The sequence below is a fragment of the Streptococcus parasanguinis genome (assembly GCF_047465465.1).
In the GTDB taxonomy this organism is placed as follows: Bacteria; Bacillota; Bacilli; order Lactobacillales; family Streptococcaceae; genus Streptococcus; species Streptococcus parasanguinis_AI.
In genome coordinates this window covers 171,520-402,205 of record NZ_JASGZU010000001.1, presented here as the reverse complement: position 1 = coordinate 402,205, position 230,686 = coordinate 171,520, and the positions used below count along the sequence as shown (strand labels likewise).

Here is a 230,686-nt window from a genome sequence, read left to right as displayed (position 1 = left end):
CAAGATCATAGAATAAATACGGGGAGCGATCTCTTCTTGAGCAACCAGCTCCATCTCCTCCATCATGATTTTGCCAAAGCGTTTTTTACAACTGTCACTGACCATTGATATCCTCTTCTTTCTTTCAGCAAAAAAGACCTCGCAAAAGCAAGGTCCCACAAATGATCAGCTAGACTCCGTCCGCTGATCTTTATTCCGTCTTTCCTTGCAGGCCTCTCTGGACCTCTTAAAGGTTAAATTTGTCTCATTATATCGCGCTCCTTCTCGCTTGTCAAGTAAAATCAGTAACTTAGGAAACTTTACGGGGTTCAAAATCTTCTGGGATCGGTTTGATGTATTGCATGGCAATTCGATTTTCAGGCTTACGATCAACTAGATAAAGAACCAGTAAAAAGAGCCATTCCAAGGGTTTCATTAGGTAATAGATCAGGTCCATAGCCCATTTTTTCTTGATATGTTTGGCAAAGGGATAGCCATAGCGGTCATAATTGCGACGCAAGAAGCGATGGAAACGTGGCGTCTTTTCTTCTAGCACCTGCTCAAAGGCATTGGCAATACAAAGCTGGCGATTGACAACGACTGGATGACCGTGGCGGACGCCCATCCGCTGGGGCTTGACAACATTTTCATGGCCACCAGCCGCAACCGTACAAAGATAGTGCTCATCAATGATGAGATTTTGAGGAGGGATCTTCTGTGAGAAGGCCCAGTCAGCTGTATTGGTCCAGGCTTTGATCATGGAATCCGGTTGCTGCCCAAAGAGCATGAGAACAAGGACAACAAGGGCAAGGGTTGGAAGGGCAACAAGAACTGCTAGCCATGGCCAGTTGCGCGACTTGTTTAAGAGCTGATGGAGCCATTGAAGTAGACGATTCTCATAGCTTATCTCTGTTCGATCTTCCTGCCACTCCTTGATGCGAACCCATAAGAGATGGATGGAATAGATCAGTAAGAAAAAAGTGTGAAAACTTGCTACCTGCAGTTGATTATCGAAAACTAAGAGAAGAACCACACCTCCTAGAATGCCACTGATGCAGAAGACATTTGCTAACGGCGAGAGTGAATTCGCATCTCTGTAGGAATAGATGATCAAGGCTAGTAAAGTAAGAGCTGCCAGTGTGAAGAAGGTCGGATAGGCGCCAGACCAGATCAAGGCATGTTTCTGAGAATTGATCAAGGGCTCATTCCATTCGTAAAAGGTCATTTCCTTGACAATAAAAATGAAAATCGCTTCGAGAAAGCAACCAAAGAGTCCAAACCAAAGTACAATGGTAGGCTGTTGCTTTTTCTTTTTGATAGGCTTAGGACTTGATGTTTCAATTGTGAATGTATCCTCTTCTATCAGTTCTTCGCCCTTCACTGGCCCTCTCTCTTCAAACAAATCCGGATCTTTGAGAGCTTCTTCCTCTGCTTCTTTGAACTGGAGGCTGGACCACCGACCAATCCCATAAATGATGACAAAAATATTGGGGACAAAGAGGGCAATGGTTAGACCGTAGGGTAAGATCTCCATCGTGAAGGCAATGATCTCCCAAACACTAAATTGAATGAATGGATCCTTTATTGCATAGATCGACTCACTAACAACAAAATAAATGTAAAAGGCTAATAGAATCAGTGCATTGGTCACAAAATTGATCTGCAACAGACCGGCTGTGAAATGGGTTTCCAATTCCTTATCCTTTTTCTTATACCAGGAAACTAGTTTTTTCATAAGATCTCCTCAATCAATTTTTTACCATTCTATCAATCAGCTCACCCCTTAATCAAGGCAAAACTGTAATTTTGCATCAAAATCAGTCTCCAGATGGAGATTTTGTTTCCAATCTTCTATTTTTTAAACATTTGATCTAGCCTACTTCCTATTACCTACCTCAGCCTGCATTATAGTCTGATACAGTCCTTGAAAGACCACATTTTACGGGAAAAACGCGCTTTTTTATGTTAAAATAAAAGCATGAGAATACAACAATTACAATACATTATCAAAATCGTCGAAACCGGCTCTATGAATGAAGCCGCAAAACAACTCTTCATCACGCAACCTAGCCTTTCCAATGCCGTTAAGGACTTGGAAAATGAGATGGGGATTGAAATCTTTATCCGGAATCCTAAAGGGATCACTTTGACTCGCGATGGGATGGAGTTCCTCTCTTATGCCCGCCAGGTGGTGGAGCAGATTGACCTCTTGTCCGAGCGCTATAAAAATCCCGTGGGCTCTCGTGAGCTTTTCAGCGTCTCTTCACAGCACTACGCCTTCGTGGTTGAGGCCTTCGTTTCTCTATTGAAGAAAAGCGACATGGAAAAATACGAGCTCTTCCTACGGGAGACGCGGACTTGGGAGATCATCGATGACGTCAAGAATTTCCGAAGCGAGGTTGGCGTACTCTTTTTGAATAGCTACAACCGAGATGTCCTCTCTAAGATGCTGGATGATAATCACCTGATTGCCACCCACCTCTTTACAGCGCAACCTCATATCTTTGTCAGCAAGACCAATCCTCTTGCCAAGAAAGAGATCGTCCACTTATCTGATCTGGAAGATTTCCCATACCTTAGCTATGACCAAGGAACCCACAACTCCTTCTACTTCTCAGAAGAGATCCTCTCTCAAGAGCATCATAAAAAATCCATCGTCGTCAGTGACCGGGCGACCCTCTTTAATCTCTTGATTGGTCTGGATGGCTACACCATTGCGACCGGGATCCTCAACAGCAATCTCAACGGAAATAACATCGTCTCCATTCCCCTTGATATCGAAGACCCGATCGAGCTGGTCTACATCAAACATGAAAAAACAGCCCTCTCAAAAATGGGAGAAAAATTCATCGAGTACTTGCTTGAGGAAGTGAAGTTTGATAAGTAAAAAAATATCTGAGTGATCCATGTTCACTCAGATATTTTTTATTGTCTTAATTGTGAAAATACTTCCCCAATTTTTCCTTCAATGACCAGGTCTGCTTGCTTGTCTTGTGGGATACTGGTTTTATTGATGACAACCAGCTTCTTCCCTTGGAAATACTGGATCAAGCTAGCTGCTGGGTAGACCACAAGTGAGGTCCCACCGATAATCAGCAGATCAGCCTCTTGGATAGCTTGAGCAGCTTGGCTAAAGATGTCCATATCGAGAGGCTCCTCGTAGAGGGTCACATCAGGCTTGACCACCTTGCCACAGTCCAGACAGTGTGGAACCGGGCCTTCTAAAGCTAGAAAGGACTCCAAATCATAAAATCGCTGGCAACCCGTACAGTAATTGCGGTCGGCACTGCCATGAAGCTTCAAAACTTTTTTAGAACCAGCCATTTCATGGAGACTATCAATATTTTGTGTCACCACCGCCTTGAGTTTACCGGTCTCTTCAAGCCACGCGAGATAGCGATGGGCAGCATTGGGCTTGGCATCTGGGTAGAGCAAGTACTTCTTGTAAAAGTCGAAAAAGTCCTCTGGATAGCGCTCAAACATGGTATGGGAGACCAATTGCTCAACTGTCAAATGCCGACCCACCTGAACACTATAGACACCGTCTGAGCTTCGAAAATCTGGAATATTTGACTCTGTGGAAACTCCTGCCCCTCCGAAAAACACAATCCGTTGACTCTGATCAATCATCTCCTGTAGTTGAGCAATCTTATCCATCTACTTCTCCTTTAGTAGCTCTTCCATGACAGCATTGGCCTGATCAAAATAAAAGTTAGCTTGATCGTAATGGATGCCTGTGTAGCTTGCAAGGTCAATCAAATTCTTCATAAAATCCTGAGAAGAGAAACCTGTCGTCCGATGGAGCTCTTCCTCATCAAAGGGCTTGATCAAGTGGGCCAAGGGGTTGCGAACTGATTTTTCTAACTCCCGCAATTGTTGGGCCGCAACTTTGACGCTATCTGGAAAATCCAACTGCACAATCAACTCCGTCAAACTGGACGAATTGACCACACTTTCGCTGTGGAATTGCTGCAGGATAGGGTTGTCGGACGCATGCAGGCTCTCAAACTTCCAACGGTCATAACTGGATTCTTTGGAGTTATGAATATAGTTGGTAATATCAGGAATTTTCAACTGAATCAAACGCATAAAGATCCGATAGATGGCTGGGCTAACGGCACGAACAAAGTCAATAATCTGCTCATTTCGCAACTTCGCTTCGAGATCATAGAGGTAGTTGGCCAACTGCTCGTCTTCTGGATCCTCATGCCAAAAAAGCTGAAAACCAGTCGCCTCTAGCAACTCGGTTCTCAACTTTTGATTCATGACGGGTTGGATATTGAGCTCTCGACGCTCCGCCATTAACTGTAGTAAACTTACCAACAAATCCGGTACTTCTTCCTGCTGCTTGATAGAGCGCAGAGCCCGGCTGTAGTGATAATTTTGGAGGTCGTAGAGCCATTCATCATGAAAGAATGTTGCCATTAGTCTGCAATCAAGGTCTCAAGACCGACTTTCATCATGTCTGTGAACGTATTTTGACGTTCTTCAGCGGTTGTATCCTCATCAGGATTGACCAAACTGTCTGAAATCGTCATGATAGCAAGCGCATCCACATGGTGTTGAGCAGCAAGATAATAGAGAGCCGCTGCTTCCATTTCTACAGCTTTCACACCCCATTTACCAAGCTCGATGTTCTTTTCACCATAGTTTGAATAGAAGACATCAGAAGACAAGACATTACCCACGTGAGTGGTCATGCCAAGATCTTTGGCAATATGGTAAGCCTTGTCTAAAAGATCAAAGCTAGCGATTTGTGGGAAATCGTATTGAGGCCAGTCGTTACGGATGATGTTTGAGTTGGTTGCAGCAGCTTGTGCCAAGACCAATTCACGAACATGCACATCCTCGTTCAAAGAACCAGCTGTTCCCACACGGATTAATTTTTTCACGCCGTAGTCCACGATCAACTCACGCGCATAAATAGAGATCGATGGCATCCCCATCCCAGTTCCCATAACAGATACACGATGACCCTTGTAAGTCCCTGTGTAACCAAACATGTTACGCACTTCGTTAAAACAAACAGCGTCTTCTAAAAAGTTCTCAGCGATAAATTTCGCACGAAGAGGATCCCCAGGAAGAAGAATTTTATCAGCAATTTCACCATGCTTAGCAGCAATATGGATAGACATAGTTTATGATACAAAGAGCGACCAGAAAGCGACTGAAAATTAGGAATCTGACGAGAAATCCTGATTTCTCAGTCAGATTATCTATTTTCCGAGCTTTCCGCTCGTGTTCAAATCAGAACACATGCTCTACCTTTCTTTTTTATTTTTTAGAATAGGCGTTAAAGAGGCAAAGTAAAAATAGGAAACTGACGACGCATCGCAGATGCTAGACAGTTTATCTTTTTTACACAGTTCTCCGCCCGTATTCAGTTCAGCGAATACGGTAAACCCATCCTTTCTTTTTTTATTGAGTAATTAGGAGAGCTTTCCGCTCGTGTTCAAATTTAGAACACATGCTCTACCTTTCTTTTTTATTTATTTTGTTAATGAATCCAAAAACGCAAAGAGTTTGCTATTCATTTCTCGATAATCGTAAGCACGAATGGCTTCGGGTTTTTGAACAAAGGTCAATTTTTGGCTTTGATCTTCCAAAACAGCTTCACCGTCAGCAGCAATCAAGAGATCAACTGCTTCTGGATCAAATTCTAAGTGAGCTTGGAAGGCATAGTGTTTCGGACTAAAGCGAATCATCTGACGTGGACATCCTTGACTAGTCGCAAGAACAACAGCATCTTCTGTCAATCCTGGCATATCGCCATGCCAGTGGCCAGTTTCAAGAGTTGCTCCAAACTCACCGACATGTGGATCTGTGAGTCCTTCAGGCGTCAAGGTCACAGGATAAACCCCAATCTCACGTTCCGGACTGTGCTCATACTTCGCACCATAGGCAACAGACAGGAGCTGGGCACCAAGACAGACCCCAACAATATAACGATCTGCCTTCATAGCCTTTTGAATCAGCTCGATCTCTGCTTGAGGATCATAGTATGGAAAAGTTTCCCGATCTTCATCTGGCGATTGAGGACCTCCCATCACAATTAAGAAGTCGATCTCATCCACTGTCTCTGGTAGAGCTTCGTTCTCATAGACTTTGGTCGTAGTCACCTGATGACCACGCTCCTGCGCCCATTTTAGATAAGCGCCCGGCACTTCAAATGTTTCATGCAGTACAAAATGTACCTTCATCATCTCTTCTCCCATCTCATTCGAATCACGTAAGACACACCTGTTGCAAGTACAAGCGGGATTGTTAAACTTAAAGACTGCCCTGTAAATCCAAGGCTCAGGGCAATAGCTGTCAAAGGAGCTTGTAGGGTCGTTCCTAAAAAGACGGTCGCACCAAGTAGCATCCCGAGAGCAGGATCTAAATGAATTCCAACGACTGTCATCAATAAAGTCACTAAGTAACCGGACCCTATTCCTAAGGCAAATGATGGCGTCAAGGTTCCCCCATAGGCACCGTTGCTCAAGAGGAGATAGACTAAAAGCCCCTTCACTGCAAGAGTCAATGGAAGATAGGGAATCGACTGACTAGACAACAAGGCCTGGGCTAGTACCTGACCATTTCCCATAAAGATGGGGCAAAAGGCTACTAGGCTCCCCAGCACAAGAAAGGCTAGAGGAAGAGCCCAAAGAATTGTTCCATCCTTCCGTCGTTTGCGACCTGCGCGTTTAGCTAAAGATCGAAAGCCTAGCGCAAATGGAGTAACCAATAAAGCAATCAGAATCGCCTGCAAGAAACTGCTGGCCGACCAATGGACTAGCGACATATGATAAATAGAACCGTGCCCAACGATAGGCTGGGCCACCCAAGTCGCTAGATAAGTACTGGACAAAACCAGCAGAAAGTTCTGCCAACTGTAGGCAAGTCCTAAGGTCTCAAAGACGAACAAGCTACTAGCAAAGGGAACCTGATAGACTGCGGCCAACCCAGCTCCTGCACCACAGGCGATTAAAACTTTTCGCTCTTTGATTGCCAAGGAGAAGGCTTTGCCCAATCGACCAGCTAGAAGAGCCCCGACCTCTCGTGGGGCTCCTTCTTTTCCGACCGATGCGCCTGCTCCGACAATCGCAACCTGCATCCCTGAATGAAGGAGGTGGGCTAAGAACGCTGGCTCACTGTCTCCAGCTAGGTCAATTTGCCTACGAATGGAGAGAATTTTATAGCGCCGTTGCAGAATATACCAGAAACCTGTTGCTAAGACCCCTGTCACACCTAGGACAAGGAATCTACGGAAACCTCCAGCGTGATTAAATTGCTGAAGCAAGTCCCCCTTATCTTGGCCAAAGGCCAGTCCTTGCACACCTTCTAGTAGATAATGACAGGCAATTCCGACCAGACCCGTCCCTATTCCCAATGATAGAGTGGCTAGAAGCAACCTCAGTCCGTAAGGCAGGCTTTGGAGTCTTGCTTTCATAGGATTAGAGTTCAGCCAGAATTGCTGTCAGCAAGCCTTTAAAATCGTCTTTGACGCGCTCCGTCACTTCCACTACTTCTTCGTGGTTAAGCTCTTCTTGGAAACCAGCCGCAAAGTTGGTAATACATGAAATACCAAGAACTTTCAAACCAGAGTGAGCCGCAATGATGACTTCAGGAACAGTTGACATACCGACAGCATCCGCACCAAGAGTCTTATACGCACGGATTTCAGCTGGAGTTTCATAAGTAGGACCTGTCACACCAATATAAACCCCATCATCCAATTTAATACCCAATTTGTCAGCGACTTTATGAGCAGTCTCGCGGTATTCAGGAGTGTAAGCTTTCGACATATCAGGGAAACGAGGACCAAAGTCATCCAAGTTTTCACCGATCAATGGGTTTTGACCAGTCATATTGATGTGGTCAGTAATAGCCATCAAGGTACCAGGACCGAAGCCGATACCACCAGCAGCGTTGGTTACTAGCACTCCTTCACATCCCAACACTTTCATGACACGAACTGGGAAAGTCACCACTTCCAATGGGTTTCCTTCGTAGAAGTGGAAACGACCTTGAAGAGCCAAAACTTTACGTCCAGCAAGATCACCATAAACCAACTTACCAGCGTGGCCGACAACTGTCGAACGACCCCAGTTTGGAATGTCAGAGTAGTCTACTACGACTGGATTTTCGATTTCTTCAGCCAGTTCACCCAAACCTGATCCAAGGATCAAGCCAAACTCAGGCGCTTCCATTCCTTTGCCCTTCAAGAAAGCAGCTGTTTCATTGATTTTTGCTAACAATGTCATTGTGTATCTCCTTTTATTTCTTAAGTAATCTACCAATTTTGTCAAAGGTGTTAACGTTGCGAATAGTGATCTGACGATAGAAAGGCATCTTCATCAGATATTTGTGGTAGGCGGTTTTAGCGTAGCTTTCTTCTGAGAATTTGCCCCAGAAAACCGCTGTTTTGCCAAGGTGAAGCACTTCATCACCTAGCTTCAAATCAAGCAACTTCTCTTCTACGGATTCCCTATCCAAGCCCTCGGTGTAAAAGAGCACATCCTTACGAGCCATCTCTTCTGTCCACCATTGTGGTAGGTTTGCACATTCTGCTTCATAGTCTTCACGACTCAGGAGAGAAAAGCGTTCAATAAAGGGATAGTGATTCTCAAAGAAGGTCGACAGGCACTCTACTAACTGAGATCGAGAAAGACCTGTCGTAAAGAAGATATTGCCACTGTTGATGTAGGTTTCCACTTGTTCCAATCCCAGCTCCATCAATTCTTGACGAAGTTGAGCCATGACCACTTTGTTTTTGCCGCCAACATTGATTCCTCTTACGAGGAGAGCAAAGCGCATCATCTTAGACTAATTTATCTAAGAAGCTTTCTCCGATCATGGCTTTCTCAACACCAAAGTTTTCCGCCACAGTAGCTGAGATATCCGCAAAGTGGCCAACCGGAATCACGCCATTGCCTTTGAAAGATGGGCTATAAGCCAAGAATGGGATGTATTCACGCGTATGGTCAGTACCAGCGTAGGTTGGGTCGTTACCATGGTCAGCCGTAATCATCAAGAGGTCATCTTCACGCATGGCTGCGATGATTTCTGGAAAGCGCTCATCGAACTCATGCAAGCAATCACGGTAGCCGTGCGCATTGCGACGGTGTCCGTAAAGAGCATCAAAGTCTACCAAGTTGGTAAATGAGAAGCCTTCTTGGAACTCAGGAAGTCCCATGGTCTTAATCAAGGTATCCATACCGTGGCTATTTGATTTGTTGTGGCCCATATCGTGGTTGATACCAGCACCGTTGAAGATATCGTTAATCTTACCAACTGCATAGGTATCGATGCCTGCTTCGTTCAACTTGTCCAAAACAGTTGGCGCAAATGGTGATACAGCCAAGTCACGACGGTTGGCCGTACGTGTGAAGTTTCCTGGTTCTCCAACATAAGGACGAGCAATGATCCGACCAAGAAGAGCCGGACGTTCCAACGTGATCGAACGAGCGTATTCGCAGATACGGTACAACTCATCCAAAGGAATAATGTCTTCGTGAGCTGCAATTTGAAGCACAGGGTCTGCTGATGTATAAATGATCAACTCACCAGTTTCCATTTGACGTGGTCCAAAGTCATCGATGACCGCCGTACCAGAATAAGGTTTGTTGGCTTCACGGATAACCTTACGTCCTGAGAATTCTTCAATCTTTGTAATAATTTCTTCTGGGAATCCATTCCAGAAAGTATCAAAGGGTTCTGTAATGTTGAGCCCCATGATTTCCCAGTGACCAGTCATGGTGTCTTTCCCAAGAGAAACTTCTTGCAATTTTGTCGCATAGCCAGTTGGGTTGCTTTCAGCTGGCACAGTCTTCAATGGTACTTCACGAGGAATATTTCCAAGACCGATTTTCGCCATGTTTGGCACATTCAAACCGACGGTTTTAGAGATGTGACCCAATGTATCAGATGCTCCATCTGGAACACCTGCATTGACAAAGTTATTGGCATCCGGTGCAGCACCGATCCCAACAGAATCTAGCACAACTAAGTGCATGCGTTTAAATTTTGACATATACTGCCTCTTTCCTTTATTAAACTAGCTATATTATACCATATCCCTATAAGAAGAGAGCCGTTGTTTGATTCGAGGCTGGGACAAAAGTCCTAGCCTCTCAATTATTTTTGGATTGTCGAGCAAGACGCAGTGGTTGAGTGGGCTCTACTACGCTGATTTCATCAGCTTTTACAGCCCTACTCAACTGTGCGGAGGTGGGACGACGAAATCGAATTCTAACGAATTACCGATTTCTGTCCCACTCTCTATTTTTCAATGATGACAGGACCATCTGGTGTCCCTACAATCACTTTTGAAATCATGTTCAAGAATAAACCGTGCTCTACGACGCCTACGGTGTGATCCAGTTCATTGGCCAGAGCTTCTGCATCCTCGATCACCTTGAAATCCAAGTCAATGATGAAATTGCCTTGATCAGTTACAAAACGTTGTTCATCCGCGATACGGAAAGCAGGATGGTAACCTTTTTGCTCAAAGTGACGGAAGAGATTTTCAGCTCCGTATTGCACTACTTCCACTGGAAGTTTGAAAGCCCCAAGAGTTGCGACTTGTTTGGATTCATCCACGATCCAAATGCAATCTTTTGAATTGGTTGCGACGATCTTTTCCATGAGGAGAGCCCCACCGCCCCCTTTAATCCCGTTTAATTGAGGATCCACTTCATCTGCGCCATCCACTGTCACATCGACCACTTCGACATCGTCGATAGCCTTGAGCGGGATGCCTAAACTTTCAGCCTGATCATAGGTCACACTCGACGTTGTGACAGCTGTGATCTGCAAGCCTTCTTCTTTGATGCGACGACCCAATTCAGCCACAAAATAATAAGCAGTTGACCCTGTACCGAGACCGACAATCATGCCGTCTTTGACAAACTCAGCCGCTTTAATTCCTACCTGTTCTTTTAGGTTTACCATCATAGACCTCCTTTTATATTCTATTACAGTATAGCATATTCTGAAAGAGATTTCACTAATTATTTGAAAACCTTTCCATCTTTTAGTTCTAAAAGCAAAACCTTGCCCGTCTGCTGACTTTACGATAGAATAGAGATGAATCTACAGGAAAAGAGAAATGACATGATTACTAAAGAATTTGATACCATTGCTGCCATCTCGACTCCTCTCGGTGAGGGGGCGATCGGGATCGTCCGCTTGAGCGGGACAGACAGCTTTGCCATTGCACAAAAGATCTTCAAGGGGAAAGATTTAAGCAAGGTAGCGAGCCACACGCTCAACTACGGTCATATCGTGGATCCAGATAAGGACGAGATTCTCGACGAAGTCATGGTGGGGGCCATGCGCTCGCCGAAAACCTTCACCCGTGAGGACATCATCGAGATCAATACCCACGGCGGGATTGCCGTAACCAATGAAATACTACAATTGGTCATCCGCGAAGGAGCTCGATTAGCTGAACCTGGTGAGTTTACCAAGCGGGCCTTTCTGAACGGTCGGGTCGATTTAACCCAGGCTGAGGCCGTCATGGATATTATTCGCGCCAAGACCGACAAGGCTATGAACATTGCAGTCAAACAGTTGGACGGTTCCCTGTCTGACCTCATCAACAACACGCGCCAAGAGATCCTCAATACCCTGGCCCAGGTCGAAGTCAATATCGACTATCCTGAGTACGATGATGTCGAAGAAGCAACCACTGAGATCATCCGTGAAAAGACCCGTGAATTTGAAGCCCTCTTGACCAACCTCCTCAAGACTGCCCGTCGCGGTAAGATCTTGCGTGAAGGGATCTCTACTGCTATCATCGGTCGACCAAACGTCGGCAAGTCCAGCCTCCTCAATAATCTTCTTCGCGAAGAAAAAGCTATCGTGACCGATATCGAAGGAACAACCCGTGACGTTATCGAAGAATACGTCAACATCAACGGTGTTCCCCTCAAACTAGTCGATACGGCCGGAATCCGTGAGACCGAAGACATCGTTGAGCAAATTGGTGTCGAACGGTCGAAAAAAGCCCTCAAAGAAGCTGATTTGGTCCTCCTCGTCCTCAATGCTAGCGAACCCTTGACCGACCAAGATCGCCAACTCCTTGAAATCTCTCAAGATAGCAACCGCATCATTCTCCTCAATAAGGTCGATCTCCCAGAGAAGATCGAAATCGACCAACTGCCGGAAGATCATATCAAGATTTCCGTTCTGAAAAACCAAAACATCAATCAAATTGAAGACCGGATCAACGCCCTCTTCTTCGAAAATGCTGGGCTGGTTGAGCAAGATGCGACGTATCTTTCTAATGCTCGTCACATCTCTCTGATCGAGAAAGCTGTTGAAAGCCTGCAAGCGGTCAACGAAGGCTTGGCCCTCGGTATGCCGGTAGACCTGCTTCAAGTCGATCTCACCCGCACCTGGGAAATCCTCGGAGAAATCACAGGGGATGCTGCTCCAGATGAGCTCATCACCCAACTCTTCAGCCAGTTCTGTCTTGGAAAATAACAAAAAATGCGTATGTGTGCAAACATACGCATTTTTTTGTTTTATTTTGCTTGTTCTAATCGCTCGACGGTCTGATACGCTTGGTAGATCAGGAAGAGCCCAGTAGCATTCAAGACTGGAATCGCAATCGGCAACTCGGTCACGATTTGTGAGAAAGGTGAATTGCCAACAAAATGAAGTCCAAACCCAGCTACTAAATATCCCCAGCCTGCTAGAGCTAGATCCTTGCGTCCTCTGCTTGCTTGGACAATCAAGAAGAGCCCTAGCATAACAAGACCTGTGTAGACCCAGTGAGACATGGGTGCATTGGCCACACGACCAAGAATCCCTGACACCGTGTAAGAGAAACCTTCCGGCATATCCTGACGGATATAGGCAAAGTCCTCCACGATCTGGAAACCAAGACCAGAGGCAATCGCCAAGAGGAAGATCGACTTGATGCGACGGACGCTGAACAAATAGAGGACAAAGAAGATAGGGATCAACTTAAAGGGTTCCTCAAAGAGGGGCGCAGCGATGGCACTCTCGTACTGGTTCCAAAAGTCGCTATTTGGAGCGATCGCTTGAATCATATCATGGAAATAAGTATTGGCAAAGCTAGACAACCAACCGGCAACAAAGCCCCCACCTAATACAGAAAATAGAACCGGTACCCAAGACAACTTCCACTTCTTGGCAAAATGAAAGAGAGCCCAAACAGCAGGAAGTGCATAGACCAAAAGGATCAAGGTCGAAAGTCCCACAATCCCGTACTGGCTACCAGACATCCAACCTTCCGTCAGTGACTGGGTCTCATAGGCTAGGCCGATCGCTAGCAAGAGTAAATAGAGAAACAAAATCGATTTGCGTTTCATAAAAGACCTTTCTAAAGTGAAATGAAAAAGGCTGGAAGACCAGTCTTTTCCGTGTACTATCATTGTAACAGGATCATCTTAAAAAAACAATAAACTGAGCTCTCAAATTCAGCTCCTACTTCAGTACGGCAAGAATCTGGCGAATCATGTCTGGATCCCCATCTGGCAATGTAACCGTTTCAGCATGGTCCAAGATCCCTTGGGTAAATTGCGTCATAAACTCTTCACTATTGAGTTCATCTGCAGACTGTTGCCAGTGGCTCGGTACAGGATAGATCGTCACTGTCCCATCACCGTTGGATGCATAAGTGATATTTCCTTCTGCTGAATAAGAACCAAACAGATGACGCACATCTTTTGGATAATCGACACCCAAGCCACCATTATAAATCTTTGTTCCAGCTGCACTATTTGAAATATTTAATTCTGATGGCACGTTCTTGATCACATAAGCCCAGACACGCGCAGCTTCGACCTGAGCATCGGTGTAGCCCGGATAATCATTCTGTTCCGCCTTCTTCGAAGATTTGACCTCACCATCCGAGCGAGTATTCCACTTCTTGGCCTTACTTGTTTTAGACGTACTACTGCTATCGTCTGTATCTACTTGCTCCCGTTCTTTCGGTTGCTCTTTCTTGCGATAGTAGAAATTGTCATCATCGCCATAAGCCGGTGACTGACCAGCCCAGATCCGATCCTTAGACTTATCCGAAGCATCGTCTTTTCCCGCTTTCTGACCTTTTGGAAGAAGCAAGAGACCGTAGCCGCCAACACCCGACTTGGCACTAACCGTCATCTCAGCAATCTGGTCCTTCTGCTTAAAGCTCGATGCATCAAGCTCGACATCTTCGCTAACCAAGCCCTTGTCATCAAAGACCAGCTCATTGCCACGACCATCGATCCAAGTCCCCTTGATACTCGTGTAGTCCTTAGCTTTAATGGCTTTCAAGTCCATGCCAGACTGTTTCTTTTCTGAAGTGCTGGTCTGCTTGGTATCCGAACTCTTAGGTGTCACCGTCCTCTGAGGACGACCACACGAAGCCAAGACCAAAGCAGAAAGCACAACCACAAAACCTTTTTTCATATCAATCTCCCTTCACACACCTACTATTTTAGAAAAATAAGAAAGGAGAGTCAAAGAAAAAGTGGAGGGGGAGAATCAATTAATGACATAAAAGTCTGTAAAATTATGATTTGAATTTCTCAAGAAAAAGAAGCTCAATGTATCGAGCTCCTAGACCATCATTTTTTGTTTTTCTTGTTTTGGGATCATTCGAAAGAACACAGCTCTAAAACAAGGAAACATTGATACTATCAACTCCACACATCCTACATAGACAGTTTCCCTTATTTTTTTAATATGCTTCAAAACTATATTTTAAACAATTTATTTAATCTTTCTAACTCTGATACATTCATATATATTTCTACTCCAGTAACTACCCCCTTACTATAAATAATTCCACAAGAAAACACAATCCTCTTCTGACTCAAAATATTTGACAATATTACAAATGATTCCAAAACATAATCCTCTATAGTAATAAAACAATTATTTTCATCTTTAAAAAACTCTATAAATCCAATATCCTTACACGTATCACCCAAATGAAACCTAAGTGATTTTAAAAAATAATCAAAAAACACATCATTTTCCATAGAAAGCCCTTTCATTTTTAAAATATTATGTTATATCATACAAAAAATAGTTTTGGGACCATTCGAAACAACACGGCTCTAAAACGTCAACACTCTGTCATAAGTGAACTACTCCCCAAAAGTTAGACAGAAAAAATCTAACTTTTGGGGTGCAGTTCAACTGTCAGTGTTTTCTTTTCTATCTCTGTCCCCTGCCGAAATATAAAATATGCTTAGAAAGCCTATTCTAATGGGCTTTTAGAAAATTTTGTCTACTTTTTAGCTATCTTGTTTTTTGACTGACCTTCGCTTTAATACTTTTAATCCCTCATAAATTGATTAATTTTATTCTTCTTAGTTGTTCTTTACTCCGGCAATTCTACCTTCAAGCTCATATCCGTCGGTTGCAATACCTTCTGAACCGCTACGAGGAAGGCTAAGCCGTTATCCGATGGAGAATATTGGAAGGTGATATGGATGATTTTCTTATCAAACTTATCGCCATATCTCTCCTCATATTGCTTGCTTTCGAGGAAGTGAATGTAATTGTTAATTTTTTCCTGCAGAATTTCCAGATGGACTGCTTCTATCTCTTCCTGCCAGCCGACTGAATCCACCAGAAGAAGCTCTAAATGATTATCAACTATACCAATAGCGTCAAGTTCGCTAGGTTCTAGTTCTGAAACAATAGCTTTTTTTACAAGAGCTTTAAACTTTTCAACATCAAACAACTCACGTTGAACTTCTATACTTGGTAGCATAGTTTCAGGATGATTACGTATATAGTTTCTATCAATATCATCTTGCTTACTTAAGGGCCAGTTCCCTGTTTCGGCATAAATCATCACCTCATATGCTTCCCTAGAAGATTGAAATGCTTTATCCATTAGTTCCTTAGTAATGGGGTAGCATACTTCTGGGCCCATAGCTCCTCCAACTTCTTTAAAGAAGCTAATTTCGTAATAACCATCTGTTTCATATACAACAAATCCATCGCCTCTATGTACAATCGTATTGGAATGATTATAATCATCTAACTCATCTTTCTTTGGCCAACGATGATGTTCACAATAAAACATTACTTCTAAAGCATCTTTTTCTGATTTTGAAACACGTTCTGCTAATTTTTGGCTAATGGGAAAGTTAAGCACTTCTTTCCCTCTACTCCACAGAATCTGATAATCATTATTGTTTTTTTATACCGTACAATTTTTGTATTGTTGAATTTCTGTTGTCATACTATTTCTTTTTGTCTATTTCAATGGTGACACATAATCATCTGGAAGTTTGCCTCTCCAGTCAATCCATTTTTGTTCAGCAAGTGGAATTAATGTCTCAAGCTCTTCCTGAGTAAATAATTCCCAACTCTTAGGATTAGCTATTAAAGGAGTTAAGCCTTTTAATACAAATTGTTTCTCACTAGCCTTCTTTTCTTCTTCCGTCGGTGGCCAAGAATCGTGTTTAATCTTCCAAGATACTTCGAGTAGTGATCTCTCTCCACTATCTAATAGAGAGAATAATTCTTGGGGTAAATCATAGACTGCTAACCAAGAAGCCACAGTTCCCTCTTCTGAAACTAAAAAATATTTATCCTCATTTTTCCAAATTGACTTCCCGTATCCTTTTACTTCTTCAAACTGGATAACATCTTCCCATTTTAGGTTTGTTGGTTTCATTTTATATCTCCTAGTGCAGGTTATTTTCTCAACCAGAATATCATAAAATCAGGCTTCTTTTTCTCCTCCTCAATAGGCAATGCCATCTTTTACCCATTTTCTAGTTTCTAACTCCAAATTAAAATAGAAATCACTTCGACCAAATTTATCAAAGGAATCTTCTTTAAGAGCCTCGCATACAATTCTCAGTTTCTTCTTACTTATCTCAGAAATATATAGCATAGTAAACCCTGCAGGAGATTCAATTTGGTCAATTTTCTCACCTTCTAAATTATAAATCTCTAATTCTGAAGGGAGTCCAAAGTCACTTGATGAGCGAAATATACTGAAGATACGCTGATATTTAGGGCTAAAGCGAAGATGATGTAAATGATGAAAAACAATCTGGTGTTGACCATTATGATTCCAATCTACGGTTCCTTCTAGTAGATTTTGTTGCCCTAACAATTTTCCTTCTAAGCTAAAGTAGAAAATGATTTTACTTACAAAGTTTTCTCCACTATAGACGATAACAATGTTCTCATTTTTATTATATTCCGCATGAATGATATCTGGTAGTTCTATCTTTATTACACAACCATCCCACTCCCATGTGACCATCTGTTCACTGTAATCGATTCTCATCATCCTTCTCCTACTCTAACTCAGATAAATTCGATCTGTATTGTTTGCTCAGTCATCATGGAATCCACTTCCTCAACAAGTTTATCTATCTCGCTCTCTGTGATACGAATGTGGTTGTATGGTGGCTCCCAATTCTGTATACTTGACCTATATGCAGTAAAACTTCCATTGGTTAACAATTCTCCCTTTGCTTTTAAAACATAACCATTTTCATAGTCAAATGTGATGATAGACTTTGTACCAGAAATTTTCATTTTCTCACTTTTCTTATATCCCTTTCAGATTAAACTTTTAGAGCACTCATAATTTTTTTAATTTGGTATTCAAAAAAGGTAGGACTACCTTAAAATTCAGTGTCTCTTTTTCCACTATTATACCATACAAGAACTTTCCCTAAGATCCATCCTTGTATAAACCAAAAAAAAAACACTGGCGAATCAGTGTTTTACTTATCTATATTGTCCCCTGCCGGAATCGAACCAGCAACTACTCCTTAGGAGGGAGTTGTTATATCCATTGAACTAAGGGGACTTATAAAAAAAGAAGCGAGATCACTCCCGCCTCCTTGTTCGTCTTAACGACGGATTTCTTTAATACGAGCTGCTTTACCTTGCAATGCACGAAGGTAGTACAATTTCGCACGACGTACTTTACCGTAACGTACAACTTCAATCTTTTCTACACGTGGAGTGTGTACTGGGAATGTACGTTCAACACCGACACCGTTAGAGATTTTACGAACAGTGTACATTTCAGTGTGTCCTTGACCTTTACGAGCGATAACAACGCCTTCAAAGATCTGGATACGTTCACGAGATCCTTCGACAACTTTCGCGTGTACACGAACAGTATCACCAGGACGGAATGCAGGGATATCAGTACGAAGTTGACCTTCAGTCAAGCTTTGGATTAATGGATTCATTTTATTCTCCTATCTTCGTCAATCTTGAGGGACCTCCCTCAGCGGATAAACTGTATTTTTGTGCTTCCATTACGCACAGAAACTATCATATCAGATAATTTCAGGTTTGTAAAGCTCTTTTCTCTACTTTTTCGCAACTTTTTGACCGGAATAAATGCTCCACTCTTTTGGTAGGCAATAGGCGATGGCACAAGCAATGACAAAGAATGGCAGGTTGGCATAGCCAAATACTTCTCCTCCAATCAAAATCGGTGCGAGCAAGGTCGTCGTCGCACTACCAAAGACACTGGCATAACCGATAGCGGCCACGACTAAGACAGGTAAGCCCAGCATAGGGGCAAGAAAGACTCCAAGCGTAGCTCCGATCGCAAAGAGCGGAGTCACTTCTCCTCCTTGGTATCCCGCTGAAATCGTCACCACGGTAAAGAGGAGCTTCAAGATCCAGTCATAACTCCGCGCAATGCCCTGATGAAAAGCCACATCAATCAGATTGGTTCCAAGACCACTGTATGTTCCGACCTTGGTCAGCTGGAGAGTCAAGAGGACCAAGCTGAGTCCAGCCCCTATAAGGGCAATCCGGATATAAGGATTAGGTAAGACTTGAGCGACTGTTTTCTTCAACCATGAAAGGCTAACAGCAAAGAGTTTCCCAGCGAGGCCAAAAGCTAGGCCAAGTAGAGCGACTTTGATCAAGGTCTCTGGTGTCCAGCTCAGCGTTTCTCTAAGTGGCACAGCAAATTTCTCCAAACCAAGGGCATGAGAGGTGAAGCTAGCCACGATTGAGGCGATGAGCGCTGGATAGAGAGCCATCAACTGCAACTCCCCAACTGTCAAGACTTCAAGAGCAAAGAAGGTTGCTGCGAGTGGCGTCTGAAAAAGCCCCGCAAAACCAGCTGCCATCCCAGTCATGAGAAAGATACGCGAAGCATCTGGAATCTTGATATAACGCGCAAAACGATGCGAAAGGGTCGCTCCGATCTGGACTGCTACACCTTCCCGACCGACCGAACCACCAAAGAGATGGCTCATCCAGGTCGTCAGCATGATCAACGGTACCAAGACCAAGGGGATTTTCTCCTCACGCGCGTGCCCGACATCAAAAATGAGGCCCATCCCTTTTGAAGCCTTGCCACCAAAACGTTTATAAAGATAAACGATGACAAGACCCGCTATGGCTAGAAAAAGAATCAAGGGCCAATGCTGGCTTCGAAAATCTCCAATCAGGAGAAGACCTTGACCAAAAATCATGTCAATGGCACCGACCAAGAGACCAATGAAAAGAGCCATCCCTGTTAGGACCACATACTGTTGTGCTTTTTGCTTGATCGATAGACTAGTCACGCGCCCTCACCTCCTCTTGGAAGTCTCTCGAGCGCTTCATCATATCTTGAAACTGAGCTTGAATGGTTGCACGATATTGCTCATCCGTCACGAGAGAGCCGACTTTCTCAAGCACCTCTCTTTCCCTTCCTTGATCGAGCACAGGTAAGCCCTGTTGCTCCTTATATTTTACAATCTGACCGACACAGACCATCCGTCTTTCCAGCAAGGCTACAAGCTCTTGATCGATCTGGTCAATGTCCTTACGAATCTGATCTAAATCCATGTGTCTCCTCTTTATTTTGGATATAAATCGAGGCTAAAATCCATCGATCCAGCCTCTTTGTCATTAATTTGCTTTTGCTACGAGTTCTTCTGCAAAGGCTTCTAATTTTTCAATGTCTTCGTCTTCTGCAGACAAATCAACTTTGACACACTCAGAACCTTTTTCAGCACCAGTCGCAGCGAAGCAACGGTCGAAATCATCAACTGCTTTACAGAATTCATCGTAGAAGGTATCACCTGATCCTACCACACCGTAAAGTTTGCCTTTGAGATCAAGGCCAGCCAAATCTTCGTAGAAATCTTGGATCTCATCTGGAAGCTCTCCATCACCGTATGTATAAGTCGCTACCACTGCGATATCTGCTTCAAGGAAGTCCTCCGCATCCACAGTTGTACACTCATCCACATCTACTTCGACACCAAGATCACGGAATTTGTCCGCTACGATATCAGCAATTTCTTCAGTATTTCCAGTCATACTAGCAAAAACAATCTTCGCTACAGTCATAATTTCCTCCCAAAAGCTATTTCCCGTATTATACCACTTTTTCAAGCATTTTGCACGAAACCTTTCCCGATAAGCTGAAAGAAGGGACACGTTTCAAGAATTTGGACCGATTCAACCTAATCACCCTCGTTTTCTTTTTGAATCTCTTTAATAGTTCAATTATTATCCGTTTTTCGCCTCCAACTCGTACTCCTCTTCAATATCTTTAATACGCTTGATTTCTTCATCTAGTTTTTTATTAAATTCAGATTCAGTCTTATATGGATAGGAAAAACGGCTCCAGGTATACCACTTCAACCCATCTTTCCCTTTAAAATACCATTCAAGTTTGATCGGTAAATAATCTTGATTATAGGTGACCCGAACTTTGGTAAATTGGTCTTCTTTATCTAAAACTTTAGCCTCAAATCCAGGTGTCATTTTTCCTTTCACTTGTGATTTAGTGATTAGAGATTTCGGATCTCGTTCAATGATAAAGTTTGACTCCTCGATCTCTTCTTTTGGAACCTTTAAATTCAGAATTGCGGAAGTGACATTTCGGTATAAGTTTCTATGATACCTATCAGATGGTTTTTCGTCCGAATAACTGCCATATTTTTTACCATTTTTTACTACGACTTGTGTGATACTATAAAAATTATTATTCTTTAGATCATATCCGTTTTCAAAATTATATTTATATAAATTTCCATTTATCGAGCTATCCACAACAATAAACCGCTGTTGTTCTAATATCGATTTTGAATCTTCTTGAATCTTACCTCTTTGAACAACTATGAAAATTCCAGCAACAACTACAAGAATCAAAGCAACTAGAAAAACTTTTAAACTGAATCGTCTCTTTTTAACTTCTTTCATCATTTCCACATCATTCTAACAACATATCTAATCCAAAGGAAATGTCTTCCTAACAAAATAGTTGAGCCCTAAATAAGCTAAGATTTATTTCAAAAACAGGTCAATCACCCTCATTTTCTTTTTGAATTTCTTTAATAGTTTTGATTTCTTCATCAAGCTTCTTATTAAATTCAGCTTTATTCTTAAATGGGTATGAATACGTGCGCCAAGTGTACCATTTCAGACCTTTTTCACCCTTATAGTACCACTCGATTTTGGTTGGTAAAAATTCTTTGTTGTAGGTGATACGAACTTTGGTGAATTGACGTTTTTTATTTAAATAAATCGCCTCAAATTCTGAGTGATACTCTTCTTTCATCAATTTATCGTCCACAAACCTTTTTGGTGAGCTCGTAATTTGATAGTTAGATTTCTTTATTTCATCAGTAGTAATTTTGTTGCTCAATAATACCGATGAGAGTTCTTCATTTATCGCAGATTTGTAATACTGTTTACGATCCCAGTCTGCTTTATAACCGCCATAAACTGTATCGTCTTTCACTGCCGTTTCATCATTATAGTAATATTCCTTTTTATCAAGATCCAACCCAACCTCAAAATGCTCTTCGGTAGGATCTCCCATTTTGATCATAACAAATTGCTTTTTCTTTAAAACATTCAATGCTGATCGATTGTTACTGCAACTACTTATAAAAAACAGGGCAAGAATTGCCATCATTATTTTTGGCAAATGAAACAATAATTCCCATTTGCTTGTTAATCTTTTAATGTGTTTCATCTCTCTCATTCTAACAAAATATATACCTAAAAGGAAGTGTCTTCCTAACAATAAAGCTGGGCCCTAAATAAGCTCAGCTTTATTTCAATAACAGGTCAATCACCCTCATTTTCTTCTTGAATTTCTTTAATAGTTTCTATTTCTTCATCAAGCTTCTTATTAAATTCAGCCTTATTCTTAAATGGGTATGAATACGTGCGCCAAGTGTACCATTTTAGCCCTTCTTCACCCTTATAGTACCACTCAATTTTAGTAGGTAGAAACTCTTTGTTGTAGGTGATACGAACTTTGGAAAATTGACTATCCTTGATAGAATATCTACCTTCAAATTCTGGCGGATGTTTTTCATCTAATAATTTTTTATTGATGAATGAATCAGTTGAACGAGTGATTTGATAGTTGGAATCTTTTATATCTTCAATATTAATGTGGTGATTTAAAAGTGCTGAAGTGAGCTCAATATCCAAAGCTCTTTTATAATACTCCGCAGCACTATATTCCTGACTACCACCATACAATTTACTATTTTTTATTGCAGCTCCATGGTAATAAAAAAATTCTTTATCTTTTAAATCAAAACCCGCACTGATTGATAATTTTTTATCATTATCTGAAATACTTTGAGTCTCAATATAACGTTTATTTATTAATATTGAATGAGTATCACTTATGCTCTTTGATGTACTCAGGGCTACGAGTATACTTATTATACCCGCGATCGCTAGGCTTAATGCCACTAGCATAACTTTTATATTTATTATACTCTTCCATTTTTTCTTTTTCTGACATTCCTTTTGTATTACGTTGCCATGCTTCATAATCTTCATGTCCTCCTCCTTTTACAATATCCGCGAATTGACCTACATGACCAGTTTTTTCATCTGTTTTACCCAAATCATCTTCATAGCGAAATAGTTTTTTTGCTTCAGTTCGAGTAGCTGGCTCAGGAGTGCCATCCACATCGAGCATTCCATGTTTACCTTCGTAAAACTTAGTAACATCAGAATTATCACCTTTTGAAGGACCATAGTTAAAGGACTCCGTATTTGCAATTTCTCTTAATTCTTCTTCAGAATAATGATCTGGGTTGGAATCATAGCGACCATTTGGAAGTTTGTGCTTGTCATAGGCATCCCATTGGCTATCAAACTCGCCGGTATCCATATTCACAATAAACTCCACCATCCGAGCATTGTTTAAATCATTCCCTTTAGATGAATTGCCTTTGGGTACTTGAACCTTCATATTATAGGGATGTTTGAAGCCATCTTTTGGAGTGAAGCGGTTATGGTAGTTAGAGCCAGTTGTATAATCAAATTCAATATTATTTTCTTTACCATATGCTAACAGTTTTTCGTAATCATTTGCTCCTTCGTAATGACTGCGAATATAGTAAATCGCTTGACGATCCAAATAATAGCGGAAGAAATGAACTTGTTGCCTAAGTGGATCCTTTTGGTAATTAAGATTTTCATTTCCAAACGCTTTTACCACATCCCGTCTGAAATACATGTTGAAATCACCGTGTGGTGGTAGGTTCTCTGAAATCTTATGGGTTTGACTTGTCAAATGCATAAACTGCTTTTTGTCCGTTTCTGCCCCCAATTGCTTAAGAACCAGTTTTACTTTCGCTTTTGAATCAAGTTTACTACTAGCATACATCTCTGTATAAATATCGGATCCAATCTCCTTGGTTTCCGCATATAAAGCATCTCTCCTTGCGTTTAACTCGCTACCTGTCTTGATATCTGCTGTTCTTTTTGAAACGCCTTTGACATAACCTTTGATGGCATCCTTATCCCAACCATCTATTTCTTTAAGGTTCACTGATTGTTCACGTAATCCCGTGAGAAATTGGTTATATTCGAAAGCTGTTACACCCTTTGGTTTCGTTGGCAAATATTCACTTTCAAACTCTTTATTCTTAATCGTTTCATTTACGAGATCTGACCAAGATAAATCCTTTGGAATAGAATACATTCCAGTATTTGGATCCCACGCTACGTTAATTTGATTGACAGCTATTTGAATAGCTTGGGCTAAAACATCAATTTCCCAGAAGATGCTTGGTGACGTTGCATTAAATGCTCTTAGTTTGTTTAATTTTTCTTGTAGTTTATTTCTAGCAGCTTTTACAATACCATCTAATATGTTTAAGCCTTGAAGTCGCTGTAATCTCTGCAACCGTTGAAAATCTCCAGCACTGGTCGATTGACTAGCTGCAATTTCATTGATCTCTGCATGAAACATAGCAATCATCCGATCACACTGTTCAATATCAGAAACCAACTTTTCTTCCTGTAAGTCCTCATCAGCCACCTCAGAGCGATAGGATTTTGGGAGCTTTTTCACACTTTCTTGTGTCGCATCCGCTAAAGCTACGCCGGCTTCTTTCAATGGCTTAACAACACTTGTCACAAAGGTTCTAAATGAGTCGTAAGCTTGGCCAGACAAGCGTGAGGCTGAGTTTTCTATTTGGGTTAATGATGTTTCTAGTGCCTCATAGGCTTTCAGTTGCTGCTCAACCATCGTCCCTGTGCTAGTAGCCTGACTATCCAAACTACCTCGATAAACTTCGATTCCCATCGTCACTCTCCTTTTCAAAGTTTAGTTTTTTTCGTTCGTGATAAATATCATTTAAATCATCTTCGATTGTTCTTTTTTGGATAGCTAATTCATCTATTTCTTCCAAATAACTAGTTGAAATTTTTCGCGATTCATGAAGGGCTTCCTCCTGAAGGTGGTCAAAAAAATTTCTAGAGGAAGGATAAGATTCAAATGCATTCCATAAAAAACGGTGTGCATCATAGCTATACGCTTCAAAGCGGTTCAAATCCTCTTCCAACTTTCTTGTTTCTTTTATAATGGCCCTTTCTTTCTGGAAAAGTTGGTCTTCTTTTTTTCTTAATTCTAACAGTCGTTGATCGTAATCCATCTTCCTACTCTTTCAACCTATTGCATGCTCGCAGCAGTCGCTTCATCCACTTCTGTAAATCCAGTTGAAACACTTTGTAGGTTGGTCCCGATTGATTCAATCGCTGCTGCAATTTCTTCTGCTTTGGTTTTAGCAGTATCAATGGCTTGATGGGCAGCATCATTACCGGATAGTTTGGTTTGTTCATCTTTTGAAGCTGCTGCAACTCCCGAAAGTGTATCCCCACTATCTTTTAAAGAAGCCGCTAACTCTTGTGCTGTCTCAGCATTACTTTTAATTTCAATCATTCTAGTTCCTCCCATACTCAATCTATTCATTCATTCTACCAAAATATTGAATATCTGTAAAACCGCTTCCACTGCCCCTACATAGTGATAAATGCTTGCTGGATGGGCCTTTTTTATGTTAAAATTGACAGAGAAAATGAGGTAATGTATGAACGTAATGAATGACATTCTTGAAAAGATTCAAGCTTATGACACGATTATTATCCACCGTCATCAAAATCCGGATCCGGATGCGATTGGTAGCCAAGTGGGCTTGCGGGATCTCCTGCGTGCGCACTTCCCTCAAAAGCGGGTATTGGCAACTGGCTATGATGAGCCGACCTTGACTTGGCTAGCTGAGATGGATGACGTCAAGGATGAGGATTATGAGGGAGCTTTGGTGATCGTTTGTGACACGGCCAATACTCCCCGCATCGATGACAAGCGCTATACGACGGGAGATTTCCTGATCAAGATCGACCACCATCCAAATGACGATGCTTATGGTGATCTACTCTGGGTCGATACCGAGTCTAGCTCTACCAGCGAGTTGATTACCCTGTTTGCCAAGGAATTGGATCTCGAACTCCCGGTTAGTGCTGCTCGTCTCCTCTATGCCGGGATTGTCGGCGATACAGGGCGTTTTCTTTATCCTGCCACTTCGACTCGGACCTTTGAGATTGCTGCAACCCTTCGAAGCATTCCTTTTGATTTTACTTCACTTGCTCGTCAAATGGATACGATCAATCTCAAAACTGCTAAGCTTCAAGGCTATGTCTATGACCATCTCGAGATCGATGAACATGGTGCAGCGCGTGTTACCCTGACACAAGAGCTCTTGAAGAAATTCGATCTACGTGATTCTGAGACTGCTGCCATTGTCGGAGCTCCTGGACGCATCGATACCGTGTCTGTTTGGGCTATCTTTGTTGAGCAGCCTGACGGTCACTTCCGTGTTCGGATGCGGAGCAAACGAAAAGTGATTAACGAAATCGCCAAACGTCATAATGGTGGTGGCCATCCACTAGCCAGTGGAGCCAACTCCTACTCCCTCGAAGAAAACGACCAAATCTACAAAGAGCTACAAGAAGTGGCTCGCACGAACGAAGGCTGAGAACGGTTTCTCAGCCTTTTTATCTTGGTCATGGGGTTTTCATTTGCTCCTTCTTATGGTAAAATAAAGCTAATAAAATTTTTAAGGAGATTTATTATGGAAAAAAATCGTTTGTTTATCATTATCTCTGCTGCAGTAGCGATTCTTAGCTCTTTCTTGCCATGGGCAAGCCTGAATGCTGGAAACTTTGGTTCATACAGCTGGAATGGTCTTCACGGAGATGGATGGTTTGTTATTATCTTCGCAGTCGTTGCGATTGTCCTTGCTTGCTTGAACGATGTGAAATCTTCACTACCAAAAGGTTTTGCAATTGGTGTTATCGTATCAGGGGCTCTCTCAACTATCGTAACATTGATCGATCTATTTGGTGTAAACAAATATGCTGTTAACTTCAATGGTTATGGCGTTTCAATTGGCTTTGGTTTGATCCTTGCTTTAATCGCATCAATCGCTATTGTTGTAACTGGTCTCTTGGCGATGTCAGGCGGTAAAATCACTAAAGGAACATTCGAAGAACTTGCTGAATCTGGTAAAGGATTTGCCCAATCTGTTGGACGCGTGACAACTTCTACTGTAAAAACTGCTGTAAATGAAATCAAAAAAGAATCACACGAACACACTGAGGGACAAGCTGATCAACCAGTTGAAGCACCAAAAGATCCAAATCAATCTGAACAATAATAAGATTAGATTCACCTTGGCTTAGCCAGGGTGATTTTTTTGATCATTATTTTAAATAAAATTAGTGAAAATACTTGTCAAGATCCTGGAAATTTGGTAAACTAGCTTAGTAACAATCTATGGCTCGGAAAGAGACCATGGCAGAAAGGAAATATTGCAAAATGAAAAAAGATATCCATCCAGAATATCGCCCTGTTGTCTTCATGGACACTACTACTGGTTACAAGTTCCTCAGCGGTTCAACTAAATACTCTAGCGAAACAGTTGAATTCGAAGGTGAAACTTACCCATTGATCCGTGTTGAAATTTCATCAGACTCACACCCATTCTACACTGGACGTCAAAAGTTCACTCAAGCAGATGGACGTGTGGATCGTTTCAACAAAAAATACGGTCTCAAATAAGAACCAACACAAAACCACTTCCCTTTTGGGAGTGGTTTTTTTGATCTCTGTTTCTTTTATTGTGAACGCACAAAATAAGAGGTTAGGATGTTGATCCCAACCTCTGTTTTTTATCTTAATGGAACTGCATTCCACCATCCACGATAATGGTTTGACCTGTGATGTAGTTTGAGTCAGGTCCAGCAAGGAAGCTGACAGCCGCTGCTACATCTTCTGGTTCAGAAAGACGTTTCAAAGTGATATCTTTAGCGAATGTTTGCATACCCCATTCGTCGTCTTTGCCTGCGTTCTTCCCAACTTCATGAGCAATGTCAAACATCATTGGAGTCTTAACAATACCTGGTGCATAAGCATTGACAGTGATGCCTGAATCTGCCAAGTCACGCGCCAAAGTCTGTGTGATACCACGAACTGCAAATTTAGTACCACCATAAACAGTCAAGTTAGGGTTACCTACAACACCTGCTTGTGAAGTCGCATTGATGATCTTTCCACCATGACCGAGTGCTTTGAACTGAGCTTGAGCTGCTTGTGCACCCCAAATCACGCCACCAACGTTAATAGCAAATGTACGTGTAAATTGTTCTTCTGTAATTGTATCAAGTGGTGTAGTTGGCGCAACACCTGCATTGTTCACGACAACATTCAAATCTCCAAAATGGTCAACAACTTTTTGGAAAGCTGCAGCCACTTCTGCTTGTTTTGATACATCGGCAACGACTGCAAAAGCATTTTCTGCGGACAACTCAGCAACTGCTTTTTCAGCTGTTTCAGCATTGTAGTCCAATACTCCAACCTTAAAGCCATCTTGCACCAAGCGTTTTGCGATTGCAAAACCAATTCCTTGACCAGCACCTGTGACAATAGCTACTTTAGACATATGATTCCTCCTTGGTATCAATGATACCAGCAAACGTTCCTATCAGAACAGCAAGGGTTGACAACTAGTTTTGATGGGATCTTTTATAAATATCCGACAAAACTATGCTAACAGTATACTCCTTTGTGAAAAAAGTGTCAAACTCTGGCCTGTTATTTTTTAAAAAAAGTTTATTTATATGATATTTTTATTTAGTGATAAGTGAATGAAAGCGTGAAATAGAGTAAAGCTTTTAGCCAAAACGGTTAACTGTTCTATTCTGTAAATCCTACATAAAAAGCCTTCTTTCGAAGGCTTCTCTTAAACTATTCGTTTGATTGATCCCTTTAGTCATCAGACTCCGCAAATACTTGAGTAGCTTTGACTGCTATCTTCCACCCCTTGTACAGCTCTTCCTTACGAGATTCATCCATCTTGGGTTCAAAGATTTGGGCTGCTCCATGAAGAGATTTTAATTCTTCCAAGTCCTTCCAATAGCCTACAGTCAGACCTGCTAGGAAGGCCGCTCCTAAAGCAGTGGTTTCCAAGTTTTTGGCACGAGCAATCGCAATTCCAAGAATATCTGCCTGAAACTGCATTAAATAATCATTTTTCGCTGCTCCTCCGTCTACTTTTAGGACAGGGATAGGAGTTTTAGCATCCACCTGCATGGTGTCGATGATATCGCGTACTTGATAGGCAATGGATTGAAGGGTTGCCTTGATAAAGTCTTCCTTGGTCGTTCCCCGGGTAAGCCCGAAGACAGAACCACGCGCCTCTTGGTTCCAATATGGTGCTCCAAGACCAGTAAAAGCAGGAACCACATAGATTTCATCCTGGTTCTGAGACTTCAGAGCATAGGCCTCGGATTCAGGTGAACTGTCGATCATCCGAAGGCCATCGCGAAGCCATTGAATAGCACTCCCAGCGATAAAGATCGATCCTTCTAATGCATAGTAGACCTTGCCATCGATTCCATAACCAATCGTCGTCAGCAGGTTATTTTCCGATAACTGCATCTCTTCACCCGTATTCATAATGATGAAGGATCCAGTTCCATAAGTGTTTTTGACCATCCCAGGTTCAAAAGCCAATTGACCAAAGAGGGCCGCTTGCTGGTCTCCCGCCATCCCTGCAATCGGCACTTGTCCACCGTAGAAATGGAAAGGCGCTGTCTTGCCATAGATTTCAGAGTTTGACCGCACCTCAGGAAGCATGACTTTAGGAATGTTGAGGATTTCCAAAATCTCATCGTCCCATTTCAGTTCCTTGATATTGTAAAGCATGGTACGGGCTGCATTGGAATAGTCTGTCACGTGGGCAGCTCCATCCGTCAGCTTCCAGACCAGCCAAGTATCAATGGTTCCAAAGAGCAGTTCTCCTTTTTCAGCTCTTTCTTGCGCCCCTTCAACATGGTCCAAGATCCAACGAACTTTAGTTGCTGAAAAGTAGGCATCAATGACTAGACCTGTCTTTTGGTGGAAGGTTTCTACATAGCCTTGGTTTTTAAGTTCTTCAGCCAGTGGAGCAGTTTGACGAGATTGCCAGACAATGGCATTGTAAATAGGAAGGCCTGTGTTCTTATCCCAAACAACTGTCGTCTCCCGTTGATTGGTAATGCCGATCGCCTCTATTTGATTTGGCTTGATGCCACTTTCGATAAAGACCTCAGCGATCACCGACTGAACCGAGTTCCAAATCTCATTGGCATTGTGCTCCACCCAACCAGCCTGCGGAAAAATCTGAGTGAATTCCTTTTGACTAGAGCTGACTTGCTCGCCTTTTTTATTAAAAATGATAGCCCGCGAACTAGTTGTTCCCTGGTCAATCGCCATGATGAAAGTTTCTTGAGACATAAACTGCCCTCCTGAATTAGGTACTTAAAAATCTTGTTCTTTCATCAACTAGTATACTCTATTTCATCATGGATTTGTATCCATTTTTTAAAGAAAATTCGATCTAACATTTTCCTAGTACTTCCAGCTCTATCAGACCAAGCAAAAAGAGCCCTGAGGCTCTTTTAACTAGTAGTTCAAATGCTTATCAAGATCTGCTCTGATCTAACCGATTTAAGAACTCCATGGTAGGGCTGTCTTGGTAAAGTTCTTTGAGAGGAATGTTCTGATAGACCGCTATTTCGTCCGCAGTCACACCGTAACGAATTAATAGATCATAAATACGATTTAAATCATGACGTAATTCATCCGTTATGAGGACATTATCGCTTGTTTCTTTTGTTTTCCAATAATAAGATGGCAGCACTTCCTTGGTTTCAATTAAAATAGTTTGCAACAAAGTCCCACCATGGCTGTCCTTCTGAGAGATATCTGCTCCAAGTTCTAACATTTTTTTAAAAACCTTGAAAGACTCGTCAGCTTTTTCCTTAGACGAATACATCTCATATTGACCATTCCAACGTTTGATCATGCGCCTGCAGTCAAATACAGCTCTTCCACCGGCAGTTTGGATAACCGGTTGACAAAATGGATTCAGCTCTGTAGGTTCTTCAATAAAGTTAAGATCTGCCCCTCTATCAATGAGTAAGTCCGCAATATCTAAATGTCCCGATTTAATAGCGACTTGAAGAAGGGATTGGCCTTGATCTCTTTTAGGTTTGTCACCCGAAACAGCATTGACTTCTTCAGGCTTTTTATCCAATATCTGACGGACTCCTTCGATATCTCCTCTTCGCAATAACTGAAAGGTTTTTTGCATGGTCTTTCCCCCCTTACCTAGTAAATAAATATCAGACTGTGTTAAAACTATGGTCCTACCTCTAGTTTCTTCGTTAAACTGATTATACCATTTTATGGACTCTACATTGAAGTCCTAAAGGGTGAAGATGACAGACTCTCACAGAAAGAGGTTAAACTTTATTTTTCCGATTTTCGTATTGCTACTAGCCAAGAGGATACTAGGATTTCGAACATAACCAGAAGGATAATCTGAGGAAGAGAACTCTGAACCAGCATAAGGACAGCCAGACTATCGATCAGCATGTGAGCGAGGATACAAGGAACAGCACCTTTCGAGTACTCCTTGAGCGCTCCAAATAGGAAGGTATTCCCTAAAATCATCAAGTAAAAGATGAGATAGTTAGACGAACCTGCTGTAATCCAAGGGAGTTGATAGATGGGAATATGCCAGAGAAACCAGACAAAGGAAAGAACCATCATTTTAGATATAAAGTGCTTGCTAAAGGAAAGATGCTCTTGTAAAAACCAACGCCAACCGACTTCTTCTAGACCGCCATATAATAATGTCCAGGGGAAATAAAGGAAGAAGGCCAAGAGGGAGTTCCCAGTAAAGCGAACATTCATGAGCAGGATGGAAATCCCATAATAAATGACGGGGATGAAGAATGCTAGGATCCAGGATAGGGGACTTTCTTTTTGAAGAAAGACCTTTTTGAAAAATTCACCCAAGGAGTTGACTTCACTCAACACCAGAGAAAAAACAGCCGCCACAATCATGGGAATCAAGTTCATTAGGATAAACAGTAGCGAGGCCCCCATACTCCTCCCATCTGGAAAACACCAAAGGATCACTTGCCCGACTAGAAAGGTAGCTAGGAGGGCAGTCAATCCATACCAGATAGCGACTGATTGTTTTGAAATAAATTTGCTCATTTTTCTTCCTTTACAGTTACATACTTCTTTCTTGCAATCCAGATTGCTAAACTAATAATAAGAATTTTACTGACGATAGATAGCCATACCTCTTCATTCACTAGAATCTGAGACAAGGAATTGATACAGGCATGGGTCATGACACTGAGCCATAAATTTTGCGTTTTATGATACAAGGCCGATAAGATAAAGCAGTTAATTAGCAAACCTACTAGAAACGGAAGCAACTGAATGACACCTAAAGAACCATCAATGTAGAAGTATAACAGATGCCAACTAGACCAGGCTAAAAAGGTGATTAAAGTAGCTGAAAGATACGGTATTTTTTCCTCCAAAGTTGGCTGAAAGAAATAACGCCAGCCAATTTCTTCAACTCCACCAAAAAGAAGAGCCTTAAAAAAGAGTACTACTGGCAAGACCAACGATTGAGTGGTTATCTTACCACCAAAGATAAAGGGGAAAAAGTCGAGCAGCAAGAAAACGAGCACTAAACAATAATTAGCTAACCTGTCTTTGACTTGAAAAAAATCTTTGAGAACTTGTTTGAAACTAGATTGATGGTAGCCAATACTAGCAAGACTCCCCCAAAAAGCAGATGATAAGCCAGCTAAAGCAACAGCGATGATCCCCAATGATGATGTAAAATCAACCTTGACTCCTCCTGCTCTTAAAAAACAAACCAGAAGGCTGACTCCTAATACTTGACCAAAGGTCCCTAACAAATACATAGATAGGGCTTGCTTTCTATTCATTCGCGATTCCTTTTTCTTTCAATTAATTACCAGTGCTATCTACCTTAAACCCATACCTACCTGCATTTCGTTTGAGCTTCTCCACTAGCTCTTCATTCCGCTTGCTTTTTCCAAAAAAGAAGGGAATAGTCTTTCCATTTCTAAGCTCGATATAAAAAGCATAGCGAGCCCCACCACCAGATCGTCCACGAAAAATTGCATAGGTGATTTGCTTGATCTCTTTCAGTGGGATCCTGCGACGACTGAAACACAGAGCAACATGGATATAGAAGATTTCACGGTTAATATGGAAGGGCGCAAAGAAGGGACCACCACTACGTCTCGCGATTGCCCTTCTTCTCAAGATAAGGAGAAGAGTGAAAAAGAGCAAGAAAACTAGCACATATAGAATTGGAGCATACTCCATCATCTTTCTAAACTCTAACACGCTGTCTTTCATCTTCTACTTCATCTCTACCCATTTTTCATTGTCCATGATAAAGGGCTTAGCTAGACCTTCGCCTGTGTAGTCCTGGTATTTGGTCTCCAAGTATTTGTAAACATCTTCCTTGGTCGCAAATTTGATGGCTTGGTAAGGCTCTTCAAAGGTTAGCTTTTCAACAAAGAGATAGCCGTCCTTTGCAGGAACCAAGACACCGACGTGGCCGACAAAAAGGGTATTTCCGTCTAGGTTATCATGAACGATAACGGAAAGCATGCGTGCATTTTCATTGAACTTGAAGTTTGAAAAATACTCTTCCATCTTCTTGGCATGGACTTTGACATCCGTTGTCGCCTCTGTCGGAACCCGTGAATACAGAATGTTAAAAACTTCCTTGTCTGCCTCATCGAAGATCTTCCCTTTGTCAATGGCATCATTATCCACGAACAAGAGTTCACTATCCGCTTTCATCTTAGGAATCTCGATGCGATTCTTCAGCAAGGTATAACTATTGATCCGGCAGTTGGTCCCGACAAAATCGCCCTTCTGCTTGGTCCATAAGTCACTGATCTTCTCGACATTGTAGTCTGTTTTCTTGAACTTGCTGAAGTCACCCGTCAAACCGACCGAGCCGACAATGCTATCATAGTCCGTTACTAGACCAAGAAACTTGTCTACACTCTCCTGATCCAAATAAGCAGACAAGAGAGTGCGCACTTCTTCGACACTAGCCTTGCTATTGAGGTTGCTGTATGTTCCCTTGTAGTGCTCCTTGTCTGAACTAGATTTCTGCACAGTGGAAGTTTCCTTCTTTTCCTTGGATTGCTTTTGGTTGGTCCCACAAGCTACTAAAGCAAAGATCGCCAAAGCACAGCTAGTAAGGAGCATGATTTTTTTAGATGGTTTCATAGATTGGTTCCTTCTCTATTGATTAAAATATTTGTACCATAAATTTTTCATATTGATAATCCTTCTCCTATATTATAGTTTAAAACTGGCTTTGCTCCAACTATTTTTTACGAAATGAGAAAAGTTAATAAACAGCAAAAAGAGCTGGCAAATTGTCCAGCTCTTCAATATGTTATAAAAATCAAAATTAAAACTATTGTTTAATTCAACCAATCTATTTTTGCATGTTCTATTGCATACTCAGCTTCTTCTTGAGTAAATTTTCTATTTTCAACAAGTATTTTTAATAGCCTTTCTTTCGAAATGTTGCCACCGTTTGAAGAAGATTCTGCTTCTTTCACAGCGTTCTCCTTCCAATCGAAATGAACATGTTCTATGGCATAATCAGCCTCTTCTTGAGTAAATTTGTCAATATTTATAAGTTGCTCAACCAATTTATTTTTCGAATAATGAAACTCTTGATATGATTTTGCTCTTAAAAGTGCTTGCTCTTTCCAGTCTACATTAAGCTTATTTAAAGCGTACTGAGTAGCATCCTCTGAATAGCTGCTGCCATACTTAGTAAGATAAATTTTAATTTGCTCCTTCGATAAATGCTTTTTTGACCAAGATTTAGCTTCTTCATATGCATATGTATAATCTGGATCTAGTAAAGTTGGAGGAAATAGTCTTTTCATAAACATATTCATTAATGATTCTAAATCATCCTTATTTTTTCTATCACTTGAAGAAGCGTATTCTTGTTTTGATGATTCTAAATCATCCTTATTTCCATCACTTGAAGAAGAGTATTTTTGTACAGGATTAGTCAACTGTGATCCTGAACGTGAATTTATCCATTTATTATAACTTATTTGATACTCAATTGCCATCAGAGCTAGCATTCCTGCAAATAATCCAAAAATTGTAAAAATAAATATCAAAAATTTTTTCATCATGACTACCTTTACTTGTTTTTTTCCAATGGAATCTTTCATCCTCTTGAACTACATTCATTAGTATTATACCATGAAATATTGTTCATTTTTATTTACTAGTGTAAAAGTCTCTATGCTAGTAAATAAAAAAGTGACTGCATTTCAACTGCAATCACTCGTTCAATGTGAGATAAAAAATAATAAAGGATTATTTAATCTTGTGTTTGTTCATCTTTTCTTCAAAGATGGCTGTCATAATCTTGCGGAGCTCTTCTCCTTCTTTTTCAGGAAGGTCCCCTTGACGTTTAGCCACGGCATAGAGTTCAGGGGATTGCTTGGCTACACGCTCAACTGTCTTGGTCGTCGCATGCCCTCTGACAAAGAATGGAATACGTTTGATCCATTCTTGCGGGACTAAAGCGAGCAACTTCTTCGCCGCTTCTTTATCAGTAATCTCAGCTGTACTCAAACCTTGGTTGATTTGTTCTTGTTCTTTTTCTGTAAAATCTTTTAATTCCATAGTAAATTCCTCATTTGTTTATCTAAGGACACATTATACACCTATGTAGTGAAAACTACAACTAAAGGAACCGAAAAATAGAGCAAGGGCAAGTCATCCCTCACTCTATCTCTTAATCGTAAAATCTTATGAAGGATATTAATTTCCGATTTACTGTGGAGCATCACCCTTTTGCTTTAAATAATAGTCACTTGCCTCAGTTAGTTTTTTATAATAATGATCGTAACTCTTACTAAATTGTCTAATCAGCGGAATAGCGACCTCATAGTAGTGATGGTCCATCAAAAATGTTTTCAGTTGATCTTGAATATTTTTCATTGGACTTGTTTTGTAATCATCACTGTTCAAATAGCGATCATAAATAGAAATTGTGTCCTTATTTTCATTATGCCACTTTTCATTACTTTCTATCGTAGCTATTTTAGATTCATCAGCCTCTTTTAAGTTCTTCAAATCAATAGTAAAATTATTGTTTAATTTAACCAATCTACTTGAGCATGTTCTATTGCGTACTCCGCTTCCTCTTGAGTAAATTTTCTATTTTCAACAAGTATTTCTAATAACCTTTCTTTCGAAATATTGCCACCGTTTGCAGAAGATTCCGCTTCTTTCACAGCTTCCTCTTTCCAATCGAAATGAACTTTTTCTATAGCATAGTCAGCCTCTTCTGGAGTAAATAGATCAACATCTACAAGTTGCCCAACTAACTTTTCTTTTGAATAATGAAACTTTTGATATGATTTTGCTCTTAAAACAGCCTGCTCTTTCCAGTCTATATTAAGCTTATTGACAGCGGACTGGGAAGTATACTCTGAATACCTGCCATACTTAGTAAGATAATTTTTAATTTGTTGCTTCGATAAAGGAGATTTCTCTGACCAAGATTTAGCTTTTGCATATGCCCTTGTACTTACTGGTACTAGTAAATTTTCTTTCGGTTCTGGAAAGCTTGATCTATGATGAGCCGCTTCATAAGCTCGAATATATTCATTATATATCATAGCTAACATTCCTAACATCAATCCAAACATTGTAAAAATAAATATCAAAAATTTTTTCATAATGAATACCTTTACTTGTTTTTAGTCTAATTTGTTATTTTGTGCTTAATAAAACAATATTGTCACTCAACACTAGGAGAATTAACTTCTCCAGTCACTCAAAACAATTCCTATAGAATCCTTCAATAACGGTTTTATTAATCCCTGTTTAAATATAGCAACTCATTCTTAATGATGTTAAAAAATGAGTTGGTTCCATAAAAGACTCAACATTTGTGACAGGACCACCAGGCAATGTCATTCCTTGCCTAGACTCTTTCTCACGATCCATAACAAGAACTCTATCGCCGTCTCTTACCATACAAAGATTTGTGAATTCTAGAGTCTCATTCATAGCCCTATTTCCTAGCTATGTTTCCATTTTTTCTTATCGACAGCCTAACATTTCATCCTAGTCACCTTTTAGTTGCACTTGCGTATGGGCTAGCAGGTCACCTATATGCCTCTTATCTTTCCTAAACAGCGTCATTACCAGTAGCAAAACTGCGAGTAGAGTTGCTGAAAACGAGAGGCTAATGGATAATCCGTCAAAATTACTATAGAAACCATGAATCGTGCCCATATGACCAATTTGCCAAGGTAAAAATTTAATGGTGTTTCTGATTAAGCTAGCTTGCACTGTTTTTTTCTGGTAGACCAGCTCAAGTCCCGCTTTTCCCTTCCCCAAGCTCCCATTTTTTGCATAATCCAAATATGTAAACAGGAGGGTGATTGGCAAAATAGATGTTAAAAATACAAGCCACTGTGACTGAATTTCTGTAAACTCTGGGACACCATTAAAAAAAATGATGTAAATAAGCATCGAACCTATAAACAGAAAAACTAAATAAGTTAGAATGAAAAGATAATCAAATAGAAATTCTATCATTCTTTTTTTAACCGAAATAGGATTGATTGCTAACATCTTCATCGCCGGCTCCTCCTTTCTCATCTCCATTATAATATAAGGGTACGAATAAAGAAACCATTTATAAAAAAAGACTGAAATACCTAAATTCCAGTCTTCTTTCTTATTAATCTTCTCTATAAATAACAAATCCATTTGGTTGGATAACCAATTGATCATCAGAGATGCTCCCAAGGCTGATCAGATCTGCTTGTTCTCTTTCTAAGACAACGTCTTTCTTGGAGTGGTTAAAATATGCTTTGAGGAGCTGTCCTTCATACCGCCATTCTACTGCCAGTATATCTAGCTCTACTTCTTCCAGACTCACTTTACCATACTGAATCATGCCTGCTACTTCTTTTCTGAGCTGGATCAAGTCCTTCATAAAGTTCAGCATGTCATTGTCTGCTGACACGCGCTCCCAGGGCATGACACGGCGGCAATCCGGGTCTGGGCCACCGATGAGAGCTAGCTCCGTTCCATAATAGATACATGGCGTTCCCCGTTGCAGATAGAGGAAGGCGAGGGCAGACTTGACGGACTGAAGTTTGCCTTTGGCAGTCGTCAAGATTCGCTCTGTATCATGCGAGTCCAAGAGGTTGAACATAACCTCAGAGATCTGCTGCCTGTAGTACATGGACTGGCTATTGATCTCCCAAATGAAGCGCTGGGTCTCCTTATGCCCCCGTAGGAAATAATCCTTGATACTCTCAGAGAGGGGGTAATTCATCACGGCATGGAACTCATCACCATTAAGCCAAGGTTGGGACGAATGCCAGATTTCTCCAAGGATATAGAGGTTTGGTTTCTTGGCCAAGACCGCTTTACGGAAATCCCGCCAGAATTGATGGTCGATCTCATTGGCCACATCCAGTCGCCAAGCATCAATATCAAACTCTTCAATCCAGTAAGTCGCCACCTTCAAGAGATAGGCCTTCACCTCAGGATTAGCCGTATTGAGCTTAGGCATAAAGCCCGCAAAGGCAAAAGCATGGTAAGATAAGTTGCGACTATTCCACAGATTTTCTGAGGAGACAGGGAACTCTTTGATATGGAACCAGTCCTTGTAAATCGAATCCTCCCCGTATATGACCACATCCTGCCATTGGGGTGAATCATAGCCAATATGGTTGAAGACGGCATCCAGCATGATCTTCATCCCACGCGCATGGGCCTCTTTCACTAGCTGGCGGAAGGTCTCCTTATCTCCAAAATGTCGATCAATTTCAAAATAATCAATGGTATCGTACTTGTGATTGCTCGGCGATTCAAAAATCGGGCAAAGATAGAGCCCTGTAATCCCTAGATCCTGCAAATAGTCCAAGTGATCGATGATCCCTTGCAAATCACCACCAAAGAAATCCAATACTTGAGGAGCAATAGAGGCATCCCAAGGACGAACACCTTCTGGCGAAATGGCTGGATTCCCATTGGCAAAGCGCTCAGGAAAAATCTGATACCAAACCGTCTGAGCCACCCAATCTGGAACAGCACACCCATCAATCTCATGGATAAAGGGAAGCTTAAAACCGTTCATGACGAAGTCCAGGTTCTCCTTGTTGTAGGCTGCCACACCCCGATCTCCGTACAAGACCTTCTCTCCCGCTGTGTCCTCTAATTCAAAGAGGTACTGGATCCGGGCATGGCGGACAGATACCGACACTTGCCAATAATCAAAGAGGTCGTCTGTCGTCACCTTGTCCATTTCCTTAGTTGCCTCATAAAGATCCTCTATAAAAATAAAGGGATCCCCATAGTGCAAGACAATTCGTTTGATATCTTCTTTCTTGGTCCGGATGCGAATGTGAAGCTGGCCGTCCTTATAAAGATAGGCGTACTCCGATTCAGGCCTGTGATAAATCGCTGTTAATTCCATCTGTCTCGTCTCCTACTATACTCTCTTTTCATCATTTACCAATTTATGCAAACGATTACACAAAACTCATTCTAGTATACAACTTTAGAAAAAGGTTTGCAAGATCTTGTGAGATAATTTTAGACTACTCACTTTTTAAGATTGTAATGCAATACAAAAAGCCCAGCAATTGGGCTTAAAGATTTTTGTTGAAGCAATGACTTTACCTTATAAGCATCACTTTATACTGTTTCCTACTAAAATATACTACAGATCTATATTTCTGTTAATAGTTTATTGAACAGTTGTTCGAGCTTACTAGTATCTCCATAAACTGTTCCATCCATATATAAGTGATAGATATCATCATCTAAACCAATTGAAATTTCACATTCATACCCTTTCATCAAAGCTAAAGAACGGATAACTTCTCGTTGAGTACGACCATTTCCTTCTCGAAATGGGTGAAAATAATTTAGATTATCTAATATCTCAGCTAAACTTTTACAAATCTCAATTTTATTATTTGCGTTAAGTAAATAGTTTGAAAGCAAGGTATTTAAAAATTTTTCTGCCATATCAAAAGACTGAACTGGCATAAAAGCATTTCCACTTTTAGAGATATTTACTTGACGGTATTGACCTGCCCAAGTATACATTCCTTCAAAAAGAAACTTATGAATCTTTAAAATATCTGAAACAGTATTTACTTCAATTGGATTAATAAACAGTTTTAAACTTTGGCTTGCTACTAAACGATATTCTAATTCTCGTGCTTTATTATCATTTTTCTCATTAAATTTATTTATGAGAACAGATGAATGGGGATAGGTGTATAAATTATCAGGGTCTATATAATCATACCCATCATATATTTTTCTGACCATTATCCAACTCCTAATGCAACTGCCTCTTCTCTCAGTCGCTCCACGTCTTCTACCGTGGGATGCCATCCTTCAATCATATTGGTGCTCAGAGCAAACCAGACGCTCTTAAAAACCTTTTTGTTGTCAAAAATCACACCCATAATCATCATTTTTTCTTTATCTATATCTAAGGTCATATTCTACCTCCGTCCTATTATTATAGCATATTTTCAATCATTTTAGTTCTCCTATTTAGTACTTACCCTACACAAAGAGCCCAGCGATTGGGCTTTCTCATTATCATAATAACTTATACTCATTCCTTACTTGTATGCCGCTTTCCAAGACTTAGCGCTTGCTCTTCTGACATTTCAACTACTTTCGCAAAGTTGGTATTTCGTGGCATGCTATCTTTAGAATACCAATAAACATCCGCACTCCCATTTCTGGCCACATAAACAACTGGAGCTAGTTGAGGAATTGGTGCTGCAGGCTCGACAGGTTGGACTGGCTGAACTGGCTCTACTGCTTGACTCGGTTGAGGGGCTTGACTTGGTTGCGTCTCTACAGAAGGACTAGCAGGTTGAGGTTGACTACTTGGTTCTGTCGGCACTAAAGATGGCTTGGCAGTCCCCTTGAGATAGTCAATGGTCGCATTCTTAGAGTAGTTGTCCAAGGTAACGGTGGTGATCCCATAAGCATCTACTGACTCTTTGGGACTACTTAAATTGATTGGTAGAAGGTTGCCATCTCGATCAATTCCTACATATTGCAAGGTCACCTGCCGAGGAATTAATTCATCCCCCGTATAGACCGGAGTCACCTTGTAGTCCAGCCAATAATTGGGGTGGGTGGATAGCCAGCTATCGAGTCGTTTCTCGTAGTAGAGCATGCCCTCCACATTGCTATCTGCTGTCCCTTTATAATTCCCCGTATTGGTCCAGGCAGTTAGAGGAACCAGATTTTTCCCTTCATTGGTCAGACCGCTAAACTGATAGCCGATCAAATGCCCTCTATGGAACAACCAGGCCTTCTTTCCTTTATTTCCATAAGCAATCTTATAATTGTGCCAGCCAACCGGATTATAGCTGAGACGTGGTTCTCTTTTTTTCTTTGGCTCATCCTTGTCCTGCAGCTGAATATGAGCGGAGGTTGCACGACCCAAATGATCAAAATCCCCCAGTACTAGCTGCTTATTGCCATTAAAAGGCAGTAGATGAAGACTCTGGTAATCGAGTCCAGTTTGCTGAGCTTGAACCCCATGAACAAAAGTTAAGGTCATGAAAACCGCGACTATCCCAACGATGACATTTTTCAAAAATCGTTTTGTAACCATAATAAACTCCCGTATTACTATCTAGTATTATTATAGCAGAAAAAAGCGGTTACAAACATAGAAGATCTGTTTAGATTTCGATTTTTAGTTTTACCAAATATAACGATGGATCCCCTATACCAAGTTTTTACAGCAAGTCTACATTTATACCAGCTTCATCTTTCAATTATATGTTTTTAATGAGTTAATTTTCAATTTGATGTTCTTTGATATACAAAATACGGACCAGTATTTAAATATATAAAATGATCTACAGCAATCCTAAATCAACTTATATTCATACCACTCTTCGTCTACTTTCTGAAATCCCAAAGCCAAAAACATTCTTTGACTTTGAGTATTAAAATGATAAATTTGAGCAGTTACCTTAACCATTTTTTTCTCTTTGGCCAACTGTATCATTTCAGAAATACACCGTCTTCCGATCTGTAAATTCTGATACTCTTTGCTGATCACTATAGAAAGCTCTGAATTATCTTGAAGTGTCACATCTCCAACTAACACTCCCTCATATTGGATATAATAGCAAGAACCATGTGAAGATAGGTAATCATACATTTTATGAAGTTTTGTTACATCGTAAATCTGATCAGTATTATCCACCTGTTTGCAAACCTCACTATCTTGATACCAAAGAAGGGAGATCTCATCATTCCTATAATAAGGAATAAGAGTGATCTGATCGTCTACTATTCTATTCATCATGAATTGTTCTTATTTCTATTTAGAGCTTTCTTCCGATACTTCAATATTCCCAATCAACCAATTGGACATCTTTTTGCCTTTGTCTTTATAAGGGTTGGGAGGAAACAAGGTAAATGGGGGAATGCTGGCATCTGGGAAGAATAGTTCTACGCTTATCGTTCGCTCGCGGTTATTGTTGACGTAGGCTGTAAAATAGATATGGTAATGTCCGCTCACATCACCACCATTATCATACTCTCCTCTAGCAGTATTTGGTAAGAGCGTCACAGATTTTATGTCTTGCCTTTCCTGAGCTAAGTGTGCGATGATTTCACTCTTAATAGCAGCCTCATGATTTCTGACAAAATTCCCATCATCACTATATCCAGGATGCTCACTAAGAGAATAGAAAATAATGACCATCAGAAAAGGTAGGGAAACTAAAAAAATAATCAGCTTATTCGATTTTAACATGGGGTCCTCATCCTACTTATAAAAAATCTTGACCCAATCCTGCTTTGCACTGAGTATACGAGCAACATACACTGTATGCTTCTCAATATAATAAAATGCGAGATAGTTCTCTATTGGCATATAACGATAGGGTTTCACATCATTCGTCATCTCACCATAGCCCCGGCTTGATACCAGAGGACAGGCTTCTGGAAACAGTTCTAGGGTCTCAAGAGCACTTAATAGCAAATCAACTTTGCCATCTGCAGCTTGCTGGCTATAAAAATTCACAAGAATATAGTCGTGAATGCCACGCAAGTCCTGCTTAGCCTGATCTGCAAGAAAGACCTGATAGCGTTTCAACTTAGTCAAGACCAAATTCCTTTCTCACATCGGCTACAGAAGTGACTTTCCCTTGAGCAATTTCCTGGTGCCCAACTAAAATCTCCTTCTTCAAATCCTCAAAGGCCACTTGATACTGCGTGTTCTGCAAATCACTTGAAACAAATTCTCTTGGATCCACAGTCCCGTTAGCAATTTTTCGAAGTGCTGCATTTAGGACATCTGACACAGAAATTTTTTCATCAGCAAGTACCTCTTTTGTTTTCTGGTAAAACATCTCATCTGCTCGAAAATTCACTGCTTTCGTGTTTGCCATTTCTACCTCTCCTTTGTACATACAATTTGTATATACATTCTACCATACGAAAGAGAAGGGATTCAAGTGAAAAATGGATTCTTCTTTCACTAAATCTAATTAAGAGATACCGTTAGTTAATCTATATTCTTTCTCTCGTGTCAACTGATACCTCTTAGAATCAACAATTTAAGTAGATTCCACATCTTAATTTAACAACTCCAAGTAATTTTAGTCAATTATATTAGATATATTTTATTAATTTCTTTATAGTAAATTCCTATTTCTCTAGCCAAAAGAACGCTTGGTTTAACATCTCTTTTGTTTGTCCAATGATACACGGTCCATGAGAAATAATAATATTCTTAGGTTCCCATTTCTTTATTTTATGATAACTCTTCAATGCTTGTTTTTTACCAAATAAAAAGGTCATTCTTAAATCTCTTGGTGTTTTACCATTTGGATAGTGATTATCACCTATTTTTAACAGTAGCTTTTCAAAAATCGATAAATTTTCTGTTTCTATGTTTTCAATAAGATCCGTTAAAATTAGAGTTGAACTTTCAGTATGGAAAAAAACAACCTCTTTCACGTAAAAACTTCCCTCAAATGTTGTAAAACAAATTTCCTCGTTCCAATTGGCTTTCTCTAGTTCATGACCATAATATAAATTCATTCCCGATTTTCTGGCACGCTTTTGAACACCACTAGCTAGCCATACTTCTGCTTCCGGAAATAGTTCGTGCCACTCATTTATATAACTATAATGTAAGACATTGGGTGCAATAAGGTGTTTTACCTCACCTAATTGCTTGATTTCAAAAAGTAAATTATCACTAGGCTTAATCGGCGAATGCACCCAAAGACCACCATTCTGCAGACGGATAACTGTCATTCTAGTTGAAAAAGGCACTTTGAAGAGTTTGAAATTCATCAGTACTTCTTCCCCATCTACAATCCAGAGGTTATCTGCTATCTTTTTTAATGAATTGAGCGGACTATATTTTTTGACTTCCATGAAACTCTGCTTTCTAAATTAATAAAGTATAATCAATCGTTATTCTCCAAAAATGGTACCACCAAATCAATCCATTCTTGAGGCAGGTAAGCTGATAAATAGCCATGATTATACCCCTTTGCTTCATACAGGATCGTATTTGGATGTAGCTGCTGAAATAATTTCGCCGATGCTTTCACACCGTTCAACTCTTTTTCACCATAGATATACAGAACCTGAGCCTTACTAGCAGAAATTGTGTCCTTCAGCTTGTATCGCCCCATATAGGTCTTGTAAATGGTCACCAATGTTTTGATAGGTGTCCTTGGCAGATCCTCTAAATAATATGCTTTTATTTCCTCTGGATAAGCCAGTTTAGGATAGAGTTTGTCCATCATGCTTAATTGAAGTTTGCAAGAGAATTTACTGAACATCAATTTACCAAATAGAGCTACTAGAAAGATGCTGATTTTAGCTAACCTTGGTTGTGGAATACAGAGGCTTCCATCTATGATGGCCTTCTCAGCTATCTCGCTGTCTAAGGACAAAAGTTCCATGGCAATTTGACCACCCAGTGAAACGCCACCGATCGCAAACAACTTTCCACCATAGTTTGCTTTGATATAGTTTAGGATCTCCAAAGCAGAATCTTCAGTAGAAACATAATCGAGTTGATACTCTTCACCATGGCCATTCAAAGTGGGTAGAATAACACGGTAGTCTTCTGACAAAATCCGTGCTTGACGAAGATAATTCCACCAAGAACTGCCACCGCCATGTATCAGTAAGATAGGAGGCAAATTCCTATCACCAAATTCATGGAATTTCATGTTTAATCTCCTTACTGTGGGATTTTCGCTAGGCACATTCTTGTTCAATCAGTTTGAACAAGCTGTGATACCGCCTCAACATGTCGTTATAGCAAACATCTATATTTTAGAACGAAAGTGACTGATTGTTGTTTAAAATTATACTATTAGAATGAAAATAATTTATAGTTACCATTTTTTAACTTTATAGTTGATAATTGTCACTTAATAAATTTACTTGCTAACTTGTATACTTGTTCTATCTCTTTACTATTAATATCCCAACCATCAAGTTCTTCTTTAATCAACTCTGGAAATTTTTTGCTAATATCCCTCAAAGAATTGCCAACTGATTTTCTAACATATTCACTGGAATCTTCTTTTAATGCTGCAATTCGTCTGACGGCTTCACTCGGATTATCCTTGAAATATGGTCTACTCGTCCATATTCTCAAACCTTCTGTAACAGCTCTTCTAACATTTGGATTACTGTTTTGTAACCATTCGTCAATAACCGGAATAGATTTTTCATAACCTGTTTGCTTACAAAATTCATCAAATGCTTTTGCTAATACTTCTTGAACTCTCCAATTGTCATCCTTTGAAACCTCATCCCTCATGAAGATCAAAATTTCTTCATACGATGACAAATGGCCAAAGAGAAATACACTGTACATTCTAACTTGATATACATTGGATTTAAAAGCTAAAAATGCTAATTCTTTGGTATACTCATTATTATTTGTTTGATAGTCAGCAAGAGCTCTTTTCTCTTCTTCTTTAAATCCATTTTCTATTAAAGAGAATTCTTTTTCTAAATTTAAAATATATTCTTTCATGTAACTTGCCCTGTCACTGAATTTTAATTATTTTTCTATTTTTGATTCAAGTTTATTTAAATAATCTTTGATCTCATTTACTAATCTTAATCTTGAAAACGAATCAATACCACCAGAAAGCATTCTTCCAAAGAAAACAGGAATTTTCCTATCCCCGAAAACTGTATTTGTATTTATATCACTATCACACAACCATTGAGAAACTTGTGAATTATTTATGTATACAAATTTAATATTTTTACCAGCTTTTAAAAGTGCCTTAATATGACACTCCAACATTTCGCTACAGTATCTCTGGTAAGATTCATCTTTTATTGGTGGCAGTTTTTTTGAACTTGTTTCATGATAGTAGAACATATCTCCAATATAGATTGTTACTTTACTATTTTGGTGATTTAAATACTCACATGTATCTCATCTAAAAAAACTTTGTCCTCAGAATGTTCTAATTCTTTACTTAAAATATCCCATGATTTATTACACCAATGCCATTTAGCATCATTATCAAAGATATCATTGATTAGTTCATATATAGGTTTATAGTATTTATTATAAACATATTTACTTTTAATAGACTTTTTTAAACTATATAGATATGTCCTGTTAGTTTTCTCATTGTTTGCATCATCTTTATCTCCTGCAGGATTTAGACCAATAACCAAAACACAATCTTTTTCAGATGTTGAGTTATCAAATTCAAAGCCTCTAACTCCAAGTCTTGGATCATCTTCATCTAAATCTAAACCAACTTTTGTTTTATCTATAAACTCATTATTTTCTAGACTAGTTGTCATAATTAAAACTCCTTTATTTACAATTGTCTTTATAAAACATAAGAAAAATAAAGTTACCAGTAGTACCTTTTCTCACTTAGATATTGTTCTTTTTGTTCTCTAGAATTTTCATGATTTCTGATTCCTAATAATTCGTCTGTTGAAGAAACTATTGGGTCGATCCAGTCAGCTTTGGATCTAATCCAATCAATTTCGTCCTTACTAAGTTTCCCTGCTATCTCCAGTTTATCAGCCATCAATCTTAAATCATTTGCTGTTTGAAAATCTTCTAGCATATTCAGAAGAGACATCGTCCGCTTCTTCTCTTCTTCGATTCTATTTTGTAATTTTCTTTTTCGCTCCTGCTCCTCTTCGTATTGTCTTGCTCTCTCTTCACGTTCAAGTCGTAAGTTCTTAACTTTATAATACTCTTGGTAAATTAAAACGATTATTTCTGGGATTGATTGTTCAAGTGTGAATTCTTTAGTATCTTTAATGTATTTGCCATCTATTATCTTAAATCGAAATTTTCCATTTGCTATATAGTCATACTTCTTTATTCTTGGTTTATAAGCATACCCCTTAAACTTTACGCTATCATTGTACTCTGCTAGCTCTTTAGCTTCTTCTTTCGTTAATTCATGACTTACTTTGTCTGTTGATTCTATAACTTCAAAACGAACAATATCCTTATCAATTTGAATATCCCAATTTGAAGTTACATTATCACCGATTCTTTCAATTACAGTAACTAGTGTATCTAAAAAGCGATATAAACGTGGAAGAGAATTTACTGAAATATTTTTTACAAATTTAGGTTCTTTTAAATCATTATATCTGTGTCTAGAATCAAAGTAAGGATAGGAAGCAGCTTTTTCCCTCTTATTCCACTCTGCGATTTTATCTCTTAGATTAGCTACAGATTTATGTAATCTCTTATTTGGAGACTGGTTTAGGTTTGAAACGGCTTCGATAATAAGCTCTATTTTATCGTCCTCTAAAAATGATAATGAACTTCTTATACTAGTTGTATCAAGTTTAACAGTATCTCCGTTTTTATGTTCCGTACTATCTTCTTTATGTTTAGCAGCTTTAATTCTACTATTCTTTAGACTTTTTCTATCAATATGAACCTCATTTATGTCATTTTGTGGTAATGGAACGATAAGTTCACTTAAGTCTTGTCCAGTATTCTTACGATACCAATAACTACCCTTTGGAATTGGGATTTCAAATTCTTTGCATTTCTTGAGTAAGTCTGAATAGCTTAAATCATATTTCAATGCAACTTGTTTCGCACTTATCTCCCAGATTTCTTCATAGAGTTCTTCTCTAGAAAAGGTCTTTATCATCTTCATTTGAAACACCTTTACCCTTATATTTTACATCACCGTTTTTATATTTACCAAGCGAAAACGCAAATTCAAAAATTTCTAATTCTTCACTTCTGCATTTTCGCTTAATATAAAAAGTAGATCTTGTTTTAAACCGTTAAATTCCTCTATAATTTTATCTAAACTAGTTTCAATATTTTCAACACGGATCTCGGATAGTTTACCATGATTGTATGAAATCATTCTTTCAGCAATAATATGATATGACCAACTCTCAGTGAAACGTCTATCTCTTTCTTCGTTATGAATAGCAAAACCAATTGGAAGAAGATTATTTCTAAGACCTATAGCAACTGCCTGTGAACTTATACCTAAATAATCACCAGCAATTTTTAATGTGATTTTATTTAATTTTCTAATATCTTCGTCGGTATATTTCGGCATGTTAGTACTCCTTTGTTATAATTCCAAATGCAATATCATCTATTTAAAATATCTTGATAGGATGCTATCTAGTTGCTTTCCTTAACTATAAAATTAATAAGTAGCACACAGTACTCTGAAAGCTAATTATCTATTCAATTAAAATTTATTGTCAATCAAAAACAATCTCTTCAAATTCATAATTACGATGTATTCTATGAAATCCCAAAAATATTTTTCGGTAAATTACTTTTTACTATAGTTCTTTTCTTTTTCTGTAAGGTGAAACACACCATTTAAAAGTAAATCCATTAGTTGGCTCCAGACTAGACGTAAATAGTTATTTATTATCTAAATCAAAACCAATCTGCCAAAATCCCATATCAAGAATTTTCATTTGAGGATATAGCATGTCAGCAACAATAAATTTTGGGGGGACTGAATCTAATTGTTCTATGTTGTTCTCATAAAAATTTATTAGTTCTAAAATAGATTTAATGTTATAGGTTCCAATGACAACCTTTTGTGATTTTAATCCAAAAACAAAATATCTATCAGAAGCTGGTACACAACCGAGTGTGGCCATTTCGATATATCTATGTGATTACAATTAATTTAAACTATCTAGAAAATCTTTTAAAATTTCAAAAACCTCATTCCGATTCAATAAAATATCATCATTTTGAGGAATAGTTGATATCACAGACTCAAGTTCTATCACAAAACGGTGCATATCTGCTTTCACCGTTTCACTAGAGGTTATATTTGACAGTTTTTCACTCCCTAGTAATAAAGCTGTTAATCGAGTAATATCGTTCAAATGTTTTTTAATAGCTTTACTTAAACCTTGAGTACCTGTGGCAGAGCGTTCTCTCATATCCAACCAAGCTTTAGCCTTGAAAATAATTAAACCACGATTACTCAACACCGAGTATCCCTGAATAGATTCTTTTTCATGCACTAATATATTATAATAATCCTTATCCAATAATAAGGCTGACAAACTAGCATCTTCATCAAAATGTAAGGGGATTTCTCTCCCCTCCTTCTTTAATGGGTATTCTGGTAAAATACTAAATAGTTCAATCATAGAAGGAAACTCAGGTTTATTTGTTGTAAATCGAAATAGCTGTGCCTTTTCATCCTTCTGACCTCCTTTATATTCTCCCAATTCTAAAAAGTGATTCAAGGTATCATAAAATTCCTTATTTTTTAATTCATCAATGATTACCATATCATAATCTTTTGTTGTACGACTTTTAAATCCTTGCGAATCCAGTATAATAGAGGTTGCAGTTCCACCAATCAAAACGTAATAGTCTTGAAAATTCGTAAACATTTCTTGAAAAATAGCTTTCGTATTAGCTGGCATTGTCTTCTCCTAGATACTGTAATATATTATTTTTTAGTGCTTCAACCTCTTCCTCCACACGTGGATCATCATCATCTTTTAAGGTCAAATAAAGAGAAATAGGATCAACAAACTGTCTATCTTGAGTTTCCTTAAAATCGTTCCAAAATTCAGATACAAAAGGACTATATCGCCATATCTCTAATACCTTGCCTTCTAAAATATGCTGAGAAAGTGGCAAGGATAATTTATTGAATTGTCTCTGTGATATGACATAGCTACTATTTTCATCTGATTCAGCTAAAAAAGTCAAATAGGATAAAGCATAAGTACCACCGTATAAAAGCCTAGAATCAGATTGTATCTTCTTTAGATCAAAATCTGACAACAAGAGCCGTTTTTTGATGGGATTAAATAAAAATGACTCAGATTTTAAGAATAATTCTTTTTTTGATGCAGTATATGTGTAAAGTTTATTTGGCTTGTTCAACCAATTTAAAGTTTTAAAAGTTCTCAAACACCTATAAATTGTTGAGTTTGGCAGTCCAGTTATCAGTGAAAGCAAATCAACATCTACTACTTTTTGACCTTTTGTCAATAAAAAGGCAATCCAAGTTAATTGTTCACTAGGTGTTAATTCCTTAAATACTTCAACATCATCATTAGCATTCAATGCTAATCCCAATGGAGGGAAGAAGAGATTCCCCTTGAAGTCTACAAAAGGAACTCTAGCTTGAAGGAGTTGTTTTTTTTCATTGTCTGATAGCTTTGAAAACACCAAAATAACATCCATGCTAGCTTTTCTACCCATAGTACGAGCTTGAGTAACAAATGAGTTTAAACTTCCTCTTCTCTTTTCTTTAATCAATAAAAATGACTCCTTATGAAACTTCATTTTGGCATATTGATATCTTTTTTCAAAACTGATTGGTAAAGTTAAAGCTATTTTTTCAACACTTACATTAATATAAAACGATTGAAAAATAGAAATTATCTTTTTAATATTCATTGCTTTCTCCTTTTTATCATTTTATATGTATTTTATCATTTTAAATGATAAAATGCAAGTTTTTTGATAATAAAAAGTGACTTACAAAAACTATAAGTCACCAAAATATTAGAAAATTTCAAGTAAAGACTCTCTGTTTCGTCGTATAAGTAAAATTCATGGCATTATCTGGTTGAGAAAACGGTCTGCCATCGACATTCATTTCCGATGCCAGAAATAAATCATTTGGCTAGTCCTCCTTGACAAAAGACACATGACCATACGGAACAAAGGTTCCATTACTGCCACCGAAAAAGGAGATAATAACTTCAGCCCTTGGACAGGTAGTTGCGTTCGTATGTGGAAACATATCCACATACTTTTTAACGATAGCATAAGGCTTTCGTTAAAAGGGATTGCCCCCGATAACCTTGGAGTTGTTATTGAGTTTATAATCGTATGATTTTATTAGCTATATCTTCTACAAACCTCTTATCGTGTTCCACAAATATGAGTGTAGGTTTTGCTTCTTTTATAACTTCCTCAATCTGTATTCTTGATATTACATCTATATAGTTTAATGGTTCGTCCCAAACAAATATATGAGCTGGCTTTGACAAACTTACAGCAATTAAAACTTTCTTTTTTTGTCCATCGCTATAGTTCTTTAAATCTATTTCAAATAATTCTCTTGCAAAATCTAATTTTCTAAGAATTGTTTTGCACAATGTTTCATCCACACCTTGCTTATGAATATACTCATTTAAGCTACCTGTTAAATTGGATGTATCTTGAGGAATATATGATACTTTTAAATTACTTGCTAATTTTACATCACCTGAATACTCATGATTTATACCTAATAAAATTTTAATCAAAGTTGATTTTCCGCTACCATTCCCCCCATATATAGCCACTATATCACCTTGCTTTATATCAAAACTTACATTACTTAATATCTGTCTTTCTCCATAGTATGATGATAAATTGCTAACCGATATTAGAGGATTTTTGTGATGATGTAATGGATGTAATAATAGACTTTCCTTCGTTTCAATATCTTTTAGTAAATTTTGTTTTTCTTCTATTGCCTTATTTTGTCTATTCTCCAAATTCTTGGATTTTTTCATCATCTTGGCTGACTGATGACCTATATGTCCCTTATCTGGTTTTACGCCTGATACTTTCACTCCGTTTTTAGTATTTTCAACTTTATCAGACCAAATTTGACTTTGTCTTGCAGCTTCTTTTAATCGTTTAATATCTTTTCTTAATTTCTCATTTTGACTAATCTCAAATTGGTCTTTCATCAATTTGTTTTCATACCACGACGTAAAATTTCCTGATTGAACATCAATAGAATTCCTGTTAATAGAAATAATATGATTGATACAACCATCCAAAAAATCTCTATCATGAGATATAAGCAAAAAACCTTTTTTACCTTTTAGATATTCGCTTACAATTTTTCTTCCGTCCATATCTAAATGATTTGTTGGTTCATCTATAAGCAAAAAACCATCTTCTCTTGTAAACAAAATAGCTAAAAGAATTTTTGTTTGTTCTCCTTTAGAAAGCGTTTCAAACTTTCTGTAGACAAGACTCTCATCTACATTTAGCAAATTAAGTTCTCTAAATAATTTCCATTCTTCCTCATCTGATATTAATTCTTTATATAACTCAATCCCTAATTTTGAAGTATCACTTATATTGGGTGGGAATTTAATAAAGTCAACATCCTTGCTTATTTTACCTTGATAAGTTTCTTGATTTAAAAGCACCTTAAAAAGAGTTGATTTACCAATTCCATTTCTTCCTATTAGCCCTGTTTTCCAGTTCGTATCAAATGAAAAGGATACATTTTCAAATACAGGTTTTACATAGCCATAATATGAGAAAGTGAGGTTTTCAATTTTAATGGCCGACATAAAAACACCCCCTCAAATTCAAATTCGATTATTTCTTTTTCTTTAGTTTTGGTGTGGGCAGCTCATCTGTTTCTACTTCGCTGATGCCTCAGCTCGTACAAGCAGTGACACCGCCTCAACATGGTGCGTTTGTGGACTCAAAAGGTTCAGTGAACCTTTTGAGGATTAACTGCGTTTCACTAACAAACTTACACACTCGACGTGTCCTGACGTTATCTTCCTATACTATGAAACGAAATGATGATTCAAAATATATCCGAATTAAACCATTAAACGTAACTATAATTATTAACCAATTATATTCTAGTCTTGCTTAATTACATGCACCCGCCCAGAGTAAGAATAATTTGTGTGTGTTTAAAGCCCTTATTTTTTTCACTACATTCCATAACAATGTAATAGTCGTCATCCTTCTCTGCTTTCACAACAATCCCCATAGAATAAGGTGTTTTCCAAAGAGGCTTAACACCATAATAACTTGCTACAAACTCATTAGTCGGATTCGGAACCTCAGTGCTAAAACCATTTTCAAACAGCCATGCATGCCAATTTTTGAATGCCGGTGGAAAGCCCATGGTAAAAATAGATTGCATAACTGCTATTGAGAAATCTATCTCTTCTTCTAGGTTTATTACATACTTTTCAGTAGGAACTAGTTTATATCCATCAACAGTTTGGGCTTGTGTCATTCCATCATTAAGTTTAAGTTTCTTCATGATAATTTCCTTTATATATCTTTTGATTTCGGCCTTGCATCAGCATATGGGCGATATTGATTTACAAACTGGTTAACTGTCAAAAACGAATTGCCAAGTTCATTTAAGCTAAGTACTAACATGTACTCCGCAACCTCCCCTGCATGATTAATGCAACGCATTGGGTCTAACTTTTTACGAAAAGTCTCAAATGTATCGCCAACAACTTCCCACTCATCATCTTCTTTATCATAATAACAATGAAGGTCTCGCCATAATTCTTTATCATTTTCTTCAAAAAATTCTTCATCAGCAGAAAAATGAGCCCATGGAAATAGCTTAGGAAAAACCTCTGTGTATGGAGTAAAAGGAAACCAATACGGATACAAATACTCTTTAGTTTCATTCCCATCATTGACAATTAACTTGGTCTCGCCTCTGCCACTTGATTTATTAACCCATTCATTTGAATATAGTTTTACTTTACCACCATTTTGAATAATTTCCATAAACTTTTTCTGAGATAGTAAAAAGTTATAATTCTGTACATGTTGGGGTAAATTTGAATAGGAAAGAAGACTATTTTGAGAAGACTCATTTAAAAAAACCTGATCCAACGGAACCTTAACAAAAAAGCCTTTTCCTTGTCCATCATTGGTTCGTTCAATGGTTTCAGTAGTTAATTTTTGCCAAATGCATGTATCATCCTCAGGGTTATATAAAACTACTATGCAAGGGAGAGAATTCATAGTCCAGTAATTATACTGTCTCTCATTTATACCTCTAAAAATAATACTATTACCACGTTTTTCTTTAAACCAGCTTGACCCTGACTTTATCTGTAATGCAATCAGTTGCTTGGGATTCATATTGTCAATAAATTCCATATGAGCATCTATACCAACATCATCTATTGGTTGTTCTCGGAACATCCATTTATTGCGTTCTGCAATCTCGGCACAGTGGTATATCCCAATTCGTTCAGTCGAATTTGCCATAAACACTTCCTTTTAATTAATTTATATTACCAATTTTTTGTATGTAGTATTTTAACTTAAAATACTATATAAAATATGCTTCAAATTCCATAAAATTAATGCGACGTAATAGTAATTTAGGTACCGAAATGATTGTCAGAATCTCATTTTCACGAGTAAAAAATTTTACTTTATATGTATCTTTATCCTCTTTGGAAAGCACTATTCCTACTAAGCCTTTTTGAAAGCCCTTATAGTTAGCAATCAGCTCGACATACATGTCAGCTACCTTTTTACCATAACTACTTTGATTAATCAAATCTAGTAACGAGGAGCTCTCTGGAATTTCTGATTGATGAAATTCAAACGCCCCAGTACCTATTGTTCTACCAAATCCTCCGTGAAATCCAGTCCCCATTAGGCACCTCCCTGCATATAAGCCAACGAAGTGTTACTTGGATAGTGAAGAATATTAATTCCTTGAAGACGATACCAAGCAAACACATCATCTAGTAAGGCACCATATACAAGAATTGTATGAGGACTAAGTTTATCAACAACATAATCAAGCCCGTTGATAAAATGCTTTCTATCATCTAAATCTCTCATCTGACCATGCGAACCGACAGAAATCACATTATCTTTTGATATACCCAGGCAAGCAATATCGTAAGTTCTCTCATCCCCCCAACGAATATTTGGAATGACTGGAATTCCCATTGATTGAAGCCAATTACCTATAGCACGACTTCTGTATATATTATTTACTTGCATGTTATACGGCATGTCTCTAAATAGACTAAAATCAGGAAGGATAACCCCTTCAAACTTAGAAAGTGTATCCAAATGAAGTTTTGGATTCTTCCAAATATTTTCAAATTTATAATCATCCTCATAAAAACATAGCCATGAAAATTTCTCCTTAGTTTGATGCCTTTTTGAAAATAGAACCATTTTTTCTGGCAAAATGCCATTATAAGGTCTAATAATCGGAATTTCTTCTTTTCCTGCGTAAGCAGCATCTTTCACTAGGAATGCATTAAAAACGTCTTTGCAACCTTTTCGATTACCTTGAATTTTTACCATAGAGTAAACCTTTCTATTGAAATATCCAGACGACTATGGTAAACTGATATTGTGTATGTCGGTTTACCCAGCCGCTCTATCCAAGCCTTGAGTCCCCACTCAAAGGCTTTTTCTTTTACCAACCTTCTTTTTCATATTGTCCAAGTTGAATACTAGCCATTGCTTGTGTAACTTTGCATTGTTCTACGATCTCTTCAACAGATAAATTTTTAACTAATCTTTTTGGAACTAATAATTCTCCTGCGAAGCAGTTGGCTTGCCACTCAGGGTCTTCGTAGGCTTTTCTACTTTTCATTTCTTCAACCGTACGACAAAAAACTATCTCTTCTTGACGATGTTTAAAAAAATGAAGAAGTTCGTGAGCAATTGTGGATCTGGAAAATCCATCATCTTCACAAGCTTTCTCATATATATCTTCACGAATACGAATTAAGTTTTCACCTTTGAGGGTTTCTCCATAGTTATTAGGCATATCCTCAATTGGAACAATCTCATAATCATAATATCCAGTTTCCGCCAATAATTCAAAAACCTCAACAATTGGATAGGCAAGTTCATTAGACAACTTTGTCTTATCACGGAAATAATCAGCATAGTTTCGAATTTCTAATCTAGAACATGGGGCTACTTTATAATTATAGGTCATTAACTTCCTCCGAATTCTTATTAAAAAATTTAGCAAGTTTTGATAAATCTTGAGTATCAAATCTTTCAAGACTTCTCGCAAAAGCAAATGCTGTATCTTTTTGTGCATCAGTTAACATTTCCAGATTGATTTCAATCAACTGTTGACTAGCTTGCTGAGAACGTCTCAATTCAGCTAACTGCTCTCCGTCCAACTTGTACTCCTTTACTAGTTTTTCTTCCCAAGTTTTTGGGATTTTCTTTTTACCATTCTCTACAGCTGATAAAAAGGCTGAGCTGACACCTAGCTTTTCTGCCATTGTTTTGAGGATTTGGCCTTGGTCTATTCTTAATTTTCTTAGAAATTTTCCATATTCTGTAATCATTTTATTTTCCTCCATTTTACCTCTTATAATATAATTATAAACCATTTTCTAATATTAATCAACCTTTTTGGTTAATTGTTTTAAATATTATGGTTAATTCAATTACTACACTAATCATAATAGATAATAAATCGTATTTCAAAAATAAAAAGGCCATAGCATGAGCACTTCCTCTCTTAGCTATGGCCTTATAAATTAACTTCTGTTACTTCTAAAAACATGACGGTGATACTGCCGTCTTCTCCTAGACTAATCTTCTCAAGTACCTTACACATCTTTCTTCCATCAAATGCTTCCTACTCGCTATCAAGGAGTTCCTTTAGTTGAGCCGCATGATACTTTTCCAGCCTTTGCTCTTCACTAAAGCTAGCCCACTTCTCTTCTAGCTTTCCCTTATTTTTACGAAGAACCTCTATGGCCCTAAGAAAAGCCTGCTGTAGGGGTTCCTCATCAATATGGAGATTGTTACACACCCACCAAAACTAAAAAGCCACTGTTTCCAGTGACTGCTTAGAAACCTTTCGCTTAAAGATTCCTAGTTTTTCACCAGCAGAGCTATACACTCAACACGTGGTGATAAGCAAACTTCTATATTATAGAACGAAAGTGACTGACTTGTTGTTTAAAATTATACTATAGAATGAAAATATTTTATAGTTACCATTTTTTAACTTTATAGTTTAGAATTATCATTTAATAAATTTACTTGCTAGCTTGTAAACTTGTTGAATCTCTTTACTTTCTAATTTCCAGCTATCAAGCTCAATTTTAATCAACTCCGGGAATTTCTTACTAATATCCCTTAAAGCATTTCCAACTGATTTTCTCACATATTCGCTTGCATCTTCTTTTAAGTTGGCAATCCTTTCAATAGCTTCATCTGGATTATCCTTGAAATATGGTCTACTCGCCCATATTCTCAAACCTTCTGTAACAGCTCTTCTGACATTTGGATTATTATTTTGTAGCCAGTCGTCAATAACCGGAAGAGATTTTTCATAACCTGTTTGCTTACAAAATTCATCAAATGCTTTTGCTAATACTTCTTGAACTCTCCAATTGTCATCCTTTGAAACCTCATCCCTCATAAAGATCAAAATTTCTTCATACGATGACAAATGGCCAAAGAGAAATACACTGTACATTCTAACTTGATATACATTGGATTTAAAAGCTAAAAATGCTAATTCTTTGGTATACACATTATCGTTTGATAGATAATCAGCAAGAGCTCTTTGCTCTTCTTCTTTAAATCCATTTTCTATTAAAGAGAATTCTTTTTCTAAATTTAAAATATATTCTTTCATGTAACTTGACCCCAAAACAACATTCCAAGTTTCAAGATAATTCTCGATAGGTATTAATAAAGAATTGAATTCGTTATAATATGAGCAAATAATCTTGACATTTTTTCAAATTGATATTTAAACTCTTTTATTATTAAGCCTTTTTCTCAATCAAATACCAACTAGGAATGATTTGCTTCATATCATCATACCATTCTAAAATTTCCTTAGCTTGATTTTGCATTACTGATATTTCTTCAGGTCCGTAAGGTACAGCCCAGGGAAGTGATCCAACTAAGTTATTTAGAATATAGATAGCGAGAAGCTTCCAAAATAATTCTGGAACCTTACCATCAAAATATCCATCTATCATACCAGACGCAAAAGAGGGAGAGACTTGAGCAGACCATACAATACGATTGAATTCCTCCCAAGGATCTCCCAGATCAAATCGATCAAAGTCAATGACATAAATTTTACGATCTTCACCAATCATGAAATTCCCGATGTGATAATCTCCATGTTGGAAAACCTGAGGTCTATCTTTTAACAATTCTCGATTTGCATTTAAATAATCAATAAAAATCTGACCATTTTCGTACTGAACGGGACATTCTTTGTATTTGGAGATTTTGTCATCAATTTTTCGATTATAAAAGACCTCCCAATCTTCACAAACTTCTGTAACAGAGAGTGAATGAATTTTTTGAAGGATTCTTCCTGCTTCTAGTCCGTAAATGTATTGTTGTTCTTTTGAAACAGTTAAAATTGTTTCTCGAGCATCTTTCCCATCTATCCATTCATGTAAAGAATGTACTTCGTCATCGCAGAGTTCAAAGCTAATTGGTTTACACATCGGAACTCCAAGAGAAGCTACTTTCTCCATCATATCAAATTCAAATTTTTTAGAATCTAACTTCTCCTTATCAGAAACACGCAAGAAATATTTTTGCTGTTTTTGATCTGTCACACAATATTTTTTATCATCTGACCAGCCTTTATTTATGGCTATCTTACTACTAAAATTCATCACGCACTCTCCGATTCACTTTCCAACACTTCTTGCAGTTTTCACTAGTAACCCATCCAGTTTGTCTACACTTTAGTTACCTAGATCAAGATTTAGATAATGAAAACTAGTCAATTTTCTCAATAATGTTTCCAAGTTTATCCAATACAAGACATGAAGGATCATTTAGTGGAATTATGGGAACATGAACGAGTTCTTCAGCTCTATCCTTATTAGCTTTATCATTCCAGGAATCATAATGGACACTAATTAAAAACTGACTAAAGAGTCCTAATCCATTTTTTATCTTTATCTGATGATCTGAATGATCATTAGGTGAAACATAGACTTTTTCTCCTAATAATAGGGCTCCTGCAGAAAATCCCATAACTTTCGCCCCTTTATTCAGCATATGAACGATATAATTTTTGAACTCCTGATTGACATAAGTAGCTAGATACTTTTCCGTATTTCCACCACCGATGATGATGACATCAGCATCTAGATAGCTATCAAAATCAATCTGCTCAGTGTCCAAGAGTAAGTAATCAGTGTTTAGGTTAGGAAAATGACTTTGAAAAACTTCCGTGTACTTTTTCATGTAGGGTTCCCAATTTTCTCGAAAAATTGTAAAAATAACAATTCTTTCGATCATACTTGATGACACTATTTTATTAACAATCGTATGATTTTTTATTGGTGGATTTCCACCCATCAAAAAAATTTGTTCTTCCAATCTTTCACACTTTCTAAAGATACATAAAGTTTAAACAAGTTTATTCTCGTTTCGAAATTATAATTTTTTCTTAAAATGAATAATTCTATTTGCCTCCTGAAATCCAATATTGAGATGAAATCTTATAGAATCCGTATTCGTTAAAGTACAGTCACTTGCAAATTCCTTACATCCTTTATTTTTCGCCCATTCCTCACATTTTGTACAGAGATTTTTAGCAATATCCTTTAAACGATATTCCTCGTCGACAATAATCCCTTCTAAGAATCCAACTGGACTATATTTACAACCTTCAACATAATCAAATCTGAGTGAACATAGTGCTAGACCTACAATTTTGTCACCTTCAACTTCTGTAAAGATTGCAGTATTTTTGCCATTCGTATATTTTTTTACTTCATCAATAGCTTCTTTATCTGTCAATTGGGGCCATAATTGTTTCATTAGTTCAGCCTTTTTTATAGAATCTTTTGTTATTCCATCCATATTGATGTTCCTCCGCAAATTACAAGCAAATGTTTCGAATCATGCTGTTACTTTGTTACTCATTGATTGATACCAATACCATACCCTTCTACTTTTCGCTGTCTCAGATCGGAAGAGTAGAGTCACACACTCAGCGGTTCGGACTTACCGTATCATTTCGTCGGTTTCCTTCCTCATTCTGCGAGTCATATCGCATGGGCAGATCATCTACTTCTGCTTCGCTGATGCCTCAGCTCGTACAAGTAGTGATACGACCTCAACATGGTGCGTTTGTGGACTCAAAAGGTTTGGGGAACCTTTTGAGGATTAGCTACGTTTCACTAACAAACTTACACATTCGACGTGATGTGTTTGTGGGACTCAAAAGGTTCAGTGAACCTTTTGAGGTTTAGTTGCGTTTTACTAACAAGCTTACACATTCTACGTGATGCGTTTGCGGGACTCAAAAGGTTCAGTGAACCTTTTGAGGATTAGTTGCGTTTTACTAACAAGCTTACACATTCGACATGGTGCGTCTGTGGAAAAAGATCCACCGGCTGGACTTTCTTCAATTCGTATCCCAACTCTTGATAGAGTTTGATATCACGCGCCATGGTGGCGACGTTACAGGAGATATAGGCAATACGGTAAGCTCCTGTTTGAGCGCTTGCTTTGATAAAGCTTTCTGTCAAGCCCTTGCGTGGTGGGTCGACCAGGATGGCAGTTGGTTGGATGCCTTCCTTGAGCCAATTCTTCATGGCATTTTCAGCTGTGTCACAGACATAGTGGGCATTGGTGATACCGTTCAATTCTGCGTTCTTCTGGCTATTTTCTACTGCTTCTGGGATAACTTCCACTCCGTAGACTTCCTTGACATGTTTAGCGACTGATAAGCCAATAGTTCCGATTCCTGAATAGGCATCGATCACCACATCATCTTCTTTTAAGTCCGCAAAGTCAATGGCTGTTTGATAGAGCTTCTCTGCCATTTCGGTATTGACCTGGTAAAAGGCTGGTCCAGAGATTTGGAAATCATTGCCCAACATTTGGTCGGTAATATAGTCTTGACCGTAGAGAGTACGCCATTCTTTCCCGAAAATCGCATTGGTATTTTGGTCATTGATATTTTGCATTACTGATATGATTTTTGGGAACTGCTTGATGACTTGTTCAATCAACTGTTCAACTCGGAAAATTTTAGGACGAGTTGTCACCAAAATAACCATAATCTGACCTGAATGATGGCCACGACGTACAACAAGGTTACGAATCAGACCAGACTGTTCCTTCTCATCATAGGGTTTTAAGTCATAACGACGAAGTAAATCTCGTAAAGCAAGAATAACTTGGTCTATCACTGGATCTTGAATATAAAAATCTTCAAGCGGCATAAGATCATGAGAATTCTTACGGAAGAAACCAGTCTCTAGAACACCATTAACACGACGAACAGGGACTTGGGCCTTGTTACGGTATTGGACAGGATGGTCCATTCCCAAGGTCAGGGGTACTTCGATATCAGAGATTCCTGCCATCTTGTAGAGGCTATCCTTGACCTGCTTGGCCTTGAATTTCAGTTGCTCGGGATAAGCCAGGTGCCCCAAGTCGGCGATTCCGCTTCGTAAATAGGCAAGATCAAGCTCTTCATTACGGTGAGGCGATTTTTCTAGGTACTCCTCTACTTTTCCGTAGCCGATCTTTTTGTTGACTTTAAGCACGCGCATGCGGACAACTTCTCCTGGCAGGGCATTCTCCACAAAAAAGACCAGGCCATCGACCTTAGCCACTCCTGCTCCTTCGTGGGTCAAATCGACAATCTCAACGGTTACAATTTCATTTTTCTTTAACATGGTGTTCTATCTTTCTACAAATTAAAAGGGGTGGAGTTCAAAACTCCTATCCCCTTATTATATCATCTCAGTCCCATTTGGTACAATTTCTTTTTATAAGCATCGAAATCGACGAGCAAGCCTTGGCCCCCATACATATCGTAGGCATCGACCCAATCCCCATTTTCTGGGATGGTCACTCGTTCAATTCCTTTTCCAGCACTACCGACTAAGCCAAGTCCATTAGTCAATAGGAAGGAGAAAGGTACATTGGTAGACGTCATAGCAAAGACTTTCCCGAGGGCTTCTGATCCCGTAAAGAGTTTTGTTGGATCTTTGATCTGGTGCATGATGGCGGACATGACCTCTTGTTGGCGACGGGTCCGACCAAAGTCCCCTTCATCATCCTTACGGAAACGCGAGTAATTGAGAAGGGTCCGGCCATCCATCCGTTGCTTTCCAACCTTGATGGTTTGCTGCGGAACGACACCGTCTTTCATGTTCAAATCATCTGGTACTTCTACTTCACTGACCTTCTCGCCATCAACCGTTGAAAACTGTGCATTCATCTCGACCCCATTCGGGAAGAGGGTATCGATCGCCGTCGCAAAGGTCTTGAAATCGACCATGGCGTAATATTGGATGTCAATGTCAAAGTTATCTTTGAGCATCTGACGCACCAATTCAGCCCCTTGGTTGTTATTTTGCTCCCCTATGGTGAAGGCAGTGTTCAGTTTTTGATCATAGTAGCCATCATATTCAGGAATATTTTGCTGGCTCACCCCATCAATATGGACCAGTGTATCCCGCATGAAGCTGACCATCTTGATCTTGCCTTCTTTGTTATTGACATTGACCACCATGATGGAGTCTGTCCGAGTCTCATCTGATTTCTCACCGATCCGACCATCTGTCCCCAAGATCAGGATATTGACCCCATCTCGCGACTTCTTGCCGTTAAATTTCTCGACGACAGCTGGTTTGGCATCTGGACCTGTCGGCTTGCTGTTGAGGCCTTTCACAAACATGAAGACCATGCCACCGATAATGAGCAAGAAAAAGAGAGCAAGCCACTTGAGGATCCGTTTGACGCGGATCTTTTTCCGTGGTTTCTTAGGTATATCGCTCGTCGCAGCAACTGCTTTCTTCTTAGACTTTTTGCTACGTGATTGGTAAACAGGGAGATCCCCAATTGGTTCAGCAATCTCACCTTGCACTTCTTCTGTAGCGTCTACCTCAGGTTGAAGGGCTTCTGCTTCCTCATAAGCTCCTTGGCTCTTCTTGAGCAGGTAATTGTATTCTAGTTGTTCTCGTTCATTCAAATAATGAAAATTTGAGTATAAGTACTCTAATCGCTTTCGCTCATGGTGAGATAGAAAGTTGGATTCGTTACTCATCTTTTCTCCATTCCGTTATCTTTTATGGTATAGACCTGATACTGACCCAAGACTTTTGTCTGAATACCCAGACTGTCTAATTCTTGATAGGCAAACTGCACTAGATCAGGCGCTTCATTTAGGAGGTCAATAATGAAAAAGTATTCTCCTAAAGCTGTTTTTAGGGGGCGACTTTCAATCTTGGTTAAATTGATTCCCCGCCAAGCAAAGGTGGACAAACCCTTATAGAGGGCTCCTGCCAGATTACTTGGCAAGGTTAAAGCCAAGCTAATCTTTTGACTCGAAAGATTCAAAGTTTCTGAAATCAAGGGCTCTTTTGCCCCTAAAATCCAAAAACGCGTGTAGTTGTCCTCGATTTCTTGGATGTCTTTGGCCTGGACTTCCAAACCGTACTCACTTGCTGCTGCCAGAGGGGCAATAGCTGCAATCTCCAATTCTGGATGTTCTGCTACATAGCGGGCTGCATAGGCTGTTGAAGCCGTCATTTCCATGGCCACATCTGGATAATGGGCCCTTAGAAAAGCCTTCCCTTGGGCCAAGGCCTGTGGATGCGAATAGACCGTTCGAATGGGGCGGTCTTTTTTTGCCACCAAGAGCTGTTGCTTGATAGGATAGACCACTTCTGCAACGGCCTGAATGGTCCCTTGATGAAAGAGGTAATCAATGGTCTCATGGACACTGCCTTCAATCGAGTTTTCAACAGGGACAACCGCAAAATCGATCTCTTGATTTTCATAAGCCTTGATGACATCTGTGATCGTCCGATAGGCAATGCGTTCAGAAGTTGGAAAGCTATGAGTGGCTACATCATGGGTGAAGGATCCCTTGGGACCAAGATAGCCTACAAGCATCGAATGATCTCCGCAATTTCTTCAGGTGTTTTGTCCTCGACATCCACAATATGGGTAGCAATATCCTCATACAAAGGCAAACGACCATCAAAAATCTTCTTGAATTCTTCTTTGGTGTTGTTTAAAAAGAGGGGACGTTGCATGGCTTTGTCATTTTGAATCCGTCTGTACAAGGTTTCAAAATCTACCCGCAGATAAATGTTGTGAGGATTTTTTTCCAAGAGCGCACGGTTATGAGGGTTGACGACAATCCCGCCTCCAGGAGAAATGATGGCCGCTTCATTTTCCAATAAACGCTCCAGCATTTCAGCCTCGCGACGACGAAAGGCGTCTTCTCCTTCCACTGCGAAATAATCATTGATCGACATACCGATCTCTTCAACAATTAATTCATCCATATCATGGAACTTTGGATCAAGAATGCGACCAACAGTCGTTTTCCCAGCTCCCATAAAACCAAGTAAAATTTTAGCCATGCAGTAAGGTCTCCAAATCTTCAAAAAAACTAGGGTAACTGGTGTTAATGGCCTCTGCCCGATCCAGCATCACATTTCCTTCACTCACTAATAAGGCAGCAATGGCAGCCATCATGCCGATCCGGTGGTCTCCAAAGGTCTCTAAATCAGCTCCATGCAGGGGAGTCGGACCAGTGATGAGCATTCCATCTTCCGTTGGCACGACAGTGGCTCCCATGGCATTGAGGCTATCTGCTACGACCTGGATGCGATCCGTTTCTTTCACACGAAGCTCCTCAGCATCCGCAATCACGGTCTGGCCATTTGCTTGTGTCGCTAGTAAAGCAATAATCGGCAATTCATCAATCAAGCGTGGAATCAACTCCCCATCAATCCGAATCCCTTTTAAGGACGAAGTCTTAACAGTGAGACTTGCAGAGACCGCTTTTTCATCGCGATCCTCAATGGTGAGATCTCCCCCCATTTCTTGAATCACATCGAGAATCCCTGTCCGAGTTTGGTTGATACCAACATTTTCAATCTTGATCACACTCTCTGGCAGAATGAGGCCGGCCACTAACCAAAAGGCTGCACTGGAAATATCTCCAGGAACGATGACTTCTTGACCTTGGAACTCTTGTCCACCTTGGATGCGGATAGTTTTTCCATCCACTTGGATCTCTCCACCAAATTGGCGAATCATATCCTCCGTATGGTCACGCGTTTTTTCCTTCTCGATAATCGTCGATTCGCCCTCAGCCTGTAGAGCGGCAAAAATGAGAGCAGACTTGACTTGGGCCGATGCCACTGGCAAACGGTAATGAATGGGTTGGAGCTGATGGGTTCCTTTTTCATGTAAAGGTGGGCAATCGCGCTCTCCCTGACAATCAATCTCTACTCCCATCTGACGCAGTGGAATCGCGACACGATCCATGGGACGTTTGGAAAGACTATCATCTCCGACCATGGTCACTGCAAAATCCTGACCTGCTAGGACACCTGAGATCAAACGAATAGACGTTCCTGAATTGCCCATATCAAGGGGAACCGTCGGAGCTTGAAGACCTTGAAAGCCTACTCCTTGAATCCGAATCACATCCCCATCATCTTGGATAGAAACTCCCAAGTCTCGAAACACCTGGATGGTAGAAAGCACATCTTCGCCTCGCAAGATATCATAGACCTTAGTTTCGCCCTTTGCAAGACTTCCAAAAATAATGGATCGGTGACTGATGGATTTGTCACCAGGGACACGAATGGTTCCCTTTAGACCCTTGCTATTGGTTCTTAATTTCATTGCCATCTCCAGAGTGCTTTTCCACATATTCTATCATAAATAGGACATGAATTCAATTTTTGATCAAAAATTTGGAACAAAAAACGAATGTTTCCAAGCATTTTTTGAGCTTGTTTTCCTCTAGTGGCGAACGAAAATACCAGAGTCGAAATGACAACTCTGGTAGTGGTTCTTATTTGTATAAATCTTGAATCGGCTCAAAGATGATCTTTTCAAGATCTGCAAGATAAATAGACAATTGTTGTTGTTTGGTGAAAAATTCATTCACAATCGGACTTGCTTGGATTTTTTCCATGTAGTCCTTCATTTCTTGTTGCACAGCTTCTGTTGGAAGTTGACCGGATTGCATCAAGCCTTGTAGTTGATTTTGGAAAGCGACGTATTCGTCAAACAGTGTTTTCGCTTCTGGATTTGCTTCAATAGCTTGCTTACTTTCTACGACAGCCTTGTATTCAGGAAGGTCTCGAAGGGTGCGAGAGAGTTCATTTGCTACATCGTATATATTTGCCATTTTATGGGCTCCTTTACTGATAAGATACTTCTATTATACTGCTTTTCCTTCAATATTCCTAAAATGAAGCAGGCATTTTGACGCAAATCCTTCTGTAGACCTAGCGAGCAAGAACGGTATAAGACGTCGCTTGGCTGATCAATGTTTGCGCTCGCTCTTGATCCTCTGCATTTTTAAAGGTCAGCTGCAAAATCCCGTGGATATCCTCCCGATTTTCTTCATTGATGTGAATATTGACCAAGGAAATCCCTTGTAAGAGTTGTAAGATTTCGAGGATCACACCTTCCTTATCGGGGACATCGATAAAGAGATCATAGGCACTATCGCGTCCAGCACGCTGATGGATTTGCATTTCTTTTCGGTGCTTCCGCCCTTTTTGGAAAAATGACCAAATGGCCTCTTCGTTATCTGCTTGAATGGTCTCAGCCACTTGATCCAAACGATCTTTGAAATCTGCAATCCGCTCTAATATCGCTTGAGGGTTGGACATGAGAATAGGGGTCCACATGCCTGGCTCACTTTCCGCAATCCGTGTCATATCCCGAAAGCCACCAGCCGCAAAACGACGGGTCATTTCATGCTCTTCCCCATAAGCTACAGCCTGCTCGACCAGAGTCGAGGCTAAAATATGAGGAAAATGGCTGATCTGGGAAGTCACCCGATCGTGTTCCTCGGCGTCGATTTCAATAAATCGAGATCCCAATCCACTCAGAAGCTCTTTCAACTCTTCCATGGCACCCCCTGTCGTCAAGCTGGAAGGGGTAAAAATATAATAAGCATTCTCAAATAAGGTGGCATCTGCTGCTGCAGCACCTGTCTTATGACTACCAGCCATGGGGTGGCCTCCCACAAAGCGTACATCCTTATCTGTAAACACTTTTTCAGCTTGTGCGACAATTTCTGCCTTGGTAGAGCCTGCATCTGTCACCAGTACCCGGTCTTTCAAATGCAAGCTAGCTAAGGTTTCTAAGTAAGACTTGGTTTGCTTGATGGGAAGGGCCAAAATAATGATATCTGCTAAAGGGGCAAAGGCTGCGAAATCATCCGTCACCTGATCCACCATTCCTCTTTCAAGAGCGATGGTTCGAGAGACTTCACTACGATTATAACCAAGAATCGTCACGTTTGGGTGGGCTCTCTTTATCCCTAGCGCGAGGGATGCCCCAATCAAGCCCAAGCCTGCAATATAAACAACTTTCTTCTCCAAAGGAAAACTCTTTCTCTTAAAAATTCTTCGTAAAATCCCGGTGCTTGGCAACGGCTTCTTTCAATTCTTCCAAGTTATCGGAAGAGAATTTTTCAAGCACTTCTGTAGCAAGGACTGTTGCGACCACTGCTTCCATTACCACACCTGCAGCTGGTAGAGCCGTTGGGTCGCTGCGCTCAACCGTTGCCTTATATGGCTCATGAGTTTCAATATCCACACTCATCAAGGGTTTGTAGAGGGTCGGAATAGGCTTCATGACACCACGAACCAGAATGGGCTCACCATTGGTCATGCCCCCTTCAAAACCACCAAGATTATTGGTGCGACGGGTATAGCCAGTGTCCTGAGACCAGATGATTTCATCCATGACTTGACTACCTTTTAGGCGACCTGCGTCAAAACCAAGGCCAAACTCCACTCCCTTAAAGGCATTGATAGAGACCACCCCTTGAGCGATTTTGGCATCCAATTTCTTGTCCCATTGCACATAGGATCCTAGTCCAACAGGCACACCGCCAACCAAGGTTTCCACAATTCCCCCGATGGTATCACCATCTTTTTTCACTTGGTCAATGTAGGCCTTAACAGCTTCTTCTTGTTCTGGCACAACGATCGAAACTTCCGACTTCGCTGCCTTTTCCTTGATTTCTGAAACGGTTAGATTCTCGGGAATTGCAATCTCGATTCCCCCAAAATTAACAATGTGGCTGGCCACTTCAACGCCGATTTCTTCTAAAATCCGTTTAGCAACTGCACCAACGGCTACACGCATGGTCGTCTCACGAGCAGAAGAACGCTCTAAGGAGTTACGGAGATCATCAAAACGGTATTTCATCCCTCCGACTAGGTCGGCATGACCAGGACGTGGCTTGGTGATCTTACGTAGATTTTTCTTTTTCTCTTCGACCGGTGCTACATTCATGATCTCCAGCCATTTTTGGTGATCCAGATTGGTCACATTCAGAGTAATCGGACCTCCCATGGTCAAGCCATGACGGATCCCTGATGTGATCTCGACCCGGTCACTCTCGATTTTCATCCGAGAACCACGACCATAGCCACCTTGTCGCCGTTTGAGCTCTTTATTAATATCCTCTTCAGATAAAGGAAGGCCTGCCGGAACCCCCTCGATGATGGCTGTTAGTCGAGGTCCATGGGACTCTCCTGCTGTTAAATATCTCATACGACCTTATACCTTTCTTTCTAAAAAGTCCTTCATTTCTTGAAGAGGGATTTGATGAATCGCTGCTTGCCCCAACTCTGGAACAATTACTAATTTCAAGTTCGTCCCACGCGCTTTTTTGTCATGAGTCAAGGCTTGATAAAGGGCTTCTTTATCCCAGTTCTCATAGATCACCGGAAGGCCAAATTTCCGGCACATTTCTTCGATTTGTTGGCTGATTCCTTTTGTCATCAAGCCCTTTTCTTCTGCAACTCGGGATAGCTGCACCATGCCCATACTGACGGCTTCTCCATGCATAACCTGCCCATAACCCGCTGTCGCTTCAATAGCATGTCCAATAGTATGCCCAAAGTTGAGATACAGGCGAATGCCATTGTCCAACTCGTCTGCCACAACATGGTCTCGCTTGACCAGACAAGAATGAGAAATGATGCTCTCTGCATGCTCTAAAATACTCTGGACAGAACCATCCATGGCTTCCAATTCTTCCCAGAGTTCAGTATCTTGGATGAGGCCGTACTTGATGACTTCGCCCATCCCCTCGATCAATTCACGTTGCCCCAAAGTGCTCAACACTTCAGGATCAATAAACACACCATCTGGTTGAGCAAAGGTCCCTACCATGTTTTTAGCAAGTGCTGTGTTGACTCCCGTCTTTCCCCCGATAGAGGAGTCCACCTGTGCGGTCAAGCTAGTCGGGATCTGAACAAAGGAAATTCCCCGCATATAGGTCGAGGCAGCAAAACCAGCCAAATCACCAACTACGCCACCCCCAAGAGCAACAATTCCATCACTGCGCGTCATGCCCTGGGTAGCTAGAAAGTCATAGACTTTTGAAACAGTGGTTAGATTCTTACTGGCTTCTCCTTGAAGAAACTCAAAGCGCACCACTTGAAAACCAGCTTTCTCAAGGCTCTTCTCTACGATAGAGGCATATAGCTTAGCCACGCGGTTATCGGAAATAATGGCGACTTTTTTATCGCCCCAAAGAGTGCGCAACCAGTCTCCAACCTGGTTGAGACCACCTCTTTCAATCACAATATCATAGGAATGTCCTGGAATAGGTACCGATACGTTCATAGGAATCTCCTTCGCGTTTTTCTTTGATTCTATCTTATCATGAAATAGGACACATGTCTCAATCAAAATGAAAAAGAGACTAGAGCAAGACTGTTTTTTTTTAAATCAGGTCTTGTTCTAATCTCATAAAGCTTTTTCAATAGGAAAAGGTAAACCCCTCTCTTAGTCACATACAAATTGGCGATATTCTGTTGTCAATGCTTCCCATACAGACTCTGTAGGAAATACTTTTCCAGTCATTAATTCAAAGGCTGCTTCAGCTTGATAAAAGAGCATTCCCAGCCCATTTACCCTCTGGTTTCCTTGATTCACTGCTAATTGCAGAAAGGGGGTCACTACCGGATAGTAGGCCATCTCTACGATTAAGGCATGTGGGGGAAAGGTCAAGTGACTCGCTATCGGAAGAGACTGACCATCCATTCCAACACCAGTCGCATTTAAGATGAGATCGGCTTGATTAAAAGAGTTTTGAACGTCTTCATCTTTCTCAATCGCATACAATTCTATCATGAAATCAAAGGCATCTTCTAGCAACTGAACCTTGGAACGATAATGAACTAATCTCTCCTCTCTCACAAAGACAAGGATACGTTTCACACCTAGATGAATGGCCTGTGCAATAATCGCTAAAGCTGCACCACCTGCGCCTAAGAGAACCATTGTTTTTCCCTCAATAGAGAAAGCAGGAGGTAAACTACGAAAGAAACCAATTCCATCCGTATTATAGCCTTTAAGCTTGCCATCACGGTGAACAATGGTATTGACAGAACCGATCTTTCGGGCCATCTCATCCACTTCATCTAAGTAAGGAAAGACCTTCTGCTTGTAGGGCATGGAGATATTGGCCCCAATCATATCCAACTTACGAATTTGGCTGATGGTGCTTTCTAAGTCTTCTTCAGCAATATCCCAAGCTAGATAAGCAGCATTGGTCGCTGTTAATTCATAAGCTAGATTATGGATGAAAGGAGAAATACTATGACGAATGGGATGGGCAATGACCGCTGCCATCCGAGTATATCCGTCAATCTTCATTTAATAACTCCCGAATTCTTCTCATATTTTCAAGAGGAATTTGACCTGGGGCGCTTTCATCTCCGACTCTAGCATAAGACCAGGAAGAACCTGTCAAATCAGCTGTCAAGCGCGAAATCTTCCCGACCTTGCCCATGGAAATGGTTACATATTCTTGCTCAGGATTCAGCGTCTTGAAACCACGCGTATAATTCATCAAGTCAAGAACATCTTGTTCATTGTGGGCCATAACGGATACCTTGACCAATTTTGGAGAAAAGCTGGTCAATTCCGATAAGATCTCCATCATATTTTCCGGTGTCTCTTGGAAATTGTGATAGCTGAGAACAAGATTTGAAAATTCCAACATCTCTTCAAAGACTTCACGGTGACTATAAAACTCGAAATCGATATAATCTGGATGATAGATGGATTGAATATCTTTCAGGATCCCAACATATTCTTCATTAGTCAGCTCCATCTCTCCACCTTCAGATCGAGTCCGCAAGGTGAATAAAATTTCGCGTCCAGCAAATTTCTCAAAAACTGCAGGAGCGACGGTTAAGATCTCGCTTTTTTCTAAAAAGTCCGCACGCCACTCAATAACATCTGCATCCTCGTAACGCGAACTATCTAGTTGTTGCGCCTCTTCTAAGGAGCGAGGCATAATCGAAACAACTAACTTCATACATCCACCCTAATCGTAAATACTTTTAAGTAATTACTACTTTCTTCTTTCTTGTTCCATCGAAAATCACCCGGAAGTCCATATTCCGCTACATAGCGATGCTTACGACCTTGAAATCCCTTTTCGATTTGTTTTTTAAATTTATCTTTGGTCACATTTGCCGCATTGGTACTGAGAATCAAGGTCCCACCTGGATTTAAAATCTCAAGAGCCTCGCTGACCAATCGATGATAATCTTTAGCGACTGAAAATGTCCGTTTTTTATTCCGCGCAAAGCTAGGCGGATCGAGCACGATCACATCATAGCTTAGGTCATGGCGTTTGGCATATTTGTAATAGTCAAAGACATCCATCACGACAAAACGATGAGCATCCAGCGCCAAGCCATTTGCCACAAAATGCGCTTCTGATAGTTCTCTACTTCTCTTAGCCAGATCGACCGATGTTGTCTCAACTGCTCCACCCATTGCCGCAGCCACAGAGAAGGCCGCCGTATAGGAGAACATATTGAGCAAGGACTTGCCAGCTGCTAAGCCCTCTACCAAGCTACCTCGAACTTCATGCTGATCCAAAAAAATCCCCGTCATCAAGCCATCATTGAGAAAGACTTGGTAAGAGACCCCATTTTCAAGAATCAAAAATTCTTGCGGTGCTTCTTCTCCATAGACATGAGCCGATTCATAGTCCAAACCTTTAAAGCGAATCTTTTCATAGCCACCTCGGACTTCTGAAAAAGCTTCTTGAAAGGCTGCTAGAATGGTTTCCTTGATCTGAAATACGAAGGGATTGTACCAAGAAAAGACAACAAACTCACCATACAAGTCAACCGTGAAGCCACCAAAACCATCTCCCTCTTGGTTAAAGAGACGAAAGGCTGTCGTCGTTTCATCCGCATAATAAGAACGACGGTATTGCTTGGCTTTGATGAAAAGATTTTTAAAAAAGTCTTGATCAAAAGTGACCAACTCTTGTGAAACAAACCATCCAATCCCTTTATTTTGTTCAGATAAGTATCCGACTCCTAGGGATTTTCCATCTCCTGAAAGCAATTGAACCTCTTGATTCAAAGCAGGAAGTGACTCAAAATCTTGCTTTTCAAGAAGGGATTGTCCTTGTTTGATTTTTGTTGCGACTTGGCGACTGACTGTGAGTTTTTTCATATCCTCTATTATAGCAAAAGTCTGCAGTTTTCACAAAGAGAGGCTTTATTTACTGGAACTTTTTTTACCGTTTTATCCTAGCTTTCATCATTTAGCTTCAAATGATATAAAATGCCGGATCTTTCCTATTTCTTTCCTCTCCTTTACAGTCATTTTTTTCTTTCTCCATAAAATTGTGGTATACTTGTATATGAAAATTTTTAGGAAATAAGACAAGGAAGTAACATTTTGTGAAAAAAATTACGAATTCGATACTCAATTTCATGAGTACCAGACTAGGATTTGTCTTGACCCTTCTGCTGCTCTACTGGTTCAAAACCATGTGGGCCTATTCAGTTGATTTTAATTTAGACATTCAGGGACCTTACCAGATCTTTCTAGCAGTGATCAACCCATTACCGATTAGTCTGCTCTTCATTGGTCTTGCACTTTATATCAAACGAACTAAGCTCTTTTATAGTTTGGCCTTTGGGATCTACCTTCTCTTATTTATTTGGTTGGTTTCCAACTCCATCTATTATCGAGAATTTACAGACTTCGTAACGGTCAATACCATGTTGGCTTCGAGCAAAGTGTCTGCCGGTCTCGGAGCTGCTGCTTTAGAATTGTTCCGCCCTTGGGATGTGATTTATATTTTGGATTTCCCGATTCTAGCTTTCTTCTTCTTTAAGAAATGGATTCGAATGGATAACCGTCCCTTCAATAAACGAGCTAGTTTTGCGATCACATCTTTGTCTGCTATGCTCTTTTCGGCCAATCTTTTCCTTGCAGAAATTGACCGGCCTGAGCTCTTGACACGTGGGTTCTCAAACTACTATGTTGTTCGTGCCTTGGGTCTTCCTGCTTTTCTAGGATACAGCGCTAATCAAACTTATGTTGCAAACAAAGAGCGTTCCAAAGCCTCTGAGGCAGATCTAAAACCGGTTGAAGAATATATCCAACAGCATTATGCCAAAGCTAATCCTGAGTACTTCGGAATGGCCAAAGGCCGTAATGTCATCTACATTCACTTGGAAAGTTTCCAACAATTCTTGATCGATTACAAGTTGAAAGTAGACGATAAAGAATATGAAGTGACGCCTTTCTTAAATTCCCTCTATCATTCGAAGGAAACCTTTGCCTTTTCGAATGTCTTTAACCAAGTCAAGGCAGGGAAAACGTCTGATGCTGAAACCATGATTGAAACTGGGCTCTTTGGACTCAACCAAGGTTCCTTTATGGTGAACTATGGCGGAACCAATACCCAACAGGCTGCACCATTTATTCTTTCAAAAAATGGGTACAACTCGAGCGCTGTTTTCCACGGGAATGCTGGAAGTTTCTGGAATCGAAATACGGCCTATAAACAATGGGGCTACAATTACTTCTTTGATGCTAGCTACTTCACCAAACAGAACAGCAGCAACTCCTTCCAGTATGGTCTCAATGACAAATACATGCTCAAAGATTCCATCAAATACCTCGAGAGATTGCAACAGCCTTTCTATACGAAGTTCATTACGGTTTCCAACCACTACCCTTATACGACTAGCTTGTCAGGAGATGATCTTGGCTTCCCTCTTGCTAAGACACAAGACGAAACCATTAATGGCTATTTTGCGACCGCTAACTACCTAGATTCTTCGATCAAGGCCTTCTTTGATTACTTGAAAGAATCTGGTCTTTACAAAAACTCCATCATCGTCCTCTATGGGGACCACTACGGAATTTCAAACTCTCGTAACCCAGCTCTTGCTCCTCTACTTGGTAAGAACTCTGAAACGTGGTCAAGCTATGACAACGCCATGTTGCAACGCGTACCTTATATGGTAGTCATTCCAGGTATGGATAAAGGTGGCATCATTGATACCTATGGTGGCGAAATTGATATGCTCCCAACCTTGGAACATTTGCTAGGCATTGAATCCAACAAATTCCTCCAAGTTGGTCAAGATATGCTCTCACCAGATCATGATCAAATCGTCGCCTTCCGCTCTGCTAACTACTTTGTTACTCCAGAGTATACGAGCTATAGTGGCCGGACCTATTACACCAAAACAGGTGAGGAAATCACGAACCCAGACGAAAAAACCAAGGAAGAACTGGACAAGATCAGGGAAGCTGCTAACCTGCAATTGAAGATTAGCGATAGCATCCAGACCGGTGACCTCCTTCGCTTCTTCAAAGGCAATGATCTTGGAAAAGTCAATCCAGAAGATTATTCCTACACCAATTCCTTCAAGGCATTGAAGAAGATTGAAAAGGAAAAAGGTGACAAATCAACCAGCCTTTATAACCAACGTGGCAACCAGTCTACCGTTGATCTCTTCAAGGCACCGACTTATAAAGAATTGCACCCAGAAGACGATAGTTCTTCCTCAACAGAGACCAGTAGCAGTTCTTCTAAATAAAAAGAATCCCTGAGTTTAAAAACTCAGGGATTTTATGATTTCTTTAAAAAGAACTTAGTCTAGGACTTCAAAAACAGAAGCTGTTAAATTCTCCACGTAGAATGGTCGTTTATGACGACTATTCCCAACCATCAATTTCAATTTATTTGAATTTTGGAGGTAGTAAGGAAGTCCGCTGGCGTTGAAGATGACCAAGTACTTCTTGTCTCCTGTTAGTTCATAGATGACAAGACCACTGGTATCAGTTGCAGATTGAATAAAGACTTGTTGATAGATTTTATCATAGCTTTCAAGCTCTAAGACAGGAAGACTTGTCTTCAAATTGATCAAGCTTCGGATATAGGCAATTGATTCCTTGTTTTGACTGACCAGATCCCAATTGACCTGATTCACAAAATCTGGAGCATTGTAGGAATTCATGGCCCGTTCACGATCCAAAGGTGTGATTTCTCCATCAGGACCTGTCGCTACCAATTTGGACCGCATAAACTCTTGACCCAATTGCATGAAGGCCATGCCCTGAAAGAGCAGATTCATGGCCGTAGCCAACTCTGAGCGCTTGACCAATCCTGCTACTTCTCCATTCGGATGAAGGGTCTGAAGCAAGTCAAAAAGATTATAATTATCGTGAGCTTCCACATAATTCAAGACCTGATTGGGACTTAAATAATTGCCAAGCTCCGCACTACCTAAAACAGCACGCGCAACGATATTCTCTGTTGATTTTCGGCTGACAAAGCCACGTTTGATGGAACCATAAACCTCAGCCCCTTTAATAGCATCGCGCTCCGTGTCGTTAAAGAATCCAATACGTGGCAATTGCGCCGCATTGTCTTTCTTAGCCTTATCCTCTGGTGCGAGACCGGTTCCCATGTCCCAACCTTCTCCATAAAGGAGAATGCGAGGATCCAGAGCATCCATCGCCTCCCGAATAGCATTCATTGTCGTCACATCATGAATGCCCATCAAATCAAAGCGGAAACCATCGATCTGGTACTCTTTTACCCAGTGCGTGAGGGAATCAATCATGTACTTGCGGTACATTTCATGCTCACTTGCCGTCTCATTACCGACACCTGTCCCATTTTGGAAGCGCCCATCTGGCTCCATCCGGTAATAATAATCCGGAACTGTATTTTGGAAAGGACCATTCTCAGTTGAGTAGGTATGATTGTAGATCACATCTATGACTACAGAAATCCCAGCTTCATGATAAGCCCGGATCATTGTTTTAAGCTCTTTCATGGTTTGTTTGGGATTGGATGGATCCGTTGAAAAACTGGTTTCTGGTGCAGAATAATTCTGAACGTCGTAACCCCAATTGTAGGTCACACGACCTTCTTCATCATACTGTTTATAGCGATCAGATATCGGCTGCAATTGCACGACATTGACCCCTAACTGACGGATATAATCAAAGGCAGTCGCATCGCCATGGCTATTGACGGTACCTTCTTGGCAAGCCCCTAGATAGGTCCCACGCAAAGACTCGTCCACACCTGATGTCGGTGACTTGGTCAAATCCCGAAGGTGCATCTCATAGATCACTGCTCGACAAGGATTGTCCAGGCGCCAGGGAGTCGCATCGGCGCCTTTTTTAGTGCCCCAATCAAACTGACGATCTGCTCTTGAAAGAATGGCTGAGCGCATTCCATCGGCTGTCGTTGCAATGCTATAAGGATCGCGCGTCACTTGAGTCTGGTGTTCAAAATGCACACGATATTGATAAGCCATGCCACTTAAATTTCCTAGAAAATCTAGAATCCAAACACCTTGGGTGTTTTCTGGATGGTAGCTAGACTCTTGTTTGCCACGCATCATCGGAATAGTCTTCCAAATAGGCGCATCCAACTCTGTTGATTGATAGAGCAACAATTCAACTTTCTTAGCAGTAGGGGCCCACAGCTTAAAGCAATACTCCCCTTCTTCTTCACGATAACCAAGCCAGCCTTGATAAGCCCATTTGGTGTCAAATTCCTTGGCATGGGTCGCCATATCGTAGGCATGAGGTTGACGATGACTATAAGCATGACTCGTCAAAGCAGCTTGCAATGAATAATAGACAGTATCGTCCCCATCGAGAATCCAAACTTCTCGAACATACCCTTCTGGTAAGAGTTCGATTTCAAAATCACGGGTCTTAGTGAGCCAATCCCCTTCTTTAACCAGGACATGGCCCCGGTTCAAGGCATGCTCACTCTCGTATACCAGATTTCCCTCCACTCCAAAATAATCCAACTTGGAGAAAGAGACTGATTTTCCTTCTACTTGATCCTGCCACTGCCACATATCATAAGCAAAATAATTTCCTTTTTGCTTATGAAAATGAAGCTTTACATGGTATTGTCGCATAACATTTTCCTATTTCCAATTTAATACCGAAGGAACCATCCGCTGGTGAAACACGTAATGGATTCCAACTATTTGTTTTTATTCTTCAGATGGGTGAACCAAAGCATCGTTGTTGATTTCATCAATATTTGCAAAGAATTCCAAGTGGTTATGGAAGACTTCCAATTCAACTGGAGTATCTCCTCCGTATTCCCCATCTAGATTGATGCGGAATGGTTGAGCATTTTTCCCTAACATTTCGATCGTCAACTTCTTGGTCTTGAGATATTCTACATTTTCATCGTGCACATGCTTGCCCCCATTAATGGCCTGAATCATCAAGGACAACATGTTAAAGAGCTTAGCAGTTTTTACGATAATCAAGGTAAAGTTCCCATCATCAAGCTTAGCATCTGGCGCGACACTTTCAAAACCAGCAATGGAGTTGGTCAAGGCCACAAAAATCATAGACGCTGGCCCTTCAAAGACACCATTGTCGTGCTCAATCCGCACCTTTCGAGCCTTGTTTCGCGGCAACATTTTAGCTGCTTCAGCCACATAGGCAAAGTAACCCAAGCGAGATTTAACACTACTTGGAACACTGAAGGTCAATTCTGTCATGGTTCCTGCTGCAGCAATATTGATGAAATACTTGCTGCCATAGGCACGACCAATATCCATCTGAATGGTTTGATTCTTTTCGATAATGCGAGCAGCCGCCACAGGATCTCCCATCGGGATCTTCAAGGCACGCGCATAGTCATTGGTGGTACCGGTCGGAATAAAGGCCATCTGCGGACGATTTTCCAGACCTGCGACCCCATTGACCACTTCGTTAATCGTACCATCTCCACCAGCGGCAATGATTAAATCAAAGCCTGCTTTAGCGGCTCTTTCTGCTTCATTTTGGGCAGAAAATGGTTCTGGAGTCGTTTGATAAGCGCTGGTTTCATAGCCCACGTCTTCGAGTACGTCCAAGACTTCCGCAATATTTTTCTTGATAATTTCTTGCCCAGAGGTCGGATTATAAATTAAACGGGCTTTTTTGATTCGTTCTACCATAAAGATCCTCTATAAACTTTCAAGCCAGGCCTCATCTTCTACCTGGATTCCTAATTCTTGTGCTTTGGTTAACTTGCTACCAGCGTCACTACCAGCAACGACCAAATCTGTTTTTTTGGAAACCGATCCAGTCACCTTAGCGCCCAGACTTTCTAATTTTGCCTTGGCTTCTGAACGCGTGAGTCGCTCTAGCTTCCCAGTCAAAACGACTGTCATTCCTGATAGGGCCGCATCAGCAGCGACTTTCTCACCAAGATAGTCCATATTGACGCCAGCTTCTTTAAGCTCTTGCAATAGGTGCTTGGATCCTTCTTGTGCGAAATAACGCTTGAGGCTTTCAGCCACGACCATACCGAGACTGTCAATGCTGGCAATTCGTTCTGGATCAGCTGTAGCCAATTGATCGAGGTCATGGAATTCTTGGAGCAAGATTTGACTAACCTTGCTACCGACATGGCGGATCCCCAAACCAAAGAGTAATTTCTCAGCTGAATTCTCTTTTGAAGCTTGAATGGCTTCATAGAGTTTTTCAGCAGATTTTTCTTTAAAGCCTTCTAAGGTCAATAGATCCTCGACTGTCAGACGATAGATCCCAGCTACATCCTCTACCAACTGAGCGGCGAAGAGTTTCTCTACAACAGCTGGACCCAAGCCTGTGATATTCATAGCATCCCGACTGGCAAAGTGGCTCAATCCTTCCTTAATCTGTGCTGGACAGAGCGGATTGATACAGCGAAGGGCTACCTCATCCTCGAAATGAAGCAACTCACTCTGGCAGCTTGGACAATGAGTTGGAATGGCTAATGCTTGATCAGAGACTCGCTTATCTTTAACAACACGCAAGACCGCAGGAATGATATCACCCGCCTTGTAGACGATGACGGTATCATCCTGATGAATATCTTTTTCAGCAATATAGTCCACATTGTGCAAGGTTGCCCGACTAACGGTAGTTCCTGCTAGCTGGACTGGAGTTAGATTGGCAGTTGGCGTGACAACACCGGTCCGTCCAACCGTCCAATCCACCGATAGGATTTTCGCTTCTTTTTCTTCAGCTGGAAACTTATAGGCGACAGCCCATTTAGGAGCCTTAACGGTAAAGCCTAGTTCTTCTTGAACAGCTAGGTCATTGACCTTGATGACGATCCCATCGATATCGTAGGGAAGATCCTCTCGAAGCTGAGCTACTTTTTGGATAAAGTCCCAAATTTGCTCCATATCCTCAGCCAGCACTCGCTCTTGGTTCACGACAAACCCTAAGCGGGCTAATTTCTCAAGCACGCCTTCCTGACTGCTTTGATCCGTCGGGCTCACTTCTTGATACAAGAAAGTTGCAAGATTTCGCTTGGCCACGATTGTCGTATCCAATTGGCGAAGCGTTCCTGCAGCAGCATTTCGTGGATTAGCAAACTCCGGCTCGCCGTTTTCTTGACGGATCTGATTGACCCGATCAAAGGAAGCCCGTGGCATATAGCACTCGCCTCGAACTGTAATGTTCACTGGCTCTGGTAACACTAAAGGAATGTCCTTGACCCGCTTGAGGTTCTCTGTAATATCCTCACCGACAGAACCATCCCCACGTGTCGCCCCCGTTACGAGGACTCCATTTTCATAGGTGAGGGAAATAGACAAGCCATCGATTTTCAGCTCACATACATAGCTGATAGAAGGAAATTCCTTACGGACACGCTGATCAAAGGCTTCTAATTCTTCACGCGAAAAAGCATCCTGCAAACTATAAAGGGGATACTGGTGCTGGTATTTGGTAAAGCCTTTTAAAACCACCCCACCTACACGGTGAGTTGGACTCTCTGGTAAGATCTCATCAGGATGAGCGGTTTCTAGTTCCACCAACTCCCGATATAATTGATCATATTCACTATCCGAAACAGATGGAGCGTCTTTTGTGTAATACTCGTAAGCATATCGATTGAGTAATTCCACTAATTCTTTCATTCTGGTTTTCATGTTCTTATTTTATCATAAAATCTTAATTTAGCCTTGAATTTACTGCATTCTTAGCATTAAAAAAAGGAGCCAAAGCTCCCTTTTCTTATTTTGTAAAATCGATCCGTTTAGAAAGTTGATTGATCACAATCGCTCCAAAAATCAAGGATGCGAATTCACCCAATCCCATAGTCAACCAGTTATAGAAGAATGGTTGGCCTTGAAGGTAGTATAGTTCCAAGGCAATCGTAAACATGGAGATGGAAAAGAAAATCGCAAACAAGAAATGGTCCAAGCGAATAAGACCGTCAAACAAGAACTTGTTTTTAAATCGACCAAATAGAATGAGTCCAAGTCCTAAGAAGACAAAGGTTGAACCTCCACCGACAAAGACATCGATCCATCCAAAACTAAATAAGTTAGCAATCATACAACCAAGCGTCACCGCAATCAAGTACTTCTTATTGTAAAAAGCTAAGAAATTCATCATTTCCGAAACACGGAATTGATAGCCATAGTAGGCCATAGCGTTGAGAGGTGGGGTAATGGTCAATACGATATAAATCGCAGCAACAATGGCAATTTGTGCCATATCACGAGCAGTTAACTGTTTCATTTATTCTCCTTTAGCGGTTTTCCCGCGTGTAATATGCTTGGCGAAAGGATCTTAAGCACCAAGGGTTGAAGGTTTGATTTCTTCAACCTTTCAAGTATAGCATATTTTGAGGTTTTATGGTAGACTGAATTTATGAAAACACTAATTAAAAAATTTTTTGATAATGAGATTTTATCCTATCTCTTTTTTGGAGTTGCCACAACCATTGTTTCCGTAGGAACCCGCCTCTTCATCTATCATGTGTCTCGTGATGAACGATTAGCGACAGCGATTGGAAACATTGCTGGGATCCTCTTTGCCTTTGCGACCAACGATACCATTGTCTTTAAACAAGAAAGAAAGGGCTGGTTTCAGCGCTTGATCCGATTTGCGATTGCGCGCTCTGGAACCTTTATACTGGACATGGCCTTGACTGAGATTTTTGTCAAGCAGTTCCCAGGAATTATCGGGCAATTTGTCCACAATAACAAAAGCCAGATCAATCTGATTGAAACCCTCTTTGCACAAGTGGCCATTGTGGTCCTCAATTACGTCTTTAGTAAACTCTTTGTCTTTAAAAATAAAAACAAGGCTTGAAACGATTGTTTCAGCCTTATTCTTTTAAACTTCTATACTTGCATGCTCTGCACTTAATTGATAGATGGTGCCTTCAACCCCAAAATAATCCTTGGCTAGATCTTTCAATTCCTGCATAGCTGTTTGGGCCCGTTTGGCCTGCTCCTCATTGATGGCTTCAATCACCAAAATAGCGTCCTTGGTATCTTCTGTTAACATGGTTCTTTGAGCCTCACGCCAATTCAAACAACGGCAAACAGCTCCTTCTTGATCGTAGTAGATGATCTCCCCTTCCAAAGCTGGCGCATCTTCTTCAGCACCTAATGGAAAGAAAGGTTCGCCTCCTTTCGCTTGTCCTAGAGAGAGTCCACCCACCAATTTATCCATATCTTCTCCCCCACAAGGAAGGGCATAAGCCATCGACACGCTATTGTAAAGATCCACCAAAGGATTAATCGGATAGAATTCACGTCCCTGGTGAACCCGTTTTAAGAGTGCTTCGATGGAAGATCGGGCTCCTTTTTTTGTTTTAAACTTGCTAAAAGCTTGGCGCCACTCTTGAACGAACTCACTCTGGGTATAGTTTTCTTCATCAATAAATTCCCATGCTCTCTTGGTACCCTTGTCCAACAATTCTTTGAAATAAGGATCCTTGGCTTCATCTACTGTATTATCAATACCATACAAGGACATCACTGTAATTCTAGCTGTTGGAAATAAATCCCAAAATGCTTGATCGACTGTCACTTTCATTGCTTTACCTCACTATAATTTCTTTTTTGACCTTTTTTGACTAGCTCCCAATCCAAGGTGATATTCTCACGAACTCGGATGAGATACTCCTCTAACTGTGCGACTTCTTCTTTGGAAAATCCTTTTAAGGCAGTTTTTTCAGAGTAAAGATGCTCCCCTAAAATGAAGGGGTAAATCTGCTTACCTTTTTCAGTTAATTCCCATTCCTTGATTTTAAGGTTTTCACCCCTTGGACGCTGCTGAATCAGTCCTCGTTCTTCTAGTTTTTTTACAGACCTTGCAACGGTGGATCGATCTACTTTCAAGACTTCAGAGAGTTCTTCCTGAATCATTCCAGGTTGCTCGGCAATTCGCACCAGGTAGAGGTATTGACCACGCGCCAGATCCAAATCTCGAAATTCAATATTTGCTATAGAATCCAGTGCTCTCGCAATGATGCCAATCTCACGCAAAATACTCATCTTACTCCTCCTTTCCTATTGACAATAGCATAACACATTTTTGTTGCAAATGCAATAAAGATAGATAAGAAAAAAAGAGGCTGGGACAAAAGTCCTAGCCTCTCAATTATTTTTGAATTGTCGAGCAAGACGCAGTCGTTGAGTGGGCTCTACTACGCTGATTCCATCAGCTTTTACAGCCCTACTCAACTGTGCGGAGGTGGGACGACGAAATCGAATTCTAACGAATTACCGATTTCTGTCCCACTCTCCCTTATTCCGTTTTTTCTTTTTTTATCAAGCGTAACCGAAGCTTTAATTTTTGTGAAACTTCTCTATGCCGAAAGTCCACTTCTTCTGATTTTAACTTAGAGACAATTTCTCCACTGCGCGTTTGGAACTTTGCTTCTCTAGCAAATTGGATACTGGCATTTAAAATACAACCAATAATCATGATTTTTGCCACCAAGATAAACCAGAACATGATGACCGCTAGGACGACCGAACCGAAGAAACGAGCATCTAAGAAATGACTCACATAACGATCCACATATTTCCAAAAGATATTCAAGATCGCATACAGGACAGCAACAACAAAGGTCGCCCCTGGCAATACATATCTAAATTTCGGAATTTTGACATTTGGAAGGGTGTAATAGAGCAAGACCAGACTAACAAAAAGCAAGAGATAGATGGTCGGCTCTGTCAAATTCAGTAAGCGCACATAAATCGTCCGATCAAATGAAAAGGTCTTATAGAGATAACGAACGATCATTTTCCCAAACATGGAAAGGATCAGCGAGAGTCCAAACAAGCCCTGCAAGGCAAAACTGATCAGAAAGCTAAAGAGTCGCCCCCAGATAATACCACGCTCCTTTTCCACCCCATAACTCTTGTTATAGGCTTTTTGGAGGTAGGCAATGCTCTGAGAGAAGATCCACAAAGCAGAAATAATCGAGAAACTCAGTAAGCCTGTCGAAGGTTTGGTCAAGACACTCGAAATCATCTGTGCCACTATTCGATATAAGGAGGATGGCAAAACTTTCTGTAAGCTTAAAAGAATCTGAGTTGGACGAATATGAAAGTAAGGCAGAATATTGGCTGCAATCAGCATCAAAGGGAAAATGGAGATCAGCAAATAATAGGCAACCGCAATGCTAGTGATATCAGACTCTGCACTCTGATAAAATCGCACGAAGCCTTTTATAAATGGCTGTCCCAGTATTTTTTGTAGGACCTTTTTCATTCGTCACCTCCCCATTTTACTAAAAAAGAGCAAAGAGCGAAACCAGACACTTGCCTTCAGCTCCATTCTTTCCTCTCTATTTTTTAGTATGTTCCTTCTTCACCTTGACTAGTCAAGATCACTGGACCATCTTTTGTAATCACAAATTGATGCTCGTATTGACAAGAAAGGCCACCGTCAAGGGTCTTATGGGCCCAACCAGTTTCCATATCTGTATCAATCTCCCAAGTACCGGTATTAATCATTGGCTCAATCGTCAAGACCATCCCTTCACGTAAGCGAAGACCGCGTCCAGCACGACCATAATGTGGGACCATTGGTTCTTCATGCATGGTAGGCCCGACACCGTGTCCGACCAAATCACGCACCACGCCATAGCCTTTGCTTTCTGCATACTCTTGAATCGCTGCACCAATATCTCCCAAGCGATTGCCAACGACCGCTTTCTCAATTCCCTTATAGAGACATTCTTTGGTCACGTCCATCAAATCTTGGACTTCTTGCGAAACATTTCCAACCGCATAAGCCCAGCAAGAGTCCGCCAAGCCACCACTATAAGACTCCGTGTATTTCTTGACTTGCTCTACATTATCAAAATCTAATTTCGATACATCCAAAACAGACTTATCAAGCGGTTCTGACAAGACCATGTCTACCTTGAGGAGATCACCATCTTTGAGAATGACATGACGTGGAAAAGCATGGGCTACCTCGTCATTCAAACCACAGCAAGTCGCATAAGGATAATCCATGAGACTGCCTTCTACACCGATCTGAAGCGGCAAGACATTGGCTTCTTTACAGCGACGACGGACATATTCTTCTACTTCCCATAGGTCAAGCCCTGGCTTGATCAAGTCACGTAATCCAATATGGATGCTGGCAAGGAAATCACCTGCACGATCCATAGCTTCAATTTCACGTTGTGATTTTAATGTAATCATTGTCTCCTCATTTCTTTTGTTTAATTAATCTTAATCGTAATGGTTGCTTTCGCGACTAGCTGCAGATCTAAATACAAGCTAAAATCAACCAAGGCCGAACGTCTGGTTCGTCGAACTAGTTGTGGTTCAATGCGGATCACATCATCCACCTGCACAGCCTGTAAAAAATTGATGATCAACTGTTCGACAATCAAGCTACGCCCACTGTGTTGCATCATCTTGCGAATAACCTTCATCAGCACTTCGATCATGACCCCATTGGCCAAAACACCGCTTTTCTCCAGCATACTTGGCTCCACTGTGAATTGGTAATGGTCGTTCTCTGTTTGAATCTTTTGACCAATTTGCTCACTAAAGGTTGGTAAGCTCGAAAACTGCACCTTGCTAATCCGATCCATGACATCCCGACGCGTAATAACACCCAGCAAGGTCTGGTTATTACGAACAACAGGAATCATTTCATAATCTTCAGCGATCATCCGTTGGCTAATCGTCGCAATGCTGGTGGACAAATTAGTGGTAAAAATGGTCCGTGACATCACCTTATCAAGGGTCGTCTGAGGCGCCTTATCTCCAGCATCTCTCATGGTTACGACGCCCACTACCATCTGGTGCTGATTGACAACCGGAAAACGACTAAAGCGATTCTTTCGAACCAAATCTAAATAATCCCGGACCGTATCCGTCTCAGAAAGATAGCCGTACTCATGGAAGGGCCGATAGACCTGCTCGACTGTCAAGATATCCGTCTTGATCTGCATATTAGACAAGGCCTTATTGATCATAGTCGCGACGGTATAGGTATCGTGTGAAGTTCGGATGACTGGGATTTGTACCTGATTGGCCAGATCAATCACATCCTCACTCACTTCAAAGCCACCTGTCACTAAGACCGCATTGTCATGTTTAAGAGCCAATCGTTGGATGCTAGTACGGTCACCCACGATCAAAAGCCCACCTTCAGACACATAGTCTAGGACGTGCTTTTCCGTCATGGCACCAATATAAAATTTATTAAATTCTTTTTCGAGTCCCTCTTCACCTGCTAATATATCAGAGCCGGTGATTTCTAAAATTTCCCGATAGGTCAAATGCTCTAGTACAGCTTTTTGCGATTTGACACGGATGGTCCCGCTTCTAGGACGCGTTTCGACAATTCCTTGATTTTCAGCTTCTTTAATGGCACGATAGGCCGTCCCATCACTGACATTCAAAAAATTGGAGATACTGCGGACACTGACCCGTTTTCCAATCGGTAATTTTTCGAGATAGTCTAAAATCTCTTGGTGTTTACTCATAGAAGTCCCCTCTACCTAGGCGGAAATCATAATAATCGCGCATTTTACGCGTATAGCGGTCACTCCCTTTGAATTGACGAAAGAGACGAAAACCAGCCTTCAAAGCGACCTTTTGACTCCCTGCATTTTCAACATGGGTGACAATCTTAAGCTCCTTCAGTTGAAATTTCTCAAATGAGAGATAAACCAACTCTTTGACCGCTTCAGTCATGAGGCCCTTTCCCCAAAAATCTTTGCGTAAAAAGTAGCCTAACTCAGCCTCACCCTTGATTTCATCCAACTTTTCAAATTTGATGGAGCCGATCATCCGATTGGTTTTCTTATCACAGATGGCCCAAACCCCCAAAGGATTTTTCATGAAATAGTTGGCTAGTACATATTGAGTTTCAGCAAGATCGGCTTGTGCAGGGAAGATAAATTGTAAATTTTCAGGATTCGAAGCAATCTTATAAAAATCTTCCGCATCCTCAAAGAGAAAAGGTCGTAAATACAACCTTTGTGTTTCAATTAGTGAATAGGCAGCTAAGTTCGTCCAAATATTCATTTCAAACTCCATTGTTCGTGTATCCAGCCGCCACTATCAGATCCCAAGTTCTGTCACTATTCCTCTACCAACTGGATGTCTGCTCCAAGTTGGGTCAATTTATGAATAATATCTGAATACCCGCGAAGGATGTATTCCACATTTGTAATTTCTGTTGTTCCAGAAGCCATGAGACCTGCGATCACTAAAGCCGCACCAGCTCGAAGATCCGTCGCTTTCACACTGGATCCTGTCAATTGATTTGGCCCTTCATAAATAATGTGGTCGTTCAAGGTCGAAATGGTGGCCCCCATTTTAGCTAATTCTGGTACATGGTTGACCCGCTTTTCATAAATCGTATCAACAATGCGACCACGTCCTACAGCCGTTAAGAGCAAAGGTGTGATCGGTTGTTGCAAATCAGTCGCAAAACCAGGATAAGGAGACGTTTTGATCTGGATGGCCTTCAAGCCCATCTGCTTTTCTACAAAGATACTATCTTCAGAAATGGTCATGCGCACACCCATTTCCTCTAACTTAGCAATATAGCTCTCCAAATGCTCATACAGGACATTATTGATCTGGATACCTTCCCCAATAGCAGCGGCAAGGGCAATATAGGTTCCAGCTTCGATGCGATCTGGAATCACCTGATGTCTCGTTCCATGCAAATGCGGAACACCATCAATGGTAATGATATCCGTCCCTGCTCCCCGAATATGAGCTCCCATATTGTTAAGCAAGGTTACCACATCGATAATTTCAGGTTCACGAGCAGCATTTTCGATCACTGTCCGACCTTCAGCCTTGACCGCTGCCAAAATCGTATTGATCGTTGCACCAACACTAACAGTGTCCATATAGATAATCGCTCCTTGAAGGGGCTTGCCGTCTGTCGCAAGCTTCATACTGGAGCCATCCATGGTCATAGCAGCTCCCATCGCTTCAAAGGCCTTCAAATGCAAATCGATCGGACGCGGGCCAAGATCACACCCGCCAGGTAGTCCAACCGTTGCTTGACCGTAACGCCCTAATAAACTGCCATAGAAATAATAGGAGGCACGGAGACTATTGATCTTTCCAAATGGCATGGGCATATCCTTCACCCCACGAGGATCAATGATCAAACTGTCTTCTTTGCGCTCGATCTTAGCCCCCATGATGGTCATGATCTCAATCAAACTTGCCACGTCTGAGATATCTGGCACCCCATCAAGGGTCACGATATCATCCGCCAGAATGGTCGCAGGAATCAGGGCTACTACGCTGTTTTTTGCACCACTAATGGTCACCTCTCCTTTTAGAGGGCGACCACCATTTATTACAATTTTTTTCATCTTAATAATTCATTAGCTCTTTCAAGTATTTTTCCTTTTACTATCGTTTTTTTCAACGGAAATAAAAGGGACAATGTATTTAAAATACTGCATCTATTATACCACAGATCGCCCTATTTTTCCATCTGTAGGAATTTTCAAAACGAAAAAAAGCCAGGATCATATTGACCCTAACTTTTCCATTTCAACGAATTATTTTACAGCATCTTTCAAGGCTTCTACCTTGTCCAAACGTTCCCATGGAAGGTCGATATCTGTCCGTCCCATATGACCGTATGCTGCTGTTTGACGGTAGATTGGACGTTTGAGGTCCAGCATTTGGATAATCCCTGCAGGGCGAAGATCAAAGATCTCACGCGCTGCTGCTTCTAATTTGCTCTCAGCAACAGTACTTGTACCAAAAGTATCGATACGAACAGATACTGGGTGAGCCACCCCGATCGCATAAGCCAATTGCACTTCTGCCTTCTTAGCAAGACCAGCTGCCACAATGTTTTTAGCAATGTAACGAGCTGCATAAGAAGCCGAACGGTCCACCTTGGTTGCATCCTTACCAGAGAATGCACCACCACCGTGACGTGAATAACCACCATAGGTATCGACGATGATCTTACGACCTGTCAATCCTGAGTCCCCTTGAGGTCCACCAATAACAAAGCGGCCAGTTGGGTTGATGAAGAATTTAGTCTCATCATCTAGGTAAGAAGATGGAATCACTTCTTTAATGACCTTGTTAATCACATCTTCGTGGATTTGTTCATTGCTGACATCTGGATCGTGTTGGGTTGAAATAACAACCGTATCTACGCGCACTGGGCGGTCGTTTTCATCGTACTCAACAGTGACCTGAGATTTCGCATCTGGACGAAGATAACTGATTTCACCTGACTTACGAAGCTCTGCCAAACGACGAACTAATTTGTGGCTGAGTGAAATTGGCAATGGCATGAGTTCTTCTGTTTCATCCACCGCAAAACCAAACATGAGACCTTGGTCTCCTGCTCCGATCAAATCAAGTGGATCTTGATCTGCATTTCCACGTACTTCCAAGGCTTCATTAACCCCTTGGGCAATATCAGGAGATTGTTCCACCAAAGATGGGTGTACTCCTACAGTTTCAGCTGAGAATCCATATTCCGTATTAGTATATCCAATTTCTGCAATGGTATCACGAACCACACGGTTAATATCCACATAAGCAGTCGTTGAAATCTCACCGAAGACATGCACGGAACCAGTATAAACAGCTGTTTCGGCAGCCACGTGAGCTTCTGGATCTTGCTCTAAAATAGCATCTAAAATAGCATCTGAAATTTGGTCTGCAATCTTATCTGGATGCCCCTCAGATACTGATTCAGACGTGAAAAGTTTACGTTCTGACATAAAAATGTCCCCCCTTAAAAAATATTGTTATAGAGTTACAAAGTACTGATAGAAGATTTCTACCACCTTATCGGGACCATATAACACTTCATTATAACACATTACAAATGATATGGAAAATGATTTTTCAAAAAAGCCCATTAAATCAGCTTTTTTGGGCTCTATTAAACAAACTTAAGCAGTCCTCAAAGTTCCTAAAAAGTTCACAAAAAAATACCCCGTAGGGTATCCATCAATTTACGAGTTCAACAGGTAAGATCTAGCACCCTCACATGATGCTTTTTTATCTTCAAAAATGGTAGGTGTCCGCGTACCAATGGGTACTCGAAAACCTACCACCTACTTAAATGATAACAGTTCTTTAAAAATTTTCAACCCTATCTACTTTAATCAGTCTCCATTTTTAAATAATATAGTTCCAATAAATACCAAGACTCCCAGAATAAAGGATAAAATATTTGGACCTATCCAATAAGGATCTGGCGTACCTATAATAGAAATAACAAATAAGATAGCTGCCGCATTTAGGAGTCCTTTACTTCCTTTTCTCATACCAATGAAAAGTAATATAGTCGCAATCATAAAACAAATATAATGGATGGCACCAATATATAAGATCAGTAGATACATGGGGTTTCCTAAAAATAAAGGAAAAATCATAATACCAAGGTGACAGACTGCTATTATAAGGGCGCTCCATAACCAGGACGACTGAAGAATAATTCTTTTTGGCGAATTTTCTTTATCATTGTTTGATCGTATCTCAGCATTCAACTGATCGTTTACATCTATCTCTCCTTCTACTAGAGGGTATTCCATCTCTGGTTTAGTTTCAATAGATGATAGATCTTGTACTTTCACCTTGGACTCCCAGCTATCTGCAACTTTATCAAACAAACCAAAAACACGACAAACAATATAAATCGATAAGAGAAGATAAAAGAGACCGTAGAAGCTTATACGAGAGATGAAAGAGTATACTACACCTATCACAACAAGAGAAGATAAAATGAGCAAGAGAGAAAATACTTTCTGAAGTTTATCACTTGTACTTGTGATCATAACATTAATCAGAAGTATAAACATTAACTCCATTACAGTGTATCGCAGTGTAAAAGCGTAAATGTCACTCGTTCTATCCATACCAATCAATATAAATAGTGGAGAAATATTTGTAGAGGCAACAAATAGTACTAAATAAGCTATCGATGATTTCCAACTATCTTTACTTTTCCAATTGTTTAAAAGCTCCCTCATTTCTACATTCTTTATAAGCAACCAAATCCATATTAAACAAATGATATTTAGCACAAAGGAAATGTTCAGCAGATTTGTTGGGGAAAAAGGTGGTAAAAAAAACATCAGTAGTTGAGTAATTGAGAGGAGAAGAACAGCTATCAATCCTTCAACATTTAAACGTTGCTTCATGATTCTCCAAATTACCCAGCAAATAATCATTCCATTCCAGATAGAAAAAATACTAGAGGCAGTGAACAGTGGTGTATTTCCATTTAAATTTCGGGAACTATAGCTCACTACTAGACTACTACCATAAGAAACAAGATAAAGAATTGCTTCAAGAATTAGCAGTATACAATACCATTTTTTTCTAGACATAGATTCTCCTCTACTTTCTAAGAAAAGTATTTAACTATTCATTTATTTAAATTATAACACAGTTTGTAACCGTTTTCCTAGTGAGTTGTCAGAAATAAATAAAAAAGATAGGTTTGAACACCCTACCTGCTATCATCATTCTTCATTTTTTAACAATACAGTTCCAATCAATACCAGCACTCCTACCACAAGCGGTGGTATATGATTAATCACCCAAGAAGGATTACCCGCAGCAATAAATGAAAAAACATAAATAGCTGCTGCTATATAAAGAGTTGCTTTATTGCCGTTCACATTTCCATTCCAAAGCAGGATAGTTGCAATAACAAAGCTAATAATATGGATTCCCAAAAAGTACAAAAAACCACCAACCCATGATCCTAGTGAAAAGAGACCTAATAAAAGCAAAACGATATAAGCAATGGCTAGGACCGAGGCAAAAGCAAGTATTCCAGATTTCCCAATTCTCTTTTCTGAATCAAATTCACCAACAGGTGAAAGATCTTCATCTGTAATCCTTTCCTCTTTTTCTTTTTTTACTTCAGAATGTTTTGGTTGAACTGACATTTCATTTCTTCCTAAAGTTCTTAGTTATCCTTTAAAATAATAGTACTCAAAAATCGACAAAAAGAATTGATTTAACGATCGCTTTGATCGACCCGAATACTTTTTATTAAGTAAAGTGGCCCATACCTATCTTTTAATTAAAAGCTTTTCTCTTCTTTAACCAGGAGTGTTCCGATTAAATCCAGAACACCTAAACATAAGGGAGCAATTCGAAATATTTCCCAGTCTGGATCAAAAGCCAAGATGATTGACAGCAGATAGAGTCCAATACTCGCATAAAGAAGGCTTTTATTCCCTTTCCTCATCCCTAGTCGAATTAGAAAGGCCCCAATGGCAAGACTTAATAAGTTTGGACCAAGGAAAATCAAAACGACAAATCCCCATCCATAACCCAAAAGTGCAAATAAAGAGACAAACAATACAAGATAGATAATGGATAAGTAAAAGGCCACTGAAAGAAGAATAGAATGTAAGCTATTTTCTTTTAGAGGATTCTGAACAAATACAGAATTGGGATAATCTTCACTTCTCTTACTAGGTTCCTTATTTTCTTCAAAATGTTTCTCTTGGTCTGTCATCACGGTTTCCTACCTTTCATATAACAACAACCCCAGGTCCCTGGGCGAATAAGAAAATTAGATAGCAAATTTTACGTATCATCACACTCTCATTCCTCTAGAAGAATCAGCCAAGTGTGATCTCAAAAACAAGCTTTCTATTAGATCTATATCAAGTTTTAGACAGGATCTTTTTAAATGAAGTCTGCCTCTGCAATAGCTTCTTTAACCACTTCCAATGGGAGATGGACCAGTTCTACCTCTTTTTCACGGTAGAGGTATTCAGCATATTCATCGATGCGGTATTGATGGATGTATACCACCCGCTTACAGCCAACTTGAAGCAATTGCTTAGTACAATTGAGACAAGGAAAATGCGTGACATAAGCTGTGAAGCCTTTGGGAATTCCTCTTTCAGCTCCTTGCAAAATAGCATTGACTTCCGCATGAATCGTACGGACACAGTGTCCCTCGACCATGAGGCAGCCATCCTCTAAACAATGATCTGTTCCAGAAACAGATCCATTATAGCCGGTTGCAATGACCTTATTATCCTTAACCAGAACAGCCCCTACTTTCGCCCGATTACAGGTCGCCCGATTCGAAATCAGTAAAGCCTGAGCTGCAAAATACTCATCCCATGCTAGTCGATTATGTGTCACCTTTATATCCTCCTCATATCGGTTACGATTATTTTCATTATAGCATGAAATCAACAAGAAAAAAAGGGAGTGGGAAAGAACTCTGACTAGTAAAAAAGAGTTCGTTTTCCCACCCCCGCACAGTTGATTAGGCTATCTTTGGAGCTTATAAGGCGAACAAAGAAGCCAATCAATCACTGCGTCATACAGTTATTTCTATCATACATCAAAGGCTGGACAACTTCTGCCCAGCCTATTATAAACATTATTTACCAAGTTTTGCTTTAGCTGCATCTGCAAGAGCTGTGAAAGCTGCTGCATCGTTAACAGCCAAGTCAGCAAGCATTTTACGGTTCACTTCGATCTCAGCCAATTTCAAACCATGCATCAATTGTGAGTATGAAAGTCCGTTCAAACGAGCTGCCGCATTGATACGTGTGATCCACAATTTACGGAAGTCACGTTTCTTTTGACGACGGTCACGGTATGCATAGTAGTAAGAGTTCATTACTTGTTCTTTTGCAGTACGGAACAAGATATGTTTAGCTCCATAGTAACCTTTAGCTAATTTAAGAATACGTTTACGACGTTTGCGTGATACAACGCCACCTTTAACACGTGCCATTTATATTTCCTCCAATATTTCCTAGAATTCTTTACTTACGAATACGCAATTATTTCAAGCGAGTAAGCATTGCTTTGATACGTTTGAAATCTCCTGAATGCACCATAGATGCTTTACGAAGATGACGACGTTGTTTCTTAGTTTTTCCGTGGAAACGGTGAGAAGTGTAAGCACGGAAACGTTTAAGTCCACCAGAACCTGTACGTTTGAAACGTTTAGCTGATGCGCGGTGTGTTTTTTGTTTTGGCATGATATTTTCTCCTTTTTTTAACTTTCTGACAGATTATTTCTTGTCAGTTGCTGGCGCCAATTGCATGAACATTTGACGTCCATCCATCTTAGCACGTTGTTCGATGATCGCCACATCTTGTGTCGCTTCAGCGAAGTCGGCTAAAACTTTAGCACCAATCTCTTTGTGGGTAATCATACGACCCTTAAAGCGAATGGATACCTTCACTTTATTTCCTTTTTCAAGGAATTTGCGAGCATTGCGAAGTTTTGTATCGAAATCACCCTTGTCAATCACTGGGCTCAAACGAACTTCTTTCACGGTCACAACGCTTTGTTTTTTGCGTTGTTCTTTTTGCTTCTTCTGGTACTCAAATTTGAACTTACCGTAGTCCATAATTTTCGCAACAGGAGGTTTAGCTTGAGGCTGAATGAGAACCAAGTCAACATTAGCGTCGTCTGCAAGTGCTTGCGCTTCGCTAAGTGGTTTGATACCCAATTGCTCACCTTCAAGACCGATTAAGCGAACTTCACGTACACGAATTTCATCATTGATGAATAAGTCTTGCTTTGCTATGGTTTTCACCTCTTTTTTATTATTCGAGAAAAACAAAGAACGGACCTGCAATACAGGCCCGAACTACATGATGTATTTCATTACTGAAACTTGATCCGTAGGGGCCAGGCAACTTGCGTCACAAGGCGAGAAGTTCTCACTTCTGCTTTTCTCAACTTTTATATGATATCAAGTTTTTTATTCTTTGTCAAGAAGTTTTTTTGCTTTTTCTTCAATAAAGGCCACAACGTCTGCAATTCCAACACCCGTTGTGTCAAAATGAATGGCATCGGCTGCAGGTTTCAAAGGAGACACAGCACGGTGGCTGTCCTTATAGTCCCGCTCCGCGATTTCTTTTTTCAACAACTCAAGATCCGCTGTGATGCCCTTTTCAACATTTTCCTTATAGCGACGTTCTGCACGCTCCTCAACAGAAGCGACCAAAAAGATTTTCAACTCTGCATGTGGCAAGACAACTGTCCCAATATCGCGTCCATCCATGACGATCCCACCCTTCGCAGCAATCTCTTGCTGAAGAGCCACCAACTTTTCACGGATAGGCGCAAGCGCTGCGACCCACGAAACATTATTGGTCACTTGGTTATCACGAATTGGATGGGTAATATCCACGTCCGCTACAAAGACAAGCTGCTCTCCTTCTTCCGAACGACCAAAACTAATTGGATATTGATCTAAAAGGGCTAAGAGGTCATCTACCTGTTCGGCTGTCAGATTATTTTGTAAAGCTAGGTAAGTCGCTGCACGATACATAGCCCCCGTATCTAGATACGTATAGTCTAGATCCTTGGCAATGATCTTTGCAACCGTAGATTTTCCACTTGAAGCCGGTCCATCAATGGCAATTTGAATTTGTTTCATGCTGTCCTCAACTCCTACTGAATCTTAACGACATCACCAGGATTGGCATACCAAGATCCTGTAGACATATGAGAAGGATTTAACTGTTCCAATTGGGCAATGGAAATACCAGCACGCGCAGCAATCGCTGCTTCCCCTTCACCTGCTTGAACAGTGATCGTACCTTCTTCAGAGTTCTCATCTTTTGAACTATCGTCTTTAGCCGCTTGGTCAGTTTGTGCTGCAGGGGCTGATGATTTCTGTTCAACCTTAGTCTCTCCATTGTAGAAACCAGACATTTGTTTTGATTTGTTGCTGCCACCTGTTGAAAGGAAAATCAACAAGCAGACCATCGCCACTACTACTACAAAGAAAATAATGGCTAAAATCGTCAATAGACGGTCTGCCTTGATTCCGTTTAACTTACTCGTTCTTTTCAATGTTTCTTCTCCATCATCGTAAATATCTTCTTCCCATGGTTCTTTTGCCATGACTTCCTCCTTGTTTTTTCTCGTAAAAATCATTACAATAGAAGTATGAAAGTTACGTTAATTCCAGATCGTTGCATCGCTTGCGGTCTCTGTCAGACCTATTCTGAATTATTTGATTACCATGACAATGGCATCGTTAAATTTGCTGCTGAAGAGGACGACCTCCTTGAAAAGGAAGTCCCTGTCACAAACGATGTTCTCGAGGCTATTAAAGAATGCCCCACTCATGCTCTCTTAAAAGATTAAGAGGGCTTTTTATTTGTTTGCATAATACATCTCGTAGTAATCCACATGGATGAAATTGTCCGTCAGGATTACTTCTCCCTTAAAATAAGGATTTAAGGCAAGTGCATTGATAAAGTATTTTTTCGGCCATTTACGCATACAGAATGTTCGACTGCGCGATCCATCATTAAATATGAGCTTGATCGATTTCTTATTTACTTCGACCTTTTCGATCGAGTCAATCTTCACTTTGATTGGAGTAAAAGGATTGGCAGTAATAATCCGCAAGATCCCATCCTCATAGATCGTGAAGTAACGATGGACCCCAATCGCGAGCAAGACCATAAATAAAAAGAACGAAAACAAAACTAGCGTTGGCACACTAGAGCTCTCATACATCAAGGCCAGTCCAATAAAGACCGGAATCACTGCAATGGACCAATAAGTCACAAGAATAGATAAGTCCGGTTGCCAATGATAATGGACCTTTCCAAATATCTTAATCATGAGCGTACCCCCATCTAATAGTTTAGCATAAAAAACAAAAAAAAGGGAGCCAGACAGCCAAAATCACAAAGATTTTTAACTGCTTGCTCTCCTTTTAATTGGATTTATTAGTTGGAACTTTAAAGAAGTCTTTAGAAAGGTAACCTTTCCCACTAATCAAGTCGTATTCAACCATTTTCAAATCCTCTGCAATTTCTTGTGCTTCTCCTTCTAGGGCCTTTTTATCGACACTTGCTTTTTTCAAAACTTCAGTCAACAAAGCATAATAAGGTGAAACTTTTGAATTAGTCTGTTCAAAGACCATAGCAGAGAAATCGCTTGAATTAACCAAAGGATAATTTAACTTCGGTGCATCAAAATTACTCCAAATGAAATAGTCTGTCTGGTACTGACCTTCTGGGTTGTTCTTAAAGGCTGACTCCGGATAGAGCCCCGGCAAGTGATCTCCATAGAATACCACCGTAATCTTCTTATCTATTTTAGAAAGACTTTCCAGGAAGGATTGGGTAGCGGTGTCTGTTTGAGCAAGCAAACGACTATAGAAAGTCAGTTTTGAATTTTCTTCGTCACTAAATCCTTTACCTTTTGCATCCAGAGTTTCTGGATTGGCTTCTAACCACGGGGTGTGGTTTTGCATGGTCATCACTGAAAAGAATTGTCCGGTTTTATCATTTAAGTTGTCTAAAACAATATTATAGGTGGATTCGTCACTCGGACTAATCCCTTCTTTTCTATATTTGATTCCTTTTGTATCGGTCGTAATAAAATCTTTGAAATCCAAGCGGGAATAAACGATATCCCGTGAATAATTCGATTTACCTGCCAAGTGAACAGCAATCTTATTCTTTTTTGAGTATGCATTACTGATAGACGGCACATCATGGATCTTAGGAAGAACTTCCGTATACAAGACAGATACAGTTTGTGATAAATTATAGAATGGTAAACCTGTAAGAGTCTGGAACTCCATATTTGCAGTTCCGCCACCATATCCATCCGATTGCATTTGCCCACTCGTGTGGGTCTTCATGATGTTCTCAATATTGGGAATCGGATTTTGCGTAAGCTCAACTCCCTCGACTTTTCTAGGATCAGAAAAACTTTCACTCAGAATATAAATGACCGTTTGATCGTTTAAGTAGTTACTTCTCTCCTTATTGATCGCATTCGACAAGTTGGTATATTTTTGGGCTATTTTCTCAAGACGTTCTTTGGAATAACCATCCGGTTTTGGAACAACCTCCGTCGTCAATTGATTCATCCAAACATAAGACAATCCTTTGTAACGAGCATTGGTCGTATTCCCTAGCCAATTAATATCTTGGTAATTGTTCAGGGTGCTAATAATTGGTACATTATCCTTGATCTTCCCGTTTTCTTTATCACTGAATATCCCATTGACACTCTTAAAGCATAAGAGCATCACTGCAATAGCTCCGATTTGTATTTTCCATGAAGAAATAATTCTTCCTTTAAAGAGGTACTTTTTCCCGACAATCAGTAGACAAACCAGAAAGACCACCAATAAAAAGATGTAAAATATTTGCGCTTTGTCCATAAAGCTCAAAAGCGTCATTGGCTTGGTTAACCAAGTTAAATCACTCGGTAAAACTGGTTCATTCCTCATGCCAAACTTGATGGAATTTGCAACTACAAAAGCAATGGAAACAATGGAAATGAGACAGGTAGCAATCCAATATTGATTGATACAAATGTAAACAAAGATAAGTATCGCTGTCAGAATGAGAATTTGAAATAAGATGGCATCTGGAATCGTGTAATGAACGCCTAAGAAGGGTTCTGTTCGACCTAAACTGAATTGGATAAAATAATTCAATACAATTGCGATGGTGGTACTAGAGAAGAACACTAAAGAGAAACTCGGTTTGTTCTTGACGAAATCTCGCTGCCCTTTTGTGTATAAAAATCCAAGCAAGGAAATCAAAGGAAATAGAAAATATAAAAACTCATTTGTCAACCAGAATTGTTGAGCTGAGTATTTGCCAATTTCAAAGGCCTTATACAAAAAATTATCTGTCCTGTAAATCAGGGTCGAAAAATTTTTGTCTGTTACGATGAAGGTGATCAAGAGTTGTGACAAGACCAAATACTGGTAGTTCTCGCCTATCTCTTCTCCTCCTTTTTTCCGACTTGGCAGCTTATCATAATGCTGTCGTAATAGAACCAAACCACCTGTAGAAGCAAACAGAAGGAAAATGACAAGGAAGGAGTCCGTTCTAAAGAATGGATTCTGATCAAAATTCCAAACCTTGTATTTTGGATTATTCAAATAAATCGTGATTTCTGTCAAATAAGAAAGGGTATTGTAGACCAAATAACTGACAATCAGCTTTAAAGGAAACCATTTTTTAAAATTGAACTGGGATAATATTGGAATTAACAATAGGAAACTAATTCCAAATAGAATTCCTAAAAAATTGACATATTGTAGGACAGTCCCCGTTGCTTTGTTATGTACTGCAAGATTGTTCTGAGCTAGGTAAAAATTAAAAAAAGAAAATAGAACGAAAGTAACCCCATAATACCACTGAGTTCTTGAGACTTTCGATAATGCTGAGAGGATAAATTCTTTAACATTAAACTCTTTTTTCCGTTTCATTATTTCACTTTCTTTATCATTCTTTTTAGTATATATTTCACAGCTCTTGCTGGTCCAATCACAATATACTTCAAGGCCCCTTTAATCCCTCCTATTTGATTAAAGTCCACAAAGGTATGCGGTTGGAGATCCTCACGATTGTTCAACTGCTTATTATCGATAAATGGTGTCAGAACATGTGGGTTTTGAGAGATTCTAAAGTCATACTTTTGATCCCAAGCAATATAGACCAACAAACGCTCGATCGCATGAAGGATCGAATTTTGAGGAAGAGGTTCAGCCGGGACATCTGCTGCTGTCAAATTCAAATCAAAGAGTGGTTTCAAAGCATCATATTTAAACCAAACAAAGGTCCCATAACTCATGACAAAGGTATTGAGATTTTTGAAGTCAATCGTCTTGGTCGCTCCCATCCGTTGCCAGAGCTTGTTCATCTCTGGTGAAATAAGAGCCTCATTCCAAGCAACCACTATGCGATTGTAACGGAAGAAGGTTGGAATATCTGCTATAGTGATTCCGACTTTTGGATTGGCCTCCATATTGGCCAGGATTTGATCAGCCGGGTTAACTAGCATCTCGATCAATTCTTTCCGCCAAGATTCACCTGCCCAAAAATCTGCTTCTTTGGATTTCTTAGTATGGAAATGACCAACATAATCGTATTTTGAGAGTTGCTCTTTTAAGAGCAGCATTGGTAACACATCTCGTCCAATGTTTCCAGTCACCACAACCGTCGCATCTTGTGCCCGATTAGAAAGAATTTGTTCAATATCCTGCTTCTTCTCTTCTACATCTGTCGTGATCCATAAGTCATAAGCGAAATGAAAGGCTTGGAAAGCATCTAAAAATTCTTCCAAGAGGTCCACATAAAAGACATGAAGATGAACCGCAACTTTTTTACCGAAGTCTCCAGCTAATTCCTGATTTTTCAAGTACTTACGAGACAAGAGATAAGGATAGTCCGGACGATCAATCATAGACATGTGGTTGAGAATCAAGTCTAATGGGTAGTTCGATACACGCTCCAACTCGTCGAAAATATAAGGCATAATTCCTTCATTGTTTGCAATGGTTTTGACTTTGATGAAAGGAACCTTATGATTGAGAATCGCTGTAGGATTGTAGTAAGAAAAGTCCGGATAGAGCATCCCTGTGGTGTCTTCATGAATGGTATCAAAGACCGTCTTATAGTGAAAACCTGCATCCAAGAAATTCGTTGTGACCTTGGTTTCATAGTTATCAATCACATCTTGAACATTGGTGAAGTCCTGAACACCTTGCCAAAATTCATGGAAGGCACTAGATGTCAGCACCTGTTTTTTAAAACTAAGATAATAACTCTGAATATGCTCGTTAAAATCCTTGTCTTTCCGGTAATTGGTCATTCCCCAGAAATCCACTTCAGTATCATTTTCAAACCGCTGATAGATTGGTTCTAGATCCCAAAGAGGTCCAAAGCAGGTATCATTCATGAGGGTAACCGAATCAAAATGAGCCAGTTGGTCAAAGCCGACTGTCTTCATTCCATCCCGCCAAGCCGCAAAGTCAAAGCCACTATTTTGGCGCTCTAGAATATCGTCCACCAGATGCTGTGCTACTAAATTAGACTTCACATCTTCTGGTAGCTTACTATTGGAGATAAAGACCACTCGTGAGTACAAGGGACGAATCTTTTCTAATTGGTAAAGTACATGCCCACTAATAAAATTAAACTTATTGTAGTGAACATATAAAAGTAAACGTTGCATATTATTTCCTTATTCTAAAGAATTTCAAGATCTTTGTTGGAATGGTCCAACGGCGAGAATGGATGATGGAATTGTATTCATGAGATAACTTTTTATAATTCTCATGTAAGTTGAATAGGTGTCTGCTAAATTCTTCGTCACTTTCTTTTTCATAGGAGAATTGAAATTGATTACCTGAACTATTCGAAAGATCAAAAAGAATATGTGGATGGGTATTAAAGAAAACCAAAACATCCTCGAAATCAATTCCGTTTGAAGTTACAAGAGGAATTTCTCTTTGATCCTCCAATGCAATCAATGACAATTTTTTATAGGATCCCGGAAATTCTGAAAGTAATATTTTTAGACTCTTTTCCTTTTCAAGCTGGAAGATAATAGAGCCCTTATTTTCCATCCTCTCTTTTGATATTTCATGGTAGGCTGAGTGAAGTCCATCGTGTGAAGCTGAAATCACCACCTGAGATTTACCAATTACTTCGAGATCACGATTATTGAATTTCATGCCCAAAAATCGAGCATACTTAGAGGAAAGCTTTTGGTTACCAATTGGCGTTTCTACTTCAATGTTATCTTTAAAAACAGCATAGATGGACTCGAGATTATATTTCTTTCGAGCGAGTTCTTGATCCAGTAATTGTTTTTCTTTATAGCTATCAAAATTCTCAATCACTGTAGCCATTTGTTGACTTAGTAGATCTCTATCTCCTAGTGGATATAAATTCCCAGATTCTAAAAATTTACTGGAAGACAAATGACCTAAATTATCGGAAATGATTGCCGGAACTCCATTGAGGACTGATTCCACAAATACTAAAGAAAATGTTTCTAATTTAGCAGGCAAGACGAGGATATCTTTATCTGTCACCAAGGACCATGGATCCGAGTGAAAACCAACAAAAGTCACACGATCTAGATGATGCGTTTGAATATAGTCATCCATCAACTTTTTGTACTGCTCATCCCATCCTCCGATGAAGACCAGTTCGATCTCCTTCCGATTTAAGTGATTATAGGCTGCAAGCAACTCAAGCTGATTTTTTCGTTCGTTAATCCCACCGATGGATACAAAACGAGAAATAGTAGAATTCTTAAGAGGACGTTCTTGAACTTCTGTATAGGGAATAAACGGAATCAATTTGTCAGTCGTAAAATAATTCGTTAGAGTGTGGTACAATTCCCCTTCTACTACAAAAATTTTATCAGACAAATCATCAATTAAGGGAATCAGGTCCTTATAATAACCGAACTCGCCAAAAGGAAATTCATGAATAATATAAAAATGTCTGACCTGTTCACATGCAGCTGCAATGGCCCCCTGAAAAACATTGACTGTATTCGAAATGACCAATTCGATCTGTTCATTCCGGATAATTTCTCTTACTTCCTCAATATTCTTTTGTTGAGAAGTTTGGATTTCTAACTCTGAAATGTTCAGCGTCTTAGATTCAGGCCACCACCACTGATTGTTTTTTAACTGAAATAATTTAATTCCAGTTGTATCCATATGACGGAGATAGTCTTTATCAATGTGTGGGGCATTATCCGGTATCACATTATAAACTTCGTGACCTTGCTGAACCAACAATTTCATTAGGTTCACGATTGATACTTCTGCTCCACTAAACATGGCTCCAACAGGAGATACAAATAAAATTTTCATAGCCTACACCAAAGAAATTATTCCCACTTGCCTTGACGGATCAACAAACCAGTCGAAGAATCCAACTCCGAACGATTTGTTCGATCGACTACCCGATCTATTGAAAAGACTGGAGGGTTCGTTGTTGACAATATTGCTAAGTTTTCTTGATTTTCATCTCTTAAAAATGCTACTAGTCTTAACTTCACATGATTAAAGTACGGCAACTTACATTTATAAGTGATTTTTTTAGGTCCGACACCAGATAATGGAACATCCATGGAATTATCGTTATACAGTCCATTCCCAGTAGAAATATCAACAAATGAAAAGGCTATATGAGGATTAACAGACTCATCTAATAGATTAAATGAAAACTCAATCACCACCTCATCATCAGGAGTTACTTTCTTAGGAGAAAGCAATCTAGCTGTAAAATCTTCAACTTCCGTTGTGACCAAGCCCTCATCTTCATCTCCATGATGATGTGAATTCGATTCCAAGTTGTCAAAACTATATTGATCAGAAACGTCAAAAGGATCACCAATGGCCTTCACCAATCCATTTTCAATCAAAACAGCCTTGTTACAATATTTCTTGACGGCTCCCATATCATGGGTAACGAGAATCGTGGTTTTCCCTGATTTCTTGCGTTCTTGGAAGTAATCGTTACACTTGCGCTGGAAGGCCTCATCTCCTACTGCAAGGACCTCGTCCAAAATCAAGATATCGCCTTGGGCCTTAATGGCAACCGAAAAGGCTAGACGAACCTGCATGCCTGATGAGTAGTTCTTAAGCTTTTGGTTCATGAATTCATGCAACTCAGCAAAGTCTACGATATCATCATACATGGCATCAATTTCAGCTGTCGAGAAACCCAGCATAGCTCCATTCATATAGACATTTTCTCGACCTGTCAGTTCTGGGTTAAAGCCCACTCCAAGCTCAATAAAGGACACCAGTTTCCCATCGATGGTGACGGTGCCTTTTTCTGGCACATAGATTTCAGAAATAATTTTCAAGAGAGTCGATTTTCCAGAACCATTTCTTCCGAGGATCCCGAAAAAGTCTCCTTTTTCTACTTCAAAAGAAATATCCTTAAGCACATGTTGTTCTTTATAGCCTTTGATTCCTTTGAAGCGATTGACCAGGGCAGTTCGAAGACTATTGGTCGCCTCTGTTGGCAACTTAAAGTACTTGCTGACATGGTCTACTTTTACTGCAATTTGTTTATCTGTCATTAGAGAATCTCCGCAAATTTCTTAGCATGTTTGTTAAAGTAAGCAAAGCCAGCGACAAAAATAAGAATTGGTAAAACATAAGGAATCAAAACCAAGAACTTATTTTCCACCAAAAGCCAGACAGGGGTGTTGGCCTTATCAATCAAGAAATAACGCATGTCTTGAATAATTTGAGCCAAAGGATTCATCATGACCAACTTAGCAGCCCATGGATTGCGGTCTGCAATAAAGGTAATCGGATAGATAATTGGCGTCGCATACAAGCCTGCTTGCAAGAGTACTTCCCAGACTTGTCCAAGATCGCGGAAACGAACAAAAAATGTCGCTAAGATCAAGGCGCATCCTGTCGCCATCAAGAACAACTCAAAGAACAACGGAATGACCATCAAAGCTGTCCAAGAAAATGTCACTCCATTAAAGAATGAAAAAATCAAGACCACTACAAGGTTAATAACAAAGTTGATGGCTGCTCCTGAAATCGCAGACAAGACAATGATATGTTTGGAGAAGTTCAACTTCCGCAATAGGTCGCCTCGACTAACGATCGACACCATCCCCATAGATGTGGCTTCTGAGAAGAAGCCCCAGATTACATTGGCCAACAAGAGGGCAACTGGGAAATGGGGCACATCTCCACCCAAGCGTAAGAATCGGATGAAGACAATATACATGATCGTAAAAGTCATCAGGGGCTTTAAAATCGACCAAAGATAACCGATTGCTGATCCTTGGTAACGTAATTTAAAGTCTGTTTTGATTAATTCTCTTAATAAAATTCGATTTTTCTGACTAAAAACGTCAAACATTATTTTTTACCTCGATATGCAAACTTTGTCAGAATTAGGCTGGTAAACACAAAGGTGTGAAAAGCCCGGTTCTTCCGGTAACCGTACTGACGAATCCGTCTCAAACGTTCTTTTAGTGGAACATCCATAATGGTGACAAAGTTTTCAATGATTTCTTTATTTTGGAGACTGACAGGTAGATCCAATAGATTTTTTGCTTGTTCTTGACTGGACTCAATGAGATTCCAATATTTAGCAAAAAGAACATGAGGGCGAACCCAGTTTTTGACCCGTTTTCTAAGGGTACGAGCCCCCAGAACGTTGCTACTGTGCTGACGGTACAATTCTGTTGGCTGATCGATATAGATGAGCTTTCCAAAGGAAGTTGCCAACAAGGCCAAATACCAATCATGCATGAGAAGCGCATGTTTTTCTTGACCCGTCCATAAGTCAGCCAGCGCGTGGTTAATCACGGCCACTCCACCAGTTACCGTATTTTCCGTCAACTCTTGAATCAATTCTGTATTGGCATGATCAGACTGGGTGCGAATCATACTCTCATGCTGCACATTCAAGTTTTCATCGACCACTTTTAAATCTGTGTAGACCAGCAAAGGCACTTCTTGAGGGTGCTTCTCGGCTTCTGCTACCTGAAGTGCAATCTTATCTGGTAACCAGACATCATCTTGATCACTGAAACAATAAAGATCAGCTTTTTCATATTTCAAAAGCGCATGGAAGCTCTTGATAACACCGAGATTTTCGATAGCTCCTTGATTGATAAAGCGAATGCGCTTATCCTGGGCCATCAACTCTTGAATGATCTCCACCGTACCATCTGTCGAACCATCATCTCGGATCAAGAGTTGCCAGTCTTGATAAGTCTGGTCTTGGATACTTTTGACCTGCTCTTTTAGATACTGTTCACCATTATAGGTGGACAACAAGATATTTACTTTCATGATAAGAATAATTCCTCGTACTCACCTACAATTTTTTCCCAGGTAAAGTTTTGTTTCATATTGGCCTTGGCACGTTGACCCCATTCAGATACATCTTCTAAAGGATCTACCTGGTCAATCAAATGCGCTAAATTCCCAGTTTCTTTAGTCCAATATTGAGCCGAATCCTTAGCGACCGTTTGGTTAAAGGAGACTCCTAAAACTAAATTCAGATCCGTCTGAGCGAGAGCCTCTAGGAGACCCGGATTGGTTCCGCCCACTTCATGACCATGGATATAGGCAAAGGCTTCTTTACGGATATACTTCAAGAGATCTTGATCATAGACCGTTCCTACAAACTTAACACGAGGATCCTGATCAAATCCAGTTCGAACTTGGAGCTCCTCAAAATAAGGATTACCTTCCTGGTTACAAATGATCACCAAATCCCGTTTGGTGGAAGAGGCCATAAATTCACGAATGGCGGTCTCATAATTATTTTCTGGGACAAAGCGGCCCAAGATCAAATAATAGTTCTTCTCCTGTGTCTGCCATTTCTGATAGAATTCTCGGACCTTATTATCCTGACTGCTTAGGCTGGTTGGAGACAAGTCCGTTCCGTAGGCAATATAGGTCGTCTTGGACCAAGGATAGGCTTCCTTGATATAGGACTCAATACCCGGGTTGTCAGAAATCACCAGGTCAGCGTGGCGCGTCATGATCTTTTCAGAATACTTAAGATAGGCTTGGATCGGCTTGGCCCACTTGGCCCGCTTCCACTCCAGTCCATCTGGGTTGATATAAAATCGTCCGCCTATCTTATGGATCTTGCGCGCAAAAGGGGCCACAAAGGCTCCGATTGTATTGCCCAAGACGTAAAAAATCGGCTGTTCAATTCCTTGTTTCTTAATGACCTTCAAGGCATAGTTTATGGCCATCATATCATAGGCGATGACACGCGCAGGCCCTAGTTTAGGCGCTTTAATGGTAAAACAATCGACACCCTTGTAGTCAAAATGTTGATAAGCTTGATCATTAGAAAGGCAGGCAACATGGTATTGAATATCTGGAGACACTTGATGCGAAACCAATTGATCCACAAAAGTCTCAAAACCGCCATATTGAGCCGGAAGCCCACGACTTCCGATAATAAAAACATGTTGCATAGAGTTCCCTTTCAAATCATTCACAGTCTATTCAATTATACCATTTTCTAGGCTTTTTGCCTAATCCAAACAGAAAAGCGACCCTTGAGGGCCGCTTCTATTTGTTCTTATTTCACTTCTTGTTTGTAAAATTCTTTCAAAGCATCTTTCCAAGTTGGAATAACGAATCCTGTAGCCTTAGCCTTAGCCAAGCTCATCGTTGAGTTCAGTGGGCGTTTTGCCTTAGCTGGGAATTGGCTAGAATCCACTGGCTTCACTTCAACATCCGTATCTTTGAGGATCTCAACTGCAAAGTCATACCAAGTTGTATCTTCTGCTGCATCATTTGACAAGTGGTAATAACCATACTCCTTACGGTTTTCAGCCAAATAAGTCATGAACTCTGCAAGAGTACGTGTCCAGGTTGGACGACCATGTTGGTCATTAACGACTGTAAGTGTTTTGTGAGTCTTCGCAAGGTTTTGCATGGTGAAGACAAAGTTCTTACCGTAGTTCCCAAATACCCAAGCTGTACGGATGATATAGAAGTTAGATACATGCTTCTCAACCAATTCTTCCCCCATACGTTTCGTACGACCGTACTCTGTTTGAGGATCTGGTTGATCGTCTACTTCCCATTCTTGTCCCACTGGTTTTTTCCCATCAAAAACGTAGTCGGTTGAGATATAAACCAAAGTTGCACCGTGTTTTTCAGACGCTTTTGCTACATTTTCCGTACCAGTCACGTTGATGGCATAGTCCAACTCTTTTCCTTCATCTTCAGCAGCATCAACAGCTGTGTAGGCAGCACAGTGGTAGACTAGGGTTGGTTTCACTTCTGCGAATACCTCGTCTACTTTTTCTGCATTTGTGATATCCATTTCAGCCACATCAACAGCCACATATTCTTCATTTCGTTCATCCAACAAATGGCGAAGTTCTGTTCCAAGCTGCCCATTTGCTCCTGTAATTAAAATCATGTTAAATTCCTTTCAAATGCTTTTTCCCTATCATTATAGCAAAAAAAGCAGAAGTTTTCTGCTTTTTAAGATGGGAATTGCTCCTTATTTTTTGAATACTTCTGCTTAAAAATAAAGAATACCAGTATCCAAGAGATCCATTCTATTATGAAACCAAGATACTGTATAAATGTCTTGTGATAAGAAACTTTGACATGGCCAGAATTTCGAATAGATAAATAAATTTTACCATCATTTAAAACTTTTTCTGAGACAGTTGGTTTCCGATCTTTTTTATTTTCTTTTAATTCTGATTCGGTAAAAGCACGCTGTTTCAACACAGGTTGAGAACCTTCTGCTCCCTTAGAATATTCTGCGCGATATCCTTTGTACCATATCATTGGTATAGAGATAGTAGTTTCCTTTTTATCGTCAGGAACCTTTATATCAAATTCTAAAAGATTGTACCTCTTTTTAATAGTTGATATTTTTACATCCTTAGCTGTTTGAAATTCTGTAAATTGTGGTAAGCGTATATCTTGGTTATTGATATCAAGATTATAATATTCATCACCTACAGGATCAATATATTTGGATTTGTCACCTTTATATACTGATTTAAGTAATTTTTCATTCTTTTTATTATCATCCCGCATCTGTTTATAGTTTTTTGAAGATGTATCAAATTGAGGGACAACATGATTGAAATAAAAAGATAAAGTCAAGAGGCATAAGACAATAGAGAAAAATCCATTTCTATTTGTAACAGCAAGAAAGAATAGGAACAAGAGGGGAATGAAAAACAATAGGCGCCCTGAATACTGCATACTCCCTAAAAAAGTGTATTTCAATACGGAATTCCAAGGCAGAAGACTCGTTGCAGAAAAATATAAGATCCAACAAGTCCAAAATATGGTTTTACTTAAACTCCCTAGACGGCGATAAAATAAGATCACCATCATACTCGCATAGAATAGGCCATCTCGTACGAATTGATGGATCGGCCACTCTAATGGTGTGAAAGGTTTATAAAAACCATATCGATCTGCTTGAAATGGAAAAGGAACCAAAAAAGTATCTTTCACATTGACAGGAAAATTTCTCGCTGTCCATGTGAAGAAAAATTTTTGTGATGAAACCTGTTCCAGATATTGAAAAATGTATCCTGCCGACAAACATAAGGCAAACAAGATAGAAAATACAAAAGAGATAATCTTTTCAAGTGTGATCCTTTTATAATTTAAACATAAAAATACCGCAGAAAAAATTGCTAATATGATCGTTGATAAAATATGGGTTTGAATTAAAAGCGCTACTACAATCCCCAAATAAAGAGGGTTCTTTTTGTTTAAGTAGAGCACACGATAAATAGAATAAATAAGAATTGGGACAAGTGGCACTACCATGGTCATTCCAAAACCAAATAAGGTGTAATAACAAGGAATGGTCAAGGCCACTACTATACCAGTCAGCTTATTTTTTACTATTTTTGAAACAACAATATAACTTGTTAGGCTTGTACCAAGAGTGATCAAAAATGCAAATATAGAATAAGCAAGATTTCCATCGTTGGTCATCATATAAACGATGGCTGACGGATAAAACTGCCAATTTCCATAAAACATAGGAGAAGCATATCCCGTACCGAATGCAAATAAAAAATTCAGATTGGGGAGTAAATCCCAATGCTCAATGGACTCTGCTAAGCCGACAATGCGGGATAAATGGAAGACATAGTCATATGAGCGACTTTGAAAATTGATCAGATTGAAAGATACAAATGTAAAAATGAGCGCATAGGAAGTTAGTAATAGAAAGACCAACTTATTGCTGATTTGGTTGAAAACATCTATAAGCCGGTCAATATAACTGCGGATCCCTTTTACCATATCCAACTGATTGATCTTATCGAGGAGCCGATCCATTCCCTCGTAAAATCTATCTATCCTTTGCTTAGCAGCAAGACTCATACTTAGGATATTCTTCATTCTTCACTTTTCTCTTTGATGACATAGATTGGACGTTTCTTGGTTTCCATGAAGATCTTACCGATATATTTACCTAAAATGCCGATGGTTAGTAATTGGAACCCTCCTAGGAAAAGAATCACTGTCATGAGGGATGGCCAACCTGAAGTAGGATCCCCAAAGACCAAGGTTCGGATTACAATCAAAAACATCATGATAAAGGCCAAAATCCAAGATAACAGTCCACCAATAAAGGCAATATTTAGTGGGGCATCTGAGAAGTTAACGATCCCTTCAATCGAGTATTTGAAGAGAGACCAAAAATTCCAAGACGTCTCTCCTGCCACGCGCTCTACATTTTTATATTCGAGGTATTCTGTCTCAAATCCTACCCAAGCAAAAATCCCTTTTGAAAAACGATTGTACTCCGATAACTCCATAATAGCATCGACCATTGGGCGACGCATCAAACGGAAATCACGCGCTCCATCGACCATTTCCACTTGGCTGATATGATTGATCAATTTATAAAACATCCGCGCAAAGAAAGAGCGAATAGGAGGTTCCCCGTCCCTAGTTACACGTCGGGTTCCAACACAGTCTAAATCTGGCTGTTCCTCCAACTTCTGCTTCATTTCAATCAATAATTCCGGAGGATCCTGTAGGTCCACATCCATGACGGTCACGTATTCACCACTAGCACGCTCAAGTCCAGCATACAGTGCTGCCTCTTTTCCGAAATTTCGAGAAAAAGAAAGGTAGTGCACATTTGAATCTGTAACATGTAGCTTTCGAAGAACGGATAGCGTACCATCTGAAGAGCCATCATTTATAAAAATATATTCAAACTTTTCTCCCATCTTCATCCGAACACGTTCCATTTCTCTATAAAACAATGGAATTGATTCTTCTTCGTTAAAACATGGGACTACAACTGATAGTGTCATCTCTTACTCCTTGACTTATTCACTTTCTATTGTAACAAAAAACTAGGGTTTCCCCTAGTAATAACTTATTTTAGTCTTTTAATTAAACTGCAGCATATAAAACAGAGATGGTTTGTAGTAATGTTAGAGATAAAATAATGAGACTGCTTTGTACTACAAAATGATCAGAGAATTTTTGTTCATCTGGAACTCTTTGCTTAAATAAACTACAAATAACTGGTAGACAAAGAGCAACAACACCCAAATAATATCGGCCTTGAACTCCTAAAACTTCAAAATTTCCAACTGGTGTCCAGGTCAGATACAAGGTCAAAGAAATTAAACCAATAATTGCAAGAGAAACCAAACTTGCCCCTACTACTGATACTTTTGGAAGTTTGATCTTCCCAAAATTTGAAAAAGTAATCAAGCTATAAAGAGCATAAATTGGAATAAGGACTTCTGACATTGACAAATCTAACCAACCAAAGGTGTAGAGTTGATTCAAATGACTGACTGATAATAGCATCTCCTTCAAAATCACTGGAAGATACCAATGAGGTTTCGAAATGATACTAATCACCTGAGACTTCACATCCGCTCCATCTAGTTTAAAGTTCTCAATTCGAACTTGCTGGGTAAGAACATACCAAAAGATCGTAAATAGAAAGACAGCAGCAATCAAAGCGAGAGAAACGAGATAGTAGTTTTTACATTGCGTTTTCTTTTTCGGTATAAATAGCAATAATCCTACAAGCAAGACATAAGGAAGCTTCATTGTTACAAGGATCACGCAAAGGAAAGCATAAAGCAATAAATCCTTAATTTTAACCACTTTTTCATCATCCGTTACATAGTTCAAAAATAATCCAATAATGATGTAGGTTAAACCTAAGGCTACACTATCTTGATTATAAGAAGCAGCTAGAACCAGATTCATTGGAAACATCGCTACCATTGTCATCAACTGCTTCGCTTTCCCACTTAATTTAATAGCAATAAGAGCTAAAATACAGTAAGCAATGACATTAAAAATTCGACCAAGATAATAGGAGACTCCTACACTCAAATTCAAAAACTTTCCAATCCCAAATCCAAGAGCCTGAGGGATATAACCAATAAACCAATATGAGTTGGTTGCCCTGTAATCCGTTTCTTTCCCAAACTTCACTTGTTTGGTCGTCTGCCCTTCTTCAAATAAAGAAGATTTGGTAAATGGTTTTTTGAAATTCTTATAAACATCAAAGTAATCTTCCGTAATATGGATGTTTTTATTTCCCATATTGACGTTGCCTTCCACAATATGAATCGTTCTTGAAAGGTGAACTTGTTCATCGGGCGTATTCAAAACGGGTGTAATAAAAGCAAAGGACAGACCACCAATGAGCATCGCAAGGAAGGTCCCAACATTCTTCTTCGGTAAAAGAAAAATGAAAAAAGCCAATACAACAAATAACGCTACACCAATTTTAGGAAAATCTACTAAGCGCTTTGTATAAATCACTGCAATACAAAAGGCCAAAACTGCGAAAGCTACTAAATACTTTTTATTTCGCTCATAACTATCAACAAAATATCCCATCAGTTTCTCCTACTTATTCGAATTTTGACTCTTCACATATTGTCTCATCAACAACTTGGCCATCCATTTAGGCCAGAAGAGTTGGTACATGTATAGATCTTCTTTACTACGCGTATTGTCTGCAATCGTTTTTGATGTTTCAGACTCTCCATGGATACGGTGGCACATGAGTTTGTCAGATACATAAGCAAAACGACCTTTGTACTCGCTGATCTTATACCATGCGTACCAATCCAAACTTACTCTCATTCCTTCATCAAAATAGAAATTCTTCAAATTTTCACGATTATAGGTGACAGCTGGACAACAAATCGGATTCCCAAAAGCCATTACACGGTTTCGCCAAAAGTGACTAGCAGGAAAAAGATTCATAGTTTTTAACATCAAGGTTTTGATCTTCAGATTTGTATTCGCAGGAATCTTATGGCCATCTTTTTCTTCAAAATAATCAGAATACCCAATCAACACATCTTGATTTTTTTCCATCTTAGCCAAAACTTTCTCAGCATAGTGCGGCTCATAATAATCATCCTGATGGGCAATGGTAGCATACTTCGTCTCTACAAAAGACATGGCATTGTTCCAATCTTTACCAATCCCACCACCTTGCTTGGTGTAAAATGGAATAGCATAACGCTGACAAAGTTCCTTGATCGAATCCAGTGGTGTTGAACTGTAACAGATAATCTGTGATTGGAGAGTTTGATTCTTCAAGGATTGAATACAAGCTTCCAAGTATTCGCTCTCACCATAAGCACAAATCACCCAAGTATGTTGTTGATTAACGAGCATAGCCCTTCCTTTCTATTTTTCTTGCAATAAAATAAGCAAGTAAACTTCCACTAAAATAAACGGACATCACAATGAAAAAGCTTAAAGATGCACCTAGAAGTCCCATTTTTTGTACCAAATCATTATTTGTCAATTTGGAAGCTATAAACATGAATAAATACACAGGTAATAGATATGTTTGTTTTCGGATAACCGTCATGACATCCCCAAAAACAATCCCAATAGAATACAGAATTCCAGAAAAAACAAGGATGGCTAGGGTAGTACTATGCTGGTTTAAAGGTAAACCAAAAACAAGACTTAATATTGGCGTCCCGATCAAATAAGCTAGCACAGTTAAAACCAAGCCGACACCCAAAACAATGACAAACATCTTCGCAATGATGGCATCAAATTTTTTCAATTCTTTATTCTTCCATAAGATCGCTAATTGCGTTGTTAAGGGTCTAAGAATTAAAATAAAGAGACTCATAAAAAACACAGGCATAAACAAAATATTATAATCCCGTTGTGTCCCTGCAATAAAGTGTCCCAGTCTAATTTCAGAGTCAATCGCGATTCTAGGCTCATTGAAAATATAAGCTAGTAAAAATCCACTAACAAAGAGAGGAATACAATTCTTTAAAATAGTGATCGCATCAAATAGGTCTCTTTTGAGATTATTTACTGAAACATCAATTGTTTCAAATTCTTTTGATTTTACATAATCATAACAAAATACAAAGATAAAGTTTAAAACAACTAAGTAAAGCAATGATTGTATTAATGACTTTGTAATAAGCAAAAATGCCAACAAAAGAATCGTGCTGATAGAATACCGAATGGTCATTGATTTGCCAGCGATATCTAATCGTTCGTGACGTTGAAATAATCCTTGGAAAAGATCTGAAATTGCCTCACACATACGAAATAGAACGTATAAGCCAATAATCGCAATTTTTGAACTCTCATGTAGATCAATTCCTGAAACAAAAAGGTAAGGAAAAAAGATCGCCATCATGAGTAGGAGAGAGAGACATCTGGCAATACTGTAACTGGTAAAGGAGTGTCTAAAGAGAACATCTGTCCCTTGGTAGCTTCGAACTTGAAACATGCCTACTACTACTAGAATCGCAGCAATCCCATAGGCAAGACTAAAAGAATCTGCTTCCATTGGCGAGGTCATGCGTGTAACGATCAATGTAAATAGTACAGATGATCCAGCAAATGCCAAGTTCCCTAACAGATTCCAAAAATACACCTTCTCCGTTGAAACAGGTTGATTATTCTTCATGCTCTTTTACCTGTAATGCAATCTTCTGAGACAATTGTCGAATTTGAACGGATTGTTTTGAGGTAATCCGAGTTAAAGAGAAGTTTAAATAGACAAGTAAACAGAATCCTAAGAAAAAGATTAGATTGCTTGGAACTTGAATTCCTAACATTTTTGATACCTGTCCAATCAAATTAGGAAACCAAATGACTGGCAACGATAGCAAACAAAGAATGAGCCAAGAAATGACATTTCTCAGTTCAACGACTTTCTTTGCAACTAGGCGTAGAATATAAACGATAAAAATAATTACAGTAAGGGTTAACCAAATATTTAACATGTTATTTCTTATATCCTCCACCAATTCTAGCCAATAGCATTGCCATTGTCACTTTGATCATATAGTAAACAGACTTGCTTAATGTGATGGACGATTCTCCGTGTTCTCGTTCATTCATTAATACAGGCACTTCTGCAACGGAATAGCCTGAGGTTAAGAGGGACACAATCGTCTCTGGTTCTGGATAATCACTTGGATATTGTTTAGCAAATTCTTCAATCACTTTTCGATCAGCCACCCGCAATCCTGAGGTTGGATCTGTTACCTTTTGACCGGTTAAAATCTTAATTAATTTTTCAAAAAATGAAATTCCAATCCGTCGCGCGAAGGAGGATTGGAAACCTTGATTTTCAATGAAACGAGAGCCAATCACCATATTCACATTCTTCTCTTGAAGGACTTGAAGCATCTTTCTGATAAATTCAGGATTATGCTGACCATCTCCATCCACTTGAACAGCATATTGATAGCCATTTTTAACTGCATATTGATAACCAGTCTGGACAGCACCACCAATTCCTAAATTAATCGGTAAATCGATAACGTTAAAGTTGTTATTGCGACAAATTTCAAGTGTATGATCTGTAGAACAATCATTGATAATGACATAATCAAATTCAGGTGTATGTTCTTCAATCATCTTGATTGTTTTTTCAATATTTCCACTCTCATTATAAGCAGGAATAATGATCAGTAATTCTGAATTTCTCAATCCTATTGTTTTCCCTTCTAAGCATATCACTTCATTATACAATAATCAGTGCATATTTTCTACTTTATACTGTCCCCTCCCCCTTTTCATGGTATAATAGAGTGAATCGATTACGGAAGGACACCTTATGTTAAAGCTGGGAATTATTGGTACGAGTTGGATTTCACATGAATTTATTACAGCTGCTCATCAGACAGGCCACTATCACTTGCAGGCTGTGTATTCGAGAAAGATGAAGACAGCTCAAGAGTTTTGTGAGCCTTATGGAGCGATCTCTTGCTACACGGATGTCATCGACTTCTTAGACAGTGAGCTGGATGTGATTTACATTGCTAGCCCCAATTCTCTTCATTTCGCTCAGGCCAAGCTTGCTATTCTGGCCAAGAAGCATGTCATCATTGAAAAACCGGCTGTGACCACCCCTTCTGAATGGAAGGAACTGGTCAAGCTCGCTAATGAGCACCAGGTCTATCTCTTTGAAGCTGCCAGAAATTACCAAGAAGCGGCCTTTCAAGTAGTTAAAGACTTCCTCTCTAATCAGGAAATACTGGGCGCCAACTTCACCTTTGCCAAATATTCTTCTAAATTGCCGGCCCTTCTTGCGGGTGAGATGCCCAATATTTTCTCAGATGTCTATGCAGGGGGAGCCTTGATGGATCTGGGAGTCTACTGCCTCTACTTGGCCATTGGCTTCTTTGGAAAACCGATCTCCAGTCACTATTGCGCTCAGCAATTACCCAATTCGGTTGATCTCTATGGTCAAGGTGTCTTGATTTATCCAGAGTTTCAGGTTGCCATTCAGGCAGGGAAAAATATCACCAGCCATCTACCTGCTGAAATCTACACCAAGACTGGAACGCTGACTCTCAATGCTGTAGCAGCCATCAACCAGGCTCGCTTCGTCAGCCATTCTGGGGAAGTCATCGACCTTCCGGTCCAGCCCTGCCCACACCAAATGCAAGAAGAGGCGGAAGCCTTTGCCCTTGCCATCGCTCATCAAAAGCCAGCTGCTTATCTTGAATGGTTACAAACAGGTGAGCAGGTCCATGAAACCCTCTACCAGATGCGTCAAAGCGCTGGAATACAATTTAAGGATGAAAAAGAATGAAAGAACAATTTCCACAAAGCTGGAAAGACCAGTTAGAAACACTCGGATTTGATGCATTCACTGAAATTCAGGAACAGATCTTCTCCCCTATCTATGAAGGAGAAAATGTCCTCGGCATCAGTCCTACCGGTACTGGTAAGACACTCGCCTACCTCTTTCCGAGCTTGCTCAAACTCAAACCGAAGAAGGCCCAACAACTCTTGATTTTGGCTCCTAATACAGAGTTAGCAGGACAAATTTTTGATGTCACCAAACAATGGGCAGAGCCTCTCGGTCTCCAGACACAACTCTTCCTTTCAGGATCTAGTCAAAAACGGCAAATCGAACGCCTCAAAAAAGGACCCGAAATCCTGGTTGGGACGCCTGGTCGGATCTTTGAACTGATCAAGCTAAAAAAGATCAAAATGATGAATGTGGAAACCATCATTTTAGATGAATTCGACCAATTACTGAGCGATTCTCAGTACCACTTCGTCGACAAGATCAGCCACTATGCTCCCCGTGACCACCAATATATCTATATGAGCGCCACAGCCAAGGTCGATCCAGACCAGCTAGAAGAAAATACTCTTCGTGTTACGGTTGATGGAGTTTCTTTGGAAAATATCCAACATTTTTATATGCAAGTGGATAAGCGGGACAAGGTTGAATTGCTCCGCAAACTCGCCTACGTCGAAGATTTTCGTGGTCTGGCTTTTTTCAATAGCCTGTCTGATCTGGGTAGTGCTGAAGAAAAACTACAATACCGTGGTGTTGAGGCCGTATCGCTCGCAAGCGATGTCAATGTCAAATACCGCAAGGTCATTCTGGAACGCTTCAAAGACCATCAGCTGACCCTCTTGCTGGCCACCGATTTAGTCGCTCGTGGAATCGACATTGAACATCTTGAGTGTGTGATTAACTACGATATTCCTCGTGATGTGGAGACCTATACCCACCGTGCCGGTCGAACAGGACGAATGGGGCGTGATGGCTATGTAATCACCTTTATCACCCACCCAGAAGAACTCAAATCCTTAAAAAAATACGCTTCTGTACGTGAACTGGTTTTAAAAAATTCCGAACTCTTTTTAAATGAATAAGAAAATCCTCTGCTAGTGAATGAACTGCAGAGGATTTTTACGTTAATTTCCATTGTAATAAATGCGATGACTTTCAAGTTGATAATCCAACAATTCATCCACCGTTACAAAGGTATAGCCTTGTGATTTGAGGTAGTCAAGGACGGTCGGTAGAGCATCAATCGTGGTTTGATGGATATCATGCATGAGGATAATCGAACCCGGTTTGACTTCTTTTTTCACTTCATTGAGAATAGCCGTCGTATTATGCGTCTTCCAATCTAGGCTATCCACATCCCACATGATGAAGGATTGGTCGACACCGTATTGGATGGCACTATTGATGGCTCCATACGGAGGACGGGTAATCTTGGTCTGCACACCTGTCGCTTTTTGAATAGCTTCTTGGGTATCCAAGATCTCTTTTTTGGCATTATCCAAGCTCAATTTTGGCAACTGAGGATGATCCCAAGTATGGTTCCCGATTTGATGCCCCTCTTTGCGGACTTGTTTAGCAATATCGGGATTCGCACTGACATTTTTTCCGACCATAAAGAAGGTAGCTTTGGCATTGTATTTCTTTAAGATGGCCAGCGCCTGAGGGGTCGTCGTTGGATCTGGTCCATCATCAAAGGTCAGAGCAATCATCTTACGGTGGCGTTCTTCTATATAGGATTCGTAAGAAGCTAGATCATCAGGAAGCAAGCGTTCTGTATCAATCACATCATAGAATTTAGACAAGGGAACAGTGAAGGTATCGTCTCCCTTAACCTTGGTTGGAAATGGAATGGTGAAATTTCCTTTTTCATATTGGAATTCCCATTGGCTCAAATCCAACTCTGAGAAGTGGGCAACCATTTGATCAATGCTTTCCTCGTCCAACTGACGAAAGGCTAGATTCCCCCGTAATTCCTCCAAAAAGATCTGTTTTGCTCCATCTGGATCCGCAAAAACTTGGCTCAGGGTCAGAGGATTGTTCTCATCATCCAAGTAAAAGAGTGGCAACTTCACCGTCTCATCTTTGATGAATTTCCCTTTTTTGTACTGGTATTCAGCCCGCTTGATTTGGATAGGGTGATAGCCGACAAAAGGCGCATCTGCTTCTTCACTATGGTAGAAGGTCAAATGCTTTGGCTCTTTGGTTTTCTCATCGGATCCTATACGCTGAAGGTCTTCTTGGATCTTATCTTTCACAATCTCAACAGGCTGTCCATCTTTAGTAGGATAATAAGCTGTCACATAAGAAGTTCCTAAAATCCCTTCCTGAACTTGAACATCTTTCCCTTTTTCAGAGCTTTTCTCGAGTTGGGTGACCTTATCAAACTGATCCTGATAGGCTTTTTGTTCACGAACCCTTTGAATCTTTTGATAGCCGATATACAAAAGAATCAGTAAAAGGAGATTTGTAATGATTAATAAAATAGTTTTCGTGTGTTTGAATCTCATAACTTTATTATAGCAAATTTCTCTCGAAAAAACATTCCTTTTTTGTAAATGGTTTCATAAAAAAGAGAGAGTGGGACAGAAATCGGTAATTTGTAAGAATTCGATTTCGTCGTCCCACCTCCGCACAGTTGAGTAGGGCTGTAAAAGCTGATGAAGTCAGCGTAGTAGAGCCCACTCAACCACTGCGTCTTGCTCGACAATCCAAAAATAATTGAGAGGCTAGGACTTTTATCCCAGCCTCCTATTTTTAATCCCTCTTATTTTTCGCGAATGACTTCTACTTTATATCCATCCGGATCTACAACGAAATAGTAATTCGGTTTCGTTCCTGGAAGACCTTTTGGTTCCGTCACTTCATAGCCTTTAGCCTTGTGTTCCGCATTCAAACCTTCTAGATCAGGAGTACTCAAGGCGACATGAGCATAGCCATCTCCGATGACATATGGACCATGATCATAATTGTAAGTCAATTCCAACTCATAGTCATCTCCAGGCAAGGCCAAATAAACAATCGTGAACTTGTAGTCTGGAAAATCTTTCCGACGTTTTTCTTCAAAACCAAAAGCATCTTGGTAAAAAGCGATTGATTTTTCTAAGTTTTCCACACGAAGGCAAGTGTGCAACATTTTTGAACTCATAGGTTTTCCTCTTTTCTATTTTTTAAAGATTATGAACGATTTTTTTTACGACTTTCCGTCTTAATGGATAATTTCACTTCAAAGATGGTCCCTTTTGGTTTATTATCTTTGACTTGAATGGTCCCTTTAAAGGCTTCTACAATCTGCTTAGCGAGGGATAACCCCAAACCAAAACCACCTTTCTGACGGGTTCTGGCCTTGTCGACCCGGTAAAAACGATCAAATATCCGTTTCTTATCCTCATCTCGAATCCCTGGACCATTATCCAGTACCCTCAAAAGAAGATTTTTGTCCTTCAACTGGACTTCAAACTGGATCTCACCATCTTCATCGGTATATTTCAAGGCATTGTCATAGAGAATGGTCATCAACTGCTTGAGGAGCGTTCTATCAGAACAAATGACTTTGTCCACCTGATTGTCTCCTCGGAAGATTTTATCATTTTCTTCCGCAATGATCTCAAAATTCGAGAAGGTCTGATCGAAAAAGCTTGGTTCGATATCTTCCATCTCCGGCTTCAAGCCGTCATCTCTTCGAGCGATATTAAGAAGGTTGGTGGTCAAGAGCTTCATATTTCGAACTTCATCCAAACTGGATGCAATATTCTCACTCGATTCCATAATGGTCGCTTCAGGCTTTCTAAAAAGCGTTTCGAGGCGATTTTGCAGAACTGCTAAAGGCGTCCTCAACTCATGGGAAGCATTTTCCACGAAAGCCTTTTGCTTTTGCATACTCTCAAGAAGGGGCTTGACGCTGAGACGTGCTAAGAAGAGACTAGCGAATAAAGAGATTCCCCAGAAGCAGATCATGACAAGGGCAATTTGACTTTCGTGCTCTTCACTGGTCTGCTCTAGCTGACTGATATTGGTCATGACAACCGCATACTTGATATCACTATCACTTTCATCATCAGATAAACTCAACTCTGCCATATAGGCCCGGTAACTTTCTTTTTTCCCATAGCTATTTGTAATTTGAAGTTGGGAAACCTTGTTGAGGAGCTTTCGACCAAACGTCACGGTTTTGAAGTTTAAAAACCCATTACCGGTTGTCAAGTTTTCATATTTTTTATTGAGCAAAACAACAGTGGTATTGGATGTGACATCCCCTTTAGGTTCTGATTTATCATGATCTGGGATCATCATCTCATGATCATTATCATCTCCTTTGGTATTTGACTGTCGCTGGTCTCGATAAGCAATCGCTACAAGTGAGTAGGGATCCTGACTGAGAGTCTTGAGGTTCTCATCGACCGTTGTATAGAGACTCGAGCGCATGACCTGGATAATAATCAGGGTCATGGCTGAGAATATCAAAGTAAAGAGCCCAAAATATCGGATGAAGTAGGAAAAATCATCTTCCCCGACGGTTTTCTTAATTCTGGTTAGCATCTTTTAAGATATACCCCACACTTCGCAATGTTTGCAAGTTCTCAACGAAATCAGTACCTTTTAATTTCTTACGGATTTTTGAAACATAGACTTCAACCACTGAGATGGTTGTGTCACTATCAAAGCCCCAGAGACGATCGAAGATCTGGGTCTTTGGAAGGATGACATTTTGGTTTTGAAGGAAATAGACCAAAAGATCAAATTCCTTCCCAAGAAGTTCCACTTCTTTCCCATCCACATAAGTCGAATTGGTAGATAAATTGACCTTCAAATTGCCATAATTAAGGGTGTTTTCATTGACCTTTCCTGAGCGCTTCAAGAGAGCTTGAATCCGCATCTTGAGCTCTTCTAGGTAGAAAGGCTTGGTGAGGTAATCGTCTGCCCCCAGCTCAAAGCCGTGTCCTTTGTCATCCAGACTTTCTTTAGCTGTCATGATTAAAACAGGGGTTGTCACGCCTTTTTCACGCAATTCTTTCAAGACATGGAAACCGTCTTTTTCAGGAAGCATCAGGTCCAGCAAAATCAAATCATAGATCCCGCTTTCTGCTTCGTAGAGACCTTCTTCTCCGTCAAAGACCTGCATGACATCCGCAAAATCATCTAAAAAATCAAATACTGAATTTGATAAACCAAGGTCATCTTCGACCAATAGAATTTTAATCATTGTCGTATCCTCTTCTCTTTCGTGAGTGAGTCTTTCTAATCTATTCTTAACCATTATAACACGACTTCCCTTCATTTCCTATAGTTTAGAACCTGGTTTTATGATCAAATTCAGCCTGCCTGAGGAAGGCTAATTCTATGAGTTTGTCGTGTTTTCTTTCTTACTTTGACTGTCACTCGTCTTGTTTTTATTTTTTGAATTCTTCTTATTGGAGTTTTTAGAGGACCCCTGGTTCCCTTCTTGTCCGTCATATTGGTTCATGCCATTATCTGGACCATTCCCTTGTGGGCCACCATTGCCTTCTTGTGGCATTTGACCCGGACCGCCACCTTGCGGGCCACCTTGGCCTTGGCCACCACCTTGTGGTCCACCGCCTTGAGGACCGCCATCCTGTGGGCCACCATTTTGCTGGTTTCCTTGTGAAGCATGGCCATTTTGACTATTTTGTTGCTGATTAGATCCTTGGTTCTGACCCGTTTGGACCGGTTGAGAAAATTGTTGATTATTGGAAGATTGTGAGGCGATGACACCGACACCAAAGCCACTTCCAGCACCAACCAACAATCCACCAACTGCTGCCATGCCAATCCACCACTTAGGGCTTCGTTTGAGGACAACCATTTTTTCTTTTTATTCTTGCGTTTCGACAACTTGTTTTGTTTCTTTTTGATTCATCTTTTTACCTTTTATCTTTTTGTACAAGTACTTGTCTTTTAAAATTTAAAGGGAGCTCGATCCTTTAGTAAGGCGATTATACTTCAGGAGTCTTAAGCCTGACTAAATTTTTACTTAAAAAAACCTAAAACAAGCGTGGCTATTGACAGGTTGAGCTCCTTATTGTAGAATAGTTACCATAAAATAAATCAGAGGTTAACTGTTATGAAGAAAATCTTTCCCTTAGTTCTCATCTCCATTGGAGTGGCCATGATCTCCGTCCTATCTCAATTCACCATTCCCTTTGGACCAATTCCTTTGACCCTACAGACACTCATGATCGGGATCATCGGGACCATCTATAAACCCAGCCATGCCTTTGTCACAGTCTGTCTTTACCTGCTTTTAGGCTTCTTAGGTTTTCCAGTATTTGCCGGAGGTGCTGGTGGTGCTTCGCATTTCCTTGGTCCTACCGCTGGTTTCCTCCTCTTCTTCCCATTCCGAGCATGGATCACATCTCTATTTACCAATGCTAAATCCAGCATTTTCACTATCTTTTTTGCCAATCTCCTCAGTAGTGCTCTCCTCTTTGTATCCGGAGCTATCGGCTTTATGCTGGTCACGCATACTGATCTCCAAAAAGCATTTGCTTTGGTCGTTGCTCCCTTTATCCTTGCCGACCTCATCAAACTAGTCATCATCACTATCACCAGCAAGGCGATTTTTGCCAGCCTCAAACACCACTGGTATTTCAAATAAGATTCAAAGGGCTTAGCAGATATATTAAAAAAATCAACATCTGAACGCAGATGTTGATTTTTGTTGTAGGGAAACATATATAAATCTCTTCAATTGAACTCCTTTTAAAGAGAACACTGTTTTAATGATGAAAAACATAGATCCTCCTTCCTTTATTTTTCCTTATAAAGAACTCTCAAGATCAGTAACTGTGTTAGCAAAATCCAGATGATCAGAATAGCCAAGTCAAAAAATGATACGTGACCATGACTATAGACACAAGCTCGTAGGAGGTTGACAGAAGGGACAAATGGAAGAACATGATAGAGATGGTTTATCCAATCTGGAAGACGACTTGCTGGGTACATGATTGGAGAAAACATCAACCCAATCATGAGAATCAACTGAGACATCAGCGTGACAATATTAGGAGAAAAAGTATAAGCAATGGCAAATCCAAGACTGATCATCGTAAGACAGATCAGAAATAGAATGAAAACAGCCAGAACAGATACATTTAGGCGGATAGAAAAACGAAAATAGCCCAGTATAACAGAAATGAACACTCCAGGCAAAATAGCAATCATCCACATCCAAAGATCTGCTAAGGAAATCAGAATTCGTGGTATTGGAAGGGCTCGTACATAGTCTACATGTCCTTCTGACTTCGCATTTGCTATAACAGGTGATGAGATAGTACAGCCAATAGAAATAATTCCTATCAGAACTGAACCAGAAGAGAGATAGTAGGCAGCTGTCGTATCAATTTTACCTATCACCAGTGGATAACCAAAAAGAAGTGAAATAGATAACAGAACCTGAGCTAGCGTAAAGAGTAGAAATAGATCTTTTTGACGAAGATAGTTCCAACGAAGTAAGTAAAAAAATTGAGTCATATCAGTTTGTCAACTCCTCTCTATAAAGATCTGAAATGGATATGTTTTTCTGAGTAAGTGACAGATTGAAAATATTCTTTCTATCCAATTCCTGTGTGATTTTTGGTAGCAGTCTTGTTAACTCCTCCTCTTCTATTTCAATCTGGCAAATCGAACCATTGATGATGGTATAATCTTGAAATAGAGCTAAGCTATCTTCATTCCTAAACTCAAAAGAGATTTGATACTGCTTTTGATAGGTTATTTGCTGAACTGGGCCTGATTTGATTAACTTCCCATGGTTAAATAAGGCATAGTTGTCTGCATATTTTTCAACTTCCAAGAGATTATGCGTCACGATAATAATGGTATGACCTTTATGCGCCAGCTTCTGTAATAATTGCCATTGTTTTTCACGACGTATTGGATCAACATCATTCGTGGGTTCATCAAGAAGAATGATGGTCGGAGATCCGATTAAAGCCATTGCAAAAGAGGTCAGACGCTTTAAACCACCTGAAAGGTCCTTTCCTTGTTTTGCCCGGTACTCCTTAATTTCTAAGTCGGTTAAGAGCTGATCCATTTCTTTTTGTAAATCTAAGGTGTTTAACCCTCTCATTCTTCCAAGCATTTCTATGTTTTGTTCCACCGTCAATTTCTCAAGTGGTGCATACTGTTGCGACATATAGCTCATCATTGAGCGAGCTTGTTTACGATTCTGTACAAAAGAAATATCTCCATAGCATACATCTCCTTTATCGGGTTTGGTAAAACCAATCATTTGATTTAAGAGGGTGGACTTACCAGCACCATTGTGTCCTAAAAAAGCTGTAATTTTAGCAGCTTCTATTTCTAAGGAAATATGATTATTAGCAAAATGTTGCTTATCGAATGATTTTGTCAAATCTTTAATAGTCAGTGTCGCAAATGTCTTCATCTTATCACTCAAAACTGAGAAGATTGTCCCAGCTTCCTTCATTTTTGATAAGATTATTGTATAATAAACATATGACTTTCCATGGTTTACGTCATGATTTACCATTTAAGTGTCATAATTAGCCAACTCAATTTGATAAGGGGGACTTATGTTAAACGTCGTTATTTGTGATGACTCAACTAGAGATGCTAGTCAGTTAGAACAGTATTTACTTTCTTACGACAAGGTTCCTGTAGAAACAAAACTATATACCAATCCACAAAAAATGCTAGAACAATTAACAAGGGATACTCATTGTGTTTTTTTGGATATTGATATGCCAAAAATTACTGGAATTGACCTTGCTCGTGAAATTCGGCAGTTCAATCCTTTTATCCCCATTATTTTTGTGACTAGCTATCGTGATTATATGGAACAAGTTTTTGAAGTACAGACTTTTGATTACTTAGTAAAACCAATTGAACCTCAAAGGCTAAATAAGGTAGTAGACAGAGTTTTACGTTATTTAGATTTAGGACGAACCATCTTTAACTTCTCATTTGGAAAACAAAGTTACTCTATTCCTTTAAGTGACATTACCTATTTTGAGAAAGATAAGCGTTCCGTTTTTATTTACACACTAGCAGATACCTATAAGTCCTTACTAAAAACTCAAGATATTTTAGATAAACTACCTGATTATTTTATTCAAATTCATGCTTCTTATATTGTAAATCCCAAATATATCAAAGATTTTGATGCGAAAACAGTAACTATTTTGCTAAATGGAACCGAGGAGCATTCACTTCCAATTAGTCGTAAGTTCCAGTCTTCTTTTAAAGAAAAATACTATAACTATCTCAGTGAAAGGAATTTCTAATGCTAATAGGATTACGGATCATTAGTATCTTGTTTGACTTATTTCTAGCAAGTGTTTTATTTTATAGGCCAATATCCAAAAGTAAACATTCAAAAGAGACACTATTAGTCCTTTGTTGTTTCTTTCTTTTTCATGTGGCTCTTGTGTTTCTATTTTTAGAAAGTCGAGTGTTTTTAGTTAGCAATCTCTTTCTTAGTATTGTAGAATCCTCTCTTGTAGGACTCTATTTTGGCTACTCCTTTCGTGATTCTTCTTTTTGGATATTCTTACAAACAAGCCTAACATTATTAGCCGGAGCTGTCCTCAATCAAGCTATCCAACTATTTCTTCCACTGTCAAAAGTATCGAAAAATTTAGAACTGATTAGTGGTTACCTTGCCATCAGTTTTCTTTTTTCAACTGTGATCACTCTTGTTCTTCGACAGTTATTTCGAACACATCAAAAGTTAAGCATGGCAACATCTAGAAGAAATTGGCTTTATCAATTTATCGTGCCGATTTTATCGATTATTTTTGCCTTTACTGTATCTGCTATTCAAGGGCAAGTATTTGGACCAGATTATCTTTCTGTCATTTCACTCTTGTCTCTTATTGTATTGTCGTTTTCCTCGCTTTATTTTACCTTACATCTTTCTCAACAACAGCACGCTTATTATCAAAATAAATTAGATAAAGAACAACTTCAATTCCAATTAAGGGAAACACAGCAGTCTCAAGAAGAATACCAACGATTGCAAAGTCTTCGGCATGACTTAAAAAATAAACATTTAACCCTCTTGGCACTTCTAGAAGAAAATCCTGATGAAGCTAGAGAGTATCTTCAATCGTTAACCGATAGTATTTCAGGAAAACAAACCTTTTACTCCAAAAATCCAACGGTTAATTATTTACTGAATCAAAAACTGCACGATGTGGAAGATGAAATTGCATTAGAAATTAACTGCTTTATCCCACAAGAACTATCTATTCAGCCAGATGTTCTAGCTGTTATTTTAGGAAATTGTTTGGATAATAGTATTTCAGCCTGTCTTCGATTGACTGATAAATCAGAGAGAACATTGTCTCTGAATATACGTTATTTTCAACAAAATCTATTTATTTCGATCAACAATACCTTTAATGAACAGGAACAAGAGACTCGTAAAACACGTCAAAGAGATGGTTGGGGCTTGCGAAACGTTGATGCCCTAGTACAAGAATACCAAGGAACTATCAAACGATTCAAAGAAAATGGCCACTATCGAACGGAGATTCTCTTACCAAGTCCAATAAACTAATGATCCTTCTACTTTGAGGTCTCATTCAGGTCATTTATAAAAAAGAGGCTGGGCAAAATCTGTCCAGCCTTTGATGTTAGATAGAAATAACAGTTTGACACATTGGTTGATTGCTCATAGCACTGCTTTGTGGTGACGCAAAGAGTATTTCCTTTATCTGCAACCTCCAACACTCTCCCAGACTGTTGTATCTATGCGGGGGTGGAAAAATTGAAAAGGTGTGGGGAAGCTTTTTTCAACCTTTTTTATTTTGCGGACTTTTTTCCCACTCCATTAGGATATTGATAAACTATTTTCGCGGTCATCCTTTATCGAAATCTTCAGCATCTTCCTTATTTCAAAAAAGAAAAATAAAAAGACTCTTAGAGAAGTTTGCAGATCTGCAGAGCCTTCTCTAGGAGCTTTTTTCTTTATTTTGTAGCTAGAAGCGCTGCTTCAACAGCTGCTTTCTCACGGTCGATCAGATCGATACGAGCGGCGATTTCCTTGATTCCCATCTTGATATTGCGGCTAATCGCCATATCATCCAATTGAGGTTCAAAGAAGGCCTTGTATTCATTCAACCGTTCACGGGTCTTGAAACAGTTAGCTGGGTAGATAACAAACTTATCAAAGCTCATATCACCACCGAGGGCTTTCTTGACCCAATCCCAGTTTTCACGCGCCCAAGTCCAAGTTCTTCCTTGGGTAAAGTCATCGTGTAAGAAGTTGTAGTACCAACTCATAGCCAAGTCCTGAGGTTTCACCACATCCTTGTTCTTCCACTCCTTCAATAGAGCTTCCAAAGTTTCCTCATCCTTGGTATAAGAAAGTGCAGCCGCCAACTGGCGTTTAAAGTTCCCATCTACTGTCTTAACATAAGTATCCAGGTATTGTTGGCTAAGCTCCTTGGTTTCCTGGTGCTTGATTTGGTTGACCAAGATTTGCAGGCGGATGGCAGCTGGAAGTTTTTCCAAATCATCTGCATGTGCTTCAAAGATAGTGCTCGCTTGAGCTTTTGCAGCTTCATCATTGGCCTTGATCATATTAGCAATCATTAGCTGACGAACTTTTTCGTCTTCTTCTGTTTCACCAGGCTTAGCTTCTAGACCCAAGCGTTCAAAGTTGTAACGGTTCAAGCGTTTCAACAACTCATGGAAGGCAGCTTCTGTTTCAGTTCCTTCATCCACAAAGAGACTGATTCCAGCTAAGACGCTCGAAACAGCTGAAACAACCAAGTAGGAACTTTCTTCTGTCAAGTGTTCAATCACTGGCAAGAGGCTTGCATAAGAAATTTGACCACTTTCAGCTAAAAGACGACGTTCTTGAACCACTTGTAATTTTGAAGTGCTATCCAAGCTAGCAAGGTCAGCAAGGATGTCTTCCAACAATTCCCCACGGTAGTCACTGATATAGTGAGCTGTATTTTCTGTATTGAAGCGAAGAGCTCCGCTGTTAGCTGCTTTCAAGGCACTGTAGTTTGGAATTTCTAAGACTTCAGTTTCCAAGGTATCTGGAATACCCGTCCAGTTGCTATTTAACGGAACAACCCACTTGCGTCCTTTTTCTTCTCTATCTCCGATGAAGAACTGCTCTTGACGGATGATCAAGGTATCGTTTTCAACAGAAGCTGAAACAACAGGGTATCCTGGTTGCTCCAACCAAGAATCCATAAAGGCTGCGACATCACGACCTGAAGCTTGCCCAAGAGCATCCCAAAGGTCACGACCGATAGTATTGCCGTATTGGTGTTTTTCAAAGTAGATCTTCAACCCTTTGCGGAAGGCGTCATCGCCTAACCATCGACGAAGCATGTGCATAAGACGGCTACCCTTAGCGTAAACGATTGCTGGGTCAAAAAGAGTGTTGATCTCGTCTGGGTGTTTGACTTCCACATGGACGGATTGAACGCCATCTGTAGCATCGCGTTTCAAAGCAGCAGGCACTCCAGTTGTTTGGAAGTCTTCAAAGATATTCCAGCTTGGTTCAATGGCATCCAAGCTGACATATTCCATCATATTGGCAAAGCTTTCATTCAACCAGAGATCATCCCACCATTTCATGGTCACGAGGTTTCCGAACCATTGGTGAGCCAATTCGTGAGCCACCACCAAGGCTACTGTTTGACGGCTTTGGGCCGTAGAGTTTTCATCTACTAGAAGGTAGACTTCACGGTAGGTTACCAAGCCCCAGTTTTCCATCGCTCCTGAAGAGAAGTCTGGAAGGGCGATATGAAGGGATTGAGGGATTGGATACTTCACACCATAGTAGTCTTCATAAAATTCAATAGCACGAACGGCAATATCCAATGAGAAGTCCAAGTTTTCTAATGGGTGAGCTTTGGTAGAGTAGACACCGACTAGGGTTCCATTCTTGGTCTTAGCTGTCACTCCTTGAAGATCTCCAGCAGCAAAGGCAAGGAGGTAAGAAGACATCCGTGGAGTCGTATCAAACTTCCAAATTCCTGTTTCTTTGCGGTTTTCCACATCGATTTCAGGCATATTTGAAAGGGCGATTTCACCTTCTTCTTGGTCAAATTTCAAAGAAAGATCGAAAGTTGCTTTGGCTTCAGGCTCGTCCACACTTGGAAAAGCTTCACGCGCAAAATGGCTCTCAAACTGGGTAGAGAGGACTTCCTTCTTCACGCCATCAATGCTGTAGTAAGATGGGTAAATCCCTGTCATATTGTCTGTCATCTTACCAGAATAGGTCAGAGTAACTGTCACTTGACCTGTTCCTTCCAATTCAACATAGACTGCTTCATTGTCATCATCAACCGTAAATGGACGGGCTTGACCTGCTACTTCTACTGTTTCGATGGTCAAATCCTTTTGGTGAAGCGAGATCTTGTCCGCCTTGGCTTGACCTGTGATCACCACACGACCGCTAAAGGTCTTGGTTTTACGATTTAAATCCAAAAACACTTCGTAATGTTCTGGAACGAATGTTTCTACAAAATGTGCAACTGCTTGCATAATTTCCTCCTTTAAATGTTTCTTGCTTTCCAATGAAAAGCCCTAATAAAACTATTTTATCACAAAGTCAAGATAAAAGAAAAGACAAGCATTAGAATGCCTGTCTGATATCGAAAAGACTCTATGATCTTACATTTCGATAATTTTACCTGTTTCGAAGTAAACCACCCATTCACAGATGTTTTTTGCATAATCTCCGATACGTTCCAAGAAGTTGATCACTTGGAAATAATCCCTCCCGGTCACGATGGACTCAGGATTTTTCCGAATTTCTTCTGTTGCTAATTCTTGGATGCTATCGAAGTAATGGTTGATGACTTCGTCTCGTGTCGCAACTTCATAGGCCAAATCCACATCGCCTTTGAGGTAAACATCTAATGTCGCTTCGACAAAATCTTTGACTTCACGGCCCATCTTGCTGATCTCTTCCTCAACAGATTGGATGCGGACTTCCCCTTTCATGCGAATCGTTGCCTTGGCAATTGATACTGCGTGGTCACCCATCCGCTCTAAGTCGGAGACCGCTTTTAAGACAGTCATCACGATACGAAGGTCTTGTGAAACGGGCTGTTGAAGGGCAATAATCTCAAAGGATTTGCGCTCTAACTTCACTTCGTAGTCGTTGATCTCCGCGTCATCTTCGATAACTTGGCGGGCCAATTCACGGTCATGGGTCACGAAAGCGCGGACCGTACGGTTGATCTGACTCAACACTTCATTTCCCATTGCATAAAACTGGTTATGCAACTTCTCTAAATCTTCTTCAAATTGAACTCGTAACATTTTATTTTCTTCCTATCCAAATTTACCAGAGACATAGTCTTCTGTTTCTTTCTTAGCTGGGTTCAAGAACATTTCATTGGTGTCATTGTACTCGATCAAATCCCCATCCAAGAAAAAGGCTGTTTTATCGGAAATCCGACTCGCTTGTTGCATGGAGCGTGTCACCAAGAGCATGGTGTAGCGGTCTTTTAGTCCATACAAGGTTTCTTCAATTTTACCAGCTGAAATCGGGTCCAGCGCTGAAGTTGGCTCATCCAAAAGAATAATCTTTGGACTGGTCGCAAGAACCCGCGCCACACAGACCCGCTGTTGCTGACCACCGGAAAGTCCGATCGCCGAATCATGCAGGCGATCCTTGACTTCATCCCAGATGGACGCGCGTTTCAAAGAGGTTTCAACTGCTTCATCCAAGACAGCCTTGTCCTTGACACCATTAATCATCAATCCATAGGTCACATTATCATAAATGGACATTGGGAAAGGATTGGGCTGTTGGAAGACCATTCCGATTTCCTTACGCAATTCGACCGTATCGGTCCGTGGTCCATAGATATTATGTCCATTGTAGAGGATGGTTCCTGTGGTAGTGACCTCATGGTTGAGGTCCCCCATGCGGTTAATGGCTTTTAAAAGGGTAGATTTCCCTGATCCTGAAGGACCAATCAAGGCTGTAATCTCCTTTGGAGCAAAGTCCAAGGAGACGCTATTTAGAGCCTTCTTTTTATTGTAATAAACCGACAAGTCCTTGACTTGCAATATTGGTTCTGTCATTCTATTTTCCTTTTTGTTGTCATTTTACTTTATCCAAAGTGACCCGATACATAATCGTTGGTCGATTGCAATTTCGCATTTTGGAAAATATTCGAAGTCTTATCGTACTCAATGAGGTTTCCAAGATAGAAGAAACCGGTATAATCGCTAGCACGGGCTGCTTGTTGCATGCTGTGGGTCACGATGACAATGGTATAATCCTTCTTCAACTCAAGCATGGTTTCTTCTAATTGCGCTGTCGCGATCGGATCAAGCGCTGAAGCAGGCTCATCCATGAGTAAGATATCTGGCTTCACAGAGATGGCTCGCGCGATACAAAGTCGTTGCTGTTGACCACCTGAAAGTGTCAGGGCTGATTTATGAAGATCATCCTTGACCTGATCCCATAGAGCTGCCTGTTTCAAAGAAGTTTCGACCAATTCGTCCAAGATCTTCTTATCTTTCACCCCAGCGCGTTCATGCGGGAAGGTGATGTTTTTATAAATCGATTTGGCAAAAGGATTGGGCCGTTGGAAAACCATCCCAATATGCTTACGCATTTCATAAACATTGATATCTGGACGATTGACATCGATTCCTTCATACCAAATTTCACCCGTAACACGCGCAATATCGATGGTATCATTCATCCGGTTCAAACTACGGAGGTAGGTTGATTTCCCAGATCCTGAAGGACCGATCAAGGCTGTAATCTTATTCTTTTCAAACTGCATGTCGACGCCTTTAATGGACTCGTTCGTTCCATAATAGACATGCAAATCTTTGGTCGATAGGACCACCTTTTCTTCAGGAAAAGTAATGATGTGTCTCTCATCCCAATTGTATTTTGACATTTCTTCTCCTTTAAGCAGATGTTAGTTTTTTATGGAGGTAACTTCCGAGTTTGCGTGCTCCAAAGTTAAAGATCAAGATAAAGATCAAAAGAACTGCGGCAGAACCGGCTGAGACTTCGATCGAGTCTGGAATAGTTCCTTCACTGTTGACCTTCCAGATATGGACGGCCAAGGTTTCAGCCTGACGGAAGATCGAAATCGGACTCGTCACACTAAAGATGTTCCAGTTTGACCAATCAAGAGCTGGAGCCGATTGACCTGCTGTATAGATCAAGGCAGCGGCTTCCCCAAAGATCCGTCCTGATGCCAATACAACCCCAGTAATAATGCTTGGAAGAGCCTCCGGTACCACGACATGAATCACGGTTTCCCAGCGAGACAAGCCCAGTGCTAAACCTGCTTCGCGCTGCGTATGATGGACGTGCTGCAAGCTATCTTCGATATTGCGGGTCATCTGGGGCAGGTTAAAGACGGTCAAGGCCAAAGCCCCTGAAATGATCGAAAATCCATATTTGAACTGGACAACAAAGACCAAGTAACCAAAGAGACCTACAACGACAGATGGCAAGGAAGACAAGATCTCAATACAGGTACGAACCAAATTGGTCAAGCGCCCTTTTTTAGCGTACTCAGAAAGGTAAATCCCAGCCCCAAGAGAAAGTGGGAAGGAAATCACCAAGGTAATGACTAAGAGGAAAAAGGAATTATACAATTGAATTCCGATCCCTCCTCCTGCTTGATAAGAAGAGGATTTCCCAGTCAAGAAGTGCCAGGATACATGGGGCAAGCCACGGACCAAGATATAAAGGATCAATGAGGCAAGAATCGCAACGATGATCCCTGAAATAGCATACAGTACTCCTGTTGCAATTTTATCCATTCGTTTAGCGTGCATAGTTCTTCTTACCTCTTTCTTTCGTAATCAGTTTAATCACACTGTTAAAGGCAAGACTCATGAGGAGCAATACCAAGGCGAGTGACCAAAGAACATTGTTATTGACCGTACCCATGACGGTATTTCCGATTCCCATGGTCAAAATAGAGGTGAGGGTGGAAGCTGGTGTTGTGAGCGAGGTTGGCACCACTGCAGAGTTTCCGACCACCATCTGGATAGCCAAGGCTTCCCCGAAGGCACGCGCCATTCCAAAGACGACCGCTGTAAAGATTCCAGAGCGGGCTGCCTTGAGCGTGACATGCCAAATGGTTTGCCAGCGGGTCGCTCCCATGGCCATACTAGCTTCCCGGTAGTGACGGGGTACAGCTCGGAGGCTATCGGTCGTCATAAAGGTAACAGTTGGTAGAATCATAACAAAGAGGACAAAGACCCCTGAGAGGATCCCAAAACCTGTCCCTCCAAAGAGACTACGCGTAAATGGGACGACCACTTGAAGACCAATGAATCCATAAACAACTGAAGGAATTCCCACCAAAAGCTCAATCGCTGGTTGCAAGAAACGAGCTCCTTTGGGGGAGACTTCTGTCATGAAAACAGCTGCACCAATGGCAAACGGCGTTGCCAAGAGGGCAGAAAGCAAGGTTACAATAAAGGAACCTAGAATCATGGGTAGGGCTCCAAATTCCTTTGCAGCAGGATTCCAAGAGCTCCCAAATAGAAAACTAAAGATATTGACTTTATTAACAAAGAAAGTCGATAAACCTTTTTGGGCCACGAAAATCAAAATCATGGCAACGACGACGACAATCAAACTCATACATAGAAAGGTAATGGTTTTCCCAAATTTTTCTAGGCGGGAGTTTTTTGATTTCGTCAGCATTTTTTTTGCTACTTCGTTCATTTTTTACCTAATTCTTTTATTTTTTTGTCACAATCCCTTTTAAATCACGGGTGACTTTCATATCATTGATTGGAATATAGCCCATCTTGCCAACAACTTTTTGCTGAACCTCATCCGTCATCATGTAGTCAATGAATTTTTTAGACAACTCATTAGGTTTTCCCTTGGTATACATATGTTCGTAAGACCAGATGGGCCAGTTATTGTTGACGACATTGGCTTTGGTTGGTTGATAACCATTGAGCTTCATGGTTTTGACACTGCTATCCAAGTAGGTAAAGGCTAGATAAGAGATGGCTCCTGGAGTTTGAGAAACGATGTTTTTCACCATTCCATTAGAGTCTTGCTCTTGGGCCTGCTTGGGTTGTTTGCCATCCATGATAATGGCATCAAAGACAGCACGGCTACCAGAACCTACGGCACGGTTCACAATCGTGATCTCAAGATCTGGACCACCCAACTGCTTCCAGTTGGTATATTCGCCTGTAAAGATCTTTCGCAATTGCTCCGTTGTCAGATTGTCGATCGAGATATTTTTATTGGCAATGATGGCTGTTCCTGCTACGGCTACCTGATGATCGACCAGACTAGAGGCATCGATCCCAGACTTTTCCTCTGCAAACAAGTCACTATTTCCGATGTCCACAGCACCTGATTGAACTTGTGAAAGTCCTGTACCAGAACCTCCTCCTTGTACATTCACAATCTTACCAGGATGTTCTTCAATGTAGCGATCTACCACTCCTTCAACCAAGGGTTGCAAGGCAGTGGATCCAACAGCAGTGATGGATTCTCCGCGATTGATCCAAGAAGCACAAGCAGATAAACTTCCTGCTAATACGATCGTCGCTAGTCCTAGGATCAGCTTTTTAGACTTTTTCAAATCATGTCTCCTTGATATTTCACTATTTCACTTATGATTTTGACAAGTTTTTTCAAAAAAAACTGTACTTCCACTATATCATAGAACGGGTTCTTTGCCCAGCATTTTACCTAAAACGAAGCCCCTTTGGATAGAAATTTTTCAGGGTTTGCCCGGTCACTTTGGCAAAGCCCAAACCATTGCCTTCTACAAGAACCTGGTACCATCCATTTGGATGCGTTTCCTTCAATTGAACTGTCTCTCCCGCCACATAATGAACAAAGTCCTCAGGCGTGATCGAAACGGTCTCTTTGACTTCACTCGGTTTCAGAGCTAGACCAAGGGCAAAACTAGGTTCAAATCGATTTTTCTTGAAGGTTCCTAGGTGCAAGCCATTTCGAGCAATTTTTACTTTGCGCAAATCTGGTAAACCAAGTGGAACCAAGTAGAGTTCGTCCCCAAAGGTTTCGAGGACACCTTCTAGAGTGATCTTCAAGTGTTTCTTAGCAAACTCCTGCCACCATTTCTTTTGTTCTGCAGATAATTGGTCCTTTTTGGAAGGGATTTTGGCAGGTCGATTCTCTCCTAGATAACGGAACTTAGCAACAAATTGTCCCTCCCCTTTAAAGAGATGAGGATACATGCGCGCCGTTTCTGGATAGTCAATGCCTTCTGCCATACCATTGATCTTCTCGATCGTTTCCAGCTCCAGATTATAGTTTTCCACAAGCCAGGATACGATCTCTTCATTTTCCTCAGGAGCCCAGGTGCAGGTTGAATACACCAAGGAACCACCTGGAACCAACATCTTGAGGGCATCCTCTAGAATCTCTCTTTGAAGGAGACTGCACTCTCGAGGGTAATCGACAGACCAATAGTCCATGGCATCTGGTTGCTTGCGGAACATCCCCTCACCTGAACAAGGGGCGTCTAGTACAATCAGATCAAAAAAGCCTGAGAAAACCTTTGCTAGACGATCGGCAGACTCATTGGTTACTAGCACATTTCGCGCACCAAAGCGTTCGACATTCTCTACAAGAATTTTCGAGCGGCCCTTGTGGATCTCATTGGAGACCAAGAGTCCCTGATTGTCCAAATAAGACAAGAGTTGGGTGGTCTTTCCCCCAGGAGCTGCGGCCAAGTCTAAGACCTTCATTCCTGGCTTAGGCTGGGCGACTTGGGCCACTATCTGAGCTGCTGGCTCTTGCGAATAGACCAAGCCCGTTGCGTGCTCGATGGATTTTCCTGAGACCTTTCCATAATGTCCCCAAGGGGTATTGGGAATCGGATCATCAAATGCTTTTTGAGTTTCTTTCAAAGGATTAGTCCGAAAGGCCGATACTGCTTCTTGCTCAAAGGTCGCAAAAAAAGCAGCAGCATCCTCACCTAGAAGATGCTGGTATTTTTCTTTAAAACCATTGGGAAAATTCATTTAACTTCTCCCTTTCTTAAGATAGGTTTGAATTTCTGTTAACTTCACTTTTGGAACCATCATAATGGGTTCCACTGACTGGTAATTAGGTTTATCTCCATTTAGATTTAAAACGGTATAGCCCAACTGTTCCCCCATGATCGCAGCTGCGGCATAATCCCAAGGCCAGATATAGCTAAAATAAGCTAGAATCCCACCTGAGAGAATTTTTGAAAAACTAATACCGGCACTTCCGTAGACCCGAATGCCAAGAGAGTCCATACCAAGATCGGCCATGCCCCAGTCATTTTTCTCAAGCATGCCGACATTTGAAGCAATCAAAAGGTTTTCCAGAGGTTGGTCCACAAAGGGCGTCAGTTCAACCTCATTGCGATAAACAGGGAATTCTCCACCCCCGTAAAAAAGGTGATCCCGCATCACATCGTAGATCAGGCCAAACTGACCAATTCCGTCTTCAAAATAGGCCACCATCACCGCAAAATCTTCCTTTTGGGTCACAAAATTATTGGTCCCATCAATAGGATCAATCACCCAAACGGATCCTTCTGAAATCGGTGAACGAAGGCCATTTTCCTCCGCAAAAATCCGATCTTCTGGGTAGCGATGTGTGATTTTTTCAACCAAATCCTTTTGAACCTGTTGGTCCATCTGGGTTACCAAATCCGTCGGCCCAGTCTTTTTTGAGATCATCAAGTCATCATGGAGATGAAGACGCAAGTAGTCTCCAGCCTCTAAAACGATTTGTTTGGCAAACTCTAATTTATTCTTCAAGAGAAAACCATCCTTCCTCTTTTTGCTTTGCAGCCTGGGTCGCACGATAGAGAGAATAACCGCTCACTTCTTCGAACTCCCGTCCGAGACGTTTTTCTTCTCCGATACTAGGCACGACCTTCTTAAAAGCGCGGTAGGCTTCCATGTATTCTTTGGCCTCTACCTTACTTTCATAGGCTTCTTCAACTTTATTGTAAAAAGAAAGCACTGAAGCAAGCTCTTCAGTGCTCCACGATAAGTCCAGTGGGTAACTATAATTTTTTTGCATTCGACATACTTCTTAGTTTATTTCTGCTCTTAGAGTGGCAGAGCGTAACTCTTGTTTTCGATAACTCCGCGGCAAGAAGGCCCGAATTTCGTCTTCGTTAAAGCCGATTTGCATGCGCTTGTTATCTAAAATAATCGGTCTCCGTAAGAGACTTGGATTTTCCTCAATCAGATGAATCAAGGCTGAGATCGATAAATCTTCAACATCAACATCCAATTTTTGAAAAATTTTTGAACGAGTTGAAATAATGTCGTCTGTTCCGTTTTCGGTCAAGGCCAATATACTTGTCAACTCCTGTTTGCTCAAAGGACTTGTCATTATATTGTGTTCTTTAAATGGAACATCGTGCTTTTTTAACCAAGCCCGAGCTTTTCGACATGATGTACAACTCGGTGATAAAAATAATGTAATCATGTGGTTCACTTCTTTTTTTATATATAACTATCTAACTCTATTATACAAAAAAATTAGGTGCTTGAAAAGCGCTTTTTTGATTTCTCGACGATTTTTCTGAATTTCAGTAGAAAAAAAGAAACCACTTTCATTATTCCCCAAGAAGATGCCCGAAAAAAGAGAGTGGGACAGAAATCGGTAATTCGTTAGTATTCGATTTCGTCGTCCCACCTCCGCACAGTTGAGTAGGGCTGTAAAAGCTGATGAAATCAGCGTAGTAGAGCCCACTCAACCACTGCGTCTTGCTCGAAAATCCAAAAACAATTGAGAGGCTAGGACTTTTGTCCCAGCCTCTTGGTCCAGTTTCGTGAAACTGCTTCATCTTCTTCTAGTTGCGCCACTAGTTGATCGATCCCATCGAATTTGACCATTTCTCGAATCTTATCTAACCAGCGAATGGTCAGGGTATGACCGTAGATATCTCCAGAAAAATCAAAGAGATTGACTTCGAAACGAAGCTCTTTCCCATCAAAGGTGACATTTTTCCCGACAGAAGCCATCCCACGGTAAGTCTGCCCTTTAAAATCGACATCCACTACATAAACCCCATCTGATGGTAAATAGGTCCGATCAATCGGTGCTAGATTTGCGGTAGGATAGCCAATGGTGCGGCCACGTGCATCCCCATGCACGACGATTCCCCGACTGGATAAAGGGTGACCAAGTAGACGGGTAGCTTCGTGGACGCGTCCTTCTAGGATAGCTTGACGAATGCGGGTCGAACTAATCTTTTCACCCTGATCCAATACAGGGGAAATGACTTCTACTTGACCATCAAAATAATCAGCTAAGTCAGAGGCCGTTTTTTTATCAGAGCCAAAACTATAATCAAATCCAGCAATTAAAACTCGGGCCCTCAAGGCTTTGACAAATTGAACAACAAATTCTTTGGCGGTTTTAGAAGCAAAATCGGTCGTAAAATCAATGAGGAAGAGCTCATCCACTCCTAGTTCGTTTAATTTTTGGAACCGATCCTCAGGACTCTGCAAATGAAGCAGTAATTCTGGTTGGTAGCGAACAAAGGCTAACTTAGGAGATTCAGGGAAGGTTAACAAAGCGACCTTCAAGCCTTTTTCATCCGCTATCTGACGCGCCTTTTTAAAGAGTTCTTGATGCCCCAGATGCAGGCCATCAAAGTAGCCCAGAACCAAAACTGTCTCATTCTCCAAATGGATCTGGTTAGCAGTAGTAATTGTACGAATATTCATGAATTTATTGTAACACACTTTCTGTTAGAAAGACTTTTCGAGGTTTGTAAAGTTCTTCTCTTTTTTCTAAAATGGCTACCAATTTTCCTTGGTAAAAAGCAGCCAACTCTCTGGAGTCACTCTCAACAGGAATAAAGCGTCCCACTTGGACTTCGCCAACCTCTTCTACTGTCAGCTCTACTTTTTCCAGATCCCCGGTGCCAATCTCAAGTGGATGAAGGAAGCTCAAATCTCCTTGGGCTACTTTTTCAGCCACTTCTTCTAAGGTCAGGGCATCATCTAGTGACAAACCGGCAGCACTGGTCCGTGTCAGATGGGACATGTGCGCTGCGTAGCCCAGTTTTTGACCCAAATCCACCGACAAGGTCCGGATATAGGTCCCCTTGCTGCATTTGACCCGGAAACGAAAACGGGCCAGGCCTTCTTCATAGCCAATCTCACTAGTGCGCGTGAATTCATAAATGGTTACCTGTCGGACAGGGCGTTCCACTTCTTCTCCTGCCCGCGCATATTCATAGAGCTTACGTCCATTGACCTTGACCGCGGAATACATAGGCGGTACCTGCTCCATCTCTCCCACCATCTGGGCAATCTTACGGTCTACTTCTGCTGCATCTAAAGGGGCTTCCACTGGGGTCCGCTCTACGACTTCCCCACTGGCATCCTCCGTCGTGGTAGAAAATCCCAGAGTGATTTCTCCTTCATAGACCTTGCCTTCATCTTGCATAAATTCGACCATCCGGGTCGCCTTGCCAACTGCAATCGGAAGCACTCCCACCACATCCGGATCCAGCGTTCCCCCATGGCCGATCTTCTTAGTTCCTAAGATTTTTCGCAGTTTAAAGACCACATCATGTGAGGTCATGCCTGCTTCTTTTTTTACATTGATAATTCCGTCCATCTGATTTGCTCTTTCTAACTGATTGTGTGACCATCCGGGCCACCGACCCTTTATTATACCATGAAACAAGACTTCTTGTCCCTCTTTCTCCCTCCCCATGAGCTGCCAAAAAATCCCGTAGCAGATTTCAGACTTTTTAAAATGGGTTTGATACAATAGAAAGCGAAAGAAGGTGTAACATATGTTAATGTATGATGTTATTGTGATTGGATTTGGTAAAGCTGGTAAAACACTCGCAGCGAAATTATCAAGCCAAGGAAAAAAAGTCGCTCTGATTGAAAAGAGCAAATCTATGTACGGTGGTACTTGTATCAATATCGCTTGTATTCCAACCAAGACCTTGATTGTTGCAGCAGAAAAAGGCTTGGATTTTGAGCAAGCTATGAATGAGAAAAATGCAGTGACGACTCGTCTCAACGGCAAGAACTACGCAACCATTGCTGGAACTGGCGTAGACATTATCGATGCGACGGCTCGTTTCGTTTCTAACAAGGTCATCGAAATTCAAGCTGGAGATGAAAAGGAAGAATTGACAGCTGAAACCATTATTATTAATACTGGTGCTGTGCCAACTATCCTTCCGATTCCAGGTTTGGCTGAAAGTAAATTTGCCGTGGATTCAACCGGCATTCAACGTTTGGAAAACCTACCTAAACGCCTCGGTGTCCTTGGTGGTGGACCAATCGGATTGGAATTTGCTCATCTCTATAATACCTTGGGCAGCCAAGTAACGGTATTGGATGCTTCTGAAACATTCTTGCCACGGATCGAGCCAAGTATTGCAGCTCTTGCAAAAAGCTACCTTGAAGAAGACGGTATTCAATTCTTGCAAGGCGTTCATACCCAAGAAATCAAAGATGGCCAAAACAGCTTAACGGTTGTCACAGATAAGGGAGACTTTGAGTTCGATATCCTTCTCTACGCAACAGGTCGTAAGCCAAACACAGCTGGACTTGGTCTTGAAAACACAGACATCCAAGTCACTGATCGTGGAGCGATCAAAGTCAACCGTCATTTGGAAACCAGCGTCCCTGGTGTCTTTGCAGTTGGAGATGTCAATGGTGGCCCTCAATTCACCTACATGTCACTCGATGACTTCCGCATTGTCTTCAACTACCTCACAGGCGATGGTAGCTACAATCTCGAAACTCGTAGAAATTATGCGACAACACTCTTTATTGCTCCTCCACTTGCCCAAGTCGGCTTGACCGAGCAAGAAGCACGTGACAAAGGACTTCCAGTTGCTGTTAAAGAATTGCCAGTTGCTGCTATGCCACGCGGACACGTCAATGCAGACCTTCGAGGTGCCTTCAAAGCCGTGGTTAACCCAGAAACCAAAGAAATTCTTGGAGTGACTCTCTTTGGAGAAGCTGCAGGCGAAATCATCAACCTGATTACCATGGCGATGGACAACAAGATCCCTTATACTTACATTGCAAAACAAATCTTTACCCACCCAACCATGGCAGAAAACCTAAACGATCTCTTTGCGATTTAAATAAAAACGCTGGAAATTTTTCCAGCGTTTTTTAGTTTAAGAATTCACAGACAGCCTCTTGAAATACTTTATTTTCTTCATAAAGAGCATGCCCAGAATGTTTTAGAATAAGGAGCTGGCAACCCGAAATCGCTTTTGCTAGTTCCTTAGATCCGTCCACACCGACCACATCATCTTCAAGGGCACCAAGGATCAGGGTCGGACAATGAATTTCTTTTAAGACCTCAAGGCTATTATGTTCCAGGCAAGACTGAGACTGAATGGCTATTCTATTTTCATCTTTGATTCGCCCCAAGCGACCCATGATATTATAAAGCAACCGCCACTTTTGATAGCTCTTTTGCGTGTAGGAATGCTTTGCAATATCCAGCATGAGATGCTTAAAATTTCCAGATTGACTAAGTTTTTGCCAATGCTCAATTCGTTCTCTAGCAAGTTGACTAGGTTTTGCAGTGGTCACGGCTAAAATGAGCTTTTGAACCTTTTCTGGAAAATCTGCAGCTAGCCATTGGGCAATCATTCCACCTTGTGAAATCCCCATAACATAAGCGGTATCTAGGTTTAGTGTCTCCATTGCTTCTGCTACATCTGCTGCCATATCCCACGTCGTATAGCCCTGTCTCAGCTCATTGATTCGAGAAAAAACATAGATTTTATAACGTTTAGCAAGTAGACGATACGAGAGAGAAAAGAGCTGTGCCTTTCCTTTAACGGTCTGAAGCCCATCCCCCAAGCCTGGTATGATCACTAATGGCTGCTTACCTTTTCCAAATGTTACATAGTCCATGCTCTTTTTGTTCAAATATAAGGTTTTCCCTTTTGTTGAAGACATTACTTCGTTCCCTCTACTATTTTTTCATGATTTATTTAGGTTGAGTTTTTAAATGCAAGGCAAAGCCGGCAGTCACTTTTTCAAATCCAACTGCCTGATAAAACTGATGTGCAGCATTTCGTTCAGCGGTTAATCCACTATTTAGAGCCAGTGCCTCAACTCCTTCTTTTACCGCTTGTTTTTTCAATTCATCGATTAGCCTACTAGCAATTCCTTGTCGTCTTGTTTCTTTTGCAACTGACAAAGCTAAAATTCGATAGTAAGACCCATCTGCTTCAAAAAAGAAGAGCTTTGCATAACCTAAGAAACCTAAAATTACTCCGTTTCTTTCAGCTAGAAGACAGCCATAATGTGGCTGAGAAAGAATCATTTCTAAACGTCGAGACAGCTTAGAAGCGGTTGTTGGATAGCCCAAGTCTTCGTATAAAGACAGTAGGGCTTCAGCATCTTCCATGGTTGCTTTTCGTATCTGCATAGGATCCTCCTAGTCTTCCTTCAAAGCATCAAACTTAGCCTTCATGGTTGGATTCTTCCGAGTCAATTTTTTAACGGAAACATCATCCAATTTGTTGTTGGCGAGCCGAAGTTGATTTTCTGATGTGGTCAAGAATTTCTTGACTTCTTCCATCCGCTTGATGGCTTTGTCGATTTCATCGATAGCCTTGCCAAAGTTGACAGAAGCCGAATTGTAGTTCTTAGCAAAGGCTACTTTAAAGGCATCTAGGTCTTCTTCAAAGTGGGTAATATCAATATTTTGTTCACGAACAAGCGCCAATTCTTGCTTGTATTTAAGGGAATTGAGGGCCGCATTGCGCAGGAGCCCAATGATCTGGATAAAGAACTGAGGACGGACCACATACATCTTCTCATACTCATGACTGACATCGACAATCCCTGTGTTGAAGTAGTCGTTATCTGCCTCAAGCATGGTCACCAAAACGGCATATTCACAGTTCTTTTCTCGACGATCCTTGTCCAATTCCTTGTAGAAATCCGCATTCTTATGCTTCTTCTCTGTCCCGTCAGCTTCATTTTTCATCTCGAACATAATGGAGATAATCTCCACCCCATTTTCATCGCACTCGCGGAAAATAAAGTCGCCTTTAGACCCACGTGCAGAGACCTTGTTGTCCTTTTCAAAGTAAGCATTTGGGAAGGCAAAACTGCGAACCTTGTTGAATTCACTTTCCGCATACTGTTCCAGACTTTCACCGATGGCCTTGGTTGACTGTTGGGCCTTAAAATTCTTGTAGAACTCGACCTGTTCATTGGCTGCCTTAAGCTGGGCTTCGTAGTTTTGCTTGACAGAAGCTAGGGACAGTTCATTTTCCTTCTCTTGAAGGAGCAATTGGTTTTGTACCTGATCCCTTTCTTTCTCTAGATCAGACAGTGTTTTTTGCAACTGATTTTCATGTTCCAAGCGCAAGGTGGCCAATTGATTTTCCAGCGCTTGCACTTCTTTTTCTTTCTCTAGCAAGCTTTGGCTAGCGGTTTGCTCCACCTCTTTTTTAGCCAATTCTTTTTCAGTATCAAACTGTTGAATCTGGTTTTGTAACTGGGCAATTTCTTGATCCTTCTTGGCTAACTTCTCTTGTTGCTCATTAAAGGCCTTTTGCTCAGCCAAAGCCAACTCTTGCCGAATTCGCTCATGAATTTCCTTGTCAAACTCTGCTGTCCGTACCTGTGACAAGAGTTCGCTGTATTGACTTTCATTGACTGTAAAGACTTCCCCACAGTTGGGACACTTGATTTCGTTCATAGTATGCCTCTTTCTCTATTCTTAGTATATTATATCATGCCACCAGTAAAATCAAAACCAACAAACGAAGCTTGCTGGTTTTAAGTAAATATTCATTCTTTTATAGAGACTTTCCTTAGGTGAGGACGGACGGTAGCGACTCCCTTTGGGATTCCATACCTTAGATTTGAGCCTTACGTCTCAAATCTACCGAGCACCAGAAACTAATGCGTTTCTGATGCTTTCCTCACGGCGAAAAGTCTCAATCTATTTTGCACTAGTTCCAAAATATTTTTTTCAATAGTCTCATTCAGTAATAACTTTAGATTTCTGAAAAGATGTTGCTTATTTATAATCTGAAACAGTGGACTTAGCTTACTGGCTTTAGTTTATTTCTTCTCAATCGGCGCGACACTGGCCAAGAGTTTTTTGAGACCCACTTCTGGGAAGTTGATCTTGAGTTCTTGGGTACTACCACTACCAGATACTTCAAGCACGGTTCCTTCGCCCCACTTCTTGTGAACGGCAATGTCGCCAATGGCCCATGCGACGCTTTCTTTGGCGCTAGAACGGTTGCTATTGCCAAAGGGGAGGCTTGATGACGTGAGAGCACTTGGGGCTGCTTGTCTCTTGCGCTCTTGAAGGGCTTGTGACAGGCTCATGCCTTTTCCAAAGGTCGTTCCGCCTCCATTGCTATAAGAAGCCTTAAAGCTGGTATTAACTGGACGGGCTAATCCTTGGTAGGTCAATAAATCCGAGCTAATTTCATTGATGAAACGCGTCGGGCGGTTGTAGCTGGTCCGTCCAAAGAGCAAACGTGAGTTAGCATTGGTCAAGAAGAGAACTTTCTCTGCCCGCGTGATCCCCACATATGCCAGGCGACGTTCTTCCTCCAACTCATCTGGATCCTCTGCTGCACGACTAAGAGGAAAGACATTTTCTTCCATTCCAATCAAGAAGACAACTGGAAACTCCAATCCCTTAGCCGCGTGAAGGGTCATCAAGGTGACTTCTGAAGTTTCTTGGGCCCCATCATCTGTATCGGCAATCAAAGCCAAATCGTTCAAGAAGCGACTCAAGGTTTCCACACCTGATTCGTCTTCGACGGTCTCTCCATTTTCATCAAAATTCTTGGTAACAGACAGGAACTCTTGGATATTCTCGATGCGGGCCTGACTTTCTAGATTCCCTTGATTGGTTAGGGCCGTCATATAGCCCGTCTTGTCAAGGACTTCTTCGACCAGCTCTGTAATGGTCAGCTGGTCCAATCTTTCTCTCAAATCAAGAATGAGATTGGCAAAGTCCCAGATGGCTTGAGCGGCCTTTCCTTTGATGCCAGAGAGCATGATATTGGCTGAAGCATCCAGGAGTGAAGACTCTTGCAGTTGGGCAAAATCACGAATCTTATCCACTGTACCTGGCCCGATTCCCCGCTTGGGTTCATTGATAATGCGCTCAAAACTGATATTGTCACTGAGGTTGGCAATCAAGTTCAGATAAGCAATGACATCCCGAATTTCCTTTCGGCTGTAGAACTTGGTGCCCCCCACCATGGTGTAGGGAATGTTGGACTTGAGTAGCGCTTCTTCAATGGTCCGTGACTGAGCATTGGTCCGGTAGAGAACGGCAAAATCACGGTGTTTGTAGCCAGCTTCGCGACTAAGCTCTTCAATCGTTTTAGCAACAAAGACAGCTTCATCCTGCTCATCATTAGCCCTGTAATAGACAATTTCTTCCCCGTCTTCATTTTGTGTCCAGAGATTCTTCGGACGGCGGTGGCGATTGTTTTTGATGACATCATTGGCTGCTTGCAAGATCGTCTTAGTGGAACGATAATTTTCCTCCAACAAAACGACCTTGGCATCAGGATAATCCTTCTCAAAGTCCAGGATATTCTGCATATCTGCTCCCCGCCAGCCATAAATAGACTGGTCCGCATCCCCAACGACACAGATATTTTTAAAGCGTGAAGCCAAGAGTTTGACCAACTGGTATTGGGCATGGTTGGTATCTTGATACTCGTCTACATGGATGTATTGGAACTTCTGCTGGTAATAGGCCAGCACATCTGGATGCTGATCAAAAAGACGCAAGGTCAGCATAATCAAATCATCAAAGTCTACTGCTTCTGACTGACGGAGTTCCTTTTGGTAAGCCTCATAGCACTTGGCGACAATCTGGGTATACATATCTCCAGCCTGGGCAGCATAAGCCACTTCATCAATCAAGTCATTTTTGGCATTGGAAATGGTCCCCAAGATGGTCCGTTCATTCCATTTCTTAGGATCCAAGTTCAAGGACTTCAAAATCCGCTTCATCAAGGTCCGTTGCTCACCTGGGTCGACAATGGTAAAGTTGCGATTGTAGCCAATATGATCCGCATCTCGACGGAGGATACGCACACACATGGAGTGGAAGGTGGCAATCAAGCAATCTTGAGTCGCTGGGTTTAACTGATAGGCCCTCTCCTTCATCTCCCGAGCGGCTTTATTGGTAAAGGTAATGGCCAAAATATTCCAAGGATTGACCATTTTTTCATCGATCAAGTAAGCGATCCGGTGGGTCAGGACACGTGTCTTACCAGAACCAGCTCCCGCCATGATCAAAAGGGGACCTTCTGTCGTTTGGACCGCCTCTGCCTGGCGATCATTCATACCATTCAATAAAGGATTCATCTCATACTCCTCATTCATTCAATCGTTCTATTATACCACATTTTCGCCCTTTCTCCTTTTGGAAACAGTTGGCATCATTTGAATTTTGCACTCAAAAAGGCTATAATAAAGGCTTAAGAAGAACGAATATTTCCTCATTAACAACGATCCAAGTTTTTCGCTTAGGAGGAAATCTACAGAAGCCTGGAGGAGTTATCAGTGAATCAATCACAAAGTAATTTAAAACTAGCCGAACGTGGAGCCCTGATCAGTATTGTCGCCTACCTGATTCTTTCCGCAGCTAAATTAGCAACAGGACATCTCCTTCACTCCTCCAGTTTGGTCGCGGATGGTTTTAATAACTTATCCGATATTATCAGTAACGTCGCCCTTCTCATCGGCATTCGCATGGCCCGCCAGCCAGCTGACCGCGACCACCGATTTGGTCATTGGAAGATTGAAGATCTAGCTAGCCTGGTAACTTCCATCATCATGTTTTATGTGGGCTTCGATGTCCTACGAGATACCGTTCAGAAAATCCTCAGTAGGGAAACCACTGTCATTGATCCTTTAGGGGCCATTGTCGGAGTTGGATCAGCCCTTGTCATGTTTGCGGTCTATCTTTATAACCGGACTTTAGCTAAGAAAGCTCAATCCAAGGCCCTCAAGGCAGCTGCCAAAGACAACCTGTCTGACGTGGTCACTTCTTTAGGAACCTCTGTTGCGATTGGAGCTAGTGCTCTTAACTATCCGATTGTGGACCAATTAGTGGCCATCGTTATTACCTTCTTTATCCTAAAAACTGCCTACGACATTTTCATTGAATCCTCCTTCAGCCTCTCCGATGGTTTTGATGAAAGTCTCCTGGATAAATACAAGGCGGCTATTCTGGAATTGCCAAAGGTCAGCCGGGTCAAATCCCAACGGGGACGGACTTACGGAAGCAACATTTACCTAGATGTCGTCATCGAAATGAATCCAGACCTCTCTGTTTATGAGAGCCATGCTATTACCGAAGAGGTCGAGCGCCTTCTCAAGGAACAGTTTGGCGTCTTTGATATCGATGTCCATGTGGAGCCAAGTTCTATCCCTGAAGATGAGATTCTGGACAATGTCCTTCTCAAATTAAAGACCTATGAGGAACGCTTGCAGGCTCAGCAGGAATACCAAACCCTCCTAGCAGACAACTTCACCCTCATCAATGAGTATGGCCAAGAAAGCCACAAAGAGGACCTGGTCCGTTTGCAGGAAGAACATCAAATTCCCTTTAAGAATTTCGAAATTGAATCTATCAGTCAAAAGACCAAATTGATTCGCTATGAGTTAAATGACCAGATCCATACCAGTCTCTGGCGGCGTCATGAACACTGGCAAAAGGTCTTTCACCAAATTACCAGTAAACAGAAAAAATAGAACCCTCTACCTCAATCTAACCAGAATAAAAAGCTACTGCAATTCTTTTTTGCAGTAGTTTTTTTGTAAGAAAAAATAGCCTTTCGGCTATTCTTCTACTTTTATAAATCCAAATTTATTGAGGGGATAGAGACGCAGATTCACGACTCCTTCGATCTGATTTTTATGGATATAACCAAACTCACGGCTATCTTCTGTATCTCCACGGTTATCATTTAAGACTAGATAAGTATCGGATGGTACACGACCAGCCTTGGTCCCTTTTAACTCTGATAAGAAGAAATCATCCGTATAATACCCATTACTCGTTGGAGCCGCCAAGTGTTTATTCAGCATTTTATTTAGGTAAGGTTCTGGTGTTGCCTGTCCATTCAAATAGAGGACATCATCTACGTAGCTGACTTCGTCGTTTTCTTTGGCAATAACACGTCCAAGGTATTCTTTTCCACCGACCTTGTATAAGACCAAATCACTGCGATCTACCTGAGCATTTCTAGTCGCTACCACAAGATCTCCAGTTTTCACAGAAGCATTGGCCATCTTATCATTGATACTAAATGGATGAAATACAAAGATTCGAAGCAAAATCAGTGCCAAAACCAGTACACCAACAATGATGACATTTCTAATTAAATCTCTCCTTGGCATGTATGTCCCCCTTCCTTTTTATTTATTATACCATGTTTTTGATCTTTAAAAAAGAGAAAGTAAGCATTAGTGAGAATTCTTATCAACACAAACCAGAAGAAAAAGAAAAACCTCGCGGTCAATCCTTTCAGATCAACCAACAAGGCTTTCAGATATAATTGTCTATTAACGTACTGTACGGATACGCATTGTGTTTGTACGAACAGCTTCACCAAGTGGCACACCTGCAACGATAACAATATCATCACCAGATTGTACAAGACCAGCTTCAACTGCTTTACGTTCAGCAATTTCAAACATGTCATCGGTTGATGATGGAGCTTCTGTCAACATTGGGATAACACCCCAGTTCAACATCAATCCACGTTCTGTCAATTCGTCAAATGTCAATGCCAAAATATCAGCATTTGGACGGTATTTAGAAATCAAACGTGCTGTGTGACCAGTCTTAGTAAGAGTTACAACCAATTTGATGTCCATTGAGTTTGTAGCATCTTTAACAGCTGAAGCCATAACTTCTGTCTTAGAGTTACGTTCAAATGAATCTGAGTTCAAACGTCCGTATTCTTTCAAAAGTGTTTGAGCGTTCTTGTCAATTGTAGCCATTGTTGTAACTGACTCAAGTGGGTATTTACCATTTGCAGATTCACCTGAAAGCATTGTAGCATCAGTACCATCGATAACAGCGTTGAAAACGTCAGATACTTCAGAACGAGTTGCACGTGGTTTTTCAGTCATTGTTTCAAGCATGTTTGTTGCAGTGATAACAACTTTACCAGCAGCATTCACTTTAGTGATAATCATTTTTTGGTAAACTGGAACCATTTCAAATGGTACTTCGATACCCATGTCACCACGAGCAATCATAATACCGTCTGCAGCTTCAATGATTTCATCTAAATTATCGATACCTTGTTGGTTTTCGATCTTCGCAAACAATTGAACGTGACCGTTACCAGTTTCTTCACAAATTGCACGAACTTCATTTACGTCTTTTGCAGTACGTACGAATGAGATCGCGATGAAGTTGATACCTTGTTCCAAACCGAAGCGGATATCGTCGTTATCGCGTTCAGCAAGTGCTGGGAAAGGAATCTTAGTGTTAGGGATGTTCACACCTTTTTGTTTAGCAATGATACCGTCGTTTTCAACTTCAACAACAAATTCACGTTTTGCAGCATCTTTTTCTACAACGCGAAGACCCAATTTACCATCATCAACCAATACTTGGTGTCCAACTTCAACGTCATCAAAGATGTCAAGCGCACCAGCAACGTTCAATGCGATAACGTCACGAGTTGATTTGATGCCTTGTTTTGTAGCAACGCGAATACGTTCACCAGTCTTGTATGAATACTCTTTAGCTTCACCTTCGAACAATTCAGTACGGATTTCAGGACCTTTTGTATCAAGAAGGAAACCAACTTTTTTACCAGCGATTTCTTCTGCACGTTTAACAGTTGCCATACGTTCACCTTGTTCTTGGTGGTCACCGTGTGAGAAGTTGAAACGGAAAGTGTTAGCGCCAGCTTCGATCAATTTAGCAATGTTTTGTGCTGAAGCTTCAACGTCAAGTTTTTCACCCCAGTATCCATCTTCACCAAATTTTTTACCACCACGGATTTCTACCGCAGGACCCAAAGTTGCAACGATTTTTACACGTTTGTTCATGATATATATGACTCCTTTTTAAATATATCTGTCTTTTTAAGACAAGGTTAACGAATTTATGAAATAAAATTAAATTGAAGACAAGCTACGGTTCAACTCGGCAAGACCAAGATCAGCTTTATGTGGATTGTTTACCACAATCTTACCATCTTCTGTCAAGCTAAAGAGGGCTCCTTCTTCTGCTTTACCAAGGATTGGGTTTTCAACCATTTTTTCATTACGGATACCAACGGCTACACCACCGATTCCTTGTTTCAACAATTTAACAGCGTGTGCTCCCATACGTGAAGCAAGAACACGGTCACGCGCTGTAGGTGAACCACCACGTTGGATGTGACCAAGCTCAGTCACACGAAGGTCACTTTCATCACCAGCTTCTTTCAACGCTTTACCAAATTCATCTGCAGACATCACGCCTTCAGCCAAGATGATGATGTTGTGGGTACGACCTTTTGCGTAACCTTCTTTGATGCTCTCAACAACATCTTCGATCTTGAATCCTTCTTCAGGAATGATGATTTCATCTGCACCAGATGCAATCCCTGCCCAAAGAGCGATATCTCCAGCATTACGTCCCATAACTTCAATTACGAAAGTACGGTGGTGACTAGATGAAGTATCACGGATCTTATCGATCGCGTCCATTGCAGTTGTGACTGCCGTATCAAAACCAATTGTAAAGTCAGTTCCGACGATATCGTTGTCGATCGTACCAGGAAGACCAACAGCTGGGAATCCAAGCTCAGTCAAGCGCATCGCACCATGGTAAGAACCATCTCCACCAATAACGACAACACCTTCGATCCCGTGTTTCTTCAATTGCTCGATCCCTTTTAATTGACCTTCGCGTTGAGCGAATTCAGGGTAACGAGCTGAATGAAGGAAGGTACCACCACGGGAAATAATATCTCCAACAGATGAGGCGTCAAGGGGCTGAATTTTACCAGCAACCATTCCCGCATATCCATCATAGATACCGAAAACTTCCATTCCTTCTGAAATTGCTTGACGAACAACTGCACGGATGGCAGCGTTCATTCCAGGGGCATCTCCACCACTAGTTAAAACAGCAATACGTTTCATTTCGTTGTTTGCTCCTTTTTTTCTTTTACATTCTACGTAATTATAACACAAAGAAGACTAAAATTCTCGTATTTTTCGCAGTTTTTACCGATAAATCGTTTTCATAACGAGATTCTTTAGTTCATCTTCCAATTCTTTGTTTTTCTGGACTGTATAGCCCCTCAATTGAAGAGTTTTTTTCTCGTCTTCATAGCGTAATATCACAGGATATGGGCCCGGATATTTTTTCAAGATAGAAAGGATCGTTTTATCCTGACGATGATCGAGCAACTGGATCCAGAACTTTTCATTGGTTGCCAGTTGTGCCTCTGCTAGAATCATTTGCAAGCGCCCATCACGCTCTTGTATCTTCCCTGTCAAGTAATAAAAGCCACCTTCTTTTATCAAGGAGGAAAATCGATTGTAGGTTTCAGGGAAAAGGGTCACATCCAATTTTTTCTTGGTATCACTGACTTGTAAGAAAGCCATGAGATCACCCGACTTGGTTCGAATGGTTCGAATGTTTTGTACCTCAATGAGAATGCGTGCCTGCTCTCCTTGAACTAATTGAGAAATTGGTTGGATCTCATAGGGACTTGTTTGCCCAATCGCAACCAATGGGTGAGTACTGAGCCCGACGCCAATAATGGCCTCTTCCTTCTCATATTTTTCAGCCTGGCTAAAGTCCTCCGCTTCTGTCCAGGAATAGTTAGAATCCGCAAATAAACTGCCTAACTCATCGGCAAAGACAAACAAATTCGGCAAATTGTGAAGCACCTTGCGTCTATTTTTTTCAAAGATGTCAAACAGTCCAAGCTCCACTAAAGGTGTTAACAAAGGCAATTTATGATACTGATTGGGGAGTCGTAAAATAAAATCTTCGACACTTTCAAAGGGACGATTATCAATAATCCAATACGCTAAATCTCTTGGGAGTCCCTTGATATTTTTCATTCCCAAGTAGATTTTTCGATCCTGGAACTTATCTCTGTAAGGGATGGTATTGATGGATAATGGTGCGACTTTAAAATCAAACTGGAGAGCATCTGTCAGATAATCGCTGCTCGAATAATTGAGCATGACATCAAAGAAAACATCTGGATAATGGACCTTGAAATAGGCCATCTGAAAGGCCAAGGCAGAATAGGCATAGGCATGGGAACGGTTAAACCCATAGCCTGCGAATTTTTCCATGATCGCAAAGACCTCTTTGGCTTTTTCTTCCGTATGCCCAAGTTTAAGAGCACCTGAGACAAAATCGTCTTCCATCTGATGCATTTCAGCTGCATTTTTTTTGCCCATAGCCCGACGTAAAATATCGGCTTTCCCTAGACTAAAGCCTGCAAAACGCTGGGCAACCTGCATCACCTGCTCTTGGTAGAGCATGATCCCATAAGTGGGCCTTAAGATTTCTTCAATAGCTGGATCTAAAATCTCAACTTTTTCTTGACCGTGCTTTCTTTTGACGAAATTATCAATGTAATCACTAGCTCCTGGACGATTGAGAGAGGTGGTCGCTACCACTTCTTCGAAATGATTGGGTCTCACTCGTCTCAAGAGGCGAATGGCTCCAGCCTGTTCAAATTGGAAAATCCCCTTGGTATCCCCAGCAGCAAACAAGGCCAAGGTTTCTGGATCTTCTAAATCAATGGCTTCAATCACGATCTCTTCTTGGTACTTTTCATAGACCGCTTCCTTCATTTTCTGAACGAAGGTTAAATTTCGCAGACCCAAAAAGTCCATCTTTAACAGACCATTGGCTTCAACCGCATGGGCATCATACTGGGTGACAAACATATCTTCTCCGTACTTGAGAGGAATGTGATCCGTCAAATCCTGGTCACTCATCACAACCCCAGCCGCGTGGATCGATGTCTGTCTTGGTTGGCCTTCAATTCTTTTAGCAATTTCAAAGCCACGCTCAAATTCTGCTCGGCTATGAATCACTTGTCGAAAAGCTAGATTCTGTTCATACGCGGTTGTCAGTGTATCCCTAAACCCAATCCGCTTGGTAATGGAGGTCAATTCATACTCTGGTACCCCAAAACGTTTGAAGACATCTCGAATGGCTTGTTTGGCCCCAAAGGTTGAAAAGGTCACGATTTGAGCTGCATGGTAACTCCCGTAACGGTCTCGCACATAGCGGATAAATTCTGGACGATAGATATCAGGAATATCAATATCAATATCCGGCATGGTGTAGCGCTCCACATTTAAAAAGCGCTCAAATAGGAGGTTCTTCTCCACAGGATCAATCCCTGTAATCCCTAGGGAATAGGCTACCAGTGAGCCTACAGCAGACCCACGTCCCATTCCCATATAATAGCCTTGACTCCGTCCGAAACGAAGAAGGTCCCAGACAATCAAGAAATAATCATCAAAGCCCATCTGGTGAATAATGTCTAATTCATGCTCCAGACGTTCTTGATAGACCGGACTGGTCAAGTTCTTTCGAAGGAGACCCGCTTGAGCTAATTCTCTCAGTTCCTCAACAGCTGGTTTCTGAGGATTGAAGCGAGGCAATTTCAACTGGGTGTCAATATCATATTGAATCCCTTGGACTAGTTTTTCCAGATTTGTGATGGCTTGAGGAAATCGCTCTGCAAAATCATTCTTTAAATCCTGAGGAGTTTTTAGGACTGTTGTCGGATCAATTGGTCCTGTTTCCGTCAAGCTTTGATTGTCCTTGATGGCTGCCAGCATCTGCATGGCTTCCACATCCCCAGCCTCAAAAAATCGAACGGTATGAAGAGGGAGCACAGGGTGGCTAAACTCTTGGACCGGCGTATCCACAAAAACTCCGATGAAGTAATCTAGACCAAGCGGCAAGTCTCCACTAGCAAAAGGCGCTGGGACAATAACTGCTACTCCTTCTGTAAGGTGCTTCACATCTTCCCAATTGCTCTTCCCCATCATTTTGACGGTCGACATCTTCATCAAATTTTGGTAGCCCTTCGTGGATAAGGCCATCATCCGAAGCGGAATTGTTTCATTGTCTACTTCTAGTCCAATTTCTAAACCGACCAAGGGGTTGAGTTTTTGGGCCTGACAGGCTTCGATAAATTCATAGGCACCATACAAATTATCTACATCCATGATTCCCAATGCGTCATACCCCATACTTTTAGCCACTTGGACATAGTCTTTTATGGTCACAAGGCTTTCCATAAAAGTATAGACTGATTTGGTATCTAGCTGTGCAATCACTTTTTCTCCTCCCTCACTGGTCTATTTTTGGGACTCTTTTTTGTACAAAAAAACACCACTGCTACACAATGATGTCTCAACAACGGAAGACATGGGATTCGAACCCACGCACGCTTTTACACGCCTACCGCGTTTCCAACACGGCCTCTTAAGCCTCTTGAGTAATCTTCCATGAATAATAAATATGGAGCCGGTGGGAGTCGAACCCACGTCCAAACACCTGCCAGCATATTTGTCTACAACCATAGGTTATGTCTTATTTTAACAGCTACACGACACATAACTCAAGCCCTGTACCTGCGAGTCTATCAATCTCTTATCTAACTCCTAGACCAAGCTAGATCGTATCTCGCTAAAATTAAGACCTGTCATCAAACACGAGCGATTCGAATCGGGTCACGCCTGCTGGTGTTTAGGCAGCTAAAGCGTAAGAATTATTATTTTTTGCAGTTATATTTAACTGGCGTTTTACATCCGCTAGATGAGTTGCAAAATATGCCTCATAATGCCTGTCGAATCCGTAACGACCCCAAAACGAATACAATTAGTATATCAAAATGTAGCCAAAAATGCAAAAGAAAAAAATTGAACAAGAAGGCTTCCACTGGGGAGCTCCTTGTTCAATTAACTGTTTTTATTGAAGATTCAACTTATACTTGCTGATATAGTGAATGGTGAAGTACATAGAAACAATCTTAATGACTTCATAAATGAGACCTGGAATGAAGTTTGCTCCAAATTCATCAATATTTCCATAAACCAATGCATACCCGACAGCATATGAATCTCTAAATGGATTGACTGCTGTACCGATGATACTTAAAACAATGCACAAGAGAAAGAAAAACAGAATAGCCTTAAATCCTCGACGATTTTGAAACAGTTGGCCAAGTGCGATCGATACATAAAATAGGAAGATCCCTGAAGCTGTGGTAAAAATCCACCAAACGATAATCCAATAAGCAATAGAATGACTAAAAGCCTCAGCGATAATACTAAATACAGGAGAGAGGTCTTGTCCAATGACAGCGCCCATCACAATAATTGTGATAAAACCACTAAAAAATAGAAGGAATAGGCAGTAAAGACTCGCTACAAAAGCTCCCACAAATTTAGATAAAATGATCGCATGCGGGCTAGCTGGAAGGGTCCAGGTCAAGTAACCTTCGCGTCCGTATAAGTTGGAATAGAAACGACGGATAATAATATAGTAGTTACTAAGATAAAGACCAATGACTCCTCCAAAAATGAGAATCCCAAGAGTCCCCGTTATGATTTGCATACTATTGGTTTCCATATTCACAAAACCGTTTGTAGCACTTCCACCAATAACACCTGTAATCACTGACAAACCTAGTGCGATCAGGGTGATCAATAAATACCACTTAGCTGTCGATTTAAATTCATATTTTAATAATTTACCAAACATGGGTTCCTCCTAATAAACACGGAATTGATCACGGAAGATCTCATCGATTGATTTTCCGTGTTGATTGCGCATAACAGTCGTATTTTCATGCAAGAGGATTCTTCCTTGGTTGATGAAAATGGCCTCATCCAAAACTTGCTCAATATCCGCAATCAAGTGAGTAGAAATCAAGACAGAAGAGTTTGGACGTCTGTTTTGAATAATGGTCCGCAAAATATAATCACGCGCTGCTGGGTCAACCCCACCGATTGGTTCATCAAGAACATACAAGTCAGCTTCACGGCTCATCACCAAAATCAATTGCACTTTTTCCTTGTTCCCTTTTGAAAGGCTGTTCAATTTTTGATTTGGCTGCAAATGCAAATCGTTGAGCAATTGGTAAGCTCGTTGGACATTAAAATCTGCATAAAAATCTTGGAAATAGTTAATAGCATCAATAATTTTCATATTTTCATTCAGATAAGTTGTATCTGGCAAATAGGAAACCACTTTTTTAGAAGCTGGGGATGGTAATTGCCCATGAATATAGATATTTCCAAGGCTTGGTTGCAACAAACCATTAATCAATTTAATGATGGTTGTTTTCCCACTACCATTGGGACCCAAAAGGCCAATAATACGGCCAGGTTGGATGTTCAAACTAACATCCATGAGAGCAACTTCATGCCCATAATTCTTTGTCACATGGTCCAAGTAGACCAAAGGATACTGATTCATGTAAATCTCCTTTATTTTCTATTTATGCTATTATACCCTGTCCCCTTGATGATTGCAACTTTATCTGAAAATTTGCTAAGAATTTGTAAATACTTGTTCAAAAAAATAGGGATAAATAAATCAGAGGTTAGGGAAACCCCAACCTCTGATTTATTTTGATGCATAGAATGTTTAACTAATTCCAAGTGCGATCCGTGCATAACGGCTCATCTTTTCAACCGTCCAAGCAGGGTACCAGACCAACTTCACATCCACAGATGTCACTTCTTCTACTTCTGCTAAAACATCATGAATCTGATCTGTCAGAAGGTCCGCTAATGGACATCCCATGGTCGTTAGAGTCATATCAATGATGGTTGCTCCAGTTTCACCGTCAAAATGGATCTCGTAGACAAGACCTAAATTGACAATGTCAATCCCAAGCTCAGGATCGATTACCTCTTCCAAAGCATTTAAAATTTTATTTTTAATTTCTTCAATTTGCTCAGTTGTATATGCCATATGACTTCCTTTTTCTGCTATTTACTCTCGATAGAATTTCTGGGCTCGGGTTAAAAAGATCCCCCGGACCTGGGTCGCTTTTTGATTTCTTGGCGACCGTTAAAAAGATCCGCAGGATCTTTTTAATCCTCTATAAAGTCACGTAATGGTTTGCTTCTGCTTGGGTGGCGGAGTTTGCGGAGGGCTTTGGCTTCGATCTGACGGATCCGTTCACGGGTCACGTTGAAGACTTTGCCCACATCTTCCAAGGTCCGCATTTTTCCATCATCGAGACCAAAACGAAGGCGCAAAACATTTTCCTCCCGGTCAGTCAGGGTATCGAGGACTTCATCCAATTGTTCGCGTAGTACCACACGAGTGGTGTAGTCTACAGGATTTTCAATCACTTCATCTTCGATGAAATCGCCCAAGTGGCTATCGTCTTCTTCCCCGATTGGAGTTTCAAGAGATACAGGCTCTTGAGCAATCTTCAAGATTTCACGCACCTTGTCTGGTGTCATATCCATACGTTCAGCGATTTGTTCTGGTGTTGGGTCTTGTCCCAATTCTTGCAAGAGATTGCGTTGTTCACGAACCAACTTGTTAATGGTTTCCACCATGTGAACAGGAATCCGAATGGTACGGGCTTGGTCTGCAATGGCACGAGTGATGGCCTGACGGATCCACCAAGTAGCATAAGTAGAGAACTTGAACCCTTTGGTATAGTCAAACTTATCAACCGCCTTCATCAAGCCCATGTTTCCTTCTTGGATCAAATCCAAAAATTGCATTCCACGACCAACGTAACGTTTCGCAATGGATACAACCAAACGAAGGTTAGCTTCTGCTAGACGTTGCTTAGCTTCCAAATCACCTTGTTCCACCAAGATAGCCAATTCTTGTTCTTCTTCATTTGTCAAAAGAGGAACAACCCCAATTTCTTTCAAGTACATCCGTACTGGGTCATTGACCTTAGCAGAGTTGCTTCCAAGCAGTTCTTCATCTGACAATTCTGGCTCTTCCTCATTGTTCAACACACGCGCACTTGGGTTGCCGTCTTTATCAGTGATCGAAATCCCTGCATCTTGAATGCGTTGCAAAAGATCTTCAATCCCATCTGCATCGAGTGTGAATGGAATAACCAATTGGTCATTAATTTCATCATCTGTTGCAGTTCCGCTTTTCTTGTGGCTGCGAATAAATTCTGCAATTTGAACGTCCAATGTTGTAATATCTTTTTGTTCTTTAGCCATTCTTACTCCATTCTTCTTTTTTGAGCGATTAAACGCTCGAGTTCCAATAAAGCTTTTTCCGCATCCCCTATTGAGGAAGCTTCCTTCACTTTATTTCCAATTTGTTGACTTTCTTTGCGAAGAAGCTCACGATTCCGTGTCGCTTCTACTTCTTCTAACTCACCATCTGCTATCTCATCTGGTAAATCTTCTTCTAACATGCGGTACCAGGCGTGCTGGACCCCTTCAGGCTGCTCAGATAAATCCTGAGAGGTGACTTCTCCATTTTGACAGAGCAATTGATACAAGATCTGTAACTCCGGCGTGTCGAAGGCAAAATCAGGTCGCAAACGGTAATCATTGAGGACCATTGGAAAATCCTTCATCCTACTTAACAAATGATTTTCCGCCTTGATCAAGCGCGTCATCCCACGATTCGGCAAGAGCTCCACTGAAAAATTCGACGTTTTGGATCGTCCACCTTCTTGCTCTTCTTGCCGTTGATGCAAGCGACTATTATTGACAATCTGCTCAATCTGCAAATAATCAAAGTCTGGCAATAAATCTGCCAACTTATAAATATAGGTGTTTTGCGCTGTGATGGAGCGCGTCTGGGCGATCATCGGTGCCAGCTTCTCGACAAACTCAATCTGTGCCTGTAAGTTCTCAATATACTGGGGTTTCCAGTAGTGCATCAAGAATTCAACCTTACTGATCCGCGAATTCTTCAAGAGGGAAGCTAGATCTTCTGGGGAGGTCTTTTTGAGGTACTCATCGGGATCCATCTGATCAGGGATACGGACGATCTCCAACTCCAGATCCTGCAAGACATCCAAGGCCTTAGCGGTTGCTTCAAGTCCCGCCTTATCCCCATCATAGGTCAGAATGACCTTTTTGGTAAAATGAGACAGGTGCTGGACGTGCTCTGGTGTCAAGGCTGTCCCCATAGAGGCGACTGCATTTTCAATCCCAGCTCGATAAGCCGCAATGACATCCATAAAGCCTTCCATGATATACATTTCATGTTGCTTTTTGGCGCTCGTCTTAGCTTGATCCAAATGATAAAGTTCATAACTCTTATTAAATAGACGGGTACTTCGACTATTCTTGTACTTGGCTTGATGACTGCCATCATCCGTTAGTTTCCACAGCCTACCAGAAAAAGCAATGACACGTCCACTATCATCCGTCAAAGGAAACATAATCCGATCCTGAAAGGCATCAAAAACTGTTCCAGCATCTGAGATTGTGAATAACCCCGAATCGGTAATCACTTTCTCAGAGAACTTCTCAGAGAGATTTCGATAGAGATAATTCCCTTCTGCTGGGGCTAAGCCCAATTGAAAATGTCGGATGACCTCATCCGTCAATCCACGTTCATGCAGATAATTTCGCGCTTCTTCTCCCATCTTTGTCGTCATCAGAATCGCCTGGTAGAACTTACTGGCTTCCTGATGAATCTCATAAAGTTCTTGGTTGGGATTGATAGACGTTGGTTGAGCCGGCCTTGCTTGGTACTGAAGCGCAATACCCGCTTTTTCTGCTACGATCTGGACCGCATCCATAAAAGCCACTCCACGGTATTCCTCAATAAACTTAAAGACATCTCCCGAGCGACCACATCCGAAACAATGGTAAAACTGCTTGTCTTCAACGACATTAAAAGAAGGAGTCTTTTCACCATGAAAAGGACAGAGCCCTAAAAAATTACGGCCAGCCTTGGTCAAAGAAACAACTTCTCCAATAACTTCAACAATGTTTACACTGTTTTTAATTTCTGCAATTAGCTCTTTATCAACCATAAACAGTGCCTCCATTTTACCATAGATTATCACTTTATATTTTATACTAAAAGTTAGTAAAAGTAAATTTTTTCCTACCGATTTCACACATAAAAGAAAAGATTTTCAACCTTTATCACTAATTTTAAAAAATGAGGCATATTCCTTGTCAGTCGAATATTTTTCCGTTATACTATCATAGTAAAAAATTATTATGAAAGGACATATTTAGGATATGTTAAAAGATTTGAAAGCTTTTCTCCTTCGTGGGAATATTGTTGACCTTGCTGTAGCAGTCGTTATCGGAGCTGCATTTGGAGCTATCGTAACATCACTTGTTAACGATATCATCACTCCACTTATTTTGAAACCAGCTATGAAAGCTGCTGGTGTTGATAAGATTGCTAATTTGTCATGGAACGGTGTTGCATACGGTAGCTTCTTGAGCGCTGTGATCAACTTCCTTGTTGTTGGTACTGTTCTTTTCTTCGTAGTGAAAGCTGCTGAAAAAGCTCAAAACCTTGGTAAAAAAGAAGAAGCTGTCGAAGAAGAAGCTCCTGCTCCTACTCAAGAAGAGTTGCTTACTGAAATCCGCGACTTGCTTGCAAACAAATAATCAGATAAAAAGATCCGATCTTCTAGCTAGAAGATCGGTTTTTTTGTCTTTAACGGATGATAAAAACAAAAAACAGACCGAAGTCTGTTCTTGTATTCAATTAGAATTTTTTACGTTTACGAGCTGCTTCTGATTTACGTTTACGTTTTACAGAAGGTTTTTCATAGAATTCACGTTTGCGTGTTTCTTGAAGAGTACCAGCTTTAGTAACCGCACGTTTGAAACGACGAAGAGCATCGTCAAGAGATTCATTCTTACGTACTACTGTTTTTGACATATTTTTCACTCCCTTCAAGCCTAAAATCTTAATCATTTTATCACACTTTAAGGACGCTGTCAAGAACTTTTAACAGTTTTCTATTCTTTCCCCCCACTGTTCTTTTTCAATGATCACTTTTTCAATTCACTTTTTTTATGATACAATGGAAACATAGAAAACCCTGAAGGAGATACCATGTCAGAAATTTATGATATTACGATTGTTGGGGGCGGACCAGTTGGTCTGTTTGCTGCTTTTTATGGCAATATGCGCCAAGTTAAAGTCAAACTGATTGATTCCTTGCCTCAACTTGGAGGGCAACCAGCCATTCTCTATCCAGAAAAAAATATCCTCGATGTACCCGGTTTTACCAATTTAACAGGTGAAGAATTAAGCGACCGCTTGATCGAGCAAGTCAAACGATTCGATACACCGATCTTCCTCAATGAAACTGTAGAGGATATTCAAAAAGAGGGTGACCTCTTCATTATCACTACTTCTCGCCAAGTGCATCAGTCTAAAGCAGTCATCATTGCCATGGGTGGCGGTGCCTTTAAACCACGTGCTCTTGATATCGAGGGGGCTGATACCTTTGATAACGTCCACTATCACGTATCAAACATCCAACAATATGAAGGACAACAGGTGACCGTCCTTGGTGGTGGGGACTCTGCTGTGGACTGGGCTCTTGCTTTTGACAAGATTGCTCCAACTACAATCGTTCACCGTCGGGACAACTTCCGTGCCCTAGAACACAGTGTAGAAGAACTCAAGCAATCTTCTGTCAGCATCAAAACACCATTTGTTCCTAGCCGCTTGATTGGAGAAAATGGTCATGCCACACACCTTGAAATCACAAAAGTCAAATCCGATGAAACAGAACTCATCCCGATTGATCACTTATTTGTCAACTATGGCTTTAAATCTTCAATCGGAAACTTAAAAGAATGGGGTGTAGAATTGCAACGCCATAAAATCAAGGTGAACCAAAAACAAGAAACCAGCCTTCCTGGAATTTATGCCTGTGGAGACTGCTGCTTCTACGAAGGAAAGATTGATCTCATCGCTACAGGTCTGGGGGAAGCTCCAACAGCCGTAAACAATGCCATCAACTACATCTATCCAGATAAAAAAGTCCAACCAACCCACTCAACAAGTTTATAATAAAAAAGGCCTTTGGCCTTTTTTAAATTGAAGTCAAACTATTTTAAGTTAATCGATTCTGCAAAGAAGTAAAAATGAGTTCCTATTTTTAGTTTGAATCAAGAAAATACAAAAACTTTCCGCTGTGAGAAAAGTGCCTGAAACAATACGTTTCAGGCACTCGGGAGTTTTGAGAGTAAAACAGTTTGGGAAACTGTTTTAGCCTGAGCCCAGAAATTAAAGAGCGAAGGGGCTCAATACAAATTGAACAAGGGCTGCGGATTGTGTCAAAAAGATAAGTTCTCCTAGAATCGAAAGATTCTGCGTCAAACTTCCTATTTTGACTTTATCCGCAGACGCCCTCTGTATCTTAATTTAGTCATGGAACTTCTATGAAGTTCGCTGACGTCCGTACTCACCTAAGGAAAGTTTTTAAAAAGACTTTAACCTCATTATGAAAGGCCTTTGGCCTTTTTTATTTGTCTAAATCGTCTGCGATCTTATTGATCTTACGCAAGCGGTGATTGACACCGCTTTTTGAAATAGATTGTTGCAAGCTATCGGCAATCTGCTGGATAGAATAATCTGGATGGTTCATCCGGATATAGGCAACTTCTTGCAGGTCACTTGGTAAACTCCCTAGGCCGACCGTATCCACAATTTTACTAATATTATTAATGGTTTTCATGCTAGCAGTAACTGTGCGCTGGATATTGGCCATCTCGGCATTATTGGCCCGATTGAGGTCATTACGCGTCTCTCTCATAACCTTGATGGACTCAAATTCCTGCATGGCTTGCATGGCCTCTACCACAATTAGAAAATCAATAATATCTTCCGCTCGTTGCAGATAGGTTACCACTCCTTTTTTCCGCTCGATGGTTTTCGCATCTAGTAAAAATCCTTGCATGAGAAGGGCAATTCCTTCCGCGTGGTCTGTATAAACAGAATGAATTTCCAACTGGTACTTCCCTTTTTCAGGATCCTTGATGGAACCACTCGACAGAAAAGCCCCCCGAAGATAAGCACGACTGGCTACTTCATCTTCTAAAACACTGGCATCAATGCCTGTCTCAATCCCAAAAAAGGCATCTGCCAAATGCAAGTCAGCAAGAATCGCTTCCACCTTTTCATCCAAGAATACTGTGTAAACACGATTTTTTTTCAAATTGGTTTTTTGGTGGTGGCGAATATCCGATTTGGCCTCATAAAAATGATGCAACAATTCATAGATATGGCGAGCGATCTTGGCATTTTCTGTCGTCACCGAGAGCGTCAAGCCCCCCATTGAAATCCCAAGACTTCCAGACATCTTGATAATGGCAGCTAATTCACTCTTTTCAAATCGCTTGAGAGACAATAATTCTTCTTTGACACGAACCGTAAAACTCATTTTCTCACCTGCACGATCTGCATCAGCTCTTCGACCACTTTTTCACCATCATGAAAAGCTCCCCCGTTGACCAGCTTTAAGAAATCGGAAGAAATCACTTGAGGCACTTGCGATCGCAAGCCCTTAAAATCATGCTCTACCTGCACTAAGTATTCATCAAATTTATTGCTGTTCATGTAGGCTGCGGGAACCTGATTGATATTGACAAGGACGGTATCAATGAACTTCTCTCCCAAATGTTTATGGAGCACGGCAACGTGGTCGCTATCTGTGAAATGCTCGGTTTCTCCTCTTTGGGTCATGATGTTACAAACATAAGCCACTTGGGCCTTGGTTTCAAGGATGGCTTTCCCAATCTCATCGATCATCAAATTAGGAAGGATCGAGGTAAAGAGCGAACCAGGACCTAAGACGACCATATCACTTTCAAGAATCGCTTCCACCACTTTCTTACTAGCTTTTGGGCGCTCTTGATCAAAGGTATTGGTCACATAAACATGATCAATCATGCCGGTGTAGTTGGCAATGTGGCTTTCTCCTACCACTTCTTTTCCATCTTGAAAAACGGCATGAAGGGTCAAGGGACTATCACTCGACGGATAGATCTTGCCGGTTGTATGAAAGAACTTAGTCAACAACTGCATGGCATTATAGGTCGAGCCTTGCATCTCTGAAATCCCTGCAATAATCAAGTTTCCCAAAGGGTGCCCAGCCAAAGGACCATCATCCTCCGCAAAGCGGTATTGAAAGACTTTCTCATAAAAACGAGGCATATCTGACATGGCAACCAAGACATTTCGAAGATCCCCAGGTGGTGTCAATTTTTGGATGTTCTTCCGCAATTCACCTGAGCTACCGCCATCATCTGCAACAGTTACAATGGCAGTGATCTCGACCGGTTTCTTTCTTAGACTATCGAGAATAACAGAAATCCCTGTCCCTCCTCCAATAACGGTTACTTTAGGTTTTCTCATGAGCGATTCACCGTTTCTTTCCGTCTGTCCTTGTCTCTATGACTGCAATTGACCTGCCAATTTTTTTCTAAATCATGCGCTAAGCGCTCTGCAAAGGCTACTGAACGGTGTTGACCTCCAGTACAGCCCATGGCGATGGTGAGAACGGATTTACCTTCTCGTTTATAAGACGGTAAAATAGGAACGATTAAGTCATGGAGATGACGGTAAAAGTCCTCTGATTCAGGGTGATCCATGACATAATCATAGACAGCTGGATCTTGACCGGTTAAATTCCGAAGCTCCAATTTATAGTAGGGATTTGGAAGAAAACGCACGTCAAAGACGAGGTCAGCATCGATCGGAAGGCCGTATTTGAAACCAAATGACATGACCTCAACCCGAAAATCTGGCTGATTATCTTGACTGGCAAATTGCTCTGCAATCGTTTTTCTCAGATTACGGGGCGTCAACTCAGTCGTGTCCACCACATTTTGACTGATATTTTTTAAAGGAGACAAGAGCTCGCGCTCTAGGGTAATCCCATCTAAAACACGGCCATCTGCTGCTAGTGGGTGGCTACGACGTGTTTCCTTGTATCGTGCTACCAACTCACTATCAGTGGCATCCAAGAACAAGACCTTGAAATCGAGGTCTTCTTGGTTGTCCAATTCATCCAAAATGGTGCGAATTTCATTGAAAAAAGAACGGCTCCGCATATCCACAACAACGGCTAATTTATTGTTATCGGGACTGTGGCGCATGAGCTCAATAAATTTCAGCAAGAGCGCCGGTGGCATATTATCGATGGTAAAGTAACCCAAGTCCTCAAACGATTGGATGGCGACGGTCTTTCCAGCACCGCTCATCCCGGTTACCATGACCAGTTGAATCTTACTTTCTGTCATTTTCTCCTCCCATAAATAAAACAGAGTGGCCTACAGTTTCCTGCTCTCCACTCTGTCTTTTTGTCTTTGAATGGTTATTAGGACTTTAATTCCGCAATAACTTCAATTTCAACCTTCACATCACGTGGCAGGCGTGCTACTTCAACAGCAGATCGAGCTGGAAACTCTGTGGTAAAGACTGTTTTATAGACCTCATTAAAAGGTACAAAGTCATTCATATCACTTAAGAAACAAGTGGTTTTCACCACGTGGTCGAAGTCTGTCCCAGCCTCTTCCAAAATAGCCCCAATGTTCTTTAAGACTTGCTCTGTTTGTTCTTGGATGGTTTCTCCAATGATTTCACCTGTTTCAGGTGACAAGGGAACTTGTCCGCTTGCAAAGAGAAGATTGCCTACGATTTTCCCTTGAACATAAGGTCCAATTGCTGCAGGTGCTTTATCTGTATGAATTGTTTTTGCCATAGTATTCTCCAAGTCTATTTACTTCTGCTGGTTTTCTTTTGCTAATTTTTCCCTTTGTAGGCGCAACTTGCGCTTAGGATTTAGCGTATTAAAGAGTTCTTCTAGTTTTTCAGCATTCCAAACATCGGCTGCTGAAACAAAATTTCCATTTTCATCTCGAAAAGATATTGGTTTATCTCCCACTGAAAAAGCCTCACTTCTTATTTGGAATCCTTGATCCGCTGGGGATCTATCCTAATCTACAAACTCAAATTCAAATTTACCGATCCGGACGATATCGCCATCTTTTGCCCCACGCGCACGGAGAGCTTCATCAACCCCCATGCCACGCAATTGACGAGCAAATTTCATGACCGCTTCATCACGATCGAAATTCGTCATATTAAAGAGTTTTTCAAGTTTTTCACCAGACAAGACCCAAGCGGCATCGTCATCCCGACTGATGTCAAAGGCTGGCTGGTCTTCATCAAAGCCATAGTAGACTTCTTCTTGGGCCATTTCGTCTTCTGAATACAAGAGGAATTCTGGTGTTTTGTCTAACAATTCTGCCGTTGCTTCTAACAAGTTGTCCAAACCTTGATGCGCCAAACTAGAGATCGGAAAGATCTGTGGCAGTTCATCAAATTCATCGTAATTGGCTGCCAATTTCTTCTTGAATTCTTTCAAGTTTTCTTGGCTCTCTGGCATGTCCATTTTATTTGCCACGATAATCTGAGGCCGCTCCATCAAACGAAGATTATAGGTTTCAAGCTCTTTATTGATTTGAACATAATCTTCATAAGGATCGCGTCCTTCACTCGCTGACATATCAATAACATGCAAGATAACCCGTGTGCGCTCGATGTGGCGAAGGAACTGGGTTCCAAGTCCAACACCTTGGCTAGCTCCCTCAATTAATCCAGGAAGGTCTGCGACTGCAAAGGATTCACCAGATGGCGTCCGAACCATTCCCAAGTTTGGCACGATGGTTGTAAAATGATAGGCCCCAATCTTTGGCTTAGCTGAAGTGATGACACTGAGAAGGGTCGATTTCCCAACAGAAGGGAAACCAACCAAACCAACATCTGCCAAAACCTTGAGTTCTAATTCGAGTTCGCGTTCCTGACCAGGTTCCCCATTCTCAGAAATCTCTGGGGCTGGATTTTTAGGAGTGGCAAAACGAATGTTTCCACGTCCGCCACGGCCACCGTGGGCGACAATGTACTCTTGTCCATTTTCAACTAGGTCCGTAATGACCTTGCCAGTCTCGGCATCTCGGACGGTCGTTCCTTGAGGAACCCGAACATAGAGATCTTCTGCTCCCCGTCCGTGCATCCCTTTGGTCATTCCTTTTTCCCCATTTTGGGCTTTGAAATGCCGGTTATAACGGAAGTCCATCAGAGTGCGCAAGCCTTCGTCTACTACGAAGATGACATTGCCACCACGACCTCCATCACCACCCCAAGGTCCGCCATTAGGGACATATTTTTCACGGCGAAAGGCCACCATGCCATCGCCGCCATTTCCAGCCTTGACCTTAATCTTGGCTGTATCTAAAAACATACTCATAAATAGATGATTTCCTTTATTTCTGCGTGCGTCTTAATAAGAAAGAGCACCAATTGCGGTTGCAAAGATTGCACCAACCGTTACAATCAACATAATCACAATAACCACCATCGTGATCATTTCAAATGGTGTTTTTTTACGTTTTCCGTTATCTCCAAAAGCCACTGCTAATACCTCGATTACTATAAATTCATTAGCCCTATTTTACCACGAAATAGGGGATTTTTCAAATCGAGCCTACACAAAAGAGAGTGGGACAGAAATCGGTAATTCGTTAGAATTCGATTTCGTCGTCCCACCTCCGCACAGTTGAGTAGGGCTGTAAAAGCTGATGAAATCAGCGTAGTAGAGCCCACTCAACCACTGCGTCTTGCTCGACAATCCAAAAACAATTAAGAGGCTAGGACTTTTGTCCCAGCCTCTTTATGGATAGATTTAGGAATCTTTTCTTACTCGTAAAACACTAACAGAAAGAACTGCCAGTAAGACACCCATGACAAGAACAACCGGTGTCATCTTTTCACCTGTACTTGGAAGAACTTTTTTCTTACCAGGTTTTGGAGCTTCTTCTTCTTTGACAGAAGTTGATGAATAGCTAGAACTTGATGAAGATGATGAGGTTGATGATTTTGGATCTGGATTCGGACTTGGTTTTGGATCTGGTTGTGGTTTAGATGGCTCTGGATCTGGTTTTGGATCCGGTTGCGGTTTAGATGGCTCTGGATCCGGTTGTGGTTTAGATGGCTCTGGATTTGGGGTCGGAGGGGTTTGGTCTTTCTCACCCAATCCTTCGCCAGATCCTGATTCTAATCTCACTTCGCGGGTTAAGCTACGAGGTGCTGGGAAATTGGTTGCTGTCCATGTTAACGCGTTATGAACAAGATCACCTACTTTTGTACCAGGAGCTACTTTGGTCGAATATTCGATATACATTGGCCAGTTGTAGTTATCTCCAAAATTAATGGTAAAGCCAGTAATTTTGCCATCTGCATTCTTTTCAAAAACCGCTTTTTTAGTAAAGTTATCAAGAACTGGAAGATTTAAAATCTGCGCTTCATTCTTAATGCCACCTTCTACAGGATTATATCGAACAGCACGCAAGCTACCTTCAACTAGAGTTAAACCATCTCCAAATTTGTCTTTAATGACCATTCCACGGAGGATATCTTGACGAGCATTTAAGAGAATACGCCATTTGACAATGGTCGGATCAGACTTATCTTGGTAGCCATATTTCATCTCATAGTCTCCAGCTTCTCCATCAGTCTTTTCATAATTCAATGAAAAATCCGTATTTCCAAGTTTAAATTGGATTGGAGATGTTTTAGTAACCACTTCGGAGTCTACTTTTACATCAAAATGCAAGGCAACTCGTTTATTAAGTGGATGAGATACGAAATAATCATTAAAGGTAACGGTCACTGTTTTCTTACCTGTATTAACAACCGCTTTCCCCACAGTTTGACCATTTGATTGGCCTTCCTCAAGAACATTGAATTCCAATGCTGTGTAGAGGGTTAATTCTTTTGGTAAGCTAATTGTTAAAGTATCACCAGCTTGAATGGCTTGCGAATCAGGGAAGGCCAAAGAAATGCTTGCTGACAATTTTTCATTCGTCAACACCTTGCTCCCATTCGTTAAAGGATTGCCATCTTTCGTTAAGCGTGCTGTCTGTGTATAAGACGAGACTTCAGCGGCCTGAATTGTTTTAGTCAAACCAGCTGTGAATAGAATCGTTAGCACTAAGACAAGTGACCATACAATTTGACGGACCTGTTTCATAAATTCCTCCTCTGCTCGCCTGTTTGCGAGCTATTTTTTATAGATTTAAAGACCAATTTCTGCTTGGACAACTGCAGCAATGGTATCTACATAGTAGTCCACTTCTTCATGTGTTGGTGCTTCTGCCATCACTCGAAGGAGGGGTTCAGTTCCACTTGGACGCACGAGGATGCGGCCATTTCCTACCATTTCTGCTTCCATTTTTTCAATGATTTCACGAATAGCAGGCACTTCCATCGCCTTGTCTTTCATGCTATTTTCAACCCGAATATTGACCAGTTTTTGTGGATAAATGGTTACTTCAGCAGCCAATTCAGATAATTTCTTGCCGGTTTCTTGCATGATTTTTGTCAATTGAACGCCTGTTAATTGACCATCACCTGTTGTGTTGTAATCCATGATGACTACGTGACCAGATTGTTCACCACCAAGATTGTATCCTGATTTGCGCATTTCTTCGACCACATAACGGTCTCCAACAGCTGTGATTTCTTTTTGAATTCCCTTTGCATCTAATGCCTTGTGGAAGCCGAGATTGGACATGACAGTTGTGACGATCGTATTTTTTTCGAGCAAGCCCTTGCTTGAAAGATAAGAACCGATGATGTACATGATCTTATCTCCGTCTACAATCTCTCCATTTTCATCAACAGCAATCAAGCGATCGCTGTCTCCGTCAAAGGCAAGACCAATCGCTGCGCCTACTTCTTTCACTTTCTCCTGCAAATGCTCTGGGTGAGTAGAACCAACCCCATCATTGATGTTCAAACCATCCGGGTTTTCACCTATGACGGTCAACTGAGCTCCCAAATCTGCAAAGATTTGACGGGCACTAGTAGAGGCTGCACCATTTGCTGTATCTAAGACTACGTGCATGCCCTCAAGTTGAACGCCTGTCGATACAAGGAATTCTTGATACTTACGCAACCCTTCTGGATATTCCATGACCGTTCCTAAACCTTGGGCACTTGGACGTGGAAGCGTATCTTCAGCCGCATCAAGCAAGGCTTCAATTTCAAGTTCGCGATCGTCATCCAATTTGAAGCCATCACCACCAAAGAATTTGATGCCATTATCCAAGGCTGGATTGTGGCTAGCAGAAATCATCACTCCGGCGCTGGCTTTTTCCGTACGAACTAGATAAGCAACACCTGGTGTTGCAATCACACCCAACTTGTAGACACGAATCCCAACAGATAAGAGGCCAGCAATTAAGGCATGCTCTAACATTTCACCAGAAATACGCGTATCACGTCCAACAAATACCAAGGGCGTTTCTTCTTCGTGTTGGCTCAAGACATAGCCACCGAAACGGCCTAGTTTAAAAGCCAATTCTGGCGTTAATTCTACATTTGCTTCTCCACGGACACCGTCCGTCCCAAAATATTTACCCATTCTTCATTACCTTTTTTACTTTCTAATTACTTGAACTGGAGGAGGTCGACGACGAGCTGCTTGAGCTTGACGTAGACGAGCTACTCTTTGTGGTCACTTGAATCCGTGTTTCACTCGGCTTGACCAAACCTGGTAGAACATTTCCTTGGGCATCTACTGCATTTAAGGAAATAGTTCCGCTATAATTTCCACTAATGATCTCACTGGATGGGAAGACCGCTTGGACATGATCAATGCGACTCAAGGTTTCTTGATCGCTGGTCACTTCTACCTTGGTGGTTTCAAGAGAAATATCCGAAACCGTTATTCCATCCACAATTTGATTGTCCGGGATCGTAGCCCTGACCGCAAACGATTTTTTCGCTTTCTTCCCGATTTTTACAGAAACTTTCTGAGGCTCTACGGTTGCGGTCAAACCAGCCGGAAGATCTTCCACAATCAACGGCACTTCAACGGTACCTTCCTTGGCCTTACGAAGATCCGCTACCACGCGAAACTTCCGAGTTCCCGGCTGCATTTCGCTTGCTAGAGCGACCCGGTTTGAACCCTTTAGAAAGACTGTTACTTCCGATGTTAACCCACTGACAAAGTATGTCTTGTCATTGTACTTGGCATCAATCGGAATATTGGTCAAGGTATTGGTGTAGGTCTCTGAACTTACTTGTCTAGCACTACTATTATTTTGAAAATTAAAGGATGACGCATTAATAAACAAGATAAAGGACAATAAGACGGAGGCAAAAACATAAAGAAATTCTTTTTTCGATCTCATTTTGTTACCCTCCCAAATAGACGCTCTTTCCAACTACTCGTTTTATTCTCTTCAGGAACCAAGAAGGATCTCAATTCTGCCTCGAACTCTTCTAAAGTTAAATCGTGTCGGAAGGTTCCATTATAGGTCATAGAGATCCCGCCCGTTTCTTCTGATACCACAAAGGTAAAGGCATCCGAAACTTCAGACAAACCAATGGCTGCGCGGTGACGCGTTCCGAACTCTTTTGAAATTCCGGTATTTTCCGTCAAGGGCAGGTAGGCACAAGAAACGGCAATTTTATCATTGCGGACAATGACCGCTCCATCGTGCAAAGGAGTATTAGGAATGAAGATATTAATCAGCAATTCTCCTGAAATTTCCGCATCTAGTGGAATCCCTGTGGAAATGTATTCCTGAAGGGTTCTGGCCCCTTGAATAGCTACCAAGGCACCAATCTTACGTGGGCTCATATAAGCCACTGCCTTGACATAGGCCTGTACCATTTTCTCTTCCTGACTGACTTCACTCGTCGTAAAAAATTCTGTCGCCCGACCTAAACGCTCTAAGCCAATCCGAATTTCAGGGGAGAAAATCACAACCAGCGCGATAACCCCATAGGTAATCACTTGATTGATCAGCCAAGAAATAGTCGTTAAACCCAAAAAATTGGCTAAAAATTGAGCCAAGAAAAAGATAATAACTCCACGCACCAAAATCATGATCTTGGTCCCGACGATGGCCTTGATCAAAAAATACAGCAACCAAGCCACCAGGGCAATATCGATGATATTGATAATAACACTCCACCAATTTGGGAACAAACTGGTCCAAAATTGTGGATTTGAAAACTGTTGAATATTCATATTCTCATACCTACCACTTCTCTAAAAGACATCATCTTATTATAACACGTTTCAACAGATTTTTCTGTAACCTTCTGATGCTTTTTATGATAAAATATGATTTATGAAGATAAATACAACCTTGGGCCTTCTGGCAGGAAAGCTTTCCGGCTCTATTCTAGAAAAGATGGGGCGGGGATCAACCCTACCAGGTAAAGTAGCCCTCAAATTTGATAAAGATATTCTCAGTCAACTGGCAAAAAACTATGAGATTGTTGTGATTACAGGGACAAATGGAAAAACCCTGACCACTGCGCTAACAGTAGGTATTCTCCAAGAAGCTTTTGGACCTATTTTGACCAATCCAAGTGGGGCCAATATGATCTCTGGGATTACAACGACCTTCTTACGTGCTAAGCATTCGAAAGCAAATCGACCGATTGCGGTACTTGAAATTGACGAGGCCAGCCTCTCTCGGATTTGTGATTATATTAAGCCCAGCCTTTTTGTGGTCACTAATATTTTCCGGGACCAGATGGACCGCTATGGAGAGATCTATACGACCTACCAAATGATTTTGGATGCTATTCACAAGGTCCCAACTGCAACAGTCTTGTTAAATGGTGATAGTCCGCTCTTTAATAGTCAGACCTTATCCAATCCGATCCAATATTATGGATTTGATACTGACAAATCAGAGCCACAACTAGCTCATTACAATACGGAAGGAATCCTCTGTCCGCATTGCCACAACATCCTCCAGTACAAGCTCAATACCTATGCTAATCTTGGGGATTATATCTGTGAGCACTGTGGTTTCCACAGGCCTTCTCTGACTTATGCCGTATCGGATCTCCTCTCATTAACCCAGCGCTCTTCCCAATTCCGGATCCAAGGGCAAGATTACCACATCAATATCGGTGGTCTCTACAACATCTATAATGCCTTAGCAGCTGTCTCTGTTGCTGGATTCTTTGGAGTGCAACCTGAAGTCATTAAGCAAGGATTTGATCGCAGTCGCGCTGTCTTTGGTCGTCAGGAAACCTTTAAGATTGGGGATAAGGAATGTACCTTGGTCCTGATTAAAAATCCGGTTGGTGCGACCCAAGCCATTGAAATGATCAAACTAGCCCCTTATTCCTTTAGCTTGTCCGTTCTTCTCAATGCGAATTATGCAGACGGAATCGATACAAGCTGGATTTGGGATGCAGACTTTGAGCAAATCACCCAGATGGACATTCCAGAGATCAATGCTGGCGGAGTGCGCCACTCTGAGATTGCTCGGCGACTTCGGGTCACTGGCTATCCTGCAGAAAAGATCACAGAAATGGCTGAATTAAAAGAGGTTTTCCAACGCATCCAGCAACAGGAAACCCCTCACGCTTACATTTTAGCTACCTATACAGCCATGCTAGAATTCCGTGAACTTTTGGCCCAAGAACACCTGATTGAAAAGGAGATGCACTAATGACTTATACTTCCCTAGAATCTTCTGATCAGGCACAGTATCCCTACAGCCTGCGTATTGCCCATCTCTATGGCAACTTAATGAATACCTATGGGGACAATGGGAATATCCTCATGCTCAAGTACGTTGCGGAAAAGCTTGGAGCCCATGTCACTGTTGATATCGTCTCTCTCAAAGACCGGTTCGACCCTGATGCCTACGATATCGCCTTTTTCGGCGGCGGGCAAGACTACGAACAGACCATTGTATCCGAGGATCTACCAGATAAAAAAGAAGACCTCGAACGCTTCATTCATGACGATGGTGTAGTCCTTGCTATCTGTGGTGGCTTTCAGCTTCTAGGCCAATACTACATTGAAGCTTCTGGCAAACGCATTGAGGGACTTGGCATTATGGGCCACTATACGCTCAACCAAGAAAACAATCGCTACATTGGCGACATCAAGATCCATAATGAAGAGTTTAACGAGACCTATTATGGTTTTGAAAACCACCAAGGTCGGACCTTCTTAGCAGAGGATGAAAAACCGTTGGGCAAGGTCGTCTACGGAAATGGGAACAACAAAGAAGATGGTTGCGAAGGCGTTCATTACAAAAACGTCTTTGGGAGCTACTTCCACGGTCCTATCTTGTCCCGAAATGCCAATTTGGCCTATCGCCTAGTGAGCACTGCCTTAAAAAATAAATATGGCAAGGACCTTTCCCTACCGGCTTATGAGGAGATTCTAAGCCTAGAGCAGCCGGAAGAATACGCTGATGTGAAAAGCAAGGTACCGACTGAACAATAAGGAGATAATGATGAACAAAAATAATCTACACTACATTGCTTTATTACTTTTAATTTTATTGATTGCTGGTATTTCCCTTGCAAACATGCAATCAGTCACTGTGAATTTCCTCTTGGTCCAATTTAAATTGCCCTTGATCATTCTGATCTTGCTCTGTGTCCTCTTGGGTGCATTTGTCATGACCTTGGTTAATTTTTCAAAGGGCTTCTCACTAAAAAAAGAACTCAAGAGCACTCAAAAGCAACTAGAGGAAGAAAAGAAAGAAGTTAAAATAGAAGAAAAAAATAACAACTAAAAAAGCACCGATCGGTGCTTTTTTCATGCTTTTCTAATGTCTTTTTGCATGCAATTTTTTTGCGACTACTTGTGCTAGGAGTGAAAAGAGAATAACTCCAGCTCCAATCAGGAGAAAGGATTCTACTCGGACACTTGGTAACCAGGTCATCAAGCCTTTAGCCACAGGCATAAAGAGAATGGCTAATGTAAAAATGGTGCTTAAGACCCTGCCCAGGTAGTCTCCTTCTACCTTGGTTTGCACTTGGGTAAAAAAGTGGATATTAAAAATCGTCATAAAGAGTTCACAGACTAAGTTTCCAGAAAAGGAAAGAAGAGGAGGAAGGGGCAAGCCCATCATGAACACTCCCACTCCTGTTAAAATCAATAAGAAGAGAAGCATCTCCATACTTGATTTAAATTTATTAGCGATCAAGGCTCCGATGATGGAACCAATAGCTCCTAACGTTAAGATGGTCGCATAAGCACCCTTTACTCCGTAGAGTCGATTGGAAAATGGGAGTAAAAACTCAAAAGCCGCAAAAAAGAAATTGACACTGGAAGCCACCAAGAGGAGGAAGAAAATCTCTTTCTGATGCCAGATATAGTGCAATCCATCCTTGATATCAGAAAAAATATCTTTTCCCGTGAACTGTTTCTTTTCTTGAACTTTGGCTTCTTCTTTCGGAAGGAATGCCACTAGGGCAAAAGCGATGAAAAAAGTCAGCGCATCTAGTAAGAGCGTCAGATGAAGACTTGCAAATTGTAAAACAAGGAAAGAAAGCACCGGAGAACTGACTCCTACAACCTGTAAAACCAACTCCAAGCGGGCATTATAGGTCACAATCTCTTCTTTCTCTACGACCTCAGTGATGATGGCTTTGTTGGCCGTACGAGAAAATGCAAAGGCAATGGCCTGAACAATATTGGCAACAATCAGGGCTGCAATCATCCAGCTATCATTTCTGATAAAAGAAATGACCAGACAGAGAATCCCACAAATCAAGTCTGTTGTCATCAAAATCTTGCGACGGGAAAAACGATCTGAGATCACCCCTCCAAATGGATTGACTAGAATGGAGGTGACGAGTTCAGAAATCTGATAAATCCCTAATACCGTCTTTCCCACCGTCCCCATCGAGGCCAGCCAGACACTGTTCCCATAATCATAGAGCATATTTCCCATTCTATTGATCGCCCCACGAGCAATTAATTGGACTGCATGTCGCTTCATAAAAAAACCTCCTTCATTTTCTGAAACTATTGTATCAGTTCATGAAAGAGGTTTTCATTTTGTCCCTTATTTGGGAAAATTAATAAATTACAATTTTATAAAAGGGTACCTACTGTTCTTTTGATTGAAGCTGCTTGGCGACTACTTGTGCCAAGAGTGAAAAGAGAATAACTCCAGCTCCAATCAGGAGAAAGGATTCTACACGGACACTTGGCAACCAAGTCATCAAACCTTTGGCGATAGGCATAAAGAGAACAGCCAAAGTATAAATCGTACTCAAGACTCTCCCCAGATAATCATCTTCCACCTTGGTTTGCACTTGAGTAAAAACGTGGATGTCGAAAATGGTCACAAAAAATTCACAGACCAGATTTCCCGAAAAGGAAAGATAAGTTGGAAGAGGCAAGCCCATCATGAACACTCCTACACCTGCCATGATAAGCAAAAACAGGAGAATTTTCATACTTGATGTAATTTTATTGGCAACAAGTGCTCCTAGAATAGATCCAATAGCTCCCAATGTTAAGATGGTCGCATAAGCCCCCTTGCCCCCGTAAAGTCGATTGGAAAATGGAAGTAAAAACTCAAAAGCCGCAAAAAAGAAATTAACGCCGGAAGCCACCAACAAGAGAAAGAAAATGTCTTTCTGATGCCAGATATAGTCTAACCCCTCCTTGATATCAGAAAAAATATCTTTCCTCGTAAACTGTTTCTTTTCTCGAACCTTTGCTACTTCTTTCGGAAGGAATGCCACTAGGACAAAGGCAATGAAAAAGGTCAGCGCATCTAGTAAGAGGGTCGCATGGAGACTGGCAAATTGTAGAACTAGGAAAGAAAACACGGGAGAACTGACACTAACAACTTGTAAGACCAGCTCCAAGTGCGCATTATAGGTTACAATCTCTTCTTTCTCCACAACTTCTGTAATAATGGCTTTATTGGCAGGTCGAGAAAAACCAAAGGCAATGGCCTGAACAATATTGGCAAAAATAAGAGCCGCAATCATCCAACGATCATTTCTGATAAAAGAAATCGTCAAACACAGGAGACCACACACCAAGTCGGTCGTCATCAAAATCTTGCGACGAGAAAAACGGTCTGAAATCACCCCTCCAAAAGGATTCACGAGGATCCCTGTCACTAACTCAGAAATCTGATAGATTCCTAATACCGTCTTTCCTATAGTCCCCATTGAGGCCAGCCAGACACTATTCCCATAATCATAGAGCATATTTCCAATTTTGGTAATCGCTCCACGACTAATTAATTGGACCGCATGTCGGTTCATAAAATCTCCTTTATCTCTCTCCTATTTAGGAACATTCATCTATTACAAATTTATCAAAGTGTTCTTGATAGTAAGCTACCTGCTCTGGAAGACCTAGCACATCAAAAATATGCATAGCCTCTTGCATTTGCTGACTCCCTTCTTTCTCTTGTCCCTTCTGATAGAGGGCAAATCCCTTGAGGTAATGAAAGACATTGCGTTCGTAGAGTTTGATGCTCTTCCCGATAATCTTTTCCACAGAGGCCTCAAAATAACTAGCACTTTCAAAAGAACGGTGTTCTAAACAATGCTGGTAACAATTGAGGGCTAGAATCAAGACCAGTTTTCGATGGCGACCAATTTCCTTGTAGAAATCTTCCCGCTCCATCACTTCTCTACCAAGCCTAGTGACATAATCCACATCATAAAAGCTATAAAGATTGCCAAAGAGGATCAACTCATACATGGTCCATTCTTCCGTTTGAAAGAGATAATCTGCCACCTTTTCCAGATCACGTTGGTTCATCGTGTAGCTGGCATCTCTCTGGCAAATCAGCCCTTGTAACAAAATCCAGTTCAATTCAAAATAAAGGGGACTGGTCGAACCTTTAGCCTTTTCAAGTTGTTCTCCTTGAAGCCTTTGAAAACCAGCAATATCATTTGCATAGTAAAGCGGAATAATCTGAGCCATCAAGGCCACATGCTCATGGTGTTGGAAATTTCTGGCCTTATCCATAAAATTCTCAACAGTCACATGGATATTGTCCAAAATTTCAAAGAAGCGCGACGTAGCTAGATCCGACTCCCCCAATTCAAAACGGGATAACTGGGAGGTCGAGCAAGCTTCTCCTGCAGCTTCTTTTAACGAATAATTTTTACTGATTCGAAATTCACGAAAAACTTTGCCTAAATCTTCCATTTGATTACCACTTAAATTCCTTTAAGTACCTTTCTAACTCTTGCAAATATCCTTCGTAGAATCCATGTTCTTCTTTAACGGAAAAATCTAATTGTCTTAAGTAAGAAATCAGCCAATCAACCAATAGATCATACTGATGAAGAGGTAGGCGTTTCATCTGCTCTTCAACAAAAGAAATGGCCTCCGCAAAGCGCTGCTCTTCTAAAACTTGCTGAAGATAGTGATTCCCGTTGATGAATTTTCCTTCCTCATCCTCATACTGCCCCAAATCTAAATTCTGAATCTGCAGGCGCAAAGTTGTACCAATAATATCGGCTACACCTTTAATCTGCTTCATAAACCAATCATTTTCAGTCATCACAATGTTCTCCTTAGGCAAATTAGAAAACTACACTTTCTCCGCTAGTTCTTCCCATTCTATCATGGCTTCTTCTTGGGCGGCGGTCAGCTGGTCGATTTGCTGCTGGCTCTCCATGAGTTCGCCGGTTTCATTGGTGGCCTACAGCTTCTTTTAACGAATAATTTTTACTGATTCGAAATTCCCGAAAAACTTTGACTAAATCTTCCATTTATTCCACCTGCTCTGACAGTTCTGCCCATTCTTCCATAACTGCTTCCTGCTGGACAGTCAGTTGGTCCAGGTCACTCTGGAGTTGAACTAAGTCGGCTGCATCGTTGGTGCTATGCATGGTTTCGGTGATGTCTTGGATTTTTTGATCTAGCTCTTCCATCTCTGCTTCCAATTGCTCAATGCGGCGGGTGATTTTGCGGAGTTCCTTTTGATTTTGCTTTTGCAGGTGATAGTCATTGCCAGTGACTTCTTCCGTTGAAGAAGCGGGCTCAGCTTCTGCTTGCGCTGCAGCAAGGGCCTCTAACTCTGCTTTCTTCTCCAGATAATAGTCATAGTCTCCTAGGTAAAGGGTCGAGCCCTCTTCTGAGAGTTCCAAAACCTGTGTAGCCACCCGATTGATAAAGTAGCGGTCGTGGCTGACAAAGAGCAGGGTCCCATCAAAATCAATCAAGGCATTTTCCAGTACTTCCTTGCTATCAATGTCCAAGTGGTTGGTCGGCTCATCGAGAATCAAGAAATTGTTGTTTTCCATGGACAGCTTGGCCAAGAGTAGACGCGCCCGCTCTCCACCTGACAGCATGCCGACGGTTTTCTTGACATCGTCCCCTGAGAAAAGGAAGGCTCCTAGGCGATTACGAATTTCTACTTCTGGTGTCAGTTTAAAGTCATTCCAGAGCTCATCCAAGACACTATTGTGAGGGGTTAGTTTACTTTGGGTCTGGTCATAGTAGCCCACCTCGACATTGGCCCCAAAACGGGCTTCCCCCTTGATAAAAGGAATCTGCCCGACAATAGACTTGATAAGAGTAGATTTCCCGATCCCATTTGGTCCGACAATAGCGACCGCATTCATCTTACGGATATCCAGATTGATGGGCTCTGACAGGATTTGATCATCATAGCCAACGGCCGCCTCTTCTACTGTCAAAACGACATTACCAGAGGCCTTATCAGAATGGAAGGTCATATGGGCAGACTTGGTCCCAGCTTCGGGCTTGTCTAGGCGCTCCATTTTTTCCAACTGCTTGCGACGAGACTGGGCCCGTTTGGTAGTCGACGCCCTCACCAAATTACGGTTGACAAAGTCTTCAAGCGCTGCAATTTCTTTTTGTTGCTTCTCGTAGTTCTTGGCTTCGGTCAGAAGCTTTTGCTCTTTTTGCTCGACAAAGCTGGAGTAATTGCCGACATAGCGATCTAAAGAATGCTTGGTCAAATCCAAAGTAATGGTTGCGACCTTGTCTAAGAAATACCGGTCGTGGCTGACAATGAGAAGGGCCCCGCTATAATTGACCAAGTAATTTTCCAACCAGGCAATGGTCTCAATATCCAAGTGGTTGGTCGGCTCGTCCAGTACCAAGAGATTTGGCTTCTCCAAGAGCATCTTGGCTAGGGCTAGACGGGTGTTTTGCCCTCCAGACAGCTCTTCAATCTTCATCTGCCACATGGACTCATCGAACTTGAAGCCGTTTAAAATCGCGCGAATATCTGCCTCATAGGTGAAACCACCAGCTTGACGGAATTCTTCCGATAAACGGTCATAATCCAGCATGAGTTTGTCCAAGTCAGCCCCAGTTTTTTCCCCCATCTCCAGCTCCATCTGCCGCAAACTTTTCTCCGTCTTACGAAGATCGTCAAAGACATGAAGCATCTCATCGTAGATGGTATTGGACGACTCAAAGCGACTATCCTGGGCTAGATAGGAAAGAGAAAGGTCGCGCTTTTTATTGATTTCCCCAGAAGTCGGCTCTTCTTCTCCCACCAAGATTTTTAAGAGCGTCGACTTACCGGCTCCGTTCTTTCCAACCAGGGCAATCCGGTCCCGTTCATCCACTTGCAGGCTGATATTATCAAAAAGAACCTCCCCTGCAAAAGAGCGTTCAATTTTGTTGGCTTGTAAAATAATCATGTTCCTATTTTACTATCTTTTTACGGATTAAACAAGGGAAGACGAAGCATCAAAAAAATCCCGAGCCCCTTGAGGCCCAGAACTTTTAGCAAGTATTTTTAAACTCATTCTTCCTTGTATAATTGTCGGACTGCTTCTACATCTGAATCCTGGATACTGTAGAAAGAGCCAGCTGGTTGCATGACCGATTCTCCATCTGTGTGGTCCAACCCAATCGCATGGCCTAGTTCATGCTCAGCTGTATTGACAATCCGATCATAACTATAGTTATAGATATAATTTAACAGATAATGGCGATTGAGGCGAACTGTGATGTGGGTGAACCGATTGGTTAAGAGGTTAGTTTGAGAGGCAGTCTCTCCTGCTGCAGAAACGGATGCGTTGTCCATCTCGGTCAAGACCACATTGGCTTCTTTTTCATTTGTGACCAGCTTGAAAGTAAAGGCGCCTGTTTGGTTCCAAGCCTCAATAGCATCCCGATAAGCTTTTACAAAAGTTTGACTGATATTAGGATCCAGGTAGACCGTGGCCTCCGCTTTTTCCCAGCGAGCACCGCTATGCTCATGATTGTCCGTCTGCGTGGTCTGTGAGCTAGGTGTCATCCCAAAGCGCGATGCAAAGCCCTGATCACCAAATAAATTGCCGACTTGATAGACAACCTTTTGGGCAGCTCGCCCAACCCCATCCATACCAGAACTAGGAGAATCTGTGAAATAGATGATCCCCACAAGGATGAGAAAACTGATCGCAATGGTCCAGAAAAATCCCCAAAAGAGACTCCAAGCCATGCGAAGGATTCCTCTGAAAAACCGAAAAATAGTTCTCATACATTCTCCTTTCTCTTAAAGAAGGTATGTAATTGTAACACTCCATGCTTAAAAATAACTTAAATAAACCTGCTTTTTTGCTTATTGATGGATGGTTACTCTTCCTGTCTGGTAATCCAGGCTCATTCCACTTTGAACATTGGGAACAAAGACATTGAACTCAAGAGTCCCGTCACTCGATTTGGCTTCGATCTGAGAACCTAAAGGAATCAGATCTTCCGGCTGATTGTAGATCAAAGTGACCCGATAGCGGAGCCGCTTGTTCTTATCTAGGGCTTTTCGAACCAGGGTCTCGTAGTAGTTTTGACCAGTGGAATGAGGATCATTGGCTTGATTGGACCAAGCCGTTTGAACGGCGATATTTTTGGGATTGCTAGTAGAGGCGTCAAAGCCTTTAAGATTGCCGATCAAGGCGTAGCCCAATAGATGACCTCTATCCACAGCATGGTCGTACTCGCCTGACAGATTATGAACCTGATGCCAACCTGCAGGTTTCCAATCGGTTAGGCCACTTCCTGTTGCATCGCGATCTCTGTACTGACGAGTCGCCTTAGTCATGATGGCATTGGCCACTGTCGGTACGGTCTTTCCATTGACTTCTTTTGTCTTGTTATCCGCATAGGGTTGACTAGCCACACTGGCATCCAAATCTGTTCGATTGCCCTTAACGACAAAGGCTCCAGCGCCATTCCATTCTATGTCATTTCCTAATTGTGAACGAGCAGATTTCGTTAGTACAGAGCTAGCTAACTCTTTACTGGGTGTTTCTTGTTGGCTACTCGTCACCACCGAAACAACCTGATCCGTCGCTTCTTTTATCGTCGGTTGATTAAAATAATAGCCCCCGATTGCTAGGGCTGTTGCCACCACAAAACCTGCTAAGGTTTGTTTGGTTCGTTTGGTTAACGTTTGTTTTGTCATGCCTCTCTCCAAAAAAGAGCAGCGCTAGATGGGTCACTGACTCGATTCGCTGCTCTCCTTTTTACTCAATGTTATTTAAATCTTATTTGCCGGTTAGCTTCCCAATGATTTCTGACCAGGTATCCGGAGAGAGAATGGACCATGGATTTTTTCCATCTCCAATCACTCCATAGCCAATGACCAAACCAACTGCAAAAATGATGATGGCAATCACAGCCAACAGGAGGACAATTCCTAGCTGTTTTCCAACATAGCGAAGATTAGTTTTCATCGTCTTCTTCCTCTACACGTTTCACGTCTGCACCTAGTGCCACCAATTTCTCATGGAATTGATAATAACCACGATCTAAGTGACTTAATTTGCTGACCTTTGTTTCTCCTTCTGCCACTAAGCCCATCAAGACAAGCGTTGCACTCGCGCGCAAATCGGTCGACATGACCTCTGCACCTTGGAAGCTTTCACCTCCTACGATACGAGCTGTATCCCGCATAATATCTGAGTGAACGCCCATTCGACGCATCTCTTCCAAATGTTGGAAACGATTCTCAAAGACGGTTTCAATCATGGTGGACTCACCCTTAGCCATGGCCATCAAGGCTGTAAATTGAGCCTGCATATCAGTTGGGAATCCTGGGTACGGAAGAGTTTTAACGGTCACTGGACGGAGCTTACTGATATCCGATTGAATCCGAATTCCATTTTCTTCTTCGGTTACCGTCACGCCCATCTCCTGCATCTTAGACAGCAACGGACGATTGTGTTCCCAAATGGCATCTTCGATCAAGACATCTCCACCCGTCATGGCTGCCCCAATCATAAAGGTTCCAGCTTCGATGCGGTCTTGTACAACATTGTGGTCTGCCCCGTGCAAGCTCTCCACACCGACGATGGTTAAGGTCTCAGTTCCTGCCCCCTTGACAGTAGCTCCCATTTTGTTGAGCAAAAGAGCTAGGTCGACAATCTCAGGTTCCCGCGCAGCATTTTCAATCACGGTGACTCCATCAGCCAAGGTTGCGGCCATCATAATATTTTGTGTCGCCCCTACTGATGGGAAATCCATATAGATATGTGCTCCCTTGAGACGATCTGCTTTCGCTTCAATATAGCCGGCCGTTTGTGTAATTTCAGCGCCCATGGCTTCCAGACCTTTGAGATGGAGGTCTATTGGACGACTACCGATCGTACAGCCTCCAGGCATGGAAACCTTGGCATGGCCATTGCGTGCCAAGACAGGACCCAAGACAACGATAGAGGCCCGCATCTTGCTCACATACTTATAAGGCGCTTCCTCTGATAATTTTGCTTGCGCATCTACGACAACCGTATTTTCTTCTTCATTGAAGGTCACTTGTGCATTCAACCCACGAACGACATTGTTCATTGTGAAGACATCTGATAAAACAGGGACGTTTTTTAAGGTTGTCACGCCCTCACTTGCAAGGACTGTTGCAGCAAGAAGCGGGAGGACAGCATTTTTTGCTCCTTCGATTTTGACAGTTCCAACTAGTCGATTATTTCCACCATTAACGATTATTTTTTCCATACGGGATTGTTCTCCAATTTCTTAAAGTCACGACTTCTATCATACCATATTTTTGATAAAATGTGGCTAGAATTGGCCAATAAAAATCTGCCGACTCATCTCATACACGCTGATAAAAAATGAGCTGGCTAGATAGCCGATTCCAATGCTGAGCATCAAGATCAAAAAACGGATTTTAACAGCATTTTCAGTACTTACTTTTAAAAACTTTTCCCATTGAACCAGGTTCAACAATAGGTAATAGGCAAAAAAGATAAACAATAAATGGCTTGAAAAGTTAAAAATCATTTGGATCATACAGCTATTATACCATATTTGATTCTCACTTTCTTCTTTTGATTCTCACTCAACAAAAATAAGGTGAGGACATACCTCCACCTTATTTTGAATATCTTATAAACGATTTCCGACATTAATCCGGTTAATGGCGCGTTGAAGAGCAATTTTAGCACGACGTTCCATATCAACCGAATGCTGATCTTTGGCTTCTTCAATCGCTTTTTCAGCTCGCAGTTTGGCACGTTCTGCACGACTAATGTCAATATCTCGAGCACGTTCGGCAGAATCGGCAACAATGGTAATGACATTATCAGCTACTTCGATAATCCCACCATTGACTGCAATCCAATCAATATGTTTGTCATCGTCGACACGACGAACCTTTACTTGGTCTACAGCCAAAACCGCAATGGTATTGATATGATGAGGTAAAATCCCTAATTCACCATCAATTGTCTTGACAGATACAAATGCGGCATGATGATCATAAACCAGTCCATCCGGTGTAACGATTTGGACGTTCATTTGACTCATCTTTCACCTCTTCTTAGAATCCCATTTTTTCAGCTTTGGCAATCACATCTTCGATCGATCCAACACCACGGAAGGCATCTTCAGGAAGATGGTCATATTTTCCGTCCAAGATTTCTTTAAAACCACGAACAGTTTCTGCAACAGGTACGTATGAACCAGGTTGACCGGTAAATTGTTCGGCAACGTTGAAGTTTTGTGACAAGAAGAATTGGATCCGGCGAGCACGAGCAACCAAGGTCTTTTCTTCGTCAGACAATTCATCCATCCCCAAGATCGCAATGATATCTTGCAATTCATGGTAACGTTGAAGGACGCGTTTGACCTCAGATGCGACTGCATAGTGTTCTTCTCCTACGATTTCTGGAGAAAGGGCACGTGAACTTGATGCCAATGGATCCACCGCAGGGTAGATCCCCAATTGTACCAATTTACGTTCCAAGTTGGTGGTTGAATCCAAGTGGGCAAAGGCGGTTGCTGGCGCTGGGTCTGTATAGTCATCGGCTGGCACATAGATGGCTTGGATGGATGTAACAGAACCTTTCTTGGTTGACGTAATCCGTTCTTGCAATTGCCCCATTTCAGTTGCCAAAGTAGGTTGGTAACCAACGGCTGAAGGCATCCGTCCCAAAAGGGCTGATACTTCAGATCCGGCTTGGGTGAAACGGAAGATATTGTCGATAAACAAGAGAACGTCCTGACCTTCGACATCACGGAAGTATTCCGCAATGGTCAAACCAGTCAAAGCAACACGCATCCGTGCTCCAGGTGGCTCATTCATTTGTCCAAAGACCATGGCTGTTTTTTCAATAACGCCAGATTCTTTCATTTCCCAGTAAAGGTCATTTCCTTCACGTGTCCGTTCCCCAACACCGGTAAATACAGAAATACCACCGTGTTCTTGGGCAATATTATGGATTAATTCTTGAATCAAGACAGTCTTCCCAACTCCGGCACCACCGAAGAGTCCGACCTTCCCACCTTTCAAATAAGGGGCTAAGAGGTCAATGACCTTGATCCCTGTTTCAAGAATTTCTTCTGAAGTAGAGAGCTCGTCAAAGGATGGAGCTTTTTTGTGGATGGAGTCACGAGGAGCATCCTCAGCAAAAGGTTGATCCAAGTCAATGGTATCTCCAAGAACATTGAAGACACGTCCCAAGGTTTCTTTTCCGACAGGAACAGAGATTGGACGACCTGTGTCCAAGACTTCCATTCCACGTGTTAAACCATCGGTTGATTCCATGGCGATGGTCCGTACGACCCCATCGCCAAGTTCCAAAGCTACTTCAAGAACGACTTTTGATTTTTGTTGGTCATTTTTATAGACTACAAGCGCATTATTGATCTCAGGAAGTTTATCTCCAACGGAAAAGGCAACGTCTACGACGGGACCTACGACCTGAGAAATTTTGCCTAAACTCATGTCATTCTCCTATTCTAAGTAATTTCTACTGCTCAAAAGTTCTCTTTCGAGCATCTGTTTTTGTATAAAAAATTGTATCCGACAACTATTCAAGGGCGCTAGCACCTGCAACGATTTCGGTAATTTCTTGTGTAATCGCTGCTTGACGAGCACGGTTGTATTGAATCGTTAATTCATCAATGACTTTCTTGGCATTGTCTGTTGCAGTTTGCATGGCCATCATCCCCGCAGCATTTTCAGCTGTTTTAGCATCAATAATGGCACCATAGATCATGCTTTCAGCAAATTGAGGGAGCAATTGATCCAAAATGGCATCTCGACTAGATTCCAATTCTAGATTCAATACATAATCCTCATCTGCTTCATTGGGGTCCAAATCAATAATCGGAAGCATCTGTTCTACCCGCATTTGGCTAGTTAAACTGTTAACGTGATGGTTGTAACAGACATACAACTCATCAAACAAGCCTTCCTGATACATTTGGACTGTTTTTGAAATGATCTTACGAACTTCCTTAAAGCTAGGCTTATCAGGCAAACCACGCAATTCATAAACCGGCTGAATCCCACGGGCACGGAAGAAATCCGCACCGACACTTCCAATACAGATCACTTCAAAGTCATCTCCAGTTGGATGGTATTCTGCCTTCATTTCCATCATGGTTTTAAGGATGGAGGCATTGTAGCCTCCGACCAAACCACGATCAGATGTAATGACGATATAAGCTGTCTTTTTTACCGGCCGACTCACCAACATAGGATGGGATTTGGCATTTTCTGTTTCATGTCCATGGAGCAAGTCTGTTAGTAACTTACGTACCTTAGCGGCATAAACCTGAAAATCCTTGGCTGCTTGCTCAGATTTCCCGAGTTTAGCAGCAGACACCATCTGCATAGCATTGGTAATTTGACTGGTATTTTTAGTGGATGCAATTTTATTTTTTATATCATTTAATGAAACTGCCATCTTCCACTCCTATTTCTATTTGAAATTTGACTGGTTGACAAATTCTGTAAGGGCTGCATCCAGTTCTTCTTCTGCTGGAAGATCATGTGTCGAACGAATCGTCTCAAAGATTTGGTTATAATGTGCTTCAAAGTAATCAAACAACTCTTCTTGGAAACGAAGAATATCGTCTACTGGAACACTATCTAAGAAACCATGAGTCAAGGCATACAAGATCACGACTTGTTTTTCAACTGTCAATGGTTCATGAACAGGTTGTTTCAAGACTTCAACTGTTCGGCGACCACGGTTCAATTTCGCTTGAGTCGCAGCATCCAAGTCACTACCAAATTTCGTGAAGGCTTCCAATTCACGGTATGAAGCAAGGTCGATACGAAGGGTACCAGCAACCTTCTTCATAGCCTTGATTTGGGCAGCTCCCCCTACACGGGATACAGAAGAACCTGCATCAATGGCTGGACGAATACCAGCATTGAACAAACTATCTTGCAAGAAGATTTGTCCGTCTGTGATCGAAATCACGTTGGTTGCGATATAAGCAGAGATATCTCCTGCTTGGGTTTCAATAATTGGAAGGGCAGTAATAGAGCCCCCACCCAATTCATCTGAAACTTTAGCTGAACGTTCCAACAAACGGCTGTGGAGATAGAAGACATCCCCTGGGAAGGCTTCACGTCCTGGTGGACGACGAAGAAGAAGGGACAATTCACGGTAGGCTACGGCTTGTTTTGACAAATCATCATAGACGATCAAAACATGTTTACCGTTATACATGAACTCTTCTGCCATAGCAACCCCGGCATAAGGTGCCAAGTAAAGCAATGGAGACGGTTGAGAAGCCGAAGCGGTTACCACAATCGTATAATCCATGGCTCCGTATTTACGAAGAGTTTCTACTTGCGTACGAACTGTTGATTCTTTTTGACCAATCGCCACATAGATACAGATCATGTCTTGACCCTTTTGGTTCAAGATCGTATCGATGGCAATCGAAGTTTTCCCTGTTTGACGGTCCCCGATGATCAATTCCCGTTGACCACGTCCGATTGGAACAAGGGCATCAATGGCTTTCAAACCAGTTTGTAGGGGTTCTGAGACAGATTTCCGTTGCATAACACCAGGAGCTGGTGTTTCAACTGGACGGAATTTATCTGTTACAATCTCACCCAAGCCATCAACTGGTTGGCCAAGTGGGTTGACAACCCGACCAATCAAGGCATCCCCTGCAGGGACTTCCATGATTTTACCTGTACGACGGACTGAGTCTCCTTCACGAATATCTGTAAAATCACCCAAGATGATGATCCCGACATCCGTTGTTTCTAAGTTTTGGGCCATCCCGTATGAGCCATTTTCAAAGATCAACAACTCACCACTCATGGCATTTTCAAGACCATGAGCACGGGCAATCCCGTCACCAATGTAGGTTACAACACCTGTCTCAGTGACGTCAAAGTTTGGCTTGAAATTTTCAATTTGTTGCTTAATTAAAGCGCTGATTTCTTGTGCGTTAATCGCCAAAATTCACACCACTTTCTATTTCAATTTAGATTTTATAACTTGCAATTGGTGTTTGAGACTGGTATCCAACGTTTTATGATTGGCTGTCACGACAAAGCCACCAATTAAATCTGGATCGATCTTTTGTTGGATCGAGCGAACTTGAATCCCAAATTTTCTTTCGATAATGGGGATTAGCTTTTGCTCTTGAACAGGATCCAAACCAGCAACCGTCGTAACAGTGACGACAAATGCGTTGCTCAACAGTTGAATCTGATCCAAACAAATCGTTACAATGTCATAAAATAAGGCTTCACGATGATTGAGAATAACCACTTCAATCAAATGGTCGAGTAATTGTGAATCAGAGGGTTGAAAAAGTCTGAGACTTTTTGCTTTCTCTTCATCCTCTACACCGATATGAGCTAAGAAGTTAGCAAGTCCAGTCTCCTCAAAAATCCCCTTGATTTGGGTCAATTTTTCAAAGACTAGATCTTGTTCTCCTTTTTCAAAGACCAATTGAACAAAAGGCTGGGTATATTTCTCAATCACCATCAGTTGCTTTTTGTCCATTAGGCTTCTCCTAATTCATCAAGATAGCGATCGATCAGTTGGCGTTGACCTTCAGCATCCAGCTCTTGGCTCAACAATTTGCTGGCAAGATTGACAGTGAGATCTGCCACATCGCCTTTGATACTGTTCAATGCTTCTTCTTTGTTATGCGCAATTTCTTGTTGCGCTTTTTCTTTCAAACGTACTGCTTCTTGAGTGGCTTCAGAAAGGATCTGAGATTTGTTCTTTTCTGCAGTTTCCTTTGCATTTTCGACGATAGACGCAGCTTCTTTGCGGCTACCTGCCAACTCTTCTTCACGTTTACTTGCTAGTTCCTCAGCTTTTTGACGAGCTGATTCTGCTCCATCAATATCATCTGTAATTTTTTTGGCACGCGCCTCTAAAATATCATTGATATTGTTCCAAGCAAATTTCTTTACTAAAAAGATTAATAATAGGAAGGAACCAGCAATGAGAATAAAGTTACCAATAATTTCACTCATTGATACATGCATTCTTTTACTCCTCCTCTACTTACTCTTCGCCATTAATTTTCTTACCAATGTAGAGAGATGACAACATGGTAAATACATAGGCTTGGATACATGAAATGAAAATTGAAAATGCAGTCCATGCCATGCTTCCAATAAAGGCAACTGGATACCAATAGAAAGCTTGATGTGATAGACTCACGAGCAAGCTTGCTAATACTTCACCGGCAAAGATATTCCCGAAGATCCGAAGGGCCAAGGAGGCAAAATTCGTGAATTCTTCCAAAATATTCATGGGTGTCATAAACCCTGGTGTTACAAAGGCCTTCAAATATTCCTTCACACCACGACGACGAATCCCTTCTACATGGGCGATCAAGGTGATCAAAAATGAGAAGGCAAAGTCATAACCGAGGTTAGCAGTCGGTGAAGTCCACAAATTGTAACCGTTGGTTGTTTCTAGTTTTGCCATCAATCCAATGTTATTGGCAACTAAAAGAAAGAGGAAAAGAACAAACAAGAACAAGGAGTAATCCTTCATGTAATGTTCACCAATATTTCCTTTTGTGAAGCCTACGACAAAATCATATGCATATTCCAGCACATTTTGTTTGCCTTTTGGTCGGATCGACATTTTTCGACTGGCCCAATAAATGAAGCCAAAAACGGCGAAAACAGAAATCAGGGTCATAGCAAGTAGGGTCAAATTAAAAGATACAGGTCCAAGAGTAATCGTTGGATTGATACTTTCTTCCAAGGTTTGACACCTCCTTTTCTAAAATAGAAGCGTCTATTTGATAATAAAGGCCATAACCAAGGTTACGAAGAAAGTACCTTCGACAAAGGCAACACCAAGGATCAAAAGACTACGTAATTGACCGATAATTTCTGGTTGGCGAGATGCAGATTTGAACAGGTTGCTCATCATCAAACCTTCCGCAAGTGACACACCAAAACAGGCTAAACAAAGACCTAAAAATGTTAAATTCATGATGAATTCTCCTTTTATAAATTTTACTACCTTAGTTTACTCCTAAAAGATATAATAGTCAAATATTTCCTATAAAAGTAAGCGTTTTAGTGAAATTACGTTATTTTTTTAATATGATAATTTTTCCTATCTACGATTGATTTCTTTTAATTTTTAGACGCTTTGTCCACCTCTATTCATTTTTTCTTCTAAAAAACTCTCACCTGCTCAGCAGATGAGAGAATTCGATTATTTAAAGATAGACGTTTTGAAACTGTCTGTTTGTTGCAGCAATTTCTTAAAGATTTTTTCTTTCAGTGCAACCGTATTGTCAAATTTGACAGAACCGTTACTTAGAGTAACCTTATCTTTATCCACTGCTTCAGCAAATGCACGTTTCAAGCCTTCATAGCTATTGTAGGTCTTCCCATCGATGTCAATAGCCTGAATTCCATTTTTGGCACTGGTCACCACTTCATTGAAGTAAGCTTTCTTCCAGTCTTCAAGGGTACTGAATCTTCCATCAGAAATCTTCTGAATGACGAAGTCATCTCCTAGAGTGGCACGTCCAGCTTGTTTGGACTCTTGTTTATACTTGTTTGAAGCATAACCCAGGAATCCTTTTTCATAGCCATAGTAACCCCAGAGTCTGAAGGTATTGTGTTTGAAGGACATGGCTCCAGGAGCCCCTTCACTGGTGTTCCCACCATAGATACCTGTCATCATCGGTACCGTCACATAGGCTGAGCCAAAGTCAGATGGATTATAGACTCCATTTCCAGGACTACGATTGGTCATGAAGTTGTTGGTGATGAGATCATCTACTGAATGTAAGGTGATCGCTTTTTCCTCATCACTCAAAGCCCGAACCTTATCGAATTGATTCTTGGTGTTCGCTCCTCGGTATTGTTTATCAACCTTCTTGAACCAAGCATTGTTTAAGTCCTTACTATGTTTGTCCAATACAGCTTCCCCTTCTAGGTAATCCAGAAGCATGAGCGTATCGTTATAACCTTTCATGTAGCGATCAATCTCATCACGTGATTGAAGATTGTTTGGATTGGTATTGTACCATTGGTTGCCATCGTTAGGACGTTCATAGGCCATGTTGAGACCTAAGGCTTTGTATTCCCCATTTGGATTAGATACAGATGGTGTTTGGAGCATTCCTTGGGCAAAGGCTTCAATATCTGTTCCTTCGCGGTGTCTCCAACCACCTAAGTAAACCATACGGTCATTGACATGCGTCGTTTCGTGGGTAAAGGCAGAAACCCCAAAGTCACTAATCATATCGGTCACCATGAAGAAGACAGAGTCGTCTTTATATGGATTTCCGTAAATTCGAGCTACAGCCCCCATGCGCCAATCTGTCGCATGGTAACGATCGGTAGGCCCGTACAATTCACGGATTGGAGCCACATCTTTGCCACTATCTGTATGTCCATAACGATCTGTGCTAATGCCTTTATAGTTTTGGTTATCGAGAACAGGGGTCGGCACCATATTGTTGCTCTTCAGGAGCTGATTGCGAACCTTATCCGTTGCTAGACGTGACCAGAAATCTAGGTAATTCTGTTGGCCTTTCGCTACCTTGTCAATTTCCTCTTTGAAGGCCGTTCGTTCCGCTTCCGTGTTCTTGCCATATTTCTCGAAGGAACTATAGGCCATGGTATTGTAGGTTGAAATCAAGAACATATGAGCATCTTTTAAGTTCAAGAGTGGCAAGATCATTTTACCGTGAACATCATTGTTTAAGCCCTCATAGGCTCTGTGTTTAGCAGACGCGAATGCTGGATTGGTCGTCTCAGGCTCCACAATATAGACATTGTCTTTGGTTGCTTTGATAAACCAATCATTCAAGTCTGTGTCACTTGTAAAGAGCTCCATGTTGTACTTCAGGAAGTCATTAAGATTTCCAGAAAGAGTCGATTTAGCCACGACTTCACGGAAGGCATCATGGGTACGAGTTCCTTTGATATAGTCTTCTTTTGAACCGATTTCAATCAAGCGGTCTAAGACATCAACATTCTTACCATAGAAGTCTGGCTTGAACAACATGAGCTGTTTGAGATGGACATCATCAAACTTCACTCCGTAATAACGGTTGAGATAAGAGAGACCCAGGAGAACCGCTGCCTTGTTATCCTCAATTTTCTTGATAAGCGCCCGTTTGGCAGTCTCATCCGTGTTCAATTGATGGTCTTGGTTTTCAACCAGTTGTTTCACAAAGTGAGTCAGATTGTCTTTGACTTCTTGGAAGCTTTCTTCGAGGTAAAGGTTCTTAATGGCATTGACTTTGTTAGGTCCTGTTCTACCAAGATGAGTGTAGATTGGGTCAGATTGTAATTCGACGGGATTTAATTTATCAACGATCGCATGAATGAGATCACTCCGGTCTTTGTCCACCATATTCGGCGTGTAAACCACTTCACCGAGCTCCGCTACACTGTACTCTTTGACTTGTTTGACCTTAGAGTCTTTCGGTGTAATGCTAAAGATATCTTTTGTCTTATCCGCATAATGGATCAGGATGTGATCAGCATCAGCCAATTCTGTTACAAAATCATTGCCCTTCATGGCCGTCACAGACAAGACTTCCTTGGTCAAGAGAGGACTAGTCGCAGCCAATTTATTTCCTTGATCCACAATCCACTCTTTGTTGTAGAATGGTTGCAGTTTAGCAATATTGCGGTAAGCTAGCTCACGAGTCGCATCATAAGCAGTGATTGAATTGTATTGATCGTCTTTGTTAACAAGGTTATTAAGCGTATCTTCAACAGGTTTCGTGCTTTCAAATTTATCAGCAGTAATCCCCATTGCTTCAATTTTCTGCTCAGCTTCTGCAAGGGAAATGCTAGGGATTTTACGAGAGTTGTTATAGGTTTTCTTCCCTTCACTCACGCCCTCTACACTGTAGTTGCGCTTGGTTCTTGAATAGGTAAAGTAATCATCCGCGTCAATATCCGAGTGTCCGAAGACCATTTCACCAGTTTTGACTTTCATCATGGTGATGTTATCTTCAATAGCCCCCAAGGCCCAGTTAGTCCCGAGTAAGCCACCCGATTGGACCGCTTCTTTCAGTTCAATCGAACCTTTAGCAACGGAGTTTTTAAGAACTCCTTCTCTACCTAGCGTATTGTTATTCCCACCATTTTGAGAAGAATAAACTAAACCTGCAGCTTTGGCTTTGTTCCCAGTCATTTCAGCATCAACGTAAGCCTTTTCTACAATACCTTTCCAGTTCTCGCCAACAACACCCGCTAGATAGCCACCTTTATTGCCAGCAACGTGTAGTTTCCCGATAAAGGCAACATTACTGACCTTCCCACTGCCATCAATTTTATTGATGATCCCTGCTACATCGTTGTTTCCAACAACGCTTCCTGTTACTTTAACATTTTCGACAGTCGCATTATTTTTGATGACACCTGCGATTGGTGCTACTCGATCAAATCCAGGCATATCAATGTTAACATTTTCAAGCAAGAGATTCTTAACAGTACCACCCTCGATGTTGCCAAATAACGGTCTTGTAATGTTATGGATAGCAAAATTATTTCCATCTGTACTTTCCAATATTCCCTTGAAGGCATTGGTCACATAAGACTTGCCAGCTGGTTGCACATTACTTGCATTCATACTGCTACCAAGCTTAAAGATACCAGTCGGATTGGCTTGCATAGCTTTTACAAGTTCGTTGAAATTGTAGTAGACGTCTCCTTCATGAGCTTTAGGTTTTGCAATGTAGTGGACATAGTCCTCACTGAACAGATTGTCCGCAGTCCGTTGGATCAGATCTGGAGCTTTGGCTGTTACTTTGTATAAGGTCGCTCCATCTACCGTCACTTCTTCGATTTTATCAACGGCCAGTTTTGTGACCTTATTATCATGGGTGGTAACCTTTAAGTAATAAGGTTTCACATCTGAAGGCGTTTCTGACAAGAGGCTACGATCAGTCTCAAGGCCTTGGTCATCCACGCTAATCAGACTAGTTTCCTTGATGTTTTTGACTTCAACTTTTTTAAGGTCAAGCCTTAGTGGTTCTTCCTTGAGAACTTCTTCTTCATCCCCATTTCCACGGTCATAGACCATGGTCGTTGCCAGCGTATAATCTTTGTAGTAGTCCAAGTCCGCTAAGGCAGCTGCCAAATCTGTCTCAGAAAGGGCAAAAGTTTTCACCACTTGATCACCCTTCTTCAATACAGCCTGGATGGACTTGATGGTCACACCGTCTGGTTTATCCAAATGATAAGTAGCTTTAGCACTGCGCTTCAATTCTTCCTTATCGACCTGGGTCAAAGTTAAGGTAGGCTTATCAAGTTCTTTGGTCCCTTGTTGAATGATCTGATCTTGGGCTTGTTCTACTACTTCTTCAGAAATTGTAGGAGCATCCGTTGTTTTGACACCTTTAATGGTCTTATAGACCTTGGTGATTTTTTTCTTCCCATTTTTACCGACTTGAGAAACCCTTTCGGTCCCTTTTAGCAAGGTGGCATCTTGTTCGGTTACCGTCTTAAATGGAATTTCTTCAAACGAAACATCCTCTGTTTGGCCTTCAATCGCCTTAGTCCCACGACTAATTTTTTCTGTCACAGGAGCTTTTACCGTTTCAGTTGTCGTACTGAGAGGCTCACCAATCTTCTCACCATTGACCGTCTTATAAACACGGCGAATTTCCTGGCTACCGGTCTCTCCTTTCTGAAGAAGGCTTTCTTCATCGGTATAACGATTGGCATCCGCTACATACTCGGTTGTATATGGAAGGAGCACCGTTTCTGTTTCTGTAACTGTTCCTTCCGTTATTTGGTAAACTGGGTTCTCAGGCTGAATTGGAGCTTCACCAACATGGCCTTCTTCCTGTGTTCCCTTGGCTTCCACTACTCCTGTATAGGCTGGATTCTCTGGCTGTACAGGAGCTTCACCAACATGGCCTTCCTCTTGTGTCCCTTTGGCTTCCACCACACCTGTATAGGTTGGGTTCTCCGGTTGAACAGGGGCTTCGCCAACATGGCCTTCTTCTTGTGTCCCCTTGGCTTCCACCACACCTGTATAGGTTGAGTTCTCCGGTTGAATAGGGGCTTCGCCAACATGGCCTTCTTCTTGTGTCCCTTTGGCTTCCACCACACCTGTATAGGCTGGGTTCTCTGGTTGAACAGGGGCTTCGCCAACATGGCCTTCTTCTTGTGTCCCCTTAGCCGTTACAACTGGAGAAGGATTGGGTTGAGGGGTTGGTTGGGCATCTTCTTTTGTCCCGACAGCAAGAATTTGTGAAACTGGTTCTTTGGTGACCTTGCTTTCAACGACTCTGCGAACTTCTTGTCCATCTACCACACTCACTTCTGTCAATAGGGTCCGCTCCCCATTTTGGCCAGCAGTCAGCACCTTGGTTTGCCCTTTGGCTAATGTAGGATCAGCTTGCTTGACGGTTTCAAATGGCACAGGCTCAGTAGAGACTTCCAGGCTTGGTTTTTCAACTTGAGGAAAGGCTGGAGCGACTTCTGGCGTCACACGCGCTTGTGGTTCCACTTGTGGAATCCCTGTACTTGTTTTGATCGTTCCTTCTACAGAAGGTTTCGTTTCCTGCATAGCCTTTGGCTCTTGTAAGCTCGTCTTTTGGACTGACGGGTAGCGCAAATAACCAATATAGTCATAGCCGTCAATTTGAATCACGCCATTTGCAAGATCTTTGCTCGATGCGATCGCAAGATCCTGATTATAGGCGCGCAAAACTTGATTTTGTAGGGCTGCGACTTCAACTGGAAGTAGAAGACTTTGTCCCATGGCTCCAATCAAAAGGACGCCCATGACCTTCTTCCGGTGCTTTTTAGAAAGTAAGAGGACCGCAAAGGAAGCTGTAGCTAAACTTAGGCCAAAGAGGGCAACTTCCTGACTTCCTGTTTGAGGAAGAACCGACTGAGTTACTTCCTTCTTCTTATAGACGAGATAGAAAGTATCTTCATTTTGATATGCTTCAGGGATTGCATGAATCACCTGTGCTTTTTCTTCAGCAGTCAGCTCTTCTTCTGTCACATATCCTAAGTGCACATGAGCAGGTAGAGTCATCTGATCAGCTTGGACAGGACGAGCTCCTAACAAGCTTCCTCCTAATAAAAAGGCTCCAATGGCTACCGGACCAACACCGACAGATAATTTTCGAATCGAATATTTGGTCATTTTTTCAAACGTTTGTTTCGCTTTTTTCATCCTAAAATTCCTATATAGTAATATTTAATCCTCGAGCAGGGACCTGATTATTTTTAGAGAGGCTGGGATCCTTTCCAGAAATAAGAACCTTCCCGGGATTTTTTACCTTTACCTATCTTATCTTTTTTCTTCTATTTTAGCAAGCTCTAAAACTCAAAAATATAAACCGTTTTCTTTATAGGAAGAAAGCAACACAAAAAAACGCCTCGAAAGGCGTTTGTATCATAGATCTATTTATAAAGATTGGTACAAATCATTGTATCGTTGACTAGCCGTATCCCATGAGAAGTCACGCGTCATAGCTTGCTCTTGGAGACCATACCAAGCCTGTTTGTCATTGTAGTAGACAGCCAAGGCTTCATCAACTGCCCAGTTGAACCAATAGCCAGACAAATTATTGAAGCTAAAGCCTGTTCCACTTCCATCAACAGCATTAAACGGTTGAACGGTATCACGAAGTCCGCCGACTTCATGCACCAAAGGAAGGGTTCCATAACGCATGGCCATCATTTGAGAAAGGCCACACGGTTCAAAGCGACTTGGCATCAAGAAGACATCCGACGCTGCATAGATTTCTTGAGCCAATTGGACATCAAATGTGATATTCGCTGAAAGTTTATCTGGGTAGGCTTGACCAAACCAAGCAAAGGCATTTTCAAATCCAGGATCTCCTGTACCGAGCAAGACAATCTGAATATCCTTTTGCAAAAGTTGATGCAACTCTTCTACCACCACATCAAAACCTTTTTGACGTGTCAAACGAGAGACGATCCCAAACAAAGGAACATCATCGCGAACAGGTAGACCAACACGTTCTTGAAGAGCTCGTTTGCTAGCTGCTTTACCTGAAAGATCTGAGAGACTGAAGTGATACGTCAAGAGTGGATCCGTTTCAGGATTATACAGATCCGCATCAATCCCGTTAACAATTCCGGTCACCTTGCCAGACTCCATTCGAAGGATCTGATCCAAGCCACAACCATATTCAGCAGTCATAATCTCATGCGCATAGCTAGGAGAAACGGTTGTTACACGGTCAGCATATAGAATACCAGCTTTCATCCAGTTCAGGCAATCATTCCACCGAAGCGTTCCATCTGCATAGCGTTCAAATCCAACTCCGAATAGGTCCCACAACATTCCTGGGTCGAACTGACCTTGGAATTCCAAATTATGGATGGTCAATACTGTTTTAATTCCATGATAAGCTTGAATCCAACGGTATTTTTCCTTCAGCAAGAAAGGAATCATCGCCGTATGGTAATCATGGGCATGAAGAACATCTGGAACGAAGTCAACTCGTTCCATCGTTTCTAAGGCCGCGAGCTGGAAGAAGGCAAAGCGTTCGCCATCATCGAAGTCACCATACACATGTCCTCTAAAGAAATAGTGTTGGTTATCAATAAAGTAAAAGGTGACGCCATCGCGCACAATGCGTTTCACACCAACATATTGACTTCTCCAGCCAACCTTGGTCTCAAAATGCAAGATATCTTCAATTTGATCTCCAAACTTAGCCTCTACCATATCATAGTAAGGGAGGATCACGCGCACATCATGACCACTTTTCGCTAAGGATTTAGGAAGAGCGCCAATAACGTCTCCCAAACCACCTGTTTTAGAAAACGGTGCTCCTTCAGCTGCAACAAATAATAGTTTCATTAGACAATATCCTCTGTAACAATCGTTCCTTTTTTAACCACGACAGGTGCTTCTTCTGTCCCACGAATCGTCACACCAGCAGCCACTTCGACACCCTTATCCAGGATGGCATGTTCGACGATTGCATTTTCATGAATCACAACACCAGGGAAGAGAAGACTACTGCGGACCTCTGAACCTTGATGAAGGTGTACCCGACGTGAAACAACGGATCGTTCAACGGTTCCTTCTACAATACTACCCGAAGCAAATTGAGACGATTTAATATGTGAAGTCTTGGAATAATACGTTGGTTCTTCATTCTTCACTTTCGTATACACTTTTTGATTTGGTGAAAAGAGCTTCATGAATTTTTGGTTTTCCAACATATCCAAGTTTGCATGGTAGTAGGATTCCACTGAATGAATATTGGCAAGGTAGCCTGTATATTCAAAGGCAAAAGCATTGTATTCCACTGCCAAATCACGCAAGATATAGCGCAATTTTTGTGGGTATTCTTTCTTGGCTTCTTCTTCAATTTTTTCAATCAACCAAGGAGTGTCCACAATAAAGACATCTGTTGACATGTTGTAGACTTCGTCAGGATCCTTGCCATCAAAAAGTCTTTGCTCTGTAACATGGTCTGTTTCATCAATTTTCAAGACAGCATTGACTTCAGAGATATTTTGAAGATGCAACTTTTTGTAAACAACTGTAATCGGACGGTCAACGCTATTATGCAAGTGGAAAACTTGATTGAGGTCAATATTCATCAAAACATCACAGTTTAAAGCAACTGTTTGGTTGGAACCAGACCGTTTCAAATAGGTCAATAATTGTTGGTAGTATTCTGGCCCTACCGTTGTATTTTCAACTGGAGTATTATAGATTCCGAGGTAATAGTGGCTCAATAAAGTAGACAAGCCCCACTCACGACCTGAACGAATATGGTCAAAGACCGAACTAATATTTTCTTGTTGGAAAATCCCAAAAACACTACGAATACCAGCATTCGCAAGACTAGACAACGGGAAGTCAATCAAGCGGTATTTCCCATCAAACGGTAGGGAGGCTACCGGACGATGGCTGGTCAAAGTGGACATATCATGATACCCAACTGTATTTCCTAAAATGGCTGAATATTTATCAATCTTCATCTGTTGCTACCCCCACTTTTTCATTGTAACCGACAACTTGTACTTCCTCTGTTCCATCAATCACGACACCTTCTGCAATGATTGCACCTTCTCCGATAATCGCGCGTTTCACGACAGCTCCTTTACCGATAATGGCATTGCTCATCACGACAGCATCTTCAACAACTGCTCCTTCACGAACTTGAGCTTCTGTTGATAAGATGGAGTGTTTGACTGTACCGTCTACCGAACAACCGTCGACGACAAGAGAATCTTCGATGTGACCATGTTCTCCAAAGAAGTTTGGTGGTGAAATAAGGTTGCGTGAATAGATTTTCCAGTGACGATCGCGACTATCCAAGGCATTATTTGGATCGATATATTCCATATTGGCTTCCCAAAGAGACTCAATCGTACCAACGTCTTTCCAATAACCATTGAATTCATAAGCATAAACACTTTCGCCTGATTCTAGATACGTTGGAATGACATTTTTACCGAAGTCTGACATATCGATATCACTCTTTTCAGCAGCAACCAACATATTGCGCAGACGAGCCCAGTCAAAGATGTAAATCCCCATTGAAGCCTTAGTTGATTTTGGTTCAGCTGGTTTTTCTTCAAATTCGACAATCCGATTATTGGCATCTGTATTCATGATTCCAAAACGGCTTGCTTCCTTCAAAGGTACATCTAGGACTGCAACGGTCAAACTTGCGTTATTATCCTTGTGCGCTTGAAGCATGTCATCGTAATCCATCTTGTAAATGTGGTCCCCAGATAGAATCAAGACATATTCCGGATTGATGCTATCGATATAGTCGATGTTTTGAAGAATAGCATGGCTAGTTCCTTCAAACCAACGATTTCCTTCACTAGCTGAATAAGGTTGGAGAATAGACACACCCGTATTGATTCCATCTAAACCCCAGCTGGAACCATTCCCAATATGGCTGTTAAGGGCAAGTGGTTGATACTGTGTAATCACACCAACATTGTGAATTCCTGAGTTGGCACAGTTTGAGAGAGCAAAATCGATAATCCGATAGCGCCCACCAAATTGAACCGCAGGTTTCGCGATGTTTTTGGTTAATTTTCCAAGACGTGTTCCTTGCCCACCGGCAAGAATTAAAGCGAGCATTTCATTCTTCATTGACTACTTCCTCTTTTTAAAGCTTGGACTCCCTTAGAGTCAACCGATCATCATTTTTTATCTGATGTTTTAGATTTCGTTTTGCGAACCTTCCGTTTCACCTTCCAAATGCTAGCTCCTAAAGCCGGCAAAGTAAAGGTCAAAGTTTGTTCATAATCCTTCCACAGTCCATCTTGAGACTGAACTGTCGGATTGTGCTCTTTCCAGACACCTCCCCATTCTTCTAATTCTGTATTCCAAATTTCTTCATAGACCGCTGATATAGGCACACCAATCGTAAAGTCCTTGCGTTCTACTGGTGCCATATTAAAGACGCACACCAAAAGATCACCCTTACGATTTTTCCGGATCATAGACAAGACGCTCTGATCCCGGTTATCTGCATCAATAATCTCTAAGCCATCAAAGCTATCATCAATCTCCCACAATTCCTTGTGTTCTTTGTAGAAATGATTGAGCTGAGAAGTGAAACGACGCATCTTAGCATTCATTTCATCCTCTAGATTGCCCCATTCCAATTGCTCTTCTGACTTCCATTCCAAAAATTGACCAAATTCTGAACCCATAAAGAGTAATTTCTTACCTGGATGGCAAATCTGATAGGTCAAGAGGTTACGGAGTCCAGCAAATTGATTGTAACGATCTCCCCACATCTTATGCATCAAACTCTTCTTACCATGCACCACTTCATCATGTGAAAATGGTAGTAAGAAGTTTTCAGAAAATGCATACATGAAACTAAAGGTTACCAGGTTAAAGTCAAATTTCCGGTAGATGGGATCTTCTTCGTAGAATCGAAGGATATCATTCATCCACCCCATATTCCATTTATAGTCAAAGCCAAGTCCACCTTCTTCTTCAGGACCCGTGATCTTTTGACCAGCAGAACTTTCTTCTGCAATCATCATGACATCTGGGTGTTCGTTCTTGATAATCGCATTCAAACGTCTAAGGAAATGAACGCCTTCGTAGTTGAGGTTTCCACCATCAATATTTGGTGTCCATGGACCACTATCGTAGTCAAGATAGAGCATATTGCTCACAGCATCGACCCGAATCCCATCTAAATGATAGGTATCAATCCAAAACTTCAAACTAGAAATCAAGAATGACTGGACTTGATTCTTCCCTAAATCGAAGTTCAAGGCTCCCCATCCGTAGTTATGCGCACGATGTTCATCCTGGTATTCAAAGGTTGGTGTTCCATCATAATAAGCCAAGGCATCATCATTGATAATGAAATGTCCTGGTACCCAATCCACGATCACTCCGATATTGTTGAGGTGGCATTCTTCCACGAAGTCTTGAAACTCTTCTGGGCTACCATAAGTCTGCTCGAGTGCAAAATATCCCATGAGCTGATAGCCCCAACTCAAGCCCAATGGATGGGCCATCACTGGCATAAATTCCACGTGGGTGTAGTTCATCTCCACCAAATATGGAATCAATTCTTCTTTTAGTTGTTTGAAGGTATAGGAACTGTGATCCTCATTACGTTTCCACGATCCTGCGTGAACCTCATAAATATTAACAGGTCGTTCCTTAAAACCAAGTTTTTTGCGGCGTGCTCTCCAGAGACCATCTTTCCAGTTTTTCTCTGGAATGGTCTTAATAATAGATCCTGTATTGGGTCTCTTTTCCATCCATAATGCTAGAGGATCGATTTTTTGCACCTGATGACCATTTTGTCGAGTCACCAAATACTTGTATATATCTCCCTCTTTTGCATCGGAACAGAAGACTTCCCAGACGCCTCCTTCATTACGAACCATTGGAATTTTACGAGCTTCCCAATCAGTGAAATCACCAATCAGATCCACCGCCTGAGCATTGGGAGCCCAAACACGGAAGGTAAAGCCTTCTTGTTCTCCCCTTGTTTCCTTGTGAGCTCCTAAGTACTCTTGAAGATGGAAATTATCCCCTCTTCCAAATGTCCATAAGTCTGTGCTTCTATCCATATACTCACCTCTTTGCTTTTTGAAAGCGTTTTCTATTTGGTATTATTCTACTATAAAATCACTTAATTTTCAAGTTGATTCCTGTAAAATCATGTAAAATTATCAGGAAAAGTTTTTCCATTTTCTTTCCCGAACCTTTTCGATCCTTCCTTGGTCATCCTCCTTATCTTACTTACGATTATACTATATATACGAGGAAAATCAAACAAAAACCGAACATTTAAATCACTATTTTTATTACTAACTAGTTTATTACGAATAAAATGAACATTTTTATGAACAATGTAAAAAAAGACTAAGACAGATTTGTCTTAGTCTTGTTGAATTCTTAGTCTACGTTCACGTATTCTTTTGAAAGTTCAAGAACTTCTTCCATTGTTGAACATTCAGTAAGAGCACGGTTAGCGTATTCTTGCATTTTAGCTGTGTCGAGTTTCTTCATCAAGCTACGTGTACGAAGGACAGATGTAGCTGACATAGAGAACTCATCCAAGCCCATTCCGACAAGAAGTGGAACAGCAGTTTGGTCACCGGCCATTTCACCACACATACCAGCCCATTTGCCTTCAGCGTGAGCCGCCTTGATCACGTTGTTGATCAAACGAAGGATAGATGGGTTATATGGTTGGTAAAGGTATGAAACTTGTTCGTTCATACGGTCAGCAGCCATTGTGTATTGGATCAAGTCGTTTGTACCAATTGAGAAGAAATCAACTTCCTTAGCAAATTGGTCCGCAAGCATCGCAGCAGCTGGGATTTCAATCATGATCCCTACTTGGATATCATCTGCCACAGCAACACCTTCAGCAAGCAATTTCGCTTTTTCTTCTTCAAGAATACCTTTAGCTGTACGGAACTCAGTCAACAAAGCAACCATTGGGAACATGATCCGCAATTTACCGTGGACAGATGCCCGAAGCAAGGCACGCAATTGTGTACGGAACATTTGATTACCAGTTTCAGAGATAGAAATACGCAAAGCACGGTAACCCAAGAATGGGTTCATTTCTTTAGGAAGATCGAAGTAAGGAAGTTCTTTATCCCCACCAATATCCATTGTACGAACGACAACAGGTTTACCGTTCATACCTTCAAGAACAGCTTTGTAGGCTTCGTATTGGTCATCTTCTGTTGGGAAGTCTTGAGAATCCATGTACAAGAATTCTGTACGATAGAGACCAACTGCCTCTGCACCATTATCGTTTACACCTTCAACGTCTTTAGGGGTACCGATGTTGGCAGCCAACTCGAAGTGTTTTCCATCAGCAGTCACTGTTTGAGCATCTTTAAGGAGAGCCCATTCAGCTTTTTGTTTGGCATAAGCTTCACCAGCTGCTTTGAAGGCTGCGATTTGTTCTTCAGTAGGGTTGATCACCACTTCACCAGTGATCCCTGAAACAGCCAAAACATCACCATCTTTGACAAGTTCTGTAATGTTATTTGTACCCAAAACAGCTGCGATTTCAAGTGTACGCGCCATGATAGCTGAGTGACTGGTACGTCCACCGATGTTAGTAACAAAGGCTTTTACGTACTTTTTGTTCAACTGAGCTGTATCAGATGGTGTCAAGTCATGCGCTACCACGATTGCTTCTTCATTGATAGAAGCAGGGTTTGGCAATTTCTTACCAAGCAAGTTGGCAAGGACACGTTTGGTAACGTCGCGAATGTCTGCTGCACGTTCTTGCATGTAAGGATTGTCTTCCATTCCTTCAAAGATTGCAATGAACATGTCAGTGACTTCTTTCAAGCCAGCCTCTGCATTGATTTTTTTCGTACGAATCGTTTCTTTGATCTGACCAATCATTTCAGGGTCAGCGAGAACCATCATATGCGCATCAAAAACTTGCGCTGCTTCTTCACCAAGGCTTGCTACTGCATTCTCCCGAATAAGAGAAAGCTCGTTTTGTGAAGCTTCAAGAGCTGCATCCAAACGAGCTTCTTCTGCACTTGTATCTTCGACTGAAACAGTCTCAAATGATAAGTCTGGTTGAATGAGCAAATATGCCTTAGCAACGGCAACACCGTCAGATGCTGCAATTCCTTTTAGCATTTTTGTCATATTTTTAAGCCAATCCTTCTTTAGTCATTGTTTCTGAAATAGCTGCGATTGCATCATCAGCGTCAGCACCTTCAGCAGAAATTACAACGTCAGCACCTTGACCAACACCAAGGCTCATAACACCCATGATTGATTTCAAGTTAACTGATTTACCTTTGTATTCAAGAGTGATGTCTGATGCAAATTTGCTAGCAGTTTGAACCAACAAAGTTGCTGGACGTGCGTGGATACCTGTTTCTGCCACGATGTGGAAATCTTTAGAAGCCATAATTGGACTCTCCTTTTAAAAAATAGTTTTTGAGTTACCTTTTGATAACCCTTACAATTTGGTATTATATCATCTTTTGAAATTTTTTTCAAGATTTTTATCACTGACTTACAGAAAAAGACTGCGAAAAATCCCAATTTAGATACATTCTAAGAAGTACCTGAAGAATGGAGAACAAATCTTTTCAATTTTCTACTATATTATAAGTAACATTTTCCTCCGCTTTCAAATAAAAAGAAGCAAGTGTACCACAGGATATTGATTCACAAAAAAATTATAACTAATTAAAGATGCTTTAAAGCCTATTCCTATCCCATTTCTTGGAATTTCTCAATTTCCGTTCACCACAATATATTGTGTTTTAAAAACCCCATTTCATATCTTTGCACAATATTTAGTTTTATTTTGTTGACAAGTTGCTGGATTTTGTTTATACTGTTTACAGATTTATATTTCGATAGGAGAACGAAAAAGAAATGGTAACCATTTATTCAAAAAATAATTGTGTTCAATGCAAAATGACCAAGCGATTCCTCGATAGCAATCATGTGGAATACCGCGAAATTAACTTAGATGAACAGCCAGAATTTGTAGAGCATGTTAAGAACCTTGGCTTCAATGCTGCTCCAGTTATTCAAACACCGGATGAAGTATTTTCTGGTTTTCAACCAGCTAAGTTGAAGAAACTTTCTTAATTAACACAGTATTTTGCTTAAATAGGGTCTAGCGTTAGCAACCTAACACTAGACTTTTTACTTGGAAAGAGAGGACTTCTCCTCTTCATTTTTTTGAACTAGAAAAGGATTATTATGGGATTAAAATCTCTTGAAGATGTGACGTATTTTCGTCTTAACAATGAAATCAACCGTCCAGTAAACGGCCAAATCATGCTTCATAAGGATAAAGAAGCTTTGGATGCGTTCTTTAAAGAAAATGTTGTACCAAATACTAAAGCCTTTGACTCGATTACAGACAAGATTCAGTACCTTCTCGAGCACAATTACATTGAGAGAGCTTTTATCGAGAAATACCGTCCTGAATTTTTAGAGGAATTGGCCCAATTTATCAAAGATCAAAACTTCCAATTCAAGTCCTTCATGGCGGCCTACAAATTCTATAACCAATACGCTTTGAAAACAAATGATGGAGAATACTATCTTGAAAGCATGGAAGACCGTGTCTTTTTCAATGCTCTCTATTTTGCTGATGGAAATGAAGCTATCGCGCGAGACATCGCAAACGAAATTATCCACCAACGCTACCAACCAGCTACTCCTTCTTTCTTAAACGCTGGACGTGCCCGCCGTGGGGAATTGGTATCATGTTTCTTGATCCAAGTAACCGATGATATGAATGCGATCGGACGTTCCATCAACTCTGCCCTTCAACTGTCTCGTATCGGTGGTGGGGTTGGGATTTCTCTCAGCAACCTTCGTGAAGCTGGAGCACCAATCAAAGGGTATGAAGGAGCCGCTTCTGGGGTCGTACCTGTTATGAAACTCTTTGAAGATAGCTTCTCTTACTCTAACCAATTGGGACAACGCCAAGGGGCTGGTGTGGTTTACCTCAACGTCTTCCACCCAGACATCATCGCCTTCCTTTCTACTAAGAAGGAAAATGCCGATGAAAAAGTTCGGGTGAAGACTCTCTCACTTGGGGTCGTCGTGCCAGATAAGTTCTACGAGTTGGCTCGTAAGAATGAAGAAATGTACCTCTTCAGCCCTTACTCTGTAGAGCGTGAATACGGAGTACCATTCAACTACATCGACATCACTGAAAAATACGATGAATTGGTTGCTAATCCAAACATCCGCAAGACAAAAATTAAGGCACGTGATTTGGAAACTGAAATTTCTAAATTGCAACAAGAATCTGGCTATCCATATGTAGTCAACATCGATACTGCTAACCGGGCAAACCCTGTTGATGGAAAAATCATCATGAGTAACTTGTGTTCAGAGATCCTCCAGGTTCAAGAACCAAGCTTGATCAACGATGCCCAAGAATTTGTCCAAATGGGAACAGACGTCTCATGTAACCTTGGTTCAACTAACGTAGTTAACATGATGACTTCACCTGATTTTGGACGTTCGATTCGTGCCATGGTTCGTGCTTTAACCTTCGTTACAGATAGCTCCCATATCGTGGCCGTTCCAACCATTGACCACGGAAATAAATTGGCGCATACCTTTGGTCTTGGAGCCATGGGACTTCACAGCTACCTTGCGCAACAATTGATTGAATACGGATCACCTGAGTCTATTGAGTTCACAAGTATCTACTTCATGCTTATGAACTACTGGACTCTCGTCGAATCAAATAACATTGCGCGTGAACGGGGTGTTACCTTCCACAACTTCGAAAAATCAGACTATGCCAACGGTACTTACTTTGATAAGTACACGACTGGAGAATTTGTACCAAAATCTGATCGCGTCAAAGAACTCTTTAAAGATATCTTTATCCCAAGCGCAGAGGATTGGGCAGAACTGCGTGCTAAAGTTCAAGCAGATGGTCTTTACCACCAAAACCGCTTGGCTGTTGCACCAAATGGATCTATCAGCTACATCAATGACGTATCTGCTTCTATCCACCCAATTACACAACGGATTGAAGAACGCCAAGAGAAAAAAATCGGTAAGATCTACTACCCTGCAGCAGGATTGTCAACAGAAACGATTCCTTACTACACTTCTGCCTACGACATGGATATGCGAAAAGTCATCGATGTCTATGCTGCCGCAACTGAACACGTAGACCAAGGTCTTTCACTGACTCTCTTTATGCGCAGCGATATTCCAAAGGGTCTTTACGAATGGAAAACTGAAAACAAACAAACCACTCGTGACTTGTCTATCCTTCGGAACTACGCCTTTAACAAGGGTATCAAGTCTATCTACTACGTCCGTACCTTTACAGATGATGGTGGAGAAGTTGGCGCCAACCAATGTGAAAGCTGTGTCATCTAATCCGCTATCCTAGATAGCTATCAAAAGTCGGTTCGCCGACTTTTTGTGCGGTATTCTATCAATTTATGGTAGAATAGTAACGATTGAATGAATAGAAAAAGAAAGTGATGCAAATGGAAACATACTACAAAGCCATTAACTGGAATGCGATCGAAGATGTCATCGATAAATCGACCTGGGAAAAACTGACAGAGCAATTCTGGTTGGATACACGTATCCCTTTGTCAAACGACTTGGATGACTGGAGAAAGTTATCTAATAAAGAAAAAGACCTAGTTGGTAAAGTCTTTGGGGGATTAACCCTTCTAGATACCATGCAATCTGAAACAGGTGTTCAGGCTCTTCGTGCGGATATTCGTACTCCCCATGAAGAAGCTGTCTTTAACAACATCCAATTTATGGAATCTGTCCATGCTAAGTCATACTCTTCTATCTTTTCTACTTTGAATACTAAGTCAGAAATCGAAGAGATTTTCGAATGGACCAACACCAATCCTTTCCTTCAAAAGAAGGCAGAAATCATCAACGAAATCTATCTCAATGGGACCCCTCTTGAAAAGAAAGTCGCCAGCGTTTTCCTTGAAACCTTCCTCTTCTACTCTGGTTTCTTCACACCTCTCTACTATCTTGGAAACAACAAATTAGCCAACGTAGCTGAGATCATCAAGTTGATCATTCGGGACGAATCAGTTCACGGAACCTATATCGGCTACAAGTTCCAACTTGGATTTAACGAATTACCAGAAGACGAACAAGAGAAACTCAAAGAATGGATGTATGATCTTCTCTACACCCTCTATGAGAATGAAGAAGGCTACACAGAGAGCCTCTATGATGGTGTTGGCTGGACTGAGGAAGTCAAGACCTTCCTTCGCTACAACGCTAATAAAGCCCTCATGAACTTGGGACAAGATCCGCTCTTCCCAGACTCAGCAGATGACGTTAACCCAATCGTCATGAACGGAATCTCAACCGGTACTTCTAATCACGACTTCTTCTCTCAAGTCGGAAATGGTTACCTTCTCGGTGAAGTAGAAGCTATGCAGGATGACGATTACAACTACGGCCTATAAGACAAAAACCTTTCCAGATGGAAAGGTTTTTAAATATAGACAACCTATTGTTTTACATAAAACAGATAGATGATTTTCAAAAAATGACTTTTATTTTTTGAAGATTAAAAACTTTCCGCCGTGAGAAAAGTGCTAGAAACAATCATGTTTCTAGCACTCGGGAGTTTTGGAACCTTAGGTCCAAAACTAAGTCATGGAACTTCTTTGAAGTTCGCTGACGTCCGTACTCACCTAAGAAAAGTTTTTTAGAAGACTTTATCTTCAATCTGAAACCTTTCCAGACGGAAAGGTTTTTTTGTTGCAATCTTTTTCTAATTGGATCTGCTTCTTTTTTGAAAAAAGAGGTTGAACAAACATCCAACCTCTCCTATTATTACAATTTACCTGCTACGGCATCCAACAATTCTTGGATCTTCGCTTGGTTGCTTCCTCCTGCCATGGCCATGTCTGGTTTACCACCACCACGTCCATCGACGATTGGAGCCAATTCTTTGATCACATTGCCTGCATGCACTTCTTTTGTCTTGCTGGCAACAAGGACATTGACCTTGTCACCGATGGCTGCGACAAGAACAAGCACATCAGAGTAATCTTTTTGTTTCCAGTTATCCGCAAAGGTACGAAGGGCACCTGCATCTGATACAGAAACTTGGCTGGCAATATAACGGTGTCCGTTTGCTTCTTGAACATTCTTGAAGACATCGCCTGCTGCCGCTGCTGCTGCTTTTTCCTTCAATTCTGCATTTTCTTTTTGCAATTGACGGAGTTGTTCTTGAAGACCTTCAACCTTGTGAGGGACTTCTTTGAGTTGAGGTGCTTTCAAGGTTGCTGCGACTGCTTTCAGTGCATCTTCTTGTTCACGATAAGCTTCGAAGGCTTCCTTACCAGTCACTGCCAAGATACGACGAGTTCCTGATCCGATCCCTTCTTCTTTGACAATCTTGAAGAGTCCAATTTCAGAAGTGTTACCTACGTGAGTACCACCACAAAGCTCTACTGAGTAATCACCGATAGTGACAACACGGACTTCTTTACCGTATTTTTCACCAAAGAGGGCCATGGCTCCCATTTCTTTAGCAGTATCGATATCTGTTTCAATCGTTTCGACTGCGATCGCTTCCCAAATCTTTTCATTGACTTGTTGTTCAATAGCGCGCAATTCTTCAGGAGTTACGGCTTGGAAGTGGGTAAAGTCAAAGCGAAGGAATTCTACTTCGTTGAGAGATCCTGCTTGGGTTGCGTGGTTACCAAGGATATTGTGAAGAGCGGCATGGAGCAAGTGAGTTGCAGTGTGGTTCTTCATGACACGATGACGACGATTGGTATCGATCGCCAAGGTGTATTCTTGGTTCAAGGCAAGAGGAGCAAGAACTTCAACAGTATGAAGTGGTTGTCCATTTGGTGCCTTTTGTACATCTGTTACAGTAGCTACGACATTTCCTGTAGCATCCAAGATTTGACCATGGTCCGCAACTTGTCCACCCATTTCAGCGTAGAATGGAGTTTCTGCAAAGATCAGTGATGCAGTCCCTTCTGATACAGCTTCTACTTCAGCATTATCTGCTACGATAGCCACCAACTTAGAAGGCAATTGGCTGGCATTGTAGTTGAAGCTACTTTCAACTGTAATGTTTTGAAGGGTTTCATTTTGCATCCCCATAGATCCACCTTTGACAGCAGATGCACGCGCACGTTCTTGTTGTTCCTTCATAGCCGCTTCAAAACCGTCACGATCGACCGTCATTCCAGCTTCTTCAGCGATTTCTTCTGTCAATTCTACTGGGAATCCGTATGTATCATAAAGTTTAAAGACATCTTGACCAGCAATCACTGTTTGACCTTTAGCTTTCAAGTCTTCAACGATGGTTTGGGCAAAGTGTTGACCAGAGTTCAAGGTACGAGCAAATGATTCTTCTTCACTCTTGATGATTTTTTCGATGAAGTCTTGTTTTTCAAGTACTTCTGGGTAGTAGCTTTCCATGATCTTCCCAACGGTTGGAACCAATTTATACAAGAAGGTTCCTTCGATCCCCAATTTTTGCCCATGCATGGAAGCACGACGGAGGAGACGACGAAGAACGTAACCGCGTCCTTCATTACCTGGAAGAGCCCCATCACCAATCGCAAATGAAAGCGAACGGATGTGGTCAGCAATCACCTTGAAGCTCATGTTATCGCCATCTGGATCATAGGTCTTACCAGACATCTTTTCCACTTCACGGATGATTGGCATGAAGAGGTCTGTTTCAAAGTTGGTCTTCGCTCCTTGGATAACGGCTACCAAACGTTCCAAACCAGCGCCCGTATCAATGTTCTTGTGTGGCAATTCCTTGTATTCGCTACGAGGAACAGCAGGGTCTGCGTTAAATTGTGACAAGACAATGTTCCAGATTTCGATGTAACGGTCGTTTTCGATATCTTCTGCAAGCAGACGAAGACCGATATTTTCAGGGTCAAAGGCTTCTCCACGGTCAAAGAAGATTTCTGTATCTGGTCCAGAAGGCCCTGCACCGATTTCCCAGAAGTTGTCTTCGATTGGGATCAAGTGACTTGGATCTACCCCAACAGCGATCCAACGGTTGTATGAATCCTTGTCATCAGGGTAATAGGTCATGTAAAGTTTGTCTTTAGGGAAATCAAACCATTCCGGACTTGTCAAAAGCTCATAAGCCCAGGTAATGGCTTCATCACGGAAGTAATCTCCGATAGAGAAGTTCCCCAACATTTCAAACATGGTATGGTGACGGGCAGTTTTCCCTACGTTTTCGATATCGTTGGTACGGATGGCTTTTTGCGCATTGGTAATCCGTGGATTTTCAGGTTTGATGGTTCCATCGAAGTATTTTTTAAGAGTGGCAACCCCTGAGTTGATCCACAAAAGCGTTGGGTCGTTTACTGGAACCAAGCTAACAGATGGTTCTACAGAGTGGCCTTTGCTTGCCCAGAAATCAAGCCACATTTGACGGACTTGTGCACTAGATAATTGTTTCATATTTTTCTCCTAATTTTTTTAAGCTTAATTTGCGCCAGCTTCTAACATTTCGACATAATCGATGGCGACACAAAGTGAGATGACTAAATCAGCGTATTCATCCTCATACACCGATACTTGGTAGGTAGAGGTTAGATGAAAGAGTTCCTTGCTAATCTCAGCGACGATTTGATCCCGATCATCAAACAATTTGAATTCTAGGTCCCAGATATTTCCCTGTACCCGCAGTCCCAAATCTTCGATATCGTATTTGTCTCTAAAGAGCGTCAGTTTTTTATGGATAAAAAAGCGGTCCCCATCCTTCAACTCAACCACAAATTCGGGAAGAAAGCTGATTGTTTTTTTGGTGATATGGCTCACTTCTTGTCCATTCTTATCGTAGATGGTAAAAGTCTTGGGAATCTTAAGAAAAGATCCCTCAACCTGGTACTCAACATTTCCCAACTCATCTTTGATATCGAACCGCTCGCCACCCAATCGAAATTTTTGTTTCACTTGATAGGTTCGCATCTTTTGATCTCCTTTAAAAAGCTCCAGACAACTGCCCACAAACAAAAGACAAGCCACTAAACGAAGGGCGAAAAACCGCGGTACCACCTTCATTCAATGAACTTGTCATTCTTCATTTTATATGCAATTGTCTCAGCCGAGTAGCAAAATCATTTCTCTTCCATGGCTCACACCCCCGCCACTTCTCTGATTCCGAGTAACAATGATTTATTCTCAACTATTTCATTATACAAGTTCCAAAAGGAACCGTCAACTATTTTTTAGATGATGATTTGCTATCGCTCGTTTGAACACCGATATTTTGCAAATATTGGTTGAAGGTTGATTTGAAGGCATCATCTTTGACCTTGATATTGGCATTGGTCATCGCTTTTGCAATAATGCTACGGATGTAGTTAGTATCTTGCTTACGACCGTCAACAATGATCTCTTTCAAACGTTTTTCGTATTTCTTCCAGTCAGAACCTTTTTCTGTCTTCTTATTCAATTTGACAATATAGTAGCTAGCAGAATAGTTTTGACCTGCTGAAACTGTGATCACATCTGAAATGCCGTTTTCATCCAATTTAAAGGCAGCTTCTTTGACTTGAGATGGGATACCTGATGTTCCTGAATCGAACTTAACTTCGCCACCTTTATCTTTTGTAGCAGTATCTGTTGAATTGTCTTTGGCGATTTGGGCAAAGTCTGCACCTTCCGCTTTAGCAGCTTCCAACACTTCTTTTGCTTTATCTTCTGAATCTAACTTGATAATTTGTGCTGTTACTTCTGGTGTGTAAGATTCAAAAGCTGCCTTGTAGTCAGACTCTTTGATATCTTTCTTAGCCGCTTGGTTGACTGCATATTCCAACAACATATTGCTACGGATTTGTTTCTTCGCTGTTTCTTCCGTCAAGCCTTGTTGCGCCAAGTATGCATCGAATTGGTTACCTAATTGTTTCTTTTGTTTAGCCAATTCTTTATCGACTTCTTTATCAGAAACTTTTGATCCATATTCTTTTTCAAAGACTTTATTGATGGTCATTTGGAAAAGAACTTGTTGAGCACCTTGGTTGTTTTTGATTTCATTATAGAAATCAGAAACTGTAATCGTGTCCCCTTTCATGGTCACGATATCTTTGTTTGTGCCATTGGCACACGCTGCTAGTGTTACGACTGATAGCAAGGTCACAGCACCTGCTACAAGTTTTTTCTTCATGAAAATTATTCTCCGTTCCTTTTTAAACTTCTTCTATTTTACCACAAATTAGAGAGAATACCTTAAATTTACCTAAAAAGAGCTAGGATCCGGCAAGGTTACCGTCTCTGTATTTTTCCGAATCATCAAAATACCATCTCCAAGTGGCACCAAACTAGCGGTCAAATCTGGATGATTGAGAGTCGCATGAAAGAGGTTCTGAAGCCCCCGGTAAATGGTTCGTTGCCCACGACGCACTTCCATGATGTCCTTGGCAACATCTCCTCCTTGGAAAATATCATCCAATACCACGACTCCCCCAACCTCTAAGAGTTCGAGAATTCGTGGCAAAAAGACGATGTACTTAGACTTAGCAGAGTCCATAAAGACAAAGTCATAGGTCTCTGTTAAATCCTGCAAGACATCTACTGCATCTCCTTCAAGCAAGGTGATTTGTTTTCTCTGATCGTATTTAGCCAGATTTTCCTTGGCAAAGCCAATCATCTCTTCATTCCGATCAATAGTGGTAATTTGTGCATCGGGAGCATTTTCAGCCATTAAGAGCGCTGAAAATCCAATTGCTGTCCCAATTTCCAGGATTTTCTTTGGTTGTAGGGCTTGCAGGAGTAGTCTAAAGTAAGCTACCGTTTCATGCGGAATAATCGGAATATTTTCCTTGCGGGCGAATGCTTCTAACTCCTCCAAGGCACCTGCTACCGGTTTTTGACGCGTGCGCATAAAGTCAACGATCTCGTCTTTAACCACTGGCCGGCGCATATTGTGGTTGGCATTTTTACTATAAGACTCTACCATCTTATGCGAGTCCTAATTTTTCTACTAGGGCTTCAAATTCATTCAACCGACGTTCAAAGACCGCAAAGGCTGCGTCCAAGTAGTCTTCTTTTTCCATATCCACACCTGCTTTGCGGATGACATTGAGTGGATAATCAGAATTTCCAGCTTTCAAGTAGTCGATATATTTATCACGATCTTCTTGTGTTCCATGAACAATCTTTTCAGCTAAGGCTGAAGCTGCTGCAAAACCTGTTGAATATTGGAAGACATAGTAGTTATAGTAGAAGTGAGGAATCCGAGCCCATTCATATTGGATCTCAGGGTTGTCTTCTTTTGAAAGACCATAGTATTTTTCATTGAGCTCTGCATAAAGGTTGTTCAAGAACTCACTAGTCAAAACGGTACCTTCTTGGTCTGCTTTATGGATGGCATGCTCAAATTCAGCAAACTGCGTTTGACGGAAGACGGTTCCACGGAAGCCATCCAAGAAGTGATTCAAAATAGCAAAACGAGTTGCATCGTCTTCTACTTCTTCTAACAGACGTTCGGTCAGGATATTTTCATTGGTTGTAGAGGCGATTTCGGCAAGGAAGATGGAATAGTCCCCATAGACATAAGGCTGGGTTTCACGGGTATAGCTAGAATGCATACTGTGACCAGTTTCATGCACCAAGGTGAAGAGATTATCCAATGTATCTTGCCAGTTCAACAACATGAAGGCATTGGTATCATAAGAACCACCTGAATAGGCACCTGAGCGTTTTCCTTGGTTGACATGCACATCAATCCACCGTTCGCTAAAGGCACGTTTCACACGAGAAAGGTAGTCCTCACCCAAAACAGCCAAGACTTCTTCTGCTTTGGCCAACGATTCTTCATAGGTAAACTTGTAGTCTGTATCGGATAATGGCGTATACATATCGTACATCTTCAAGTCTGAGATTCCTAGAATTTTTGAACGCAATTGCACATAGCGTTGCAAGAGTGGCAAGTGTTTGTTGACCGCTGCCACCAAGCTATCATAAACACTTTCTGGTACAAAGTTTTCAGAAAGGGCCGCTTCACGGGCAGATGAGAATTTGCGAACTTTGGCATTAAAGTTGTGAACTTTCACATTGGTTTGCAAGGTTTTAGCATAGGTATGTTGGTACTGTTCATAAACCTTGTAGAGGCCTTCGTAAGCTTCTTTACGAACGGCACGATCTTTTGATTCTACCAAAGAAATATAGTTTCCATGGGTTAATTGAACCTCTTCGCCCTTGTCATCATGCACAGTTGGGAAAACAATATCTGCATTGTCCAAGATTTCAAAGGTTTCACCCCCAGCCGCAAAGATCTCACCAGCTCCTGCAAGTAATTCCTCTTCTTTTTGAGACAAGACATGTTCTTTTTTCTCTAGCAAACGATCAAAATAATGACCATATTGTTCCAAGGCTGGAACTTCACTCACAAAGGTCTTGTATTGCTCATCCGTAATGGCCATGAATTCAGGCTCATAGAAGGCAAAGGTTTCACCTAACAAGCTATAAAGAGACATCCCTTTTGATTGGTACTCTTGGTATTTAGCCACTCGTGTGTCTTGGTCATTTTTCATATGGGCATAGACGTAGACCTTTTCTAAACGACGACTCAATTCCAAATATGCATTGGTTGTATCCAACAGTGTTTGCGCTGAATCCAACAAATGGCCAGCATAGTGGCTTGCTGCTTTAATATCTGTAGCTAAGCTTGCTGCTTCTTCTTCCCAAGCTTGATCTGTCGCAAAAATTGTCGACAAATCCCATTGGTATTTTTCATCAATTTCATTACGTTGTTTTACCATTTCGATTAATCCTCCAATGGTATTATTTTAGCATAAAAATGAACATTTCGGGAGGATTTCTATCTTAGAAAGTTAGCTTTTCTGTTGAGCATAAAAACGTGGGGGATAGAGGATCTGAACAGGTTGGATCCCTTGCGACTGATAATAGGTCATAAACTGCTGGTAGTAATCTTCTACATCCTCTTCAATTTGAAGCAAGTTCTGTGAAAGGATCGGACGACAAAGAGGATAAAAGAAATCTAGCTCCAGTTCCATCAGATGGTTTCCCTGCAAATAGAGTTCTTCCTGAAGCTTCAGCCACTTTGGGTGACGATAAAAGAGTTGCTGCTGGATATACGTTAAAAATGTACGATCGAGCTCGACTGCCATTTGCCGCATGGGTTGTGAAAGATAAGGGGTCCGTAAGACTTCCAGTAAAGACCTTTGACCAAAAGGGAAAACTTCTGTTTGATAATGCAATCGCCCTCTCAAATCCTCATGGATGAGGTATTGCAAACGCACTTCTTTCTTTTCAAGATCCAATTCCCAAAGATGGAACCCGCGATTCTGACTAAAATAAAGAAAACCAGCCTGTAGCTTTGTCAGTCTTTCCTTGAGCCACAACTTTTTACCAAGTAACCAATAGACCTGGTAACCGTTGGATCTATACGCATCGCTTCTCTCCTTCAAGCGTTCTAAAGATAGGGGGCTGCACTGCACTTCCAAAGCTAAATTCTTGTCTACTACCAAAAGATCAGCAATTTGTTGAAAATCTGCTAAATAACTTTCTACTTCTGTATGAGACTCCTTAGAGGCCCAATCATAAAGACTGGCTTTCAATTCCAGATGTTCAAAACTCTCAGCTTCGTGATGGTAGGGACAATGCTGTAATTTTACATGAGCAAAATGAGCCCGTAGAACCGAGCCATTTTTTAGACGCACTGGACTATGACAAGCTAAGCAATAGAAGGGACCTTCTGTCACAGCTGGGATCTCTTCCATACAGTTCCACCGCTTTTGATTGTTATCCATGGCAATAAACATAGCCCCACCTCCTCATCTATATCATTCGAAAAAAATAAGAAAAAGGCTGGAAATTTCCAACCTTTTTTTGCTATTATTCGTCAGAATCTGAGTCTGAATCGTCACTAGAATCATCAGCAACAGGAGATTTACTCAATTCTTTCTGCATATCTTTCATTTCTTTACGAGTACTTTCCAACTCTTCACGAGCATCTTTCAAGATTTCGATCAAAGCTTCACGGTCTTCTTTAGGAACGACTGTGCTATCTGAACCGATGCTTTCCAAGCCTTCATTAAAGATATCTTTTTGGTTTTCTAATCCTTGCTTTAAGGTACTAATCATTGCATCGTATTGTTCTTTTGCAGAACCTGTCACAGAAGTACCTGCTTCTTCAGTAATAGAAACAGATTGATCCATTAATTTTGCAAACAACTTTTTGAAGTCTCCAACTGTTTTAGCCTTGCTGATTTCAGCGTCTGTTAAGAGGCTAGAAGATGAAGTCTCTTCTGAATCTGTTGAATTATCCTTACTTTTTGAAGTGTTGGCAGATTTGCTCGTCACTTTAGTCGTTGATTGACTGTTTGAAGTTTCCTTCTTTGTGTCTTGTTTGTTTGAACAAGCAGCTAGGGAAAAGATCGTCAAAAGAGCAGCTGTCGATAAGATCATTTTTTTCATAAAATGGTCTCCTTTATATTTATTTTACCTCATTCTACCATCGAATACTTTGACTGTCAAATTAATCACTAGTTCTTAATATTAGCAAAAAAGTTGGACAAAACACTGTGAAATCAGTGTTTCTGTCCAACTCCTCGATGATTAGTCATACAATTGTAACAATTTCATTAGTCTACTTTGCCACCAAAAAGGCCGTGAGCCTTCCCTTGGGGCATTTTTAAGGCAAAGCTCAGCAAAAAGACGATCCCTACAACCCCTGCTAAAAAGAAACTCATGACTTGGTAACCACCTCTTTCAATACAGAGGGCTGCGAGAGGTTGTAAAAGAATGGTTCCTAAATAACGAGCTCCTTGGACAATAGCCATGGCAAGAACCAAGTCTTTGCCATTCACCTGTTGGGCAATAAACCGTAAGGAGACCATAATCAAAACCATCCCTGTTGTATGCTTGGCTAAAAGAGTCAAAAGCACTTTTAAGAAGACAGGACTTGGAAGAGCGTAGACAACATATTGAGCAAAAATAATCCCGATTGGAAGAGCGATCAAAACCCGTAAAGGCCAGTGGTCCATGAATCGATCAGAGAAAAAGATCAAGGGAGCTTCCACTACGACGGAGATAGCTACAACCGTAGAGGCAATATGGACTGGTAGACCACTATCCATGAGTAGCTCAGGAATATAGGTATGACCAATATTTCCAACCCCTGAAGCCAAGCCAATCAACACAATAAAGAAGAGATAAGGTCCATTGTGAAGAAGAGGACGAATAGAGACAGGGTGTTTTTCCTTTTCTACGACTGTCTCTTTTTTCTTCATTCGAACCGCACTTAGACAGAAAATGCTGAGTAAAATGGTGATCAAAACCGTATAATAAACAGCTTGGGGGCTAAACTGATGATAGACCCAGCCGGCTATTTGGACACCGACCGAGTAGCCAATGGTTCCCCAAACGCGAATCTTCCCAAAAGCGTATGGACTTTGCGTTGCAAATACTTCCATCATGGGAGCTGTCCCATTCAAACAGACTAGAACAATCCCATAAAAAACGGTCAGCCAAAAGAGATTGGGGGCCCAAAGAAAACCGAAGACACCACCAATGATCACACTCAGACTGAGGGTCGTCATTTTTACGATTCCAAATCGCTCATTGATATAACCAAAGAAGGGTTGGGCTACCATGGATAAGAAAAAAGCAACCGATACCAAGGTCGACACTTGGGTTGCACTATAGTGCTTTCCCATCAAATAGACGGAAATGAGGGTCGTAAAGAGAGATGTGGACATAAAATAAAAACTATAGAGCAACATATAAGCCGCATAAGAATTTCGGAATTTTTTCATATGAATCCTTTCTAAAAATATCGGAATGAGACAATGACAAAACCCAACTGACAATCAGTTAGGTTTTATTTTACTCTTTATTATAGCGCTTTTGAGCCTCTTTTTTGCGTCTCTCACGACTTTGTTTTTCAATCGAGAGAATGATGACAAGAATGAGAATTGGAATCAAGATCAGGAAGTGATCCAGCGAAAGCCATTTACTGTGCTTAGCCGTTGTCTTTTTCCCACTTGCTGTTTCTTTGACAAGCTCTGGCTTGGCCCCTTCTTCTACCTTCATATCATCTCGGATACCTTCAGACAACGTGTAGAGATCATTATCTACTGTCAGATAGCCATCTTTTACCGCAAGGGTCGGTTCTTTAGCACCTTTTTTGACCGTTGCATAGAAGGGTTTTTCAAGTGTATAGGTCTTGCCGTCAATCTTCTGGACACCTGCATCTAGCAATTTTTTATAGCCAAAATCTTTATAGGCTTTTTCGATCAAGGCATTGCCAAACGGGTGACGGTAATATTCCCCATCTTGGTCTGCCCAATCTCCTACGCCCATAATGACAGCAATTAAGCGCTGATTGCCCCGTTTGATGGTCGCGATATAGTTGAAAGCTCCACGAGGGCTTGAACCAGTTTTCAAACCATCCACACCTTTCAAGGCATACTTGGCTCCTGGCAATGAATAATTGTAGGTATCAAAGGTTTCCTCATATGGAGTCCCTTTTTTGACCGTGACTTGTGCTTGATTGGTATAGTTTAAAATATCTGGGTATTGATTGATAAAATGATAAACCAGAATCCCTAAATCACGCGCAGTTGTCTGGTTGGCCGCATCATTTGGATAATTGTTGACCTGATAGTAGCCCTGCAAGGTGGAGATGGCCGCCCCACTCGGGTTATTCCAGACCGTATTGGTCATCCCTAATTCCTTAGCCTTGGCATTCATGCGCTCGATAAAGGCATCTGGATCATTGTTGGACATGAGATTGGCCAACATGAGGGTCGATACATTTGAGGATGGAACCACTGTCATGGTAATCAACTCAGGAATTGTGTAGTCTACCCCAGCAACAATATTATTGTTGGAGATCTCATAGATCTTTCCGATCGCTTGGTCTGAAGCGGTCGCCTTGATCACTGTATCCTTACTGATCTTGCCATTTGCCATATCTTCAAACAAGAGATAGAGCGTCATGAGCTTACTCATGCTGGCAGGATCTCTGACTTCATCGATATTGTCTTTCCAAAGAACATTGCCCGTATTTCCGTCAATAATAAGCGAAGAATGTGGACGGTTAATGGCTTGGACATTGTCATTTGGATACATCTTTTGCGCCATATCCACCAATTCATCCGCACTCGCTAGAATTGGCTGGCATAAGAGACTCAGAAGGAGGCAAATATGGATCAAATATTTTTTTATCATAAACTTTTCCTTTATAACAGACTAATCAGCTGGAGGCTAAAATAAGCTTCTAGCCCTCATGCCCTTTCCTCTTGTCTCCCAGTAGATGAAAAGAGCTAATCCCAGCAGATAATTACTTGTATTGTACCATATTTTGAAGCAGAAAAAAACCTATCTGGCCCGAATAAATCGGCGATAGGTCCTGTTTTTTATCGACTTAACAAGCTCAAGGCTTCCTTATCCGCAATAATGGTCACATTTGGATGTCCTTGAAGGGCACTAGCTGGCACTTTTTCAGTCCTTTCACCCTCTACTGTACCTTTGATTGCTTGGGCTTTTGATTCCCCATAGGCAAACAAGACAATCGATTTCGCTGCTAAGATATTAGCAATTCCCATCGAAATGGCTTGGGTTGGTACATCTTCGATCTTATCAAAGAAACGAGAATTAGCCTCAATGGTAGAGTCATCCAACTGAACTAAGTGGGTCTGACTATCAAAGGATGTCCCTGGCTCATTAAAACCGATATGCCCATTGCGTCCGATTCCCAAGATTTGTAGGTCCACTGGATGGTCTTCGAGTATTTTGTTATAACGGATCACTTCCTGATCGGCAGATTCTTCTACACCTGATGGGAGATAACTTTCTTTGAATGGTTTGGCATCAAAGAGATTTTTCTCCATGAAATACCGATAAGATTGAGGATCATCTCCCGTCAACCCTACGTATTCATCTAAGTTTACACTGATTAGATTAGATAAGTCCAAATCACTTTCACGAATTTGTTTATAAAACTCAAGGGGACTGCTTCCAGTCGCAAGACCTAAGGTTTGAGCACCTTCCTTTAAGGTTTCTTTTAATATATCAAAGGCAACTTTTCCACCCTCAATTTGGTCCTTTACTTCAATAATTTTCATTGGATAGACCTCCTATTTCTCTATGCTTTTATTATATGGTATAGACCAATTTTTGTCAAGTGAAACCGCTATCTTTTTCTGGCATTTTTTTCATTTTCAAGTCGATTCGTGATATAATGAAAGGTATGATTGTATCACTATTATTCATCATTTTTTTGATCGGACTCCTTGTCTTTCTCTTATCTTTCTTGATTCATCAAAGAAAGATTCTCAAGGTCCTGATCTTTTTGATGGGAATCAGCCTGATGCTCTTAGCTGTCGGGACTACCATCTATCTACTCACAAATTTATTATAAAAGGAGCGCAAATGAATACCAACGACTTTGACTTTGATTTGCCTGAAGAACTGATTGCTCAAACCCCTCTTGAAAAACGAGATGCCTCTAAACTCTTGATCCTCGATCGAAAAACAGGGCAATTCCAAGACCGTCATTTTGATGCAATTTTGGATGAATTGGAGCCAGGAGATGCTCTTGTCATGAACAATACGCGCGTTCTACCAGCCCGCCTTCATGGGGTCAAACCAGAAACAGGTGGTCACGTCGAATTCCTTCTCCTTAAAAATACTCAAGATGACTGTTGGGAAGTCTTGGCAAAACCTGCAAAACGCTTAAAAGTAGGGGCCACAGTCAGCTTCGGAGATGGTCGTTTGACTGCAACGGTTGAGGAAGAATTGGAGCATGGAGGGCGCATCGTTCGCTTCCACTACCAAGGGATCTTTTTAGAAGTCTTGGAAAGCCTTGGTGAAATGCCACTTCCTCCCTATATCCATGAAAAACTGGCTGACCGCGAGCGTTACCAAACCGTTTACGCCAAAGAAAATGGTTCTGCTGCAGCTCCGACGGCAGGTCTTCATTTCACCCAAGAATTGCTCCAAAAAATTGAAGCAAAAGGGGTTCACCTGGTCTATTTGACCCTTCATGTGGGCCTAGGAACCTTCCGTCCAGTATCTGTGGACAATCTTGAAGACCATGAGATGCACTCTGAATTCTACCAACTTTCTGAAGAGGCCGCTGCTACCCTTCGTCAGGTAAAAGCTGCATGGAAACGCATCGTAGCCGTCGGAACGACTTCTATCCGAACTCTTGAAACGATTGGCAACAAATTTGATGGAGACATCCAAGCTGATTCAGGCTGGACCAATATTTTTATCAAGCCTGGTTATGAATGGAAAGTCGTCGATGCCTTTTCAACCAACTTCCACCTTCCAAAATCAACTCTGGTCATGTTGGTTTCTGCCTTTGCCGGCCGTGAATTAACCCTCGAAGCATACCACCATGCGATTCAAGAACGCTACCGATTCTTCAGTTTTGGGGATGCTATGTTCATCAAGTAAAGGAGTCTCTCATGAATAAAATTGAAAGTCGCCACCGCTTGATCCGCTCTATCATTTCTGAGCGTAGGATTCATACCCAACAAGAACTTCAAGAAGCCTTAGAAGCTAATGGCGTTCTCGTTACCCAGTCTACCCTTTCACGGGATGTCAAATCCTTGAATCTAGTAAAAATTAACGAGGGGGATAGTTCCTACTATGCCATGAACACCATCGCTCCTTCCCGTTGGGAAAAGCGCCTGCGGATGTATATGGAAGATGCCTTAGTTATGTTACGGCCCGTTCAAAACCAGGTCGTTGTAAAAACTCTTCCAGGTCTTGCCCAATCCTTTGGAGCGATCTTAGATGCATTGGAACTCCAAGAAATTGTAGCGACCATCTGCGGAGACGATGTCTGTTTGGTCATCTGCGAAGACAACCAAGGAGCTTTGGATTGTTTTGAAAAATTAAAAGAATTCACCCCACCCTTCTTCTTTAGTAAATAAAAAGTTTGGAAACTTGGTTTCCAAACTTTTTATTTTGTCGCTAGGCGCTGAATGGCTTCTCGATAGATTTCCATCGCAGCGTAGAGATCGTCAATTTTTGCTCGTTCATTGGCCTGGTGCTCGGTCTGTTCTGCACCTGGGAAAAGAGCGCCGAAAGCTACACAGTTTTCCATAGTTCGCGCAAATGTCGCACCACCTGAAGACATGGCTGGTGTCCTATCCCCAGTTTCTTCCTGGTAAACGGCCATCAAAGAGCTGACTAAAGGACTATCTAGCGGTACATATAAAGGAGCCAAATAGTCAAATTCTTCATACTCTAACTGATAGCTAGCCGCAATTTCTTGCAGACGAGCCACTAAATTCTCCTTATCTACAAGGACTGGAATTCGAATATCAATTCCAATTTCCGATTGCTCTTGATCGATCACAAGGGTCGCAAGGTTGAAGGAAAGATCCCCACTTGGTTCATCTGTAATTTTTCCAAATAGGGCTTCTCCAGTTGCATCCTCACCAACAGCATCTGCAATAAAGAGCAAGGCTGGGTGGGGTTGGATGAGGGACAGACTTTCCGCTAAACCGACAATGGCATTCACTCCTTCGGCTGCATCTTTGGAGTGCTTTGAAACTCCCATAACCATTACAGAATCTTCTGTTTGGCTATACTGAACCCCACTTTGATCCAAAACGGGAAGCAATTCTTCTAAACGATGACCTGCATAGGTCGCTTTATCTGGAACAACATTGAGGGCCTGACCAGCCTGTAAAGGAAGATCATCCCAACCTGGGCCATGCAATTTCACTTGTAATAAGCCTTTTTCAGCATAGGTTAATGGGAAAGAAGAATCCGGTGCAAACCCAAGATCCGCTTGTTCTTCAATTTGATTGTAGCGGTTCATACACCGCCACAAGGTTTCTTCATCCGTCCCAAAGATAAAGCGGATTCGTTTGGTAAACTGGACGCCATCATCCAGCAAACTCTTAACTGCATAGAGGGCAGCGAGTGACGGCCCCTTATCATCCTGTACACCACGACCTACTAGATAGTCACCGACAACAGTCGCTTCAAAGGGTGGCGTTTGCCAATCTTTTAGATCACCGGCTGGAACAACATCCAAGTGACAAAGAACGGCCAGGAGTTCCTCCCCCTGACCGATCTCTGCATATCCATAGTATCCTTCAGGATCTATATATGTTTGAAAACCTAATTCTTGAGCAAGCTCTAAGGTTTTTTCTAGGACATCTTGGATAGCTTGTCCAAACGGTGTTCCATTTTCCCCTTCATTTAACACAGAAGGGTAAGAAATGATGGTTTGAAGAGAGTTTAAAAACTGCTCTTTCACATCGTCCTTAATTCTTTTTTTCATGAAACACCTACTTTATTCTATTGCAAGAATGGAACCACAGTTCCTAGTAGAAGAAGGGCAATAGTAATCACAACAATCGCTACGACCAATTTACCCATGAATTTCCACCATGCACTCAAGTCAACACGTCCAAGAGCAAGAGCTCCCATTACGATACCTGAAGTTGGTGCGATCAAGTTCAAGACACCAGATGCAGATTGGTAAGCTGTAACAATCAAGCTACCTGGTACATTGACGAATTTACCAAGAGGTGCCATGATACCCATTGTTGCGCTGGCAAGACCAGATGATGATGGGATCAAGAATGACATTGGCAAGTAGAAAATGTAAGTCAAGACAATGAACAATTGAGATGAAAGACCTTTCAGTCCTTCTTCACCCCAGTGAAGAATTGTTGCAGTGATCATACCGTCGTTCATGATGACTTGGATACCACGTGCTACTGCTACGATAAGAGCAACACTCAAGAGGTCAGCTGCACCATTCATGAAGGATGAAATAATCTTATCTTCTTTCAAGCCATAAATGATACCAACAAGGATTCCCATGAAGGCAAAGAGCATAGCTGTTTGAGGGAAGTACCATGTACCAAGAGCATCTGTGTTACCGATCAATTGACCAAGGTAAGGAACTTTATGGAGAGATTCGTTGAAGCTGTCAAAGAATGTAATACCCAAATCTTTGAATGGGATAAATCCAGCAACCATGATGACGAATGTTGAAATGAAGACGAGCAAGACACGTTTTTGTTTCTTGTTCATTTGTGAAGGAATTTCTTCACCACTATCAACGTTGAAGTGTTTCAAATCTTCTTCACGAGTTGCATAGGTGAGAGATTTGGTTGGGTCTTTTTGAACCTTATCTGCATAACGGTATACATAGTAGGTGCTAAGTCCTGTCAATACGATCCAGAAGATAACACGGAGCAAGAGACCTGAAGCACTTGAGATACCTGCAGTATCAGAAGCGATAACTGTTGCAAATGGGTTCAATGTTGACGCCAAACATCCGATTTGTGATCCTAAGAGGATAATAGCCACCCCTGTCAAGCTGTCAAAACCAACAGACATCATAACAGGAACAAGAAGTGGATAGAAGGCCATAGTTTCTTCACCCATACCATAAGTTGTACCACCAAGGGCAAACAATGGCATCAAGATCAAGATCAACATTTTTTCACGGCCTTTGTATTTACGAACGATAGAAGCAATCCCTACATCAAGGGTACCTGTTTCGTTCACAACTCCAAGGAAACCACCGACCATCAAGATGAAGAAGGCTACGTCAATCGCTGCACTGGTTGGTGCTTTACCAAGCATGGCATTGATTGGAGCCATCAGGACATCCCAAATCCCTTGAGGGTTTTGTTTCACAGATTCATAACTACCTGCGATGATGGCACCAGCTTTATCAACTTTGTATTGACCAGCTGGAATGATCCAAGTTAACACTGCCATAATGGCAATGATGATCAACAATACGGAAAAAGATGAAGGCATCTTAAATCCTTTTTTCGTTTTTTCACTCATTTGTCTTCCTCCTAACGCAACAAAGTGTGAGTGATGTTTTACAAGAGTCTCTTGTAAAACGCTTACCTATAGACTTATTCTATCACAATAAGCTTTAAAATACTAGTTTTTTCCTAATTTTCCATTAGTCTTTTTGGATGATTGTTCCACTTTCAGACTCAATCAAAGCGCCAAGGTTTTCAAGTGAAGTGATGACTGCTTTTCCTTCTGGACGACCATTTACAAAGGCAATGGCAGCTTCTACTTTAGGAAGCATGCTTCCTGGTGCAAATTGGTCTTGTTTGATGTACTCTTCCAATTGAGCTACATTCACATGTTCCAATTTCGCTTGGTCTGGTTTGTTGTAGTTCACAAAGACATAATCGACACCAGTCAAGACGATGAAGAGGTCTGCTTCTACCAATTCAGCCAAACGTTGAGATGCGAAGTCTTTATCGATTACCGCTTCAACACCAGATAGGCTACCATCTGCTTCTTTCACAACCGGGATACCGCCACCACCGGCAGCTACAACGACTTGACCGTCGTTCAACAAAGTACGAATTGTATTGATTTCTTTGATATCCACTGGTTTTGGTGAAGCCACAACTTTACGCCAGCCACGACCAGCATCTTCTTTGAAGGTTGCACCTGATTTTTCAGCTTCTGCTTTTGCTTCTTCTTCTGAGTAGAATGGACCAATTGGTTTACTGAGGTTAACAAAAGCTGGGTCGTTCTTATCAACAACGACTTGTGTCACAACAGAAGCCACATCTTTTTCAATTCCTTCTTCAAGAAGAGCATTTTGAAGAGCATTTTGAAGCCAGTAGCCAATGCTTCCTTCGGTCATAGCAACTAGTGAATCAAGTGGGAAAGCTGGGTTCTTTTCAGAATTTGCAGCCAAGTGTTGGAGTAAGAGGTTCCCTACTTGAGGACCATTTCCGTGAGTGATTATCAACTCATCCCCATTTTTGATTAATTTAACTAAGTGTTTAGCTGTTTCTACAAGTGCTTCTTGTTGAGCTTGCGCAGAAGGATCAGATGAGAGAATAGCATTTCCTCCCAAAGCAACGACGATTTTTCTTGACATGAATTTTCCCTTTCTATAAAAAATAGGGGCAGGACTAAAGCTAGCAGTCCAGCCCCTATAGCTGTTGGTATACGGTTATAAAGTCTTAAACTTTTGGAATGTACAAGTTACCAAGAGTAGCTGCCATAACCGCTTTGATGGTGTGCATACGGTTTTCAGCTTGGTCAAAGTGACGAGCATATTTGCTGCGGAACACTTCGTCAGTAACTTCCATTTCTTCTACGCCGAATTTTTCAGCAACATCTTTACCGTAAACAGTATTTGTATCGTGGAAGGCTGGCAAGCAGTGCAAGAAGATCAAGTCTTCGTTATCAGCTTTCTTAATCAAATCCATGTTTACTTGGTAAGGTTTCAAAAGGGCAACACGTTCTGCAAATTTGTCTTCTTCACCCATTGATACCCAAACGTCAGTGTAAAGTACGTCTGCACCTTTCACTGCTTCGTCAGCATCTTCAGTGATCAAGATATGAGCGCCACTTTCTTTTGCAAATCCTTCTGCCAATTCAACGATTTCTTTTTCTGGGAAGAGTTCTTTTGGTGAGAAGATGTGTACGTTCACACCAAGGATAGCACCTGTTACAAGAAGGCTGTTCGCAACGTTGTTACGTCCATCACCACAGTATACAAGTGTCAAACCTTCCAAACGTCCAAAGTTTTCTTGAACTGTCAAGTAGTCTGCAAGCATTTGAGTTGGGTGCCATTCGTCAGTCAAACCATTCCAAACTGGAACACCTGAGAATTCAGCCAATTCTTCAACCATACGTTGGCTGAAACCACGGAATTCAATACCGTCAAACATACGTCCAAGAACTTTAGCAGTATCTTCTGTAGATTCTTTTTTACCAAGTTGGATGTCGTTTGCACCTAGGTATTCTGGGTGAGCACCAAGGTCGATAGCTGCTGTTGTGAAGGCAGCACGAGTACGAGTTGAAGTTTTTTCAAACAAAAGCGCAATGTTTTTACCAGCAAGATAGTGGTGTTCAATGTTGCGTTTTTTAAGGTCTTTCAAGTGAGCTGAAAGTCCGATGAGGTATTCTAACTCTGCGCGTGTAAAGTCTTTTTCTGCCAAGAAGCTACGTCCTTGGAACACTGAATTTGTCATTCTAATTGTCTCCTATTTCTTTCTAGTATTGATCAGTAAGAAGGAAGAGCTGATCCCTCAAGACCAGCTCTCGGTCTTCTACATTAGATTTCTTCACGTTCAAATGGCATTGACATACAACGAGGTCCACCACGACCGCGAACCAATTCACTTCCGCGGATCTTGATCAAACGAAGTCCGTATTCTTCTAATTTCTTGTTTGTGACTGTGTTACGGTCGTATACGACTACCACACCAGGTGCGATTGTAAGAGTATTTGAACCGTCGTTCCATTGTTCACGAGCAGCAGCAACCACATTGCCATCGCCACAAGGGATCAATGTAACTTTTTCAACACCAAGGTTTTCAGCAAGCAATTCAGCCAAATCACCTTTTTCTTCAACGATCTTCAATTGTTCGTTTTCATAAGTTACAGAGAAGACGCGAAGGTTACCTTGGATTTCTGGGTGGATGGTGAATTTATCGTAGTCCACCATTGTGAATACTGTATCCAAGTGCATGAATTTACGGTTGTTAGCAAATTCGAAGGCCAATACTTTTTTGAAGCCAACGTTCTTCTTAAAGATGTTTACCAACAATTTTTCGATTGATGCAGCATCTGTACGTTGTGAGATACCAACTGCCAATACATCTTTAGAAAGTACTAACTCATCTCCACCTTCGATACGAGTATCTTCTTCACGGTTGTAGACAAGTTCAACTTTTCCACCGTAAACTGGGTGGTATTTGAAGATGTATTTACCATACAAAGTTTCACGGTTACGTGTATCTGCGTACATGTGGTTCAATGATACTGCATTACCAATTGTCGCAAATGGGTCACGTGTGAAGTACAAGTTTGGCATTGGGTCGATAGCAAATGGATAGTCAGATTCAACAAGGTCTGTCAATCCTTTTGCTTCTTCAGGAATTTCTGGAAGTTCAGCTTTTTGAACCCCTGCCATTGTTTTTTCAACCAATTCTTGGTTGTCTTCAATGCTGTGAAGCAATTCACGGATCGCAATTTTTGTTTGGCGTCCACGAATGTTCGCTTCTTCAAGGTATTCTTCGATGAACTGATCGCGAATTTCTGGAGAAGTCAATGACTCAGCAGCTAACTGTTCAAGATAAAGTACTTCGATACCTTCGTTACGAAGTGCTTCAGCAAATGCGTCGTGTTCTTTTTGAGCATCTTCCAAGAAAGGAATATCATCAAAAAGAAGACGTTCAAGATAGTCAGGCATCAAGTTTTCCAACTCTTTACCTGGACGGTGCAAACAAACTTTTTTCAGTTTTCCAATTTCTGAGAAAACATGAATTGGGTGTGTAGACATCTATAGTCCTCCTTTTTCTTGCGGTTTAGCTTACCTAATCCCGTTTACAGGTTTTATTTTATCACCAATTGGTACCGCTTTCATGAAGGATTCTACTTTTTTAATGCAAAGAATTTGGCATTATTTTGAATTATTCCTATTTTTTAGTTAATATGAAGCGTTTTCTTTGCATATTTTGTCTTTTATATTATTTTTATGAATATATATTTTTTTACAAAAATAAAAAAGATCAACAAATTAATTGATCTCTTCAAAACTTTTTAAAAAGTAGGCTGTATCTAGAAAGGTTAATTGTTTTCTTTCATATTGTATCTTATGAGAATCGATGAGTTTCTTTAAAACTTGATTGACGGTTTCTCGGGTTGTGGCCGCTAATTTGGCCAATTCCTTCATACTGATTGGAAATGGAAGTTGATTTCCTAAACTTTCATAGTCCTTACACAAGATAGCTAAAGATTGAACCACACGCTCACTGGCACTAGCTGTCACGACATTACGTAGACGCAACTCTTGAAATTCTAAAATTGACGAGAGCTTTCTCGTAATGAAGAGCAACTGCTCCTTACTCTCTTGGGCAGATGATTCATAGAGGTTGACGGGGATAACGAAACAACGCAAATCTGTCACCGCACTAGCTGTATAGTGGTAACGCTCATCCTGAAACATCCCTCCATAAGGGAACAGGGCCCCTTTCTTGATATAATCCATATAGGAAAATTGATCAGACGAATCGAATTGCTCAATGCGAGCAAAGCCTTTTGAAAGAAGAAAAATGCGATCCCGCTTATCTCCTGCATAAAATAAAATTTGTCCTTTTTGGATATCCCTAGCATGAATTTCAACAGCTAATTTATCAAATAGCTCCACTGGCAACGCAGAGAAGGCTGGATGCGAGCGGACCAACTGGTAATCTTCCTTTGTAATCATGTTTATACTTCCTCTTATTACTATTAATTAGTATAACATATTTTTTTGATAGAAGAGGGAAAGAAGCCTCTTTAAAACAGAAAAGTATTTCGAAACACCAAGTGAATTTTATGCTACTGTGATA

At 41.1% G+C, this 230,686-nt stretch carries 229 protein-coding genes, 2 tRNA genes, 1 other RNA gene, 1 pseudogene, 1 riboswitch and 1 other annotated feature (1 of these 235 cut by a window edge); of the genes and pseudogenes, 25 read left to right on the top strand and 208 right to left on the bottom strand.

Annotation, left to right across the window (positions count from 1 at the left end):
- A protein-coding gene (locus QM351_RS02080) for a dihydroorotate dehydrogenase electron transfer subunit (protein ID WP_414326345.1) crosses the window boundary here: on the bottom strand, positions 1-105 show its 5' portion. 702 nt of this gene lie to the left of the window's left edge; only the first 105 of its 807 coding nucleotides appear in the window; its start codon is at positions 103-105; the stop codon falls past the left edge of the window.
- 184 nt (positions 106-289) lie between these two features.
- On the bottom strand, positions 290-1,714 hold the full coding sequence (locus QM351_RS02075) for a DUF6688 family protein (RefSeq protein WP_414326343.1): 1,425 nt from the start codon (positions 1,712-1,714) through the stop codon (positions 290-292).
- Positions 1,715-1,957: 243 nt separating this feature from the next.
- Between QM351_RS02075 and QM351_RS02070 the strand changes: the two genes are divergently transcribed.
- Positions 1,958-2,866, top strand: coding sequence for a LysR family transcriptional regulator (locus tag QM351_RS02070; RefSeq protein ID WP_003003594.1), 909 nt, complete (start codon positions 1,958-1,960; stop codon positions 2,864-2,866).
- Positions 2,867-2,904: 38 nt separating this feature from the next.
- On the opposite strand, the gene QM351_RS02065 is transcribed toward QM351_RS02070, so the two are convergent.
- From QM351_RS02065 to rpiA, 9 genes are all read right to left on the bottom strand, one after another.
- Positions 2,905-3,636, bottom strand: a complete 732-nt coding sequence (locus QM351_RS02065) for an NAD-dependent protein deacylase (protein ID WP_315377313.1) — start codon at positions 3,634-3,636, stop codon at positions 2,905-2,907.
- On the bottom strand, positions 3,637-4,404 hold the full coding sequence (locus QM351_RS02060; protein WP_315377314.1) for a hypothetical protein: 768 nt from the start codon (positions 4,402-4,404) through the stop codon (positions 3,637-3,639). It abuts the gene before it with no gap.
- Positions 4,404-5,114 (bottom strand): purine-nucleoside phosphorylase, encoded by a 711-nt coding sequence (gene deoD, locus QM351_RS02055; protein ID WP_013903492.1) that lies wholly within the window; start codon positions 5,112-5,114, stop codon positions 4,404-4,406. The genes QM351_RS02060 and deoD overlap by 1 nt, the downstream gene beginning before the upstream one ends.
- Positions 5,115-5,468: 354 nt before the next feature.
- The gene (locus QM351_RS02050; protein WP_414326340.1) at positions 5,469-6,182 is read right to left on the bottom strand and encodes a type 1 glutamine amidotransferase; all 714 of its coding nucleotides are present in this window, start codon (positions 6,180-6,182) and stop codon (positions 5,469-5,471) included.
- Positions 6,179-7,411, bottom strand: coding sequence for a chloride channel protein (locus QM351_RS02045; RefSeq protein WP_414326338.1), 1,233 nt, complete (start codon positions 7,409-7,411; stop codon positions 6,179-6,181). Before QM351_RS02045 ends, QM351_RS02050 begins: the two co-directional genes overlap by 4 nt.
- A gap of 4 nt (positions 7,412-7,415) precedes the next feature.
- Complete coding sequence (locus tag QM351_RS02040; RefSeq protein WP_414326336.1) at positions 7,416-8,225, bottom strand: purine-nucleoside phosphorylase; 810 nt, start codon at positions 8,223-8,225, stop codon at positions 7,416-7,418.
- A 13-nt stretch (positions 8,226-8,238) separates the two neighbouring features.
- On the bottom strand, positions 8,239-8,781 hold the full coding sequence (locus QM351_RS02035; RefSeq protein WP_414326335.1) for a DUF1697 domain-containing protein: 543 nt from the start codon (positions 8,779-8,781) through the stop codon (positions 8,239-8,241).
- A gap of 1 nt (position 8,782) precedes the next feature.
- Complete coding sequence (locus QM351_RS02030) at positions 8,783-9,994, bottom strand: phosphopentomutase (protein WP_414326334.1); 1,212 nt, start codon at positions 9,992-9,994, stop codon at positions 8,783-8,785.
- A 248-nt stretch (positions 9,995-10,242) separates the two neighbouring features.
- Positions 10,243-10,914: a ribose-5-phosphate isomerase RpiA gene (rpiA, locus tag QM351_RS02025; RefSeq protein ID WP_414326713.1), complete on the bottom strand. Its 672-nt coding sequence runs from the start codon at positions 10,912-10,914 to the stop codon at positions 10,243-10,245.
- A 162-nt stretch (positions 10,915-11,076) separates the two neighbouring features.
- On the opposite strand from rpiA, the gene mnmE reads away from it, so the two are divergent.
- On the top strand, positions 11,077-12,450 hold the full coding sequence (mnmE, locus tag QM351_RS02020; protein WP_303468704.1) for a tRNA uridine-5-carboxymethylaminomethyl(34) synthesis GTPase MnmE: 1,374 nt from the start codon (positions 11,077-11,079) through the stop codon (positions 12,448-12,450).
- A gap of 41 nt (positions 12,451-12,491) precedes the next feature.
- Here mnmE and QM351_RS02015 read toward each other — a convergent pair whose 3' ends face one another.
- The 18 genes from QM351_RS02015 to QM351_RS01930 form a co-directional block, all read right to left on the bottom strand.
- The gene (locus QM351_RS02015; protein ID WP_049497339.1) at positions 12,492-13,304 is read right to left on the bottom strand and encodes a PrsW family glutamic-type intramembrane protease; all 813 of its coding nucleotides are present in this window, start codon (positions 13,302-13,304) and stop codon (positions 12,492-12,494) included.
- A 115-nt stretch (positions 13,305-13,419) separates the two neighbouring features.
- Positions 13,420-14,388, bottom strand: a complete 969-nt coding sequence (locus tag QM351_RS02010; protein WP_414326331.1) for a DUF6287 domain-containing protein — start codon at positions 14,386-14,388, stop codon at positions 13,420-13,422.
- Between the two features lie 287 nt (positions 14,389-14,675).
- Positions 14,676-14,963, bottom strand: coding sequence for a hypothetical protein (locus QM351_RS02005; protein ID WP_241672467.1), 288 nt, complete (start codon positions 14,961-14,963; stop codon positions 14,676-14,678).
- Positions 14,964-15,307: 344 nt separating this feature from the next.
- Entirely contained in the window at positions 15,308-16,093 is a 786-nt protein-coding gene (locus tag QM351_RS02000) for a DUF6572 domain-containing protein (RefSeq protein WP_414326329.1), read from the bottom strand.
- Positions 16,094-16,195: 102 nt separating this feature from the next.
- Positions 16,196-16,618 (bottom strand): hypothetical protein, encoded by a 423-nt coding sequence (locus QM351_RS01995; RefSeq protein WP_223324781.1) that lies wholly within the window; start codon positions 16,616-16,618, stop codon positions 16,196-16,198.
- A 69-nt stretch (positions 16,619-16,687) separates the two neighbouring features.
- The gene (locus QM351_RS01990; protein WP_070505644.1) at positions 16,688-17,242 is read right to left on the bottom strand and encodes a hypothetical protein; all 555 of its coding nucleotides are present in this window, start codon (positions 17,240-17,242) and stop codon (positions 16,688-16,690) included.
- Positions 17,243-17,262: 20 nt separating this feature from the next.
- Positions 17,263-17,496 (bottom strand): Imm74 family immunity protein, encoded by a 234-nt coding sequence (locus tag QM351_RS01985; RefSeq protein ID WP_155167766.1) that lies wholly within the window; start codon positions 17,494-17,496, stop codon positions 17,263-17,265.
- A gap of 205 nt (positions 17,497-17,701) precedes the next feature.
- Positions 17,702-17,773 (bottom strand) — tRNA-Arg (locus QM351_RS01980).
- A 43-nt stretch (positions 17,774-17,816) separates the two neighbouring features.
- Entirely contained in the window at positions 17,817-18,164 is a 348-nt protein-coding gene (rplS, locus tag QM351_RS01975) for a 50S ribosomal protein L19 (protein ID WP_003003254.1), read from the bottom strand.
- A 123-nt stretch (positions 18,165-18,287) separates the two neighbouring features.
- Positions 18,288-19,451: a chloride channel protein gene (locus QM351_RS01970; RefSeq protein ID WP_414326711.1), complete on the bottom strand. Its 1,164-nt coding sequence runs from the start codon at positions 19,449-19,451 to the stop codon at positions 18,288-18,290.
- A gap of 46 nt (positions 19,452-19,497) precedes the next feature.
- Positions 19,498-19,770, bottom strand: a complete 273-nt coding sequence (locus tag QM351_RS01965; protein WP_049487625.1) for a chorismate mutase — start codon at positions 19,768-19,770, stop codon at positions 19,498-19,500.
- A 63-nt stretch (positions 19,771-19,833) separates the two neighbouring features.
- Complete coding sequence (locus QM351_RS01960) at positions 19,834-20,277, bottom strand: flavodoxin (protein ID WP_009730912.1); 444 nt, start codon at positions 20,275-20,277, stop codon at positions 19,834-19,836.
- A gap of 162 nt (positions 20,278-20,439) precedes the next feature.
- A complete protein-coding gene (locus QM351_RS01955; RefSeq protein ID WP_414326326.1) occupies positions 20,440-21,138 on the bottom strand; it encodes a hypothetical protein in 699 nt (232 codons plus the stop codon).
- 97 nt (positions 21,139-21,235) lie between these two features.
- Positions 21,236-21,913: a hypothetical protein gene (locus QM351_RS01950; RefSeq protein WP_229042364.1), complete on the bottom strand. Its 678-nt coding sequence runs from the start codon at positions 21,911-21,913 to the stop codon at positions 21,236-21,238.
- A gap of 95 nt (positions 21,914-22,008) precedes the next feature.
- Positions 22,009-22,656, bottom strand: coding sequence for a hypothetical protein (locus QM351_RS01945; protein ID WP_229042363.1), 648 nt, complete (start codon positions 22,654-22,656; stop codon positions 22,009-22,011).
- On the bottom strand, positions 22,577-24,499 hold the full coding sequence (locus QM351_RS01940; RefSeq protein WP_371496642.1) for a DUF3114 domain-containing protein: 1,923 nt from the start codon (positions 24,497-24,499) through the stop codon (positions 22,577-22,579). Before QM351_RS01940 ends, QM351_RS01945 begins: the two co-directional genes overlap by 80 nt.
- Entirely contained in the window at positions 24,474-24,848 is a 375-nt protein-coding gene (locus tag QM351_RS01935; RefSeq protein ID WP_023917933.1) for a DUF3958 family protein, read from the bottom strand. Before QM351_RS01935 ends, QM351_RS01940 begins: the two co-directional genes overlap by 26 nt.
- Before the next feature lie 17 nt (positions 24,849-24,865).
- Entirely contained in the window at positions 24,866-25,135 is a 270-nt protein-coding gene (locus QM351_RS01930; protein ID WP_414326323.1) for a TIGR04197 family type VII secretion effector, read from the bottom strand.
- A 148-nt stretch (positions 25,136-25,283) separates the two neighbouring features.
- Between QM351_RS01930 and QM351_RS01925 the strand changes: the two genes are divergently transcribed.
- From QM351_RS01925 to QM351_RS01915, 3 genes are all read left to right on the top strand, one after another.
- Positions 25,284-26,228 carry a DHH family phosphoesterase gene (locus QM351_RS01925; RefSeq protein WP_414326322.1) on the top strand — a complete coding sequence of 315 codons (945 nt, stop codon included), beginning with the start codon at positions 25,284-25,286 and terminating at the stop codon, positions 26,226-26,228.
- A gap of 96 nt (positions 26,229-26,324) precedes the next feature.
- Positions 26,325-26,909, top strand: coding sequence for a DUF5336 domain-containing protein (locus tag QM351_RS01920; protein WP_129824138.1), 585 nt, complete (start codon positions 26,325-26,327; stop codon positions 26,907-26,909).
- Positions 26,910-27,070: 161 nt separating this feature from the next.
- A complete protein-coding gene (locus QM351_RS01915) occupies positions 27,071-27,313 on the top strand; it encodes a type B 50S ribosomal protein L31 (RefSeq protein ID WP_003016441.1) in 243 nt (80 codons plus the stop codon).
- Between the two features lie 115 nt (positions 27,314-27,428).
- On the opposite strand, the gene QM351_RS01910 is transcribed toward QM351_RS01915, so the two are convergent.
- The 54 genes and pseudogenes from QM351_RS01910 to QM351_RS01645 all read right to left on the bottom strand — a co-directional run bounded on the left by QM351_RS01910 (position 27,429) and on the right by QM351_RS01645 (position 72,476).
- Positions 27,429-28,193 carry a (S)-acetoin forming diacetyl reductase gene (locus tag QM351_RS01910; RefSeq protein WP_003006860.1) on the bottom strand — a complete coding sequence of 255 codons (765 nt, stop codon included), beginning with the start codon at positions 28,191-28,193 and terminating at the stop codon, positions 27,429-27,431.
- A 326-nt stretch (positions 28,194-28,519) separates the two neighbouring features.
- On the bottom strand, positions 28,520-30,028 hold the full coding sequence (gene glpK, locus QM351_RS01905) for a glycerol kinase GlpK (RefSeq protein ID WP_155125316.1): 1,509 nt from the start codon (positions 30,026-30,028) through the stop codon (positions 28,520-28,522).
- A 187-nt stretch (positions 30,029-30,215) separates the two neighbouring features.
- Complete coding sequence (locus QM351_RS01900; protein ID WP_414326320.1) at positions 30,216-30,887, bottom strand: ankyrin repeat domain-containing protein; 672 nt, start codon at positions 30,885-30,887, stop codon at positions 30,216-30,218.
- A gap of 158 nt (positions 30,888-31,045) precedes the next feature.
- Positions 31,046-31,801, bottom strand: coding sequence for a CPBP family intramembrane glutamic endopeptidase (locus QM351_RS01895; RefSeq protein WP_414326318.1), 756 nt, complete (start codon positions 31,799-31,801; stop codon positions 31,046-31,048).
- Positions 31,798-32,553, bottom strand: a complete 756-nt coding sequence (locus QM351_RS01890) for a lysostaphin resistance A-like protein (protein ID WP_414326316.1) — start codon at positions 32,551-32,553, stop codon at positions 31,798-31,800. The genes QM351_RS01895 and QM351_RS01890 overlap by 4 nt, the downstream gene beginning before the upstream one ends.
- Positions 32,554-32,575: 22 nt before the next feature.
- Complete coding sequence (locus tag QM351_RS01885) at positions 32,576-32,992, bottom strand: hypothetical protein (RefSeq protein ID WP_049483174.1); 417 nt, start codon at positions 32,990-32,992, stop codon at positions 32,576-32,578.
- Positions 32,993-32,995: 3 nt separating this feature from the next.
- On the bottom strand, positions 32,996-33,883 hold the full coding sequence (locus QM351_RS01880; protein ID WP_049483176.1) for a DUF4300 family protein: 888 nt from the start codon (positions 33,881-33,883) through the stop codon (positions 32,996-32,998).
- A 200-nt stretch (positions 33,884-34,083) separates the two neighbouring features.
- Positions 34,084-34,860, bottom strand: coding sequence for an Ltp family lipoprotein (locus QM351_RS01875; protein ID WP_414326313.1), 777 nt, complete (start codon positions 34,858-34,860; stop codon positions 34,084-34,086).
- Positions 34,861-35,008: 148 nt separating this feature from the next.
- Positions 35,009-35,320, bottom strand: a complete 312-nt coding sequence (locus tag QM351_RS01870; RefSeq protein WP_049485929.1) for a hypothetical protein — start codon at positions 35,318-35,320, stop codon at positions 35,009-35,011.
- Positions 35,321-35,470: 150 nt separating this feature from the next.
- Positions 35,471-35,806, bottom strand: coding sequence for a hypothetical protein (locus QM351_RS01865; protein WP_003006842.1), 336 nt, complete (start codon positions 35,804-35,806; stop codon positions 35,471-35,473).
- Positions 35,794-36,381 (bottom strand): Ltp family lipoprotein, encoded by a 588-nt coding sequence (locus QM351_RS01860; RefSeq protein WP_049483180.1) that lies wholly within the window; start codon positions 36,379-36,381, stop codon positions 35,794-35,796. Before QM351_RS01860 ends, QM351_RS01865 begins: the two co-directional genes overlap by 13 nt.
- 391 nt (positions 36,382-36,772) lie before the next feature.
- Positions 36,773-37,312 (bottom strand): RDD family protein, encoded by a 540-nt coding sequence (locus QM351_RS01855; RefSeq protein WP_414326709.1) that lies wholly within the window; start codon positions 37,310-37,312, stop codon positions 36,773-36,775.
- Between the two features lie 82 nt (positions 37,313-37,394).
- Positions 37,395-39,143 carry a glycoside hydrolase family 13 protein gene (locus QM351_RS01850; RefSeq protein ID WP_414326310.1) on the bottom strand — a complete coding sequence of 583 codons (1,749 nt, stop codon included), beginning with the start codon at positions 39,141-39,143 and terminating at the stop codon, positions 37,395-37,397.
- Positions 39,144-39,397: 254 nt separating this feature from the next.
- Positions 39,398-40,009 carry a Fic/DOC family protein gene (locus QM351_RS01845; RefSeq protein ID WP_023023568.1) on the bottom strand — a complete coding sequence of 204 codons (612 nt, stop codon included), beginning with the start codon at positions 40,007-40,009 and terminating at the stop codon, positions 39,398-39,400.
- The gene (locus tag QM351_RS01840) at positions 40,009-40,185 is read right to left on the bottom strand and encodes a hypothetical protein (RefSeq protein ID WP_141760623.1); all 177 of its coding nucleotides are present in this window, start codon (positions 40,183-40,185) and stop codon (positions 40,009-40,011) included. The genes QM351_RS01845 and QM351_RS01840 overlap by 1 nt, the downstream gene beginning before the upstream one ends.
- 119 nt (positions 40,186-40,304) lie before the next feature.
- Entirely contained in the window at positions 40,305-41,324 is a 1,020-nt protein-coding gene (locus tag QM351_RS01835) for a DNA/RNA non-specific endonuclease (RefSeq protein ID WP_414326308.1), read from the bottom strand.
- A gap of 261 nt (positions 41,325-41,585) precedes the next feature.
- Entirely contained in the window at positions 41,586-42,029 is a 444-nt protein-coding gene (locus tag QM351_RS01830) for a GNAT family N-acetyltransferase (RefSeq protein WP_129299339.1), read from the bottom strand.
- Between the two features lie 15 nt (positions 42,030-42,044).
- Positions 42,045-42,482 (bottom strand): hypothetical protein, encoded by a 438-nt coding sequence (locus tag QM351_RS01825; protein ID WP_023026904.1) that lies wholly within the window; start codon positions 42,480-42,482, stop codon positions 42,045-42,047.
- 12 nt (positions 42,483-42,494) lie between these two features.
- Entirely contained in the window at positions 42,495-42,833 is a 339-nt protein-coding gene (locus QM351_RS01820) for a type II toxin-antitoxin system RelE/ParE family toxin (protein ID WP_023026905.1), read from the bottom strand.
- Entirely contained in the window at positions 42,826-43,119 is a 294-nt protein-coding gene (locus tag QM351_RS01815) for a hypothetical protein (protein ID WP_049474732.1), read from the bottom strand. The genes QM351_RS01820 and QM351_RS01815 overlap by 8 nt, the downstream gene beginning before the upstream one ends.
- Positions 43,120-43,378: 259 nt before the next feature.
- Positions 43,379-44,116 carry a DUF4336 domain-containing protein gene (locus QM351_RS01810; protein ID WP_003003604.1) on the bottom strand — a complete coding sequence of 246 codons (738 nt, stop codon included), beginning with the start codon at positions 44,114-44,116 and terminating at the stop codon, positions 43,379-43,381.
- Positions 44,117-44,148: 32 nt separating this feature from the next.
- Positions 44,149-44,925 (bottom strand): alpha/beta fold hydrolase, encoded by a 777-nt coding sequence (locus QM351_RS01805; protein WP_414326305.1) that lies wholly within the window; start codon positions 44,923-44,925, stop codon positions 44,149-44,151.
- 200 nt (positions 44,926-45,125) lie between these two features.
- Entirely contained in the window at positions 45,126-45,743 is a 618-nt protein-coding gene (locus tag QM351_RS01800) for a DNA alkylation repair protein (RefSeq protein WP_368387418.1), read from the bottom strand.
- Between the two features lie 27 nt (positions 45,744-45,770).
- A complete protein-coding gene (locus tag QM351_RS01795) occupies positions 45,771-46,100 on the bottom strand; it encodes a hypothetical protein (RefSeq protein ID WP_414326302.1) in 330 nt (109 codons plus the stop codon).
- 38 nt (positions 46,101-46,138) lie between these two features.
- On the bottom strand, positions 46,139-46,537 hold the full coding sequence (locus tag QM351_RS01790; RefSeq protein WP_414326300.1) for a hypothetical protein: 399 nt from the start codon (positions 46,535-46,537) through the stop codon (positions 46,139-46,141).
- Between the two features lie 53 nt (positions 46,538-46,590).
- Positions 46,591-47,874, bottom strand: a complete 1,284-nt coding sequence (locus tag QM351_RS01785) for a cellulose synthase (RefSeq protein ID WP_414326298.1) — start codon at positions 47,872-47,874, stop codon at positions 46,591-46,593.
- Positions 47,875-47,949: 75 nt separating this feature from the next.
- Positions 47,950-48,294, bottom strand: a complete 345-nt coding sequence (locus tag QM351_RS01780) for a hypothetical protein (RefSeq protein WP_001127479.1) — start codon at positions 48,292-48,294, stop codon at positions 47,950-47,952.
- A gap of 319 nt (positions 48,295-48,613) precedes the next feature.
- Entirely contained in the window at positions 48,614-48,859 is a 246-nt protein-coding gene (locus tag QM351_RS01775) for a hypothetical protein (protein ID WP_414326296.1), read from the bottom strand.
- A 24-nt stretch (positions 48,860-48,883) separates the two neighbouring features.
- Entirely contained in the window at positions 48,884-49,150 is a 267-nt protein-coding gene (locus QM351_RS01770; protein ID WP_414326708.1) for a hypothetical protein, read from the bottom strand.
- 30 nt (positions 49,151-49,180) lie between these two features.
- Positions 49,181-49,645, bottom strand: a pseudogene (locus QM351_RS01765) (hypothetical protein); the annotation flags it as partial.
- The gene (locus QM351_RS01760; RefSeq protein ID WP_414326294.1) at positions 49,635-50,633 is read right to left on the bottom strand and encodes a hypothetical protein; all 999 of its coding nucleotides are present in this window, start codon (positions 50,631-50,633) and stop codon (positions 49,635-49,637) included. The gene QM351_RS01760 and the pseudogene QM351_RS01765, both read right to left, overlap by 11 nt.
- A gap of 428 nt (positions 50,634-51,061) precedes the next feature.
- Complete coding sequence (gene lsa(C) / locus QM351_RS01755) at positions 51,062-52,540, bottom strand: ABC-F type ribosomal protection protein Lsa(C) (protein ID WP_414326292.1); 1,479 nt, start codon at positions 52,538-52,540, stop codon at positions 51,062-51,064.
- Between the two features lie 317 nt (positions 52,541-52,857).
- Positions 52,858-53,256, bottom strand: a complete 399-nt coding sequence (locus QM351_RS01750) for a hypothetical protein (RefSeq protein ID WP_195311490.1) — start codon at positions 53,254-53,256, stop codon at positions 52,858-52,860.
- An 11-nt stretch (positions 53,257-53,267) separates the two neighbouring features.
- Entirely contained in the window at positions 53,268-54,233 is a 966-nt protein-coding gene (locus QM351_RS01745; protein ID WP_195311489.1) for a DUF4365 domain-containing protein, read from the bottom strand.
- Between the two features lie 64 nt (positions 54,234-54,297).
- Positions 54,298-54,630 (bottom strand): hypothetical protein, encoded by a 333-nt coding sequence (locus QM351_RS01740; RefSeq protein WP_195311488.1) that lies wholly within the window; start codon positions 54,628-54,630, stop codon positions 54,298-54,300.
- The gene (locus QM351_RS01735; protein WP_195311487.1) at positions 54,630-55,298 is read right to left on the bottom strand and encodes a DUF4417 domain-containing protein; all 669 of its coding nucleotides are present in this window, start codon (positions 55,296-55,298) and stop codon (positions 54,630-54,632) included. Before QM351_RS01735 ends, QM351_RS01740 begins: the two co-directional genes overlap by 1 nt.
- 115 nt (positions 55,299-55,413) lie before the next feature.
- Positions 55,414-55,944: an ImmA/IrrE family metallo-endopeptidase gene (locus QM351_RS01730; protein ID WP_195311486.1), complete on the bottom strand. Its 531-nt coding sequence runs from the start codon at positions 55,942-55,944 to the stop codon at positions 55,414-55,416.
- Positions 55,934-56,308: a helix-turn-helix domain-containing protein gene (locus tag QM351_RS01725; protein ID WP_195311485.1), complete on the bottom strand. Its 375-nt coding sequence runs from the start codon at positions 56,306-56,308 to the stop codon at positions 55,934-55,936. Before QM351_RS01725 ends, QM351_RS01730 begins: the two co-directional genes overlap by 11 nt.
- Before the next feature lie 689 nt (positions 56,309-56,997).
- On the bottom strand, positions 56,998-57,615 hold the full coding sequence (locus QM351_RS01720) for a DNA alkylation repair protein (protein WP_414326288.1): 618 nt from the start codon (positions 57,613-57,615) through the stop codon (positions 56,998-57,000).
- 133 nt (positions 57,616-57,748) lie between these two features.
- Entirely contained in the window at positions 57,749-58,624 is an 876-nt protein-coding gene (locus QM351_RS01715) for an aminoglycoside phosphotransferase family protein (protein WP_414326286.1), read from the bottom strand.
- A 106-nt stretch (positions 58,625-58,730) separates the two neighbouring features.
- Entirely contained in the window at positions 58,731-59,339 is a 609-nt protein-coding gene (locus QM351_RS01710; RefSeq protein ID WP_414326284.1) for a Type 1 glutamine amidotransferase-like domain-containing protein, read from the bottom strand.
- A gap of 57 nt (positions 59,340-59,396) precedes the next feature.
- Positions 59,397-59,825: an aminoglycoside 6'-N-acetyltransferase gene (aac(6'), locus tag QM351_RS01705; protein ID WP_414256620.1), complete on the bottom strand. Its 429-nt coding sequence runs from the start codon at positions 59,823-59,825 to the stop codon at positions 59,397-59,399.
- 470 nt (positions 59,826-60,295) lie between these two features.
- The gene (gene rlmD, locus QM351_RS01700) at positions 60,296-61,654 is read right to left on the bottom strand and encodes a 23S rRNA (uracil(1939)-C(5))-methyltransferase RlmD (RefSeq protein WP_414326282.1); all 1,359 of its coding nucleotides are present in this window, start codon (positions 61,652-61,654) and stop codon (positions 60,296-60,298) included.
- Between the two features lie 62 nt (positions 61,655-61,716).
- Positions 61,717-63,030, bottom strand: coding sequence for an LCP family protein (locus QM351_RS01695; protein WP_049490723.1), 1,314 nt, complete (start codon positions 63,028-63,030; stop codon positions 61,717-61,719).
- Complete coding sequence (gene pheA, locus QM351_RS01690) at positions 63,027-63,881, bottom strand: prephenate dehydratase (protein WP_414326279.1); 855 nt, start codon at positions 63,879-63,881, stop codon at positions 63,027-63,029. The genes QM351_RS01695 and pheA overlap by 4 nt, the downstream gene beginning before the upstream one ends.
- Positions 63,872-64,357 (bottom strand): shikimate kinase, encoded by a 486-nt coding sequence (locus QM351_RS01685; protein WP_155125341.1) that lies wholly within the window; start codon positions 64,355-64,357, stop codon positions 63,872-63,874. Before QM351_RS01685 ends, pheA begins: the two co-directional genes overlap by 10 nt.
- Positions 64,350-65,633: a 3-phosphoshikimate 1-carboxyvinyltransferase gene (gene aroA, locus QM351_RS01680; protein WP_414326277.1), complete on the bottom strand. Its 1,284-nt coding sequence runs from the start codon at positions 65,631-65,633 to the stop codon at positions 64,350-64,352. Before aroA ends, QM351_RS01685 begins: the two co-directional genes overlap by 8 nt.
- 172 nt (positions 65,634-65,805) lie before the next feature.
- Positions 65,806-66,144, bottom strand: a complete 339-nt coding sequence (locus tag QM351_RS01675) for a YlbF/YmcA family competence regulator (protein WP_003014453.1) — start codon at positions 66,142-66,144, stop codon at positions 65,806-65,808.
- Positions 66,145-66,244: 100 nt separating this feature from the next.
- Complete coding sequence (locus tag QM351_RS01670; RefSeq protein WP_414326275.1) at positions 66,245-67,351, bottom strand: prephenate dehydrogenase; 1,107 nt, start codon at positions 67,349-67,351, stop codon at positions 66,245-66,247.
- Positions 67,352-67,367: 16 nt separating this feature from the next.
- Positions 67,368-68,534 (bottom strand): chorismate synthase, encoded by a 1,167-nt coding sequence (gene aroC / locus QM351_RS01665; RefSeq protein WP_414326273.1) that lies wholly within the window; start codon positions 68,532-68,534, stop codon positions 67,368-67,370.
- A 6-nt stretch (positions 68,535-68,540) separates the two neighbouring features.
- Positions 68,541-69,614: a 3-dehydroquinate synthase gene (gene aroB, locus QM351_RS01660; protein ID WP_414326271.1), complete on the bottom strand. Its 1,074-nt coding sequence runs from the start codon at positions 69,612-69,614 to the stop codon at positions 68,541-68,543.
- Positions 69,615-69,776: 162 nt separating this feature from the next.
- The gene (aroE, locus tag QM351_RS01655; RefSeq protein ID WP_414326269.1) at positions 69,777-70,649 is read right to left on the bottom strand and encodes a shikimate dehydrogenase; all 873 of its coding nucleotides are present in this window, start codon (positions 70,647-70,649) and stop codon (positions 69,777-69,779) included.
- Entirely contained in the window at positions 70,639-71,316 is a 678-nt protein-coding gene (aroD, locus tag QM351_RS01650; RefSeq protein ID WP_003006761.1) for a type I 3-dehydroquinate dehydratase, read from the bottom strand. Before aroD ends, aroE begins: the two co-directional genes overlap by 11 nt.
- A complete protein-coding gene (locus tag QM351_RS01645) occupies positions 71,313-72,476 on the bottom strand; it encodes a class I SAM-dependent rRNA methyltransferase (protein ID WP_031574994.1) in 1,164 nt (387 codons plus the stop codon). Before QM351_RS01645 ends, aroD begins: the two co-directional genes overlap by 4 nt.
- Before the next feature lie 230 nt (positions 72,477-72,706).
- On the opposite strand from QM351_RS01645, the gene QM351_RS01640 reads away from it, so the two are divergent.
- Positions 72,707-74,866, top strand: coding sequence for an LTA synthase family protein (locus QM351_RS01640; RefSeq protein ID WP_414326266.1), 2,160 nt, complete (start codon positions 72,707-72,709; stop codon positions 74,864-74,866).
- A 54-nt stretch (positions 74,867-74,920) separates the two neighbouring features.
- Here QM351_RS01640 and pulA read toward each other — a convergent pair whose 3' ends face one another.
- From pulA to QM351_RS01620, 4 genes are all read right to left on the bottom strand, one after another.
- Positions 74,921-77,218, bottom strand: a complete 2,298-nt coding sequence (gene pulA / locus QM351_RS01635; RefSeq protein WP_414326264.1) for a type I pullulanase — start codon at positions 77,216-77,218, stop codon at positions 74,921-74,923.
- 78 nt (positions 77,219-77,296) lie between these two features.
- Entirely contained in the window at positions 77,297-78,259 is a 963-nt protein-coding gene (locus tag QM351_RS01630) for a diacylglycerol kinase family lipid kinase (protein WP_003006748.1), read from the bottom strand.
- 9 nt (positions 78,260-78,268) lie between these two features.
- Positions 78,269-80,227, bottom strand: a complete 1,959-nt coding sequence (gene ligA, locus QM351_RS01625; RefSeq protein WP_414326262.1) for an NAD-dependent DNA ligase LigA — start codon at positions 80,225-80,227, stop codon at positions 78,269-78,271.
- 85 nt (positions 80,228-80,312) lie between these two features.
- On the bottom strand, positions 80,313-80,822 hold the full coding sequence (locus tag QM351_RS01620; RefSeq protein ID WP_003006740.1) for a QueT transporter family protein: 510 nt from the start codon (positions 80,820-80,822) through the stop codon (positions 80,313-80,315).
- Positions 80,820-80,926: riboswitch (PreQ1 riboswitch) on the bottom strand. It overlaps the preceding gene by 3 nt.
- A 28-nt stretch (positions 80,927-80,954) precedes the next feature.
- On the opposite strand from QM351_RS01620, the gene QM351_RS01615 reads away from it, so the two are divergent.
- Positions 80,955-81,398, top strand: coding sequence for a GtrA family protein (locus QM351_RS01615; protein ID WP_021153029.1), 444 nt, complete (start codon positions 80,955-80,957; stop codon positions 81,396-81,398).
- Between the two features lie 24 nt (positions 81,399-81,422).
- Here QM351_RS01615 and QM351_RS01610 read toward each other — a convergent pair whose 3' ends face one another.
- From QM351_RS01610 to QM351_RS01530, 17 genes are all read right to left on the bottom strand, one after another.
- Positions 81,423-82,130: a B3/4 domain-containing protein gene (locus QM351_RS01610; RefSeq protein ID WP_014713165.1), complete on the bottom strand. Its 708-nt coding sequence runs from the start codon at positions 82,128-82,130 to the stop codon at positions 81,423-81,425.
- Positions 82,127-82,591, bottom strand: a complete 465-nt coding sequence (locus QM351_RS01605) for a MarR family winged helix-turn-helix transcriptional regulator (RefSeq protein WP_070660317.1) — start codon at positions 82,589-82,591, stop codon at positions 82,127-82,129. The genes QM351_RS01610 and QM351_RS01605 overlap by 4 nt, the downstream gene beginning before the upstream one ends.
- 253 nt (positions 82,592-82,844) lie before the next feature.
- Positions 82,845-83,816 carry a YihY/virulence factor BrkB family protein gene (locus QM351_RS01600; protein ID WP_155167791.1) on the bottom strand — a complete coding sequence of 324 codons (972 nt, stop codon included), beginning with the start codon at positions 83,814-83,816 and terminating at the stop codon, positions 82,845-82,847.
- 83 nt (positions 83,817-83,899) lie between these two features.
- A complete protein-coding gene (locus QM351_RS01595) occupies positions 83,900-84,760 on the bottom strand; it encodes a methionyl aminopeptidase (protein WP_414326259.1) in 861 nt (286 codons plus the stop codon).
- A gap of 20 nt (positions 84,761-84,780) precedes the next feature.
- Complete coding sequence (gene spxR / locus QM351_RS01590) at positions 84,781-86,058, bottom strand: CBS-HotDog domain-containing transcription factor SpxR (RefSeq protein ID WP_227038079.1); 1,278 nt, start codon at positions 86,056-86,058, stop codon at positions 84,781-84,783.
- On the bottom strand, positions 86,051-86,602 hold the full coding sequence (locus tag QM351_RS01585; protein WP_414326258.1) for a GNAT family N-acetyltransferase: 552 nt from the start codon (positions 86,600-86,602) through the stop codon (positions 86,051-86,053). The genes spxR and QM351_RS01585 overlap by 8 nt, the downstream gene beginning before the upstream one ends.
- 56 nt (positions 86,603-86,658) lie before the next feature.
- Entirely contained in the window at positions 86,659-87,918 is a 1,260-nt protein-coding gene (locus tag QM351_RS01580) for a UDP-N-acetylglucosamine 1-carboxyvinyltransferase (RefSeq protein WP_414326257.1), read from the bottom strand.
- A gap of 192 nt (positions 87,919-88,110) precedes the next feature.
- Positions 88,111-89,301 carry a methionine adenosyltransferase gene (gene metK, locus QM351_RS01575; protein ID WP_414326255.1) on the bottom strand — a complete coding sequence of 397 codons (1,191 nt, stop codon included), beginning with the start codon at positions 89,299-89,301 and terminating at the stop codon, positions 88,111-88,113.
- 390 nt (positions 89,302-89,691) lie between these two features.
- Positions 89,692-90,918, bottom strand: a complete 1,227-nt coding sequence (locus tag QM351_RS01570; protein WP_414326253.1) for an ABC transporter permease — start codon at positions 90,916-90,918, stop codon at positions 89,692-89,694.
- 135 nt (positions 90,919-91,053) lie between these two features.
- Entirely contained in the window at positions 91,054-91,485 is a 432-nt protein-coding gene (locus QM351_RS01565) for a hypothetical protein (protein WP_414326251.1), read from the bottom strand.
- 137 nt (positions 91,486-91,622) lie between these two features.
- The gene (locus QM351_RS01560) at positions 91,623-92,063 is read right to left on the bottom strand and encodes a hypothetical protein (protein WP_414326249.1); all 441 of its coding nucleotides are present in this window, start codon (positions 92,061-92,063) and stop codon (positions 91,623-91,625) included.
- Between the two features lie 173 nt (positions 92,064-92,236).
- A complete protein-coding gene (locus tag QM351_RS01555) occupies positions 92,237-92,704 on the bottom strand; it encodes a deoxycytidylate deaminase (protein WP_206280106.1) in 468 nt (155 codons plus the stop codon).
- Positions 92,705-92,948: 244 nt separating this feature from the next.
- Positions 92,949-93,308, bottom strand: coding sequence for a 50S ribosomal protein L20 (gene rplT, locus QM351_RS01550; protein WP_000124830.1), 360 nt, complete (start codon positions 93,306-93,308; stop codon positions 92,949-92,951).
- A 49-nt stretch (positions 93,309-93,357) separates the two neighbouring features.
- Positions 93,358-93,558, bottom strand: a complete 201-nt coding sequence (rpmI, locus tag QM351_RS01545) for a 50S ribosomal protein L35 (RefSeq protein ID WP_001125942.1) — start codon at positions 93,556-93,558, stop codon at positions 93,358-93,360.
- A 33-nt stretch (positions 93,559-93,591) separates the two neighbouring features.
- Entirely contained in the window at positions 93,592-94,122 is a 531-nt protein-coding gene (gene infC / locus QM351_RS01540; protein WP_003003721.1) for a translation initiation factor IF-3, read from the bottom strand.
- A gap of 16 nt (positions 94,123-94,138) precedes the next feature.
- Positions 94,139-94,267, bottom strand: a sequence feature (ribosomal protein L20 leader region).
- A gap of 23 nt (positions 94,268-94,290) precedes the next feature.
- On the bottom strand, positions 94,291-94,971 hold the full coding sequence (cmk, locus tag QM351_RS01535; protein ID WP_414326247.1) for a (d)CMP kinase: 681 nt from the start codon (positions 94,969-94,971) through the stop codon (positions 94,291-94,293).
- A gap of 14 nt (positions 94,972-94,985) precedes the next feature.
- On the bottom strand, positions 94,986-95,441 hold the full coding sequence (locus QM351_RS01530) for an SAG1386/EF1546 family surface-associated protein (RefSeq protein ID WP_003006692.1): 456 nt from the start codon (positions 95,439-95,441) through the stop codon (positions 94,986-94,988).
- A 45-nt stretch (positions 95,442-95,486) separates the two neighbouring features.
- On the opposite strand from QM351_RS01530, the gene QM351_RS01525 reads away from it, so the two are divergent.
- Positions 95,487-95,687, top strand: a complete 201-nt coding sequence (locus QM351_RS01525) for a ferredoxin (RefSeq protein ID WP_003006690.1) — start codon at positions 95,487-95,489, stop codon at positions 95,685-95,687.
- Positions 95,688-95,696: 9 nt separating this feature from the next.
- Here QM351_RS01525 and QM351_RS01520 read toward each other — a convergent pair whose 3' ends face one another.
- From QM351_RS01520 to QM351_RS01445, 16 genes are all read right to left on the bottom strand, one after another.
- Positions 95,697-96,173 carry an EbsA family protein gene (locus tag QM351_RS01520; protein ID WP_023917814.1) on the bottom strand — a complete coding sequence of 159 codons (477 nt, stop codon included), beginning with the start codon at positions 96,171-96,173 and terminating at the stop codon, positions 95,697-95,699.
- Positions 96,174-96,267: 94 nt separating this feature from the next.
- Entirely contained in the window at positions 96,268-98,793 is a 2,526-nt protein-coding gene (locus QM351_RS01515; RefSeq protein WP_414326245.1) for an LTA synthase family protein, read from the bottom strand.
- Entirely contained in the window at positions 98,793-100,541 is a 1,749-nt protein-coding gene (locus QM351_RS01510) for a rhamnan synthesis F family protein (protein ID WP_414326243.1), read from the bottom strand. Before QM351_RS01510 ends, QM351_RS01515 begins: the two co-directional genes overlap by 1 nt.
- 1 nt (position 100,542) lies before the next feature.
- Complete coding sequence (locus tag QM351_RS01505) at positions 100,543-102,201, bottom strand: glycosyltransferase family 4 protein (protein WP_155125104.1); 1,659 nt, start codon at positions 102,199-102,201, stop codon at positions 100,543-100,545.
- Positions 102,202-102,218: 17 nt separating this feature from the next.
- Positions 102,219-103,421, bottom strand: coding sequence for an ABC transporter ATP-binding protein (locus QM351_RS01500; protein ID WP_031574186.1), 1,203 nt, complete (start codon positions 103,419-103,421; stop codon positions 102,219-102,221).
- Positions 103,421-104,227, bottom strand: coding sequence for an ABC transporter permease (locus QM351_RS01495; protein ID WP_003003247.1), 807 nt, complete (start codon positions 104,225-104,227; stop codon positions 103,421-103,423). Before QM351_RS01495 ends, QM351_RS01500 begins: the two co-directional genes overlap by 1 nt.
- Positions 104,227-105,168, bottom strand: coding sequence for a glycosyltransferase family 2 protein (locus QM351_RS01490; protein WP_214259798.1), 942 nt, complete (start codon positions 105,166-105,168; stop codon positions 104,227-104,229). The genes QM351_RS01495 and QM351_RS01490 overlap by 1 nt, the downstream gene beginning before the upstream one ends.
- The gene (gene cps2T / locus QM351_RS01485) at positions 105,165-106,313 is read right to left on the bottom strand and encodes a beta 1-4 rhamnosyltransferase Cps2T (protein WP_414326241.1); all 1,149 of its coding nucleotides are present in this window, start codon (positions 106,311-106,313) and stop codon (positions 105,165-105,167) included. The genes QM351_RS01490 and cps2T overlap by 4 nt, the downstream gene beginning before the upstream one ends.
- Positions 106,314-106,420: 107 nt before the next feature.
- Positions 106,421-107,272, bottom strand: coding sequence for a dTDP-4-dehydrorhamnose reductase (gene rfbD, locus QM351_RS01480; protein ID WP_070586074.1), 852 nt, complete (start codon positions 107,270-107,272; stop codon positions 106,421-106,423).
- A gap of 65 nt (positions 107,273-107,337) precedes the next feature.
- Entirely contained in the window at positions 107,338-109,239 is a 1,902-nt protein-coding gene (locus QM351_RS01475) for a hypothetical protein (RefSeq protein WP_195189740.1), read from the bottom strand.
- Positions 109,236-110,165 (bottom strand): glycosyltransferase family 2 protein, encoded by a 930-nt coding sequence (locus tag QM351_RS01470; RefSeq protein WP_414326238.1) that lies wholly within the window; start codon positions 110,163-110,165, stop codon positions 109,236-109,238. Before QM351_RS01470 ends, QM351_RS01475 begins: the two co-directional genes overlap by 4 nt.
- An 82-nt stretch (positions 110,166-110,247) precedes the next feature.
- The gene (locus QM351_RS01465; RefSeq protein WP_031574202.1) at positions 110,248-111,726 is read right to left on the bottom strand and encodes a DUF2142 domain-containing protein; all 1,479 of its coding nucleotides are present in this window, start codon (positions 111,724-111,726) and stop codon (positions 110,248-110,250) included.
- 9 nt (positions 111,727-111,735) lie between these two features.
- Positions 111,736-112,518 (bottom strand): glycosyltransferase family 2 protein, encoded by a 783-nt coding sequence (locus tag QM351_RS01460; RefSeq protein ID WP_414326236.1) that lies wholly within the window; start codon positions 112,516-112,518, stop codon positions 111,736-111,738.
- On the bottom strand, positions 112,508-113,791 hold the full coding sequence (locus QM351_RS01455; protein ID WP_247923168.1) for a lipopolysaccharide biosynthesis protein: 1,284 nt from the start codon (positions 113,789-113,791) through the stop codon (positions 112,508-112,510). The genes QM351_RS01460 and QM351_RS01455 overlap by 11 nt, the downstream gene beginning before the upstream one ends.
- A complete protein-coding gene (locus QM351_RS01450; protein ID WP_414326233.1) occupies positions 113,781-114,110 on the bottom strand; it encodes a DUF2304 domain-containing protein in 330 nt (109 codons plus the stop codon). The genes QM351_RS01455 and QM351_RS01450 overlap by 11 nt, the downstream gene beginning before the upstream one ends.
- Before the next feature lies 1 nt (position 114,111).
- On the bottom strand, positions 114,112-114,822 hold the full coding sequence (locus QM351_RS01445; RefSeq protein ID WP_049490916.1) for a glycosyltransferase family 2 protein: 711 nt from the start codon (positions 114,820-114,822) through the stop codon (positions 114,112-114,114).
- A 127-nt stretch (positions 114,823-114,949) separates the two neighbouring features.
- Here QM351_RS01445 and QM351_RS01440 point away from each other — a divergent pair, with 127 nt between their 5' ends.
- Positions 114,950-115,930, top strand: a complete 981-nt coding sequence (locus QM351_RS01440) for a Gfo/Idh/MocA family protein (RefSeq protein ID WP_368403300.1) — start codon at positions 114,950-114,952, stop codon at positions 115,928-115,930.
- Complete coding sequence (locus tag QM351_RS01435; protein ID WP_414326230.1) at positions 115,927-117,012, top strand: DEAD/DEAH box helicase; 1,086 nt, start codon at positions 115,927-115,929, stop codon at positions 117,010-117,012. Before QM351_RS01440 ends, QM351_RS01435 begins: the two co-directional genes overlap by 4 nt.
- A gap of 42 nt (positions 117,013-117,054) precedes the next feature.
- On the opposite strand, the gene QM351_RS01430 is transcribed toward QM351_RS01435, so the two are convergent.
- The 5 genes from QM351_RS01430 to QM351_RS01410 all read right to left on the bottom strand — a co-directional run bounded on the left by QM351_RS01430 (position 117,055) and on the right by QM351_RS01410 (position 121,751).
- Positions 117,055-118,437, bottom strand: a complete 1,383-nt coding sequence (locus QM351_RS01430) for a polysaccharide deacetylase family protein (protein WP_414326228.1) — start codon at positions 118,435-118,437, stop codon at positions 117,055-117,057.
- 257 nt (positions 118,438-118,694) lie between these two features.
- The gene (locus QM351_RS01425; RefSeq protein WP_003003384.1) at positions 118,695-119,075 is read right to left on the bottom strand and encodes a VOC family protein; all 381 of its coding nucleotides are present in this window, start codon (positions 119,073-119,075) and stop codon (positions 118,695-118,697) included.
- 29 nt (positions 119,076-119,104) lie between these two features.
- The gene (locus QM351_RS01420) at positions 119,105-120,466 is read right to left on the bottom strand and encodes a sensor histidine kinase (protein WP_049515589.1); all 1,362 of its coding nucleotides are present in this window, start codon (positions 120,464-120,466) and stop codon (positions 119,105-119,107) included.
- Positions 120,450-121,130 carry a response regulator transcription factor gene (locus QM351_RS01415; protein WP_021152983.1) on the bottom strand — a complete coding sequence of 227 codons (681 nt, stop codon included), beginning with the start codon at positions 121,128-121,130 and terminating at the stop codon, positions 120,450-120,452. The genes QM351_RS01420 and QM351_RS01415 overlap by 17 nt, the downstream gene beginning before the upstream one ends.
- 135 nt (positions 121,131-121,265) lie before the next feature.
- Positions 121,266-121,751 carry a hypothetical protein gene (locus tag QM351_RS01410; RefSeq protein ID WP_414326225.1) on the bottom strand — a complete coding sequence of 162 codons (486 nt, stop codon included), beginning with the start codon at positions 121,749-121,751 and terminating at the stop codon, positions 121,266-121,268.
- A gap of 258 nt (positions 121,752-122,009) precedes the next feature.
- Here QM351_RS01410 and QM351_RS01405 point away from each other — a divergent pair, with 258 nt between their 5' ends.
- Positions 122,010-122,543: a biotin transporter BioY gene (locus QM351_RS01405; protein WP_014713140.1), complete on the top strand. Its 534-nt coding sequence runs from the start codon at positions 122,010-122,012 to the stop codon at positions 122,541-122,543.
- Positions 122,544-122,695: 152 nt separating this feature from the next.
- Here QM351_RS01405 and QM351_RS01400 read toward each other — a convergent pair whose 3' ends face one another.
- Together QM351_RS01400 and QM351_RS01395 are read right to left on the bottom strand one after the other, a co-directional pair.
- Complete coding sequence (locus QM351_RS01400; protein WP_049490909.1) at positions 122,696-123,418, bottom strand: ABC transporter permease; 723 nt, start codon at positions 123,416-123,418, stop codon at positions 122,696-122,698.
- A 1-nt stretch (position 123,419) separates the two neighbouring features.
- Complete coding sequence (locus QM351_RS01395) at positions 123,420-124,376, bottom strand: ABC transporter ATP-binding protein (protein ID WP_049490937.1); 957 nt, start codon at positions 124,374-124,376, stop codon at positions 123,420-123,422.
- Between the two features lie 106 nt (positions 124,377-124,482).
- Here QM351_RS01395 and QM351_RS01390 point away from each other — a divergent pair, with 106 nt between their 5' ends.
- The gene (locus tag QM351_RS01390) at positions 124,483-125,193 is read left to right on the top strand and encodes a LytR/AlgR family response regulator transcription factor (RefSeq protein ID WP_414326223.1); all 711 of its coding nucleotides are present in this window, start codon (positions 124,483-124,485) and stop codon (positions 125,191-125,193) included.
- Positions 125,193-126,470, top strand: a complete 1,278-nt coding sequence (locus QM351_RS01385) for a sensor histidine kinase (RefSeq protein WP_414326221.1) — start codon at positions 125,193-125,195, stop codon at positions 126,468-126,470. Before QM351_RS01390 ends, QM351_RS01385 begins: the two co-directional genes overlap by 1 nt.
- Before the next feature lie 410 nt (positions 126,471-126,880).
- Here QM351_RS01385 and QM351_RS01380 read toward each other — a convergent pair whose 3' ends face one another.
- The 13 genes from QM351_RS01380 to truB form a co-directional block, all read right to left on the bottom strand.
- Positions 126,881-129,424: a M1 family metallopeptidase gene (locus QM351_RS01380; RefSeq protein WP_414326219.1), complete on the bottom strand. Its 2,544-nt coding sequence runs from the start codon at positions 129,422-129,424 to the stop codon at positions 126,881-126,883.
- Positions 129,425-129,553: 129 nt separating this feature from the next.
- Complete coding sequence (phoU, locus tag QM351_RS01375; protein ID WP_021152974.1) at positions 129,554-130,207, bottom strand: phosphate signaling complex protein PhoU; 654 nt, start codon at positions 130,205-130,207, stop codon at positions 129,554-129,556.
- Positions 130,208-130,219: 12 nt separating this feature from the next.
- Positions 130,220-130,978: a phosphate ABC transporter ATP-binding protein PstB gene (gene pstB / locus QM351_RS01370; protein WP_003003393.1), complete on the bottom strand. Its 759-nt coding sequence runs from the start codon at positions 130,976-130,978 to the stop codon at positions 130,220-130,222.
- 29 nt (positions 130,979-131,007) lie between these two features.
- Complete coding sequence (gene pstB, locus QM351_RS01365; RefSeq protein ID WP_003006600.1) at positions 131,008-131,811, bottom strand: phosphate ABC transporter ATP-binding protein PstB; 804 nt, start codon at positions 131,809-131,811, stop codon at positions 131,008-131,010.
- Positions 131,812-131,821: 10 nt separating this feature from the next.
- Positions 131,822-132,706 (bottom strand): phosphate ABC transporter permease PstA, encoded by an 885-nt coding sequence (pstA, locus tag QM351_RS01360; RefSeq protein ID WP_003006597.1) that lies wholly within the window; start codon positions 132,704-132,706, stop codon positions 131,822-131,824.
- A complete protein-coding gene (gene pstC / locus QM351_RS01355; protein WP_014713132.1) occupies positions 132,696-133,607 on the bottom strand; it encodes a phosphate ABC transporter permease subunit PstC in 912 nt (303 codons plus the stop codon). Before pstC ends, pstA begins: the two co-directional genes overlap by 11 nt.
- A gap of 16 nt (positions 133,608-133,623) precedes the next feature.
- Positions 133,624-134,490: a phosphate ABC transporter substrate-binding protein PstS family protein gene (locus QM351_RS01350; RefSeq protein WP_414326216.1), complete on the bottom strand. Its 867-nt coding sequence runs from the start codon at positions 134,488-134,490 to the stop codon at positions 133,624-133,626.
- 106 nt (positions 134,491-134,596) lie between these two features.
- A complete protein-coding gene (locus QM351_RS01345) occupies positions 134,597-135,901 on the bottom strand; it encodes an RsmF rRNA methyltransferase first C-terminal domain-containing protein (RefSeq protein WP_201037170.1) in 1,305 nt (434 codons plus the stop codon).
- A complete protein-coding gene (locus QM351_RS01340; protein WP_031577054.1) occupies positions 135,902-136,672 on the bottom strand; it encodes an inositol monophosphatase family protein in 771 nt (256 codons plus the stop codon).
- Positions 136,662-136,940: a UPF0223 family protein gene (locus tag QM351_RS01335; RefSeq protein WP_009732659.1), complete on the bottom strand. Its 279-nt coding sequence runs from the start codon at positions 136,938-136,940 to the stop codon at positions 136,662-136,664. Before QM351_RS01335 ends, QM351_RS01340 begins: the two co-directional genes overlap by 11 nt.
- Positions 136,941-136,952: 12 nt before the next feature.
- A complete protein-coding gene (locus QM351_RS01330) occupies positions 136,953-137,354 on the bottom strand; it encodes a Spx/MgsR family RNA polymerase-binding regulatory protein (RefSeq protein WP_009732658.1) in 402 nt (133 codons plus the stop codon).
- A gap of 311 nt (positions 137,355-137,665) precedes the next feature.
- A complete protein-coding gene (locus tag QM351_RS01325; RefSeq protein ID WP_414326214.1) occupies positions 137,666-138,601 on the bottom strand; it encodes a bifunctional riboflavin kinase/FAD synthetase in 936 nt (311 codons plus the stop codon).
- Between the two features lie 4 nt (positions 138,602-138,605).
- Positions 138,606-139,502 carry a tRNA pseudouridine(55) synthase TruB gene (truB, locus tag QM351_RS01320; RefSeq protein WP_371467503.1) on the bottom strand — a complete coding sequence of 299 codons (897 nt, stop codon included), beginning with the start codon at positions 139,500-139,502 and terminating at the stop codon, positions 138,606-138,608.
- A 181-nt stretch (positions 139,503-139,683) separates the two neighbouring features.
- Here truB and QM351_RS01315 point away from each other — a divergent pair, with 181 nt between their 5' ends.
- Positions 139,684-141,000 (top strand): FAD-containing oxidoreductase, encoded by a 1,317-nt coding sequence (locus QM351_RS01315; RefSeq protein WP_414326212.1) that lies wholly within the window; start codon positions 139,684-139,686, stop codon positions 140,998-141,000.
- A gap of 31 nt (positions 141,001-141,031) precedes the next feature.
- On the opposite strand, the gene QM351_RS01310 is transcribed toward QM351_RS01315, so the two are convergent.
- From QM351_RS01310 to pcrA, 4 genes are all read right to left on the bottom strand, one after another.
- The gene (locus QM351_RS01310) at positions 141,032-141,832 is read right to left on the bottom strand and encodes an alpha/beta fold hydrolase (protein WP_031576625.1); all 801 of its coding nucleotides are present in this window, start codon (positions 141,830-141,832) and stop codon (positions 141,032-141,034) included.
- 31 nt (positions 141,833-141,863) lie between these two features.
- Positions 141,864-142,307 carry a GNAT family N-acetyltransferase gene (locus tag QM351_RS01305; protein ID WP_118228292.1) on the bottom strand — a complete coding sequence of 148 codons (444 nt, stop codon included), beginning with the start codon at positions 142,305-142,307 and terminating at the stop codon, positions 141,864-141,866.
- Between the two features lie 9 nt (positions 142,308-142,316).
- Positions 142,317-143,591 (bottom strand): DUF2130 domain-containing protein, encoded by a 1,275-nt coding sequence (locus QM351_RS01300; protein WP_414326209.1) that lies wholly within the window; start codon positions 143,589-143,591, stop codon positions 142,317-142,319.
- A gap of 368 nt (positions 143,592-143,959) precedes the next feature.
- A complete protein-coding gene (gene pcrA, locus QM351_RS01295) occupies positions 143,960-146,245 on the bottom strand; it encodes a DNA helicase PcrA (RefSeq protein WP_272106494.1) in 2,286 nt (761 codons plus the stop codon).
- A 198-nt stretch (positions 146,246-146,443) separates the two neighbouring features.
- On the opposite strand from pcrA, the gene QM351_RS01290 reads away from it, so the two are divergent.
- The gene (locus QM351_RS01290) at positions 146,444-147,637 is read left to right on the top strand and encodes a cation diffusion facilitator family transporter (protein WP_031576616.1); all 1,194 of its coding nucleotides are present in this window, start codon (positions 146,444-146,446) and stop codon (positions 147,635-147,637) included.
- A gap of 87 nt (positions 147,638-147,724) precedes the next feature.
- Here QM351_RS01290 and lepB read toward each other — a convergent pair whose 3' ends face one another.
- The 11 genes from lepB to dnaG form a co-directional block, all read right to left on the bottom strand.
- Positions 147,725-148,285: a signal peptidase I gene (gene lepB, locus QM351_RS01285; protein ID WP_003006560.1), complete on the bottom strand. Its 561-nt coding sequence runs from the start codon at positions 148,283-148,285 to the stop codon at positions 147,725-147,727.
- A gap of 165 nt (positions 148,286-148,450) precedes the next feature.
- On the bottom strand, positions 148,451-149,956 hold the full coding sequence (gene pyk / locus QM351_RS01280) for a pyruvate kinase (RefSeq protein ID WP_414326207.1): 1,506 nt from the start codon (positions 149,954-149,956) through the stop codon (positions 148,451-148,453).
- 69 nt (positions 149,957-150,025) lie between these two features.
- Complete coding sequence (pfkA, locus tag QM351_RS01275) at positions 150,026-151,039, bottom strand: 6-phosphofructokinase (RefSeq protein ID WP_021152956.1); 1,014 nt, start codon at positions 151,037-151,039, stop codon at positions 150,026-150,028.
- Positions 151,040-151,123: 84 nt separating this feature from the next.
- On the bottom strand, positions 151,124-154,225 hold the full coding sequence (locus tag QM351_RS01270) for a DNA polymerase III subunit alpha (RefSeq protein ID WP_414326205.1): 3,102 nt from the start codon (positions 154,223-154,225) through the stop codon (positions 151,124-151,126).
- A gap of 83 nt (positions 154,226-154,308) precedes the next feature.
- Positions 154,309-154,396 (bottom strand) — tRNA-Ser (locus tag QM351_RS01265).
- Between the two features lie 11 nt (positions 154,397-154,407).
- Positions 154,408-154,756, bottom strand: a transfer-messenger RNA (tmRNA) gene (gene ssrA / locus QM351_RS01260).
- Positions 154,757-154,859: 103 nt separating this feature from the next.
- Positions 154,860-155,654, bottom strand: coding sequence for a hypothetical protein (locus tag QM351_RS01255; protein ID WP_414326203.1), 795 nt, complete (start codon positions 155,652-155,654; stop codon positions 154,860-154,862).
- A 9-nt stretch (positions 155,655-155,663) separates the two neighbouring features.
- Positions 155,664-156,371: an ABC transporter ATP-binding protein gene (locus QM351_RS01250; protein ID WP_024054676.1), complete on the bottom strand. Its 708-nt coding sequence runs from the start codon at positions 156,369-156,371 to the stop codon at positions 155,664-155,666.
- Positions 156,372-156,542: 171 nt separating this feature from the next.
- A complete protein-coding gene (locus tag QM351_RS01245) occupies positions 156,543-156,872 on the bottom strand; it encodes a metal-sulfur cluster assembly factor (protein WP_004220168.1) in 330 nt (109 codons plus the stop codon).
- A gap of 122 nt (positions 156,873-156,994) precedes the next feature.
- Positions 156,995-158,104, bottom strand: a complete 1,110-nt coding sequence (gene rpoD / locus QM351_RS01240; protein ID WP_003003251.1) for an RNA polymerase sigma factor RpoD — start codon at positions 158,102-158,104, stop codon at positions 156,995-156,997.
- Positions 158,105-158,106: 2 nt separating this feature from the next.
- The gene (gene dnaG, locus QM351_RS01235) at positions 158,107-159,885 is read right to left on the bottom strand and encodes a DNA primase (protein ID WP_414326202.1); all 1,779 of its coding nucleotides are present in this window, start codon (positions 159,883-159,885) and stop codon (positions 158,107-158,109) included.
- A gap of 214 nt (positions 159,886-160,099) precedes the next feature.
- Here dnaG and mscL point away from each other — a divergent pair, with 214 nt between their 5' ends.
- On the top strand, positions 160,100-160,480 hold the full coding sequence (gene mscL, locus QM351_RS01230; RefSeq protein ID WP_021152922.1) for a large conductance mechanosensitive channel protein MscL: 381 nt from the start codon (positions 160,100-160,102) through the stop codon (positions 160,478-160,480).
- Positions 160,481-160,580: 100 nt separating this feature from the next.
- Here mscL and rpsU read toward each other — a convergent pair whose 3' ends face one another.
- Positions 160,581-160,757: a 30S ribosomal protein S21 gene (gene rpsU, locus QM351_RS01225; protein ID WP_000048054.1), complete on the bottom strand. Its 177-nt coding sequence runs from the start codon at positions 160,755-160,757 to the stop codon at positions 160,581-160,583.
- Positions 160,758-160,934: 177 nt separating this feature from the next.
- On the opposite strand from rpsU, the gene QM351_RS01220 reads away from it, so the two are divergent.
- Positions 160,935-161,903, top strand: a complete 969-nt coding sequence (locus tag QM351_RS01220; protein WP_118228336.1) for an NAD(P)/FAD-dependent oxidoreductase — start codon at positions 160,935-160,937, stop codon at positions 161,901-161,903.
- A gap of 454 nt (positions 161,904-162,357) precedes the next feature.
- Here the strand turns inward: QM351_RS01220 and whiA are convergent, their stop codons facing one another.
- From whiA to cdaA, 11 genes are all read right to left on the bottom strand, one after another.
- Positions 162,358-163,275 carry a DNA-binding protein WhiA gene (whiA, locus tag QM351_RS01215; protein ID WP_414326200.1) on the bottom strand — a complete coding sequence of 306 codons (918 nt, stop codon included), beginning with the start codon at positions 163,273-163,275 and terminating at the stop codon, positions 162,358-162,360.
- Positions 163,272-164,249: a YvcK family protein gene (locus QM351_RS01210; protein WP_201089786.1), complete on the bottom strand. Its 978-nt coding sequence runs from the start codon at positions 164,247-164,249 to the stop codon at positions 163,272-163,274. Before QM351_RS01210 ends, whiA begins: the two co-directional genes overlap by 4 nt.
- Entirely contained in the window at positions 164,246-165,136 is an 891-nt protein-coding gene (gene rapZ, locus QM351_RS01205) for an RNase adapter RapZ (protein WP_009732574.1), read from the bottom strand. Before rapZ ends, QM351_RS01210 begins: the two co-directional genes overlap by 4 nt.
- A 77-nt stretch (positions 165,137-165,213) precedes the next feature.
- Entirely contained in the window at positions 165,214-165,597 is a 384-nt protein-coding gene (locus tag QM351_RS01200; RefSeq protein ID WP_155125117.1) for a RidA family protein, read from the bottom strand.
- 18 nt (positions 165,598-165,615) lie between these two features.
- On the bottom strand, positions 165,616-165,780 hold the full coding sequence (locus tag QM351_RS01195; protein WP_003006512.1) for a hypothetical protein: 165 nt from the start codon (positions 165,778-165,780) through the stop codon (positions 165,616-165,618).
- A 51-nt stretch (positions 165,781-165,831) separates the two neighbouring features.
- On the bottom strand, positions 165,832-167,145 hold the full coding sequence (gene obgE, locus QM351_RS01190) for a GTPase ObgE (RefSeq protein ID WP_023917726.1): 1,314 nt from the start codon (positions 167,143-167,145) through the stop codon (positions 165,832-165,834).
- 33 nt (positions 167,146-167,178) lie between these two features.
- On the bottom strand, positions 167,179-167,310 hold the full coding sequence (locus QM351_RS01185; protein ID WP_003011566.1) for a DUF4044 domain-containing protein: 132 nt from the start codon (positions 167,308-167,310) through the stop codon (positions 167,179-167,181).
- 270 nt (positions 167,311-167,580) lie between these two features.
- The gene (locus tag QM351_RS01180; RefSeq protein WP_414326196.1) at positions 167,581-168,927 is read right to left on the bottom strand and encodes an Ig-like domain-containing protein; all 1,347 of its coding nucleotides are present in this window, start codon (positions 168,925-168,927) and stop codon (positions 167,581-167,583) included.
- Between the two features lie 45 nt (positions 168,928-168,972).
- Entirely contained in the window at positions 168,973-170,322 is a 1,350-nt protein-coding gene (gene glmM, locus QM351_RS01175; RefSeq protein ID WP_414326194.1) for a phosphoglucosamine mutase, read from the bottom strand.
- Positions 170,323-170,344: 22 nt separating this feature from the next.
- Positions 170,345-171,094, bottom strand: coding sequence for a YbbR-like domain-containing protein (locus QM351_RS01170; RefSeq protein WP_023917720.1), 750 nt, complete (start codon positions 171,092-171,094; stop codon positions 170,345-170,347).
- A complete protein-coding gene (gene cdaA / locus QM351_RS01165) occupies positions 171,091-171,939 on the bottom strand; it encodes a diadenylate cyclase CdaA (RefSeq protein WP_023917718.1) in 849 nt (282 codons plus the stop codon). The genes QM351_RS01170 and cdaA overlap by 4 nt, the downstream gene beginning before the upstream one ends.
- A 103-nt stretch (positions 171,940-172,042) precedes the next feature.
- On the opposite strand from cdaA, the gene murT reads away from it, so the two are divergent.
- From murT to QM351_RS01150, 3 genes are read left to right on the top strand one after another with little or no spacing between them, the layout of a single operon-like run.
- Entirely contained in the window at positions 172,043-173,386 is a 1,344-nt protein-coding gene (gene murT, locus QM351_RS01160; RefSeq protein ID WP_414326193.1) for a lipid II isoglutaminyl synthase subunit MurT, read from the top strand.
- Complete coding sequence (gene gatD / locus QM351_RS01155) at positions 173,386-174,174, top strand: lipid II isoglutaminyl synthase subunit GatD (protein WP_414326192.1); 789 nt, start codon at positions 173,386-173,388, stop codon at positions 174,172-174,174. Before murT ends, gatD begins: the two co-directional genes overlap by 1 nt.
- 10 nt (positions 174,175-174,184) lie before the next feature.
- Positions 174,185-174,469, top strand: a complete 285-nt coding sequence (locus QM351_RS01150; RefSeq protein WP_024056107.1) for a lipopolysaccharide assembly protein LapA domain-containing protein — start codon at positions 174,185-174,187, stop codon at positions 174,467-174,469.
- Between the two features lie 33 nt (positions 174,470-174,502).
- Here QM351_RS01150 and QM351_RS01145 read toward each other — a convergent pair whose 3' ends face one another.
- The 25 genes from QM351_RS01145 to QM351_RS01025 form a co-directional block, all read right to left on the bottom strand.
- Positions 174,503-175,681, bottom strand: coding sequence for an MFS transporter (locus QM351_RS01145; protein ID WP_414326191.1), 1,179 nt, complete (start codon positions 175,679-175,681; stop codon positions 174,503-174,505).
- A 109-nt stretch (positions 175,682-175,790) separates the two neighbouring features.
- Complete coding sequence (locus QM351_RS01140) at positions 175,791-176,969, bottom strand: MFS transporter (RefSeq protein WP_414326190.1); 1,179 nt, start codon at positions 176,967-176,969, stop codon at positions 175,791-175,793.
- 25 nt (positions 176,970-176,994) lie between these two features.
- Positions 176,995-177,867 (bottom strand): XRE/MutR family transcriptional regulator, encoded by an 873-nt coding sequence (locus QM351_RS01135; protein ID WP_414326189.1) that lies wholly within the window; start codon positions 177,865-177,867, stop codon positions 176,995-176,997.
- Between the two features lie 4 nt (positions 177,868-177,871).
- Complete coding sequence (locus tag QM351_RS01130) at positions 177,872-178,225, bottom strand: hypothetical protein (protein WP_371494626.1); 354 nt, start codon at positions 178,223-178,225, stop codon at positions 177,872-177,874.
- Positions 178,226-178,436: 211 nt separating this feature from the next.
- Positions 178,437-180,344: an ABC-F family ATP-binding cassette domain-containing protein gene (locus tag QM351_RS01125; protein WP_070465619.1), complete on the bottom strand. Its 1,908-nt coding sequence runs from the start codon at positions 180,342-180,344 to the stop codon at positions 178,437-178,439.
- 104 nt (positions 180,345-180,448) lie between these two features.
- Positions 180,449-181,171 (bottom strand): M57 family metalloprotease, encoded by a 723-nt coding sequence (locus QM351_RS01120; protein ID WP_414326188.1) that lies wholly within the window; start codon positions 181,169-181,171, stop codon positions 180,449-180,451.
- Positions 181,172-181,252: 81 nt separating this feature from the next.
- Positions 181,253-182,092 carry a DNA/RNA non-specific endonuclease gene (locus tag QM351_RS01115; RefSeq protein WP_031573398.1) on the bottom strand — a complete coding sequence of 280 codons (840 nt, stop codon included), beginning with the start codon at positions 182,090-182,092 and terminating at the stop codon, positions 181,253-181,255.
- An 82-nt stretch (positions 182,093-182,174) separates the two neighbouring features.
- Complete coding sequence (locus QM351_RS01110) at positions 182,175-182,363, bottom strand: DNA-directed RNA polymerase subunit beta (protein ID WP_024056063.1); 189 nt, start codon at positions 182,361-182,363, stop codon at positions 182,175-182,177.
- Positions 182,353-183,636 (bottom strand): UDP-N-acetylglucosamine 1-carboxyvinyltransferase, encoded by a 1,284-nt coding sequence (murA, locus tag QM351_RS01105; RefSeq protein WP_414326187.1) that lies wholly within the window; start codon positions 183,634-183,636, stop codon positions 182,353-182,355. Before murA ends, QM351_RS01110 begins: the two co-directional genes overlap by 11 nt.
- Positions 183,637-183,702: 66 nt before the next feature.
- Positions 183,703-183,933 carry a DUF1146 family protein gene (locus QM351_RS01100; RefSeq protein WP_013903322.1) on the bottom strand — a complete coding sequence of 77 codons (231 nt, stop codon included), beginning with the start codon at positions 183,931-183,933 and terminating at the stop codon, positions 183,703-183,705.
- A gap of 96 nt (positions 183,934-184,029) precedes the next feature.
- Positions 184,030-184,449: a F0F1 ATP synthase subunit epsilon gene (locus QM351_RS01095; RefSeq protein WP_003002471.1), complete on the bottom strand. Its 420-nt coding sequence runs from the start codon at positions 184,447-184,449 to the stop codon at positions 184,030-184,032.
- A 13-nt stretch (positions 184,450-184,462) separates the two neighbouring features.
- The gene (gene atpD, locus QM351_RS01090; RefSeq protein WP_013903321.1) at positions 184,463-185,869 is read right to left on the bottom strand and encodes a F0F1 ATP synthase subunit beta; all 1,407 of its coding nucleotides are present in this window, start codon (positions 185,867-185,869) and stop codon (positions 184,463-184,465) included.
- An 85-nt stretch (positions 185,870-185,954) separates the two neighbouring features.
- Positions 185,955-186,836, bottom strand: a complete 882-nt coding sequence (locus QM351_RS01085; RefSeq protein WP_414326186.1) for a F0F1 ATP synthase subunit gamma — start codon at positions 186,834-186,836, stop codon at positions 185,955-185,957.
- Positions 186,837-186,851: 15 nt separating this feature from the next.
- Positions 186,852-188,357 (bottom strand): F0F1 ATP synthase subunit alpha, encoded by a 1,506-nt coding sequence (gene atpA, locus QM351_RS01080; RefSeq protein WP_003006447.1) that lies wholly within the window; start codon positions 188,355-188,357, stop codon positions 186,852-186,854.
- Between the two features lie 15 nt (positions 188,358-188,372).
- Positions 188,373-188,909 carry a F0F1 ATP synthase subunit delta gene (locus QM351_RS01075; protein WP_024055549.1) on the bottom strand — a complete coding sequence of 179 codons (537 nt, stop codon included), beginning with the start codon at positions 188,907-188,909 and terminating at the stop codon, positions 188,373-188,375.
- Entirely contained in the window at positions 188,909-189,403 is a 495-nt protein-coding gene (gene atpF / locus QM351_RS01070) for a F0F1 ATP synthase subunit B (RefSeq protein WP_195326910.1), read from the bottom strand. Before atpF ends, QM351_RS01075 begins: the two co-directional genes overlap by 1 nt.
- Positions 189,404-189,422: 19 nt before the next feature.
- Entirely contained in the window at positions 189,423-190,136 is a 714-nt protein-coding gene (atpB, locus tag QM351_RS01065; protein ID WP_003011581.1) for a F0F1 ATP synthase subunit A, read from the bottom strand.
- A 33-nt stretch (positions 190,137-190,169) separates the two neighbouring features.
- Positions 190,170-190,370, bottom strand: a complete 201-nt coding sequence (locus QM351_RS01060; protein ID WP_003011669.1) for a F0F1 ATP synthase subunit C — start codon at positions 190,368-190,370, stop codon at positions 190,170-190,172.
- A 228-nt stretch (positions 190,371-190,598) separates the two neighbouring features.
- Positions 190,599-196,553: a ZmpA/ZmpB/ZmpC family metallo-endopeptidase gene (locus QM351_RS01055; RefSeq protein ID WP_414326184.1), complete on the bottom strand. Its 5,955-nt coding sequence runs from the start codon at positions 196,551-196,553 to the stop codon at positions 190,599-190,601.
- Positions 196,554-196,787: 234 nt separating this feature from the next.
- The gene (gene glgA / locus QM351_RS01050; protein WP_195422919.1) at positions 196,788-198,215 is read right to left on the bottom strand and encodes a glycogen synthase GlgA; all 1,428 of its coding nucleotides are present in this window, start codon (positions 198,213-198,215) and stop codon (positions 196,788-196,790) included.
- Entirely contained in the window at positions 198,215-199,351 is a 1,137-nt protein-coding gene (gene glgD / locus QM351_RS01045) for a glucose-1-phosphate adenylyltransferase subunit GlgD (protein ID WP_003006422.1), read from the bottom strand. Before glgD ends, glgA begins: the two co-directional genes overlap by 1 nt.
- Entirely contained in the window at positions 199,341-200,483 is a 1,143-nt protein-coding gene (locus QM351_RS01040) for a glucose-1-phosphate adenylyltransferase (protein WP_003002477.1), read from the bottom strand. Before QM351_RS01040 ends, glgD begins: the two co-directional genes overlap by 11 nt.
- Before the next feature lie 50 nt (positions 200,484-200,533).
- Positions 200,534-202,441, bottom strand: coding sequence for a 1,4-alpha-glucan branching protein GlgB (gene glgB / locus QM351_RS01035; RefSeq protein WP_049506438.1), 1,908 nt, complete (start codon positions 202,439-202,441; stop codon positions 200,534-200,536).
- Positions 202,442-202,769: 328 nt separating this feature from the next.
- On the bottom strand, positions 202,770-204,503 hold the full coding sequence (gene ptsP, locus QM351_RS01030) for a phosphoenolpyruvate--protein phosphotransferase (protein WP_049474827.1): 1,734 nt from the start codon (positions 204,501-204,503) through the stop codon (positions 202,770-202,772).
- A gap of 4 nt (positions 204,504-204,507) precedes the next feature.
- The gene (locus QM351_RS01025; protein ID WP_003006411.1) at positions 204,508-204,771 is read right to left on the bottom strand and encodes a phosphocarrier protein HPr; all 264 of its coding nucleotides are present in this window, start codon (positions 204,769-204,771) and stop codon (positions 204,508-204,510) included.
- A 476-nt stretch (positions 204,772-205,247) separates the two neighbouring features.
- On the opposite strand from QM351_RS01025, the gene nrdH reads away from it, so the two are divergent.
- The 3 genes from nrdH to nrdF all read left to right on the top strand — a co-directional run bounded on the left by nrdH (position 205,248) and on the right by nrdF (position 208,813).
- Positions 205,248-205,466 (top strand): glutaredoxin-like protein NrdH, encoded by a 219-nt coding sequence (gene nrdH / locus QM351_RS01020; RefSeq protein ID WP_003006408.1) that lies wholly within the window; start codon positions 205,248-205,250, stop codon positions 205,464-205,466.
- A gap of 114 nt (positions 205,467-205,580) precedes the next feature.
- The gene (nrdE, locus tag QM351_RS01015) at positions 205,581-207,740 is read left to right on the top strand and encodes a class 1b ribonucleoside-diphosphate reductase subunit alpha (protein ID WP_004219930.1); all 2,160 of its coding nucleotides are present in this window, start codon (positions 205,581-205,583) and stop codon (positions 207,738-207,740) included.
- Positions 207,741-207,853: 113 nt separating this feature from the next.
- Positions 207,854-208,813, top strand: a complete 960-nt coding sequence (nrdF, locus tag QM351_RS01010) for a class 1b ribonucleoside-diphosphate reductase subunit beta (protein WP_037608336.1) — start codon at positions 207,854-207,856, stop codon at positions 208,811-208,813.
- 373 nt (positions 208,814-209,186) lie between these two features.
- On the opposite strand, the gene alaS is transcribed toward nrdF, so the two are convergent.
- The 10 genes from alaS to QM351_RS00960 all read right to left on the bottom strand — a co-directional run bounded on the left by alaS (position 209,187) and on the right by QM351_RS00960 (position 221,440).
- On the bottom strand, positions 209,187-211,805 hold the full coding sequence (alaS, locus tag QM351_RS01005) for an alanine--tRNA ligase (protein WP_049483478.1): 2,619 nt from the start codon (positions 211,803-211,805) through the stop codon (positions 209,187-209,189).
- A gap of 24 nt (positions 211,806-211,829) precedes the next feature.
- Entirely contained in the window at positions 211,830-212,315 is a 486-nt protein-coding gene (locus QM351_RS01000; RefSeq protein WP_195422915.1) for an LURP-one-related/scramblase family protein, read from the bottom strand.
- Between the two features lie 253 nt (positions 212,316-212,568).
- Positions 212,569-213,513: a peptidylprolyl isomerase PrsA gene (gene prsA, locus QM351_RS00995; RefSeq protein WP_272106478.1), complete on the bottom strand. Its 945-nt coding sequence runs from the start codon at positions 213,511-213,513 to the stop codon at positions 212,569-212,571.
- A 72-nt stretch (positions 213,514-213,585) separates the two neighbouring features.
- The gene (locus tag QM351_RS00990) at positions 213,586-214,305 is read right to left on the bottom strand and encodes an O-methyltransferase (RefSeq protein WP_049496750.1); all 720 of its coding nucleotides are present in this window, start codon (positions 214,303-214,305) and stop codon (positions 213,586-213,588) included.
- A 1-nt stretch (position 214,306) separates the two neighbouring features.
- Complete coding sequence (gene pepF / locus QM351_RS00985) at positions 214,307-216,109, bottom strand: oligoendopeptidase F (RefSeq protein ID WP_070673837.1); 1,803 nt, start codon at positions 216,107-216,109, stop codon at positions 214,307-214,309.
- A 72-nt stretch (positions 216,110-216,181) separates the two neighbouring features.
- Positions 216,182-217,132: a competence protein CoiA gene (locus QM351_RS00980; RefSeq protein ID WP_195422912.1), complete on the bottom strand. Its 951-nt coding sequence runs from the start codon at positions 217,130-217,132 to the stop codon at positions 216,182-216,184.
- A gap of 73 nt (positions 217,133-217,205) precedes the next feature.
- Positions 217,206-217,787: a lipoprotein gene (locus QM351_RS00975; RefSeq protein ID WP_195422910.1), complete on the bottom strand. Its 582-nt coding sequence runs from the start codon at positions 217,785-217,787 to the stop codon at positions 217,206-217,208.
- 167 nt (positions 217,788-217,954) lie between these two features.
- A complete protein-coding gene (locus QM351_RS00970) occupies positions 217,955-219,127 on the bottom strand; it encodes an MFS transporter (protein ID WP_129824304.1) in 1,173 nt (390 codons plus the stop codon).
- 70 nt (positions 219,128-219,197) lie between these two features.
- Entirely contained in the window at positions 219,198-220,544 is a 1,347-nt protein-coding gene (locus QM351_RS00965) for a DUF1958 domain-containing protein (protein WP_049490513.1), read from the bottom strand.
- 188 nt (positions 220,545-220,732) lie between these two features.
- Positions 220,733-221,440: a glucosamine-6-phosphate deaminase gene (locus tag QM351_RS00960; RefSeq protein WP_004219627.1), complete on the bottom strand. Its 708-nt coding sequence runs from the start codon at positions 221,438-221,440 to the stop codon at positions 220,733-220,735.
- Between the two features lie 307 nt (positions 221,441-221,747).
- On the opposite strand from QM351_RS00960, the gene queA reads away from it, so the two are divergent.
- Together queA and QM351_RS00950 are read left to right on the top strand one after the other, a co-directional pair.
- Positions 221,748-222,776, top strand: a complete 1,029-nt coding sequence (gene queA / locus QM351_RS00955; RefSeq protein ID WP_272106477.1) for a tRNA preQ1(34) S-adenosylmethionine ribosyltransferase-isomerase QueA — start codon at positions 221,748-221,750, stop codon at positions 222,774-222,776.
- A gap of 11 nt (positions 222,777-222,787) precedes the next feature.
- On the top strand, positions 222,788-223,258 hold the full coding sequence (locus QM351_RS00950) for an arginine repressor (RefSeq protein ID WP_003006364.1): 471 nt from the start codon (positions 222,788-222,790) through the stop codon (positions 223,256-223,258).
- A gap of 29 nt (positions 223,259-223,287) precedes the next feature.
- Here the strand turns inward: QM351_RS00950 and QM351_RS00945 are convergent, their stop codons facing one another.
- The 6 genes from QM351_RS00945 to QM351_RS00920 all read right to left on the bottom strand — a co-directional run bounded on the left by QM351_RS00945 (position 223,288) and on the right by QM351_RS00920 (position 230,562).
- Positions 223,288-224,622 (bottom strand): dipeptidase, encoded by a 1,335-nt coding sequence (locus QM351_RS00945; protein WP_272106476.1) that lies wholly within the window; start codon positions 224,620-224,622, stop codon positions 223,288-223,290.
- Positions 224,623-224,639: 17 nt separating this feature from the next.
- A complete protein-coding gene (locus tag QM351_RS00940; protein WP_049514056.1) occupies positions 224,640-226,151 on the bottom strand; it encodes a YfcC family protein in 1,512 nt (503 codons plus the stop codon).
- Between the two features lie 124 nt (positions 226,152-226,275).
- The gene (arcC, locus tag QM351_RS00935; RefSeq protein ID WP_070673829.1) at positions 226,276-227,220 is read right to left on the bottom strand and encodes a carbamate kinase; all 945 of its coding nucleotides are present in this window, start codon (positions 227,218-227,220) and stop codon (positions 226,276-226,278) included.
- A gap of 85 nt (positions 227,221-227,305) precedes the next feature.
- The gene (gene argF / locus QM351_RS00930; RefSeq protein ID WP_003006350.1) at positions 227,306-228,322 is read right to left on the bottom strand and encodes an ornithine carbamoyltransferase; all 1,017 of its coding nucleotides are present in this window, start codon (positions 228,320-228,322) and stop codon (positions 227,306-227,308) included.
- Between the two features lie 83 nt (positions 228,323-228,405).
- A complete protein-coding gene (gene arcA / locus QM351_RS00925) occupies positions 228,406-229,635 on the bottom strand; it encodes an arginine deiminase (protein ID WP_049514063.1) in 1,230 nt (409 codons plus the stop codon).
- A 237-nt stretch (positions 229,636-229,872) separates the two neighbouring features.
- Positions 229,873-230,562 (bottom strand): Crp/Fnr family transcriptional regulator, encoded by a 690-nt coding sequence (locus QM351_RS00920; RefSeq protein ID WP_414326177.1) that lies wholly within the window; start codon positions 230,560-230,562, stop codon positions 229,873-229,875.
- Between the last annotated feature and the right edge of the window lie 124 nt (positions 230,563-230,686).

Bases quoted from the DNA above. Each gene is read 5' to 3' on its own strand.
- QM351_RS02075 (WP_414326343.1), bottom strand. From the start codon at position 1,714: ATGAAAAAACTAGTTTCCTGGTATAAGAAAAAGGATAAGGAATTGGAA.
- QM351_RS02070 (WP_003003594.1), top strand. From the start codon at position 1,958: ATGAGAATACAACAATTACAATACATTATCAAAATCGTCGAAACCGGC.
- QM351_RS02065 (WP_315377313.1), bottom strand. From the start codon at position 3,636: ATGGATAAGATTGCTCAACTACAGGAGATGATTGATCAGAGTCAACGG.
- QM351_RS02060 (WP_315377314.1), bottom strand. From the start codon at position 4,404: ATGGCAACATTCTTTCATGATGAATGGCTCTACGACCTCCAAAATTAT.
- deoD (WP_013903492.1), bottom strand. From the start codon at position 5,114: ATGTCTATCCATATTGCTGCTAAGCATGGTGAAATTGCTGATAAAATT.
- QM351_RS02050 (WP_414326340.1), bottom strand. From the start codon at position 6,182: ATGATGAAGGTACATTTTGTACTGCATGAAACATTTGAAGTGCCGGGC.
- QM351_RS02045 (WP_414326338.1), bottom strand. From the start codon at position 7,411: ATGAAAGCAAGACTCCAAAGCCTGCCTTACGGACTGAGGTTGCTTCTA.
- QM351_RS02040 (WP_414326336.1), bottom strand. From the start codon at position 8,225: ATGACATTGTTAGCAAAAATCAATGAAACAGCTGCTTTCTTGAAGGGC.
- QM351_RS02035 (WP_414326335.1), bottom strand. From the start codon at position 8,781: ATGATGCGCTTTGCTCTCCTCGTAAGAGGAATCAATGTTGGCGGCAAA.
- QM351_RS02030 (WP_414326334.1), bottom strand. From the start codon at position 9,994: ATGTCAAAATTTAAACGCATGCACTTAGTTGTGCTAGATTCTGTTGGG.
- rpiA (WP_414326713.1), bottom strand. From the start codon at position 10,914: ATGGTAAACCTAAAAGAACAGGTAGGAATTAAAGCGGCTGAGTTTGTC.
- mnmE (WP_303468704.1), top strand. From the start codon at position 11,077: ATGATTACTAAAGAATTTGATACCATTGCTGCCATCTCGACTCCTCTC.
- QM351_RS02015 (WP_049497339.1), bottom strand. From the start codon at position 13,304: ATGAAACGCAAATCGATTTTGTTTCTCTATTTACTCTTGCTAGCGATC.
- QM351_RS02010 (WP_414326331.1), bottom strand. From the start codon at position 14,388: ATGAAAAAAGGTTTTGTGGTTGTGCTTTCTGCTTTGGTCTTGGCTTCG.
- QM351_RS02005 (WP_241672467.1), bottom strand. From the start codon at position 14,963: ATGGAAAATGATGTGTTTTTTGATTATTTTTTAAAATCACTTAGGTTT.
- QM351_RS01995 (WP_223324781.1), bottom strand. From the start codon at position 16,618: ATGAAACCAACAAACCTAAAATGGGAAGATGTTATCCAGTTTGAAGAA.
- QM351_RS01990 (WP_070505644.1), bottom strand. From the start codon at position 17,242: ATGAGAATCGATTACAGTGAACAGATGGTCACATGGGAGTGGGATGGT.
- QM351_RS01985 (WP_155167766.1), bottom strand. From the start codon at position 17,496: ATGAAAATTTCTGGTACAAAGTCTATCATCACATTTGACTATGAAAAT.
- rplS (WP_003003254.1), bottom strand. From the start codon at position 18,164: ATGAATCCATTAATCCAAAGCTTGACTGAAGGTCAACTTCGTACTGAT.
- QM351_RS01970 (WP_414326711.1), bottom strand. From the start codon at position 19,451: ATGGCTCTTTTCATTGGTCTCTTGGTCGGTGCCATTGACATGATTTTT.
- QM351_RS01965 (WP_049487625.1), bottom strand. From the start codon at position 19,770: ATGGATTTAGATCAGATTCGTAAGGACATTGACCAGATCGATCAAGAG.
- QM351_RS01960 (WP_009730912.1), bottom strand. From the start codon at position 20,277: ATGACTGTAGCGAAGATTGTTTTTGCTAGTATGACTGGAAATACTGAA.
- QM351_RS01955 (WP_414326326.1), bottom strand. From the start codon at position 21,138: ATGATGAAAGAAGTTAAAAAGAGACGATTCAGTTTAAAAGTTTTTCTA.
- QM351_RS01950 (WP_229042364.1), bottom strand. From the start codon at position 21,913: ATGAAACACATTAAAAGATTAACAAGCAAATGGGAATTATTGTTTCAT.
- QM351_RS01945 (WP_229042363.1), bottom strand. From the start codon at position 22,656: ATGCTAGTGGCATTAAGCCTAGCGATCGCGGGTATAATAAGTATACTC.
- QM351_RS01940 (WP_371496642.1), bottom strand. From the start codon at position 24,499: ATGGGAATCGAAGTTTATCGAGGTAGTTTGGATAGTCAGGCTACTAGC.
- QM351_RS01935 (WP_023917933.1), bottom strand. From the start codon at position 24,848: ATGGATTACGATCAACGACTGTTAGAATTAAGAAAAAAAGAAGACCAA.
- QM351_RS01930 (WP_414326323.1), bottom strand. From the start codon at position 25,135: ATGATTGAAATTAAAAGTAATGCTGAGACAGCACAAGAGTTAGCGGCT.
- QM351_RS01925 (WP_414326322.1), top strand. From the start codon at position 25,284: ATGAACGTAATGAATGACATTCTTGAAAAGATTCAAGCTTATGACACG.
- QM351_RS01920 (WP_129824138.1), top strand. From the start codon at position 26,325: ATGGAAAAAAATCGTTTGTTTATCATTATCTCTGCTGCAGTAGCGATT.
- QM351_RS01915 (WP_003016441.1), top strand. From the start codon at position 27,071: ATGAAAAAAGATATCCATCCAGAATATCGCCCTGTTGTCTTCATGGAC.
- QM351_RS01910 (WP_003006860.1), bottom strand. From the start codon at position 28,193: ATGTCTAAAGTAGCTATTGTCACAGGTGCTGGTCAAGGAATTGGTTTT.
- glpK (WP_155125316.1), bottom strand. From the start codon at position 30,028: ATGTCTCAAGAAACTTTCATCATGGCGATTGACCAGGGAACAACTAGT.
- QM351_RS01900 (WP_414326320.1), bottom strand. From the start codon at position 30,887: ATGCAAAAAACCTTTCAGTTATTGCGAAGAGGAGATATCGAAGGAGTC.
- QM351_RS01895 (WP_414326318.1), bottom strand. From the start codon at position 31,801: ATGAGCAAATTTATTTCAAAACAATCAGTCGCTATCTGGTATGGATTG.
- QM351_RS01890 (WP_414326316.1), bottom strand. From the start codon at position 32,553: ATGAATAGAAAGCAAGCCCTATCTATGTATTTGTTAGGGACCTTTGGT.
- QM351_RS01885 (WP_049483174.1), bottom strand. From the start codon at position 32,992: ATGAAAGACAGCGTGTTAGAGTTTAGAAAGATGATGGAGTATGCTCCA.
- QM351_RS01880 (WP_049483176.1), bottom strand. From the start codon at position 33,883: ATGAAACCATCTAAAAAAATCATGCTCCTTACTAGCTGTGCTTTGGCG.
- QM351_RS01875 (WP_414326313.1), bottom strand. From the start codon at position 34,860: ATGAAAGATTCCATTGGAAAAAAACAAGTAAAGGTAGTCATGATGAAA.
- QM351_RS01870 (WP_049485929.1), bottom strand. From the start codon at position 35,320: ATGGAATTAAAAGATTTTACAGAAAAAGAACAAGAACAAATCAACCAA.
- QM351_RS01860 (WP_049483180.1), bottom strand. From the start codon at position 36,381: ATGAAAAAATTTTTGATATTTATTTTTACAATGTTTGGATTGATGTTA.
- QM351_RS01855 (WP_414326709.1), bottom strand. From the start codon at position 37,312: ATGAGAAAGGAGGAGCCGGCGATGAAGATGTTAGCAATCAATCCTATT.
- QM351_RS01850 (WP_414326310.1), bottom strand. From the start codon at position 39,143: ATGGAATTAACAGCGATTTATCACAGGCCTGAATCGGAGTACGCCTAT.
- QM351_RS01845 (WP_023023568.1), bottom strand. From the start codon at position 40,009: ATGGTCAGAAAAATATATGATGGGTATGATTATATAGACCCTGATAAT.
- QM351_RS01840 (WP_141760623.1), bottom strand. From the start codon at position 40,185: ATGACCTTAGATATAGATAAAGAAAAAATGATGATTATGGGTGTGATT.
- QM351_RS01835 (WP_414326308.1), bottom strand. From the start codon at position 41,324: ATGGTTACAAAACGATTTTTGAAAAATGTCATCGTTGGGATAGTCGCG.
- QM351_RS01830 (WP_129299339.1), bottom strand. From the start codon at position 42,029: ATGATGAATAGAATAGTAGACGATCAGATCACTCTTATTCCTTATTAT.
- QM351_RS01825 (WP_023026904.1), bottom strand. From the start codon at position 42,482: ATGTTAAAATCGAATAAGCTGATTATTTTTTTAGTTTCCCTACCTTTT.
- QM351_RS01815 (WP_049474732.1), bottom strand. From the start codon at position 43,119: ATGGCAAACACGAAAGCAGTGAATTTTCGAGCAGATGAGATGTTTTAC.
- QM351_RS01810 (WP_003003604.1), bottom strand. From the start codon at position 44,116: ATGGAAGTCAAAAAATATAGTCCGCTCAATTCATTAAAAAAGATAGCA.
- QM351_RS01805 (WP_414326305.1), bottom strand. From the start codon at position 44,925: ATGAAATTCCATGAATTTGGTGATAGGAATTTGCCTCCTATCTTACTG.
- QM351_RS01800 (WP_368387418.1), bottom strand. From the start codon at position 45,743: ATGAAAGAATATATTTTAAATTTAGAAAAAGAATTCTCTTTAATAGAA.
- QM351_RS01795 (WP_414326302.1), bottom strand. From the start codon at position 46,100: ATGTTCTACTATCATGAAACAAGTTCAAAAAAACTGCCACCAATAAAA.
- QM351_RS01790 (WP_414326300.1), bottom strand. From the start codon at position 46,537: ATGACAACTAGTCTAGAAAATAATGAGTTTATAGATAAAACAAAAGTT.
- QM351_RS01785 (WP_414326298.1), bottom strand. From the start codon at position 47,874: ATGAAGATGATAAAGACCTTTTCTAGAGAAGAACTCTATGAAGAAATC.
- QM351_RS01780 (WP_001127479.1), bottom strand. From the start codon at position 48,294: ATGCCGAAATATACCGACGAAGATATTAGAAAATTAAATAAAATCACA.
- QM351_RS01775 (WP_414326296.1), bottom strand. From the start codon at position 48,859: ATGGCCACACTCGGTTGTGTACCAGCTTCTGATAGATATTTTGTTTTT.
- QM351_RS01770 (WP_414326708.1), bottom strand. From the start codon at position 49,150: ATGAGAGAACGCTCTGCCACAGGTACTCAAGGTTTAAGTAAAGCTATT.
- QM351_RS01760 (WP_414326294.1), bottom strand. From the start codon at position 50,633: ATGAATATTAAAAAGATAATTTCTATTTTTCAATCGTTTTATATTAAT.
- QM351_RS01750 (WP_195311490.1), bottom strand. From the start codon at position 53,256: ATGAAGAAACTTAAACTTAATGATGGAATGACACAAGCCCAAACTGTT.
- QM351_RS01745 (WP_195311489.1), bottom strand. From the start codon at position 54,233: ATGGCAAATTCGACTGAACGAATTGGGATATACCACTGTGCCGAGATT.
- QM351_RS01740 (WP_195311488.1), bottom strand. From the start codon at position 54,630: ATGGGGACTGGATTTCACGGAGGATTTGGTAGAACAATAGGTACTGGG.
- QM351_RS01735 (WP_195311487.1), bottom strand. From the start codon at position 55,298: ATGGTAAAAATTCAAGGTAATCGAAAAGGTTGCAAAGACGTTTTTAAT.
- QM351_RS01730 (WP_195311486.1), bottom strand. From the start codon at position 55,944: ATGACCTATAATTATAAAGTAGCCCCATGTTCTAGATTAGAAATTCGA.
- QM351_RS01725 (WP_195311485.1), bottom strand. From the start codon at position 56,308: ATGATTACAGAATATGGAAAATTTCTAAGAAAATTAAGAATAGACCAA.
- QM351_RS01720 (WP_414326288.1), bottom strand. From the start codon at position 57,615: ATGAAAGAATATATTTTAAATTTAGAAAAAGAATTCTCTTTAATAGAA.
- QM351_RS01715 (WP_414326286.1), bottom strand. From the start codon at position 58,624: ATGAATTTTAGTAGTAAGATAGCCATAAATAAAGGCTGGTCAGATGAT.
- rlmD (WP_414326282.1), bottom strand. From the start codon at position 61,654: ATGTTAAAGAAAAATGAAATTGTAACCGTTGAGATTGTCGATTTGACC.
- QM351_RS01695 (WP_049490723.1), bottom strand. From the start codon at position 63,030: ATGAGTAACGAATCCAACTTTCTATCTCACCATGAGCGAAAGCGATTA.
- pheA (WP_414326279.1), bottom strand. From the start codon at position 63,881: ATGCTTGTAGGCTATCTTGGTCCCAAGGGATCCTTCACCCATGATGTA.
- QM351_RS01685 (WP_155125341.1), bottom strand. From the start codon at position 64,357: ATGGCTAAAATTTTACTTGGTTTTATGGGAGCTGGGAAAACGACTGTT.
- aroA (WP_414326277.1), bottom strand. From the start codon at position 65,633: ATGAAATTAAGAACCAATAGCAAGGGTCTAAAGGGAACCATTCGTGTC.
- QM351_RS01675 (WP_003014453.1), bottom strand. From the start codon at position 66,144: ATGGCAAATATATACGATGTAGCAAATGAACTCTCTCGCACCCTTCGA.
- aroC (WP_414326273.1), bottom strand. From the start codon at position 68,534: ATGAGATATTTAACAGCAGGAGAGTCCCATGGACCTCGACTAACAGCC.
- aroB (WP_414326271.1), bottom strand. From the start codon at position 69,614: ATGAACGTATCGGTACCTATTCCAGGACATTCCTATGATATTGTGATT.
- aroE (WP_414326269.1), bottom strand. From the start codon at position 70,649: ATGAAGATTGACGGATATACTCGGATGGCAGCGGTCATTGCCCATCCC.
- aroD (WP_003006761.1), bottom strand. From the start codon at position 71,316: ATGAAGTTAGTTGTTTCGATTATGCCTCGCTCCTTAGAAGAGGCGCAA.
- QM351_RS01645 (WP_031574994.1), bottom strand. From the start codon at position 72,476: ATGAAAAAACTCACAGTCAGTCGCCAAGTCGCAACAAAAATCAAACAA.
- pulA (WP_414326264.1), bottom strand. From the start codon at position 77,218: ATGCGACAATACCATGTAAAGCTTCATTTTCATAAGCAAAAAGGAAAT.
- QM351_RS01630 (WP_003006748.1), bottom strand. From the start codon at position 78,259: ATGGTAGAACGAATCAAAAAAGCCCGTTTAATTTATAATCCGACCTCT.
- ligA (WP_414326262.1), bottom strand. From the start codon at position 80,227: ATGAAAACCAGAATGAAAGAATTAGTGGAATTACTCAATCGATATGCT.
- QM351_RS01620 (WP_003006740.1), bottom strand. From the start codon at position 80,822: ATGAAACAGTTAACTGCTCGTGATATGGCACAAATTGCCATTGTTGCT.
- QM351_RS01615 (WP_021153029.1), top strand. From the start codon at position 80,955: ATGAAAACACTAATTAAAAAATTTTTTGATAATGAGATTTTATCCTAT.
- QM351_RS01610 (WP_014713165.1), bottom strand. From the start codon at position 82,130: ATGAAAGTGACAGTCGATCAAGCATTTTGGGATTTATTTCCAACAGCT.
- QM351_RS01605 (WP_070660317.1), bottom strand. From the start codon at position 82,591: ATGAGTATTTTGCGTGAGATTGGCATCATTGCGAGAGCACTGGATTCT.
- QM351_RS01600 (WP_155167791.1), bottom strand. From the start codon at position 83,816: ATGAAAAAGGTCCTACAAAAAATACTGGGACAGCCATTTATAAAAGGC.
- QM351_RS01595 (WP_414326259.1), bottom strand. From the start codon at position 84,760: ATGATTACATTAAAATCACAACGTGAAATTGAAGCTATGGATCGTGCA.
- spxR (WP_227038079.1), bottom strand. From the start codon at position 86,058: ATGAGTAAACACCAAGAGATTTTAGACTATCTCGAAAAATTACCGATT.
- QM351_RS01585 (WP_414326258.1), bottom strand. From the start codon at position 86,602: ATGAATATTTGGACGAACTTAGCTGCCTATTCACTAATTGAAACACAA.
- QM351_RS01580 (WP_414326257.1), bottom strand. From the start codon at position 87,918: ATGAAAAAAATTGTAATAAATGGTGGTCGCCCTCTAAAAGGAGAGGTG.
- metK (WP_414326255.1), bottom strand. From the start codon at position 89,301: ATGTCAGAACGTAAACTTTTCACGTCTGAATCAGTATCTGAGGGGCAT.
- QM351_RS01570 (WP_414326253.1), bottom strand. From the start codon at position 90,918: ATGTCTAGAAAAAAATGGTATTGTATACTGCTAATTCTTGAAGCAATT.
- QM351_RS01565 (WP_414326251.1), bottom strand. From the start codon at position 91,485: ATGTCAGTTCAACCAAAACATTCTGAAGTAAAAAAAGAAAAAGAGGAA.
- QM351_RS01560 (WP_414326249.1), bottom strand. From the start codon at position 92,063: ATGACAGACCAAGAGAAACATTTTGAAGAAAATAAGGAACCTAGTAAG.
- rplT (WP_000124830.1), bottom strand. From the start codon at position 93,308: ATGGCACGTGTTAAAGGTGGCGTTGTATCACGCAAACGTCGTAAACGT.
- rpmI (WP_001125942.1), bottom strand. From the start codon at position 93,558: ATGCCAAAACAAAAAACACACCGCGCATCAGCTAAACGTTTCAAACGT.
- cmk (WP_414326247.1), bottom strand. From the start codon at position 94,971: ATGAAACAAATTCAAATTGCCATTGATGGACCGGCTTCAAGTGGAAAA.
- QM351_RS01530 (WP_003006692.1), bottom strand. From the start codon at position 95,441: ATGGCAAAAGAACCATGGGAAGAAGATATTTACGATGATGGAGAAGAA.
- QM351_RS01525 (WP_003006690.1), top strand. From the start codon at position 95,487: ATGAAAGTTACGTTAATTCCAGATCGTTGCATCGCTTGCGGTCTCTGT.
- QM351_RS01520 (WP_023917814.1), bottom strand. From the start codon at position 96,173: ATGATTAAGATATTTGGAAAGGTCCATTATCATTGGCAACCGGACTTA.
- QM351_RS01515 (WP_414326245.1), bottom strand. From the start codon at position 98,793: ATGAAACGGAAAAAAGAGTTTAATGTTAAAGAATTTATCCTCTCAGCA.
- QM351_RS01510 (WP_414326243.1), bottom strand. From the start codon at position 100,541: ATGCAACGTTTACTTTTATATGTTCACTACAATAAGTTTAATTTTATT.
- QM351_RS01505 (WP_155125104.1), bottom strand. From the start codon at position 102,201: ATGAAAATTTTATTTGTATCTCCTGTTGGAGCCATGTTTAGTGGAGCA.
- QM351_RS01500 (WP_031574186.1), bottom strand. From the start codon at position 103,421: ATGACAGATAAACAAATTGCAGTAAAAGTAGACCATGTCAGCAAGTAC.
- QM351_RS01495 (WP_003003247.1), bottom strand. From the start codon at position 104,227: ATGTTTGACGTTTTTAGTCAGAAAAATCGAATTTTATTAAGAGAATTA.
- QM351_RS01490 (WP_214259798.1), bottom strand. From the start codon at position 105,168: ATGAAAGTAAATATCTTGTTGTCCACCTATAATGGTGAACAGTATCTA.
- cps2T (WP_414326241.1), bottom strand. From the start codon at position 106,313: ATGCAACATGTTTTTATTATCGGAAGTCGTGGGCTTCCGGCTCAATAT.
- rfbD (WP_070586074.1), bottom strand. From the start codon at position 107,272: ATGATTTTAATTACAGGAGCAAATGGGCAGCTTGGAACAGAACTTCGC.
- QM351_RS01475 (WP_195189740.1), bottom strand. From the start codon at position 109,239: ATGAAGAATATCCTAAGTATGAGTCTTGCTGCTAAGCAAAGGATAGAT.
- QM351_RS01470 (WP_414326238.1), bottom strand. From the start codon at position 110,165: ATGACACTATCAGTTGTAGTCCCATGTTTTAACGAAGAAGAATCAATT.
- QM351_RS01465 (WP_031574202.1), bottom strand. From the start codon at position 111,726: ATGGGATATTTTGTTGATAGTTATGAGCGAAATAAAAAGTATTTAGTA.
- QM351_RS01460 (WP_414326236.1), bottom strand. From the start codon at position 112,518: ATGCTCGTTAATCAACAACATACTTGGGTGATTTGTGCTTATGGTGAG.
- QM351_RS01455 (WP_247923168.1), bottom strand. From the start codon at position 113,791: ATGAAGAATAATCAACCTGTTTCAACGGAGAAGGTGTATTTTTGGAAT.
- QM351_RS01450 (WP_414326233.1), bottom strand. From the start codon at position 114,110: ATGTTAAATATTTGGTTAACCCTTACTGTAATTATTTTTATCGTTTAT.
- QM351_RS01440 (WP_368403300.1), top strand. From the start codon at position 114,950: ATGTTAAAGCTGGGAATTATTGGTACGAGTTGGATTTCACATGAATTT.
- QM351_RS01435 (WP_414326230.1), top strand. From the start codon at position 115,927: ATGAAAGAACAATTTCCACAAAGCTGGAAAGACCAGTTAGAAACACTC.
- QM351_RS01430 (WP_414326228.1), bottom strand. From the start codon at position 118,437: ATGAGATTCAAACACACGAAAACTATTTTATTAATCATTACAAATCTC.
- QM351_RS01425 (WP_003003384.1), bottom strand. From the start codon at position 119,075: ATGAGTTCAAAAATGTTGCACACTTGCCTTCGTGTGGAAAACTTAGAA.
- QM351_RS01420 (WP_049515589.1), bottom strand. From the start codon at position 120,466: ATGCTAACCAGAATTAAGAAAACCGTCGGGGAAGATGATTTTTCCTAC.
- QM351_RS01415 (WP_021152983.1), bottom strand. From the start codon at position 121,130: ATGATTAAAATTCTATTGGTCGAAGATGACCTTGGTTTATCAAATTCA.
- QM351_RS01410 (WP_414326225.1), bottom strand. From the start codon at position 121,751: ATGGTTGTCCTCAAACGAAGCCCTAAGTGGTGGATTGGCATGGCAGCA.
- QM351_RS01405 (WP_014713140.1), top strand. From the start codon at position 122,010: ATGAAGAAAATCTTTCCCTTAGTTCTCATCTCCATTGGAGTGGCCATG.
- QM351_RS01400 (WP_049490909.1), bottom strand. From the start codon at position 123,418: ATGACTCAATTTTTTTACTTACTTCGTTGGAACTATCTTCGTCAAAAA.
- QM351_RS01395 (WP_049490937.1), bottom strand. From the start codon at position 124,376: ATGAAGGAAGCTGGGACAATCTTCTCAGTTTTGAGTGATAAGATGAAG.
- QM351_RS01390 (WP_414326223.1), top strand. From the start codon at position 124,483: ATGTTAAACGTCGTTATTTGTGATGACTCAACTAGAGATGCTAGTCAG.
- QM351_RS01385 (WP_414326221.1), top strand. From the start codon at position 125,193: ATGCTAATAGGATTACGGATCATTAGTATCTTGTTTGACTTATTTCTA.
- QM351_RS01380 (WP_414326219.1), bottom strand. From the start codon at position 129,424: ATGCAAGCAGTTGCACATTTTGTAGAAACATTCGTTCCAGAACATTAC.
- phoU (WP_021152974.1), bottom strand. From the start codon at position 130,207: ATGTTACGAGTTCAATTTGAAGAAGATTTAGAGAAGTTGCATAACCAG.
- pstB (WP_003003393.1), bottom strand. From the start codon at position 130,978: ATGACAGAACCAATATTGCAAGTCAAGGACTTGTCGGTTTATTACAAT.
- pstB (WP_003006600.1), bottom strand. From the start codon at position 131,811: ATGTCAAAATACAATTGGGATGAGAGACACATCATTACTTTTCCTGAA.
- pstA (WP_003006597.1), bottom strand. From the start codon at position 132,706: ATGCACGCTAAACGAATGGATAAAATTGCAACAGGAGTACTGTATGCT.
- pstC (WP_014713132.1), bottom strand. From the start codon at position 133,607: ATGAACGAAGTAGCAAAAAAAATGCTGACGAAATCAAAAAACTCCCGC.
- QM351_RS01345 (WP_201037170.1), bottom strand. From the start codon at position 135,901: ATGAATTTTCCCAATGGTTTTAAAGAAAAATACCAGCATCTTCTAGGT.
- QM351_RS01335 (WP_009732659.1), bottom strand. From the start codon at position 136,940: ATGCAAAAAAATTATAGTTACCCACTGGACTTATCGTGGAGCACTGAA.
- QM351_RS01330 (WP_009732658.1), bottom strand. From the start codon at position 137,354: ATGATTACATTATTTTTATCACCGAGTTGTACATCATGTCGAAAAGCT.
- QM351_RS01325 (WP_414326214.1), bottom strand. From the start codon at position 138,601: ATGAATATTCGTACAATTACTACTGCTAACCAGATCCATTTGGAGAAT.
- truB (WP_371467503.1), bottom strand. From the start codon at position 139,502: ATGGACGGAATTATCAATGTAAAAAAAGAAGCAGGCATGACCTCACAT.
- QM351_RS01315 (WP_414326212.1), top strand. From the start codon at position 139,684: ATGTTAATGTATGATGTTATTGTGATTGGATTTGGTAAAGCTGGTAAA.
- QM351_RS01310 (WP_031576625.1), bottom strand. From the start codon at position 141,832: ATGTCTTCAACAAAAGGGAAAACCTTATATTTGAACAAAAAGAGCATG.
- QM351_RS01305 (WP_118228292.1), bottom strand. From the start codon at position 142,307: ATGCAGATACGAAAAGCAACCATGGAAGATGCTGAAGCCCTACTGTCT.
- QM351_RS01300 (WP_414326209.1), bottom strand. From the start codon at position 143,591: ATGAACGAAATCAAGTGTCCCAACTGTGGGGAAGTCTTTACAGTCAAT.
- pcrA (WP_272106494.1), bottom strand. From the start codon at position 146,245: ATGAATCCTTTATTGAATGGTATGAATGATCGCCAGGCAGAGGCGGTC.
- lepB (WP_003006560.1), bottom strand. From the start codon at position 148,285: ATGCCAAGGAGAGATTTAATTAGAAATGTCATCATTGTTGGTGTACTG.
- pyk (WP_414326207.1), bottom strand. From the start codon at position 149,956: ATGAACAAACGTGTAAAAATCGTTGCAACTTTGGGTCCTGCGGTAGAA.
- pfkA (WP_021152956.1), bottom strand. From the start codon at position 151,039: ATGAAACGTATTGCTGTTTTAACTAGTGGTGGAGATGCCCCTGGAATG.
- QM351_RS01255 (WP_414326203.1), bottom strand. From the start codon at position 155,654: ATGTTTGGTAAATTATTAAAATATGAATTTAAATCGACAGCTAAGTGG.
- QM351_RS01250 (WP_024054676.1), bottom strand. From the start codon at position 156,371: ATGAATCAGTATCCTTTGGTCTACTTGGACCATGTGACAAAGAATTAT.
- QM351_RS01245 (WP_004220168.1), bottom strand. From the start codon at position 156,872: ATGGCATATACAACTGAGCAAATTGAAGAAATTAAAAATAAAATTTTA.
- rpoD (WP_003003251.1), bottom strand. From the start codon at position 158,104: ATGGCTAAAGAACAAAAAGATATTACAACATTGGACGTTCAAATTGCA.
- dnaG (WP_414326202.1), bottom strand. From the start codon at position 159,885: ATGGTTGATAAAGAGCTAATTGCAGAAATTAAAAACAGTGTAAACATT.
- mscL (WP_021152922.1), top strand. From the start codon at position 160,100: ATGTTAAAAGATTTGAAAGCTTTTCTCCTTCGTGGGAATATTGTTGAC.
- rpsU (WP_000048054.1), bottom strand. From the start codon at position 160,757: ATGTCAAAAACAGTAGTACGTAAGAATGAATCTCTTGACGATGCTCTT.
- QM351_RS01220 (WP_118228336.1), top strand. From the start codon at position 160,935: ATGTCAGAAATTTATGATATTACGATTGTTGGGGGCGGACCAGTTGGT.
- whiA (WP_414326200.1), bottom strand. From the start codon at position 163,275: ATGAGTTTTACGGTTCGTGTCAAAGAAGAATTATTGTCTCTCAAGCGA.
- QM351_RS01210 (WP_201089786.1), bottom strand. From the start codon at position 164,249: ATGAGAAAACCTAAAGTAACCGTTATTGGAGGAGGGACAGGGATTTCT.
- rapZ (WP_009732574.1), bottom strand. From the start codon at position 165,136: ATGACAGAAAGTAAGATTCAACTGGTCATGGTAACCGGGATGAGCGGT.
- QM351_RS01200 (WP_155125117.1), bottom strand. From the start codon at position 165,597: ATGGCAAAAACAATTCATACAGATAAAGCACCTGCAGCAATTGGACCT.
- obgE (WP_023917726.1), bottom strand. From the start codon at position 167,145: ATGAGTATGTTTTTAGATACAGCCAAGATTAAGGTCAAGGCTGGAAAT.
- QM351_RS01180 (WP_414326196.1), bottom strand. From the start codon at position 168,927: ATGAAACAGGTCCGTCAAATTGTATGGTCACTTGTCTTAGTGCTAACG.
- glmM (WP_414326194.1), bottom strand. From the start codon at position 170,322: ATGGGTAAATATTTTGGGACGGACGGTGTCCGTGGAGAAGCAAATGTA.
- QM351_RS01170 (WP_023917720.1), bottom strand. From the start codon at position 171,094: ATGAGATCGAAAAAAGAATTTCTTTATGTTTTTGCCTCCGTCTTATTG.
- cdaA (WP_023917718.1), bottom strand. From the start codon at position 171,939: ATGAATATTCAACAGTTTTCAAATCCACAATTTTGGACCAGTTTGTTC.
- murT (WP_414326193.1), top strand. From the start codon at position 172,043: ATGAAGATAAATACAACCTTGGGCCTTCTGGCAGGAAAGCTTTCCGGC.
- gatD (WP_414326192.1), top strand. From the start codon at position 173,386: ATGACTTATACTTCCCTAGAATCTTCTGATCAGGCACAGTATCCCTAC.
- QM351_RS01150 (WP_024056107.1), top strand. From the start codon at position 174,185: ATGAACAAAAATAATCTACACTACATTGCTTTATTACTTTTAATTTTA.
- QM351_RS01145 (WP_414326191.1), bottom strand. From the start codon at position 175,681: ATGAAGCGACATGCAGTCCAATTAATTGCTCGTGGGGCGATCAATAGA.
- QM351_RS01140 (WP_414326190.1), bottom strand. From the start codon at position 176,969: ATGAACCGACATGCGGTCCAATTAATTAGTCGTGGAGCGATTACCAAA.
- QM351_RS01135 (WP_414326189.1), bottom strand. From the start codon at position 177,867: ATGGAAGATTTAGGCAAAGTTTTTCGTGAATTTCGAATCAGTAAAAAT.
- QM351_RS01130 (WP_371494626.1), bottom strand. From the start codon at position 178,225: ATGACTGAAAATGATTGGTTTATGAAGCAGATTAAAGGTGTAGCCGAT.
- QM351_RS01125 (WP_070465619.1), bottom strand. From the start codon at position 180,344: ATGATTATTTTACAAGCCAACAAAATTGAACGCTCTTTTGCAGGGGAG.
- QM351_RS01120 (WP_414326188.1), bottom strand. From the start codon at position 181,171: ATGAGAACTATTTTTCGGTTTTTCAGAGGAATCCTTCGCATGGCTTGG.
- QM351_RS01115 (WP_031573398.1), bottom strand. From the start codon at position 182,092: ATGACAAAACAAACGTTAACCAAACGAACCAAACAAACCTTAGCAGGT.
- QM351_RS01110 (WP_024056063.1), bottom strand. From the start codon at position 182,363: ATGAAAACTAATCTTCGCTATGTTGGAAAACAGCTAGGAATTGTCCTC.
- murA (WP_414326187.1), bottom strand. From the start codon at position 183,636: ATGGAAAAAATAATCGTTAATGGTGGAAATAATCGACTAGTTGGAACT.
- QM351_RS01100 (WP_013903322.1), bottom strand. From the start codon at position 183,933: ATGATCCAAATGATTTTTAACTTTTCAAGCCATTTATTGTTTATCTTT.
- QM351_RS01095 (WP_003002471.1), bottom strand. From the start codon at position 184,449: ATGAGTCAAATGAACGTCCAAATCGTTACACCGGATGGACTGGTTTAT.
- atpD (WP_013903321.1), bottom strand. From the start codon at position 185,869: ATGAGTTTAGGCAAAATTTCTCAGGTCGTAGGTCCCGTCGTAGACGTT.
- QM351_RS01085 (WP_414326186.1), bottom strand. From the start codon at position 186,836: ATGGCAGTTTCATTAAATGATATAAAAAATAAAATTGCATCCACTAAA.
- QM351_RS01075 (WP_024055549.1), bottom strand. From the start codon at position 188,909: ATGGACAAAAAGCAACTGATGGTGATTGAGAAATATACCCAGCCTTTT.
- atpF (WP_195326910.1), bottom strand. From the start codon at position 189,403: ATGCATGTATCAATGAGTGAAATTATTGGTAACTTTATTCTCATTGCT.
- QM351_RS01060 (WP_003011669.1), bottom strand. From the start codon at position 190,370: ATGAATTTAACATTTTTAGGTCTTTGTTTAGCCTGTTTTGGTGTGTCA.
- QM351_RS01055 (WP_414326184.1), bottom strand. From the start codon at position 196,553: ATGAAAAAAGCGAAACAAACGTTTGAAAAAATGACCAAATATTCGATT.
- glgA (WP_195422919.1), bottom strand. From the start codon at position 198,215: ATGAAACTATTATTTGTTGCAGCTGAAGGAGCACCGTTTTCTAAAACA.
- glgD (WP_003006422.1), bottom strand. From the start codon at position 199,351: ATGAAGATTGATAAATATTCAGCCATTTTAGGAAATACAGTTGGGTAT.
- QM351_RS01040 (WP_003002477.1), bottom strand. From the start codon at position 200,483: ATGAAGAATGAAATGCTCGCTTTAATTCTTGCCGGTGGGCAAGGAACA.
- glgB (WP_049506438.1), bottom strand. From the start codon at position 202,441: ATGGATAGAAGCACAGACTTATGGACATTTGGAAGAGGGGATAATTTC.
- ptsP (WP_049474827.1), bottom strand. From the start codon at position 204,503: ATGACAAAAATGCTAAAAGGAATTGCAGCATCTGACGGTGTTGCCGTT.
- QM351_RS01025 (WP_003006411.1), bottom strand. From the start codon at position 204,771: ATGGCTTCTAAAGATTTCCACATCGTGGCAGAAACAGGTATCCACGCA.
- nrdH (WP_003006408.1), top strand. From the start codon at position 205,248: ATGGTAACCATTTATTCAAAAAATAATTGTGTTCAATGCAAAATGACC.
- nrdE (WP_004219930.1), top strand. From the start codon at position 205,581: ATGGGATTAAAATCTCTTGAAGATGTGACGTATTTTCGTCTTAACAAT.
- nrdF (WP_037608336.1), top strand. From the start codon at position 207,854: ATGGAAACATACTACAAAGCCATTAACTGGAATGCGATCGAAGATGTC.
- alaS (WP_049483478.1), bottom strand. From the start codon at position 211,805: ATGAAACAATTATCTAGTGCACAAGTCCGTCAAATGTGGCTTGATTTC.
- QM351_RS01000 (WP_195422915.1), bottom strand. From the start codon at position 212,315: ATGCGAACCTATCAAGTGAAACAAAAATTTCGATTGGGTGGCGAGCGG.
- prsA (WP_272106478.1), bottom strand. From the start codon at position 213,513: ATGAAGAAAAAACTTGTAGCAGGTGCTGTGACCTTGCTATCAGTCGTA.
- QM351_RS00990 (WP_049496750.1), bottom strand. From the start codon at position 214,305: ATGGTAGAGTCTTATAGTAAAAATGCCAACCACAATATGCGCCGGCCA.
- pepF (WP_070673837.1), bottom strand. From the start codon at position 216,109: ATGGTAAAACAACGTAATGAAATTGATGAAAAATACCAATGGGATTTG.
- QM351_RS00980 (WP_195422912.1), bottom strand. From the start codon at position 217,132: ATGTTTATTGCCATGGATAACAATCAAAAGCGGTGGAACTGTATGGAA.
- QM351_RS00975 (WP_195422910.1), bottom strand. From the start codon at position 217,787: ATGAAAAAAATGATCTTATCGACAGCTGCTCTTTTGACGATCTTTTCC.
- QM351_RS00970 (WP_129824304.1), bottom strand. From the start codon at position 219,127: ATGAAAAAATTCCGAAATTCTTATGCGGCTTATATGTTGCTCTATAGT.
- QM351_RS00965 (WP_049490513.1), bottom strand. From the start codon at position 220,544: ATGATAAAAAAATATTTGATCCATATTTGCCTCCTTCTGAGTCTCTTA.
- QM351_RS00960 (WP_004219627.1), bottom strand. From the start codon at position 221,440: ATGAAAATTATTGAAGTAAAGGACCAAATTGAGGGTGGAAAAGTTGCC.
- queA (WP_272106477.1), top strand. From the start codon at position 221,748: ATGAATACCAACGACTTTGACTTTGATTTGCCTGAAGAACTGATTGCT.
- QM351_RS00950 (WP_003006364.1), top strand. From the start codon at position 222,788: ATGAATAAAATTGAAAGTCGCCACCGCTTGATCCGCTCTATCATTTCT.
- QM351_RS00945 (WP_272106476.1), bottom strand. From the start codon at position 224,622: ATGAAAAAAAGAATTAAGGACGATGTGAAAGAGCAGTTTTTAAACTCT.
- QM351_RS00940 (WP_049514056.1), bottom strand. From the start codon at position 226,151: ATGAGTGAAAAAACGAAAAAAGGATTTAAGATGCCTTCATCTTTTTCC.
- arcC (WP_070673829.1), bottom strand. From the start codon at position 227,220: ATGTCAAGAAAAATCGTCGTTGCTTTGGGAGGAAATGCTATTCTCTCA.
- argF (WP_003006350.1), bottom strand. From the start codon at position 228,322: ATGACAAATTCAGTGTTCCAAGGACGTAGCTTCTTGGCAGAAAAAGAC.
- arcA (WP_049514063.1), bottom strand. From the start codon at position 229,635: ATGTCTACACACCCAATTCATGTTTTCTCAGAAATTGGAAAACTGAAA.
- QM351_RS00920 (WP_414326177.1), bottom strand. From the start codon at position 230,562: ATGATTACAAAGGAAGATTACCAGTTGGTCCGCTCGCATCCAGCCTTC.